Origin of the sequence: Legionella israelensis (assembly GCF_004571175.1) — a bacterium.
GTDB lineage: Bacteria > Pseudomonadota > Gammaproteobacteria > Legionellales > Legionellaceae > Legionella_D > Legionella_D israelensis.
The window spans coordinates 461,371-692,056 of the sequence record NZ_CP038273.1 but is presented as its reverse complement, the minus strand read 5'-3'; the positions used below and the strand labels follow the sequence as shown (position 1 = coordinate 692,056).

Sequence of the window (230,686 nt, the reverse complement as noted above, 5' to 3'; positions counted from 1 at the left end):
GGAAGCGTGGTACGTGATAGTGATGAGGATAGAGCGATTAAAAAATTAGTTACTGATGAAAGAAATTCTAATTTACCGCTCGCTATCGATATTCATAAAAATACCACCTCTCCTACTAGGCCGAATGCTGATCCTTTGCGCAAAGAGTTAATGCAGTCATTCTTGCGTATAGATAAAAGCAGCAGTCCTCTTGGTTTAGCGCATCCTCTCGATGGTAATAATGTTGATAGTTTATGGACTTTTTTTAATAACAGTAAAACTTATGAAGAATTTAAAAAGAATATTACTAACAATACAACAATAAAAGACAAGTTATCCGAAGACTGGCCAAAACAATTCACCGCCGCTGATTTTGATAAATTGAAATTAAAGCAATTAAAGCAATTGAATAGCGAAAGAGATATCAGCAAATTTGTGGATAAACGATTGGAAGAATTAAAAATTCGTGAAAACAAAAAGTTTATGAGTGAAGGACAGCGAAAAATACTAGAAAAAATAGGTGGTGGTAGCGCAAATATCAATGATGTAATGAGGTTGTTTAATCCAGCGTTTATGGGTAAATCTAAGGCCGAGGCTGAGAAGATGAGATCAAGATTGATGAAGCTTGCCGAATCTTATGACACCATCATTCGCAGAATGAAGCAACAAAAGGAAGTAATTGAAGGTTTACAAAAAAGTTTGCAAGCGCCAGATAGTAACATGGGAAAAAAACTTAAAGGAAAAATTGCTGAAATTGATATGATCTTAAACACATATGAGAAAGCACAACAACAATTGGTGGATCACATTTTACCCGAGCTGCAGGAAGTGATAGAAAGTAAAAAAGTAATACAAGTTTTTGGCCCCGATTCAGGTGTTGTTCCAAAAGTGTTCAAGAAAGGTAGCAAGGAATATGAAGATGTGAAGAACAAACGCTTTCGCTCAGCTAATCTTTCAGAAGCATCTGTGACTCATGGCCATCAAAAGGATATTAGTACGGACGAGATGGACTCTGACGAGTTTCGAATTTTGGATGTAACAACGATGGACAAGGGTGGTTCAAGTGTCGTCAGTCGAATTATTGAAGAGCACGGCTCAACTAAACCGGAAAAAGTTTATGCAAGTGATAAAAAAATAATAACACCACGGAAGTTTAGTGTCGATGTACCTAAAACAAATAATCCTCAAGAAAGAGAACTAATAGAGAAAGCAAGAATGAAAACGGCTATGATTGCAGTCTGTCAACTGCTGGACGAGCTTGATGGTCCTCCTGATAAAAAACATCCCATTCGTATAAATGGCTCAGATCCAGAGGATTTAAAGTACCTTTGGACTGCTGTGAAGATTGCGCAAAAGGAACTTGAGGGTACGAAAATGGCGTTCAAAGATGATGCTATCCAGGGAGATTCTATAGAATATCTGTCCAAAACGCAAAAAGGAAGGCTAGGTTGGAAAGAGGACTCTGTTTATAAAACAGTGTTTGAAGAAAAGGAGAATAAACTGGTCTGGAAAAAGATAGTAGATAAGCTTAAAGGAGATGTAAACGAGAAATTTAAACACGACAGGGCAAAAGGCTTCATCTATTCTACTGTAAACCAGCATTGGTTTAAAAAGGAAGTTCAAGAGCGAGTAAAAGGTGCTGAAGAAGAGTTAAAAAAGGAACATAAAGAAAGCACACTAAAACACTAAAACGATCAACAAGGAGCGTTGCATTGAACTCAAATTCGCTGGCCATAGGTGTTTTTGATTCCGGTATGGGGGGGCTCACGGTTTTGCGTGCCTTGCGTGAAACCTTACCCTCTGAATCTTTTATTTATCTGGGGGATACGGCACGTTTGCCCTATGGTACGAAAAGTGCCTCCACGGTCAAACAGTATGCCATGCAGATGGTAAAATTGCTCATCGAGCGTCGGATCAAAGCGCTGGTGGTGGCCTGCAATACAGCGACCACGGCAGCTTTAGACCATCTTCAGTTGATGCTGCCGGATATTCCTGTGATTGGTGTTGTATCTCCGGGAGCGAATGCAGCGGTCGCTGCCACGGTGAATCAAAAGATTACGGTCTTGGCCACCGAAACCACCATCGCTTCTAACGCTTATCAGAGCTTAATCCTCACGCAATTGCCCAATGCCGTCATTAACAGTTATTCCTGCAGTCTTCTCGTGGCACTTGCTGAGGAAGGTGTTGTAGATAATGAAGTGGCAGTGGCTGTTTTGAAGCATTATCTTAAACATTTTGGTGAGGAAGATACGGTGTTGCTGGGCTGTACCCATTTTCCGGTATTCAGAACCTTGTTATCCGAGCTTCTGCCGAAAGGGGTCAAGGTGGTTGATTCCGCAGAGGCAACTGCTCTCGCTGTAAAGAAGACTTTAGCCAGCCAATATCTTCTTAATGCCTCTAAAGCTCAAGGCCATGTTCATTATCTGGTCACTGATTCAGTGAGTCGTTTTGGGCGAGTCGGTGAAATTTTTCTCGGCCAGCCTTTGGCTCTGGAGTCCATTGAACTGGTGGATCTTTAAAAATATATCCCGTTAAGCCAAGGGCCCGCATTAGCTCTTGTCAGAAGGGGTTATGACGGGCGGGTGACCAAAGCTGTCTTCTATGAGCTTGGAAATTTGCTCAGCTGATTGATGAAAATCAATTCGGCATGATTTCATTAACTGAAAATGAGTGTTTTTATAGGCTCGCCAATGGATTGTACATTCTTGCTCAATAACTTCAAGGACAAAATAACTGTTGAGCAAATCTTTACTGCGTTTGCAAAACAATGAGCCGCCGTGAAGAATTAAACCGACCTGTTGCTGCTTTTTTTTAAAAAGGGCGAGGTTGGCGTAATGTAAATGACCGGTACACACAATATTTACAGGGCTTGATTTTAGACATTCCAATAATTGATCCGCATTTTCGAGCGGTTTGTGAAAATCATACACGCTGTCAAAATTATGATGAAAAAAAAGAATATTCAAAGTCTCAGCATTCTTGGAAAAAAAAGTGTTGATTTTGTTAAAATCTTCTTCATGAAGCTTGCCGTTTTTGATGCGTTGGGGGTTGACACTGTTTAAGCCAAGGATACGAACATTTTCATCTGTATAGATACAGCCAAACTCCGCCGATACATATTGCTCAAATCTTTTAAAAGGTTTTAACAGACGGGCTACAGGATTATAAAAAGGAATATCATGATTACCGGGAACAACAAGAACATTGCCTGGCAGTTCTCTGAAAAAGAAGCGCGCTTCAACAAATTGCCAATGTTTTGCCCTTTGAGTCAGATCGCCGGAAATTAAAATTACATCTGGATGCAGGGTAAATATATCTTCAAGGAAAGGCTTTATAAGGGATTTTTCATGCAGGCCAAAATGGAGATCACTGATATGAACGATTTTCATTGAGAACCCGTCAATAAAGTTAATGCATTCGGCAAAGGTTTAAAAAGCAGAGGCGTTTTCATTTTTATGATTTCTCCATCCAGTGCGACATCAATGTTTTTTTTGTTTTTTATGTGAACTTCAATGGGATGAGATGATTGCTTTATGGTGAAATTCTTTTTTGGATTAAAAAGAGCGTGGATCATATTTTTTAAAGGAAGTTTTTTATATTTATAAACATATATACCTAATAAGCCTTCATTAAAGTTTTCTCGCCTGAAAGCTATAGGAAATTGATAGCTGTACATGTTATTGCTGATCATAAAAAAAGAAGTGGCCAATGATAAATTCAGGTCTTGATTTTTAATTTCAATGTTCAATGGCTGGTTAAATTTACAAGCCTGGATAAAACCAGGCAGGTAACTCAGCCATTTGTTGTAAAATTTATGATAATGATTACGGTGGTAGGCGAAGCGTGGATAAAAGCCAATTGAAGCGTTATTGACAAAAATACGTTGATTCACTTCACTAAGGTCAATGGTTATCGTACTCATTTGCTTTAAGGCATGCGTCAATTCATCAGGATTTGCCGGCAAGGACAATTCTTTGACAAAATGATTCATTGTCCCTAAAGGTATTATTCCTAACTTAAAAGAGCTATGACAACATAATTCTGCGGCAGTTCTTACCGTACCATCACCGCCTCCTATCAACAGTAGAGAATAATCTTTCTGGCAGTGTTTTATGATGGTTTTCAGTTTATCAGGGCGTGTTTCAAAAGAGGTGTAATCAATATGATGTTGGGAAAAATGCTCTAAATATTGCGAAATTAAGGAGGCATTTTTTGCTTTCTGGTTAAATATGACGGCAATATTAGACATGATAATCTCTATTGATAATTACTTTGTTTAGGTCATAAAAACTTAATAGTTTACAAGAGTCGCGCTACCTCATGAAAGATTTTGGGACATCCAAGTCACCAAAATCGACTCGCCAACGCGCGAAGTGTTTGGGCCGCGAGCGTCCTGTTTACGGTACGTTTGCTCTGAACGAGCAAAGCGTACGCCTTCACCAATGACTTAACGGCTGCAGAAAGATTTTTTTAACATCCCTTCGGGCTGTTTAAAAAAATCGCAGCCTATCGCGGACTACGCGCCTCGGCTTTCAGCCTTCCATGGCGCGCAGCGACCGTTCATATTTATCAAAGTCGCTTTAAATCGATGACTGAGAAAATAGAATGGCACGAACTACCGGCATCGACCGCGGTATTGTACGAAGCTCCGTATGGACCCCGCTATCAGGTAGCGGGGATTCGATCTTAATAAAATTGAGAGCAACTTATGTGCATTTTAAGATGTTCTCTTACAAGATGAACTTAATATGGCTTTTCCCTAGCTGAGCTGAGCGCTAACCATATTTCGCTGGGTTCATATCAATTAATCTCTCCATACAAAACAACAGCCAACTTCTATCCTCAAAAATCCTTTTCAAATTCTATTCTAAGGGGGAGGAGGTGCGGCTCCGCCCATAAAATTAAGAATGAGAAAGACAATAAAAAATATCAGAAATATTGCGAAAAGAACTTTTGCAATAGCAGTAGCGGTCGAAGCAATACCCCTAAAGCCAAAAATACCAGCGATAATGGCAATAATGAGAAAGATAAGGGCCCAGTATAGCATGCTACTCTCCTACGACCGTGTTATCACTTATGTTACGCAGCTTCGTCTTTTCATTAAGTCCTCTAAAATACTATGCTGCGTAACATGAGCTATCAGTGCAATTGATCCAGTTGCCGGTCAACTTCCTCTTTTGTATAGCCGTAATGCTTTTTCAGTTTACCGTATAACTCCTGGGTATCGCCCTCGATCTCCTTGAGATCATTGTCGGTCAATTTACCCCATTGTTGTTTAAGTTTTCCTTTAACAATTTCCCAGTTACCTTCAAAGAATTCCTTATTCATGACTGTTTTCCTCCCTTAATATTGTGTCGTATCATCGGTGCCGTTATCTGAATCTTGTGCGCTGCCATTCGTTTGTGTAGCATCACTATCCAGCGTAGTTGTACCGTTTTGATCCTGTTGCTGATCACCATTCGTCACTGTACCCGTATCAGCTACACTTGAAATTTGAATTTGATCATCTACGGACTGAACACCTTTGACCGATTTAACAACTTGCATAATTTGTTGTTTTTCAGCTTCTGAGGCTGCTTTTCCAGATAAAAAGACTTTACCGTTTTTGGTTTCTACACCAATGGACCAGGAAGGAATATCGGTGTCAAACAAATCTTTCTGGATCAAAGCCCCTTTTACTTTAGCTGTGATATAGGCATCATTTAATGGACTTTTGCTGTCTTTTACCGTTAAGTTATCTACAGTGACATCCTGAACTCCTTTAACTGATTCTGCCAGAGTGATGACATTTTCATAGTCAGTATCGGACTCTACTTGTCCAGAAAGAGCAACCACCCCGTTATTGACCTGAACCTGTACTTTTTCAGAGTACTCTTTCAGAGCTGATTTAACCTGGGATTGTAACTGGCTGTCAGGTACAACTTGTGCTCCCTGGTCTTGTGTTGTTCCTGGCATGGTTTCATCTTGTGTGCCATTGGTTTGTATCGTACCTTGAGCACCGTTGGTTTGCATTGTGTCCTGTGTCCCATTGGTGGGCATGGTTTCTTGATTGGTCGTTGTGGATGTATCGGTATTATTTTGAGCATAGCCTAACCCGCTAAAAGCAAGTCCGCTGCTTAAAATGATGCCCATTATTTGTGTTCGTTTCGATCTGTCCATGACATCTTTCTCCTTTAATAATGAAGTTAACCTTTTATGATAAATGTTTAAAAAGTCATACTAACGCGATGTAAAACTTCCGAATCCCAGTGAACATCACATTATACATAAATATAGTTGATTCAGGAGATTTTGCTATTAAGATCGTTGTTTAACATGAAAAAACAATATCTCGACTGGCCATTTTTTAGAGCTCGAATCCCCGCTACTTGATAGCGGGGTCCATACGGAGCTTCGTATAGATCAACTATGTCTTAACCGTTTTTTAAATTTAATTAATCTATCATCATGCACAAAATAATCCCGAATTAAAATCTCTTATTCTGGCATTTGCAATAACAATGATTTTTCGCATTAAAGCAGTTAAAGCTACCATCTTTTTCTTTCCGGAAGAAATTAACTGATTGTAGAAAGATTTTAAGCTAGAATTTGAATTTCTTGCAGCCATGGCAGCTAAGAATAATATGGGCTTAATTCCACATCTGCCATAACCAATACACCGATAACCGCTAAACTGCCCGCTATCATTTGCCTTTGGTGCAAGGCCAGCAAGCGAAGCAATTTTACGTCGCGTTAAGGAACCTAATTCTGGTAATAAGACAAGAAGCTCATTAGCAATGATATCCCCTATGCCGGGAATAGTTTTTAGAATAGCTTTTTTTTCTCTTAACACAGAGTCAGCCTCTATCAAGGTATTTATTTCATCTGTAATGGTCTTGATTTGATTATTAAGCACCTCGAGCATTGCATTACAGCTCGCTTTGATGATGTCCGCGCGAGGAGCTTTTAATCTATTCTTTTCTGCAACAAGCATTTGTTTTAAATCATTACGACGCTGCACCAACTCAAATAAGGCAAGGGCTTTTGTTGATTGAGGAGTAAATAGTTCTAGTCGTTGTGCTCGCTCATACCCATATAAAGCCAATGAGAGGGCATCCAGTTTATCCGTCTTTGCCTCATTGCCATAAGATTGAATAAATCGTTTGACCTTACGTGTATTAGCTCGATGTACTGCAAACCCTGACTCACACAAAGTGAGCAATAATTGCATCTCATAACCGCCTGTCGTTTCTAATACAGTTAAAGCATATTTTAATTTACTCTTGAAATCGTTTATAAACGCTTTAATACCTGTCGGATTATTTTCATATTCGTATATCTTTTTTGAGCCATACATCGCTACAACAAAAGAAATTTTTCCAATATCGATACCAATATAATTACTGTATAATGACATGCGCGCCTCGAAATTTTATTGTTTAGGATTGTAAGCGGACGTTCTTTAATCAGAGTCCTTTCAACTATTCAAACGTTTCGAGAGCAGGGCTAGAGTACCTTGATCCAGACGGTTGTTAAAACCTATTCCGCGACGGTCGCTCACGCCCGTGCCCTTTATTTTTACAATAAGGGGCTACTCTCTTAATGGCCATTATATAATTTTTTGTAACTTACAATACCGCGGTCGATGCCGCGGTAATTCGTGCCATTCAATTTTCTCAAGTCATCGATTTACAGCGGCTTTGATAAATATAACGGTGCGCTTCTATGGTCTTTAACCTATTGCTTCCTTTACTTGAAAAATGGTTAAAGTTCGGAATATACGTTAATTTTTAATTTAATCTATTGTGTAGAGCTTGATAATTACTGTACAGGAAAATCAAAATAGGTTTTTGGAAAAGGCTCATTGCGCAAACTAAAATGCCACCATTCTTTGCTATACGGTTGAAATCCATAAGTGGTCATTAACGTTCGCAAGCGCCGGCGGTTTTTTTTCTGAGTATTGCTTAAGCCTGTGTAATGATAGTGAGCGCTTACATCAAAACAATCATGCCGTGTACCCATATTGATGGAATTATCATCAAGATAGCGCGCCGTTTTATCATAACATCGTTGTAAGGGATGTTTGGGTTGCTGGTTTTTACCTATTTTAACAAGGGTTAAATCGACAGTACTGCCTCGACTATGCCCTGAATATGAGGCGATATAACCTTTGCGAAAAAGATTGTATTTTTTTTCACGCGGATAAAATCGGGCTTTTGTTCGTGTGTCACTTTTGTTTTGGCTCCATTGGTAAAAGGCTCTAACGGATGTTTCAGGACGGTAACAATCATATACTTTGAGTTGATAACCTTGTTGATAAGCGGCATTTTGAACCAGCTTTAATTTTTCCGCTGCCTTACGTGTTAAGATGCACACTCCACTTTTGTAACCCGGTACCGGGTGCCCTGTGAAATTGTTGTCTTGCGCATAACGCATGTCTTGTTCGATATCAGGCGCTATCTGATGAAGGTATACAAATCCTCTCGGCAAAGCAAATGCATGAGATGCGATAAACCAGATGGCAAGAGAAAAAATTTTGCATGTTCGCATGGTAGTGATCTTTCATTCAATTTAGAGAGATACCGTACTTTGATCTACCTTGGAAATTTTCATCAATGTTCTGAGCTTAACACTCAATGGCTCATTTCTTTTCCCATCAAAATGGCTTAAGGCGTGTGAATAGTCACCAAAATGAACTTTTCCAGAACTGACATCGTATAAAGCTCCCGTTAAAGCAACTTCTTGTTGTTCTATCATTTTTTTTAAAATATCACTTTTATGGTAGATTTGCTGTAAGGTATTTGCAATATTTAATTCGGTTACTTTTCGAATCGAAGGTTCTTGTTGGGCATCTGCCTGCATTTTTTTGGCTGTTTCAATGGCAGGTTTTATTTTTTGCAAAAGTTGGGAAATATGCCCTTTTTGCACATCATCACAGGCTGCCTGAATAGCTCCGCACCGACTATGTCCCAGCACCACAATCAATTTTGCGCCAGCGACGTTGCAGGCATATTCAATGCTGGCCAAAACATCATCATTGATGACGTTACCTGCCACTCTTACACAGAACAAATCGCCGAAACTCATATCGAAAATCATTTCTACCGGTACTCTTGAGTCAATACAACCGAGAACGACGGCAATAGGATGTTGTGTTTCTGCAGTATGTTTAATGTCAATTTTAGGATTTCGATGGATACGAGTATCTTTTAAAAATCTTTGGTTTCCTTCATATAAAATATTAAGTACTTCTGCGGGTGATAAGGTGGATTGCACATCGTATGTGGTGACATTGATGAAATCAATGTAATTGTGAATATCGTAATGCTCTTTAAAGCCTAGCAGATTGATAGCAATCTGTTTGTATTTTGCTCTTTCCTCCTTAAAATCCTTGATAAGTTCTATAATTTCTTTATCAATATAAGTGGCATATCGCGCATCAATAATTAACTGAGATCCTTTAGGTAAGGAATCCAATTCAGCAATAAGAGAGGCTTTGTTCAGGAAAGTAACCTGCTGTGGCAAGACCAGACGGTGAGCCACACCCGTAGGATAATATTCCTTGAGAATATCAAAGCGGGTCTGGCTATGAGATTTCAAAATATAGAAAAAGCTGACCGCCAGACCAATCAATATGCCAGTAAGTAAATTAAAGCTGACAATACTGACGACGGTTACTATAAAGGGAATAAATCGATCACTGCCCTGCTCATAAATGGATTTATAGATCTGGGGTTTGGTTAATTTATATCCGGTGAAAATAAGAATGGCAGCAAGGGAAGATAGGGGTATCTTGTTCAGGGCTTCAGGAATGATCAAAACGGACAAAAGGATCAATATCCCATGTAAAATGGCAGATATTTTAGTCTTAGCCCCTGCCTGAATATTAACCGAGGTCCGAACAATTACAGAGGTAACAGGGATGCCGCCAATGAGACCTGCCGTCACGTTTCCAAGCCCTTGCGCTACCAACTCCTGATCTTTTGAGCTGTAACGGCGTTTTTTATCCAGTCTTTCACTCGCTTTTAAATTTAACAGACTTTCCAAAGAGGCGACTACAGCCAAAATAAAACCGTAGAGATAAACTTTAGGATTCGTCCAGGCCGACCATGAAGGATATTGCAATTGTCCAATAAACTCACCCAGACTTGAGGTTGCGGGAATATTGACCAGTTGCGGACTGGTCTGCTCAAGTGCTGAATTCGTCAGAATGAAGATTTCATTTAAAATAATACCTAAGACCACGACAATAATAGGAGCCGGAATTTCTTTTAATTTTTTAATTTTGGTTTTATCGAAATAAATAAGAATAGCCATGGACAGAAAAGTAATAAATATAGCGCCTGCGTTAAGATGCTCGGATATATCCATTAATGGTTTTAAGGTCAAACCTTCTGTTGTTTCAAGCAGGTGAGTTTTGAGTTCACCGATTTCTGTGGATAAGGTAAAAGCCAGAGGCAATTGTTTAATGATCAATAGAATACCAATAGCACAAAGCAAACCCTGTACAACGTTTGAAGGAATATAATCAGCGATGAACCCGGCCTTCATGACTCCTACAATAAGCTGTAAAATGCCGGCTAAGAAAAGGGCAAGTAAAAAAGTGTTAAAATCACCTAGTTGAGTTAATGCTGCCAGCACCACGGCAGCCATTCCCGCAGCAGGTCCACTGACACTGACATGTGAACCACTGACGATACCCACTACAATACCACCAATAATCCCGCTCAAAATGCCGGAAAAAAGAGGTGCGCCAGAAGCAAGAGCAATACCAAGGCAGAGGGGGATGGCGACCAGAAACACCACGATTGAAGCTACGAAATCAAATTTCAAATAACGTTTTTTATAGATTCGCGCTTTACGAAAGTTATTGTTCAATACTTGGTTCATTGTTTTATTTAAACTGGATCAGCCTGGCAATAGTTTATTACATGTTTTTTTATTTATCGAATATTTTTAATCCCAATTCACCAGAACTTACCAAAAACACCAATGAGGGAGTTTAGATGAACTAAATGGCTGAATTGAAGATTGGTGTTTCATCAGTCCTGTGCAAAAACAGTTTCAAGAATTGGCAATACCTCTAAAGCTGTTCCAGTAAGTAATGCCACGGTCAATTGAACAAATTTTATACCATTATTGACTATAATTAAAAAATAGACACTGCGAATGCTGGTATTAGAATGAAATTTAATATGCTTTATTCTTCAGGAAGTAAATTAGTACCTGTGTTTGAGTTTGATTCAGCTGATAATTTAAATTCTATAAAAGAGAAATTTTATTCTGCGCTTGAAGTCTCTGGATTAAAAAATGAAGCTTACGGTTTTAAAATTCAAGCAAACACATTGATTTTAACCCATTTTTTTTCTTCACCGCCAGAAAAGATGATTGAATCTTTTAAGCAATTGCTGCAAACCATGCAGACTAATGGGCTCATTAATGAAGAAGAACTAAAAAAAATTTCTGAACAGTTTGAAAATCAGATGCGTAAATTACCTTATCTTTCCAGCACAGGGAAAAACATGGGAATCTACTCACAATCTTCTTCTTTCTTTGAGGAACGAACAAAGCCTGAGCATATCCAAATAGAATTAGACCATTTAGATAAATTAAAAGATAAATACAAAGATGATTCTGCTGTTCAGGAGGGTATTAATACTTGGAGTAACATGCTCAAAGGGAAAATGCAGGAAAGAAAACAGAAAATTGATTTTATCACTAAATCCAGAAAAGAGCTAAGAAGAAACGCAGTTGATGATAATAAGGGTCTTGTTAAAAAAGAATTTTCAAGCGGGAGGCAAACTCTTTCTGACTGGCTCCTTTTGGGTCTTTATCAGGAAAATTATAATGAAAATTCAATTAAATTAATTCAAGCACAAATCAATGATTTCATCAATAACACGCCGGGTATTGCGAAGCCATTTTTATTAACAGCCGCGATGTGGATTGCATTCGGAGATATTATAGCTGATTTTGGACCTGATTATGATTTAGGCATCAAAAAATCGTTAAAACTCATTGAGGGGGGACGTGGTAGAGAGTTTGCGGAAGATGCTAAAGGTGTGTATCGCTCAAAACATAGCGTCTATTTTAAGACAATTTCCGAGGAAAATCAGTCGGCAGAGGACAGAATATCAACAATGGTTCACGAGTTGAAACATGCTTTGGATAAGCTTCTTTATCGGAGTTATTTATCACCTTTTAATGTGTTTGATCATACAAATGCAGAAGCTTGGAAAGAGATGGCAGATAAAATAAGGATCTACGTTAGGGTAGAGGCTCCGTGGCTGGAATGGTTAAATTACAACTCCTATGATAAAAGTGAGTGGTTTTCGGAACTTTCCGCCCGATTAATGCAAGGTGCTTTTTTAAATCAATTGTCTGAATTGAGGGAACCTTATCAAGAGTTTGCAAAGAAGGCATTAGAAGAGTTTGCAAAGGATACTAAAGTATTTCAGGATTTCATGGTTAACATGCTGGGCTTAAATTTGTTGTCTCTTTGGGAAAAAGGAGAGATATTTCAAAATGAATTCAATTTGTCTGCAAAAGATAGTTATTTATTAAATGAAGCACGTAAGCAGAAATGCACCATTATGGCATTGGTGATGAAGCAGAGACTGGATGAGGAAAAAAGTGCTTTGGATATTGTTGAAGAATTACAGAATAAAGGAAGCAGTTTAGATGCCATTCATGCAAATGCCAAACGGTTTTTCTTCCCTGAGATAAAAAAAGTGGCAATGGAAAAAATGGCCGCAGAAGATCCATTTATAGCCATTGAAAATATACACGATAAAGAACAATTGAATAAGGCATTAGAAAAAACGCTTGGCGCGGATAACAATCAAACATTTAATAAACGAGAATTGCTGGAGCATGCTGTCAAAAAGAATAACATACATGCTGTATCATGGTTAGTTAGAGAAGGTGCTTTGAAAAGTTTTAAACCAAAAAAAGTGATTAAATTAATCGCAAAGGCATTAGCAAGAGAAAATTCAGCGCTTTGCAGGGAATTATTAACATATTTTAATGAAAAAAATATAAATGAGAGAGATGGTTATGGTCATACTTTATTGCATCATTCTGCGACCTTTGGAGATCAAGAACTTGTAAAGTTTCTGTTGGATAGGGGAGCAGATGTGAATGCTGTTATAAAGCCTCCTCCTGATGTATGGAGTGAGGTGGCAGGCTTTACTCCATTACATATTGCAGTTGCTGAAGGTCAAATGAACGTTGTGAAATATCTTCTCTCCCTTCCTCAAATTGATCTTACTGTTGAAGATGAAAATGGCAGAACGGCAATGGATATAGCAAAGGAAAAAAATCATTCAGCCATGATTGATCTTTTACAAAAAAAATCATCTATAATTCCTGCTCGTACTCCTTTTGGATTATTCCCTGAGAAGAAAAAAGAGGAGATAGAGGATAAGCATCAACCATCGGAATTTTTTGAAAATAAATAATTTTCTTCAAAGTCGATAAGATTTTCTATTTTTACCCATTCATTACTTGTGTTTATGCTGGCTGAGTATTCCAACTCACTTTCAAGCGATTTAAAATCCCATAAGCCCTGATCCATAAGTTGGCTGGGTTTAACGCTTTGCAGCGCATGGAGCATATTGCTGGGTATTTTAGGGTTGGTTTCGGCCAATTGATCAATCAATCGGGCAATGCGCTGTCTGGCTAAATTTTCCTGTGAGCCACATAAGTTGCAGGGAATAATGGGGAATGACTGTTCTTTTGCAAAAAGAATAATGTCTTTTTCCTGTACATAACACATGGGGCGAATTACGATATGTTTTTTATTATCGCTCAATAGTTTTGGGGGCATGGAGCGAATATCCCCATTATAAAGAATGGACATCATCAAGCTGCGAATCAGATCATCGCGATGATGACCCAGAGCAATTTTATTAAATCCTTTTTCTTCGGCATATCGGTAAATGATCCCTCGTCTTAATCGTGAACATAAGGAACAATATGTTTTTCCTTCCGGGATTTTTTCCTTGACAATACTGTAAGTATCCCTAGTTAAGATCTCATGTTCAATGTTTCTTTCCGCCAGCCATTGTCGGAGTTCGGAATCATCCCAGCCCGGTTGAGCCTGATCCAGGGTGAAGGCGAAGACCTCAAACTTGTTTCCGGAACGCTGGCGTAGTTGATGAAGCAGTGTCAACAGGGTAAAGGAATCTTTTCCGCCTGATAAACAAACCATCACCCGATCGCCGCGCTGAATCATATGATAATCAGCAATCGCCTTTCCCGTGTAATGTAATAATTTTTTTTCAATTCGCGATGTATTTACAGACATATTCATTTTGAGAGAAATATAAAAAAGAGCGTTATTATAATCTATCGAGTGCTTAATGTCAGATTCTTGTTGCGAAAGAGGTGAGGCAAGTTTTTTAAAGATTCATCATCAATAGCGTAATATTGTATTAGCGGCGAAAGTAGATGTTTATTTAGATTGATTCATAATGCCGAATTTTCCTTAGTAAAACGCATACAAATCTGTATTTTATTTGATTTCAATTTTATATGTCATATCTTGGATAAGACCGGCCTTATTTTGTTCCCGTGCTTTTTTTAATGGGTTTAACTTTTGTCTTATTAACTGCATAACCGTTTTTGGAATTAACCTTATCGCAAGGTGGAAAAGTATTTATCCTTGTTGATGCCAGCCAGGAATTGATTTGTTCCAAATCATTCACATTTAAAGTTCCAGCAAGATATTTTAAGTTTAAAATGGCATTGATAAGACCGTACTGATCGCTGGCTAATTGGCGTTGGGCTTCAAATAAGCGCTGCTGAGCATTGACCACATCCACCATGGTTCGTGTACCCACTTCAAACTGGGCTTCTGTGCTTTCAAGTGAATTCTGCTGGGAAATGACCGTTTGCCGATCGGCCTTAACCTTACTGATTCCATCGATGATGGTGTTATATGCAATACGGCTGTTGACAACCACGTCAAGATATCTTTGCTGCAACTGCTCACTGGCGGTTTGAAAATCATATTGAGCCTGCCTGGCTTTCGATTGCACCAGTCCGCCTTGAACCACTGGAAATGTCAATGCCAGCGCTATAGAAGCATTGGTACTTTTGCTGGGAGCAAAAAAGGATGCGCTACCATCGATGTCATTGTGTGCCTGTGTAGCGTTGCCTTGAATGGCAAGGCTTGGCCAGCCTGCTGCAGCTTGTGACTTGATGTTTTCCCTTGCAGCTTCAAGACTGTATTTTTGTGCATAGAGTAAATAATTTTGTTTAAGGCCCGTGTTTATCCACTCATTGGCATCGTCTGGTTCTGGTCGGATTAAAGGGATACGACTGTTGCGCAGAGGAGCTAAATATTGATAAACATGATTCGTCAGTTTACGCAGGTTTTCACTTTGATTGATTTCATTGTTTCGGGCAGAAATCACTTCGGCAATGGACTGATCGTAAGCAGCCTTTGCTTCATAAACAGAAGTAATGGCATCCACCCCGACTTTAAAGCGTTGCGTTGCTTGCTCAAGTTGTCTTTTATTGGCTCTTTTTTTAGCTTCAGCAAAACGCAAAGTATCCTGAGCAAGCAGGATATCAAAATAGGATCTCGCCGTTCTTAACATGAGGTCCTGAGCAGCATTATTAAAAGTAGCCTGTGCGGCTTTTACCGAAGCATGAGCCTGCTTTGTCATGGCCCAGGCTTCATAATTAAAAATAGCCTGAGAAGCGGTGACTTCCCATTGGTTACTGTTGTAGGTATTTTCGAAAGTAACGCCGCCGACTCTGGTATTATTGAGATATCTTCCCACACTGGAGCCCACAGTCACTTGCGGATATAAAGCGGCACGTGCCTGAGGGATAGCTTCCTTACTTGACATGTAGGTGGCATAAGCTTCTTTAAATATAGGGTCATTTTCCAATGCCTGCTGATAAATATCCATAAGATCAGTTGCATTGGCAGCAGACGCCATAAGGAAAATAAGGCAATAATGCAGTGTTTTTCTCATGCAATGATATCCTAGAATATAAACTCTTTTGGCTTTAATTTATTGATCAGAAGGGGGATTTCAGTTTCAAAAAGAACCGCTTCGCTCCAATTCCCCTCATGATTAAGATGATGTAGCTGACCTTGCATGATCGGCTCTTTCCCCACGATGGCAAATAATCTTCCTCCTGGTAAAAGTTGAAGTCGATGAGTTTCGGTCAAAGACTCAAGCGCACCTGTGAAAACGATAACATTGTAGGGAGCCATTTCCAGCCAGCCTCGACAGGCATCCCCTGTGATCAGCTGAACATTGTCACATTGATATTGCGTCAGCTTTTTTGCTGCGCCATCGGTTAAATCGGCAAAATAATCAATACTGATCACTTTTTTAGCCAAACGACTAAGCAACGCTGTAAAAAAACCACTGCCGGTGCCTACCTCCAAAACAACCTCATTTCCTGTCAAGGCCAGATTCTGTAATATTTTTCCTTCCTCAAGAGGCGTCAGCATTTGTTGGTCATGGGCCAATGGAATTTGCATATCGGAATAGGCAAAATGAACAAATTCTTCCGGAACAAATTCATGGCGTGGAATTTGGTGATACAGGTTAAGAATGCTTTCATCAAGAATGTCACCGGTTCTTAACTGCTGTTTGATCATATTTGTGAGTGCATTATGATTCGTCATGTATTGTACCATTATAACTAATTGCCTTAGGTTAAAACGTTGGAGCGATTTTAGCAAGAATTCCTTGAGAGTGCTAAGAATTAATAGAGTATGTCGAATTAACATTCCGGATGGTGGCTTTGTTTAAAATTTGCTATCATTCAGGCAATTTTTCTATCTTACGGGAGTATTTGGGTGTCTGAGAAGTATATCAATCATTTGCAAAATGAATTAGCACAGTTAAAGAAAGAGGGCTTATATAAATCGGAACGAGTGATCTCAAGCCAGCAACAAGCTTCAATCAAGGTTGAAAATGATGAGGTCATCAACTTGTGTGCTAATAATTATCTGGGACTGGCCAATGATAAAGGACTGATAGAGGAAGGGCAAAAAGCACTGCAGGAGTATGGATATGGTATGGCTTCGGTTCGTTTTATTTGTGGTACACAAACACCGCACAAGCAGCTGGAGAACAAAATAAGCCAGTTTTTAAATAAAGAGGACACCATTCTTTATTCATCCTGTTTTGATGCCAATACAGGACTTTTTGAAACCCTGCTTGGTCCTGAAGATGCTATTATCAGTGATGCCTTAAATCATGCCAGTATTATCGATGGTGTACGCTTATGCAAAGCGATGCGTTTTCGTTATGCAAACAATGATATGAAAGCTTTGGAAGAACAGCTCAAGGCAGCAAAAAATGCGCGCTTTCGTTTGATTGCTACCGATGGTGTTTTCTCCATGGACGGAATTCTTGCTAATTTGCCGGCCATTTGCGAATTGGCAGAAAAACATGATGCTATGGTGATGGTCGATGATTCACATGCCGTAGGATTTATGGGCGAGTCGGGGAGAGGCACCCCAGAGCATTTTGGCGTGGAAGATAAAATTGATATTATAACTGGCACACTGGGTAAAGCGCTGGGGGGAGCCTCCGGCGGTTATACTTCCTCCAATGCTGTAATAGTCGACTGGCTGCGTCAGCGTTCCAGGCCTTATTTGTTTTCAAATACTCTTGCGCCGATGATTGCGCACACCTCAGTGAAGGTCCTTGATCGATTATCCGAAAATGCTTCTTTAAGAGAAAAGTTGAAAAGAAACAGCCGTTATTTCCGTCAAGCCATGACAAAGTTGGGTTTTGATCTGATTCCCGGTGAGCATCCAATTATTCCTGTCATGCTCGGGGATGCTGCACTGGCAAGCCGCATGGCTAACCGATTACTTGAGCTTGGAGTTTACGTGACAGGCTTTTCTTATCCAGTTGTTCCCAAGGGGCTTGCCCGCATCCGAACCCAGATGTCTGCAGCTCATGAGCTGCATCACCTGGATAAAGCCATTTCTGCCTTTGAAGTTGCCGGGAAAGAGTTTAACCTGATTTAGGCTGTTCCAATAATAGCGAACGCCTGAAAATCATTTTGCAAAAAGATGAGGAAAACATGAAATCATTAGTTAAGGCAAAAGATGAACCAGGAATATGGATGGAAGATGTTCCCATGCCTGAATACGGTGTTAATGACGTATTGATCAAGATTAAGAAAACGGCTATTTGTGGTACGGACATTCACATTTATTCCTGGGATGAATGGGCACAGGCTACCATTCCGGTGCCGATGACAGTAGGTCATGAGTTTTATGGGGAAATTGTTGAGGTAGGGAGTGAAGTCAAAGGACTAAAACCTGGCCAGGTCGTATCCGGTGAAGGGCATATTACCTGTGGTATGTGCAGAAATTGTCGTGCCGGCCAGCGTCATTTATGCCGCAACACGCTGGGTGTGGGAGTTAACCGGCCAGGTTGTTTTGCCGAATATCTGGCTTTACCGGCGAGTAATGTGCTGGTTTTGCCGGAGAACATCAGCGGCGAGCAGGCTTCCATTCTTGATCCTTTAGGAAATGCAACGCATTGCGCCTTGGCTTTTGACATGGTAGGAGAAGATGTTCTTATTACCGGGGCAGGCCCAATTGGAATCATGGCTGTGGCTATTGCTAAACATATTGGCGCAAGACATGTTGTAATTACTGATGTGAATGATTACCGTCTTGAGCTTGCTGTAAAAATGGGTGCAACAAAAGCCGTAAATGTGAAATATCAATCTCTGAAGGATATCGAGAAAGAACTGGGTATGACGGAAGGTTTTGATATTGGCCTGGAAATGTCAGGAAATCCAATGGCTTTAAACGACATGATGAAGGTGATGAATCATGGCGGGCATGTGGCCATGCTGGGAATTCCCCCCCAGGAAACACCCATCGACTGGAATCAGGTTATTTTTAAGGGATTAGTTATAAAGGGAATCTATGGACGTGAGATGTTTGAGACCTGGTATAAAATGATCGCCATGTTACAGAGCGGCCTGAATATTGATCCTGTCATTACTCATCATTTTCCGGTCGATGATTTTCAGCATGCGTTCCAAATCATGGCCTCCGGTCAGTCCGGTAAGGTCATTCTTGACTGGGAGTGAGAGTCAATCCGCTGATTAAGTATTGGAGAGTTTATGTCGCAGTATATTTTTACCATGAATCGCGTCAGCAAAATCGTTGATAATCAACGAACGATTTTGAAAAATATTTCGTTAAGTTTTTATCCGGGTGCAAAAATTGGTGTGCTGGGTTTGAATGGTTCAGGTAAATCGACTTTATTAAAGATTATGGCCGGTTTAGATCATCAGTATGAAGGAGAAGCCAGACCTCAGCCTGGGATCAAAATTGGCTATCTTGCTCAGGAGCCTGTTCTTGATACCGACAAAACCGTGCGCGAGATTGTTGAGGAAGGGGTTGCTGAAATCAAGGAAAAATTAAGACAATTTGATGAAATTAGCATGCGTTTTGCAGAACCCATGTCAGAGGAGGAGATGAATCAGCTTCTCGAGCAGCAAGGTGAGTTGCAAAATGCTATTGAAGCTGTTGGTGGCTGGGAGCTGAATCGGAAGCTCGATATTGCGGCAAATGCATTGCGCTTGCCTGACTGGGAAGCTAAAGTCAATATACTGTCAGGCGGTGAGCGGCGACGAGTGGCTTTGTGTCGTTTGCTGTTATCCAGCCCCGATATGTTATTACTGGATGAGCCAACCAACCACCTGGACGCTGAAAGCGTGGCTTGGCTGGAGCGCTACCTGGAAGAATTTCCAGGAACAGTGGTAGCCGTGACCCACGACCGATATTTTCTGGATAATGCGGCAGAATGGATATTGGAACTCGATCGAGGCGAGGGCATTCCCTATAAAGGCAATTATACGTCCTGGCTTGAGCAAAAAGAAGCACGTCTGGCTATGGAACAAAAGCAACAATTCTCACAAGAGCGTGCAATAAAAGCCGAGCTTGAATGGGTACGCTCATCTCCTAAAGGTCGCCATGCGAAAAATAAAGCTAGACTGGCTCGGTTTGAGGAAATGAATTCCAGAGAATACCAGAAGCGTAATGAAACGAATGAACTTTACATTCCTCCTGGAGAGCGTTTGGGAGATTTGGTCATTGAAGCTGAAAATCTCCGTAAAGGTTTTGGCGATCATCTTTTAATGGACGAATTGAGTTTCAGAATTCCTCCAGGTGGCATTTTAGGGATCATCGGGCCAAACGGTGCAGGTAAATCGACCTTTTTAAAAATGCTGACGGGAGTTGAAGAGCCGGATGAAGGACAACTACGCATTGGTGAAACCGTACGCCTTTCATACGTGGATCAAATGCGTGATGAATTGGATGGTAACAAAACGGTCTGGCAGGAAATCACTGATGGCCATGACATCATTCAGGTTGGTCATTTTCAAATGCCTTCTCGCGCCTATGTAGGACGATTTAATTTCAAGGGGGCTGATCAACAGAAAAAAATATCGCAACTTTCCGGTGGTGAGCGTAACCGTGTTCATCTGGCAAAATTATTGAAAACGGGGGGAAATGTTTTATTGCTGGATGAGCCTAGTAATGATCTTGACGTTGAAACATTAAGAGCATTAGAAGAAGCCCTGCTTAATTTTCCCGGATGCGCTATTGTGATTTCACATGATCGCTGGTTTCTGGATAGAATCTGTACTCATTTAATGGCTTTTGAGGGTGATTCACAGGTTATTTTTATCGAAGGCAACTACAGTGAATATGAAGCAGATAGAAAACGGCGTCTGGGTGATGAAGCCAATCAACCGTCACGAATAAAATACCGGCGTTTAAAAAATTAAGATATACTTTGTTATTGACACCCTGCGCCGCGCATCTTGAACAGAAAAGAAGTCGTGCAGAATGTTGGTTGTAACTAGGCAGTACTGTCTCCAATTGATGTTTACGGATGACAGAGAATCAATATAGAAATTGGACGACCTGAGTAGTTACCTTAATCTTGAGGCCGTGACACGGCCTAATAAATCATTTGATTTATTTTGGGGGAAATCAGTTCTATGAACAAATTGCTTATGGCCGTACTGACGCTATGCATGGTGCTTACTGCCTGTACAGAAGTGGATGAATCCACCTTGATTACAGATGATGCGGGTTATGTGCATCACACGCCATACTTTTTAAAAGACAAACGGGGTAAAAGTTATTTCCCAACCCAGATCGAAGCCTCAGGCAGAAGACATTTTGTTTTTGATCCAAAAATATCTGCCTGGGCTGCCTATGATGAAGAAGGTAAGCTTATTCTCACCGGGAGCGGCTCAGGAGGTAAAGATTTTTGCGAAGATGTTGGACAGCCTTGCCGAACCATCACAGGAAGCTTTCGGATTTATAATAAAAGAGGTGCCGAATGTCGCTCTGGAGAGTTTCCTGTAGAGTCAAATGGTGGCGCAAAAATGCCCTATTGCATGTATTTTTATCGAGGTTTTACCATTCATGCTGCTTATGAAGTGCCACCGTTTCCTTCCAGTCACGGCTGCATTAGAGTCTGGCCTAGCGCTGCGAAATGGCTTAATGAAGAATTCATGACCATAGGCACCAAGGTCACTGTACTATCTTATGCTGATGATAAGAGCGAGCCTGCCGTATAATGATTGACATCTCGCATCTGCTGTAAGGCGAGATGTCCATTTGACAACATAGGTGTTGGGCTGTTAGAAGTCATCGGCAATCCAATTAAATTTTTCCACTTCTTTTAAGCCTGAATTTTTAAACGTAAATCCACAACATCGGCATTGATGTTTACAGGTCCTGTGGTAAAAGGCACGGTTTGTCCATCTACCTTCACGCGGTTACTGATCTGGGTGTTGGAAAAACCATGTCCATAGATTAACTGAATAACGGTATTTTTTTTAATTTGGTAATCTCCGGCGATTCCAATAAAGTACTGGCGGTCTGAAGGAAAAACAATTGTCCTCAGATGATCTTGTTCAGGTCCTATATCAAGCATTCCTATCAGACTTAACCCCAGATTCTCACTATACTGTTGGCGCACAACACCTAAAAACGCCCAGGAGGGGTCAAACAGCATGGGAAAAACAAAATTTGGTGGTGAAGCAGCGGTGTTAAATAATCGCACAAATTGATTGGCATCCCATTCAGTATAGAAAGCCTGGACATTCATCAGCCATTTTTTATTAAAAAGATGGGTATAACTGAGAACAGTGGTTGCCGGCATAAAAAAAGTAAATGTATGATTATTACTGACCATACCCGCTAATCGACTATAACCGCGAGTGCGCTGTTTGATTTTTGAATAATAAGCGACTCCAAGAAAATCCGTTTGAGTAAGTACCAGGTTTAATCCCAGGTTATAACCTGTACCAAAAGCGGAGGTACGGTTAGTTAATGTACTGAAGGTGGTAGGTCCGGTGGGCAGGGCAAAATTGACCTCATTGTTTTTTAAAAAATTGAGATTGATGCCTCCACCCACTTGTATTTTCTGATTTAAAGCAATGGCAATTTTCGGGCTGTAATCCGTATCGGTGAGAAAGTTTTGAGTGGCAGCATAGCGAGTAAAGGCCTTATCTCCCCAGTTCAGATTTGAATGAAAAGGTTGTGTAACATCGATAGCAAAAACCAGTTTTTCATTAAATCGTTGGGCAATGCGCCCATAAGGTAGCAAGCTGGTCGTTCGCGTATGATTGACTCCTTGTCCATATTGTCCCGTGTTAAAGTTAAGAACGCTGCCCTGAAAGCGAGCGTCCACATAAAAACCTGTCCCGCCAAAAATAAGTTCATTTTTTTTGATTTTAGCAAGTTCGGCAGGGTTGTTATAACTGATACCGGTAAAATACTGAATTACATTGGCTTTAGTTTCTAAGGAAAAAAGGATTAAAAAAACAGTAAAAACAGTCAATATTTTCCGCATAGCATATCCATATCTTTCTCACCACATGTGTGTGTCGTTTAAACCCCAGTTCGGAGTTTTTAAATCATTCTTTCGGCGAATATTTACTGTTCAAATGCTCATCTACTTCAGTAAAAGCTGCTTCAAACATCAAGTGCTCGCCAAAATCGGCTAGGGACTGTTGACCATTCGTTTTCGTAATCTCACTCAAATGCCTACGTGCCGAGGCTTGTCCAGGGCATCCATAAGATCTCTAAACCGCAAACAAGCCGCGGGCAGGGACTATAGAGCAATTGTCAACAGACGTTAAAAAATTGGCTGTGGACATGAGCCAACAACCCAATCACTGCCGTTTACGGCTTTGATTGGGCTTGTGTATTCGTTTTTAATTGAGTTTGACCGCCAGTCGTATTTTTACGAGGCATGGCAATCAGTTGCATGATGCCCAGATCGCCGGTTGTTTTTCGCCCAATGAGAAGATTGACCGTCAGTAGCTGGGTTAATTTTTCTTTATTATTCTGGTAAACCACTTGCAGCGGAAGAGTCACTTTCCACTGATTCTCTTTTACATCGGTTATTTTTGCTTCACCGTCAACCTGACCACTGACGGTCAAATTTTGCGATTTGATGGCTTTTAAATTACCTGATTTTTGCAAAGCATCATTAAATCCCTTCCAGCCTTGTTCTGTGTAACAGGCTTTTAAAGTGGATATTTGCTGGTCAATGGAATTGTAGTCAAAATCAAATGATTGAATGGCAGCATTTTTTGCCCAGGTTAAAATAAGAGAATCGTCAATGGTTTTTGTTTCAGCTGGTATTTTGTATTCGCAGTTTACGGCTGGTTGTTTTGTTTTTGGGTGATTGGCTGCGGTATTTTGTGTATCGGTAGCATTTGTAGAGGCTTCGGTTTCTGAAGACTGCGTTGTATCTGGGGCAGGTGATTGATTTTCTGTACCTGGCTGTTGAGAGGTGGTCGTGGGAGTGGTCGGTTGTTGTGGAGTTGTCGTCGGAGTGGCCGGTTGTTGTGGAGCTGCTGTGGGAGTAGTATTTTGAGCGGAATCTTGCTCAGTCTGGCTTTCAGCAGCGTATATACATGCAGAAAACAGGGTTATTAGGACGCTCCATAATAGTCGTCTTTTCATGAAAACACTCCTTGAATTAAGTAATCATTGGGTTAATGTACATAGGTTGTCGACTCTTTGCTCAAATGTCTACAGGCAGTGGATAAACCGGAGCACATCTGTTGAAGACAAGATCAGTCAACATATTTTAAAAGTCCTGGTTAACTTCTAATAATTTTGCGATAAGAATCGCTGCCAGTCTAGCAGTTTTTCCACTTGGATCTAAAGGTGGCGAAAGCTCTGCTATATCAACACTTACCACTTTGCCAGTTTGTACTATATATTTCAATAAGGGAACAGCCTGCCAGGGTGAAATGCCGAGAGCTTGCGGCGCACTGACACCTGGAGCAAAACACTCCGAGAAAACATCCAGACAAATCGTTAGATAAATATAATCATAATTTAACATAAAATTATCAAGAAAGGCTGTTTGCCAAGCCAGACTGTTTTCATTAATGTTTTCAGCGGTCAAATAAGAGACATTTAATTGCTCAGCCTGTTCAAACAAACTATGAGTGTTGCCCTGGGGCTGGATACCAAGACAGCAATAGGCGAAGCTGGACTGCTGTTCCTTGCAATATTGGGCTATTTGGGTAAATGGAGTGCCGGATGTGCCCTGATAACCGTTAACCAATGGGCGAAGATCAAAATGAGCATCAAAATTGATAATGGCCATTTTAGGATAATATGGGCTTAGCCCCTTAAAATGAGGCCAGGCGATTTCATGCCCTCCACCAAACACAATGGTTTTATGTCCCTGTTGATGGCATTGGCTGATGAGTTTAGCCAGTTCTTCCTGGGCTGTTTCCAAATTATCGTCTTCGCAGCTGATGTTTCCAATGTCAAGATAGGTTCCATACCTTTGGCAGGCGAGTTTGGCAAGTTGGGTTCTAATTTGATCCGGCCCGTACTTCGCTCCTGGCCGGCCTTGATTGCGGATAATTCCCGCATCACTTGCGAATCCTAAAAAGACAGTTTGTTTCTCCATTGGTAAGGGGTGTTCAAGAAGAGATAGACATTGCACACGCTGGAAATAACGTTCTTCACCGGGATGATCTTGTCGTCCTTGCCAGAGAGAGGCATTTGCAGGATGATAATTAGAAAAGAAATGACTCATGGTTTTCCTCGATTACATTATTCACTCATGTTATGCAGCTTTGTTTTTTTTGCTTCTTTGGGCAATTTTGGAATTTTCAAATGCTCATGTACTCCAGGTAAACTGCGCTTTAAAATTCCAAAAAGCATCCAAATCTTCTAAAAAATACTGTGCCGCGTAACATGAAAAATTATTCAGTATTCAGAACGCAGAACATCTGTACTAACAATAATAACTATTCAGCACAATTTACCGAAAAAGCCATTTTTGGCATATCTTGAACGAACATTTGGCTTTTCCCCGAGATTTTGAAATTGTAGTGAATAGATGTCTAGATTTTTAAATATGCCACTTTAACCTAAATTCTGTTATGATTCTTCTGGATTGTAAAGCCATGTAAGTTATCCCTTAAAAAAGCAAAAACTTTTATACGAGCGTTAAAATAAGGGTACTTTGAGGAATTGTAGTGAAGGGTTTATAAGGAGAACTCATGTTCGTTATTACTGGTGGAGGCAGTGGTATAGGTAAAGAGCTTTCTTGGGCTTTAGCTGATCGCGGATGCCAGGTTCTTATTATTGGACGGAGAAAGCAATTGCTTATGGACGTCGCTTCATACTCTTCTCTCATTGAAACGCTTAATGCAGACCTATCTGATCCTGAAGGTCGCAGTAGAGTAGTTGAATATTTAAAGGACTATCCTCATCTAAAGGGTTTAATCAACAATGCGGGACGTATCGAGCCGATTGGAGCCATTACTGAAATCAGTGTAGAGGAATGGCAACAGACCATGGCAACAAATGTGGATGCGCCTATGTTTCTCACTCAACAGCTATATCCTCAATTGCAGCAAGGTCGCGTGCTTAATATTGGCTCAGGGGCGGCTTATTTTCCTGTGGTGGGTTGGGCTGCGTATTGTGTTTCCAAAGCGGCTCTTGCCATGTTGACGCGTTCCTGGCAGCTGGAAAGACAAATGGCTATTGCCAGCGTAATGCCTGGGATCATAGATACAGCCATGCAAGCCGTGATTCGACATGCTTCCGATATGGAAAATGAAAAGCAGGATTTTTTCCGTGAACTAAAGAAAAAGGGGAAGTTAATAGCTCCGGAAACTGTAGCAGAATTTTTATGTTGGCTGCTTCTTGATGTGAGTGAAAAAGAATTTATTTCCAAAGAATGGGATGTATACGATACATCACATCATTCTTTCTGGCTTAAACCTCCTCATCAAGTCCCCCCTTTGGAGTCATGATGCCAGCCTGTGATCACCTGTTACTGAACACAACTCTTTTAACTGCGCAAGGCACAGAAGTGTTAGACCAGGCCGTTGCCGTTTCTGGTGAACATATAGAATGGTGTGGTTCTATGGAAAAACTGCCTTCTTTTTATAAGGATAACGCCAAAAAAATCAAAGACTGCCGCGGAAAACTGTTGACCCCCGGACTCATTGACTGCCATACCCATATTGTTTATGCCGGAGATAGAGCTAGGGAATTCAAACTACGTATGGAAGGTGCCAGCTATGAAGCAATTGCCCGAGCAGGTGGAGGGATTTTGTCAACGGTGAAAAGCACACGAAATTGTGCGGAGGATGATTTAGTAGAGCAATCATTGCCTCGTGCCATGGCTTTAGCTAACCAAGGCGTGACCACCCTTGAGATAAAATCAGGGTATGGTCTGGATTTGGAGAATGAACTTAAAATATTGCGTGCGGCAAGGCGGCTTGGCAAATTAACAGGATTAAGAATAAAAACGAGTTTTTTGGGGGCTCATGCCGTTCCACCAGAATATAAAGATAATGCTCAAGCCTATGTGGATCATATTTGTTACAATATGCTACCTGAAATTGCCCGGTCCGGTCTTGCTGACGCGGTCGATGTCTTTTGTGAAAAAATTGCTTTCACAAGGGAACAGACAGAACAAATTTTTGCTGCCGCAGAGCAATATTCATTTCCTGTAAAATGCCATGCGGAGCAACTGTCTAATCTAGGTGCAAGTGTATTGGCCGCAAAGGTTGGGGCCTTGTCCTGTGATCATCTGGAATATCTCGATGAAGACGGTGTGGAGGCTATGTCTCAATCAGGTACGGTGGCTGTTTTGCTTCCTGGAGCTTATTATTATTTACGCGAAACCCGTAAGCCTCCTGTTGAGTTATTAAGGAAAAAAGGTGTTGGTATGGCAGTAGCCACCGACTCTAATCCCGGTACATCACCGACGACCTCCTTGCTTCTTATGTTAAATATGGCTTGTCAATTTTTTTCTTTAACCGTTCCGGAAGCTTTATCAGCCGTGACTTTCCAGGCAGCGAGAGCTTTAGGCATTGAAAAAGAGACTGGTGTCATAGCAAAAGGGATGACGGCCGATTTGAACCTTTGGTCTATCAACGACAGCGCCAGTTTATGTTACCATTTTGCGGTTCCTTTTCCTCATGAAACCATGATTGCAGGAAAATGGGTGAATCGTTTTGATTATCCTTCTTCAGGAGCAGAACAATGACTATCTATTTATTAAGAACGTGTGGGTTCGTACTTTTATGTACTGTATCCTTGCTGGCTAATGCTGTGCAAACAAAAGCCATTCAAAAGGAAACCAAACAGTATATTCTGGACATTAAATATCCTCAGGGATTTTCTTCTAAAGAGGTTGATTCAACGATAAAGCAAAAAATAGAATTGATTCAAAATGAATTTATACGCGGTTTGTCTGACGAAGCTGATTTACCTCAAGATGTGCCTGGAAAAAACGGTTTAACCATTACTTATGCCATCCCCTATCGACAGGATTCAGTTTTAAGTGTGCGTTTAATGATTTCCACCTATCATCATGGTGCTGCGCACCCCAATAATCAAACCGAAGTTCTGAATTTTATCAGGAATAAACTTGTTACTCTGGATACATTATTTAAAAAAGACAGCGATTATCTGAAAATTTTTGCAGATTACAGCCGAAAGAAATTATTGACTAAAGAGGACTTTGATAAGCAGTGGGTACTGACAGGAACAGAGCCCAAAGCGGATAATTATAAGAAATGGTATTTTCAAAAAGAGGGGTTCGTCGTTATATTTGATACATACCAAGTGGCTGCATACGTCTACGGGCCTCAAACCGTTACCATCCCATTATCGGTTTATCGGACAATGTTAAAGCCTGACATTCTGAACAGTGTCTGGGGTTCTTAATGAATGAAAAACCTTATATATCAGCCAATCAATCATTACCGGAATTAACCTTTCGCAGTATTGTTCTGGCTATTATACTGACTCTGTTACTTGCCATGTCAAACGCCTATCTGGCTTTGAAACTGGGTCTGCTGACATCTGCGTCGATTCCTGCGGCTATTATTTCCATGGGCGTTCTGCGATTATTTAAAAACTCGACCATCCTCGAGAACAATGCCGTGCAAACCGCAGCTTCTGCCGGAGAAGCCGTTGCCGGAGGGATTGTTTATACCATACCTGCTCTTATCATCATCGGCTATTGGCAATATTTTGATTATACCACCAATTTTTTAATCGCGGCTTTTGGGGGAGTGCTTGGTGTGTTATTTTCCATCCCCCTTCGTAGAGTATTGGTGAATGACAACTCATTAAAATTTCCAGAAGGCAGAGCAATTGCTGAAGTATTGAAATCTTCAGCAGAGAAAGTGGGGCTTAAAGATATTGTTTTAGGTGGCATTGTCGGTGGACTTATTGAGCTTTTTCAAATTGGCTTTAAAATTATAACCAACACTTGGAGTTACTGGTTCGTGGCTAAGCGTTCTCTGTTTGGCTTTGGGGCCGGATTTTCAGCGACCATGATTGGAGCAGGTTATCTTGTGGGTTATGAAATGGCCATCAGTATTTTTTCAGGGGCTTTGATTTCCTGGTTAATTGCTTTACCGATAGTCAGTCAGTTTCATCCCGAATTTATTATGCAATATCCAGCGCAGGAAGCTGCCGTGATGCTATGGAACAGTGAAATGCGTTATTTTGGCATTGGCGCTATGCTCTTTGCTGGAACATGGACCTTTCTGAAATTATTCAAGCCCTTATTAAGCAGTATAAAATTATCCTTTCGCGCCTTTGAAGCAAAAAGTCATCAGGATATCCAACTTCCACGTACGGACAAGGATATTCCCATGCCTTTTATTTTTATGGGTATATTGATTGTAGCGGCTCTGCTGTTTTTGTTTTTTCAGTTTATTTTTCCCATCGAGAGCATAGGCTTTGATGAAGACATAGAACCGATTTTGGTTTTCAGCGGTGTAATTTATGTATTAATTGTAGGCTTTCTTTTTTCAGTAATTACGGCTTATTTTTCTGGAATGGTAGGAGTAACTGCCAGTCCCGGTAGCTCAGTTGTTATTGCTGGAATGTTGTTTGCTGCATGGCTGTTACTGTCGTTGATTAATTATCTTATTCCCCTGCCGCTGAGTACAGAACAAATGCGAGCTGCCGAAGCTGTCACTATTATTATTGGCTCTGTCGTTACAGGCATCGGTGCTATTGCCAATGATAACACTCAGGATCTCAAAGTAGGTCAGTTGGTCGGCGCTACTCCCTGGAGGCAGGAGCTGATGTTGTTGCTTGGCGTGATGATTTCAGCTTTGGTGATTCCTCCTGTAATGCAATTATTGTTTGATGTATATGGCATCGCCGGGGTGTTGCCACATGCTGGTATGGATCCGGCCCAGGCGCTTCCTGCTCCCACCGCAGCTTTAATGGCAGCCATTACAGAAGCTGTTTTTCGTAACATTTTGCCTTGGGAGATGATGTTTATTGGAGCAGGTATGATTCTTTTGATCATCATTTTCAATCGATTATTTCGTCTGGAGCGCTTTATCAGGATTTCTATTCTCGGTGTTGCTATAGGTATGTATTTACCGCTTGCTTCCTCTTTTCCTCTTTTTCTGGGCGGGATGATATCTTTATTTGTGCATTGGCGATTAAAGAGAAAAAAAGGGATTACCGCAGATGAGCAAAATAAAAGAAAGCAAGGTGGAACCTTAATTGCCTGTGGTCTGGTGGCCGGCTCTGCTTTGATTGACGTTATTCTGGCTGTTCCATTCTCTATATTACACAGTCCAGACGCATTAAGTGTCGTAACTAGCGGATGGCACTATTATGGCCTCTTTTTAGCCATAATAACGACTTTGCTTTTGGCATGGTGGATAGTTCAAAGGACAAGTGGCGGCAGACAATGAACAAAGCAGGCATCATCCAAATTTTTGCTACGGCAAAAGATAAGCCTGAAAAAATCATCGAAGAAAAAAGAACGGATAGATATTTGTGGTGCTAAAAGGAAATCCATTCGCTCAAGCCTACTTATCAAAATATTTTTAAAGAGTGGATGTTACAGTCGGTTTTTTTTCAGGCAAAAACAAATCATTCGTAAAACTTGTCACGTTTAAATTAACCATAGTGGGCTTCACAAGTAAGTTATCTTCAGTTAATTCCAGCTGAATTTTTGCTTGAAAACGCAGTATAGGAGTGCTCCTTGTTTTCATTTCTTCAGGTTCAATTACGATTAAGCTTCCCTTGTCATTTGCTTTTAACTCACCATTAATCTGAACTGTATAACTGATAACATCGCAATTGAAAACGATTTTACCGTTTTCAATGCACCAGTCCATTAAGAGGCATTGAGAATAGCAGTTATCAGTGAGCACGCCGTGAGTATATTCACCGGACATTAATAATAAATCAATAAAACGATTGTTTTCCTGCCCGCCATTGTTTTGGAGCCATCCCATGAGCATGGCTTTCTCTTCTTCTTTATAATCAGATAAAAAGATGAGATAATCCAGTAAACGGTCTACGTCATTCTCTGTTTTCCCAACCATGCCAAGGATACTGGTATCGCGTGTAAAATCAACATACGCTTTTTTAGGTGTATCGGATAACATCATCAGTAGATTTTGCCATTTTCCAATGGGCTGATTAAGGATTTCTTCCTCGTCTTCCTCAGGAAGATAAGAAAAACTCCAGGCAGCCTTGGGAAATTTGTTGGACTTTAGGTTGCTTTCATCTCTTTCGTATTGAAGATGTTCTTTAAAATAAAACCTTAAGCTTGCATGAATCGTTCCAAAGATTTTATGATGCTTTTCAGGTAAGGGAGCTGGATTATAGTGCAAAACAGTTAAGGGTAAAAACGATTTATCATGCTCCGGAAGAAGAACTTCCCCATGCGATAGCAAAAGCTCTTCCATGGTTGTTAGTTTTCCATCACTAAAGAAGCTTGGTTTGGTTTGTATTTTAATTCCTTCAATATAGTGTAAAGCCTCATGAATTTTAGCAATATTTTCTTCAGTACCACCTACTTTGCTTTCTTTGAGAATGGACTTGATAACATATAAATGAAACTCCAAGCTCTCAATATCTGATTTTTTGTTCAGCTTGTTTGCTATAAAATCTTCAATATATTCTATAATTTTATCTACTTTCATCTTGTCGCCACTTTATAATATTGTATTAATTTACTCATGTTACGCACTAAACCTTGCTGCTCCCTGAAATTTAATTAAAATTTCATCCCTGATTTTTAGGGAGGAAGATTTAATGGATATGCTTGATATTTATAGTGACTATTTGATTTGCCAGAATAAATATGCAACAGCTACAGGTTTATCGGAGATGTTGGATGGTGAATTTGCTCACGACAAGGTGACACGATTTTTACGACTACAAGATTTTGGTTCCAAAGCGCTCTGGAATTATGTCAAGAAGTCAGTCAGGGAGAGTGAAGCATCAGACGGTGTTCTTTTATTGGATGACTCGATTGAGGAGAAGCCTTACACGGATGAGAATGAAATTAATTGTTGGCATTATTCCCATGCTAAAGGTGATGTGGTCAAAGGGATTAATATCCTGACCTGCATGGTTCGGTATGGTGACTTCAGTGTTCCTGTTGGTTATGAAGTTATCAAAAAAGACGTTGCTTTTTGTGACATTGAAACAAGGCAAGCTCGCAGAAAGTCATCCACGACTAAAAATGAACTTTTTCGCAAGCTTATCGCACAAGCGGTTAGTAATCATGTGTTGTTTGACTTTGTACTTGCGGACAATTGGTTTGGCTCGAAGGCCAATATGGCTTACATCCATAATGACCTTCAAAAATCGTTTATTATTGGGATTAAATCTAATCGAACCTTAGCTTTATCCAAAAACGACGCCAACAACGGACGGTACACAAAAGTCAGAGAATTAGAGCTTGAAGAGGACATAGCCCACACAGTCTATCTCAAGGGATTAGACTTCCCAGTGAGGCTTTTGAAGAAAATTTTCAAAAACGAAAATGGTTCTACAGGGGTTCTCTATCTCGTTTCTAATGACATGACCAGCAGTGCCGAACGTCTTTATGAAGTGTACCAGAAACGGTGGCGGATTGAAGAGTATCACAAGTCAATTAAACAAAATGCAAGCCTGAACAAGTCTCCAACCCGTACGGTTAAAACACAATCCAACCATATCTTTGCCGCAATCATTGCATACTGCAAACTGGAAATGATGAAAATAAAGACAAAATTGAATCACTTTGCCATCAAGTACAAATTAATACTCAGGGCTAACCAAATTGCTATGCAGGAGTTAAAAAATATGGCTCGTTAAAGTCGATTGTGCGTAACATGAGTAATTTAGAAACAGTATGTTCAAATTATAACACGCAACTCTATTGATAAATAGTTAACAAACTGTTAAATAATTTATAAAATGGTAAAGAAGGTGGTGTCTGAAGGAGAGGGTTAGCAAGATGGGTCAGGGCAAAGAAATAATTGAAGATGAGAAAAATACGAACAATTTATTTGGTAATTTACCTGATGAGATTGCGTTATTCATACTGAGATATCTTGATATTAAATCCTTGCTCAAAGTTGGCTTGCTCAATAATAAATATTATCAACTGTCTCAAGACCAAGCTTTATGGAGGGTATTTTGCTTTAAGGACCCTGTAGTGAAGGCATTTATCGAAGCGGCTGATCTTGAGGACGCTTTGAAGAAAGGAGATATATCAGCTTATCAATTATTCCAGAGCATTTACTCAAAGGACATCACACAGTTAAAAAAACTACTCTTACCTCATGGGGAAAAATATTTTTATTTATGGCGACCCTGTTATGAATACAAAATCCCACTAACTTTTTTTCAAAAAACCCTTCCTGATTTTCCCCATGATTGTTTTTTGACAGAACCGTTGGCAAAAGAAAAAACCTTGAATGCTGGCAGCGTAAAAAAATGGGTTAAAGTTAAAGTCCTTATTGAGCAAACGGATTTAAGTCAGTTATTAGCTGAGCAACGTTTAAGTACATGCAAGGAGCAGGAATCTACGGAAACCGACATACTGAATCATAATTCCTTACCATTGAAATAAGGCCCAAAATAATCTAAATGGAGTAAACTGGTTCGCTGCATCCCAGTGAGAATAATTCAAAATCATGATGCAATGAAGACTTTTTGGCCTGTTGGATGTTTTATCGGGTTAGGTTAATGTGACGCAACACACGCCTTCTGGAATTTTTACAAAAAAACCTTGACAGTAGAAAGACCTCTCATTAAACTTGCCTTCTCTCTACGGGGCTATAGCTCAGCTGGGAGAGCGCTTGCATGGCATGCAAGAGGTCGGCGGTTCGATCCCGCCTAGCTCCACCATAGAATGACGTTGTCTTACTATGGTAAGATATTTTACTGGGTCCCCATCGTCTAGAGGCCTAGGACATCGCCCTTTCACGGCGGTAACAGGGGTTCGAATCCCCTTGGGGACGCCATCATAAGTGTAAATACATCAATTAGAGAGTTTTGAATAGGTCCCCATCGTCTAGAGGCCTAGGACATCGCCCTTTCACGGCGGTAACAGGGGTTCGAATCCCCTTGGGGACGCCAGCCATGCTTATAGCCTTTCAAATACGGTTCTTGTATTAAATCCGAATAATCGCTCATGCATGCGGTAAGCGTATTCGTCCGTCATGTTCGCAATATAATCACAAATCACCCTGAAGGCGGCTGTTTCGCTTATTTCCTCTGCTTGTTGATATAGAACTCTATTTTTCATGTTCAGTAAACTGGTTGGGTTTGAACTTATGGCTTCAAACAAACGTAGGATGACCGTTTGTCCACCATATTCAAAAGTTCGGGCTTCTTGTGAGTCGATAACATTGTCATAGACACATTGGGTAAGATAATCCAGCAATTCTCGAGCTTCCGGATGGAGGGTGATGTTATATTTAAGCAGTTTGTTTTCAAAACTTTCATGACTGATTTTGATTTCAGTAGCTGTGATAAAATAATTGACCATTTCCCCAATGGCTTGTTTACGTAAGTAAGCCTCAGAGGCAAACATCAAATCAAGGAATTTGTCCTCGTTCACAGCGAGCGAATTGGCGGCAAGTAATTGACGAAACTCTCGGCTGTCTAACTGTTCGCGATTTATCAAATTCAGGTGGATAGCGTCTTCCAGATCATGAACGCCATAAGCTATATCATCAGCGGTATTCATGATAGAACAATCAAGGTTATGATAAGCGGTTTTTCCATGGCGGGTTTCATCCGGAACCCTTTCCAAAGTCTGAAAGAGTTTTTTATCTTCTTCGCTGAGTGTTTCAAGCAACCAGTCAACCTCCGCTTGTTCGCAGTCGAAATAAGCTTTGGGGGGTAGCCAGTCATTGATGCGAATGGTTTTATGGAAATTGTTTTGAACCTCAGGAATTTTAGTGCAAACGACTTTCTGCCGATTGACCGGGTATTTTAAAATGCCAAGTAGAGCGCGTCGAGTAAGATCAAGGCCAAAGTGTCCATAACTGTTTTCTACTTTTGTGAGCAAACGCAGTGTCTGACCATTGCCCTCAAAACCACCATGATGACGCATCATAAAATTTAAAGCCACCTCTCCTCCGTGCCCGAAGGGTGGATGACCGATATCGTGTAATAAACAAATCACGGAAATTAAATCATCATTCGGTAGCAGGCCAGTTAAAGCATTAAATGTTGGATTGACGGCAAGATTCCTCACAATACTGCGGCCAATGGAAGCAACTTCCAAAGAATGAGTTAAACGAGTTCGATGAAAATCACCTTCACCAGTACCTAAAATCTGTGTTTTACGTTGCAGTCTGCGAAAGGCTGCGCAATGAATGACACGAGTGCGATCCCTTTCGTATGGATCACGATGATCCTGATTGCCTCGTTGGTTCGTTTGGCCTGAACGTCTGTGGGTCCACATAATATTTACCTTGATGAGATAGTGATCTCAATTTTTTAAACTGTTATACCATATTCTATATGCAGAATCCGAGTGCTAAAGATTTTAAGTAGAATACCGCTATAATTGGATGATACTCAGATTACTGAATTTTTTGTAGTATTTGCTATTAACATTGAAAACCAGTCATAATAAATAACAGGATAATTGTAAATCATTTACCAATGGTTGAACAAAAATAATAAAGGACAGGGGAATGCCATGAATCATAAAAATAAGCTTATCATTATGAGTCTTTGTGTTGCTGGTTTATCTTCATGCACATCGATGTTTGAGGAGAGTCAAACTGTTTATCAGCCTTATAGTTACAGTCAATCGCATCTTTATCCTGAGGGTCGACAACCGACCAGCTCCAATTATGAGGCAAGGGATGCATCGGATAAGCCAGTTTCTGTACCAAACACTTATCATGTGGGTGAATATCATTCTCCTTCGTCACATAAAAACAGAGATAAAAACTGGGTAAACAGTCAGAATCCTATGGGATACACCGTTGAAGTGGCTGATGATGAGAAAGCATCCAGTGTAGCAAGCAAGTTACAAAGCACACCGCAGAATGATCGTCGGGCAGAAGTTGAATATACTCGTGGTGGTAAAACACATTATAAGGGTTTATATGGAACTTATGATAGCTATCAAGCTGCTAAAAAAGCCTTGGATTCTTTGCCTCCTGAAATAAAGCAAAATGCCAAAGTAAGAAATTGGGGTACAGTCCAGGGTAATATTAATCGCTAATTAAAATGAACTGGAGCACCTTATAATTATGATGAAAGATGCATTTGATAGCCAGTGCATATTGCGCTGGCTATCAAATAAGATTTAAAAACACCCTTGTTATTGCCGAATCGTTTTCATTTAAAATCTTGTGTTTCAAACTTTCCAAAACTTAAAAAAGCTAAATATTGAAAGGATAAGAGATGACCATGCAAAAATTGGAGCAGGCTCATGAGCCTGGTAAAAACTTAGTTAACAAACTTATTGATTTTTTTGGTGGCGTTAAGGAATTTAATACTGCAATGGCAATTCTTGGTCCCAGCATTATTAATGTGCTGCAGGCCCAGGTAGAAAATGAAAACGGTATGTTGGGTATGTTCCAATTGGGCTCAGGTGCTTTGTTGCTAAGTGGTAATTATATGTTTTTTAAAAACGGTGATCCTTCCATGCACAGTCGCATGGGGATGGTAACAGGTGGAATGAAAACGCTGTTAGGAGTGTCTTTGTTTGCTATTGGGTTTGCCGGAGCTATGGGAATAGATGAAGGTGCAGGATTAACCACGTCATTGGCTTATCTGGGATATTGCAGTCAAACACTTGCCAGTGTGATTGATTTATTTAATTCTGCCGTTTATGGTAAACAAGTGTTGGATGATACAAGAAAATTATCGGCTAAACAAAATTAGGTTTCTCTAGGCACTCACAGTAAAGAGCAGCCTGTTAATAACTATCAGCTGCCTGCACTAATGACTAATGTCAACTTGACCATTCCTGTGGTTTCACTGCGCTCTGCATTCAACTGCTTAATGGTCATGGCATAATTTTTATTAAGATCTTCAAGCCACTGCAATAGAGCTTTAAAAGGTACCTCATTAAAACTTAACTGAATATCTCCAGCGCCGGTCTGTTCTATCTGATGATTATATTTTTGCAGATTGTCAGCCTTAAGCCGGTCGGAAAGCAGAGTAAGTAGCTGGCTGTTTGAAATCGTTTTTCGGGTGATTGTAGAATATTTACGTTTTTTTGCCTGTTGCATCCACACCACAGTGTCCTTTTTTTCCACCAGTTGCGTTGATTTTTCTATCACGGAGTTTTTAAGTGGTGCATAAATCAATAGATAAAACAAATATACGATTAAGCATATGCCGGCTATGCCTACCATCCAGCGCTCGCGCTCATTTAAGCCGCTCCAGTAATTTTTCATGTTAACTCCAATGTGGCTATTACACGATCGTCCTGGGTGGCTGCCTGTGTTTGATTAACGTGGAGCTGCATTTGCTGCAGCTGGTTTTCCAGCTGTTCCAACTCAGCAAAATTGGGACTGGTGATGGTCACAGATAAACTGTTATTTTGATAACTTAGTTTTTCAATCGTGGTTTTGCTGTTTTCTATGGCTTGAGACAGTTTAGCAAGCAAATACCAGAGATTGGGCTTTGAACTGTCATCGGCTCCTAACAACTGGCTGATACGAAACTTGGGGCTTATCACCTGTTTAGCTTCGGGAAAAAATGATTTATAAATTAAAGCAATTTCCTGGTCGACGGCATGGATTTTTTTGTTCAAAATGTGAACTTTGATGAGGTCGACACTTATCATGGTAATGAGCCAGGCAATAGCTAAAGCGCCAAGAAGTTGATATCCTTTTTTTAAGTGCGGTGTTTGATTCCGCAGTTGCATTTCTCCCTGGCAGAGGTTAATCCAGGGTAATTTTAGCAGCCTTTTTGCAATCCAGCAGACAGACGTTTCATTAACTTGTTCATACTCAAGTGTAAGCGGTAATTTTTTTGAATCTTTAAAACAATAGAAAGTTTCATTTTCTATTGTGCTTGCCTCCTCATTTGCTGTCGTATTAGTGTCTCCCCGCACTTCGCTCTTTATGAAATGTTTTACAAATGAGCTGTTTTTTAGATACATTTCGGCAAGTTCGGTGGGAAGCGCACCTTTAAAATCAGGCTGATTAATCAGCAGTGTATCTTCGGTCATACACATTTCATGGGCGTTAAGGGCAAACCAGTCCAAAGTAATGGCCTCAAACTCTATCTCATGCGTTTGCAGACGGTGCATAATCCACTGTATTTTTTCTTTATCTATTACAGTCACAAGATAATGATGGCGACGATAAAATTGACGATCAAAGGCAAAATGCAAGCTATTTATCGTTTGTGCCAACTCATCTTCCAGTGCATAAGGTATAGCAGCACGAGCCTTTTTTTCACCCAGCAAGGGCAAATCAACCTCAAATAGACTGGCATGTTCGCTTGTTTCTACAATGAGGGTTCTGGCATTCATCTGCAACGCCCGGATAGCCTCGAAACTTCGTTGCTCTGGAGGGCTCTCCACTGTACCATCATCATCTAGCCTCAAGCAGACGCATCCATTATCATTCAGATATTTGGTGAACAAAAAACAAGTTGGCATATTCAGAGCCCTAAAATACTATGCATAGGCATGCGCTTTTCTTATGTGTGCAAGCTTCCATTGAGATTTAAGCTGTTGTGATAACAAATAAACCACTAAAGCATACTGAGGGCTTGTGTTGTAACGGGTAATAACGTAAAAATTTGGATAGGCAAGCCAGTACTCTTTTCCATTATCAGTTATCAATTCTATAAGTCCGGCCTTAGAAGGGAGATTTAACGCTGCTGTTTCTGGTTTTACACCTGCCTTCATTAATTTTTTGAGCGTGTAATTGGCTTTTTTGCTATTTGTTTTGATTTTTTTATATTTTTTCCCCTGTACTTTAGCCAGTTGGACCACTCCTTCATTCATTTTCCAGCCATGTTTACGGAAGTAATTTGCTACACTACCTATCACGTCTTCATTGCTGTTAATCAGATCTATTTTCCCATTTCCGGTAAAATCCACCGCATAAAAACGATAACTGCTTGGCATAAATTGCGGTTTTCCTATTGCTCCGGCGTATGACCCCAAATATTTGTCAGGTGAGATATTGTTTTCACGGCAAAGAAGCAAGTATTCTCTTAATTCCTTTTTAAAGAACCTGGAGCGCTTAGGATAATTGAAAGCAAGTGTGGACAGGGCATCGATGACTCGATAGTTTCCTTGATGTTTACCATACAAAGTTTCTACACCAATAATGGCAACAATAATATGGGCAGGAATACCGAATTGCTTTTCCGCTTTTTCCAGTGTTTTTTGATTTTCTTCCCAGAATTTCAATCCTTCATTCACTCGTTGAGAGGTTAAAAAAAGCGCTTTATATACATCCCAGGTTTTCTTTTCATAAGGTTTTTCCATTGATTCGATAATTTGAGGCTGAATCTGAACATTGTTGAAGATGGTCGTTAATTCCTTTCGGTTAAAACCATCATGCTTTACCCTCTCATTAATAAACTGTTGAACATCTTTTCTTTGAGTCAACAACTGATTGGCCTGAGAGGGGAGAGAAATAAGAAAAAAAAGGACAGACAATAAAGAGAGTCGCGCCAATCGGTACATAATGCTTCCTTCTGAAACTAAAAAATAAATGTTAGATAAATTTAGGTGTAATAGCAAATATCTCAGTAAGCTGGTTTACAGGAAAGAGCTTGTCGGCTGGCGCGGTTTAATTTTATTGATAATAACGAGAATTTACTTGTTTAATTTTTAACGATATCCAAGTGAGCTCCCATTTTCTGATTTATATTTTTCTATCATTTCCTCCCCTTTTATCCCACCTACACTATTTTGAATATCACTCATTAAGCCATTCCATCCAGGAAGTTTCTCATGATTCCCAGCTGCAATAAGTTCTTTTGTTTTTTGCGAATGAATTTCATGTATTTTGTCAAAATCAGATTTTTTTCCAATAAATAGAGCTACTTCTATTCCTTTTGTTTGCGCAGCTTCAATAAATTCAAAAATTTCTTCTTCAGGAGTATCTTCAGAGAATTGCGCTATAAGTTTAGGTTCATAATCTTTATGGGCAGCTTTAGGATGAGCAATGGTTTCCAACATTACATCTCTCATACAACTCTTTTCTTCTTTTGTTGCGTCTTCAGGTATAGTTATTACCCAGCTATGGGGAAAAAATTTATTCTCCAATGTAAAGGTGGCTCCTGTATTTTTTGATTTAAATTCAATATAGAGCGGAGTAACAGAGTTCTTTTTATACATTTGATCAAAAAGAACTTGATTAGGACTTATTTCAAATAACAGGTTTTTATGAGCCAAATTCATTGCATTTAATGCAGCTAACAGTTCTTCATATCTCATTTTTGCTGCTTCTTTTTCCTCTTCGAATTTAGTGCGCATAATATGCTCCTATGGCATTATTTATAATTTACCAATTTGTAGAAAAATCGTTAACGAAAGTATATACGGTTTTTCTTAAACAAATGTTAACTGCGATTTTAGAGTCCCACGGCCTACATGCTTCAATTTTTAACCAATGTGAGCAAATATTCTAAAAAAGAGTTGTCCCATCCGGCGATTTTTCGTTTACCTTTAATACTATCTTTTCTGGAATTATCTTTTTTTAGCAGATTTAAAGTCTGAGTGGTTAAGAAAATTGAAATGAAATCCTTGCCATTTCTACTTTCTGGCCATGATAAAATAAGTTAAAATGCTACAATTTGCAGGTGATTATTGTCTTGAGAGATCTAACAAGAATTCGTAATTTTTCAATTATAGCCCACATTGACCACGGAAAATCAACCTTAGCCGATCGTTTTATTCAGCTTTGCGGTGGATTAAGCGAACGGGAAATGGCGGCACAAGTGCTTGATTCAATGGACATTGAGCGGGAACGGGGAATTACCATCAAAGCACAGTCCGTATCGTTGAATTATAAGGCACGTGATGGAAAAACGTATTTGCTTAATTTTATCGATACCCCAGGACATGTGGATTTCAGCTATGAAGTATCTCGCTCTCTTGCTGCATGTGAAGGCGCTATACTGGTGGTCGATGCAGCACAAGGCGTGGAAGCACAGACTGTCGCTGTTTGTTATATGGCCATTGATCAATCTCTTGAGGTGTTACCAGTCTTAAATAAAATTGATTTGCCCCAGGCAGAGCCTGAGCGTGTTATGGCGGAAATTGAAGACATTATTGGTCTGGATGCTCATAATGCTATTCTCGTCAGTGCTAAAAGTGGTTTGGGTGTGGATGATGTCCTGGAAGCGCTGGTAAATCGTATTCCTCCGCCACAAGGCAGCGCCGAGACCCCCTTACAAGCATTGATTATTGATTCCTGGTTTGACAGTTATCTGGGGGTGGTTTCCCTTGTACGTATTGTGAATGGTTCAATACGTAAAGGTGATAAAATGCGCGTCATGTCAACAGGACGTGCTTATGAAGTGGATGAAGTCGGCATTTTTACTCCCAAACGTTCCAAGACTGATTCACTATTCCCCGGCGAAGTCGGCTACATTATTGCAGGTATCAAGGATATCCAAGGGGCACCTGTAGGCGATACACTGACACTGGAGAAAAATTCAGCCCCTAAGCCTTTGCCTGGCTTCCAGCGGGTTAAGCCGCAAGTGTATGCTGGATTGTTCCCTGTATCTGCAGATGATTTCGAAGCCTTTCGCGAAGCATTGGCCAAATTAAGCCTTAATGATGCTTCCTTGTTTTATGAGCCTGAATCATCCGAGGCTCTCGGTTTTGGCTTTCGTTGCGGTTTTCTCGGTATGTTGCATATGGAAATCATTCAGGAGCGTCTGGAACGGGAATATGATCTTGATTTAATTTCCACATCTCCAACTGTGGTTTATCAGGTGATTAACAATAAGGAAGAAACATTACTGATTGACAATCCTTCCCAGCTACCGCCAGCACCTCAGATCAAACAAATGTTTGAACCTATTGTGCGCGCCAATATTCTGGTCCCTCAGGAATTCCTTGGCCAGGTCATTACACTTTGCGTCGAACGGCGGGGAGTGCAGGTCAACATGGCTTACAGTGGAAGACAGGTGTCTGTGACTTATGATTTACCCATGAGCGAAGTGGTATCGGACTTTTTTGATCGATTAAAATCAGTCAGCCGTGGTTACGCTTCCTTAGACTATAATTTTCTTAAATTTGAGGAAGCCGATTTGGTTAAAATGGATATTTTGATCAATAGCGAACGAGTGGATGCAATGGCTACCATTGTTCATCGTGATCTGGCCTATAATAGAGGCAAAGCGCTGGTGGATAAAATGCGCGAACTTATTCCGCGCCAGATGTTTGATGTGGCCATTCAGGCAGCTATCGGCAATCATGTGATTGCTCGTCAAACCGTGAAAGCCTTACGAAAAAATGTAACGGCCAAATGTTATGGTGGTGACGTGACTCGTAAACGCAAGCTTTTAGAAAAACAGAAAGCAGGTAAAAAGCGTATGAAACAGGTGGGTCGGATTGAAATTCCTCAGGAAGCTTTCATGGCTGTTTTTCAAACCGATAGAAAAAAGTGATCATTGGAATTAATGTATGAATTTTGCTCTTTTATTAGTTATTTTATCCCTTGTCAGTGGCGTTATCTACTTGTTAGATGTGCTTTTCTGGGCCAAGAGGCGGAAAGCTGATCAAAAACCGAATAAAATCATTGAGTATTCACGTTCCTTTTTTCCTGTGTTCGTTATTGTTCTTCTGTTACGCTCTTTTCTTGTCGAGCCATTTCGTATTCCTTCAGGCTCCTTAGAGCCTACCTTAAAGGTAGGTGACTTTGTTGCTGTGAATAAGTTTGCTTATGGTTTGCGTTTGCCGGTGCTGGAAAATAAATTTCTACCTGTATCCAAGCCTAAAAAAGGGGATATTGCTGTATTCCGTTGGCCGCCGGATCCATCCTATGACTATATCAAGCGAGTGATAGGTGTGGGTGGAGATAAAATAAGCTATCATAACAAGGTATTAACCATTAACGGGAAAGAAGCCAAACAAACTTTTATTGAATACACGACGGATGAAAGTTCAGGGCAGCCGGTGGCTAAATATCGGGAAAATATTAATGGTGTTGAGCATGATATTTATATTCGTCCTGATTTTCCATCGGTTGATTTTGATATAGAAGTGCCCAAAGGTCAGTATTTCATGATGGGTGATAATCGTGATGACAGTGCTGACAGCCGTTACTGGGGTTTTGTTTCTGATCAATATTTACGAGGCAAAGCCTTTCTTGTCTGGATGAGCTGGAACAGTCATACAGGCAGTATCAGATGGTCTCAGATAGGACATGTAATTCGTTAAAGGAGTTGATGGATGCGTAAACAACACGGAATGACGTTAATTGGCATGTTAATTATCGCCGCTGCAGTGATCATATTGGGTATTGTGCTGATGCGTATCGTACCAGTATATATTCAACATCATTCAGTCATTAGTTCTGTTCGCTCAATGAATCAATTACCGCCTTCAGAGTTTGGACTAAGCACTGAAATGAATGTTCATGTTTTAAAGAAAAGGCTGAATCATCAATTTTATGTCAATGGTGTGGATGAAGTCGTGAAGGATGGTGTTCAAATCAAGCCAGAAGGGATGCACACTTATGTAGTAACTGTTAACTATCAAGTAACCCGACCTCTCGTGTCCAATATTAGTTTATTGTTTAATTTTGAAGATAAGATAGAGGTTCGCATTGGAAAAGAAGACTGATTTAAGTCCTTTATACAGGCATTTAGATTATCGTTTTAAGAATCGCCGTTATCTTGAACAGGCTTTGACACACCGAAGTGCTGGCAGCATCAATAATGAACGCTTGGAATTTTTAGGTGATTCCATTCTCAATTTCGTCATCGCCCATCAGCTGTTTAAACACTTTACTGAACAAAGCGAAGGCAAGCTCAGTCGGCTACGTGCTTTTTTAGTGAAAGGAGAAACACTGGCGGAAATTGCTCTGGAAATTCATCTTGGCGATTATCTTAAACTGGGTCAGGGAGAACTTAAAAGCGGTGGCTTTCGGCGTGCTTCAATTCTTTCTGACAGTCTTGAGGCCATTTTTGCCGCGGTGTTTCTTGATGGTGGACTGGATGCGGTTGAACGCGTCATTTTGAAATTGTATCGTTCAAGATTACATGATCCCAGTTTGAATGAAAGCCTTAAAGATGCTAAGACACAATTACAAGAATATCTTCAGGCTTATAAAATGGCATTGCCGGTGTATGAATTGATCTCTGTAGAGGGGGAAGAGCACAATCAGGTTTTTTATATTAAAGCTTCTGTTCCCGAATTAAAAAAAAGTGCAACCGGTCAAGGAAGTACCCGACGCAAGGCAGAACAGGAAGCGGCCAGGAAATTATTACAAAACGTAAAAACATAGTTGATGCCGAACGTGAAAAGTTTTGTTCATGAAATCTAAGGCTTATTTAAAAAATGCAGAAATTACTGATCATTTTAGGAATTGTATTCATCCTCTTGGCTTTAGCCTGGCCAATACTTAAAAAAATTGGTTTTGGCCGTTTGCCAGGCGATATTATTTTCCGTAAGGGTCATTTTACTTTTTATTTTCCCGTGACAACATGCATTATTATTAGCCTGTTGATCATGATTATTTTATGGTTTTTCAACAAATGACCACAATTTATAGCCGGAGACATACCTGATAGACAGGTTACTTGCTATCTGTTTTCTTCAAGCTCTGTCATTAACTCTAACCACTCGCTTTCCGCCTGGTTTAATGTGTGCTGAAGCGAATGTCTTTCATTTAACAGGCGATTTAATTCCATCTGATATGTGTTCTCATAAAGCTCATTATCAGCCAGGATAGTTTCAAGTTTTTGAAGTTTAGCCTGATGGACCTCAATGATTTGTTCCAGTTTTTTCAGGCGGTTTTGCGCTGTTTTTCTCTGCTTGTATTCCATGTTGGCTGAAATCGTAGGCGGCTGGTCAGAAGATGACGCATGTTTTTTGTTTAGCAGCCATTGATAGTAATCATCCAGATCGCCTTTAAATGGTTGAACCTTCTGTTGATAAATCAGATAGAAATCATCCACGCTCGTACGTAATAAATGTCGATCATGGGATATTAGGATCAAGGCGCCTTCATAACTTTGCAAAGCAATTTCGATGGCAGAACGCATGGTTAAATCCAAATGGTTCGTCGGCTCATCCAATAATAACAGATTTGGTTTTTGCCAAACCAGTTTGGCAAGGGCAAGACGTGCTTTTTCACCTCCGGAAAAATGCTGAATGCTATGCACGGCCATATCGCCCATAAAATTAAAGCTTCCCAGAAAATCACGAATAATTTGTTCTTTGGCTTCTGGAGACAGTAACTGAATGGTTTCCATTGGACTTAAATGATCATCGAGTTCTTCTAACTGATGTTGAGCATAATAACCAATGGTTAAATTGGAATTGCGGTAAACTGTTCCAGACAGAGGACTAAGTGCTCCTGTTAATGTTTTTATAAACGTTGATTTGCCTTCTCCGTTAGGCCCCAATAAAGCGATACGATCGCCAGGATTTAAAGATAGGCTGATATTTTTTAAAATAATCGTTTCAGAATAACCGGCACCCATTTTCTCACAGCTTACTAAAGGTTTGCCAGCTTTTGGGCAAGGGTAAAACTCGAAGGAGAAAGGAGAATCCAGTTGTGCTTGAGCAATTTGTTCCATTTTTTCTATTGCCTTGATTCGGCTTTGTGCCTGTTTGGCTTTAGTTGCTTTAGCTTTAAAACGATTGACGAAAGACATCATATGCTTTATTTTGCTTTGCTGTTTTTCGTATTGTGCTTGCTGCAAAGCCAGTTTTTCCGCCCTCGTTTGTTCAAAACGACTGTAGTTTCCGCTGTATAAAATGGCTTTTTGATGCTCTATATGTAAAATATGGGATACAACGGCATCAAGAAATTCCCTATCATGAGAAATGAGAATAATGCTGCACGGGCTTTGTTTGAGCCAGCGCTCAAGCCAGAAAATAGCTTCCATATCCAAATGGTTGGTTGGTTCATCCAGCAAGAGTAAATCAGCGGGTTTCATTAAGCATCGGGCGAGGCTGAGACGCATTCGCCAGCCGCCTGAAAAATGGTTAACCGGTAAGGATTGCTCTTCATTGCTAAATCCGAGTCCGGCCATGATCGTGGCTGCCTGCGCCGGTTTGCTGTATCCCGACGTTTGGGCTAATTCTTCATGACAGACAAGAATTGTTTTATCATCACCATTTTTTTCTGCCTCATTCAATTGCTGCTGTATACGAGAATAATCTTCGTCGCCGGCAAGAACAAACTCAAGAGCAGATACGGTACTGTCCGGCAATTGCTGGGATAAATGACTAATGCGAAGATGAGTATTGATCTGGCATTCACCATGATCCACCGTCAATTCACCAAGAATGAGACTAAATAGGCTGGATTTTCCACAGCCGTTTTGCCCAATCAGACCAATTTTTTGTTTTTCATGTAAGCTTGCACTTGCTTTATCGAGCAATTGTTTATTGCCGCGTGTGAGAGTAACCTGCTGAATTGTGATCATGTCAATAAAAAAGGATGAAAACTTTTATAATGGCTAATTCTACAGGACATGCTGTGCTTTCGACAAATTTATCAACTCATGTGGGTGCAATCCTAAAATACTGTGCTGCGTCATCTGAGTGAGTTAAGAATAAATGGCTTGGAACTGATTCGATCATTGAGTCTCGGCAGTTGGAACAATCCTTTTTTTACGTGCCGATCGGTAACGTTCCTGTTTTTCCACATCAATGTACCGATCCGTCGTTGCACTGGAACTATGTCCGGCATCATCACGCACATGTTCCCGTGGCCTTGTTTTCACATCTTCCGAAATTCCCGTATGCCTGAGCCAGTGGACGGTAGCGGCGGCCAGGTTATCGGCTTCTTCCGGACGGTTTGCCTGTCGCAGCTGCTCGGCTGCTTTATCAAAGCACAACTGAACCAGTCTGCGAATAGGTGCCGTATCACTCATAGGGCCTGTTCCACGTATTTTGGGAATGAGCGGGAAATTGTCTGATGGCGAGGGAAGAGGGGGTAATCCTAAAAAGCTGCGCCAGCGTATAAGACTCTCAAGCATGGCTTCGCTGACGGCGATTTGTCGTTCCTTGTTACCTTTACCGACGGTGGTAAACCACCAATGACCGTAACTGTCTTTGGAAAAATCATTCATGGTAGGAATCCAGCGCTCACTGGCTGCCAACTCGGAAATTCTTAAGTACATGCCAAACAATAAACTGAGTATAAATCTCGTTCGCTCATGTTTTTCTGGATTCTCGAGAGCGAGCTCTTCTGCGACATCAAGAACCGTTTGCCATTGCTCATTACTTAAGCGTCGGATAGGTGCATTTTGTTGTTTCTTACGAATGAATTTACTTTTTTGCCTAATCAGAGCCACGGGATTTGAGTTCATATATTCTTCAGCAATTAAAAAATTAAAAAAAGTGCTGAGAATGGCAAAGATTTCCTGAATGGCTCCCTGCGAGAGATTAAATTGTTCTACGGATGCGGTAGCGCCTTGTTTCCTGGCCGATTTACGCAAGGTGACGACAAAAGGGCGCCAGTTCTCATTAGGTTGATATTTACCATCTTTTTCAATGTATCGTGGTACTTTTTTCAAAGCAATCCAGGATTTGGGTGGATTTTGGCAAAAGCGGAGATATTCCTCAATGTCATCACGTTTAAGTTCCGGCAGCATCATTTTTTTGATATGCCAGCACCATTGGAGTAGTCGTTCAACCTCTCTTCGGTAACTGTTAAAGGTTCCAAGACTTCCAGAATAACTTTTGAGAAAATTCAAAGCATGGAGGAAATCTTTTACATACACCGGATTAGGGAGGACTACGTTTTCCATGTTTTTATGCAACTGATGAATACTGTCAAATAAAGGCAATAAGCGTATTTTCATTATTTATATGGATTAGATATTAAATGAAAAATTTAACTTAAAAGAGGTGATAAGGTAAAGGATTTGCCAAATCTTAATGTCTGGAATCATGATTTTATTTAAAGCCTATCATCATCAAAAATATGATTTACAGAAAGTATTGACCTTGGTAAAAGCAGCGAGTATCATTTGCGCTCTGTCTTTAAGACGGGTTACGGGGTGTAGCGCAGTCTGGTAGCGCGCCTGCTTTGGGAGCAGGATGTCGGGGGTTCGAATCCCTCCACCCCGACCATTGCAAATGCGCCCGTAGCTCATCTGGATAGAGCATCGGCCTTCTAAGCCGAGGGTAGCAGGTTCGAATCCTGCCGGGCGTGCCATAGGCAGGCAGGTTTTTGAATCAAAATTTGTTCTGTGCTATTGTACAGGCCTTGATTCTTGGTCGTTTTAATATGGTGAGCGTAGCTCAGTTGGTAGAGCCCCGGGTTGTGATCCCGGTTGTCGTGGGTTCGAGTCCCATCGTTCACCCCACATCAAAAGAAAATGTTCTATTATTTTAGTTGCTTCACGAGTCTTTACAAGAAAGACATACTATCCGATAATTCCATCCTGTCAGCGAAAGTGGCGGAACTGGTAGACGCGCTGGATTTAGGTTCCAGTGGGGTAACCCGTGAGAGTTCGAGTCTCTCCTTTCGCACCATATGTCGAAAGTCAAATATCTGAGAGGTGATTTAATGCAAGTTTCTGTTGAGACCCTGAATGGTTTAGAGAGAAAATTAACCATATCCGTACCTGCCGAGAAAATTGAGGAAGAGGTGAGCGAACGTCTCAGAGATCTTGCTCGCAAAGTAAAGATTGATGGTTTCCGTCCAGGTAAAGTTCCCATGCACGTGATTAAAAGCCGCTTTTCAGATAACGTCCGTCAGGAAGTTGCCAGAGACATGGTTCAATCTACGTTATATGAAGCCCTGAAAGAAAAAGATTTGAATCCAGCCGGCTATCCTTATGTCGATCCTCAAACCATAGAAGCTGGAAAAGATTTTACCTATACAGCAACATTTGAAATTTTTCCTGAATTTGAGATTGTGGAACTGGATAAGAAAGAAGTTGAAAGAATAAAAAGTGAAGTTAAAGATAAAGACGTAGATGAAATGATAGAAAGGTTACGAGAACAAAACAAGGAGTGGAAAGAAGTCTCTCGTAAAGTGAAAAAAGACGATAAGGTCATTATTGATTTTGAAGGCAGCATTGATGGCGAGCCTTTTGAGGGCGGTTCGGCTAACGATTACGAAGTAATCATTGGCTCCGGCTCAATGATTCCAGGTTTCGAAGAAGGTATTGAAGGGCATAAGAAAGATGAAACATTTGATGTTGATGTGAACTTTCCTGATGATTATGGACATAAAGAACTTGCTGGAAAGAAAGCAACATTTAAAATAACCATTAAAAACATCCTGGAAGGTGAAAAACCGGAATTAAACGATGCATTTGCTGAAAAATTCAATGTCGGGGAAGGTGGCGTTGAGGCGTTAAAAAAAGATATAAAAGAAAACATGGAAAGGGAGTTAGAACGCCGAGTCAATGCCATGAATAAGGAAAAAGTCTTTGATAAATTAATGGAAATAAATGTTTTTGACCTGCCTGCAGCCTTGATTGACAAGGAAATAGAGCATCTGAAGCACGATATGTACCATCGTCTTTTTGGTCATGAGCATCATGACAATGAAAAAATACCTGATTTCCCTCGTGAACTTTTTGAGGAACAGGCAAAGCGACGTGTTCATCTCGGACTGTTGTTTTCCGAATACGTTAAAAAGCATGAATTGATTGCTGATGATGAGCGTGTTGAGGCCACTATCGACAAGCTTGCCGGAGCTTATGAGAAACCTGATGAACTGCGTTCATTATATAAAAGTAATAAAGAGCACAGGGCTGAGATTGAGGCATTGGTTCTGGAAGATGTCGTTGCTGAAAAAATTGTCTCACAAGCCACCATAAAAGAAAAAGAATTGAGCTATGATGAAGTGATGAACCCTAAAAAAGATGATGAAAATAAAGGAGATTAAGCATGACGGGGTATTCAGAAAATCTCATTCGTAATGCCAGTGGTCTTGTGCCAATGGTCATAGAGCAAACTTCAAGAGGAGAGCGCTCTTATGATATTTATTCCCGACTTTTAAAAGAAAGAATTATTTTTCTTTTAGGCGAAGTAGAAGATCACATGGCTAACCTTGTCGTAGCTCAGTTGCTGTTTCTGGAATCGGAAAATCCGGATAAAGACATTTCTCTTTATATTAATTCTCCCGGCGGCGTTGTTACTGCAGGTCTCGCGATCTATGACACCATGCAATTCATCAAACCGGATGTTAGTACTTTATGTATTGGGCAAGCCGCTAGTGCTGCGGCTTTGCTGTTGTGTGCCGGTGCAGAAGGAAAACGTTATTGCTTGCCTAATTCCCGTGTAATGATTCATCAACCTTTAGGCGGTTATAGAGGACAAGCTACTGATATTGAAATCCATGCTCGAGAAACTCTTGCTGTGAGAGAGCGATTAAACAGCATTATGGCAAAACATACCAGAAAAACACCTGATCAGATCATGCGTGATACTGAACGTGATAACTTTATGAGTGCAGAGAAATCCGCGGAATATGGCTTGGTAGATAAAGTGCTTTACGACCGAGGCGCATTTGCTAAAGAGGAGCAGTAGACAAATTCCAGGTTTATATACGCTTGAACTTAGGTTGTGCTGTCATGAGATTTCCTGGCGACAAATTAAGGCTGATACCGGCCTTTGCTGGCACAGCGTTTTGCTCAAATTTTTGTTTGCTTTATGATGAAACGGCCAAACTGGCGAATTTTTTTGAATTGTCTAAAATTTTAATAGAGCCTGTGACAGAGTTTTTTTGTGGTCTTAAAGTGAAATTTGGCACTTATCATTGATATGCTATGATGCAGGTTGTGAAGTAGTAAAAAAGGGGTTTCTAGATGAGTAAAACCGGTAACGGGAATGATGATAAAATTTTATATTGTTCGTTTTGCGGAAAGAGCCAGCATGAAGTGAAAAAACTGATTGCAGGGCCTTCTGTGTTTGTTTGTGATGAATGTGTTGAGTTGTGTAATGATATCATCCGTGAAGAAACACAGGAAGTTCAGGAAGAAACTGAAATTCGCTTGCCTGCTCCCAAAGAAATATCTGCCTTTCTTGATGAATATGTGATTGGACAATCCCAAGCGAAAAAGGTTTTATCCGTAGCCGTTTATAACCACTACAAACGATTGCAGTACAAAAATGAAGACGGAGTTGAGCTCAGCAAGAGTAACATCTTATTAATCGGGCCTACGGGAAGCGGTAAGACTTTGTTAGCGCAGACTTTGGCTCGCATTCTGAATGTGCCATTTACAATGGCTGATGCCACTACGTTGACTGAAGCCGGTTACGTAGGAGAAGATGTAGAAAATATCATTCAGAAATTATTGCAGAAATGTGATTATGATGTAGATAAGGCTCAGCAAGGCATTGTTTACATTGACGAGATCGATAAAATTTCCCGAAAATCAGATAATCCCTCTATTACGAGAGATGTTTCTGGCGAAGGCGTTCAGCAGGCTCTGTTAAAACTCATTGAAGGTACTGTTGCCTCTGTTCCTCCACAAGGTGGCCGTAAACATCCGCAACAGGAATTTCTCCAGGTTGATACTTCCAATATATTATTTATCTGCGGAGGTGCATTTGCAGGAATAGACAAACTGATTCGTGAAAGAAGTGATAAGTCAGGTATAGGCTTTTCCGCCTCACCGGCTTCCAAAAAAGACAGTAGCGAGGAACTGGCTAAAATCCTAGCCCAGCTCGAGTCCGAAGATTTGGTAAAATATGGCTTAATCCCGGAATTTGTCGGTCGTTTACCCGTCGTAACGACGTTACATGAACTGGATGAAGATGCATTGGTCGATATTTTAACCACACCTAAAAATGCGTTGACTAAACAATTCCAATCCCTGTTCAAAATGGAAAATGTTGAACTGGAATTCCGTGAAGAAGCTCTTCGTCTTATTGCTAAAAAAGCGTTGGATCGTAAAATTGGCGCCCGAGGATTAAGGACAATACTTGAAAATATCCTATTAGACACCATGTATGAATTACCATCTCTTGATGGTGTGAAAAAAGTGGTGATTGATGATAATGTTGTTAATAATATGGGTAAACCATTATTAATATATGAAGGGGAAGATACAAAGCAAGCCTTCAGTGGTAGAGAATAAATATTTGGTCCGGCTTTTCAACTGATATGATAAAGGTAATAAGCTAAGTATTTGCCTGTTTTTATATTAAAAATAATGATTAAGCCGGCTTAATGCTTTGTATCACTAAAAACTTCAATTCTGCTATCACCATCGAAAAACTCCTGTACAATTGCTTTAAGGGTTTATATTTAAATTCTTGTCTGTATTTATGAAATTCATGCCAGGTTCTGTTGACATTTCGTTTGCGCATTTGCCCTGAAATGAAAAGTCAATAGACTCTGATATAAAGAGGCCGTGTTTTTAAAAAACAGTGAAAAAACTTGGAACAGCTTGGCATGAAGTATATGATTTTATTAAACTTCTGTTTTTCTGTCATTTGAGACAAAATAAATGAGCTTGTATCCAGGCTCTCATATTTTGTGAACAGAACATGTTACAGAATCCAGGGATTATCTGAATAAGGGTTATCTATGTCGATTGAGAATGAAGAAATGTCAAATATGCCAGTTCTGCCATTGAGGGATGTTGTTGTTTATCCATATATGGTTATTCCTTTATTTGTAGGACGGGATAAATCAATTAAAGCGCTGGAAGCAGCCATGGTCGATAACAAGCAGATCTTTTTAGTTGCGCAGCGTAAATCTTCCAACGATGATCCATCCCCTGAGGATATTTTTTCGGTTGGAACTGTCTCAAGTGTTTTGCAATTATTGAAACTTCCGGATGGAACAGTAAAAGTTCTGGTCGAGGGTGAAAAACGAGCCAAAGTAAAATCTTATTCCATAGAAAATGGATATATTCAAGCTGATCTGGAAAGTATTGAAGAAAAAAGTGAGGCATTAAAAGCTCAGGAAATTGATATTTTAATGCGTTCGCTGATGTCTCAATTTGAGCAATACATCAAATTAAATAAAAAAATTCCTCCTGAGGTATTATCTTCGCTGACAGGAATTGATGATCCTAGTCGTTTGGCCGATACCATTGCGGCTCATTTGACTTTAAAAGTCGAAGATAAACAGGAATTGCTGGAAATCATGGATGTCGGCACGAGGCTTGAACGTTTAATGGCTCTGCTGGAAAACGAAATTGATCTTCTGCACGTTGAGAAGCGCGTGCGGGGGCGGGTAAAACGGCAGATGGAGAAAAGCCAACGTGAATATTATTTGAATGAGCAAATCAAAGCTATTCAGAAAGAATTAGGTGAGATAAGTGAGGAAGGCAGCGAAATTGAACAGATGGAAAAATCCATCAAAAAAGCAGGAATGCCCAAGGAAGCTAAAGAAAAAGCCATCACTGAGCTTAATAAACTTAAAATGATGTCTCCGATGTCTGCAGAAGCAACGGTCATTCGTAACTATCTTGACTGGATGCTTTCTGTGCCCTGGAAGAAAAAAAATAAAATTCAATTTGATTTATTGAAAGCGGAGAAGATCCTGGATAAAGACCATTATGGTCTTGAAAAAATCAAAGAACGAATTATTGAATACTTGGCTGTTCAACAAAGAGTAAAACGTCTGAAAGGTCCTATTCTCTGTCTGGTTGGCCCTCCAGGTGTTGGAAAAACTTCATTAGGACAATCCATCGCTAATGCCACTGGACGTACGTTCATACGAATCGCTTTAGGTGGTGTGCGCGATGAAGCGGAAATTCGTGGGCACAGAAGGACATATATCGGCTCAATGCCAGGAAAAATCATTCAGAAACTATGCAAGGCAGGTGTAAAAAATCCACTGATTATGCTGGATGAAGTAGACAAGATGGCTATGGATTTTCGTGGTGATCCGGCCTCAGCTTTGTTAGAAGTACTGGATCCGGAGCAAAACCATACGTTTAGCGATCACTATCTGGAAGTGGATTATGATTTAAGTGACGTGATGTTCATTGCCACAGCCAACTCATTGGAAATTCCAGCCCCTCTTCTGGATCGAATGGAGGTAATAAGGCTGGCAGGCTATACAGAGGATGAAAAAGTTCATATTGCTGAGAATTATCTCACTCCTAAGCAAATGGTACTCAACGGCTTGAAAAAAGAAGAATTACATATTAGCGAGGGGGCTGTTCGAGATATTATTCGTCATTATACCCGCGAAGCTGGCGTGAGAAATCTTGAACGTGATATCGCCAGTATCTGCAGGAAAGTAGTGAAAGATATTTTAACGCAGAAACGTATTAAAAAAGTAAATGTGACCGTAAATAACCTTGAAAAATTTTTAGGCGTGAAAAAATTCCGTTATGGTCTGGCCGAGGAATTTGACCGCATAGGACAAGTGACGGGGTTAGCATGGACGAGTGTTGGAGGCGAACTGCTGGTCATTGAAGCTTCAAAGATGCCTGGCAAAGGTAAAACCATTCAAACTGGCCAGTTGGGTGATGTGATGAAAGAGTCTATTGAGGCGGCAATGACTGTGGTAAGAAGTCGTGCCAAATCTTTTGCTGTAGCCGAGGATTTTTATGATAAGCATGACTTTCACATTCATGTTCCGGAAGGTGCGACTCCGAAAGATGGTCCAAGCGCCGGTATAGGCATGTGTACGGCTTTGGTTTCTGTTCTTACAGAAATTCCTGTTCGGGCGGATGTGGCCATGACAGGAGAAATTACTCTCCGTGGTGAGGTGTTACCCATTGGTGGGCTAAAGGAAAAGCTGCTGGCTGCTCATCGGGGAGGAATCCGTCATGTGATTATTCCAGAGCAAAATTCCAAGGACTTAAAAGAAATTCCAGAAAATGTGCTTAAAAAAATAAACATTCATCCTGTTAAGTATATTGAACAGGTATTAGAGTTGGCTTTACAACGAAATCCTATACAAAAAAACGACAAAAAATCTACAGATAGTACAGTCAAAGAAAAAAGATCAAAAAAAAGGAAAAATAAAGATTTACATACTCAGTAATAAGAGGTATATTTCTCTCGTTGCCCGCTACTGGCGGGCATGTCAAGGATTAGATAGTTTAGACTGGAGTTATTTAAATGTTTAAATCATTCCAGAAAATGGAAGACTAACTGTTAAGGGGAAATAATGAATAAGAGTGAATTAGTTGATGCTATTGCAAGCGGTTCAGGTGTAACGAAAGCTGACGCGAGTAGAGTTCTCGATACTTTTATGACAACCGTAACTGATGTAATTAAAGAAGGTGGTCAAATTGTTTTACCTGGTTTTGGTTCTTTCTCAACAGTTAATCGTTCAGCACGTACAGGAAGAAACCCGCAAACGGGTGCTCCTATTGTTATCGAAGCTTCCAGAGTTGTTAAATTTAAAGCGGGCAAAAAGTTAAAAGAAGCTGCTCAGGAAGGATGAGTTGTTGAGGGTGCTTAGCTCAGCTGGGAGAGCATCGCCCTTACAAGGCGAGGGTCGCAGGTTCGATCCCTGCAGCACCCACCAAGATTTGGAGTGGTAGTTCAGTTGGTTAGAATACCGGCCTGTCACGCCGGGGGTCGCGGGTTCGAGTCCCGTCCACTCCGCCATGTTAACGCGCTTAAGGCGCGTTTCTTTTTATTATCTTTAAATCTATATTCCACACTACAGTACTTTTAGATAATAAATGCAGTAAGAGAAAATGATTTTAAATATGAGATGTGATTCTGTTTTTTATTTTTTAGAATCGTTTTCCTCTTAGAGGCAGCAAATAATAGCTGGTAGATAACAGTTATATTCGATAAATCTTTATGCGAGTTGATTATTAAAAATGGAACTCTGGATATGCTACAGAAGTTAAATGAACGCATTCAAGGTCTTATTGCCTGGTTAATCATTATCTTAATCGCTATTACTTTCACTTTGTTTGGTGTGGATTATTATCTTCAATCCCGGCAAGCTGCTGACGTAAAAGCTGTCGTCAATGATGAATCGATTAAATATCAAGCGTTTGAAACCAATTATAGACGTGCACGTGCTCAAAGAGATTCTGCGCAAATCACCCTTGAAGAAGATAAAAGACTGCAAAAAAATGTGCTGGAGCAGATGGTAGTGAATACTGTCAGTGTTCAGGCTGCACGTAAAAATGGTTTTGAAGTTGGTGTTGAGCAGGCCAATGCAGCTATTGTCAACATACCTCAATTTCAAGAGGACGGACGTTTTTCTCGTGAGCGGTACCAGATGGCTTTAAGTGGCGCTTTATTCACCCCGGAAACTTTTCAAAAAGAAGTCAAGCAGGGGATGCTTCTTAACCAACAGCGCTTTGCTTTTATTGGAACGTCCTTTGCTCTGCCCGGTGAAATTCGACAATTTGTTCGTTTATTTATGCAAACACGTACTTACGATTACCTGCTTATTCCTTATGCATTATTTTCTGACAAAATCAACATCAGTGAAGAAGACGTCCAAAATTATTACAAAAAACATCAAAATCAATTTAAGACCAAAGAAAAAGTTAGTTTAAATTATATAGAGCTTTCGATGAAAAACATCAAAGCTGATATTGAAATTTCTGATGCTGAAGCCAGGCGGTACTACGAAGAGAATAAAAATAATTATTTAAAGCCGGCGCAATGGAGAGTTTCCCATATTCTTTTTGCTGTTCCTGAGGGTGCTGACCCAGAAGATATTAAAAAAATCAAAGTGAAGGCTGAAGAAGCATATGATGTTTTGAAAAAGAACCCCGGGCAATTTAGTGAGTGGGTCAAACGTGTCTCCGATGATAAATTATCCTTGAAAGATGATGGAATATTACCTTGGTTGGTTGCTGGGCAAACTGAATATGATAAAACATTAGTGCAGCTGACTCAGCAGGATCAGATATCTGCTCCAGTCAGAACCAGCTACGGGTTTGAAATATTCAAGTTACTGGATTATAAACCAGCGTCCGTTGTTTCTTTTAATAAAGTAAAAAAGACTATAAAGGAGCAGCTAATTACAGAAGCTGCGCAGGCAAAATATAATCGTACTTTAGAGGCGTTATCCGACTTAAGTTATCAAAATCCTGATTCTTTAAAACCTGTAGCAGATGAATTAAATTTACCTGTTCGCAGTACTCAACCTTTTGGAAGGCAGGGTGGCGATACGAGCTTGACACAAAACAAATCTGTTATTAATGCGGCATTCAGTCATGACGTATTGGTATTAGGAAATAATAGTGACCCCATTCAAGTAGATGATGACTCAGTGATTGTTTTGCGTGTGCAAAAACATTTGAAACCTGTTCAGCTACCATTGACGGCTGTTAAGAATCAAATAGAAACTAAATTGATAAAACAGAAGGCAATCGACAAGGCAAAACAATTGGGTGAAGTCCTGTTAACGGCTGATAATAAAACGGAAAAACAGTTAACGGATAAATACCAATTAAACTGGCATAATGTAATCAAAGCGTCTCGTGAGACAGAGCAAGTCAATTCAATTATTAATAATATCGCGTTCAGCATTAGCAAAACCGATAAAAAAAATGGCCATTTGCTCTCCAGCGGCAATTATGCATTGGTGCATTTAAAATCTATAAACGATGGGAAAATGACCGATTTGGATAAGGAACAACAAAAGAGCATTGCTCAACAAATCGAAGCAAGTTACGGCATGACTGCATATGATTTATATGTGAACAGTTTACTAAAAAAAGCCGATATTAAACGCCATTGATTTTTCAGCTCTGGATTCCAAAGTTGCTTTCCCAGGTTCAAGACAGGGCAAAATCATACTTTGTCCAATTAAAAACTAATTACCGCCATTGCGAGCGCAATCCAGATCGATGCTCATAAAAAACAAACTTACAATGGCTTAACTTCATTCACAATGACGTCTTATTGTTTATGCTTTAAGTGGTATGATTTGTCCTGAAGTTCAAGAGCGAGACGTTGAAGTTATAAAATGATAATATTTACTGCATTGTCTTAGCTCTTTCAGAATTTTATCAGACAGCTTGATAGACTGCGATGACGGAATTTTGACGAAAAGGAATTCAAAGAATAAATCATGAAAATAACTTTTCAAAAAATGCTGTTAATTCTGATTTCAGGCTAATAGCTATTACTTGATTACATCACCTACCGTTTAAACGGCAATTTACCCATGCGTCATTCATAAAACAATTCTTTAAACAGCAATTGCTCAGTTTCTGTGCTGTACTGTGTTGAGCTTGAGCTAAAATCTCACTTGGCTTTCTATAGCGTGATTTTAGCTCAACTTACACTCAAATCCGAGCATTTATCCTTTAAGTCCGATAAATGTTTTTATATTGGACGGATATTCATCATGCTTTTTCAACCAGATTGCCCATGGCTACGGCATGGTAACCTGCGTCAACATGAACAACTTCTCCCGTAATACCGGAAGCAAGGTTTGAGCATAAGAACGCCGCACTTTGGCCCACTTCTAGTGCCGTGATATTGCGTTTTAAAGGCGTATTTTGTGCATACGCGTCTTGCATTTTACGAAAATCTTTAACTCCGGAGGCTGCCAAAGTTTTGATAGGGCCTGCGGAAATGGCATTAACTCGCAAGCCTTTAGGTCCAAGGCTTGCTGCGAGATAACGCACAGAAGCTTCAAGGCTGGCTTTAGCGATTCCCATAACATTGTAATTTGGAACGGCTTTTTCTGCACCATAATAACTTAATGTTAATATAGAACCTTCCGTATTCTCCATCATAGGCAAAGCGGCTTGAGCAAGTGCAATCAAGCTGTAAGCGCTGATATCATGTGCTATTCTGAAACCTTCACGATTTACGCTGGATATGAAGTCTCCACTGATTTGATCGGCCGGTGCAAATGCAACGGAATGTACAAGAATATCCATTTTATCCCAATGAGATCCAAGTTGTTCAAACAGTGCTTGAATGTCTTGATCACTGGAGACATCACAAGGAAAAGTTAGTTGAGAATCAAATTCAGCAGCCATGCTTTCGACACGGCTGCGTAACTTTTCGTTTTGATATGTTAAGGCAAGTTCTGCACCTTGTTCATGGAATGCTTTGGCAATGCCATAAGCAATGGATCGATTGCTGGCTAAACCTACAATCAGTGCTTTTTTTCCTGATAAAAATCCCATGATCTCATAACTCCTTAATTAATTATTATTAGTATGTGAGGCAAGTAGCTCCCGCATTTTAGCCTGAATCATTTCGATGGCAATGCGATTTTCACCACCTCGCGGTACAATAAGATCAGCATATCGGCTGGAAGGTTCTATAAATTGCAGGTACATAGGACGCACTGTTGTTTCATATTGATGCAATACAGATTCAAAATTACGTTGTCTTTCGACAATATCTCTTTTCATGCGTCGGGTGAGACAGATGTCCAGGGGAGTGGACATAAAAATTCGTATATCCATGATTTCACGCAAAGCCTTGTCGGTAAATAATAAAATCCCCTCAAGAATAATGATGGCGTGTTGTCCAATACGGCGAGCAGTTGGAAGACGAATATGTTCCGAATGGGAATAAGTGGGGATATCAACCGGGTTTCCTTGTTGCAGCTGACGTAAATGCTCGCATAGCAAGGCATGATCAAAAGCATCGGGATGATCGTAATTGATCTTTTCTCTTTCAGCAAAAGGGAGATGGCTGTTATCTTTATAATAAGCATCTTCGGAAATCACTACGACCTGATCAGAACCCAGTTCATTAACTAAAGTATTTGCCAGAAGACTTTTACCTGAGGCCGAAGGGCCGGAAATCCCAATAATGATCGTTTTTTTACTCATGTTTCTATCATAAAAAATTTTGCGCAAATAGTAAGGCTTTTTTGCGCTGTTATCAAGCTAAGATTCACGTCAGACGTGTCCATATGCGAACTTGTTGACATTGGCATCGCATTATTCATCTTGCCATGTCCTGAAGGCGTTTGATTCGTTCTGAAATGGGAGGATGTGTAGCAAATAAAGCCGTCAGACGTTCGCTGCTTAAAGGGTTGACAATAAAAAGATGTGCGGTTGCAGGATGTGTTTCAGCGTCATTAAATTGTTCCTGACGATTAGCGTTTTCGAGTTTTGCCAGTGCATTAGCCAGCCATAAAGGTTGCCCGCATAGTTGTGCACCTCCTGCATCAGCCTCATATTCTCTTGAACGTGATACGGCCATTTGGATAAGAGCGGCAGCAATAGGAGCTAAAATCATCATTAATATAGCAACAAACGGGTTAGTGTGGCCTTCTTCGGAGGAATTGGAAAACATGGATGTCCACATGAACAAATTGGCAATTCCGCTGATGGCTCCGGCAAGAGTGGCAGCAACTACACTGATAAAAGTATCGCGGTGAGCAACATGTGCCAGTTCATGGGCCAAAACTCCGGTTAATTCTTCGGAGCTGAGTCTTTCTAGTAAACCTGAGGTTACAGCAATACAGGCATTTTGTGGATTGCGGCCAGTAGCAAATGCGTTGGGCGTTGGATTGTCGACGATATAGACTCTGGGCACAGGTAATTGTGCTTTTTCCGCTAATCGTGAGACGATGGTGTAGACAGGATGATTTTCATTTAAAGGTTCAGCATGATACATGTGAAGAACGATCTTATCGGAAAACCAATAAGCACTGAAATTCATCACTACAGCAAAAACCAAAGCAATCATTAACCCTGCACGACCTCCTAACAAGCTTCCTATGATCAATAATAAGGCTGTGAGAGCAGCTAATAAGATAAAGGTTTTTATATTATTCATAACAATTCCTCAAACTGGTTTTTATGCAGAAGCATTTTTCCAAGCTAAAAGAAAAACTCATGTTTTGAAGAGTTTGCATCCTGTTTTTTCCTGCTGTTACGCTGGAACAGCTTTATATTATATTGGGTCAATCATCAAAATATACAAGTACATTATCCAACGGTTGGCCAACAGAAGCTGAAGGTGATTTTATTCTTAAAATTTCAGTAAGCGTCGGTGCGATATCTGTAGTCGATACTGCCTTATGGATAGTTTGTGCTTTAAAAGCTGGGCTTACAAATAATAATGGCACAAAACTGTCATATTTCCAGGGACTGCCGTGAGCAACTCTTCTTTCACTTTTTTTGTCATAGGATTGATAAGGGAGGGTAACTAGATAGATGTCGCCACTTCGTTCCGGGTAAGCCATTCGATTGACTTTTTCGCTTATCCAATCCCTGTTATCAGCAGTGACAGGTAAGGAATAAGCTTTATAAATGCCGGGAAATCCATTTAATTGCCCGGCAAGATAATGGCTTACCTCTTGTATGTCAATTTGCTGTTGCTGAAGAAAAGGCTTATTAAGATAGATAAAAGGTGGGGCAATTTTTAACAAGGCTGACTCTGGGAGATTAAATCTCGTTTTTAAATGTTGCTGAATCGTTTGTTTTAGAGCGGTAGCAGGGATAGGGTTAATTTCTTTAATTTGATGATTTTTAAGATATGTCGGGGTGTCACTAACTCCATGATCAGCCGTTAATACAATTAAGGTATTGTCTAATCCAACGTGCTTATCAATCACCGTCAGCAAATGGCCAAGGGTTTTATCCAGTTTCAGTATATTGTCTTCGACTTCAAGGCTGTTTGGGCCAAATTGATGTCCTATCGCATCATTTGCCGAAAAACTGACACCTAAATAATCAGTCTTCCCCTGCTTCTGCCCAAGTTTTTCTTCAATAATCAGATGTTCAGCGAAATCAGCAGTAAGCTTGTCAGCTATGGGGGTCATGGATAAAAATTTAAAATAATGTGTTGACGATGGTTCTCCCGTAAAATGGGGAAAATGTTTCCCAAAAGATTGAAAGCGGTTTTTGAAGCGAGGTGCATCTGCAAAGAGATAAAAGGTTTTTGTCTGACCTAGATTCCAGGTGACAGCTTCAGGCTCATACTGGCGATTCCATTCATTCACCCACCGGGGATATTTTTCATAATACCAGCGACTGGTCACAAAGCCGCCATTTTCTTTATCAAACCAAAAGGCTTTGCCTGCGTGACCGGCTAAGCTAATGGCTGCGCGATCTTTTAGCGATACGGCATAAGCTCTTCCTGCTTTGGCAAGCAGGAGTTCATCAGCCAAGGTTGAGGCCATAAGATTGGCAGGTGAGCGCCCTGCAGGCAGTGTTTTCGTATGAGAAGTCGCTAATATGGGGGAGTGTTCGTCCTCCATGCAATACATAAACCTCCCTGTCGAACGATGATACCAGTTATTATCGACCACGCCGTGTAAAGCAGGATAACTGCCTGTAGCAATCGTTGCATGACCTGGGCAGGTTGATGTATTGGCATGCGGATGATGCGTGTTATGGAAATCAATACCATGCTGAAGTAGATAATTGAATCCATTTTCACCAAATTGCTGACGATGCAAATCAATTAAATCTCCTCGTAATTGATCGATGACAACCAATAGGATGAACCTTGGTTGTTTTAGAGTCGTTCCATGATGGAGGAGGGGGAAAACGAATAATAAAACATACAGTAATTTTTTCATGATAGATAGATGAGCATCTTTGTGATGCTTCCAATTATCTTGGAAACCATATGGATTGCAAGTTTTCTTTAATAAATAAAATAGAACAGATTGTTTTTTCGAATGCTCAGTGATATAGAATTCGTAATTTTCTTATACTAAAACAACAGGATAATTCATATTAAAACTCCGAGTTGAGGTTATTAAAAAAACCTCATGACGTTAGTATTTAATTGGTTTAAACTGGCTTAGGTGTTTTATTGCACCTAAACCATAGTTAATGGATTTTTAAGGAGAGAAAAATGGGATTTACTCTTAAAAGTTTTGATGTGCTAAAGGATGAATTTGAGCGTGGTGTTAAAGAGTTAATGGAGTATCATAAAGTTAAAGAAGAAGAAAATCTTCCCACTGAAAGACAGAGAGAGATTCAATTTCTGCGCGCGTCCATTAATAAGCTTAATTCATCATCTGTTACTGATCTTGATAAAAGCGGAAAGGATCCACATATAAAAGCAAGGACACTTACTGGTCTTGCTTATCTTTTCAGGGAAATGATTTCAGACACTTATTATATTCGTAGTCCCGATAACAGTAAGTTTCAAAGAATATTAACCAGTATCATTGGGACTAATGAGGAGAATGTATTAGGGGAGGAAGATGTTTTTAGTTTAACCTCTACTGCAATGAAATTTGTTTCTGATCAAATTTTTACTAATGTTCATTCAAAAAAAGTAATGCTGGAAAACACCATCTATTCTGACATTAATGGATACGGGGTTTCTACGCCTAAAAAGCTGGACAATCTTAACGTTCTTTGGAAAAAAGGAAATGCCATTCTGTCGGCTGAAAGAAATCTTATATTTGATAATAGTGTTGATATACTTATAAAAGAAGTGAAGCAAAGAAAAGAAGAGGAAGAGAATCAAAAGAAAAAAGAGGAGGCAGCTAAAACAGGAGGCCATGGCAGTAGTTTTTGGAACTTTGGTAGACGGAGTGATCACACTTCCAAGGGGACAACTGAGAATGACGAGAACAAAGTAACCCCTACATATTAGAAAATTTAAGGATAATGAGCACGCCCTGCAAGCAGGGTGTGTTGTCATCGCTTAGCTGTAAGAGATCAACCTTTTGTTGAACGGCCGTATTTGGTCCATCTTGAACTTAAATCTGACCGTTAGTTACAGGATGTTCTATTGTTCAACAGGATAACCGCAGGCAGCCCAGTCGATGATACCACCATCGACAGAATAAACTTCCTCATATCCCATTTCCAACAGACAGCTTGCTGCATAAAGAGAACGTACACCGGATTTGCAATGAAGATAAACGGGTTGCGTTTTATCGGGTATGGTTTGGCTGATGCAATGGGGAATTTCATCCTTCGGGATATGCAAAGCACCTGGTATACGCAATGACCGCCATTCATGATGTTCTCGTACATCGATGAGGCAAAGCCCTGGATTATTTTGCTTTAATTCTTTCAGCAGATGGACATCAATGGTTTTGATTTTTTGCTCATTCATAATTTTTTTCCCGGCTGACTGGGCGTGTTAACGTTGAGTGATGAATAAACCAATAAATGGCAGCAACTATCACTCCACCGATTAAGGTGGCAAAAGCCCAGGTGGGTGCGGAAACAAGGGCTGTTTTTTGACCGATTTTATATAAATTACCGGCATCGCGTGCGATTCCTCCGGCAAAAATAACGTGAAGAATAGCATTAACCAGCATGAGCAAAATCATAAAATTCTGAATCTGGTTACCGTATTGTTGAGTAAATTCCGTCAACATGAATTCATACTCCCTGTTGTTTTGATTGTCGCCATGATAACAGAAAAATAGCCGCAATAATGCAGCTTACAGCCATCATCTGTGAAAAATCGGGTTTTTCAGCAAAAACAATATACCCCCAGAAAAGACCGGTTAAAGCTACTATTCCGCCGGTTAAACTGTAAAAAACGGGACCTGCCAGACGGATTAACATGAAAAAAATGAGATAACCTATGCTGGAGAGGATGATTTCCAATAAAATCACCTGCTTGGTCAGGGTAAAAGGGGGGGTTAAAGGATAAAAAGCCTTTTGTTGAAAAACGAGCGGTGTAAGCAATAGAGATGCAGCAATCAACATACCGGTTGCAGCTTGCAGTGAGTTGACTTTCGAAGGTTTATATTTTGCTATATAAATTGAGCAGATGGCAAAAGCCAGAGGACTGAGCAAGGCAAGCAGGCTCCATCCGCTGACGATAGGATGTGAAGCCGGTTTGATGATGAGAACGATACCGACCATACCAAGGATCAAAGCGAAAAAACGACAAAAATCAGGCTTTTCCAGCCCGCTGACTAAAGCTAAGGGATAAACCATCAGAGGAACGGTATTTACCAATACGGCTAACATCCCTGCAGAAATATGACTGGAAATGAAATACATATTGGTGTTAGGAATGGCGATGCCAATTAAGCCGCAGATAATAAAATAAGGCCAGTTAGTCTTTTGAAGCGGACTGTATTGTCGAGAAGCAAAACAAACAGAGAACAGTAAAACAGCGGGACCTAAAGCTTGCCAGAAAGCATATCCTAAGGGAGGAACGCCATGAGTCATGGCATATTTGGCCAGAGAATAACCAGAGCCCCAGATAAATCCAAGTAAGATTAACAATAATAAGGACTTTAAAGTGCTTATTTTAAACACATTTATTATCTCAAAATAATGAAAGTATAACTTACGTGAGTATGATATAAAAGGGAAGTAGGCTCACAAATTTTCTTCTGTACTTTTGGCTATAATGGTAGATATTCCTCAATAACATGAGTTGGTTTGAGATTTTAAGCTTGCAGTGCTGGAAAATAATGAATCGCTAAATTAGGTGCGATTGAAAGTGTTCGCCTTCAGCTCCTTTCAATCACGTTCTAAGCTTACATCTTCATTGGCGATGCATATGGATTTGAGGTAATATCCAGTCTTCTTTAACAGTTGGAGCAATGATGCATGCTAATGTAAATCCGGTCCCTAATTTGGCAACGATTCATAAAGGTCCTTTGCATCATATCGAGGAAGTTTTACTGAATAATATTGCCATTATTGAAGCCTGGTTTCGCAAAAAATGGCAGGAGACACCACCTCCTTTGACTTCTTCTGTGGACTTGCGTCACGCAAAATTGAAACTGTCACCGGTAGATACTAACTTGTTCCCCGCCGGTTTTAATAATTTAAATCCTGATTTTTTACCTTTATGTATTCAGGCAGCCCAGGCTGCTCTTATTGACTACATCCCCGATTGTACTCGTATTTTGCTGCTTCCGGAAAGTCATACCCGTAACAAATTTTACATGCAAAGCCTGACTGTGTTGAGGGATATTTTTGTTAAAGCCGGATTTATAGTACGTATCGGCAGCCTGGACCCGCTATTGAAAGAACCTGTGGAAATCGAAGTGGACAAGGGCAACACGGTATTGCTGGAACCGCTTCAGCGACAAGGTGATAAAGTAGGTCTGGATAATTTTAATCCTTGTTTGTTGTTATTGAATAACGACTTGTCTTCCGGTGTTCCTGAGATATTGCAGGGTTTGAATCAACGAATCAGACCTACCGCAAAACTGGGATGGACCTCAAGGTTGAAATCCAGTCATTTTCAATTTTTCGAGGTGGTGGCCAGAGAATTTGCTGAATTGATTCAAATTGACCCCTGGTTAATTAACCCTTATTTCTCTTTTGTGGAAGGTGTTGATTTTATGGCTCAGGAGGGAGTAGAGGAACTTGCCGAGCAAGTCGATAAACTTCTGGATGCGATTAAATGGAAGTACAGCGATTACTATATTGAGGACACACCTTTTGTGGCTGTAAAGGCAGATAGCGGAACCTACGGAATGTCAGTCATGATGGTGCAAAGTGGAGATCAAATCAGAAATATGAATCGAAAACAACGCAAAGGAATGGCGGCCACGAAAGGCAGTCAAAAAGTCGAGCGAGTCATTATTCAGGAAGGTGTGCACAGCTTTGAAACCATGCCTGATGGAGCGGTGGCTGAACCGGTAGTTTATATGATCGGTCAATACGTGGTGGGAGGTTTTTATCGTGTGCATCAGAGTAAAGGAAAAGATGAAAATTTAAATGCCCCGGGTATGCATTTTGAGCCTTTGGCTTTCGCTGAACCTTGTAATACACCCAGAGATGACCTGGCCCCCGCTGATTCCACCAATCGTTTTTATGCTTATGGAGTTATTGCCCGATTGGCAACGCTTGCAGCCGCCAGAGAAATTGCTGCCATTGGAGGAGAATAATGAGACTGGCCGTGCTCATGGATCCTTTAGAACAGATAAAGCCCTACAAAGATTCCACAGTTGCCATGATAAAAAGCGCTCAATCCATGGGTTGGACATGTGCTTTTTTTACGCTTGCGGATCTCTATTGTCAAAAGGGTAATGCCTTTGCCCGTATGCACTCTGTTCGAGTGACGGATGAAACTTCTGCACATTGGGCAGAAATATCTCCTTTAGGGGAACGCTCTCTCAATGATTTTGATATCATCTTAATGCGTAAGGATCCTCCTTTTGACATTGAATACATTTACGCCACCTATGCATTAGAACTTGCTGAAAAAAATGGCGTGCTGGTTGCCAATAAACCGCAAAGTCTTCGTGATGCCAATGAGAAATTTTTTACCTTGAATTTTCCTCAGTGCTGCCCTGAAACTCTGGTGAGCCGGGACATTCATCGCTTACGTTCCTTTTGGCAACAACACAAAAATGTCATATACAAACCCTTGGAAGGCATGGGTGGAAAATCTGTTTTTCATGTAGATGCCGCTGGCAGAAACTTGTCGGTCATTTTGGAGATGCTTTCTGGTAGTGGGACAAGAAGCGTCATGGCTCAGACCTATATTTCTGAAATTAGCTCAAGCGGGGATAAACGTATACTTCTGATTAACGGTGAGCCTGTTCCTTATGCTCTGGCCCGTATTCCAGCGAAAGGAGAATTGAGGGGAAATCTAGCGGCTGGTGCTCAGGGAAAAGTGGTTGAAATCACTGAAAGAGATAAGTGGATATGTCAGCAGATAAACGCTACTCTCAAAGCCAAAGGCTTGTATTTTGTAGGTATTGATGTTATCGGTAATTATTTAACAGAGGTTAATGTGACCAGCCCTACCTGTATTCAGGAAATCGCTGCTGAAACCCATCTCGATATAGCAGGAGATTTTTTACGTCATCTTGCTGCTATTCGCTCCCCATAAATTCACATTGTCGCCATGCTTCAAACAAGATAATAGCGACAGAATTGGACAGATTAAGACTGCGGCTTTGCTCACACATAGGGATGCGAATGCTCTGGAACAAATGGCGCAATTTTTCTGGAAGTCCACGTGTTTCAGGACCAAACAGCAACATATCTTCGTCTTGATAAACAATATCCGTATAACGAGTGTTACCTTTTGTGGAGCAGGCAAAAATCCGTCTTTGCTGATTTTGTTCAACAAAAGCCTCTTCGCTGTCATAATGTATGACCGTTGCCCATTCATGATAATCCAGGCCAGCTCTCCGCATTCGTTTATCATCCAGAGTGAAGCCAAGAGGATGAATAAGATGCAACCTGGCGCCACTGTTTGCACATAAACGTATTATGTTTCCTGTATTTGGCGGTATTTCAGGCTGATACAGGGTGACGTGCAGCATTTTTTTCCTGCTCGGTTGGCTTCAAGGAATTGTTGTCTGTGGGCGCTGGCTCATCATCAATAAAGTCGCCTAACTCTTCCTCTTCATCTACATATAAAGCTCCCAGTTCTCCTCCCTGTTGTTGGCCTGTAATTTGATATTGACGGTGTTGCAGGTAAGCATCTCGAAGAAAAGCATACTGGTCCAGAGCCTGACTCATTAAGCGTTCCGTATCTAACAGTTGAGAGCGCAGATCCACGTATCGTAAACCCAGTAAAGAATAAAGCACCACTTGATCTTCGATATAAGGGTAAGGAGTCAATAAGGAATACTCAAACATCATCCCCATCCCGTCACGAATAGTACTTGGTCCCAAAAAAGGAATGACAATATAGGGGGATTTTTTGTCACCCCATTTAGCCAGGGTAATCCCTAAGTCATTGCTGCGAGGTGGCAGACCCCATTTTGCTGCCGGATCCCAAATACCAGCAATGCCAAAAGTGGAGTTGATAATGAATCGCCAACTGTCTTTCAGTGCGTAACCCCATTCTGCCTGCAGTAGATCGTTGGCTGTAGTAGGTATCATATTGACGTTATTATAGGCGTTATTGATGCCTTCACGAATCTTGCCGGGAAGAACGGCCTTATAGATTTTTGCCACAGGCTTTAACATGGTTGCATCAAAGGCCATATTAAACTTATATATTTCCCTGTTAATCGGTTCATAAGGATCATCCGGATTAGGTCCTTTATGAATACAGGAACACAGTAAAACTGAACCAATTAAGGTCAAAACAGGTGGAATTAATCGCATGATTTATCAGTTTATTTTTCTTATAAAATTATCTTACAACAGAAAACCAAGTTTTAAAAATGAAATTAACGGCATGTGATTGTAGGTATAGTCTGCTCGTTTCAAAAATTAACAAGCGTCCATATTTTGTTTGCAGATTTCCACACTGGCCTGAATCAGAGCATCAATGATTCCTGGTTCCTGATCCGAATGCCCTGCATCCCGAATAATGCGAAGACTTGATGCCGGGAGTAATTGGTGAAGCGCCCAGGCTCCTGTCAGAGGACAGATCATATCGTAACGGCCATGGATTAAATAAGCGGGAATATGTCGTATCTTGTGGGCATTTTCTAAAATTTGTCCTTCCTCAATGAAATATCGGTGAGAGATGAAATGGGATTCTAATGTGGATAAGGCAAGAGCAAAATGTGGATCACTGTACTGATCAATCACATTAAGATGAGGTTGCATAGAGCTACATCGTGCTTGCCAGAGGGCCCAGTTTTTCGCAGCACTCATCCTGGCCAGCTCATTATTGCCTTGTAAACATTCAGCATAGTAAAGAGGAATGTTATCAAGTTGGTCTTCTGGCACGAATTGACTGAATTCTTGCCAGTAATCCGGATAAACCTGATTAGCGCCAAATTTATATAACCAGTCTATATCCTGTTGTCGCCCCAGAAAGATCTGGTGCAATAACAGGGCCGTGACGTTCTGAGGATAAAGCTCGGCATACAGTAAGGCCAGCAAGGATCCCCAGCCGCCACCAAAAAGAACAAAATGATTAAGCTGCAAATGGGCGCGAATGGCTTCTATATCATCGAGTAAGGCCGGAGTAGAATTATCACGTGTTTCTGCGTGAGGCGTAGAACGTCCGCATCCTCGCTGATCAAAAAGAATAATTCGATAATGACGGGGGTCAAAAAAGCGTCGCAAGTGGTTGCTGCCACCTGCCCCGGGTCCTGCGTGAAGGATCATCACGGGAATGCCTTCCCTGTTTCCGGTTTCCTCAATATATAATACATGCGGCTTTCCAACAGGTAATTGATGGGTGGCGTAAGGTTTAATCGATGGATAAAGAATTTGCATGGTTTTCCTTAAAAATCGTCGTCCATTTAAATATAGTTGACCATGGAAACAGTTTATAATTCAAGCTTAAACTTTACAGTGCTTACAAAGAGTAGATATAAGTGCATTGAGCAAGAGGATAAACAAATATAGAGAATAGCAGTTGTGTGGGCAAAACTTTGTATTTAACTGCTAAATTTAAGATAATGGCATTTAGTTTTTTAGTTGGAATTGATTTATGACAATAAGAGCTTTGCTCGAAGGACTTAATGAAAAACAGCGCAAGGCTGTTACCGCACCTTTGGGAAACATATTGGTCTTAGCCGGCGCAGGAAGTGGAAAAACAAAAGTATTGGTCAGTCGAATTGCCTGGTTGATTGAAGAAATGGATTTGTCTCCACATGCTCTGTTAGCGGTCACTTTTACCAATAAGGCAGCCGGTGAAATGAAAGCTCGTTTGAATGCGATGCTGTCAACTCCGGTGTTAGGCTTATGGGTAGGGACATTCCATGGTTTGTGTCACAGACTTTTACGTCGGCACTATACTGAAGCCGGGCTACCCGAGCAGTTTCACATCCTTGATAGCGAAGATCAGGCACGTGTGATAAAAAGAGTGATCACTTCCCTTAATCTTGATGTGGATCAATGGCCTGTAAAACAAGTACAATCTTTTATCAACAGTAAAAAAGACGAAGGATTGAGACCACAGCATATCGATCCTTTGCATTACGGTCCAACTCAGACTCTGATACGTATTTACCGGGCTTACGAACAAACTTGTCAGACAGCAGGTGTAATAGATTTTGCTGAATTACTGTTACGAACCCATGAAATGTTGCGTAATAACTCTGAACTGTTGGCTCACTATCAGAGTCGATTTCAGGCAATTCTAGTTGATGAATTTCAGGATACCAATACCATTCAATATGCCTGGATTCGTTTATTGGCTGGATCTCAGACGCCTGTGATGGCCGTTGGTGATGACGATCAGTCTATTTATGGATGGCGTGGAGCAAAAATAGAAAATATTCAGCAATTTTCCCGTGATTTTAAAGATACGGATATTTTCCGCCTGGAGCAGAATTATCGTTCTACTTCGACCATTCTGGATGCAGCAAATGCCTTAATTACCCATAATCGTTCCCGTATGGGTAAGAATTTATGGACACAAGGGGCAGAAGGCGAAAAAATCCTTGTTTTCAGCGCCTTTAATGAGCTTGAAGAAGCTCGTTTCATCAGTGAACGTATTCGATCTGAATTGGAAAAGGGCGCCAGTGCTGATGATATTGCCATTTTGTATCGTTCCAATGCCCAGTCACGTGTTCTTGAGGAAGCCTTATTGCGTGCCGGCATAATTTATCGTATTCATGGTGGTCTTCGCTTTTTTGAGCGTGCTGAAATCAAGGATGCTCTTGCTTATCTGCGTTTGCTGGTGAATCAAGATGATGATACGGCTTTTGAACGGATAGTGAATTTCCCTGCACGCGGTATTGGCGAAAAAACGCTGGAAGAGCTTCGTCATTTTGCCAAATCTGAGGAGTGTTCTTTATGGCAGGCAGCGGGAAAAATGAGTGATGATGGCTTATTGTCACAGAGGGCAGCCATGTCGCTGGCAAAATTTACAGGCTTGATCAAAAAAATGCAGCAGGATACGGCAGGGATGGAATTGGATGAGCAAATTGCAGAAGTCGTTCATTTGAGTGGTTTGCATGAGCATTTTACCAGGCTTAAAGGGGATAAATCAGAATCCAAATTGGAAAACCTGCAGGAACTGGTTAACGCTGCTCGGCAATATCGTTATGAACAGACGGACGATGATTTACCACCGCTTATGGGATTTCTGGCCCATGCTTCTCTTGAAGCCGGGGAAATGCAGGCTGATGAGCATGAGAATTATGTTCATTTAATGACATTTCATGCGGCAAAAGGACTGGAGTTTCCTTTGGTGTTTTTGGTCGGTATGGAAGAAGGCGTTTTTCCTGCCAAAAAATCCATTGAAGAACCAGGGCGTCTTGAAGAGGAGCGTCGACTATGTTACGTAGGCATGACGCGTGCTATGGAAAGACTGATACTATCATATGCCGAGGTCCGCCGTCAGTTTGGACGCGAAGAATACCATCGTCCTTCACGATTCTTACGCGAATTACCTGAGTCATTATTAGAGGAAGTTCGACCTAAAACTCATGTTCAGGCAGCTGTTTTTAAAGAGCATTCCTCTATCCGTGAAGAAGACATCGGACTTGGTTTAGGACAAACTGTCCGTCATGAAAAATTCGGGCAAGGCGTGATTTTAGCCATTGAAGGGCAAGGTGCTCATACACGCGTACAGGTTAAATTTTCCCTTCACGGTACCAAATGGCTGGTTTTAGCCTACGCCAATCTGAAGATTGAGAATGAAGTAAAGCTCACAACTTAAATTGCTTTTGTCTCAGCTTCTTGTATGGATATACTGCAACTCAATAATCACTGCAGAAATATTGAATTTATTTTCGGCTGGTGCTAGGCTCTGTTGAGTTTTTCTGCTGCGCCTATTGTCAGGTAGTAACTCATGTTACGCAGCACAGTATTTTTTAGAAGATTTGGACGTATTTTGGAATTTTAAAGCGCAGTTTACATGGAAATGAGCATTTGAAATTCCAAAATGCGTCCAAAGAGGCAAAAAAGACGAAGCTGTGTTACATGAGGCAGTAAAATAAATGATTTCATTTAAAGCCAGCAGAACCATGACCAGATTCGGATGGAAAATTAAAGGGGATAGATGTGAATATAAAATATTTATTGGCAGCAGGAGCATTGGCAAGCGTTTTGACTTCACCGACCGTAACGGCAGCGGATGCAATGTCGGATGCTCAAAAGAAACAAATTGAAAAAATCGTTCATGATTATTTAGTAAATCATCCGGAAGTATTATTAGAAGCATCCCAGGCTCTGCAGCAAAAACAACAGCAGACATTGCAAGAAGAGGCAAAATCTGCCATCCAGCAGAATGCCAGTCAATTGTTTAGTGACAGCATGGCTGTGCTGGGGAATCCAAAAGGAAATGTCACTTTGGTTGAATTTTTTGACTATCAATGCATTCATTGTAAAAAAATGGCTCCTGTGGTCAGTGAACTGTTAAAAAAAGATAATAATTTACGAGTGATTTATAAGGAATTCCCTATTTTTGGTAAAAGTTCTGAGTTAGCCTCAAGGGCTGCATTGGCGGCTTCGATGCAAGGCAAATATAAAGAGATGCATAATGCCTTGTTAAAGCTTGATAAGCGCTTAAATGAGCAATTGATTATGGATACCGCAAAATCATTAGGCTTGAATATCGAAAAGCTGAAAAAAGACATGGACAGCACAAAAGTAACCGATGAGCTTAAAGAGAACAGGGAGCTTGCTGAAAAATTACGTTTAATGGGAACGCCAGCGTTTATTATTGCCTCAACGCCTTCTGGAAAGTATAAGCAAGGTGCTGATACGTCCTTTATTCCAGGGGCTGCCAGTGAAGAAACGTTACAAGAGCTCATTGAAAAGGCGGCTGGTGATCAATCGTAAGTCACCAGGCTCTAGAGATCTGGGATGCTTTGCTTCGATATATAAGTTTTAAGCTATCGAATGATTTAAAATAAAACAGTTAATACGAACTTCGAATTCCTGCGGGTTGACCGCAGGATCCAAATGAAGCTTTGAAGAACGCCAGATCCCGCTACCAAGCTGTAGGCATTCGAATGATATAGATAGGCGAAACAACAGAACCTAATTTTTATTATTTATTTTATTGAGATTTTTTAATGGCAAAACCAAGTACATTTCAGGAGATAATTTTTACCCTTCAACAATATTGGGCTGAACAAGGCTGTGTTATTTTACAACCTTTGGATATGGAAGTCGGCGCTGGGACTTTTCATCCGGCAACTTTTTTGCGAGCCATAGGCCCTGAGCCCTGGAATGCAGCTTATGTCCAACCGTCAAGAAGACCAACGGATGGTCGTTATGGTGAGAACCCCAATCGCGTTCAACATTATTATCAGTTTCAAGTGGTTTTGAAACCCTCACCTTTAAATATTCAGGAATTGTATCTCGATTCATTGAGAGCCTTAGGTATTGACCCATTAGTCAATGATATACGCTTCGTTGAAGATAACTGGGAATCTCCTACCTTGGGGGCCTGGGGGCTCGGATGGGAAGTCTGGCAAAACGGAATGGAAATTTCTCAGTTTACTTATTTTCAGCAGGTGGGTGGCTTGGCATGTAAGCCGATAACCGGTGAGCTAACCTATGGTCTGGAACGTATTGCCATGCACGTGTTAGGGGTAGACAGCCTGTTTGAACTTCCCTGGAGTAAAACCAGTTATGGGCTTATCACCTACGGAGATGTTTTCCATCAGAATGAAGTGGAAATGTCTGCTTATAATTTTGAGCACGCTAATGTTGAATTTTTATTCAAACAGTTTGACCATCATGAAGCAGAAGCCGAAAAACTGGTCGAATTGCAACTGCCGCTACCTGCTTATGAAATGGTAATGAAGGCATCGCATACATTTAATTTGCTGGATGCAAGGCATGCCATATCGGTGACTGAGAGACAACGTTATATTTTACGTGTCCGCAAACTATCAAGGGCTGTGGCCCAGGCTTATTATCAAGCACGGGAGGTGCTTGGGTTTCCTATGCAAAAAGGTGTTTGAATGTCCAAAGATTTATTATTTGAGTTAGGTTGTGAAGAATTGCCCTCCGCTTCTGTTTTACCTCTGGCAGAAGAGCTGGCTAATCATCTTTCATCCAGTCTTGATAAAGCACAATTAAATTATACTGAAATAAAGTACTTTGCAGCCCCACGAAGACTGGCGGTGAGAATTAAAAATTTACAAACCCAGCAACCGCAAAAAACCATCACTCGTAAAGGACCTGCCCTAAAGGCTGCTTATGATGAGCAAGATTGTCCTACAGCCGCGCTTTCAGGATTTGCCCGTTCTTGTGGGGTTGCCATTGAAAAATTGTCCACTGTTAAGACGGATAAAGGCGATTGGATAGTATATGAGTCAGTGCAAGAAGGTGAAAAAACAGAGCAATTGATACCTGCTCTCATCGATCAGGCTCTGGCCTCATTACCCATTACAAGACCAATGCGTTGGGGAGAAGCTGAAATTGAATTTGTAAGACCGGTTCATTGGGCCGTTTTGCTTTATGGAGATACAGTGATTTCGGCTGAAATCCTGGGTGTTACCACGGATCGCAAGAGTCGCGGACATCGTTTCCATCATGCATCCGAGATCACTGTTTCTTCTCCGTCAACGTATGAAATGCAATTGCGTGAGGCTTATGTTATAGCTGATTTTGCTTCGCGTCGGGAGGAAATCGTTAAACAAGTTAATGAACTTGCTGAAACGAAAAAGGCAGTCCCTGTCATGAGCCGTGAGCTGTTAGATGAGGTGACCTCCATTGTTGAGTGGCCAAAAGCTTTATTGGCAGGCTTTGATGATGCATTTCTGGATGTTCCTCCTGAGGCTTTAATTGCCTCCATGCAGTCTCACCAAAAATGCTTTGCCCTGAAAAATCAGGAAGGGCAACTGTTACCGTGTTTTATTACCGTCGCGAATATAGAAAGCAAGGACGTTAAAGAAGTGGTTGTAGGTAACGAGAAAGTCATGCATGCACGTCTCAGTGATGCTGCCTTCTTTTTCCATCAGGACAAAAAGAAGCCTTTGAATAGCTACATGGATATGACAGCTCAGGTGGTTTTTCAGAATCGTCTGGGATCTTTGCAGGATAAGACCAATCGTATACAGGCCCTCATGAGCCAATGGATACATTCACTTGCTTTATCGCCTGAGCAGGTGGAATCTGCAGCGCGATTATCCAAATGTGATTTGATGACTGGTATGGTGGGAGAATTTCCTGAACTACAAGGGTTGATGGGTTATTATTATGCTTTAAATGACAAGGAAGACAGAGCGGTTGCTGTTGCCTTAAAAGAACAATATTTACCGCGTTTTTCCGGTGACGAATTGCCTGAAACACCTCTAGGATTGGCTCTATCACTCGCTGACAGGCTTGATACGATGGCTGGTATTTTTGCCATTGGCCAGAAACCTTCAGGTGTAAAGGATCCTTTTAAACTTCGTCGTCATGCCTTTGCGATTGTGCGTTTATTGCAATCAACACCTGCTAAATTAAAATTATCAAGCTTAATTCATGATGCTGCTCAAGGCTATATCGGTCGACTAGACATTCCAGACGAGCTTGTAACGGATATCAAAAACTTTATACTTGACCGCTTGCAATCTCATTATCAACTGCAAGGTGTGACTTCTGATCTGATCCATGCTGTGCTCGCCTGTCAGAATGAATGGCTCTACGATACGGATCAACGCCTACAGGCTCTTAAATCTTTTGTAGCGCTACCTGAGGCTGCTTCATTATCCGCTGCCTGTAAACGGGTTAACAATATTTTGCAGGATGTGCCAGTAAGCGAAGATACTGTTTCTAAAACCGGTATTTTTGAGGATATTCATTTCACGGAAGAGGCGGAAATGGAGTTATATCGCCAGATCATTTTTATAGAAAAAGAGATAGAGCCCTGGTATGTGGCAGGAAATTATATGAAGATTTTGGAGCGTCTTGCCGGCTTGCGAAAATCAGTGGATGATTTTTTTGATAAGGTTATGGTAATGGTGGATGATGAAGTCATAAGAACCAACCGCTTGAAGCTTCTTTCACGTTTACAACGTTTGTTGATGGGGGTTGCCGATATTTCTTTATTGCAGCTGCCAGCGGGAAGCTGATTTATTTCCATGATAAAGGATTCCATTGCAGTCAGTTATACCAATGAAAAATTGCGAGATAAAGCGATTCGACTGGCAAATAAACTTAGTCTTCCTTTGGATGATGAACATAAAATATCTTTACTTGTCTCAGAAGAAAGACTGAGTTTAAAGATCAAAGGTTTTTCACCCTTGTATGCTGACTTCAATTTGCCTTTCTGGCAGAAACGATGCCTGGAAGGTAAAAAATGGGCTCTGGTAAGGGCTTGTAAGCCAAAACCCGGGATGCATATCATAGATACTACAGCAGGTTGGGGGCAGGATGCTGCTCTTTTGGCCTGTTTTGGTGCTGAAGTGCTGATGCTGGAGCGACATCCTGTCATGGCTGCTTTACTGGAAGATGCCTTGCAAAGGCAGGATGCAAAAAGCCAGGCAAGCTTGCGTCTGGCTTTACTACCTGTAGATGCTCGAGACTATTTATTTTCTTTAAAAAAAAGCGATTTTCCTGATGTTATCTACATTGATCCCATGCACCCCATACGACAAAAGTCTGCTTTGGTGAAAAAGAACATGCAAGCTTTGCAACAGTTTATTGGTACGGATGAGGATGCCCTGGAGCTTTTACGTATTGCCAGAAAAAAAGTAAAACAGAGAGTGGTGGTCAAATGGCCCCAAAAACAAGCCGGCTTATTGCCGGCTGATGCATGTATTGAAGGAAAAACGGTGCGTTTTGATCTTTATTTTCCTGAGCAGGACTGATCACTTACATAAATTGTAAGAGATCAACCTCCTGCCTTGAATGGCCGTGTTTGGTCCATCTTGAACGAAAATCCGAGTGTTAGATAAATCTTCAACATGGGGGATCTATTACCATAAATTTGAATCGCAAATGCTCATATATTTTTAATTTTCACTAAAATGCTGTGGTGCAGAATGTCAGATTCCCGTTAACAGAATTTAATATTCGCAAAAATCAAGCTCATAATCGCCTAACTCCTGACGCAGCATTTTTTCTTCATTTAGCTCTTCAATGCGTCTTCGTCTTTCGAGTTTGGTTGAGGGACAGACATCAGAAAGGCTTTCCTGTGATTCAATAAACTCTTCAACGGCTGTTTCGAAATCATCAAAACGACGAATACTCATAGCTATCTCCTTTGCTAAAAGCGTATATAAAATCCCTCTGGATGGCTTCATTGAGCTTTTGTGCTGATCTATCAAATTATCATAATTGCTGATGAAAGAACAACTAATTTTTACAGGCAGGGAGGAATAACTGTCAGTTGAGATTGTATCCAGAGAAAATGGGTGGCATTTCGATTATATTTGCTGGGATGGAAATTTGCATTACTATAGGGGCGCCTGCAAATTAAAAAGTCTTTGCAGGGTACCCCCATTCTTCAATACTCGTGGAATAATTTACATTGTCGCGCGTGGAGATTCAGATTTTTTCTCTTCACTTTTTTCTTTAGGTTTGGCTGATTTTAATAATTTGAGGTTATTTTTGTAATCCTCATTATTTTTCGGTCCAATGTTATCTTGTATTTTTTTATCTTTCTCATATTTCTTTAGAGCTGCATTCCACTCAGAATCGGACATAAAATCCTTGAAAGGATTGCCTCCCTTATCATCCATTTTATAGGTTTTGCCTTGATTTGGCATATTGATGGTGATGCCCTTGGGATGAAAGCCGGCTTCCAAGGCTGCCAGAACCGATTGCCTGGCTCTTTGTTTTGCTACCTCTTCATCCTTGAAATCGACCTTCAGGGAAATGCCGGTCGAGCCAGTGGCTTTAACGGCCTGAACGACAGATTTAATTTCATTTCTATAGGTGTTTCTAGGATCTATGGAAAGTCCAGGTTCACGCCAGCGATTTGCGAAATGAATGGAGAAAGTATTGGTGTCTTTGTCATATGAAAGAGGTCGCCCTCTGACCGTTTCCAATCCCGCTTTTGTTAAATCATCCAGCGTGACACCGCTAAGATCAATGCCATTATCATTCATACCGACTTGAATGGTAGAGCTTCTAGGGTTTTTTTCATTGGCGATGTCCTCAATCTTTTTTTTCATGGACTCAGGATAATTTTTATACATCAAGGCAATGAAGAGTCGCTCATTAATTTCCTTTTGTGCAGCTTTGTGTAAATTTACTTCATTTTTTGCAATTTCTACTTCAAGGTTTTTTTTCTCCTCTGCATGCTTTTTATCTAAGGTGTCTAGCATTTCCTTTTTAATTTTTTTGACTTCTTCATCATCGCTTAGATTTAAAGAGTTTTTAAGATTATCTACGAAATTTGAATCGTCAAATAATTTTTCCAGTTTGTCTTTTTCTGCTTTTTGCTGTTCGGAAAGGGATTTTTTAGCGCCATTGCCTATGTTTTTTAATTTATTGACCAAGTCTTCAGCGCTTAATGTTTTACCAACCTCTTGACGTAGTTTTTCAATTTCTTTCATGCCTTTATCATAATCGTCCAGTCCATTTTTTAAGGCAGAAGTTTGCTCAAAAACACCAGCAAGTGTATCACGAACATTATTTGCTTCTCCACTGACGACAGTTTTTTTGAGTTTTTCACCAATGTTACTGCCATCAGGAAGTTTGATTTGGGCAAAGCCACGATAGTCTTTGGTTCTTGATGAGTTGTAATCTTTTAATACAGACTCGTTAAAGCTTGCAGGTCCTATACCAATAAGATCCTGGTGTTCTTCAAATAATTTTTTTCTTTCGTCGGGAGTAAAGACTTTATTGTTTGTACCGGCAAGGCTCCAGGCTCCTTTCCAAGAATGGTACAATAAAGCTTTACCTGCCTTGTATAAAATACCCATTATTCTAGCCTCGTATAATTTTATTTATTAAAGTATAACATCAAATCCTTAACTTAACCTTACCAGGCAGGAATGGCTGCATCGCCAAAAATCTCCTGAGCCTTTTTCCTGACTTCCTCTGAGTTAAGGGCTTTTACAAAGTCCTTAAGTTGTTCTTTTTTGGGACTGTTTCGCTTGATGACGACGATATTGGCATAAGGAGAGTCCTTGTTTTCCAGAAACAGTGCATCTTGCGATGGCTTAAGTCCTGCCGGAAGGGCGAAATTGGTGTTAATTACAGCGGCATCAACATCTGATAAGACTCTTGGCAACTGGGCTGCATCCAGCTCTTTAAAACGAAGTTTTTTAGGGTTATTTGTAATGTCTTTGACGCTTGCCGTGTGACTGTCTTCACTTAAACCAATTAATCCTGCTTGTTCCAGCAGAATGAGGGCTCTGGCTTCATTACTCGGATCATTGGGTATGGCTATGGTGGCGTTGTCAGGAAGCGCTTTTAAGCTGCGGTATTTTTTTGAATAGATACCCGTAGGATAGACAAAGGTTTTGCCGATAGCCACAAGATCATAGCCATGAGCTTTCTTGGCTGCTTGTAGATAAGGCAGATGCTGATAGACATTGGCATCCAGACTGCCATCCTGTAAGGCTTCATTTGGCAGGTTATAATCACTGAATTCAACAATTTTAATGGTAAGGCCATATTTTTTATGAGCTATCGCTCTTGCTGCTTCAACGAGCTCAGTTTCGGGCCCGGCTATGGTGCCAATGACTAAAGTATTGGGTGAAGGTTTGCTGCAGGCTATTAGGCTAAGGACTAATAGTAATAAACTGATAATACGCATTTAAATCTCCGTAAATATTAATATCTCACGTTACGCAGCTTCGTCTTTTTTGCATCTTTTGGTGCATTTTGGAATTTTAAATGCTCATTTACTCCATGTAAACGGCACTTTAAAATTCTAAAATGCATCCAAATTTTCTAAAAAATACTGTACCGCATAATATGAGTTAATGAGTAAAACGACGTGCCAAATGATCTCCCGCCTTTTGAATCAACTGTACAATGATAACGAGAATAAAAACGGTCGTCAGCATGATCATGGCATCAAATCGTTGGTAACCATAACGAATCGCCAGATCACCTAAACCTCCTCCGCCAACAGTTCCCGCCATGGCTGAGTAATTCACCAGGGTAATGGCTGTTACCGTGGCGGCCTGAATTAATCCGGGCAAGGCTTCGGGCAATAAAATATAACGGATCATTTGCCAGCTGTTCGCTCCCATGGAATACCCTGTTTCAATTAAACCGGCAGATAATCCTTGATAAACATTGTCCACTAGACGGGCAAACAGAGGAGTTGCACCTAAGGTTAAAGGCACCATGGCGGCATTGGTGCCAATGGATGTACCAACAATGAAACGAGTGAAAGGGATTAAAGCCACCAAAAGAATAATAAAAGGAATAGAGCGGGTCACATTAATAAGACCGGATAACAGCCGATAAACATTCGGGTTAGGTTTGATACGGGCTGAGCTGTGAAGCCAGGTGCCCAAGGGTAAACCCAGAGCAACGGCGAAAAAAGTGCTGGCAAAGACCATATAAAGGGTCTCTCCGGTGGCAATCAACAATTCAAATAACATCATCTGTGACATATCCTAAAATCTCCACACTAATCCCAGCCTCTTCACATTTTTTCTTGAAAGCATCAAGCAACAGGGAACTGGCGTTAAGTTCAACCACAAGGACACCACAGGTAATGGTGTCAAAACGATCAATATTAGCCAGTAGAATATTAATATTGATGTCGAGTTCACGGCTAGTTTGACTGATAAAAGGAACAGTGGCTTCTTCCCCCTGAAAATAAAGACGTATTAATGGTTTTTCCGTTGGAAAATGAACTATTTTACTGGCCAGACCGGGTGGAAGCTCAGGACTGATATGCGAAAGGAGTAGACTTCGAGCCACACTGTTTTTATCAGTAAAAGCATTTGCCAGAGCGGTGGATTCAATGACGCTGCCTTTTTCCATGATGGCTAATCGATGGCAAATACGCTTGACCACTTCCATTTCATGGGTGATGAGAACAATGGTAATGCCATAAAGTTCATTGATTTTTTTTAGCAGAGTCAATATGGCGTTGGTGGTTTCGGGATCCAAGGCGGAAGTTGCCTCATCACAAAGCAGAATTTTGGGGGAAGTACTCAATGCTCGGGCAATGGCAACTCTTTGTTTTTGACCTCCACTAAGTTGAGAAGGGTAAGCATTTGCTTTATCACTTAATTCAACCAGAGGAAGAAGCTCATCGATTTTTGTTTTGATGTCTGTTTCAGGCATTGCCTGGATACGCATAGGCAAAGCAATATTGTCATACACGGTTTTGGAATGCAGTAGATTAAAATGCTGGAAAATCATGGACATCTTATGCCGGGCTTGGCGCAGCTTCCTCTCGCCTAGGCGGGTAATATCTTCTCCATCGATGACCACTTCTCCTTTATCAGGATGTTCAAGGAGATTTATGGAGCGAAGTACAGTGGATTTACCAGCACCGGATTTCCCTATAATGCCAAAAATTTCTCCTTCCTGAATAAATAGATTTATATTTTTCAGTGCCGGATGACCAGCAAAGGATTTGGAAAGTTCATGCAGTTCAATCATTCAATATTCCTGAGATACAGCATGCGGAGGCGGGAAAGAGGGATTATTACTGCCCGCTTTAGCCGAGTTTACAAAAGAAGCGTTTCTTTTGAGCGCCCGCAAGCTGAGTGTTCAAATCGGCGCAAGAAATAATTATACCTTAGTGATGGATGATAATTCAACTTCTTATTTTATTTACTCATGTTACGCAGCTTCGTCTTTTTTGCCTCTTTGGACGCATTTTGGAATTTCAAATGCTCATTTACTCTGGACTTTAGCCATTTTCAAGTAAAGGAAAGCAATAGATTAAAGACCTTGGAAGCGCACCGTTATATTTATCAAAGTCGCTTTAAATCGATGACTTGAGAAAATAGAATGGCACGAATTACCGCGGCATCGACCGCGGTAATTGTAAGTTACAAAAAATTATATAATGGCCATTAAGAGAGTAGCCCCTTATTGTAAAAATAAAGGGCACGGGCGTGAGCGACCGTCGCGGAATAGGTTTTAACAACCGTCTGGATCAAGGTACTCTAGCCCTGCTCTCGAAACGTTTGAATAGTTGAAAGGACTCTGATTAAAGAACGTCCGCTTACAATCCTAAACAATAAAATTTCGAGGCGCGCATGTCATTATACAGTAATTATATTGGTATCGATATTGGAAAAATTTCTTTTGTTGTAGCGATGTATGGCTCAAAAAAGATATACGAATATGAAAATAATCCGACAGGTATTAAAGCGTTTATAAACGATTTCAAGAGTAAATTAAAATATGCTTTAACTGTATTAGAAACGACAGGCGGTTATGAGATGCAATTATTGCTCACTTTGTGTGAGTCAGGGTTTGCAGTACATCGAGCTAATACACGTAAGGTCAAACGATTTATTCAATCTTATGGCAATGAGGCAAAGACGGATAAACTGGATGCCCTCTCATTGGCTTTATATGGGTATGAGCGAGCACAACGACTAGAACTATTTACTCCTCAATCAACAAAAGCCCTTGCCTTATTTGAGTTGGTGCAGCGTCGTAATGATTTAAAACAAATGCTTGTTGCAGAAAAGAATAGATTAAAAGCTCCTCGCGCGGACATCATCAAAGCGAGCTGTAATGCAATGCTCGAGGTGCTTAATAATCAAATCAAGACCATTACAGATGAAATAAATACCTTGATAGAGGCTGACTCTGTGTTAACTCATGTTACGCACAATCGACTTTAACGAGCCATATTTTTTAACTCCTGCATAGCAATTTGGTTAGCCCTGAGTATTAATTTGTACTTGATGGCAAAGTGATTCAATTTTGTCTTTATTTTCATCATTTCCAGTTTGCAGTATGCAATGATTGCGGCAAAGATATGGTTGGATTGTGTTTTAACCGTACGGGTTGGAGACTTGTTCAGGCTTGCATTTTGTTTAATTGACTTGTGATACTCTTCAATCCGCCACCGTTTCTGGTACACTTCATAAAGACGTTCGGCACTGCTGGTCATGTCATTAGAAACGAGATAGAGAACCCCTGTAGAACCATTTTCGTTTTTGAAAATTTTCTTCAAAAGCCTCACTGGGAAGTCTAATCCCTTGAGATAGACTGTGTGGGCTATGTCCTCTTCAAGCTCTAATTCTCTGACTTTTGTGTACCGTCCGTTGTTGGCGTCGTTTTTGGATAAAGCTAAGGTTCGATTAGATTTAATCCCAATAATAAACGATTTTTGAAGGTCATTATGGATGTAAGCCATATTGGCCTTCGAGCCAAACCAATTGTCCGCAAGTACAAAGTCAAACAACACATGATTACTAACCGCTTGTGCGATAAGCTTGCGAAAAAGTTCATTTTTAGTCGTGGATGACTTTCTGCGAGCTTGCCTTGTTTCAATGTCACAAAAAGCAACGTCTTTTTTGATAACTTCATAACCAACAGGAACACTGAAGTCACCATACCGAACCATGCAGGTCAGGATATTAATCCCTTTGACCACATCACCTTTAGCATGGGAATAATGCCAACAATTAATTTCATTCTCATCCGTGTAAGGCTTCTCCTCAATCGAGTCATCCAATAAAAGAACACCGTCTGATGCTTCACTCTCCCTGACTGACTTCTTGACATAATTCCAGAGCGCTTTGGAACCAAAATCTTGTAGTCGTAAAAATCGTGTCACCTTGTCGTGAGCAAATTCACCATCCAACATCTCCGATAAACCTGTAGCTGTTGCATATTTATTCTGGCAAATCAAATAGTCACTATAAATATCAAGCATATCCATTAAATCTTCCTCCCTAAAAATCAGGGATGAAATTTTAATTAAATTTCAGGGAGCAGCAAGGTTTAGTGCGTAACATGAGTGTTAAGAGAAAAAAAAGCTATTCTAAAAACTATTCCCGGCATAGGGGATATCATTGCTAATGAGCTTCTTGTCTTATTACCAGAATTAGGTTCCTTAACGCGACGTAAAATTGCTTCGCTTGCTGGCCTTGCACCAAAGGCAAATGATAGCGGGCAGTTTAGCGGTTATCGGTGTATTGGTTATGGCAGATGTGGAATTAAGCCCATATTATTCTTAGCTGCCATGGCTGCAAGAAATTCAAATTCTAGCTTAAAATCTTTCTACAATCAGTTAATTTCTTCCGGAAAGAAAAAGATGGTAGCTTTAACTGCTTTAATGCGAAAAATCATTGTTATTGCAAATGCCAGAATAAGAGATTTTAATTCGGGATTATTTTGTGCATGATGATAGATTAATTAAATTTAAAAAACGGTTAAGACATAGTTGATCCATGCGAAGCTCCGTATGGACCCCCGCTATCAAGTAGTGGGGATTCAATCCCTAAAAAATGGCTAAAGCAGAGTTACTCCATCTTCTAAAAATACGGTGCTGTGTAAAATGCGTTATTAAGTCCTTAGTTCATCACGATTTTTAAAATATTCCAAGGCTTCGGGATTAGCTAATGATTCCACATTTTCAATCGATTCCCCGTGAATGATTTTTCTTACGGCAACTTCTACGGTTTTACCACTGATGGTACGGGGGATATCTTTTACCTGAAGAATTTTTGCCGGCACATGCCTTGGAGAGGCATGTGTGCGAATGGTTTGACGGATGGTAGTGATTAATTCATCGCTTAATTCAATCCCTTCTTTTAATTTTACAAAAAGGACAACGCGGACATCATCTTCCCAATTCTGGCCTACAACCACACTGTCTAACACTTGCGGAATTTTTTCAATCTGGCGATAGATTTCCGCTGTTCCTATACGAACGCCTCCAGGGTTGAGGACCGAGTCAGAGCGGCCATGAATAATGAGGCCATGATGCTTTGTAATTTCTGCAAAATCACCATGAGCCCAGACGTTAGGGAAGCGAGCAAAATAAGCCTTTTTATACCTGGATTGATCAGGATCATTCCAGAAACCCATTGGCATCGAGGGGAAAGGTTTGGTGCAAACCAGCTCTCCATGCGTTTGTCGTACGGAACGGCCTTGCTCATCAAAAACCTCAACTGCCATTCCTAATCCTGCACATTGAAGTTCACCGCGATATACAGGTAAGATAGGATTGCCTAAAGCGAAACAGGAAATAATATCCGTTCCTCCAGAAATAGAACAAAGCTGTACCTCTGGTTTGAGCTGCTGGTAAACATAATCATAATTTTTGGGTAAAAGCGGCGAGCCGGTGGATAAAATACAGCGTAAACCATCAAGTCGGTATTTGTCTTTGGGTTTTATTCCCGTTTTTTCAATGGCGGAAATGAATTTTGCACTGGTTCCAAAAACGGTGATTTGTTCATCTTCAATCAATTGAAACATTCGTCCTGCGTCAGGAAACGTTGGAGAGCCTTCATACAAGGTAAGCGTTGCTCCTAACGACAATACAGAAACCATCCAGTTCCACATCATCCATCCACAGGTGGTATAGAAGCAAAGATTATCTCCTTCTTTTATATCCGTATGCAGACCCAACTCTTTCATATGTTGAAGGAGTGTCCCTCCTGCGCCATGAATGATGCATTTGGGTTTTCCTGTGGTTCCTGAGGAGTAAAGAATATACAAAGGATGGTTGAAGGGCAGGGAAGTGAACTTAAGTGAGCTGGATGTCTTTTTAAAATCTTTCCATTCGACGATGGAGGATGAAAGCTTGCCTAAGATTTTTTCTCCTACGAATGGGATAAGAACAATGTCTTTTAGACTGGGTATGGCTTCAGCTATTTGTTTGATTTTTTCTGTGGCCGAGTGAATTTTTCCCTGGTATTGATGGCCATCGCAGATAAAGAGTAACTTAGGTTCAATCTGCCCCAGACGATCAATGATGGCCTGGGCTCCAAAATCAGGTGAACATGAAGACCAGATGGCGCCGAGCGAGGCTGTTGCAAGCATGGCTATGACTGTAGCGGCAATATTAGGCAAAACAGCCACCACGCGATCGCCTTCTTTAATACCTCGGCTTTTAAGTCCTGCTGCACATTCAGCCACTTCCTTGCGCAGTTGCCGGTAGGAAAAAACTTGACGGTGGTTGTTTTCGTCAATGGAGATGAGTGCCGGGTAATCATCATTTCTTGATAATAGTTTTTCAGCAAAATTGAAGCGGGCCCCGGTGAACCAACGGGCATTGATCATTTCATCAAAAGGATGAAGGATTTCATGAGGGGACGTGTCAAAAGAAAAGGAAAAAAATTCATATAAATTTTGCCAGAAGCGCTCCGGATGATGTATGGACCATTCATGTAACTGATGATAGTTTTCAAAAATTAAGTCATATTTTTGTTCAATAAAACGCATGAATTGCCACATTTGGGTTAATTCAGGATGATTGGGTTTCCAAACGATATTTGACACTGTCATGCCTCCTTTCATTAGCAGGGATTGGCCAGTAAAGCATTGGCGACTTTGGATTGATTTTTTCGACCAAGAATCTGACACATCATTTCACCGGCTGCGACAATTTTAAAAATGTCCACGCCCGTTTCAATGCCCAGTCCGTGCATTAAATAAAGAACGTCTTCTGTGGCCACATTGCCGCTGGCACCTCTGGCATAAGGGCAGCCTCCAAGGCCGGCTACAGAGCTGTCAAAGCGACTGATTTGATATTCAAGTGAAGCATATATATTTGCTATAGCCTGCCCGTAAGTATCATGGAAATGCATGATCAGACTCTCGCAAGGCAATTGTTTCAAAATAGCATCAAGCAGCAGTTTGGTCTGCTTGGCTGTGCCTACACCGATGGTATCTCCGAGAGATATCTCATCAACTTCCAGCGCCAATAAACGATCCACCACTTGGCTGACTTGTGAAGGAGATATGGCTCCTTCATAGGGACAGCCAAGGACACAGGAAACATAAGCTCTGACTTTCATCCGGTGTTCTTTAGCTATTTTGATGACGGGCAAAAAACGCTTGATGCTTTCTTCAATGGAACAGTTGATGTTACGTTGATTAAATTCTTCACTGGCGGCGGTAAACACAGCAATTTCTTTAACTCCCGCATTTAAGGCACTATACATGCCACGCTCATTCGGCACTAAGGCCGAGTAGCGCACGTCTTCCTCTTTTTTGATTGCTCGGAATACTTCTTCACCATCAGCCAGTTGAGGAATAGCTCTTGGAGATACGAAACTTGTGACTTCAATATGTTTTAAACCCGATTCACTCAGCAAATTAATGAAAGCCACTTTTTTTTCAGTGGGAACAAAGGAAGATTCATTTTGTAAGCCATCTCTCGGGCCTACTTCTGTAATCGTTACATGCTGTGGATAGTCCATTGTAACCCTGCGTTATTCCTGCGGCGCTATCTCTTCAAGGGTGAGCAATTCTGCGCCTTCTTTGACTTGTGAGCCTACATTATAAAACAATTTTGTTAATATGCCATCGGAAGGGGCATGAATGGTATGTTCCATTTTCATGGCCTCAAGTACAATAAGACGCTCACCTGCCTTAACGGCTTCTCCAATGTTTTTTAAGATAGCAACAACAGTCGCTGGCATAGGTGAAGTAAGCTGCCCTTTTTGTTGACTTGCATGAGCATCAAGGGATTTCCAGTTATACTGTTCTACCATGATCTGACCCATCTCATCGTAGATGTGCAGAATAGTCTCCAAATCTTCAATGTCAGCACTTAGTTTTTGTTGACCGTCATCGAGTGTTAATTGATTCTTTTCATATTGAATGTCATAAATAAAAGATTGATCGTTTAAAGTTAAGTTAAAGCGTTGTGAATGAAGAGGTGTTATTTTTAATTCAATATATTTTTGACCAATGGTATATTTCCAGTACCATGGATTGGATAGATTCATGTGCCAGCCAAAGCTGTCGCGGTATAAAGGATCATCGAAATTCTGAAACGTTTTAAAGTAGTCGTATGCTGCTGCTAATTTAAGTGCTTTTTCTTCATCAATGTGAGGCAGATCAATTTTTTCCTTTGATAAGAAATTCGTGCTTAATTTGCCTTTGATAAATGATTTGTTTTTACAAACGCCCTTTAAGAAAGGTATATTGCTTTTAACGCCGCCTATATGATAATGATCAAGAGCTCGTTGTAAACGTTTTAATGCTTCATCGCGATGACTGCCCCAGGCAATGAGCTTCGCTATCATTGGATCATAATACATGGAAATATCTGAACCCTGTTTTATACCACTATCAAGGCGTATGCCTGTGCCTTGCGGTTCTTTGAGAAAACGGATTTGACCCGTTGAGGGAATAAAATTCTGCCATGGGTCTTCTGCATAAATCCGGCATTCAATGGCATGGCCATTCCTTTGAATATCCTCTTGCTCACAAGGAATCGGCTCATTAGCGGCTATGCGTATTTGCCAGTCAACAAGATCAATGCCTGTGATCATCTCAGTGACAGGATGCTCAACCTGTAACCGGGTGTTCATTTCCATGAAGTAAAATTGTTCATCCTGATTGAGCAGAAATTCAACGGTTCCAGCTCCGCGATAATCAATGGTCCGGGCGACCTCACAGGCGGCTTTGGCCAGATTTTCTCGTAAGATGTCGGATAGATGGGGTGCAGGAGCTTCTTCAATGATTTTTTGATGGCGTCTTTGAATGGAACAGTCTCGTTCAAACAAGTGAACAACCTTGCTGTGGTTATCTGCCATGATTTGTATTTCTATATGCCGAGGGCTCACAATAAATTTTTCAATAATAATGGTATCATCAGCGAAACTGGCTTTGGCTTCTCTGCGGGCAGCGGCGAGAGAGGAAGAAAAATCTTCTTCATTCAGTACCGTTCGCATGCCCTTGCCTCCTCCACCGCTGGCTGCCTTTAACAATACCGGGAAACCAATGTTTTTAGCTGCCTGAAGCAGACGTTCATCGGACTGATCGCTGCCATGGTAGCCGGGGGTCAGCGGAACGGATGTTTTTTCCAGCAACTGTTTTGCAAGTTGTTTGGATGCCATAGCTTCCATGGCTTTTATGGAAGGCCCAATAAATACGATATTTGCTTCGACACAGGCTGAAGCGAATTTAGGATTTTCAGATAAAAAACCATAACCTGGATGAATCGCATCCGCTTTTGAGTTAACAGCCGCTTTAATAATGGCCTCGATGTTCAGGTAACTGGAAGTAGCCGATGCTTCTCCAACGCAATAAGCGCTATCAGCCTGCCTGACATGTTCGCTGTCTTTATCAGCTGTAGAGTAAATGGCAATGGAATAAATACCCATATTTTTCAAAGTCTTGATAATACGGCAAGCGATTTCTCCACGATTGGCAATTAAAATCCTGTTAAACATGGCTGTCTCTATTTCCAGTTAGGTGTTTTTTTATTAATAAAGGCATTCAGACCATCTTGACCTTCTTGTGAAACTCTTTTTCGCGCAATAAGTTCGGCAGTATAGTTGATAAGTTCTTTTGTAATTTCTTTGTCAGCGACCGTACTTGCTAATTGTTTGGCTTCACCGACGGCTGCAGGGGCATGATGGGCAATTTTATGGGCGTAGGCGAGGGTAAAATCATGAAGCTCATCCTCTAAAACACAGTGTTGTACCAGGCCCAGTTCTTTTGCCCGTTTAGCATCAAAAATATCAGCCGTCATGAACAAGTCTTTGGCGGCACGCTCACCAATGGCTTTGACGACATAAGGACTGATAACTGCAGGAATCAAGCCAAGTTTGACTTCAGAAAAACAGAAGCGGGCATTGTCTGCAGCAATGGCAATATCACAGGCAGCTGCGAGTCCTGCTCCACCACCATAGGCTGCGCCGTGTACCATGGCAATGGTGGGCTTTATACTTTTATATAATGTGTGCATTAGCTCAGCAAGAACCATGGCATCGGCAATATTTTCCTCCTCATTATACAGGCTCATGCGCTGCATCCATTCCAGATCGGCTCCAGCAGAAAAATGTTTACCGTTAGCTTTGAGAATAATGGTGCGAACATGAGGATTTTTGATGGCATCGCTAAGAAGAATCTGCAATTCATTTAGCAATTTGTCATCAAAGGCGTTATGTTTGCTGACACGATTTAAGGTGATCAGGCAGACTTTATCGTCAATATCTGTTAACAGATCGCTCATTTGCTTTCCTTACATACGAAATACACCAAATTGCGTAGGGCAACTTACACTGTTTAATGCTGCTGACAAGGATAAACCCAATACCCTGCGAGTATCGCGAGGGGCAATCACGCCGTCATCCCAGAGTCTCGCACTGGCATAATAAGGATTCCCCTCCGTTTCATATTTATTGCGCATGTTATCCTTGAAACTGGTTTCTTCATCCTCTGACCATGTTGTACCCTGTTTCTGGTGCTTGTCACGATTGATTTGGGCAAGAACATTAGCTGCCTGTTCTCCTCCCATTACAGAAACACGGGCATTTGGCCAGGACCAGAGAAAGCGGGGGGAATAAGCACGCCCACACATGGCATAATTACCTGCACCAAAGCTGCCCCCGACAATAACGGTGAATTTAGGAACATTAGCATTGGCCACTGCCATTACCATTTTAGCGCCGTGTTTGGCGATGCCGCTGGCCTCATATTTACTTCCGACCATAAAACCGGTAATGTTTTGCAAAAAAATTAAAGGGATACGGCGTTGGCAGCATAACTGAATAAATTGCGCGCCTTTCAATGCACTGTCACCGAAAAGAATACCATTATTGGCAATGATGCCGACAGGATAGCCGTATAAATGGGCAAAGCCACAAATAAGCGTTGTGCCAAAAAGGGCCTTAAACTCATCAAAATCAGAGCCGTCCACCAGGCGTGCAATGACTTCACGCATATCAAAAGGTTTGCGGTGATCAATGGGTATTATACCGTTTAATTCATCGATATCGTAAGCAGGTTCACGGGACTCAATGCGGTTTAAGAATTCTGTTTTTTTGCGGTTAAGCTGACTTACGGCAACGCGAGCCAGATGCAAGGCATGCTCATCATTTTCGGCGTAATGATCCGCCACACCTGATTCCCGGCAATGCACATCAGCGCCACCTAGTTCTTCAGCTGAAATGACTTCACCGGTAGCCGCTTTAACAAGCGGAGGACCTCCAAGAAAAATGGTGGCTTGATTTCTGACCATAATGGATTCATCGGCCATGGCTGGAACGTAGGCCCCTCCTGCCGTACATGAGCCCATAACCACCGCAATTTGAGGAATATTGAGGGCGGACATATTGGCTTGATTAAAAAAAATACGGCCAAAATGATCTCTATCCGGAAAAACTTCAGCTTGTAAAGGAAGAAAAGCACCGCCTGAATCTACAAGATACACACAGGGCAAATGGTTTATTTGGGCGATTTCCTGAGCACGCAAATGCTTTTTAACGGTTAAAGGATAATAGGTGCCACCCTTAACCGTGGCATCGTTGATCACGATCATGCACTCAGTGCCGGAAATACGGCCTATACCTGTAATAATACCGGCAGCGGGCAGGGGGGCATCGTATACTTCATAGGCGGCCAGTTGAGATAACTCAAGAAAAGGACTGCCGGCATCCAGCAAATATTGTAATCGCTCACGTGGCAGGCGTTTTCCATGTTTGATGTGTCGGCTGCGGGCTTTCTCATCGCCACCCTGGGCAATCTTTTCAATGCTTTCCTGCAGATGGTTCACCAGTTTTAACATGGCTTTTTCGTTAACTTTAAATTCATGACTTTCAGTGTTGAGCTGACTGATGATTTTAGCCATTAGCGATCCTTAGCGAATTAAAACATTACTTAATACAATGACCAGCCAGAGCAGCCAGGTTAACTCCATGAAGTAGGGCATACGGCCTCCTTTTACTGCACGATAGGCCAGTGCTGGAAGAGCAGCAATGAGTACAGGCAGAAAAATCAGAACAATCACTTTACGTGTAAGAAGTCCTATATGACTCATGCTGAAAACCGAAGTCATCTTGACGCTGATGTAGGTGAAAAAAGTGTCGATATACACGACAAGCAAATGAAAATATTTTGCGAATATCACAACCAGAATACTTAATATTATATAAATAAGTGCTTGTCTTAACATGAAATGACCTTTTGTTATCTAACTATTCAACACAGTTCAGTGAAAAAGCCAAATTTGACTTGAAATAAATCACGCTTAAATCTGGCTTTTCCCTCGAGATTTTGAATTGTGATGAATAGATACTTATTTTCAATTTCTCGATAAGTTATCGTTTTGCCGTTATCGCGATGTTCGATTTTTCGAATCCCCGTGGCTTGCCCCATAGGCATCCCGGGGTTTTGGCTCGAATGTCTCAAATATATACTGCTCAGGCCAAGCTCATTCGCTGCTTTAAAAAAAGCCGAACATCGCGCCAAATTATAACATTTCAATAGCAACTGCTGTTGCTTCACCTCCACCGATACATAAAGAGGCTACACCTCGTTTTTTATTTTTCTGTTTTAAGGCATTCATCAGAGTTACAATAATCCGTGCACCGGAGGCACCAATAGGATGTCCCAAGGCACAGGCACCGCCATGAATATTAACCTGTTCTGGATTTAATTCAAGTTCTTCCATAGCTGCCATGGTAACGACGGCAAAAGCTTCGTTAATTTCATAAAGATCCACATCATGTGGATTCCAGCCGGCTTTGTTCAATACTTTACGGATTGCTTCTACCGGTGCGGTAGTGAACCATTCAGGCTCCTGGGCATGGCTGGCGTGAGCAATAATTCTGGCTAACGGCGTTATGCCCCGTTGCGCAGCATTTTCTTGTGTCATAAGAATGAGACTGGCTGCTCCATCTGATATTGAACTTGAATTTGCAGCAGTAACCGTGCCGTCAGCCTGAAAAGCAGGGCGTAATTTGGAAATTTTTTCCAGCTTGGAGGGGTTGGGTCCTTCATCGCTATCTACAGTGATTTCACCTTTTTTGCCGCTTATTGTAATAGATACCATTTCATCAGCAAAAGTACCGTTTTCATTAGCTTGTATGGCACGTTTCAGTGAACGGATAGCAAATTCATCCTGTTGTTCACGGCTAAACTGGTATTTGCTGGCTGTTTTTTCGGCAAAATAACCCATTAAACGACCGGGTTCATAAGCATCTTCCAGACCGTCAAGAAACATATGATCCTTCATTTCCCCATGTCCAAGACGATATCCGGCACGTGCCTTAGCCAGTAAATAAGGTGCATTACTCATGCTTTCCATTCCACCGGCCAGAACAATATTTGCTGTACCTGCTTTAATGAGATCATGACCCAGCATGACGGCTTTCATCCCTGAGCCGCACATTTTATTGATGGTACTGGCACCGACAGAGCTTGGGATTCCTGCCTTTATGGCCGCCTGTCTTGCAGGTGCCTGACCTATTCCTGCCTGTAATACGCAACCGCTGATCACTTCATCAACATCTGCGCCGTTAATATGGGCCTGTTGCATGGCCGCTTTATTAGACTTTGCGGCCAGCTCAGGGGCAGAAAGGGAAGATAAACTTCCAAGCATAGCCCCCATGGGCGTTCTTTTGCCAGCGACAATGACTATTTCATTTGCATCCATTTTTTCTTATCCTTATACTGTTTCGTTAAAAAGTTCACGTCCAATCAACATACGCCGGATTTCCGAAGTACCCGCACCAATTTCATAAAGCTTGGCATCACGTAAAAGACGTCCCGTCGGGTATTCATTAATATACCCGTTACCTCCCAAAATCTGAATGGCTTGTAATGACATTTGAGTGGCTTTTTCGGCAGTATAAAGTATAGCACCTGCTGCATCTTTTCGACTGACCATTCCCTGGTCACAAGCTTTAGCTACCGTATATAAATAAGCACGGCAGGCACATAGCTCGGTATACATATCTGCGAGTTTACCCTGAATGAACTGAAATTCGCCTATTGGCTGATTAAATTGTTTTCGTTCATGAATGTAAGGAAGCACAACATCCATACAGGCTTGCATAATACCGATGGGGCCAGCCGCAAGGACAGTTCTTTCATAATCCAGTCCACTCATCAATACTTTGACACCCTGATTCACATCGCCCAATATGTTTTCTGAGGGGATTTCGCAGTTCTCAAAAACCAACTCACAAGTGTTAGAACCTCGCATGCCGAGCTTATCGAGTTTTTGTGCGGTACGAAAGCCAAGGAAATCCTTTTCAACAATGAATGCCGTTATGCCTTTACTTCCTGCCTGCTTATCCGTTTTGGCATACACTACCAGGACATCAGCATCGGGTCCGTTGGTGATCCACATTTTCGTGCCGTTAAGAATAAATTTATCATTAGATTGTTCAGCCTGTAATTGCATGCTGACCACGTCTGATCCGGCATTGGATTCGCTCATGGCTAATGCACCAATGTGTTTTCCTTCAACCAGTTTAGGTAAATATTTTTCTTTTTGAGTCTTTGTACCGTTAAGGTAAATTTGATTTACGCACAAATTGGAATGTGCGCCATAGCTTAATCCAACGGAAGCAGAAGCTCTGGAGATTTCTTCCATGGCAATGACATGAGCGAGATAGCCCATGTTAGCACCGCCATATTCTTCGCCAACGGTGATACCTAAAAGGCCTATCTCGCCTAACTTAGGCCATAGATGACGGGGAAAGCTGTTTTCAATATCGATTTGTGCTGCGAGAGGAGCGATTTCATGTTGGGCAAATTCGTAGGTCGTATCTCTCAGCATGTCATAGGTTTCGCCAAGCTGATAATTTAAAGAAGTGTACATTTTTGATTCCATAGCGTGTATTCGGTTGTATTAAACTATACTTATTCAGTGTGATCTTGCAACCAGAATTTAATATTGAATTTCATGTAACATAAATAATTCTAATGAAAGAAGGACGCGCTTTAGGCTGGTTTGTTTGGTCATAAAGAAAGTATTAATGTTCTCTGTGTCGAACTTGAACTTAGCTTAACTATATTTAAAAAAATAATTAAAATTATGCGGGATTCGTGTACACTGCGATAAAAAGAGATTCTATTAATGAGCTTAGAATATTAATTGGAATAAGTTAGTTGGACAGGAGAAGTTGTATGCGCAAATTAGTACTTTGGGGGCACACTCCTGAAGAATATCAGGAAATGTTTGATTTGACAAAAGAAGAAATGAATTCCTCCATTTTGGAATTTGGCTGTGGTCCGAGTGCTGTGAATGTTCTGCAATCAAAGGCTGGGCATAAAATAGTAAGCTGTGATCCTCTATTTACTCTTGATAAGGATACTTTATATTCAAAAACAGCTTTAATTTTTGCGGACATGGTGGAACAGGTTATGTTGGCAAAAGATCATTTTGATTTTTCATATGAGGGGAGCCTGGAAAAGCTGATTGCTAAACGACGACAGGGAATGGAAGAGTTTTTCGCTGATTATAAAAAAGGAAAAAAAGAAAAGCGGTATATCGGGGTGACAGAATATACATTACCCTATGGTAATCATGCCTTTGATTTTGCTCTAAGTTCCCATTACTTATTTGCTGAACTGGATAATCAGGACGTTGATTTTCATATACAAGTGATTTGTGAATTGGCGCGGGTTGCCAAAGAGGTCCGCGTTTTTCCTTTAATTGACAGGACCGGCCAGACTTCATCGATGCTGGGACCAGTGCTTCTTGCTTTGCAAAAGGAAAATTATGGAGCTGAAGTTCGTCAGGTGCCTTATCATTTACAAGCTACAGGGAATGCGATGTTAAGGGTCTGGGCGCAGGAATGCAAATTGGAAAATAAATAATCAGCTGCTGTAGAACTCAAAGTGTACAGAACTTAAGTACATAAAGCTTTTTTGAGATGTTTCATGTATAAACTGATAAGACCATTGTTGTTTCGACTTGATGCGGAAACGGCCCATACAAAAACCTTATCTGCCTTACACTGGCTACCTTCCTGTTGCTTTAAAAAGCCAGCAGAATCTCCAGTACAGGCGATGGGATTATCTTTTTCCCACCCCGTAGGGCTGGCAGCCGGCCTGGATAAAAATGCAAAACATTTGAATGCCCTGGCAAAACTGGGTTTTTCGTTCATTGAAGTAGGAACAGTTACGCCTCGTCCCCAAAGCGGCAATCCAAAACCTCGATTGTTTCGATTGCCACAAGCAGAAGCGCTTATTAATCGAATGGGATTTAACAATGAGGGTGTGGATGCTTTGATTAGCAATATAAGCGATGCTCATTATCAAGGTATTTTAGGTATCAATATCGGAAAAAACAAAGATACGCCTTTAAATAAGGCAGTTGAAGATTACATATATTGTATGGAGAAAGTATATCCTTATGCTTCTTACATTACCGTGAATATTTCTTCTCCCAATACACCTGATTTAAGACGGCTCCAGCAAAAAAACTATTTTGAGCAACTTTTGTCAGACTTGACGCAACATCGATTGAAACTCCGTGATCAGTTTCATCGTCACGTGCCTATGGCTGTTAAACTGTCCCCTGATGAGGATGAAGAGAGTTTAAAAAGGATGGCTGATGCTGTTATGTTTTATGACGTAGAAGGCATCATAGCTACCAATACCACCTGTGCTCGTGGTTCAGTCGGTCATTTGCCGAATGGACAGGAAGAGGGGGGATTAAGTGGTCGCCCTTTGGCAGAACGCTCAACACATTGTTTACGCCTTTTAAAGACCTGTGTTGGAGATAAGGTGACGTTGATAGGCGTCGGTGGGATTGACAGTATTGAAGTCGCTCGACAAAAAATGCAGGCTGGCGCTTCCTTACTGCAGTTATATACTGGATTGATTTACCAGGGACCTGCACTTGTGAGCCAATTAAGCAGAGAATTGGATTTGAGTATATATTGAGCCACCGAGTCATGCTGTTGGAGTGTCATCTTTTTTGCGAAGCCATTTATAAAATTCCGGAATAAGGAAAAGGGGTAGTGCAGCCAAGATAATGACAGGCCATTCAAAGAGAGATAAAGGCACAGTATGTAAAATCATTTGTAGCCAGGGAAGATAAATGGCTAAGACCTGTAAACTTAACATGACCAAAATAGCGATTAAAAGCCATTTGTTTGAGAACCAGCCAATATCGGCAATAGGATTTTGCAGATTACGAAAATTCAGAGCATGAAGATTGGACATGAAGACGAGAGCTGTAAAGGCTACGGTATTGGCCAGTGCCTGGGATTGATTAAGATAAAATTGATAAAGTATAAAAGTCATGATGCCTATATAAGAGCCAAACAGACCTAGAAGAAAAAAAGATAAGCGAGTGATAATGGGTTGTTCAGGCTTACGCGGCTTGCGTTCCATGATATCTTTCTCGGCTTGTTCAATACTTAATGAGACAGCGCTGGCGCTGTCAGTCACCAGATTAATCCATAAAATCTGAATGGGAATTAAAATCAGCGGCCCGCCAGCAATCATATTGATAAGAATCGCAAGCATTTCACCAATATTGGACGAGGTTAAAAAAAGAACAAATTTACGAATATTATCATATTGTCTTCTCCCTTCTTCTACCGCTGCAATAATGGAAGCAAAGTTATCGTCAGACAAGACGATATCAGCTACACTTCGCGCAACATCCGTTCCTCTTATACCCATGGCAATGCCAATGTCGGCTTGTTTAAGTGCAGGAGTGTCATTAACCCCATCGCCAGTCATGGCAACTAAATCGCCTTGTGCCTGCAAGAGTTTTACAATACGAAATTTATCTTTGGGTATCGTTCTTGCGAATAAGACTTCTTTTTTCAGCAAAGACGCTAATTGCTCATCGCTTAAATCCTGAAGATCAGAGCTGGTGAGCGTTTTTTCAATCTTTAATCCTATTTGCCCTGCAATTGCTTTAGCAGTGAGAGGTGAGTCACCGGTGATCATAATGATTTTAATGCCCGCTGCCTTTGCTTTTTTTAAGGCATCCGGCACGGCTTTTCGAGGTGGATCTAACAATCCTGCAATACCTAGAAAGGTTAAACCAGTTTCGGCTTTATCGATATCTATCACCTCGTCCTTAGAGAGCGTTTTCCTGGCTAAAGCCAATGTGCGCAGACCTTGTTCAGCAAAATCGATATAGGCCTTCTCAATCTTTTTTTGCAATTTTTCATTGAGCTTTTCTTTTTTATCAGCAATTAAAACATGCGATGATAATTTTAAAATGACTTCTGGCGCGCCTTTAACATGGACGACTCGTTCGTCTTTGCTTTCTTCAATGACCGACATGCGCTTTCGATTGGAGTCAAACGTAAATTCAGAGGTGATGTTGCTTTTGTGCTCCTGGTTGAGTCCTGATTTAACAGCGGCTGCAACAAGGGCTGCTTCATCAGGTGAGCCCTCAACTTTGAAACGGTCCTTTTCTTTATTGATTTTAGCATGATTGCATTTCAGGCCAGTATTTAATAAAGCCATGAGATCGGATTGGGAGGAAGGATCAATGGTTTTTTTATTTTCTTTGAAGTCTCCCTCTAATTCATAGCCGACGCCGGTAATTTCAATGGTCCTGTCAGGTAACCAGATTTTTTCAACCTTCATTTCATTTTTGGTTAACGTTCCTGTTTTATCCGTACAGATTATGGAAACCACTCCAAGCGCCTCTGCAGCTTGAAGTCGGCGCATTAAGGCTTTCTTTTTTGCCATTGCCCGAACCCCCAGTGCCAGAGCAATTGTAACCACTGCAGGCAGCCCTTCTGGAATAGCGGAAACAGCCAGCGATATCCCTGTCATCAACATTTGCAGAATATCTCGGTTGGCCATAATACCAAGTAGGGTGATTACAGCAGAGGCGGCGAGGGCTAAAATGCCAAATTGACGACCAAGGACAGACAGTTGTTTTTGTAGCTGCGTTTTGCTTTCCTCTATCTCACCGGTTAATTCAGCAATGCGTCCAAACTCGGTATCCATTCCTATGGCCACAACGAACCCCCGGCCATGGCCGTTAACAACATGTGTTCCCATGTAAGCCATGTTTTTTCTGTTGGCCAGCGGTGTTTGTTCGGATACTGCTTCTGTTTGTTTCGATATAGATGTTGATTCGCCTGTAAGCGAGGCTTCATTGATCATGAGATTAATCGATTTACTGAGCCTGATGTCGGCTGGAACAACGTTACCAGCTTCTAAAAAAACACAATCTCCGGGTTTTAAATCCTTTACATCCACTTCCTTTTTTTCATCATCCTGAATGATATAGCACTTGGGCGAAAGGATTTTTTTCAGGTTTTTTATCGCAGTTTCAGCTTTCCATTCCTGCACAAAACCCAAAAGTCCATTGAAAATAATAATGGCTAAAATGGCGAGTGCATCGACGACATCGCCTATAAAAAAAGATAGAACAGTGGCAAGGATCAAAACAAGGATCAAGATGTTGGTAAATTGGCGTGCAAGCATGGTATACCAACGAGTGGTTTCTATCTCTTCGAGTTCATTTGGTCCGTATTTTTGTGTATCCTTGGCCAGCTCCTCACGAGTTTCTTCAACGCTTAATGCATGCCATGCTTTCATCTTACATTCCCTGTATTGGATAAAATAACTTCAACTCGATATAAGCATCACACCTAAACTTCGATCTCGCTTAGGCATGATGCTTACGTCGAGCTGAGGTTAAAATAATAACTCATGTTACGCAGCTTCGTCATTTTTGCCTCTTTGGACGCATTTTGGAATTTTTAAAGCGCAGTTTACATGGAGTAAATGAGCATTTGAAATTTCAAAATGCGTCCAAATGTTCTAAAAAATACTGTGCTGCGTAACATGAGATAATAAAACCTGCATGCTCTGAACACAAATGTTTCAGAGGAAAGAATCGCAAAGATAATATGATTTATCGTATATCTTATGATGTGTCTTGTGATCAAAAATTGAATGAATGATGTATGTATGATATTCTTACTACCACATTAGGGGTGCCTGTAAATAAGGCTGAGAGGAATATTCCAACCCTTTGAACCTGATCTCACTTGTATGAGCGGAGGAAAATGTGTCTATCATTATTATATCTGGTTCAGTTGCCTTTATAACGTCATTTATCGGCTTATTACCACAAATTTTTAAAGCCTTAAAAACCAAGTCTACCCAGGATATTTCCATGTTAATGCTCATTAATTATCTTTTATGTTCATTGGCCTGGATTATCTATGGTGGTTATACCGATTCACTTTTTGTCCTAACCAGCAATGTTGTTGGTTTAGTGGTCAGTCTCATGTTAATCATGTTGAAAAGACACTATGACGCTCGCGTACCTTGAAGGAAATTATCGTTCCGTTTTATGTTTAAATGGTGATTTGCCTGGGTCCTCTTTTTTTCTCAGCTGCTCACTTCCAGTAATTGCGGCAGATGGGGCTGCTAATCGTTTACATCAATTAGGAATCAGACCAAACATCGTCATTGGCGACTTGGACAGTGTGAATACGATAATTCGCCAACAAAATAAGGTTCTTCATTGCCCGGAACAAGATTCCAATGATTTTCAGAAATCGATTCAGTATCTGAGAGAAAAAGCACTATTGCCTTCCATTGTTCTTGGAATAAACGGCGGATTTTTAGATCATGTCTTAAATAATATCAATATATTTCTGGAAACAGGCTGTGTTTTATACTCACCTCCTATCGTAGGTTATATTCTAAAAGAAAATTACCGAAAGGCTTTTTCATTGCCGTTTAATACGAAGATATCTCTTCTTGGCATCCCTTCAGCCATAATCACTTCGAAAGGTTTGAAATGGGAATTAAATGAAAGCAAGCTTTCCTTTCCGGGAAATACCTCTTGTTTTAATCGCACAAGAGAGTCATCTATTGAATTATCGATACATCAAGGTGCTTTACTTGTCCTGATTTATACGGAAGCTTCTTCCGATGCAGGTTCATTATAAAAGGCTGTAACAGGCAATCTGGAACGAATAGATTTAATGAAATTGCCATAATTGAATGTAAGGAGATACTTAAGCGATTTATACAGCCCAGAGAAAATAAAAATTTGTGGAATGAAAGAAAAAGACGCTTTAATTATTATTGAACATTTTGACTAATTAACATATTATCTGACTTAAATGACCTAAAATAATGCTTATGTGAAAAGTTTTAAAGACATTCAGGAGCTTTTGCTATCAGAAAAAAACGGCCGGGTTTCCCCCGATACGCTTGCTTTTTTTCTTTTTTTAAAAGCTGAACGTCGTAAAAGCAAAGAAAAGCAATTTTATGCTTTTGCCATCAACCATGAAGAGATAGAAGACTTAAGCGAGGCTATTGAAACACTAATTTTAATGTCTAAAAGCGATGTAAGTTTTCAAGTGGCAGTTTCTTCCACAGATCTGGTATTGATTCACTGGTCTTTTCTGGAATTCAACTTTAAATTAAATCATTCTAAAAAGCCGACATTAAAAATATTTATTTGTGATCCCTTAGGCATTGAACAAACGATTTGTTTGGCGGCTCGATTAAGTCATGTGATGCAGTTTGGGAACTTATCCCGGTTTTGTGAATTAAAAGTTTATTTGTCGAACGATACATTGTAAATCCGTGGGCGTGATTGCGCTTATTTTACCTTGGATAATATGGCTATGTTATCCAATCAATCAGAGTTTGAGTCCCTTTATGATTATATGGAAAATCATCAGTTACTGAGAGATCATATTAAGGTCAGCAAGAAATTGTATGAATTTAGAAAATCACTCACCATGCTTGACAAGGAAGAAGAAAACGAGGAACTGAACAAGGTTTTTCATTTTGATTTCGTTGTCAGTTCTTTACCTGTGCGCCTGTTGAGAACAAAGCAATCCGTGCCGGATTTGAAAAAAGAAATCGAGGAAACCGGGCTTGCCTTTGATATTGTTAATCATAAAAAAGAAACGGCTTGGCGCTCGATTAGCCGGTATTTATTTTTGGCGACTACTCGTACGAAGGAGCAGACGCTAAGAAATATGCGAGTGAATAAAAAAAAGGAAATAATGGAAGTTTCTATTCAGAAAGCCATTGAGGAGATCAGACAAAAACCATCTTTGGAAACCGAACGCATCGATTTTTTTAATCAGGCTGTGAGTCAACATCGCACCGCAGGTTTAAAAAAATTTATTAATACATTGAGGACAGAATGCTTAGAGGAAAAAGATAACAGGGAGAATTTGTCGTATATATGAATTTTAAATTTCATCCTTTATTGGCAAGTATACAATATCGGCATGAATGTGGATGCGCCATAGAAAGGAATGTCTATGGCGCTTAACAAGGATTAATGGAATTTGGGTATTTTTCCTAAAAAAGCGATCATTGGCACTGAGGCCTAATAAGCGGTACAATCTGACAAATTTACTGTCAGATATCATCATTAATTCATGAATAAGAGCCCAAAGCTGAAAACAGGGCGTTTGTACAGACGCTTATTATCCTATGTAAAACCCTTTTGGCCGGTGTTGCTATTGGGAATATTGGCCAATGTCTTATATTCTGCCATCGATGCCGGATTTACTTACATGATGCGTCCTTTTCTGGATAAGGGTTTTATCGATATTGATATGGAATTTGTAAAAACAATTCCCATGATCGTTTTAATCGGTATTACAGCACGTGGACTGGTCAGTTCTCTGGCAAGCTACTGTATGACCTGGGTCGCACGCTCAGTTGTCAAAGTGCTGCGCCAGCGGACTTTTTCTCATATCATTCATTTGCCGGCCGATTATTATGATGAGGCAACCAGTGGGCAATTACTGTCCAAAATTCTTTATGATGTAGAGCAGGTAGCACAGGTCAGTGCCGATGCTTTAACTGATTTTGTGCAGAACAGTTGTCTTGTAATCGGTTTGCTGACGGTAATGATGATAGTTTGTTGGCAGCTATCGCTCATGTTTCTTTTAACTATTCCTTTTATTGGCTTGATTGTTAACTATACCAATAAACGTGTCAGGCGAATCAGTCATAAAGTACAGCGAACCATGGGAGAGGTAACTGAAATTGCAGGAGAGGCCATTGAGGGATATCGGGTTGTACGTATCTTTGGTGGTGAACAGTATGAAATTGGTAAATTTAATCAAGCCACGGAAGTTTCAAGAAAAAATGACATGAAAGTCGCTGTTTCCAAAGCCATTAATGTTTCCGGTGTACAATGTGTCATCGCCATAGGTATTGCAGTGATTATTTATGCTGCTATTCAATTATCCACAGTCATTACCATTACTGCCGGCTCCTTTTTGGCCATTATTGCTGCGATGTTACAGTTGATAAAGCCAATGAAAACATTGACCACCTTGAATGCGACCATTCAAAAAGGGTTGGCGGGTGCAGAAAGTGTATTTAATCTTCTTGATAAAAATGTTGAGACTAAAGAAGGTCGGCATTTATTAACAAAGGCACGTGGAGAGATCAAGTTCCAAAATGTGTCTTATGGTTATCGGAATGGTGCTACAGTATTACATCAGCTTAATTTCACCATTCATCCCGGGGAATCAGTGGCGTTGGTCGGTCATTCCGGCAGTGGCAAAACCACCTTGGCAAGTTTGTTACCTCGTTTCTATGAAATTCAGACCGGCCAGATTATCCTCGATGATATTCCTATCAATGAATTACATTTGTCCAGCCTGCGGAAGCAAATAGCTTTAGTGAGCCAACAAGTAACATTATTTAATGACAGCTTAGCTAACAACATTGCTTATGGTTGTTTTGAGACGTCTCGGGAGCAGATTATTGCTGCGGCTAAATTGGCCTATGCTCATGAATTTATTTGCCAGTTGCCTGAAGGATATGATACTCGTGTCGGGGAAAATGGTGTGTTGCTTTCCGGAGGTCAACGTCAAAGATTAGCTATTGCGAGAGCATTATTGAAGGATGCACCGATCCTGATTCTTGATGAAGCTACTTCGGCACTGGATTCAGAGTCAGAGCGTTATATTCAGGCAGCGCTTGAGACAGTGATGCAAAACCGGACAACGTTGATCATTGCTCATCGCTTATCCACAATCAAATATGTCGATAAAATCATTGTTATGAAACAAGGCCATATTGTTGAAGAAGGCACACATAGCCAGTTGTTGGCGCTGGAGGGTCATTATGCTCAGCTTTATCGTGTTCAGCAGATGGGAGCAGAAGATAAAAAAGAGGCTGTGGCTTAATGTTCTCACACCTGGATAAACTCTGGTATCAAAAGCATCCACTCCGCTGGTTGCTTTGGCCATTATCAATGGTTTATCGCGGTATCGTTCATGCCAGACGATGGTATTATCAGTTATTTGCAGACAAACCGTTAAAGATACCTGTCGTGGTGGTTGGAAATTTATCCGTTGGGGGCGTTGGTAAAACCCCGTTAGTGATTGCCATAGCTAAAAAGCTTGTCGGGCAAGGGTTGAAAGTGGGAATTGTCAGTCGTGGTTATGGGGCTCGCATTTCAAGATTCCCCCATTTGATAACGGCTCAAGATACGGCAGAGCAGGTAGGGGATGAACCTTTACTGATAGCACGAAAAACCGATTGTCCTGTCGTGATTGCTCCAAAACGAAATGAGGCTGTTTCCTATCTTGAAGCGAACGAGGATTGTGATGTGATACTCAGTGATGATGGTTTGCAACATTATTCAATGAGACGAGCAGTTGAAATCATTGTTATTGACGGGACACGAGGTTTGGGAAACGGGCTTTGCCTTCCCGCCGGACCTTTGCGTGAGCCTTCATCACGCTTGAAATCAGCCGATTACCTTGTGGTTAACGAAGGGCACTGGCCTGATGCTTATCCTATGCATCTAAAACCAATGCCCTTGGTTCATATCAAAACAGGGGAAAAGTATAACATAGAGCAATTTTCTGAGCCTGTGGCTGCTATTGCAGGAATTGGAAATCCACAACGTTTTTTTTTCACACTGAAACAATTGGGAGTTCGTTTTTCAACTTATCCCTTCCCTGATCATTATCGTTTTAAACCAGATGATTTTAAATTTACTGAATCAAGTATTGTGATGACGGAAAAAGATGCGGTGAAATGCCATCATTTTGCTGGAGATAATATGTATTATCTTCCTGTTGAGGCAGAATTATCCGAGGATTTCTGGCATGCATTCACTTCACGAATTTCAATTCCAGGACAGAGATGAACATGAAGCGAGGACGATTTTATCTTTTATTGACACTCGTATCCTGGGTCATTGGCTCAGGTGTTCATGCCATTGACCCATCATCAGCTACAGAAAATACAGTCGATCTTTCTGCTCAGCCTGAATATTCAAACTGGCTTTTTTCCGGGTTGGTGAATAACGAAAATGGAGAGACCTTTGCTTATATTTTCTCAATGCAACAAACAGGTCATGTATTTCATGTTCAGACGGCATTATTTGATGGTGAAAAAAATAAATTATTATTTTCTTATGATCAAAGAAAAACCCTTAATAACACTAAAGAACTGAAATTAAAGGTTGGGCATGCTTTTTTAAATTATAACCCTATTAATGCCAGCTGGTCTTTCGGCGTCAGACTTGAAAAAAGAAAAGGTTTTCATTTTAAAGTGGATATGCTTAGCTCATCAAAAAATAAATCCAATGCTGAAGCATTACGGCCAGGCTTGCAGTTGCTGGTAAAGCAGGCGAATCGCCTCAACGGATATATACAGTTGGGAGCTCATAAAGAGCAGTTTGTGACGGCTAACTATAGCTGGTTTTCCCAAATTTGGCTAACCACCACCGAATTATCCTCTCACGCTGTTTGTAGTGTATTTTGTCATTTAAAGGATTTTTCCGGCTTTTATGCCCTTAAACTGGACGAGCAGGATGCAAATCACGCTGCGCTCGCCGGCTGGCGGAATGCGGAAGGCAATGATGGCAAAATATCTCAGTTTGTCGAGGTAAAAAGACAGAACGATCGGTGGTCAGTGGACGTTACGATACCTAAATTTTCCATAGAATTTAATGATTTACTGGCTGATGTGATAAGCATGGAGAAAGATGGTGCCGGCTTTTTTCATCAAGCCCAAAAAGGGTTTTGTTGGGTAACGGAACAGCCATTGGGAGGCGGGCTGTTACCTTAAAAACAATACGGTTTTCTTTTTCGCTAAAACTCACGTTGGTTTATGAATTTTAATGAGCATCCCGGCTAAAGGATGATCCAAGTAGTAAAGGGTATTGTTTTTTAGACGTTGTTTTTCTTTCAGCATGAAAGAAGCTGCCTTATCAGGCGAGGTAAAATAAAGCTCTGTATCCAATAAATAATAATTGCTTTTGCGAATACGCAAACCTCCCTTAACCAGCCAGCCATTATGAGGTATTGCAGGCAATTTTACAGTCCGTTGATTATTAGCCGGTTGAAGCCAGGTATAATGAAAAAGAATTTGATATTGAGGCTGGCGTTTTAAGACATAGTATTCATTATTCAGTGAAGAGGTGCGCAGGGGGCGTAAATGATATGGAGTTATGTCTTCATGGATTTCAGGATTTAAGCTGATGCTTTTATTGTGATTAAACACCAGCGGGGAATTCAGTAAACGTTCAGATGAAGGATGATTGATTTCGCTTTGATGGATAAAGACGATTAAGTCGACTTGATAATGGTTTTCAGAATAGCCATAGACCAGAGAGCTCGTCAGGCACAATATCAAATAGAGAATTTTTTGCATGGTAGATTGAATCATTATTTTTATTCTTTATATTAGGGGCTAGGCTCTGTGCACTTATCTTTTACCGGCTGCAAATTCGGTTGATTTGCTCAAATTTAAGCTTGAGCTTGTAAATAGGATTGGCTATTCGCCTCACTCAAGTTTAAATTTGAGCTAAATCACTCAAATTTTCGCTACGATAAAAGATAATTGCACAGAGCCTAGTATGACAATTAATATGCCGTTACTCAACCACGATATCAGGAAATTTTCCTGCATAATTCAAAGGCCTTTTTGCAAGCTCTATGGCTGAACGCAGTGCGGCCTTATCAAAAGATTTGGCTAATGGATCATCTCTGTGTTCGGCAAGAGGTTTTCCACTATCGCTGTTTTCTCTTATACGAATATTCAATGGCAGTGAACCAAGTAACACGGTGTTTCTGGACTGACATAATTTTTCCGCCCCACCTTTACCAAAAATCGCTTCCTCATGCCCACATTGACCGCAGATATGAATAGACATATTTTCAATGAGACCGAGAACGTGAACCCCTGTTTTGTTAAACATATCTATAGCCTTTTGCGCATCAAGGGTCGCAATATTTTGTGGTGTGGTTACCACAATGGCTGCACTTAAAGGAATTTTCTGCACAAGACTTAACTGAATATCTCCGGTTCCTGGGGGTAGATCAATGAATAAATAATCCAGCTCGTCCCAAAGGGTAATATTCAACATTTGTAATAGGGATTTTGCTAACATAGGGCCGCGCCAGATTAAGGCTTGTTCACTGTCGGTCAGATAACCTATAGACATGGCCTGTAGGCCATGAGCGGTCACAGGTTTATAATGCTCACCCTGCACCTGTACCGGCGCTACTTTCCCAAGCATTAGTGGAATACTGGGTCCATAGATGTCAGCATCCAGAAGCCCGACACGCGCCCCTTGTTTTGCCAGTGAGACGGCAAGATTAACAGCTACCGTGGATTTGCCTACGCCGCCTTTACCTGAGGCAATGGCAATGGTGTTTTTAACACCCCGCAATGCTTTGCCCAATAATTGAGTTTGGTGAGCCTTTATAAAAGATTCAAGTTGAAGTTCAATCTTTGTGTCAGGTAAAGCCTCATGTATCATTTTTTTTAATGGGTAAGTTTCATTTTCCTGTAACCAATGAACAGGAAAGCCAGCTTTCATGGTAATCGCTACAGATTGTTCTCCCTTCTTGATACCATGTTTTATACCCATTTCATTTGCGGTTAGTTGCAATAGATCATCTCGTGTTGTGTGGATGATTCGCTCTATGATTTGCTCTGTATTCATGATGAGTTTCCCCCTTGAGATACGTCAGGCATGATAACGGGAAAAAGTCATCGTTGCCAGTGATAGCTTCATGATTGATAATCCCAGCTATCCCAATGATTATTCGCCAAGTAATACAAGCCACAACGGATTTTTTGTTCTGTACGGGTGGCCATTATTTGTGCATATTCGTTGATTTGTTGGCGATGAGCGGCTTGACTCATTTCGTTGTCTGCTCCAGTCTTGAAATCAATGATCCAGAGACAGTTTTTATCGATAAAGAGCCTGTCTATGATTCGTGTGTGAATTTGCCCTTCTTTTTGTATTAACAAAGCATATTCATTATGTTCGTCCTGATGTGGTTTTATAATCCATTGTCCTGTTGGGCAAAGAAACAGTTTCTGCAGCCATTGTTCAAGCCGCTTTAGCAGAATGGATTGGTGGTCCTCATGAAAACCCAACTGTCTTAATTCATGGCGGGCATAATTCCAGGGAATATCTGCACAGGAAGAAGGATGATTGTCGCATATCCATTGTAGTAACTGATGAGCAATCACTCCCACAAGATGTGCGTCATTCCTTGCAAAGACGGAAGAATGATGGGAATGATTTATCTTTTTTCTGACCAAAGGAAATTGATAAAAATCAAGAGGCAGTTGATATATTAAGGGTAATGAAGAAGCTGGCTCAGAATATTCTTTATCGTTTTCAAACTCCTTAAAGGTTACTTTTTTTAGCAGGTATCTGAAACTGTCTTTCGGAGCTTTACTTTTATGATCAAATAAAAAAAGTGCTTTTTTTGCCCGGGTAACCGCCACATAGAGTAATCGCTGTAACTCATAATGATTTTTTTCTGCTTCGAGTTTTCCCAAATAATCATACAATTCGCATTTGTCCTCATGCATGGCTTTTATAGGGGAGAGAAGTAAGAGATTCGCTTCATTTTCTCTTGGAAGCTTTAACCATCTCAATAAAGGTTTTTCCGATGCTTTAGGTGAGCTGCTTAAGCTTGGTAATATAACCGTATCGAATTCCAGTCCTTTTGCTTTATGAATGGTCATTACCTGCAGTTTTGCCGGCCTGACTTGTTTTGAATAAAGGTTCGCTAATTCCATTTCAAAAAAATGAAAATCACTGAGTTGACCATCCTGCTCCAATCGGTCAAGGAGTAAGCAAAATTGCTCCAGATCATTTTGTTCTGAACGGGTAAGAATGCGTTCTCCATGCAGTTGCTGATGCGTTTGATAAATCCAGTCTGATAAGAGCAGTTGATGACGGGTGCAGAGAGCTTGATGAAGAATATGATAAATAAATCTTGCCCGAATTCGACCTTCTTCACTGAGTAAATTTAATTTTTCTGGTTTAGATAAGGTCAGATAAAGGGATTGTCTGGGCTCGATGGTGGCTAAAAGATGTAAATCCGAGAGACTCAATCCTCCGTAAGGGCTTCGTAATACCGCCAGCCATGCCAGACGATTGGCAGGCATTAAAAGAGCTTTTGTTAAGGACCACAGGTCCTGAATATGAGGCAGCTGTGATAACAAATCAATTTCGATCCCTTGATAAGGGATTTTCTCGGCACGCAGCAAGGCAATAAGGTCTCTAAGCTGGCTTCTGGAGCGAACCAGTATGGCAATATCTTCTTGTGGATATTGTTGCAACTGTGTCTGAATCAGATGAACCAATGTTTGGGTTTCCTGAATTTTGTCAGCAAACTGCCAGGCTTCTATTTTGGAATCTTCCCGCTCTTCCAGCACAGGAATGGAATGATGAAAAGAAACTGCCCCGGACTCCACATCAAATGCGGAAGGAAAGATAGCAGGAAATTGCTGATTGACCCAATGAACAATATTTTCTGTGGAACGAAAATTACATTGCAGTTGTATGAGCGTTAAACGAACTGGTCCAATTCCATAAAGCTGAGCTTTTAAGAATAAACCGACTTCAGCTTGTCTGAAGCGGTATATGGATTGCATTGGGTCACCAACCACAAAAAGCGTTTTACCTTCCTCGACCTGCCATCCTTGAACAAGCTGACTGAGCAGTTGGAATTGAAGGATGGATGTGTCCTGAAACTCATCTATCAAAAGATGATGGATGGCATGATCAAGATATAAAGCTAAATCTGTGGGTTGCTCCTCAGTACCAAGAGCTGACAGTGCCTGTTGTGATATTTGCGTAAAATCAACTTCGTTGTGTTCTGTGAAAACGAGATGTAAATGACCTACCAGAAGAGGAAGTAATTTGAAAAGCGCATTGAGTATTTCCCATTGATTTTCATCATAATGAGGTGGTGGCAAATCTTTAACTTTTAATAAGGCATCAAGAAATTCAGGGCATTCGGACAGGCGTTGCAGGAGAATTTTACTGGCCGCTTTAATCTGTGGGTAATCTTTAGGGCAGCTATTTTTTCGTAATCCCACACGATAATCAAAGCTTTGGCGAAATTTATTGTCCGAGGTTAGCAGCAAAGCAGAGAGCGCTTTAGCCGTTTCTGCTGTGCTTTCCGTGAAATCGTTCCAATCTCTTAAAGAATAACGGACAGACTCAGGATCATTTTCAATGGTAGCCATCTGGCGAGACTGATAAACAAGTTCTTCCGCCAATTCTCTTGGCAGGCTTTGCTTGAAACGATCTAACTCATGTTGCTCGATAAAGGCTATCGCTTGTTCATACAGTGCTTTATTTTGTTCTTGCCCTTCATAAAGCAAAGTTAACCATTGATCACGAGCATTGAGTAAACGGCTGAACAATTCAATGAGTTTATCCTGTCGGTTATCCAGGTGAAGGAGAAGGTTCTTTAAATCTTGCTGATACTCTTGATGGTCAATGGCAAACTGGATGCAATTTTGCGCGGCAGTTATATAATGCTTGTTGGCTTTATCGGAGATGGAAGCAAAGGCAAGTTGTCTGTCTTGTAGAGGCATGGCGTGTGCAATGGATTGACAAAGTGCATCAATGGTCATGATTTTAAGCCGTGAAGGTTGATCCAGTAGTTGCCACCGGTGTTTTTTGCTTTGTTCCAGTGCCTTCCCAGCCAATGAAAGGGTTTTTTCTTGATGTGGAGTGATTGCTTTTCGGTTTTCCGAGGCCTGCTTTAAAGAAAGAATAATGCGCTCTCGCATTTCATTGGCTGCCTTGCGGGTAAAGGTAAGGGCAATGATTTGCTCAGGTGAAGTCACGTTTGCCAAAAGGCGTAAAAAACGCTGGCTCAGGATTTCAGTCTTTCCAGAGCCGGCAGGAGCCTGAACAATAAAAGACTGGTGAGGGTCCGTCGCTTGATGTCTTTGTTCGCTATCACTAAGCATGCCTTATTCCATGGCAATTTCCTGAGCAGGAGGACGCAAATTGTAGAATGAACTCATGCAGTGCCCATAAGCACCTGCATTTGCAATCAATAAAATATCGCCTTCCAATGTATCAGGTAACATCCGATCATAGCCCAGAGTATCGCCTGACTCACAGATTGGACCCACAATATGGGCAAAGCCTGTTTTTTCTTCCCGTAAACGGGTTAAATTAACAATTTCATGATACGCCCCATACAAGGCCGGTCGGATAAGTGAGTTCATGCCTGTTTCGATACCTACAAAACGGACCTTGCCTTTTTCCTTACACTGAGTGACTTTGGCTAAGATAACCCCGCTTTCTGATACGAAAAAACGCCCAGGCTCAAGCCAGAACTGCAGTTTGGGGTAACGTGATTTTACTGCCATTAATGCGGAATCCAGTGCGGCAAAGTCAAAAGGTTGCTGTCCTGGTTTCTCGACAACGCCCAGTCCTCCTCCTAAATTAATTGAAGTCACCTGAGGAAATTCTTCTGAGAGCGATGCCAGCATCAGGGCTGTTTCTTGCCATAGTTCAGGGGTAAGAATGCCGCTTCCAGAATGAGTGTGAAGTCCTGTGACATTTACCTGACAACGATGAACCAAGGACTTTAATTGTTCAATATCTTCTTTAACGATGCCGAACTTGGATTCATTTCCCCCTGTACAAACATGTTTATGATGGCCAGCCCCCACACCCGGATCGATACGTACAATGATGGACCTGTCTTGAAACAGCTCAGGCCAGCTTTCCAGAGGATATAAACTGTCAATGGTAACATGACAGCCTAGGTCGAAGGCAAACTGATATTCAGATTGTGCAGCAAAATTAGGGGTAAAAAGAATGTTTTCTTTATCTATTTCGGGGAACAGTTTTAGTACATGTTGCAGTTCCTGTATGGACACGCACTCAAACCCCAGTTTTTTCTTGTATAAGGTTTCAAGAACGGATGGATGAGGATTGGCTTTAATTGCATAAAATAATTTATCAATGGATTTCAAAGCCAATAGCTGCTCAGCACGCTTAGCCTGTGTAGGACTGTGATAGACATAACAAGGAGACTTCTTACCTGCGAGTTCTAAAAGGCGCTCACGCTCTACTTCCCACCAGGGAGTAGGTTTCGCCATGGGAGCACCAAATTCTTCATGCCAACTTTTTGAATAATAGTAAATTTGAGGATTGCTTTCGATGAGGAGGTGATGCAATTTATAACAGAGCTTATTGGCCTGCGACTCATCAACTACAAAAGTCAGATTTAAATCATTTGAAGCGAGAGACATTAAATAAACCTGCTTGGCTTCGAAGACTTCAAGCGCAGGACCAAGCTGGGGTAACACAGTACGAATATGATGGCCGACCAAACTGACTGCGCTACAGGGTTCAATGATTTTCGCCCGGCCAAATCGATTCAAATCTGCCAACAAAAGATCAAGTGCCTTGCGATCATGCAGTTTGGCATTATTGTCCAGGGAAAGAGTCACGTTAAATTCAGAGGAAGAAAGTAAGTCAATGGAAAAGCCATGGTTCTTGAAGGTGCTGAAAACATCAGCTAGAAAACCAACCTGCTGCCACATGTTCAAAGTATCAATAGAGATTAAAATAATGCTATGTTTGACTTGAATCGATTTAATCAGCGGTGCATTTTCATCAATTTCCTGCGAAATGAGCGTTCCAGAATGCTCTGGCATGTGGGTATAACGAATCGTCATGGGAATCCCTGCACGCCTTACAGGGGGAATGCAGTTTGGATGGATGACTTTTGCACCCATCGATGCAATTTCCTGGGCTTCATTATAATTAAGCTGTTTTAATAAGCGAGCATGAGGTAGTTGATGAGGATTAGCGGTGTAGATACCTGGTACATCCGTCCATATTTCACACATTTTTGCCTGCAGCATAGCAGCCAGCAGGGCCGCTGAGGTATCAGAGCCTCCTCGCCCCAGAAGGACCGTTTCTCCCTCCGGATTTGCTGCAATGAAACCTTGAGTGATAATGGCCTGAGCTCCTGTATCCAGTAATTTTTCAGCAAACTCGGGATTGGGTTCAATAAAACAACGTGCTGCCAGATAATCAATGGTTTTGTTTTGAGAGGTAGACATACAAATTAAAACTTCTCTTACATCAAACCAATGGCTCTTGATACCTTGCTCATTTAAAAAAGCATGACCCAGGCGAGTCATCATCAATTCTCCAAGGCTCATTACCTGCGCACGTGTTTTTGCTGGAGCTTCTTTCAACAGAGCAATGCCGGTAAGCCAGTGCTGTAATTGCTGTAAGTCTTCTTTAAGTAATTTAGGATCGACTTCAAGCTCGTGTGCAAGGGCAACGTAACCCTCGCTAATATCCATGAAAATATGGTGATGTTCATTGAGTAAAGCAGCATCAATGGCTTTTTCAAGTTTATTGGAAACTTGTGACATGGCAGAGCAGACGATTATCGGTTGGGCTCCGTTTTGGATATGCTTTCTCGTAATGATGGCAATATTGTCCCAAGTCTCTCGAGAAGATACGCTGGTACCCCCAAATTTGGTCACTAATTGATGCATATTACTGATCCGGACAAAATAAAGGCAGAATATCATGGAGTGAAGAATCTACACAATAGAGCCTGTAATTGAAATACAGCCCGCGGCGGTCTTTTACGACGCTGATGTTTATGATTTATTCAAAATGACTTATTAAAAATCGCACTGGTTTTTAATTTATTTTCCCTTGAAAATATTGATAAAAATTCGTTCTTAACCATTTGAATTGTGAATGTTTTCCTTTATCATCGAGTACTTTGGAAAAAGCTTTATCTTGATCTGGCAGGTCGAGGAAAATTATTGATTGCTTTAATGATAAAAAATGAACCGACTGTGCCAAGCAGGATTTTTTAAGTTAAATATTTAAGATGCATATGTAAATCTAAGGAGTGAAGAGCATGCATAAACCTTTAAGATCACTAGTCAGCGCTGCCGTGCTTAGTACCCTGGCAAATACCTCCCTTCATGCAGCTGGATTTGCTTTATATACAGAAGGTAGTGCTGTTGGCATTGGTAATGCTGGCGCTGGTCTTGCGGCTGAAGCAGCAGATGCCTCAATAGGATGGTATAATCCGGCTGGTTTGGCCCTAATCCGTGATCAACAGGCCGTTATTGGTGGTGTTGGTATTTTTCCTTCGGCTGAACTAACAGGATTTACGACCTTTAGAACAAGAGGGTTCCCAGGTTATACAGAAACTTTTCGTGACCTTGATGGTGCGAAAGATGCTTTTGTTCCTTTTTTTCATTATGCAAGACCTGTAGGCGAAAACACAACGGTTGGATTAAGCATTGTAGCACCTTTTGGTTTGGCCACTGATTGGCCCAAAAGCTCGCCAGTACGTTATTCTGCAACTTTTACCGAGCTTATTACGGTTAATGTTTCTCCTGAGATAGGCGGCAAAATAACCGATAATTTTGCGCTTGGCGGTGGTCTTGATTTGCAATATGCCAGAGTAAAATTTAATCGTATTCTTGGTTCGCCTGCTGTACTGAATGCTTCTGAGCTCCCACCCAATCTGTTTGACTCTTTAAGTTATAATGAGGGAGATTCCTTTGGTGTAGGTTTTCATGCAGGGGTCATGGGTATTTTTAATGATAATCACACGCGGATTGGCTTAAATTATCAATCCAGAATGAAACATACGTTTCATGGCTATAGCAAGCTATCAGGTATATTGGCTGACCCAAGTTTATTTAATGCGAATACCTCTTTCAGAACCGATAATCTTTTCAGCAACAACATTGAGTTCCCTGAAGTGGTGACTTTAAGCGGATATCATGATGTTAACGAGCGATTTGCATTGCTGGGTTCAATTATTTACACCCGATGGGATGTTATCAATACCATTGAGTTGAACAATGTTGCAGCCGCTTTACCTGGAGGCGGTAACGCAGCCGTACGCTCATCCTCTACACTAAATTACGATAATTCCTGGCGTTTTGCTTTAGGAGCTAACTATAAGCTTACTGATTGTCTGATGCTTCGAGGCGGTGTAAGTTATGATGAAACGCCACTTACGGATGCCAATCGAGATGTAAGATTACCTGATGAAGATCGCGTCGTCTTATCCATCGGCGCTCATTATGACGTTAACCCAGAAATTGGCGTTGATGTTGGCTACACTTATCTCTACGCTGCACACGACCCCCGCGTTAATAAAACGGAAACGATCGGAACCACCAGTAATTTTACTGTAAATGCAAGAGGCGATTCCGACGCAAGTCTTATAGGCGTACAAGCTGTATGGCATATGGACAGGCCAGAACCGCTCCCTCCTACTAAGTAACATCCATTGACGCAAAAGGCATTCATTGACTTTTGCGTCACGAACGGAAGGCTTCAAAATTTATATCATAGGCTGATTTTCTTAAGATAGTTTAAATGTATCGCTGTTTATATCTTGAATTAGAGGTTAGCTGTGGCCCTATCGGGAGCTGTATGCAGGAGGAATCTGCATGGATTGTTCTTAAGGTAATAGCCCAGCCTCTATATTGACGGCGGTACAAACGGACGAAGTTTAGTTCGGTTGTGAGAAAACTTTGCTAAAAAGCGCTACATAGAAACCAGTTGACTGCAACATTGCAACTTGAATTTAGCTATCTTTTTTAAGATCGAATCCCCGCTACTTGATAGCGGGGTCCATATAGAGCTCGTGTGTACAATGGCTATTGCAACTCGATGCCAATTGATTAATTCTGCGTTAATGTAGCTTCACCGGGACCATTTACGGTCATTTTATATCCATGGGCAGAGAGTACCTTAGGGGAAATATCGCCTGTGCTCAGGTTTAGATAAACCATTCCCAGATCAAAAGGTTGAGGTGTATTTGTTGCCATTTTAATCATGGCAGGACAAACACCGTTCGTGCTGCGTCCGAAACAGGCAATTTTTACCAGCGTCCAACTGACCTTGCCGTCAGAGTGAGCGGGTGTCGGATGGCGCGAAGGAATTGAGTTGGCTACATAAGCGTTGGATTCCAGGTTTGTCTTGTTATGGGTGATTAAGTAATTAGGACTGGCAATGGCTATGCTAGAAGTGATACCTAAGGCCAGGGCAGTTAATCCTTTAAATCCTATCATGTGTTGTCTCCTATTATTTATTGAATAAATTAAAAAATAATTTTTTAGGGCGAGGCTCCCATGAGTTTTTCATAGCGAAAACAGATTTTAGCTCAAATTTTATTCTAAATAAGCCGAAGGACTCTTATTAACGAATTTAGGATGGAATTTGAGCTAATCAGCCTCAATTTGCAGCTGAAGGACTCATTGGCACACGCCTAATTTAACATCCACTCGACATAAACAAGTATCATGATTTACTTGTGTCAGTAGCCCAAATGGTTAATATAGGGCATTGTGATTGTCATAACAAGCTTTAATTTACTCATGTTATACAGCTTCGTCTTTTTTGCATTTTTGGACGCATTTTGGAATTTTAAAGCGCAGTTTATATGGAGTAATGAACATTTAAAATTCCAAAATGCGCCAAGTCTTCTAAAAAATACCGTGCTGCGTAACTGAATAATTTAGTTAAACGTTCGACGATAGCAATCGAGCCAGATCTTTCGCATAATAAGAAATAATAAAATCTGCTCCGGCACGTTTGATGGCTGTCAAGCTTTCCACCATGGCCTGCTGCTCATTAATCCATCCTTTGCTGGCAGCCGCTTTTAGCATGGCATACTCTCCACTCACTTGATAAGCACATAAGGGAACGTCCGGATAATGCTGTTTTAGACGATAGATAACGTCAAGATAATTCATGGCCGGCTTAACCATTAACATGTCAGCTCCCTCATACAGATCCAGTTGGGCTTCACGTAAGGCCTCTGCACCATTGGCGGGATCCATTTGGTAGGTTTTTCTGTCACCAAACTTGGGCGCCCCTTCAGCGGCCTCTCGAAAAGGACCATACAAACTGGAACAGTATTTAACACTGTAACTTAGTATAGAAACATGATGAAAACCGTTTTCATCTAAGGCATTTCGGATAGCACCCACCATACCGTCCACCATTCCGCTGGGGGCAACACAGTCAGCGCCGGCTCTGGCATGACTAACAGCCTGTAGTGAAAGTGCTTCTAATGTGCTGTCATTATCAATGTGATCCTCTTTTAAAATACCGCAGTGTCCATGATCAGTGTATTCGCAAAAACAAAGATCAGTGATGAGGAAAATATCTTTATTGCTGTTACGGATTTTTTCAATGGTCTGCTGAATGATACCGTCAGACCGACTCGCACTGCTGCCACATTCATCTTTATATTCGGGGATGCCGAACAATACAACAGCCGGGATCTTAAGTTGTGAGATTTCGTCTATTTCGCTTGGCAAATCTTCAAGACAGAACTGATACTGTCCGGGCATGCTGCTGATTTCTTTTTTTTGAATAATGTTCTGGTTGATGAAAAGGGGAGCAATCAATTGCTCCGGGCTCAGTCGAGTTTCCCTTATCAAAGAACGTATTTTTTCATTGCGGCGTAACCGGGTTAGCCTTAAAGGAATTGAATATGAGCTCATATTTTTCTCTCATGTCATTTTTTTTGTCGAGTATACAGGAAATCGATACCGTTGCCCGTATCGCTTGCTGTTACCTGAAGGGTAAAATATTTGTTAAGTAAATATTTTAAGATCAATACATTTGAATCGGTTTGTAAAATGCCAATGTTATAACTTAAATAGAGTCGTTTAGAAAGTGATTTTCCGATAACAAACTGATTTGAGTCACTGACCTCATGGGTTTGTCGATTATACGTGGATGTGCTTTGTACATCAAAATCAAAACCGAGATTTTCCTTAAGTTGATTCAGTAATTGAGTCCCTTGTGTACCGGTGTCCAGATTCAAAGCCGAGATAGCGGACAATAAAAGCTGTCCTCCAGCCTGATCGGCCTGATGGGCTGGTCGACCCAGCAAGAGCATAGATAATATATCCGCCTGAGACATGCCGGCAGGATTGGAAAAAAGCTGGATATCCGGTGAATTCAACCGTCCAGTGACTTCGATACCTACGGTGGTATTATTGGCAAAATTAGTGCTTTGCAGGTTGGTATTATGAAAATCAAATAATTGATTGGAACCTGAAAAAGAAACGTTAGCATTTGAAAAATGACGCACAGCTCTTAAATTGATACCGGGATTGGTTAGCAGACCGCCAGTAAAAATTAATTCACCTTGGTCAATACTTAAATCCTGGCCGTAGGCTGTATAAGCTCCCTGACGAATGGATAAATTACCGCTGGCATTAAGGCTTCCTCCTGCCTGCTGCTGAAGTCTGATGGCTCCGTCAAGAAACCCTTTTAAACCTCTGACATCCAATTTGACCGCATTACCCATGATAATATTAATGTCGGCGCTGATGTTCGCTGCATCACGTTGCTGTTCTTTTTCTTCCTTAAAGACAACATCAGTGGATAAGTTCACACTCTCGGTAAAATCCTGAGGGGTGATGTCGGCTTTAGGAATTAAAATTGAGCCTCGGATATCGGTATTGTATCCATTGAATTTTATGATGAGATCAGGCGATACATTGAGCGTATATTCATTTGTGTTAAAGAGCTCTACATCACTTCCTTTAGCGCTTATTTCTCCAGTCACATCTGGATAAAAAAGACCCTGACCGTTTATTTTTAAAGCGCCATCTTTTGAGGTAATCGAACTTTTAAGTTGCCAGTTGTTATTTTTAGTCAGCAAACCGGTATCGATATTGGTCAAATGAAGACCAGATTTTGGGAGAAGAATTTCGCCGTTGTTCAGTTGTATTTTTCCTTCTGTCATGGGGTTGGCAATCGTACCTTTGACCAGCAGGTTCATTTTTAAATCACCTTGCGGTTTTTTGATGTATTGGCTCAGACTTTCAAGAAAATGCAAAGAATTGATGGTTAAATGGAGACTTCCTTCAAGAGGTTGGTTGGCCGTGAGCCTATCTTTAAGATGAAATTGCGGCAGTTTCAGAGATAAATTCAATGTTTTTTGTGGGTCAATGGTAAAGCTGCCCTTTGCAGATATCCCATCCTGCTTTAATTCTCCTTGCAGCGAACCGCCGTTAAAATGCAAGGCAGAGACGGGGCTATCGTCTGGAAGTTTATAGTATCCATCGTTAAGAACCAAACTAAGTTTGCCCTCTGTGGCACTACTGAGAGAGGCATTGACCGTGAGCGTGGTCGATAAGCCTTTGAGAGAAGGGTGGATTAAGGCGGGTTGAGGAACACTGATATAGCTGTCCCATTGGTAGGGAAAACGGCCATTGATTTGCAGAACATTATTACCAAGCTTAGCCTTAGCCTGTAATTTATTGTGGATAAAATGGGCGGATGCCTCTAAATGATTTCCCCAATACTGAGCCTCTATATCCGTATCGACGGTCAGTGTATCCAATGTTTTTCCAGAAAACTGACTGTTGAAAGCAAGTTTGTCTAAGCCGGGAAGAAAAAAACTTAAATCAAGATTTTTACTGCTGATTGTTCCTTCAAATGTCTTTTGAGCCTGAGGATTAATCTGTAGCTCGCTGTGAATTGAACCTTGATCGAGATGAAGGGTTGAATAGGCTGTGAATTGCTTATCCTGCCCATGAATATGCAGTTGCCAATTTCCTTCAGAAGGCGCTTGAATTTGAGTATCCAGATCAATATCAAGATTTGAAAGACTGCCTTTTATGGTCAGGTTGCCTTTTCCTGTTTGCAATGTCGTTTGCCGATTTACAGGCCATTTGATGTTTTGCCACTGAAAGACATTTTCCAGATATTTTCCGTTTTTTAACCGGCCGGATAACTGCAATTGGGCAGGTTGAGTAAATGTACCTTCCCAATGATAAAGACCAAGATCACCAGCAGCCTTAATTTCTCCCTTAAATTGCAGACCTTTAGGGGAAGTCTTTTGAATTGTTAAAAAAGAATCCATGGCATAAGGCAGGCTTGGCACTATGTTCGATCTCAGGACAAACCGGATGTCTTGATAATTGAATGTCAATCGCTCTATATACCATTTGTTTTCAGTTAAGGTCGATTCAAGATGGATGTTTTTAAAGATTTGCCCTGTATCCACTAATTTAATCCGTTTTACAGAAGCTTGCTGGAGAGTTATTTTTAAAGGTAATTGTGGTAATTCAAAAGCTGTGTCTGCAATGTCTTCGGGTTTTTTAGGGGCAATCGATACATTCAACCGTTGCGCCTTAAATGATTTGATCACAAGGTGGTTTTTAAAGAGAATGGATGCGGGATGCCAGTGGATGGACACATTTTTAAGTACAATGGAGTGGGCTTCATCTGTGTATGTGATCTCAGCCACGGAAAACTTATCGATTAAACGTCCATGAGGTTTTTTTATCTGGATGGATCCAGGCAAAATGAAATTGGCCAGTTTAAGGCTGGTATAAATGCCAGGTGTAGTTGATAACAGGAAACTGAGAAGTCCTGTAAGCAGAATAAGCACAATTGCGAATATATAAAACGCTGCCTTTAGCATGGCTTTTAATGTTTTCATCAGAGATCAGGCCCCATGTTGATCACAAGTTTCGGACTTCTATCAGCCAGACGCTCGAAACGATGGTTGATGGCTTGAGCGACACCTACCTTAATTGGACCGAGAGGAGAAACCCACATCAACCCGATGCCGGCATCGTATTTAAATGCCTTCGCTCTGGGCTTATACACATCACCGGCATCCAAAAAGCCAATAAGATACCATTTATTCACGGTTTCCTTCTGAATTTCAGCTCCCGCAAAGGAAAGGATTTTACCGGGACCAATGGAGTTAAAGCTATAAGCTTTAAGATTGTCGTTGCCACCTAATAATAAGGATAAAGATAAAGGCAGTTGATTAATGTCGTTTATGGCTGTTATTCCCTGGATTCCATGAATATAAAACCGTGTACGAATACCATCAAAGGTAATTGCCATTTTTGCATCAAGAGACATCTGGCCAAGACTGACTTGTGAGCCAAGGCCCCGGACTGCTGCCAAACCATTCAGACTGACATTGTATCCGGATGGAGAAAATAAAGGGTTGCTGATTTTACGAAAGGTAAAATTGGCTTTAGGGTATAGTAGAAACTGATCCGTTCTGGTTTGATTCGTATAAGAATAGCGTTCAGATAAACCATTAAGAGATAAAATACGCTGATATCGTTCCAGAATATGTCGATGTGAGACAGAAAAAAGAGCAGAAACGCCATTGCCGCTGTCATAATCTATATGACCAAGACTTGTTGCCAACGAATATTGATCCGTTACCGGATTTTTGCCCGGAATAAGGTATTCCGCCTGTAGAGCGTTTTCTTTGACAGAACCTTGAGCAATCATATTAAATTTGTGCCCTTGCCGATTAACCGGTATAACGTGCAGGCTTGCCTTGCCACGAACCCCCGTGTCCGTTCCATATCCTGCTCCCAATGTATAGCTGTAGCGTGGAACAGGCTCAGTATGGACGATAATAGGCACATGACGCATTGAGTTAATTTGCGGTTTGACCACGACAGAGTTGAAGTAACCGCTACCTGAAAGCTGATTGTTGAGTGTAATAATTTTATCGGTAGAATACGGTTGCCCTTGTTGAAAGGGCACATAGCGTTGAAGCACGGTAGGTGATACACGAGAGGGATTAAATATCACTTGGCCAAAATAATATTGTGGACCTGTATGAAAGACCAATGTAATGCTTGAGGTGTAATTTTTTTTATCAATTAATATTTCCGCAGTGCTGAAAGAGCCTTTCAGATAACCTTGATGTTCGGCTGTGCTTAATATAAGCTCTTTGGCCTCATTATAGGCAGGAGTTAATAATGGGTCTCCCTCTTTTATAGGAAGATTAGCTATTGTTTTGTTCAATTCAGTATTGCCTGCCCCCTCACCGGTCAGGCTTACCGTTAATTGGTTTATATGCATTTGAGTCCCGGGGCGAATAAGAATTAACAAGTGGTTATTCTGTGAACGCACATTAATACTGCTTTTAAAATAGCCAAAAGGTTCAATGGCTTTGTTTATTTGTTCTTTTAAGTTTGTAGCAGGTAATTGTGTAAGGGGCTGGGATTGTTGTTTTGCCAGTTCATCCAATCGCTTCTGAACATTTTTTAAGACCTCTCCACTAACTCCTCTGATGTCATATGTTGTTTTTTGGACAGCAGCAAGCAAGGGTAAACAGGTGAGTAACAGAAACAGATAACGAAAAACTGACTTAAGTAAAAAGGAAATTTTTTTTCGAGATACATTGCCTTTAAAAGCAGGATAATTTTTATTTCTGCACATTAAATCATCCAGGATGCTTCGCCGATTTCTAGCAAGCATCCATTGTCTCCAGCGCCTTAAGTTTGTAAATCAGATTAAGGGCTTCTCGTGCTGATAAATCATCGGGGTTAATTTTATTTAATTCACGAAGCGCTGCTGATGAAGGCGAAGCACTTCTACGGCATTCATGAACATGTATGGATGGTTGAAAATGTCCCAGGTGAGTTTTAGCCATGCTTAAAACCTCTTGCGGAATACCGGCAAGCTGGGCAACTTCCAGACCATAACTGCGACTGGCAGGCCCGTCTTCCACACGATAAAGAAAAACAATTGCCCCTGTTTCCAAGGAGGCTTTTAAGTGAACATTTCTTATGGTTGTATACTGCTCACAAAGGGTAGTCAGTTCAAAATAGTGAGTGGAAAATAAGGTGTAGGCCTTGATGATGTCAGCAAGATAAATGCAAGTGGCATAAGCCAGAGCCATTCCATCATAAGTGCTGGTTCCACGCCCGATTTCATCGATCAATACCAAACTGTTTTGGGTGGCCTGTCTTAAGATCTGTGCTGTTTCAGTCATTTCTATCATAAAGGTAGAACGGCCAGAGGCCAGATCATCATTGGCGCCTATACGAGTAAAAATACGATCAATTGGACCAAGTTGGACGCGTTTTGCCGGCACGTAGCTACCGATATGGGCCAGAAGAACAATAAGCGCTGTTTGGCGCATATAGGTAGATTTCCCACCCATATTGGGGCCTGTGATAAGAAGTGTATTTCGGCCGGGAAAAAGCTGCATATCATTAGCAATAAACTGTTGCTGCAATAATTGTTCGACGACGGGGTGACGACCGGCTTCAATATGAATTCCCTCTTCTTCCACCAGTTCGGGGCAACACCAACCCAGAGATTGGGCACGTTCGGCAAAATTACATAAAACATCTATTTCGGCAAGCGAACTGGCTAACGATTTGAGGATAGAAACAAAAGGGGCTATTTCATTGAGCAGATAGTCATACAGCCATTTTTCTCTGGCGAGAGCCTTAACCTGGGCTGTCAACACTTTTTCTTCAAAGGATTTTAGTTCAGGAGTAATATAGCGTTCTACGTTTTTCAATGTTTGTTTGCGTTGATAATGACTCGGTGCCTTGTCGGCTTGATTTTTTGATAATTCAATGAAGTAGCCCTGGACACGATTGTAACCGAATTTTAAGCTTGAAAGTCCGGTCTGTAGTTTCTCTTTTTGCTCGAATTGAATCAAGGTATCCGTTGCATTGTCATTAAGGGTTCTTAATTCGTCCAGTTCATCATCAAAGCCAGGAGCGATGACCCCCCCATCTTTTATTAAAGCAGGGGGAGTATCAACGATAGCTTGCTTCAATAAGTCTTGTAAATCAGGTAAAGGTTTGATGTTTATCTTAAGTTCTTTGACTAGAGCAGCCTGGTAATGAGCAAGAATGCTACTGATTTCAGGTAATAGAGCCAGGGCTTCTCTTAACTGAACCAAGTCACGTGGACGCGCTGATTTGAGGGCAATTCTTGAACTGATGCGTTCTATATCACAAACTTGTTTTAATAATGAATGTAAGGTTTCCGTTTTATCTCGGGAGATGAATTCGCTGATGGCTTGCTGACGTTTTTTTAAAATATCATATTGACGTAGGGGCCTGTAGAGCCAGCGTTTAAGCAAACGACTCCCGGCAGCACTGGCCGTGTGATCAATAATATCGAGCAAACTGTTCTCATGCCTGCCATAATGATTTTCATATAATTCTAAATGTTTTTGCGTTGCAGCATCAAGATGTAAGTAATCATTGCTCTGCTCAAGTGTTGCGGTTTGCAAATGCGGTAGCGTCTGTCTCTGGGTGGTCGCAAGATAGGCAAGCAGGCAACCGGCGGCAACCAGTGCTACAGGGTGGTCAGCTTCACCAAAGGCAAACAGGTCTTGGGTTTTAAACTGTTCACGCATTAGCCGTTTGGCTTTTTCCATGTCAAACTCCCAGGCGGGACGGTGCTTGATGATCAATTCAGTAACTCTAAGATTGGGTGGATTGTTTTCCCTGACAAGAATTTCAGCCGGTCTCAGACGATGAAGTTCCGCTATCAGCTGAGTTTCATCATCAACTTGTAATAAATGAAAACGCCCTCCGCTGAGATCAACCCATGCCATCCCATATATAGATTGTTGCTGATGAACGGCCAATAAGATGGTATCTTGTTTTGCATCCAGTAAGGCTTCATCGGTGACAGTACCTGGCGTAATAATCCGCGTAACTTGTCTTTCCACAGGACCTTTGCTTGTTGCCGGATCACCAATCTGCTCACATATTGCGACGGATTCTCCCTTTCTTAATAATCTTGCAAGATAATTTTCTACCGCATGATAAGGCACACCGGCCATGGGAATGGGTTTATCGGCAGATTGCCCCCGATGAGTCAGGGTCAAATCAAGCAGCTTTGCAGCCTGTTTGGCATCCTCATAAAACAATTCATAAAAATCACCCATACGGTAAAATAATAACATGTTCGGATAGTCCGCTTTGATGCGCAAATATTGTTGCATCATGGGGGTGTGATCTTTTGTCATTATGGCACTGCTTATTTGTTTTTTTACCGAAATCTTATCAAATTGATGCTTGTATGTCTTTCATTCAATAAAATGTACTGGAGAAAATGGATGGAGGTATAAGAATATTTTTTGCTAATTCCTTCACTTATTGAAAGTTTTTGCTAGAATTGTATTAGGTCGTGTAGACATATTCTTTCACGGCTATAAGTATATTTTCGTGAAAGAATATGTCCACACGACCTGGAGTTTCAATAAAAATATTACATAGGGAGAATGGATATGAAACGTTTAGTCATGTTGTTAATTGCATCATTTATGGCAGTAACTCTTGCAGCTTGTGGCGAAAGTCCTGCTGAGAAGCAAGAGGAAGACATGGCAAATGCTGCTATGGAACAGAAAAAAGATGAGCAAATGAATAAAGATCAAACTGCAAAAGAAGATATGGACACTGCTAAACAAAAAATGGATGAAGCTAAACAACAGATGGACGAAGCCAAGCAAAAAATCAATAATAACACTGACGAAACAGCTCAGCCTACTCCATAGTAGTGTTTTTATCTTTAAAAACCCTGTATCTTACAATACAGGGTTTTTTATTTTTACTCATGCAGCTTTGCTAGTGCTGGGTAACATAAGTTTTTAAGGAATAGCATGAAATGGAAAGAGATTATTTCTTTAGTAAATAATCTGGCTGTTATATTTACAGAAAAAAATTTGAAACTGGCGGTGGCAGAGTCATGCACAGGGGGGCTCATCGCAGCCTCCATCACCGAAATAACTGGTTCTTCCTTTTGGTTTGAAAGAGGATTTGTCACCTATAGTAATTTATCCAAGCAGGAAATGCTCGATGTACCGGAATCCATGATCGTGAAATATGGAGCGGTGAGTAAGCAAGTGGCTGTGGCGATGGCTGAAGGTGCGTTGAAACATAGCGAAGCCGATGTCAGTTTATCAGTGACAGGCATAGCAGGACCCTCAGGTGGCAGTTCGGACAAACCCATAGGTACCGCTTATTTTGCCTGGTCATCTCGAGGGGAGCATTCTCTGCAAGATCATCAGATATTTACCGGGGATCGTCAGGATGTTCGCTTTAAATCCTGTCATTTTGCCTTAAAAGGACTGATTAAGCTAGTTCAAGAACCATAATCCTTTTTAATTTTAGATATCTTACTCATGTAACGCAGCTTTGTCTTTTTTACCTCCAAGTCTTCTAAAAAATACAGTGCTGCGTAACATGAGTATCTTAAAGGATTGTGTCTGCTGTATTTCACGATACAGCTATGTTAATGAGCGTTATTTTTTGGAGCTTTATCATGGCGCGAATCGCAATCGCCCAAATGACTTCTTTACCACGAGTAGAAGATAATATGACTTTGGTTGAACAATTAATTGCCCAAGCTCATGAGCAAGGAGCAGAACTTATTGTTTTGCCTGAAAATTTTGCTCTCATGGGCAAAAAAGAAACCGATAAGTCAGACATAGTGGAAGTCTTTGGTCATGGGCCTATACAAGATAAAATAAGTCAGCTGGCAAAGCAGTTTACCATCTGGGTTATAGCTGGCACATTGCCCATTAAAGGTGAAGGCAGGCGGGTACGTGCCAGTTCATTAGTGTATGATCAAAGCGGTCATTGCGTAGCACGCTATGATAAGATTCATCTTTTTGATGTAAGGGTGTCGGAACATGAGGCGCACAAGGAATCTTCATCAATAGAGCCTGGAAATAATGTGGTGGTTGTGGATACACCTGTAGGAAAAATTGGTCTGAGTGTTTGTTATGACTTGCGTTTTCCGGAATTATATCAACAATTAGTATTAAAAGGTGCAGAATTATTCACCATACCTTCAGCGTTTACAGCAACAACTGGTTTAGCACACTGGGAGGTTTTGTTAAAGGCGCGTGCCATTGAAAATCTGAGTTATGTGGTGGCGCCAAACCAGAGTGGCGAGCATGAGAATGGTCGTCAAACCTATGGTCATAGTATGATAATTGACCCCTGGGGGAGAACACTAACAGAGCTTGAAACTGAAATGGGTGTGCTTTCTGCAGATATTGATTTAAACTGGTTACATAAGCTCAGGAAACAGTTTCCTTGTAATGATCATCATGTATTAAGCAGGTAATTTTATGTCTCAATCTTTAAATATCGCCAAAGAGTTATTACTTATACCGTCATCTTTGGATGAATCAATTATTGACAAATTAATTCGTTCCATGATGAAACCCCAGATCGATGATGCAGAGTTATATTTTCAGACTTGCAGTTATGAGTCCTGGTATCTTGAAGATTCTGAGGTTAAAAGCGGGAGTTTTTCCATTGACAGAGGCGTGGGAATACGTGCGATAAGCGGGGATAAAACCGGATATGCTTATTGCGATGATATTTTATTGCCGGCCATAGAACGCGCTGCAAGTGCGGCACAATCTATTGCCGTTTCTGGTTCTCCATTAAAACAATCGATTCAGATTCCCAGCGCTCCTGTCAGTCGTTATCAGGCTGTTAATCCCATCGAAGGAATGACTAAACAGGAAAAAATTGCTTTGCTGGAAATGATTGATAAAGAAGCTCGCTCTATTGATCCGAGAGTTAAGCAGGTCAATGCTGCTTTAAGTGGTAGCTATGAAGTGGTGATGGTAGCTGGTATGCATGGTCAGCTGATAGCTGATGTAAGACCACTGGTCAGCATACAAGTCAGCGTGATCGTAGAAGATAAAAATGGGCGACGTGAGACAGCCCGTTCCGGTGGAGGTGGCCGGGTGGCTTATTCCTATTTCACTGAGCAGAACAATGCCTTGCATTATGCACGTGAGGCTGTACGAGAAGCATTGGTCAATCTTGAAGCCGAAGACGCTCCTGCTGGTACAATGCCTGTGGTTTTAGGCCCTGGCTGGCCTGGAGTTTTGCTTCATGAAGCAGTTGGTCATGGTTTGGAAGGTGATTTTAATCGTAAAGGATTATCTGCTTTTTCTGGACGAATCGGTCAACAAGTGGCCGCTTCCGGGGTTACGGTCGTTGATGACGGTACACTTAAAGACAGAAGAGGATCACTTACTGTGGATGATGAGGGTACGCCATCCCAATGTACCACTCTGATAGAAAATGGTGTATTGGTTAACTACATGCAAGATAAACTGAATGCCAAGTTGATGGGAATGAAGCCAACTGGCAATTGTCGGCGTGAATCTTATGCTCATGTGCCCATGCCAAGAATGACCAATACTTATATGCTTGCTGGATCGTATGAGCCAGATGAAATCATTCGTTCTGTTAAGCGGGGATTATATGCCGTGAATTTTGGCGGTGGACAGGTCGATATCACTTCAGGGCAATTTGTCTTTTCAGCCAGCGAAGCTTATCTTATTGAAGACGGGAAGATCACAACACCGGTCAAGGGGGCTACATTGATCGGCAGTGGACCTGAGGTTATGAAAAAAATTTCCATGATAGGTAATGACTTGTCTCTTGATAGCGGCATCGGTGTTTGTGGTAAAGACGGACAGTCCGTACCTGTTGGGGTAGGACAGCCAACCTTAAAAATTGATGCTTTAACGATTGGTGGGACGCGTTAAGATAAAATAAGGATATTTAAGCGCTTTAGAGTGTGACGACACGTGCTTTAGGTTCTGTGAACCAAAATTTTCACAGATGCAAATGCGGCTAATGGGGTACCATTGAGTCTTTGAATTCGTTAAATAGAGCCAGCTATTCGCCTCATTCAAAGACACAATGGCACTCAACTATCCATATTTTCGCTTCGCGAAAAATTTGGTTCACAGAACCTAGCTGATAATGCATTCATTGGAATTCAATTCATCTACCGGTTTTTTTGTTTTAGGTTTTGTAAATAAACTCAAAAAAGAAGCATTGTTAGTCTTTTTTACCTCAAAAGGATTTGTTTTTGCATCCCAGGGAGTAAATTGTGTCATATTTTCGAAATAATATAATGTTGGTGCATTCAAGATAATCCTTTTATTCAGGTATGGTTGGATGATTTCATTCAATTCATCTTTAATGCTTTGATACAATGTTTGATTGTCCATCATTCTATATTCATAAGCCAAAGTAATATGAAAATCATAAGGCATACGGTCTTCCAATTTAAATGTTTTAGCGATGGATTGTACAATAGATTCTTGGTTTTGGGGCAATGACAGCTGTAATTGCAAAACACCCGCCGTTGAAATCATTTTAATCGTTACTTCAGGATTAAATTCATTTTGCTTGAGAGACTCGTGCAAAGCCTTAAAAAATTCGAGATTGGATGTAATGAATTCTGACCACTCAGGAGTATCTTCTTCTGTGTATAAATTACAGGTTGTCATATGATAACTTTGATAAGGCAGTAATGCATAATACTTGGAAATGATGGTCGACTTTTTTAACGCATTATAGATCTCCAGCCACGGGTTCTCTTGCATTACAGGGAGTTGGACCGATGCGGCTATCGTTACTCCAGGAAATTTTGTGTAATTTCCATTTGAATCAATTTTTTTAAGATGTTTCATTATTAATTCCTTTTAGAAAGTACACTGAGGACTGATAATATATTACCATAATGGCTTTGTATTGATCAAATAACAGTACCACAAAACCTGGACTTTAGCCATTTTTCAAGTAAATGAATACAATAGATTAAAGACCATAGAAGCACACCTGTTATATTTATCGAAGTTGCTGTAAATCGATGGCTTGAGAAAAATAGAATGGTGCGAATTACCCTGGCATCGACTGCGGTATCCACGCGAAACTCCGTATGGACCCCGCTATCAAGTAGCGGGGATTCGCCCCCTAAAAAATGGCTAAAGTCGATAAAACAGGTTTCAGTAAAACTAAAGTTCCATTTGAGAACGTTTATCAGCGATGCTTCGATCTATATTCCCATAAATTTCCTGCAGAATAGCCCGTTCCGGCATTTTAGTTTGGAAAAATCTGGATTGATATTGGTCTAATTGAGAAATCGTTTGTTCAATTAATGTTTTAGCTTGACTTACTTCACTCATGTTACGCACAATCGACTTTAACGAGCCATATTTTTTAACTCCTGCATAGCAATTTGGTTAGCCCTGAGTATTAATTTGTACTTGATGGCAAAGTGATTCAATTTTGTCTTTATTTTCATCATTTCCAGTTTGCAGTATGCAATGATTGCGGCAAAGATATGATTGGATTGTGTTTTAACCGTGCGGGTTGGAGATTTGTTCAGGCTTGCATTTTGTTTAATTGACTTGTGATACTCTTCAATCCGCCACCGTTTCTGGTACACTTCATAAAGACGTTCGGCACTGCTGGTCATGTCATTAGAAACGAGATAGAGAACCCCTGTAGAACCATTTTCGTTTTTGAAAATTTTCTTCAAAAGCCTCACTGGGAAGTCTAATCCCTTGAGATAGACTGTGTGGGCTATGTCCTCTTCAAGCTCTAATTCTCTGACTTTTGTGTACCGTCCGTTGTTGGCGTCGTTTTTGGATAAAGCTAAGGTTCGATTAGATTTAATCCCAATAATAAACGATTTTTGAAGGTCATTATGGATGTAAGCCATATTGGCCTTCGAGCCAAACCAATTGTCCGCAAGTACAAAGTCAAACAACACATGATTACTAACCGCTTGTGCGATAAGCTTGCGAAAAAGTTCATTTTTAGTCGTGGATGACTTTCTGCGAGCTTGCCTTGTTTCAATGTCACAAAAAGCAACGTCTTTTTTGATAACTTCATAACCAACAGGAACACTGAAGTCACCATACCGAACCATGCAGGTCAGGATATTAATCCCTTTGACCACATCACCTTTAGCATGGGAATAATGCCAACAATTAATTTCATTCTCATCCGTGTAAGGCTTCTCCTCAATCGAGTCATCCAATAAAAGAACACCGTCTGATGCTTCACTCTCCCTGACTGACTTCTTGACATAATTCCAGAGCGCTTTGGAACCAAAATCTTGTAGTCGTAAAAATCGTGTCACCTTGTCGTGAGCAAATTCACCATCCAACATCTCCGATAAACCTGTAGCTGTTGCATATTTATTCTGGCAAATCAAATAGTCACTATAAATATCAAGCATATCCATTAAATCTTCCTCCCTAAAAATCAGGGATGAAATTTTAATTAAATTTCAGGGAGCAGCAAGGTTTAGTGCGTAACATGAGTTACTTCACCATGACTTAGTGCATCAATCGCTTCATTGAGATTTTTTGTAACTATCTTGTGGCGTGCAGAACCCTGGCGGTAGGAGGAAAATAGCTCTGAACTCACCCTTTCTTCATTTTTTTGAATAATATCATTCAATTTTTCAGCTTGAATCAAACACATCTTAACTTTATCCACATCACTATCATTTAATAGTTGATTGAAATTTTCTTTTACATTGCTTGAAAAAGGGGATTCCTCAATGGCTGCTTTTAGCGTTTTAAGGTCAAAAGCCGTTTTCTTTTCCTGAATTTCTTGATGTATATCGCTTTTAAGCAAGAGTTGATTGTTGTATTCAATTGCTTTATTTAGAGCCACATCAAAGGCTTCCTCATTAGAGGTTAAAAACAATTCTTCTAAATTTAGCTGATTAAAACCTTCAACATCAGAGAAAGCTTCCTGTACTTTGTCCAATTCAAGAGGCGCTGCGTATTCATATAAAGTGTGCCCGCCTGAATTGAACAGCATGACAGAAATGAAAGTGGTCATAAACGTTTCCAATTTCTCAGGCGACAGAGGAATTAGCTGTTCAGGATTTTCTAATTGAAAATTACTGTCTAACGCTTTCAGGTTTTCTCTGATTTTAAGTAACGCGCGTAATTGGCACAACATTGTACCTGATATTGAGTTAGAAAACGGGTGGACTAAACGATCAAAATTATCTTTTACCCATTGCGCTTGAAGATCATAGGTAGCTTGATCAGAGGGTTTTAGAAATCGTTGAGGTTTTGCCATTAAGGCTTTATCATCTCTTGGTAATGGTGAATGTCCTCTTAATAGCCCATAAGCACTGGTTGCTGTTGATTTTTGACCTGATTTGTCTTTTTTTCCTCTTTCCAGATAAATTCCTTCACCATAAATATCCAATGGAAGTGCGTCGGGTTTGTTTGATGCAATAACCATCGCAATGAAAGCAGCCGCAACAATATTTACAATCTTTCCTCTATTCTCCTCAGAAAAATCAGTAAAAATTTCATGATTTTTTAATTTATTAAAAAAATCAGAATATTCCCTTTCAATGTTATCAGCTTTTCCTTTATGCTCAATTACTACACGGTCCCATAATTGATTGTAGTAATCAGGTACCAATTCTTTTATCCACTGCGTATAGGTTTTTATCTCTTCTGCCGTGAAACCATCTATTTTCCTGCTTAATGTTTCATAAGCTAAATGTGTTTCGAAATAACGTCTGGAACTATCCTCATTAATGACTTCAGGCTCACGAGAGACTTCATATTTTTGTAGTATGTCATCATTTAAATACTTATTAATTAGCTTAAGGCTTTTCTCGTCCTTTGCCCCTGATAAATATAAGGATTTTAATTCTTTAAAACGAGCTTTATCTTTCTTATATTTATCCAGAAGAATTAATAAAGCTTGAGAAACTGAAATTTTCATGATAGGCACTAATTAAACTTAAAAAATGAATTTTTTATAAAATATAAGATTAATTATGGACCATATTTCTTAACATAATGTTAAGTTGAGAAATTATTGATCATTTTTGTGTTTGAGATGCTTTTTTTAAACGGAGGATTGCGTAGAAATAAGGGTTATATTTTCAAAAATTTTTGCGGAACAAATCTTGGTATTTACCGGACGAGACCACTAGACTCTAGCGCCGGCCGCACATCATGCTATGGTTATAAAATGCACTTTTTTCTTCTTTAGTTTCTGATTCTTTGAATTTTTGATAGGCCTTTCTAAACGCTGACTGAGCTGACTTAACCTTTTTTTCAGTATTAGATGGAATATCGAAAGCCTTCATTAGTTTACCACGTGTTGATTTGGTATCTCTTCTAGCAAACAATGCGTTACTTTCTTCATGATCAAAATGAATAGAGTTTAAAGCGCTGTCGAATTTTCGATGGAGTCGATGGAGTTTAGTACTCACTTCACGGTAACTGGTGACATTTTGAACTTTTTCAAACCCATTTTTAAGGCTACTTTGCACCCTATTTAATCTGGTGATTTTATTGGCCATTACTACTGCCTTGGTATCATTTTCCCCATATTTTTCTACCAGTTTCCTATGAAGTGCTTCTAGTTTAGATGTGTATATTTTTAATGCTTCGATACCTGCTTCAAATTCCGTTTTTAAATTCTCTGTTTTTCTATGTTTTCTTAGATAATCAGTATTGATGTTTTTTGTAGGGGCTAATGAATGCTTTTCTGGACTAAAGGCTTCTGTATTACAGAGTTTTGCGTACGGTTCATATCTAGGAGCCTCAAAGCCACTATTACCATAATAATTTTTTAATTCAGATTGATAGTCAGACGCATTAAACACTTTGTTTGCCCATGGATCACAAATAAATGCTTCACTACCCCAGGTTTCAGGCTTTGCAGGATCACTATTTGGATCGCGGTTTACCACCAGAAACACATGATCGCCATTCACTATATGATAGACTTCAGCCCTGAAATCAGTTTCAGTCAGGAAATAATCTAATGCTTGATAAGCAAGTTCACCGCAATTCCCGATAGACAATTTATTTGAAATAAGGATATCAGCTTCAAAACTTCGGACATAAGGATCAGACTCTAAACTTAAATTTCGGGATGTGTTTTTTGCCAGATTTCTTTTGGTTGATATTCCATCCATATGGTGTAAAGTCCGCCAAAGAGGAATTTCATTATTACTTAATTGGGTGGAACCCTGCAGGATGCGCTCACGAGCATACTCTTTAGCTGCAATTGCATGTTCATGGATTGATAAATTGTTTTTTTTCTCATCTTTTCCAGGCACTTTTAACCCCCTCTGAATATCAATATATTATACAATATGCATTAAAATAAATCAAATCCGGGTGTTTTTAGGGAATCTTTAGAAATACCACATCGCCAAAAGGGTAATCGATTTCCACTGGAGATAATCAGTTTTTTGGCAGTTATTGCGATATTCAAGAGTCATTACATTACCGAGGCATATCGGTAGCTATGAAACAGCACGAATCTGGTGGATCATGAGCATGATTGCTCATGATGTTTTCTTGACGCAGAGAGGTCGCTAAAAATGAATAAAAAAATTAAATGATATTAATAACCAGAAGGATAAAAGCCATGACAGCCATGCTTATGTCTTCGGTAAGAGTGACTGTTGATAAAGGCACATCTAACACTGTTCCCATGCAAGGGCATTTTATATCTAATCCTTCTTGTAATGCCTGAATAACGCCCACTGAACCAATGGTAAAAATAATAATAGTGACAATATAGGTCAGTATTGGTAAAAAGAAAGACAGGAAGGCCAGACCCAGAAACAACTCAATTAGTGGATAGCAGTAGGCATAAACTCGGGATCGTTTGGCGATGATATCATACATCTCAAAGCCATCGGCAAAATCAAGGGGATGAAATACTTTTAAAGTGCTGAAAATCACGAGAAATACACCCATATAATAGTGCATCCATGCCCGCATTCCACCACCCGTTTGCCAGAGAAGGGCGAGTCCTGCAAGAATAGAAACAAGGATTAATGAAACTAAAGGCCAATATTTTTTTAATGACTTATTATCTTCTTCCTCTGAGTCTGATTCTTTCACTACTAAATCCTTATATTCTGGATGATTATCAATATAATTTTTTACAAAAGGGCAGGTTGGCAAAACTTTATAATTATTTTTTTTAGCATATCGCAAAGCAAAATCGGTAATTTTGGCGGCAATTCCCTGGCCTCTTTGATCTGCCGGGACAAAAGTCGTAAAGTAGTCCAGTGTTTTTTCATCAACTTTTTTATATTTTAACTCACTCTCCTTATTATCTATCTCAACGTAGAATCTTTTATTTTTTTTATCATGTTGTAGATTCAAATCCATTTTCAGCCCCTTCTTAAGTTTCTCTTATGATGTTTTTTAAATCTAGTCTGGCTATTATGTTTTGGCAATTTCGCGGAGTTTAGTCATCGCAGAGAAAAGTTGGAGCCAAGATTTTTTTTCAATGCATTTTTGACCTTACGTGTATTAGCTCGATGTACTGCAAACCCTGACTCACACAAAGTGAGCAATAATTGCATCTCATAACCGCCTGTCGTTTCTAATACAGTTAAAGCATATTTTAATTTACTCTTGAAATCGTTTATAAACGCTTTAATACCTGTCGGATTATTTTCATATTCGTATATCTTTTTTGAGCCATACATCGCTACAACAAAAGAAATTTTTCCAATATCGATACCAATATAATTACTGTATAATGACATGCGCGCCTCGAAATTTTATTGTTTAGGATTGTAAGCGGACGTTCTTTAATCAGAGTCCTTTCAACTATTCAAACGTTTCGAGAGCAGGGCTAGAGTACCTTGATCCAGACGGTTGTTAAAACCTATTCCGCGACGGTCGCTCACGCCCGTGCCCTTTATTTTTACAATAAGGGGCTACTCTCTTAATGGCCATTATATAATTTTTTGTAACTTACAATACCGCGGTCGATGCCGCGGTAATTCGTGGTTGTATTTTTCCAAAGTTATTTTTTTCATCGAATCCCTACTACTTGATAGCGGGGCCTAACAAAGCTTCGCATAGATAGCGCGGTCGATGCCGCGGTAATTCGTGGTTGTATTTTTCCAAAGTTATTTTTTACATCGAATCCCCGCTACTTGATAGCGGGGTCTAACAGAGCTTCGTATAGATGCCGTGGTCGATGCTGCGATAATTCGAGGTTGTATTTTTCCAAAGTTATTTTTTACATCGAATCCCCGCTACTTGATAGCGGGGTCTAACAGAGCTTCGTATAGATGCCGTGGTCGATGCTGCGATAATTCGAGGTTGTATTTTCCATCAACTAAAGTTTGCCGGCATGTGCTGCCGTCAAATAGGAGATTGAACCACATATTTCCTGCTCAATTTTTTTAATTTGATTCTGATAAGTCAGAATGAAGGGAAGTGTCTCCTGAAGACAGATAATGAATCTTTTTTCCTTTATCCTCAAGAACCAGTTCTCCTGAGGTTGTCACTCCTTTGGCAAGACCATGTAAAGCCCCAATGGGTTGCGTTACCGAGATGTGTTTGCCGGCAAGATAGTCGTGTTGTTGCCATTGCTCCTTAAAAATTTCGAAGCCATCTCTGAAAAATTTTTTTAAATAGGTATTCAACTGGTTAATAAGATACCCAATGATCTGGTTGCGATTGAAATATTGGCCAGATATTTCAAAAAGCGAACACCAAGGTCTATGCTCAATGAATTGATTTTCTGTATGTGAGTTTACATTCAATCCTATACCGATAATGAGCATGGTATTACCATTGCTTTCCGCCATGATGTCAACAAGGCTACCGCATATTTTTTTATTTTGCCATAAAATATCATTTGGCCATTTAATGGAGATGTTCTGCGAGAGTTTCAGTTGTTTCAAAGTGTGGAGAATAGCCAGGCTAACCACAAGACTTAATCCTGATAAGCGGGAGAGATCGTGATTAAATTGCCAGCGACTGGAAAAATAAATATTTTCGCCGAAAGGCGAGTGCCAGTGGCGGTTAAATCTACCCCGTCCCTGTGTTTGCTCTTCACTGCAACAGATATCAATGTTAGAGCTAACGGCTATATCTTTCAGGTAACGATTGGTCGAATCCAGTGAAGAAAAAAGATGAAATTTATAGGGATGAAAATTATCCGTATTGATGTGTTGTCTTATTTCATTCTCATTCAGCATAACAAAGGGACTGGTTAACTGATAGCCTTGCTTAGAGAGGGTTGTGATGGGCAGGCCATAACTTATCAGTTGCCGGATTTGTTTCCAGATGGCTGTACGTGAAACATTCATGGCTTCGCCCAGTTCAGCGCCGCTATGACAACGACCATCTTGAAGATGATGTAAAATGGATTGTTGAATTTCAGTGAATCTTTTCATTTTCAAAAAGCCTAAAAAAATCTGATTTTTTTAGGCGCGTGGGCAGCAGGTATGGAAATCAGGATTTTGCAGCCAAGCTGATATAAATGTCAACGGATTTCGTTATAAGGGCTGCGATTGAGGCTGAGTTCAATCGTCTTGTTATAAGTCAGATAAAAGGTAAGCAGGATTCTCAAGTGGCAGGTAACGAATTTGATCGATATCCGGGTGATGACAAATGGCGGCGCTGACTGCTGCTTTTGGCATAAAGGTTTTAATTTCCCATCTGGTGTTGCTTCTTTTATCGAGTATCTGTTGATGGTTTCCAGCCTCTGATATCACGCTGAATTCATTGGTAGGATAAAACAAGCCAACGCCACAGGCCTTGATAAAAGCTTCCTTTTGTGCCCATACGTTAAAAAAGAACCAGGGTTTGAGGAAAAAGGGCATGGCTAGCAGACTTTCCTGCTCTTTACGTGAAAACAGATGTTGTGCAATACCTTGATAAGGACGAGCAGAATATTGCTCAATATCCACTCCTAAAGGATATTTCTTACCAACTGCAATGATTGCCCATTCACCGGTATGACTGACATTAAATTGCACATCGGATTGATGATGAATTTCAGGTTTGCCATGTGGATTATACTCAAATTTAATGTCTTTTGCGTGACAGTGAAGATAACGACTTAAAATGACCCTCAGCAAACCACGGGCATGACGAAATCGTCTTTGATGGCGCGGAAAATAAAATCGGTTTGCTCGTTTGATTTCATCAGGACTGAGTAATGCTTGCAGCTTGGGTAATTCATGACGAAGAGAAAAAAACCAGAGATCAATTTGTCTGTTTTTTAAGACACAATCGCTTAAAGAAAAAATTTTAAACTCAGATTTACTCATCAATAGTCCATAGATGTGGCGTCAAATGGCAGTTGAGGTTATCATATCGCATGATGATAAATTTACCAATGAGTGTGACCCATGAGCCGACAGTTTTTGGATTTTGAACAACCTATAGAAGAATTGAATCAAAAAATTCAGGCACTTCGCATGGTAGGAAGTGATAACGAAGTCAATTTAACGGAAGAAATTGCAAGACTTGAAGCCAAATGCAAGGAATTAATGGCGAATATTTTTACCAATCTTGAGCCCTGGCAAGTAGCTCAAATGGCAAGACACCCCCTCAGGCCGCAGACAACTGATTACATCGAGCATATTTTTACAGACTTTCAAGAGTTGCATGGGGACCGAAGTTATTCTTCAGCACCAGCCATTATTGGAGGTATGGCGCGGCTCGAGGATGTTCCGGTGATGGTTATTGGCCATCAAAAAGGTAAAAAAACGAAAGAAAAGGTTTATCGTAATTTTGGCATGGCAAGACCTGAGGAGTATCGTAAGGCTTTGCGTTTGATGAAGCTGGCTGAAAAATTCAATATGCCTGTTTTTACCTTTATAGATACGGCGGGAGCCTATCCGGGTATTGGTGCTGAAGAACGTAACCAGTCTGAGGCCATTGCCCGAAATTTATTTGAGATGGCAAGGCTCAAAACACCGGTTATCTGTACTGTTACCGGTGAAGCCGGCTCGGGCGGAGCATTGGCTATAGGAGTAGGGGATAAAGTTATCATGCTGCAATACAGTATTTATTCGGTCATTTCACCCGAGGGTTGTGCATCAATCCTCTGGAAAGATCCGGCAAAAGCCAGTGAAGCAGCACGCGCTATGGGTATTACTGCTGATAAAATTTATGAAAATAAACTGGTTGACAAGGTCATAGAAGAGCCATTGGGCGGAGCGCATCGTGATGTAGAGGACATGACAAGTCGTTTAAAAAGCGTGCTGCTCAATGAATTAAAGGCACTTCGCCATATGCCGCCAGAGGACTTGATTGAATTGCGTTACCAGAAATACATGGCAATGGGAGCCTGTGATTAATTTCCTGAATGATAAGCCACTACTTGCTTATTTAAAAAAATTTAAACGGCTTTTTGTGGGGTTTAGCGGTGGATTGGATTCAACGGTTTTGTTGCATCTATTGTCCACATCTTTACCCCTTAAAAAAAAATTGACGGCCATCCACATTCATCATGGGTTAAGCCAAAATGCTGCTCAATGGCAAAAGCATTGTGAGCTTTTTTGTCAAAAGCAGGCTATTCCAATGATTTGGCGAGCCATTGATTTTGACCGCAGCGCTAATATTGAAGAAAATGCTCGCCTGGCTCGTCTTAATGTTTTTTCGTCCCTGCTTACAGAAAACGACGCTATCCTTCTTGGGCATCATCAAGATGATCAGGCAGAGACTGTATTATTACAGCTTTTTAGAGGAGCAGGTATCGATGGCCTTGCAGCAATGGCGCAAATTTCAACTTTGGGGAAGGGAGAGTTGATTCGACCTTTACTAACAGTGACTAGAGAACAGTTAAAAAGATATGCGGTTTCTCAGCAGTTAAATTGGATCGAAGATGAAACTAATCTCGAGGTAAAATTTACCCGTAATTTCATTCGGCATGAGATCATACCGATATTGGAACAACGTTGGCCATCGGTGAGCAAAAATATTGCCCGAACCGCAGAGCTTTGTCAGCAGGCCCGCCAAAATCTGCAAGATTTGGCAGGGCTTGATCTGGATTCTTCATCTTTAACCCGTTCAATACTGGCTTTTGAGTCACTGCTGCCATTAAGAAAGGAACGAATCGCCAATGTTCTTCGCTTCTGGTTAAAATTTAATGGCGTAAAAATGCCGTCAGCGGTCATTATTGAGCGCATCATAGATGAGGTGATGTTTGTCAGGGAAGACGCCGAGCCCATGGTGCAGTGGGAACAGATTCAGATACGTCGTTATCGAAAACAGTTGTTTCTGCTTAAAACGGACAACATGCAAGTGCCTGAAAAAACGCCTTGGCCACATTTTCCAGAACCTTTGAAAATAACAGACCTGGGGCGTCTTGTGGTGAATCGTGTTACCAGAGGTTTGGTTTTTCCTGAAGGCAGCCATATCGATATCCGGTTTCGCAGGGGGGGAGAGCTCTTTTATTGGCACGGTCAGTCAAAGCAGTTAAAAAAGCTTTTTCAGGAATGGAATATTCCTCCTTGGCTGCGAGATCATATTCCTTTAATATATATCAATGATGAATTGGCACTGGTGGTTGGTTATGCTGTCAGCGACAAATTTTATAAAAAAAATCAAAAAAATGCGTGGGAAATTCAATTAAAATTTTCCTGATTACGCGGCATAGCTTTTAAAAAGACGAAGCTGCGTAACATGAGTAAATAATTTGTTTGTGCTTGGATTAATCAAATGGTTTCAAATTTTAAAGTGGTCTGGCTGCTAAGCTATATATCAGTAGCTTCGGTATCGTCTGCAATTATCACTCCTGCCTTGCCCCAAATTCAGTCAGAGTTTGCTTTAGGGAATGGGGAAGTGGAATGGATGGTTTCTGCTTTTTTAATCGGATATGTGCTTGGTCAGTTAATTTACGGTCCATTGGCCAATGCCTATGGACGTTTGAAAGCCCTTCGCATCGGTCTCATCATTAATATATTGGGTATTTTGTTATGCTTCATGGCATTATCGATCCACTCCTATGTTTTTCTGATATTTGGGCGATTTATCACCGCATTAGGAGCTGCAGGAGGTCTAGCTTGCACATTTATGTTGATCAATGAATGGCTGCCCGAAGCAAAACGTAAAATGGCCATGGCTTATTCAATATTGTCTTTCACCATCGGAATTGGTTTATCGGTTATGATTGGCGGATTGGTTACTCAATATTGGCATTGGTCAGGCTGTTTCTGGATCCTCTTATTTCAGGGAATATTGATGCTTTGGGGAACCAAAGCCTTTAGTGAAACCCTGACTCATCCCCAGCCAATTAATTTTTCGATGATTTTCACTGGCTATAAAAAAGCATTATCTTCGGGTCAATTGTTGATATTTTCTTTAGCCTGGGGATACTGTTCTTCGGTAAGCTATTGCTTTTCAGCGGCGGCTCCACAGATTGCTGTTCATTCATTAGGGCTTACGGCCGCAGAATACGGTTACTGGAACATCCTTAATATTGCTGGCATGTTTGCCGGTGGATTACAAGCCAAAGCTTTATTGGATAGATATTCCCCGCGACAAGTGATTACGATGGGGTTGGTCGGGTGTGCTGTGGGCTTGCTCAGCCTTATTTTTTTGTTGCAATTAAACCATCCTTCAGCCTTGTGGTTTTTTCTAAGCACAGCCTCGTTATTTTTTTTCAGTGGAAGCCTCTATGCCGGTGGTTCCTTTGTTGCTTCTACGTCTATTGAGGATAGAGCCAGTGGCGCTGCCATGATGAGTTTTATCAATATGTCAACAGCCACCCTTACCGTTATCATTATGGGGTATTTATCAGCCAACGCCTTATTGTCCTTTATCAGCATCTTGGTTTTGCTTGGTGGATTAACGACCGTTTTACTCGTTTATGAAAATCTGGTTTTACGGAAAGCTCATGCAGGAAAACATTAAACTGTTAGGAAATTCAGCGAGGCTTGAATGGACTCATGCAGAACATGACCAGAAAGCCAATGAAAGATAAGATAGCTAACCACTTGGAAACCATGAATAAACGGCGTAACCCCGGGTTTGCTTTTTTCAGAATTTTGAATTCATCTAAAAATACAGTTTCACAGGCTCCATTACCGTCATCATCACGTCTTACACTCGTACCTCTCACTGTACCAGTCATGTTATTTTTGTATTCAGACAACACGCCTTTGAAATAAATCATGTCTCCTACTTCCGCATTGCGTAAAGCGGCTTTGACTGAATCATTATCTGTTAATAAATGATTGTTGGAAAGAGCGGTTGACTGAAAGCGTTTGCTTGCTTCAGCACTCTGCCAGGAAGTCCAACAGGTCCAGCTATCACTTGAGAAATGGATATTTTTATAAACACCGGAACTGACATTGGGCTCCCAAATCACGCATAAATCACGAATATTGATAAAATCTTTCCAACGCTTATGGTGCCATATGTTGGTAAATCCATCAGCGTCACTGTAAGTCACTACAATCCCTGTGAGCTCATAATCAAATTTGGGAATAATGGTATACTGATATTTGTCTGCTGAAATGGAAAAAGGAACCCTTGTTGTCGCGGACTGAACGGGTGGATTTAGTTGTTCTATGTCATACTCACTTGGTGGAGGAAAATCATCTTTGTAATACCAGCTCACCGCCATCATCAATAAACTGACCACAAACACCCATTTAAATAAATGTTGGTAGAACAAATCACGATACTCCCTGTTATTCACTTTGTTCTAGAGCTCGATCATCAATGTCCAGTTCAACGGATTCAATTTTCTGAAATCGTTGACTGATTTTTTTGGCTGAAGTGTTGACTTCACCAACGTCCTGGTGGGCCTGATTAATGTGCTTTGATAATTTATCCATTCGTTTTTCAAATCGTTCAAAATCACTGGATAATGCTTGCAAGTGTTTTTGAATAATATGTACTTGTTTGCGCGTAGCATCATCTTTCAAAACAGAACGGGCAGTAGTCAATACGGCCATGAGTGTGCTTGGAGACGTCAGCCAGACTTTAAGCTTTTGTGAAAGAGCAATTAAATCGGGATAATAGGCATGGATCTCTGCGAAAATGGATTCAGCGGGGATAAACATCACAGCACCGTCTGTGGTTTCGCCTGGAATAATGTATTTCTCAGCAATGTCTTTAATGTGTTTTTGAATGTCCTGGCGGAACTGTTGCTGGATGGCTTTTCTTTCGATAGAAGATGCTTCGGTGTTTATCAGTCGTTGATAGGTTTCAAGGGGAAATTTGGCATCTATCACTACATTGCCAGTGGGTTCGGGCAGAAATAAAATACAATCGGCTCGTTTCTGATTACTTAAAGTATATTGCATTTGATAATGGCTGGCTGGCAGCATATTGGTAATGAGAGTGGATAATTGCACTTCACCAAACGCGCCACGCGCTCGTTTGTCCACCAGAACATCCTGCAAGTTAACCACGTGGGTGGATAATTCCGTTATTTTTTTCTGCGCCTCATCAATAATGGTTAATCGACGAACGACATCGGTAAAAGTAGATGAGGTTTTTTCAAAGCCTTCAGATAATTTATGATTCACCTGGTGGGTAAGGGAATGAAGTTGATTACGAATTTCCTCATTTAAAGTTTGCAAGTGAGATGTCAGAGAGCTGGCATGCTGTTTGAAACTGTGAGTCATCTGTTCTCTAACGTCCGCCATTTGCCCTTGAATCGACTCGCTGATGATTTTTTGAACATTAATCTGTCCTTGAGCAATTTTTTCCTGAACACTGTATTGGCTGTTTTGGTAGGCTTGATGAATATCCAGCTGCAATTGATGCAACTGATTAGTTAGGTTTTGCTGAGATAGAAGATGATGATTGGCTGTCGTTGTTTCTTGTTTAGATTGGCGTTTAATAAGCCATAGGATCAATATCATTTGTAAGATTAAAAGCCCTAAAACCAGATACTCAGACAGCGTAAAGTATTGTAAAAACAGCATCATTATCCTAATTCAGACAGCTTAACGGGTTCATCATAATGATACACCGTTTTTAACTGCCCATAGTCCACTAAATGGAAATAACCCAAGTATAGAGATTGTTGATCGTACTGCTTATAGATATTTTTGTCGAATGTAAATTCCAAAGCATGTTTTCCAGAAGTAAACCAGTTGGCTGTTTGGCTGGTACTGAGGGGATGAAATTTCCCCTGTGAGTCTTTGTAATAAAGAACAGACTGTAGGGCATAACGGCTGTTGTTCGCTACGTTTACCATTGCCTTAAAATTTAAAGGTTGTGTAGATACCTTTTCTATTTCGATCAATTTGGCAGATGGAATGGAATAGGAAAAGGCGGCATGTCCCTGGCGAGTAATAAGCTGATCACCGAACCAGGCACTTATGGCAGCTTCAACGTACCAATTGGCACCAAAGTCATTTTTTTTCGAATGAAGTTGAGCGCTTCCCTTATATTGATTGGATTTGGTTTTGGTTAAATTTAGAGGAATAGAATCTCCGTTAGGTGCTACGATGGATGCAAAGACATCCTTGACAGGATAATCCAGTGTGTCATTTAAAGTAATAGTAGCAATGATTTTATCGTTTAATTTGTACTCATCTTTATTGGTTTCTACGGTTAAATAAGCATTGGAATATTTGTCAAAAACACTGATCACAAAGGTTTCATCAGTGGAAATTGATTGCTCATCAGTAACCAGTTTGAATTGTCCTGCACCCAATTCTTCCTTAAGTTGTAAAACAGTGTGGTGATTTTGGTCATAATCTGCATCAGCAAAGGCTTCATCTCTGCTATATAAAGAAGAGGCTTCCTGAAAACTCAGTGAATGGCTTTTTGTTTCAAGTCTCAATATCGGTACATGGCTTCCAGATATTGGACTGATACGTATAATTGCTCTTGGCGCAAGCGTGTTAACAACAACGCCCTTGCGTAATTCTTCCAGAGTGACTTTCTTTTTGTAGCCGTAACTTTTTTGCAGATTTCGTAACGGATGCTTAAAATTTTGATCATGGATGTTCCACTCAAGATGCATGGGCTCATGAGATAATTCATCACAAGTCTTGCCGCATTCATAGGAACTTATTTCCTGATCGGGGAGTTTAAAGGCCTGTGCCTGAGAAAAGCATAAAAAAGATAACCATAAAAAATGATTTAACTTCATGATAATACTCCCTGATCGCGTAATTCATTGATCAATATCTGCCCAAGCCCAAAACAGGAATGACGACTTTGATTGTGACTTAACGGAGTTTGCTCCTCGGTTTTTTCTATATCGTTAAACCACAGTTCACCGGCTTCTCTTTGTGAAGTGCAGTTTAAAAAACCGTCAGAACATTTATCCAGATATATTTTAGTGATTTTAAGAGCAGTATTGAGCAAGTAGCCGTTACAATAACTTGCTGATGAAAAAGGAGATGCCGTCACATCAGTACCAATGATGGTTCTGAAAGGCACGGGTAAGGAAGGACGGTTTTTGGTCCCGAAAAGCAGGTGATCATTAAAAATTTTCATGTCACCTACACGCTGCTGTCTGACTGAATCGTTATGATAACCTAACAGCCAACCGATACCGGAAACAAAGATATTGCCGCTTAAAACTTCATCAGCTAAAGGAGTTCCACCGCTTGAAGGGGAAATGGCGATAACTTCCTTGATAAATGGCTTTAATTGCATATAACGTGCATCGTAAGTAGGATTTGATAATATCCAGCGCAGAACGTTTGAACCGTTGGAATGAGTATATACAGTGATAGAATTAATGTTTTTATCTTTCAGGAATTTTAGCATCTGGTTGGCAACGCACCCGGCTGCCTCTTCATGCCACATATAATAACTGAAATCGCAATGGACAATGAAAAAATTATCTGGGTTTGGAAGCGCATTTGCCAAAGAGCGGGTAAAATCTTTTTTCCAGTATGAGCCATCGGCATCTTCACGGTGATCATTGGTGCCGTGAATGAAAACAATGCCGAAATTAGATTGAGATGTGGAATGGGCATTTACCGTTGAGAAGAAAAAAAGAAAGCAGAAAACCATCAAAAAACGAAATAAGTCCATTTGATCATGCCTTTGATAAACGAAGATAATATCTATATCAAATAGTTTCTGGCATTTCAATAAATTATTTGCATACAATAGTTTATACTGTAAAGCGATGCATGCTGGTCTGATTCGTTCCGTGCATTTTTATAATTCTCATTTTTATTTGGTTTTTTGATCAATGAATACAAACATTAAAGAAAAAATTTCAATATTAAGAAACAAAATCCGTCTTTACGATTACCACTATTACGTAAAGGATGAACCCTTGGTGCCGGATGCGGAATATGATCGCTGTTTTAAGGAATTGAAGCAGCTTGAATCTGAGTACTCGCAATATGCTACCAGCGACTCTCCCACACAAAGAGTAGGCGCAACGCCATCAGACGCTTTTGAAACGGTAGCTCACAAACAACCCATGCTTTCATTGTCCAATGTGTTTTCAGATGATGAATTAAAAGCCTTTATCAAACGTATCGTTGATCGGCTTGATTACGCGGGTGATGAGATTGAGTTTGCTTGCGAGCCCAAACTTGATGGGCTTGCCGTAAATATGACTTATGAAAATGGCAGATTAAAATATGCGGCCACAAGAGGGGATGGGGCTGTGGGGGAAAAAATTACAGCCAATATAAAAACGATTTCCTCCATACCGTTAAAACTTATGTCTGATAATTCTCCAAAGATCATTGAAGTGAGGGGTGAAGTATACATGCCAATCGCCGGATTTGAATCTTATAATCAAAAAGCCAGAGAACGTGGTGAAAAGACTTTTGCTAATCCGCGCAATGCTGCTGCAGGCAGTTTGCGCCATTTAGACCCTTCTGTCACAGCTACAAGACCTTTAGAGATGTATTGTTATGGTATCGGCGCCTGTGAAGGCTATGAACTTCCTGATACTCATTTTGAACAACTTAAGTTGTTAAAAACATTTGGCTTTAGGGTGCCTCCAAACATAAAACTGGTAAAAGGTCTTGAGGGCTGCCGACAGTATTATGATGAAATGCTCTCAAAACGTTCATCTCTTTCTTTTGAAATCGATGGGGTAGTTTATAAAGTCAACCGCATTGGGCTTCAACAGGATCTCGGCTTTGTTTCACGTGCTCCAAGATTTGCTTGCGCTCATAAATTTCCAGCGGTTGAAGAGTTAACGACCTTATTGGCCGTAGACTGGCAGGTGGGGCGTACGGGCGCATTAACACCTGTAGCCCGTTTAGAGCCTGTGACTGTGGCTGGTGTGACCGTCAGTAACGCCACATTGCATAACATGGATGAAATTAAACGTAAGGATATTCGCATTGGCGACAAAGTCGTTGTGCGTCGTGCGGGCGATGTGATTCCCGAGGTGGTGTCTGTGGTTTTGGAACAGCGTCCCGATAAAACAGAGACTATTCTCTTACCCTCTCATTGCCCGGTTTGTGGTTCGGAGGTTCTCAGAGAAGAAGACGAGGCTGTAGCTCGTTGTGTAGGTGGTTTATTCTGTAAAGCACAATTAAAGCGAATGATGTGGCATTTTGCTTCCCGCAAGGCAATGGATATTGATGGCCTCGGCAGTGGCCTGATTGAGCTCTTGGTTGATGAAGGTATTATCCATCATTTACCTGATCTATACGAGTTGGACTTTAATGAGCTGGTGAATTTGCCCAGGATGGGCAAAAAGTCCGCACAAAATTTGTTAAATGCACTTGAGAACAGCAAAAAAACCACTTTCAATCGATTTCTTTATGCCCTGGGTATTCGAGAAATTGGCGAAACCAGCGCCCGCATTTTAGCGTCAGAGTTTAAGGATATAGAACACTTAAAAAAAGCCTCAATGGATGAACTGACTGCTTTGAAAGATATTGGTCCTGTGGCTTCAGCTCACGTTGTGCATTTTTTTGCTCAACCTCACAATGTTGAGATGATCAATAAATTGTTGGAGTTAGGGATAACCTGGCCAAAACCTGAAAAAAAAGCAATAAATCAAGAGCATCCTTTATTTGGGAAAGTGGTTGTGCTGACGGGAAGTTTGTCCGGATTATCGCGTGAAGAAGCCAAAACAAAGTTGCGAGAGGTGGGAGCGAAAGTCACAGGGAGCGTATCTAAAAATACAGATTTTCTTATAGCAGGCAGTGATGCGGGCTCCAAACTCACTAAAGCAAACGACTTAGGGGTTAAAGTGATTGATGAGAGTGAGTTTCTTAACATGATAAGTACACAGAACCTAGTCTAAGGCTTCCAGCATTTGGGGATGGTATTCCTTTAATTCCTGCTGAGTTTGAAGACGCGAGATCAGATCCGGGTTGGCAATAAAAGGTCGGCCTATGGCTACCAAATCAAATCGCCCTCCACGTATTGCTTCATCTGCCTCAGCAAAGTTATAGCTCCCTGAGGCAATCAGAGTTCCATGAAAGATTTTCCTCATAAAAGCAGTCATTGTTTGGTGGTTTAGCATGTCATAGATGATTTTATCGTCAAAATTACCCGTATGAACATAGGCTATATTGAGCGAATTGAGTTGTGTTAATAAATAAGAGAATATCTCAGCGTCTTCTTTTTGGCCTTTAATTTGATTTAAATAAGTTGCAGGGGATAATCTTATTCCCGTGCGTTCGAAACCGATAACATTTCCTACGGCATTTACAATTTCAAGCGCAAATCGTGCCATATTTTTAGGACTGCCTCCATAGGTATCCGTTCTTTGGTTGGTATCGTAATGCAGGAATTGGTCAATTAAATAACCATTGGCGCCATGAATTTCAATGCCATCGAAACCCGCCTCCATGGCATTTTCTGCTGCCTTGGCAAATTGTTTTATTATGGTTTTTATTTCATTGACTGTGGCTTCTCTCGACCATCCGTAATGCAAATCATGGCTTCTTTTTAATTGACCTGTCATTAAGGTTTTGGAAGCAGAAAGAGGAAGTTGCCCTTGTAGAAAAATTGGATGTGAAACACGACCTACATGCCAAAGTTGCGCAAAAATTTTACCGTTGTTTTGATGAACCTGGGAGGTTACTTTTTGCCAGCCTTGTATTTGTTCTTTAGTATAAAGTCCCGGGGTATTGCTGTAACCTCTTGCCTCAGGACTGATGATGGTGCCTTCTGTAATGATGAGTCCTGCTTGAGCCCGTTTTGCATAATACTCAGCCATCTTGTCGGTAGGGACAAAATGATCATCAGCTTTGTTCCTGGTCATGGGTGCCATGACGATGTGGTTTTTTAATAAAAATTTATCATTTAAGGGGTAAGGATTAAATAAAGTATCCAGATTCATAAATAAGATTTTTTAGTAAAACATTGGGTAATTTATACACAAAAATAGGGATTAATCAATATTAATCAAATCATTTGCCGGTCGTAGATACGCTGCGCTGTGGCCACAGCACTGATAAAACTGCAATTAGTTTTTTATATTTCAATACAGCAACTTGACTTTGTAACTTTTTTCCGCTTACGAATCACTGGGCACCGACTGTGGTGTCCATCACCAGTATATTTATCAAAATCCAGTGTTTTCTAAAACTTGGATAAATAGGATTGGCCTTTTTATGGATTCTGTGGTTAAGCTACAGGGATTCGTGAATTTTTCACAAAGAGTAGTAAGTATTTACAGGTTTTTTCAAAGGTCATTTTTAAGCTGATGAATTCATGTTATTTTATTTTTATTGTATTTCCTGGTTAGGCCATCCGGCATGAACTTTTTTTCGGGTGATTTCAGACAAAAAATAAAATATGTAGGGATAAGTCTGGCTTTTTTATCCACGATTTCTGCGTCGGCTTTTTCAGATCAATTCGTCTGGAATAATCCTTATACGGCCAAGGAGAGAGATAAGTCTATTTATTACAATTCTTTTAGCGAACAGCCTAAAACGCTTGATCCGGCGCGTTCGTATTCAGCGAACGAATATATTTTTATTGCGCAGATTTGTGAACCGCCGCTGCAATACGATTATTTAAAAAGACCTTATCAGCTGACCCCGCTAACTGCACAACAACTCCCTGAGATTCGCTATTTAAATAAAGAGAAAAAAAAGATAAATCTTTCTGACAACGATACCGTTGCTTATAGTGTTTACACCATAAAGATTAAACCAGGCATCATGTATCAGCCTCATCCGGCTTTTGCCAGATATAAATCAGGTACGTACCGTTACCATGATCTTCCCGAAGGTTATCTGGAAGAACAGAACATCAACCAAATCAGCGATTTTAAATACAGCGGAACGCGTGAACTGAAGGTTGATGATTATATTTATGAAATTAAACGTCTGGCTAATCCCGCTGTCAGCTCACCTATATTTGGTTTAATGAGTGAATATATTCTGGGATTCAAGAAGTATGGAGCAAGTCTTCCTCTGACGTATGGTCAGAAAAAATATATTGATTTGCGTGCCTATCCCATGGAGGGATTAAAGAAAATTGATGATTATACGTTTGAAGTCACTTTAAAAGGACAGTATGCGCAATTTATCTTCTGGCTGGCCATGCCTTTTTTTGCTCCTGTCCCATGGGAAGTGGATCGTTTTTATTCACAACCTCCAATGGATGATAAAAACCTTACTCTTGACTGGTATCCAGTAGGAACAGGTCCATTTATGTTAAGTGAAAATAATCCAAATCGTCGAATGGTTTTAGATAAAAACCCCCATTTTCGTTTAACCTTTTTCCCAACCGATGGCAGTGAGGAAGATAGGAAAAAAGGTTATTTAAAGTATGCTGGCAAACGAATACCTTTGATTGAAAAGACAGTTTTCACTCTGGAAAAGGAATCCATTCCCCGCTGGAACAAATTTTTGCAGGGGTATTATGATTCTTCAGGGATTACGGCTGACAGTTTTGATCAGGCCATTCAGATTAATCGTTTTGGTACTGCTGTTTTGACCCCGGCAATGAAGGATAAAAAAATACGTCTAACACAAACCATAGAGCCTTCCATTTATTACATGGGATTTAACATGCTTGATCCTGTCATTGGAGGCCAGAGTGAAAGAGCTCGCAAACTGCGTCTGGCCATTTCAATTGCCATGAACTATGAAGAGTTCATTGCCATTTTTTTTAATGGACGGGGAAAAGCAGCGCAAGGGCCTATTCCTCCTGGGATTTTTGGTTATAAAGAAGGTAAGGCTGGTATTAATTCTTATGTCTTTAAATGGGTCGAGGGTATGCCCAGGCTAAGGCCTATTGAGGATGCCAGACAATTAATGCGGGAAGCCGGATATCCTGGAGGCGTCAATCCCAAAACCGGCCGCCACTTAATTCTCCATTATGATGTACCTGCAACAGGTGGTCCAGATGATAAAGCGCAGTTAGGCTGGGTTCGCAAACAATTTGCCCGTATTGGTATATCATTGAACATCAGAGCAACACAATATAATCGTTTTCAGGAGAAAATGCGCAGCGGCAATGCCCAGATTTTCAGTTGGGGCTGGAATGCAGATTATCCTGATCCAGAAAATTTTCTTTTTTTATTGTATGGACCTAACGGTAAAGTAAAACATGGAGGAGAAAACGCAGCAAATTATGCTAACTCTCAATATGACAAGCTTTTTGAACAAATGAAAAACATGGAAAACAACCCAAAGCGACAGGCGCTGATTGATCAAATGGTGTCAATCCTGAGGTATGATGCACCTTGGGTCTGGGGGATTAACCCCAAAAATTTTGTTTTGACACAACAATGGGTTTCTCCCATTAAGCCAAACAGTATTGCACAGAACACATTGAAATATGTAGCGATTGATGTGCCGTTACGTAATGAACTGCGCGCCAGGTGGAATCAACCTGTTCTCTGGCCTTTGGTTATGTTAGTTATGATCTTTTTCGTGTTGCTTTTTCTGCTTTTTCTCGCTTATAGAAAAAAGCAACGCCGCTCGGTGTCAAAGGTGGAATTATGATTTATTATTTATTAAGGCGTATCCTGTATGCCATACCAATTTTAATAGGCATAAATCTTTTAACCTTTGCCTTGTTTTTTATGGTGAACTCCCCTGACGATATGGCACGTATGCATCTTGGACAAAAACACGTCAAGCCCTCCGCCATTGAACACTGGAAAAGAAAACATGGTTATGATTTGCCTCTGTTTTATAATGATTCACAATTGGGTTTCAAGCAACTCAGCCAAACCTTGTTTTTTCAAAAATCCTTGAAACTGTTTGTGTTTGATTTCGGTGTTTCTGATGGCGGTCGAGACATTAGTTACGACGTCACAAAACGAATGTGGCCGAGTTTGATGATTGCTGTTCCTGTTCTTATCCTGGGTTTGCTGGTCAATATTGTTTTTGCCATGTTCATGGCTTTTTTTCGTTCAACCTATCTTGATCTTTTCGGAGTGGTTTTGTGCATTATTCTTATGTCAATTTCCAGTTTGTTCTATATCATAGGAGGGCAGTATCTATTTGGAAAATTGTTACGACTTGTTCCCATTTCAGGATATGGAAGCGGGTTTAATGCCATAAAATTTATCATTTTACCCGTGATTGTTGCGGTCATTGGTGGATTAGGTGCCGGTTCACGTTGGTATCGGACCCTTTTTCTTGAAGAAATGAACCGTGGGTATGTCAAAACAGCCAGAGCAAAAGGTTTGTCTGAACTTCGAGTGTTGTTTGGACACGTACTAAAAAATGCCATGCTGCCTATTTTAACCGGTATCGTTGTGATCATTCCTTCTTTATTTATGGGAAGTCTGGTATTGGAATCTTTTTTTGGTGTTCCTGGCTTAGGCAGTTATATCATTGATGCGATTCAGCAACAGGATTTTGCTATAGTCAGAGCAATGGTGTTTCTTGGCTCTGTTTTGTATATAGTTGGTTTAATATTAACCGATATTTCCTATACGCTAGTCGACCCAAGAGTGAGGCTCTCATGACCTTTGAATTTCTATGGACCGACCGCTGCTTCCTGTTATTGCTGATTTTCTCCGCGGTTTTGCTGGTAAATGGTGCGCGAAAGGAACATATTCGCCGCTCTTTATCCATGATTGGCCGCAACCCGCTTGCCATTAGCTCAGGTATTATTTTGGCTTTATTCTTAATCATTGGCATTCTTGATTCCATTCATATCAAATCTCCCGACAAGGCCGCCTCTACCTTGCTTGATCAATTAATGGCACCTATTGGAACTGTATATGAAAAGACCTATTCAGCACCTTTGGCTTTAAAATCATACAGCTCACAGACTGTGCTGCTCGATGGCCAGGCTTTACAGATTTATCCGAGATTAAAGCACATTAATCCAGCCATTAAGACAGAAAAAGATAAAAAGCGATTAATTCGATCTACCTTATATTGGTCCCTTGTGGTGGCGATGATTTTTACTCTATTGAGTTGGGGACTGATATTAATGATTCGTCGAATAAAAAAAGGGCAATTTGATTTTTCTTTTAATGCCATATTGATAAGTGTATTGATAACCTGGTTTTTCATTGTATTTATAGGTTATTTTTGCTTTTCCTTATCCAAGGAACTTCATCTGTTAGGTACAGGTAAAATTGGCCAGGATATTTTCTATTATGCGGTTAAAAGCATTCGTACGGGGCTGGTGATAGGCCTTTTAACGACGCTTTTTATGATGCCGCTGGCTTTATTTCTCGGTGTCTCGGCAGGCTATTTCGGCGGTCGTGCTGATGATATTATTCAATATATTTATACCACATTAAGTTCAATTCCAGGTGTGTTATTGATTACGGCCTCGGTTTTATCTATGCAAACTTATATCGCTAATCATCCCCAACAATTCCCTACTTTGGCACAAAGCGCAGATGCCAGATTGCTGGCTTTGTGTTTAATTCTAGGTGTGACTAGCTGGACCAGCCTTTGTCGGTTGATTCGGGCAGAAAGTCTAAAGTTAAGAGAAGTCGATTTTGTGATGGCAGCCCGCGCTTTGGGAAGCAGTTCTTTCACTATACTGCGCAAGCACCTCCTCCCTAATGTTATGCACATTGTATTGATTACGCTGGTGTTGGATTTCAGTTTTTTGGTTCTGGCAGAAGCCGTCTTGTCTTATGTCGGTGTGGGTGTATCCCCTATGACCATCAGTTGGGGAAACATGATCAATGGTGCAAGGCTTGAGTTGGCGAGAGAGCCTATTGTCTGGTGGCCCATGATGTCGGCTTTTTTTCTTATGTTTATTTTGGTGTTAGCCGGCAATCTGTTTGCCGATGCGGTCAGGGATGCTTTTGACCCTCATCGTCAGGCTTAGGATCAGTAAATAAAAATTTTCACAGAACGAAAAAATTTTTGTTCACAAAGTCGGAAGATGAAATTGAAAATGCGGGGTGCATTTGAAATAACCAACCCCGCATTTTAATCTCTTCGTTTGCCCTGTGTCGTTAGCTAATAAATTTGAATATAAACATGAAAAAGTAGATAATCATCGATTCATTTTTCCCGATATAGTGAAAAAATGCATCAACGCTTTGTTCATTTGAGAATGCACTCTGAATATTCATTGATCGATGGATTAATACGCATCAAGCCCTTGATGAAAGTATTACCGGAGAGAGGTATGTGTTCAGTGGCCTTGACTGATCACTGCAATTTATTTGCTGCTGTAAAACTGTTTAAAGCGGCTCTTGAGCATGGAATTAAACCTATCATTGGTGCGGATTTGCTATGCCATGATCCCGAAAAACCAGAAAATACATTTTCTCTCGTTTTGCTCTGTCAAAATTCAGAAGGTTACCGGCATCTAACACGCCTGGTGTCCAAGGCTTATCAGGAAGGTCAGTATCAAGGCAAACCTCATGTTCAGACACAGTGGATTCCTGAGTGTACAGAAGGATTGATTGCACTTTCCGGTGGTCGAACCGGTGATATTGGGCAAGCATTGATTCATGATGACTTTGAGTTAGCGAAGTCTCGCGCCCATTATTGGAGTCAGATATTTCCTGCCCGTTTTTATCTTGAAATTCAACGCACGAACAGAAACGATGAAAATTATTATAATGAAAAACTCATTGAATTGGCCCAAGCCCTTCATTTGCCGCTGGTAGCGACCAATGATGTACGTTTTTTAAACGAAGATGATTTTTCCGCTCATGAGGCTCGTGTCTGTATTCATGATGGCTACACTTTGGCAGATCCAAGACGTCGGCAATTATACAGTGCCAAACAGTATTTGCGATCGGCTGATGAAATGGAAGAGCTGTTTTCTGATTTGCCCAGCGCCTTGCAAAATACGGTTGAAATCAGTAAACGCTGTTCTGTGGATCTTGATTTGGGCCAAAATTATTTACCCAATTTTCCGCTTCCACAAGGTTCAACCGTTGAAAGCTATTTGTCGGAACTATCAAGAAAGGGATTAAATGAGCGACTTGAAAAAATACTTTGTCATCAGCCTTCAGAAAAAAGAAAACAGCTAAGAGTTGAATACGACAAGCGCCTGGAAACTGAATTAAATGTCATCAATAACATGGGTTTCCCTGGTTATTTTTTAATTGTTGCTGATTTTATTCAGTGGGCGAAAAAAAACGGTATTCCCGTAGGCCCAGGCCGGGGTTCCGGAGCCGGTTCTCTTGTCGCTTACGCTCTAAAAATTACGGATTTGGACCCTCTCGAGTTTGAATTGCTCTTTGAGCGGTTTCTTAATCCTGAACGCGTATCCATGCCGGATTTCGACATTGATTTTTGCATGGAAGGACGAGACAGAGTGATTGAGTATGTTGCTGAGAAGTACGGTCGCCAAAGTGTCTCGCAAATCATTACTTTCGGTACAATGGCTGCAAAAGCAGTGATTCGTGACGTTGGACGTGTATTCGGCCATCCATACGGATTTGTTGATAAGTTGGCTAAATTGATTCCTTTTGAAATTGGAATGACTTTAAGCAAAGCTCTGGAGCAGGAAGAAGAATTACGCCGGCGATATGAGGAAGAAGATGAAGTCAGGGAACTCTTTGATTTGGCGCTAAAACTTGAGGGCATCACCCGAAATGCCGGGAAACATGCCGGCGGTGTGGTGATCGCTCCATCTCAGTTAACCGATTTCACCGCAATATATTGTGAGGAAGGTTCGACACAAATCGTCAGTCAATTTGATAAAGATGACGTGGAAGCCGCCGGTTTAGTGAAGTTTGATTTTCTCGGATTACGCACTTTAACCATTATCGACTGGGCGGTGGATATTATCAATCAACAACGGGCCAGCCAAGGGTTGCCAGCTATTGATATCGCAGAAATTCCGATTGATGATCAGCAAACCTTTGATTTACTGAAACACTGTCAGACCACGGCTGTGTTTCAGCTTGAATCCCGGGGAATGAAAGAGTTAATCAATCGCCTTCAACCTGACTGTTTCGAAGAAATTATTGCTTTGGTCGCTTTGTTTAGACCCGGTCCATTACAATCTGGCATGGTAGACGATTTTATCGATAGAAAACATGGACGTGCCAAGGTGGAATATCCTCACCCCGATCTTGAGCCTATATTGAAACCCACTTATGGGGTTATTCTGTATCAGGAGCAAGTGATGCAGATTGCTCAAATTCTGGCCAACTATACCCTGGGAGCTGCTGACTTGCTGCGTCGGGCCATGGGTAAGAAAAAGCCGGAAGAAATGGCCAAACAACGTGAGATTTTTACCGAAGGAGCAACTTCCCGCGGAGTTGATGAGAAAACCGCAACTTATATTTTCGATTTAATGGAAAAATTTGCTGGATATGGCTTTAACAAATCTCATTCTGCTGCCTATGCGCTGGTTGCTTATCAGACAGCCTGGTTAAAGGCTCATTATCCTGCGGCGTTTATGGCGGCTGTGATGTCTTCGGATATGGATAACACGGACAAAGTTGTCAATTTTATGGATGAATGCGCACGGATGAACTTAAAAGTTCTGCCTCCTTGTGTGAACCGCTCTCAATATAAATTTACCGTCGATAACGAGCAGAATATTCTTTACGGTTTGGGAGCCATTAAAGGAGTTGGTGAATCAGCGATTTCCTGTATCATTGAGGAGCGAAAACAAGGGGGCGTTTTTTCTGATCTTTTCAGTTTTGCTAAAAGACTGGATCTTAAAAAAGTGAACCGGAGGGTGTTTGAGGCCTTGATAAAATCCGGGGCAATGGATGACTGGAAGATTGAGCGTTCTGTTTTGGCTGCATCTATTGACAATGTGTTAAAAATGGCAGAAAGAGAACATCAAAATCAGGCAACAGGGCAATTTGAACTCTTGTCCTTTTTTGATGAAGCTCTGAGCGATGAAAGCTATGTCAATTGCAGGCCATGGACAGAAAAGCAGCGGTTGGATGCAGAGCGGGAAACTTTGGGGTTTTATTTAACTGGACATCCGGTTGATCAATACCGTCGTGAATTTAAAGGCATTATTTCTATGGTCAGTGAGCTTGACCCTCTAGCACAAAAAAAAGCCTACATATGTGGGCAGATATGTGGTCTGCGTAAGATCGTGACTAAACGGGGCAAGAAACTTGTTATTATCGGCATAGATGATGCAACAGCCAAAATAGATGTGGTTGTTTTTTCTGAAGTATTCGATGCTTTTTCCCAGGAGGTGAGTGGCGGCGATATTCTGATTATCGAAGGTGATATTGCCACTGATGATTATAATGGCGGGGTAAAAATGACGGCCAGTCAATTGTATACGGTTGAGGCGGCCAGAACTCGTTTTGCCCGTTGTCTGCAAATAACCTTTGATACTAGTCAACATGCTTTGCTCGCTCCTATACAGTCCACTTTGAAGGCTCATACCGGCGCATGTTCAGTAAATATGATTTATCGTAATGAAAAAGCAAAAGTTGAGCTTAATCTGGGTTCTGAGTGGTCGGTTAAACCAGAAGATCAATTAATTCGTCTGCTGAATGAGTTATTAGGCGAGCAAAGCGCTGTGATGTTGTATTAGGTTCTGTGCACTTATCTTTTACCGGCTGCAAATTCGGCTGATTTTCTCAAATATCAGCTTGAGTTCGTTATGGAACTGGCTATTCACCTCACTCAAGCTGACATTTTAGCTAATCCATGCAAATTTTTGCTTCAAAAAACTGACGATATGCACTAAAAGGTTTTTTTTATGTTTGATTATCATGATTTGAGTTACGCTTTTGCTAACCCCGCGTCATCTGCGGTTATAAAAACTTTTCCTGAAGATTTCAGAGTAGATGAAATTTTGTCCTTTGATTTAAGCGGTGAAGGCGAGCATCTGTTTTTAAGAATTGAAAAAATCGGGCTGACGACTGAAGAATTGGTTAAATCTTTATCCAGAAAAATAAAAAAATCGCTCAAATTCATCTCTTATGCCGGCTTGAAGGATAAGCAGGCAATAACGAGCCAATGGATATCCGTTCATTGCCCAGGAGAATATATCGAGGGTGTTGAAAGCCTGGCAGGAGAGGGCTGGCGTGTACTTGAATGTCAGCGGCATCATAAAAAATTAAAGAAAGGCGCTGTTGCCAAAAATCAGTTTCAACTGATTTTAAGGGCTATTGATAAACCCGAAGATGTTGAACAACGTTTATTGCATATACAGTCCACAGGCGTTCCAAATTATTTCGGCTATCAACGATTCGGTCATGGAAGCCAGAATCTTATCAAAGCAAAACACATGCTTTTGGAGAATGTGCCAGTAAAAAATCGCTTTTTAAAAGGCCTTTATTATTCTTCGGCCCGCGGATTTCTTTTTAATCGAATATTATCGCAGAGGGTTGCTCTCAAAAACTGGAACAAGCCGATTTCAGGTGATATTTTGCAATTGCGAGGAACGAATTCTATATTCATGGCAGATATCATTGACGAAACTCTTTATCAAAGAGTCAAATGTCATGACCTTTCACCTGCCTCCATTTTATGGGGAACGGGAGAGGAAAAAATCGCAAAAGAAGCCTTGATATTGCAGCAAAATGCATTAGCCGACTTCAAGCCCTGGCTTTTAGCACTGGAAATGGAAGGTCTTAAAAAGTCCTATCGGGCACAGGTTTTGCCAGTTTCTCTCATGACCTGGCAATGGCTGAAAGAGAAGCAGTTGAAACTGCAATTTGAATTACCTGCTGGCAGTTACGCTACAGTTGTTTTAAGAGAGTTGGTCCGCTTGGAAGATAAGCTGTAATTCTGTGCTCTATTTTTTACCTGTTGTAAAAATAAGAGCACAGAATTTGATGTGATTTTTTTTGAACAAGAACGTCTTTATGTAAAACTCATATTAGAACCGCAGAGCTACTGACGTTTAAGTCTTTATGTGAAGCGGATTTTTCTGACAGCCTTTTTTCCAACTCCTCTATGACATGAGGCATGATGTCTTTATTGATATTAAAAGTGTGATTTCCAATGGTGCAAGTGCCATCTCTGTTGATTAATATTGCATTTTCTTTCTGTTCTTCTGTGAGACTGGATTCTTTGACAGGTTTTGTTTCGATCACCAGTCCATTAACCATTTGTTTGCCGTCAATAATTCTTAATCCGGTTAAGCCTGCGGGTTTTTCACCTCCCATATATTCATATATGGAACCATAGGCTTTACATAATAAATGGTAAGCATAATCCAAAGGCAGACCTATAGCGACCCCAAGACCCTCACCAACAAGCTGCATGGCGTAGTGCAGACTTTTAGCCAGAAAAATTTGCAGAAAGGTATCCATTAATTTACTGGCAATGATAGGAGCTATGAACGGAGTTCCAAGCGTTGAGCCAATTCCAAACAATATAATGCCGTTTCCGATAGTCGCTGCAGCATAATTATGTGAGGGAAAAAGTGGTGTGGAAGTACTTATGATATGGCCAGAGAGAATGCCGGCAGTGGCACCCACCGTACTGCCAACGTAGCCAAATAACGGTTTGGAAATGGAGGTACATGGCCAGTTTACAAAATCATAATCCGATTTCTTGAGTTTGCTTTTTTTATTGACAAAAGAGGAGAATTCATTCCATTCCTCTTCGCTGAAAACGGGTATACCCGCCTTCAGGAGAGTGGCATTGGCATCTTCGAAGGCACCTTTAATTGACATAAGACGTGCAGCGGTATTGAAACATTCAATTTTATCTTCTTCGCTCATTGTATTGTATCCATGTAACCCCAAAGCCTCATCGAGCAATGAGTATAAATCGGAATTTTTGGCGGAACGAACTTTATAGGTGGGAGAAATTTGAGAGCGAATGTATAAACAGACGGCAATGATCATTTTAGACGCGCTATATTTTGCTTCATATTGCTGCTGAGAGGTTATTTGTTCATCGTCTAAAAGATTAGACTCCAGAACAGCAATGATTTTTTCAATAAGGGAAATTTGTTTTTCTCTTGAAGAAACGTTTGTTCCACCAAGAGCTGTAGGCAATCCGAAGAAACTGGGTGGTTGTTTCAGATCAACGCCTTCGATTTTCTCATAATCTTTCCTTAAATTTTTTAGTTTTTTAATGGCATCTACTGGTAATACATATCCCATAATTCACCTCACGTCCGATGTTGGTAGTTTGTCTGCTGCTTATGTTACGCAGCCTCGTTTTTTTATGCGGCATAACATGAATTAATGACAAAAATGGCTAAATTTATATTACGCTTTCATTGGTTAATTGAAAACATATTTGATTATTTTTTACTAAATTGTTGAAATTCAATGGCGTGAAGCTGTTCTATAGAGCACCATATGATTTTAAATATATACAATTAAATTTGCGTGTTTTCTACTGCACTTTAGCCATTTTTCAAGTAAAGGAAAGCAATAAGATTAAAGCTCATAGAAGCGCACCGTTATATTTATTAAAGTCGCTTTAAATCGATGACTTGAGTAAATAGAATTACCATGGTATCGACCGCAGTCTATGCGAAGTTCATGGACCCCGCTATCAGGTGGCGGGGATTCGATCCCTAAAAAATGTAAAAAATACTATGGTGCAGAATGTCGGATTTATCAAAGTACTACCCGTATTCAATTAACGAACGAAGAAATAGATGATATAGTCGTTTTACCGTTCTATTAGGATTATAGAATGACCAGACTTAAAGATTTTTATTTACTGCTAAGACCATCACATTGGAGTAAATCAGGTTTTGTATTGCTCGGTGTTTTTTATGCCGAGGCTTTTAATTATCTTGGTGTTGCACTTTTAGCGGCGCTTTCTTTTTGTCTGACCGCAAGCTCAGTTTATATTTACAATGATATTCAGGACAGAAAGGAAGACATTCTGCACCCGCAAAAAAGAAATCGCCCCCTTGCAAGAGGTTCAATTTCAATATCTGGCGCTACGTATCTTCTTTCAGGATTGCTGATTTCAGCTTTTGTTCTTGCCTGGAATATTTCTGTTATGCTTTTGCTGATCTTGAGTTTTTATTTACTGGTTAACCTTGCCTATAACCATTTTCTAAAACTGATACCGATTATGGATGTCAGCTGTATTGCATTAGGCTTTATGCTTCGTGTACTCGCCGGAACTATTGGAATTGGTTTACCCATTTCATGGTGGCTGACGATTACTGTTACTTTACTAAGTTTTTTTATTGCTCTAAGTAAAAGACGATTGGAGTTACAATTGGGTTTGAAACATTCCGCACGTAAGGTATTAAAGAAATACAATAAAAAAGTTTTGAAAACATTAATGATTCTCTCTGGTCTTGGGAGTTTTATCTCTTACTTGCTTTACACCATATATGCTAAAAATGAGTCTTTTTATTTTATGTTGACTCTACCATTTGCCGCATTTGCTTTATGGCGTTTTATCTGGCTTACCAGCCTGAGCCATAAGAATGATGATCCTGTGAATGTCTTTTTATCTGACGGATTATCCTTTTTAAATCTGCTTTGTTTTGTATTGTTAACCTATATGGCATTAAGGCAATGAGAGTTGAAATACGATTATTTGATTTCGTATGGGCTTTGCTGATTGTCTATTTATTTGTGTTTCAAATAGCCACCATCTGGCCGTTTACCATCGATGATATGTACATCCCTCTGCGCTATGCCAAACATTGGGTAAGTGGAGAAGGTTTGTTATGGAATATTGGTGAACCTCCTGTAGAAGGATACACCAGCTTTGGTTTTCTGGTTTTGGCGGCCGCTTTTCTTAAGATGGGTTTGAATCCAGTTATTATGTTTAAGGTGGCAGGTGTTTTAGGCCTTGTTCTAACAGCAATTGGCCTGACACTAATGAGTCGGTTATGGTTTAACTGGCGTTTGTCTTTCATTCCTTTACTGTGGCTTTTATGGTACCGAGGACAAATTGTCTGGTCTGTAAGTGGGTTAGAGACAAGTGTCTATGAAGCATTGATGATATGGGCCGTATTCTTTGCATTCAGAGCCCTGGGATATCGTTTCTATCCTTTAGAGCGCAGAGATCCAAGGATAATATATTATCTTTTGAGTGGTCTAATGCTGGCTTTTGCGGCATTGACGAGACCCGAAACGCCGGCTTTTGTATTGATGTTTTTCTTTTTGTTCTACATAGATGGCCTAAAGAAATACTGGAGAGGCCTAAAATTCTTTACTGCGATTTTTCTTTGTTTTTATTTACCTTATTTTCTCTGGCATTATTATTATTTTACCCGTTTGTTTCCCAATTCAATTTATTGTAAGGGACTTACCGGACATTCATGGGGCGTTTTAACTGCTAATTATTTGAAACTGACATGGCCCTTCCTTTTGCTGAGCCTGCCAGCCATACAAAAGGCTAAAGATTTTCGTTATCTGTTTCTGTTGTTACCCAGCATAATTTATATGTTCTTATTACTTGGCGCTGATCCGATTGTTGCTTTTTACAATCGGCTTTTTTTACCCGCTTTTGCCTTGTTATTGCCGCTTTCCTTGCTGGGATTGAGTCATTTGATGGGGAATTTTTTTACAGAAAAAAACAAGTTATATCAATTATTGATGTATGTGGTATCTCTGACCTTTGCCATTGTTTTTATTCCCGGCATGACATTAAATAACTATCAATCGTTTACTGAAAATCCTATAAAAGGAGAACAGTTGCGCCAGGAATTGGTTGACTGGTTGAAAAATCATGTTGACACCGATAAAACGATTGTTTTAAGTGATAGTGGTTATATTCCTTTCTACAGCCCACATTCATTTATTGATTCTTATTGTTTAAACAATTTAAGAATGACTCAATACTCAGGGCAAATGTATCAACAATTTTGTAAGGATATATTTCAGCAGAAACCGGAAGTCATTATCCTTACTTCCTTGGTTGAACCAGATAAAATCACATACACGCCAGCGGATCTTTGTCTGCACCGTCAATTAAAAAACACTGCGAACTACCAAAAGAAAAAAGTGTTTAAGACAAAAACCGAGGCGCCTTATTATCGATATGAATTGTTTAAACTTTCACGCAATGCAGAATAATCAGGCATCTAGTTTGATACCATCCAGACATACAAAGTTTCAGGCATGGCCGGGATCTGCCTGGAAATGTCAATATTTTAATCAGGTGTGTCAGTCCGGAGAGTGAATGTCATTAACTGAAATTTTGGTGTATTATGGCAGCTTTGGCTCAAAAACTTATTGGAATCATGATAAAAAATATCTTCTTATTTACAAGAAAGTTATATGCTAAGATGCCTGTGATTATATTTGATATCTCAGCAATTCCAATAGCATGGTACCTTGCTTACTGGCTGCGTTTTAATATGCAACCTTCCGCGGCCGATATTCAATACCCCAGTTTTTTTGAAGGATTGCTCATTTTAACCATTGTGCAAACTGCCTGTTACTATTACTTCTGTGTTTACAGGGGATTATGGCGTTTTTCTTCGCTCAATGATTTGATGCGGATATTAAAAGCAGCGATTACGGCAACTTTCCTGGTTATTCCGGTTTTCTATTCAGTATCCATCATCCAAAATATTCCGCGATCAGTGCTCCCTTTATATTCGATTGTGCTGGTTACTGTATTATGTGGTGGGCGGCTGTTCATGCGCTATTATTGGGACAAGCAAGATCGAAGCCATCTGCCTGATGATATTCAAAAAGTTCTTATTGTTGGCGCAGGAGCAGCAGGGGAGTGGCTGGTTAGAGATTTAAAACGCAACAAAATGTATTTACCGGTAGGTATTGTAGATGATAGTCCGGGAAAAAAAGGTCTTGAGGTACACGGTGTTCGAGTTTTAGGGAAAATAAGAGAGCTTCCTGCCATTGCTTCCTTGCAAGCCGTGGATTTAATTTTTATTGCCATACCTTCTGCCCGTACACGCACCATGCAGCGTATTGTGTCTGAATGTGAAAAAAGCGGTGTCCCTTTCAGGACACTACCTAGCATCACAGCACTCGCTTCAGGCAGAGTCTCTGTAAATGCTTTAAGAAATGTAAATATTGAAGATTTGCTGGGCAGGGATCAGGTTAGTCTTGAGTGGAATAAAATTGCTGAGAGCATTGTTGGTCATAAAATTCTTGTAACAGGCGGAGGGGGTTCTATAGGGTCTGAACTTTGCCGCCAGATAATGAATTTAAAGCCGGCTAAATTAATTATCCTTGAAAACTCTGAATTTAATTTATATCAAATTGAAAAAGAGCTTAATGAAAATTTTCCGGATATCCCTGTTCAATCCTGTCTGGCCAGTGTAACGGATGAAGTAGCCGTTAATTATATATTGTCAGAACATAAACCTGAAATTGTGTTTCATGCTGCAGCCTATAAACATGTCCCTATGTTGCAGGATCAAATTCGAACAGCTATATACAATAACATCATTGGAACACAGATTGTGGCTCAAGCCAGTGTGGGAATAGGAGTAAGAAAATTTATTTTAATTTCTACCGACAAGGCAGTAAATCCGACCAATGTGATGGGAACGACAAAGCGAGTGGCAGAAATTTACTGTCAAAATTTAAATACCCGCGTAGACACTCAATTCATAACGGTTCGTTTCGGAAATGTACTGGGTTCGGCTGGTAGTGTTGTGCCGCTTTTTCGTAAACAACTGGAAGCTGGTGGTCCTTTAACGGTGACACATCCAGAGATCCAGCGGTATTTTATGACGATTCCAGAAGCTTGTCAGTTAATATTGCAAGCCATGGTGAGTGGTTCTGGTGGTGAAATATTTGTTCTGGATATGGGTGAGCCGATTAAAATCCGTTATCTTGCTGAGCAGATGATACGTTTATCAGGCAAAGAACCAGGAAAGGATATCCAGATTAAATACACTGGATTAAGACCAGGGGAAAAATTGTTTGAAGAATTATTTCATGAGTCAGAGCAATTAGCGCCAACCCAGCATGAGAAATTATTTAAAGCTCAGTTTAGAGAGTTGGACTGGCAGGAATTAACACAAGCCATGCGTATGCTCAATGCAACATGTATGGCTCATAATGAAGAAGAACTGTTTGTTTTATTAAAGAGTCTGGTGCCTGAATTTCGCTCTGACTCGAAGACACTCGTTGATTTGTCCTGAATTTGACAAGAGGTTTGTTCAGATCACTGAAAGCAGAGGTGGGTAAGAATGGGTATTAGCTATGAAGAATTTGAGCGTGTTGACTTGCGCTCTGGAACCGTGGTGAAGGTTGAAGAATTCCCAAGAGCCAAAAAACCGGCCTTTAAGGTTTGGGTAAATTTTGGTGAGGGTATAGGTATACTGCAAACGTCTGCTCAGATAACAGATCATTATTCCGTTGAAACTCTGATGGGACGAACAGTCGTTGGTTGTGTTAATTTGGGAGAAAAAAACATCGCGGGGTTTGTATCTCAATTTTTATTGGTGGGTTTCTCAGATGAGAATGGTAAAATTTGCTTGCTTACCACAGACCGAAAAGTGCCCAATGGACAGAAATTACATTAAAGCCGATATTCTTTGTCTTTTTTGCCAGGGCACAGAATGATTTAAATATGTACAAGGTAAATTTGATTATTGATGAGTCAACATTAACTCCATATACGTAGGCATTTGAGTGCGATCAGGAAAACGAAATGTCAACAGATCCTAAAAAAATACCATATATCTAACAGGAATTTTTATGTTCGAGTGTAAGGGATGATACTTTTCAGTTTCTGTCTTTTTTTGTTTCTTTTTATTCTAGTGGGTGCTTTATCACTTCTGAAAAATAAGCATACATCCACGGATTACCTTATTGCCAACCGTAACATTAAACCTTGGATGGCGGCTTTATCCGCTGTGGCCACGAATAACAGCGGATATATGTTTACAGGGATGATAGGGTTCACCTATCTTATCGGTTTTTCCACTATATGGTTACTCATAGGCTGGATCAGTGGCGATTTTATCAGCTCAACCTTCATTCATAAAAAACTGCGAATTCAAACTGAACAAAAGAACGAAGTAAGTTATGCCAGTTTATTAGCAAAATGGGGCGGAGCTGATTATCGGTGGATCCGGGTGTTTGGAGGCCTAGTGACCTTTATTTTTCTTGGTACTTATGCAGCGGCACAGTTAAAAGCAGGTAGCAAGGCACTGTATGTACTGTTTGGATGGGATTATTCTGTCGGTGCCATTATTGGGTCATTGATTGTACTCATTTATTGTTTTGCCGGTGGAATCAGGGCATCCATATGGACGGATGTAGCACAATCTTTTGTCATGATTCTTGCCATGGCCATTCTTTTTTTTGTCTCTTTATATGATATTGGCGGCTTCCGTTTATTTATAGAAAAATTACAACAGGTATCACCGACTTATTTTTCCCTTTTTCCACCTGATTTATTTTTAGGTTCTTTTTGGGGACCTTTTCTATTTGTTATTGGTTGGTTATTTGCGGGCTTTGGAGTTGTAGGACAGCCACATATCATGATTCGCTTTATGGCCATCAACGATCCTCACCATATGCTGAAAACAAGAGTATATTATTATTTGTGGTACCTCTGTTTTTATTTGCTCACTTTTGGCGTCGGACTTTTGGCCAGGTTAAAAATTCCTGATATTGGGCTTTTTGACGAAGAACTGGCACTTCCAATGCTTGCTAAAGAGTTATTGCCTCATTTTTTTGTGGGATTAGTCTTGGCGGGTTTATTTGCTGCGACCATGTCGACTGCGGACTCCCAAATCATCAGTTGCACAGCTTCTATTAGTCATGATTTTCGATTAAATCCCTCAGGAAGTTATTGGTTTACCAAGCTGGTTACATTGATTGTAGCGCTCATAGCTTTAATGATAGCTTTATTTGGTCATGAAAAAGTGTTTCGACTGGTTTTAATTGCCTGGTCTGCTTTGGCGTCTTCATTTGGACCTTTGCTGGTCGTATATGCATTAGGTGGAAGACCTGTTCAAATCACGGCGGTTAGTATGATGGCTGTTGGCCTCATTGTGACTTTAAGCTGGACTTTATTAGGTTATAGTGAAGAGATTTATGAAATTTTACCAGGCATGATTGCCGGTTTTGTTCCTTATGGTATTCAAAAACTATATTTGAAAGCCGTTAATGTTACTGAAGTGGAAATAAACAATTGAAATATCACCTTACTTAACGAGATATTATGAAAAATAATCATTCAGCAAAATCGGGTAAAAATCGACTGGCAAAAGAAAACAGTCCTTATTTATTACAACATGCTGAAAATCCTGTGGACTGGTTTGCCTGGGGGGAAGAGGCATTTAAAGAAGCCAGACAGCAAAATAAATTGATTTTCCTTTCCATTGGTTATTCCACCTGTTACTGGTGTCATGTGATGGAAAGAGAGTCATTTTCAGATCTCAGCACAGGTCAGTTAATGAATGATAAATTCATTAATATAAAGGTGGACAGGGAAGAGCGTCCTGACGTAGATGAAATTTACATGACGGCATTGCAACTGATGACTCGGCATGGAGGCTGGCCTATATCGATCTTTCTGACACCTGACAGGAAGCCATTTTATGGGGCAACCTATATTGATAATTCCAGTTTCAAAACACTAATGAATAACTTGTCTCAGTTATGGGAAAGCGATCCCGATACCATACTTGCAATGGCTGAACAAATAACCCGTACTTTGCAAAAAATAACACAAAGTTCTGAAGCAAATAAAACAAGTTTTCCGCCTATCAAATTGATTGGTCAGGCTTCGAAGGCTTTTGCTGATGATTTTGATGAAGAATACGGAGGATTCAATGGTGCCCCCAAATTTCCTCAACCCTCCGTCTTGCAATTTTTGATGCTGGAAGAGAAAAATCGTTTCATGGTGGAGCGTACATTAAACGCCATTGCTCGTGGAGGAATTCATGATCATGTCGGTGGCGGTATTCACCGCTATGCGGTGGATCGCGCCTGGTCAACGCCGCATTTTGAAAAAATGCTTTATGATCAGGCTCAATTACTTCATGCCTATGCCCATGCTTTTAAATGGACAACTAATCCCCTCTATCAATTTATGACTGAGGACATCATCGCTTATCTTAAACAGAGGTTGTTGGATTCAACCGGATTGTTTTATTCAGCGGAGGATGCAGAAACAGAATGCTTTGAAGGCAAGACCTATACTTGGACGATCACCGAGTTGCAAGAGGCTCTTGATAAAAAAGAATGGGCATTTTTTGAGCGGACTTATCGGCTTGAAGAAAAAAGACTGGGTGAGCGTGAATTTAGTTATAAGGGAGTGATTTTGCAGCTCAAAAAAGATCATATGCAATTAGCCGAGTCCTTGGATTTAACGTTCGATAAATTTATAAATCAACTGAAAAAAATCAATAAAAAATTATTGCATCTGCGAAATCAACGCCAACAGCCTCGATTAGATGATAAAATCATTACATCCTGGAATGGATTGACGATAGAAGCCTTAGCTTATGCCTCTGAAGTTTTTTCTGATAAGCGTGTCCTTAACATGGCGGAAAGGGCAGGACAGGCTTTATGGGATTTTTTACGCGGTGATAGGCCGCTCTATCACGTAATGCGTGAAGGGAAGGTGAAATTTTCCGCTTATCTGGATGACTATGCTACCGTTATTCTTGCTTTTATAGCACTTAACCAGGTGACTAAAAAAACACTGTGGTTTGATAGAGCAATCTTTCTTGCTGATACGATGATTGAAGAGCTTTGGAGTCCATCTGGGCGCTTTTATTACAGTAATCCTGAGACTGATTATTTATTAACTCATTATCAGCAGTCTTTAGATGGAGCAATGCCGTCAGCAAACAGTCTTGCTCTTCGAGCGCTCACCAAATTGTTGGGAACAGGCATGCAACAATATACTCACCATGTAGAAGCTATACTGCGTTCCAATGCATCACATCTCAACCGAATGCCTCAGGCGCTGCCATATATGCTCACTGGATTATATGATTATTATATAATCGAAGATTCAGTTTCTATGACGGATTCAGAGAAACATTTGCTCTCTTCCAGTGTAGTTAATGTGAAAGCCAATTTATTAAAGGACAGGATAGAAAAGGAGGAGCCCCTGCAACTGACGATCATCTTGAATATTAAAAAAGGATGGCATATCAACACCAACAAACCTTCACAAACCTTTCTTCATCCCACGACCATAAATATTCAGACGCCAGATGGAAAAATAAAAGAGAACATTCATTATCCTGAAGGCCATAAAATCGATTCCTGTCTTGGGAACAATCTCGAGGTATACTCTCAAACAGTAGAAATCAAAGCTGAATTGAATTTGATTGAGCTTGTTGAAGGAATAAGTAAAACATCGCTCAACATCAGCATTATATTTCAGGCATGTAATGATAAAGGGCAATGCCTGCTTCCAGGTACTGTTTCTATAAACCTTCCTGTCAATATCAAAAGCTGATTAAAAGTTTTTATAATGAAGTGATTGGTCTTGGTAACTCATGTTACGCAGCACAGTATTTAGAATCTTTGGACGCATTTTGAAATTTCAAATGCGTAGTTTACATGGAGTAAATGAGCATTTGAAATTTCAAAATGCGTCCAAAGAGGCAAAAAAGACGAAGCTGCGTAACATGAGTTGGTAAGTCCTGACTCAGTCAAATTACCATATCACAAACATATAACCTTTTAAAAGTAAATACAGGCCCAGAATGATATAAATGAGGGCGGCTATAGTAAGATAATGTGGTCTTTTTAGCCACCAATTACCTATTTTATAGGCGAGGGCTGGAGTAATCAGTAGTCTTATGATACCCCCAATCAAAACAATCCAGGCAATGATGGTGATGATGACCGGCCAGGCCATAACCCAAATATTATGGCTTATGACCATTAGCAATCCCAAAATTAGAGTTACCAGAGCAATGAAAAATAATAAAGCGCGCTGATTAAGAACATCACTCATAATGGTAAGCATTTCTCTTTGACGAAAAAGAACAAAAAGACCGACAATGACACAATACCAACCAATCACTTTTGCTAAAAAAATTGACATTAACATAGCTGCTTCTCCCTAAACTTTGTTAATTTCTCATGTCACCTCTCGTCAAACCGGGTACTTTAGTTCCGGAAAATCAAACATTTTATTAATTCATGAGTTATTAATTTAATAGTACTATATTGATTATATATGATTTTTACCGCATACAATGGATTAGCTGATGCATTCTGAAATTCAAATAAATTTACCTTTCATTTGATAATTCCATATAAGCTGCTAGTCTTAAATTGCCAAATAAATAATCAAGGAGTAGATATCATGCAAATTAAGGAAATTATGTCGCCATCCCCGGAATATATCTCACCTAATACACTGCTTAAAGATGCTGCTTTAAGAATGCGCGATTTGGATACGGGGTTTCTGCCTGTGGGCGATAAAACCACTAACAAATTGGTAGGAACAGTAACGGACAGAGATATTGTGATTCGTGCTTTGGCAAATAATACGGATATTAGTCATACATCCGTTGACCAAATCATGACAGGCAATGTTCTTTATTGTTATGAAGATGAACCGGTTGAAAAAGCAGCAGAAAGCATGAAAAAACAACAAGTTCGCCGACTTATTGTATTGGATAGAAACAAGAATCTGGCAGGAATCGTTTCTTTAGGCGATGTAGCTACACATATAAAGGATCATAAATTGGTCGGTGATGTGCTGGAGTCCATTTCGGAATAGAAGGCATGTTTTTCAGTATTGGCATCCTCAGGCTTGTAAAGAGCTTGAGATGCCGATTCTTTTTTGATCTAATTTTGATCGCATGGTCTATATTTAATATTAATCAGCCGTATTAAATAAGTAAAGTCAATGGCAGAATTAAAATTACCTATGTCTATTTCCAATAACCAGGCGAAAGAAGCCGCGGCTCATTTTTCTTATCAGGTATTAAGCAGCGGACAAGAAGCTGAAAATATATTAATGGCGGCTAAACAGTTTACTCACAGCGTTTTACTGCAAACTTTTGCGGCAGTTTTTTATTTATTTGCACAAACAAACTCTACTGATTTAAAGGCCAAAGAACATCTTAAACAGGCAGAAAAACATTTATCTGAGTCCACTGTCCGGGAGAAAATGTGGTATCAGGCTATTCGAGCCTGGTCAGAATTTAATTATGAACAGGCTATTACCATATTAATGGCCATTGCCCGTCAGTGGCCTAAGGATTTGCTGGCGGTTAAATTAACTGAATGGCTGAATTATTGCTCCGGACAAGTGGTTACAGCCAAAAGAATGTTGACTTTTTGTCAGGAAATAGCAAAAGAAAATCGTTCTAACAGTCATTTTTTGGCTATTAATGCTTTTGCTTATGAGCTTGATAATCAACTCGAAGAAGCCTATCGTCTGGCCAGTGAAGCGGTAAACATTGAATATAATACACCGTAGGCACATCATGCTTTAGCGCATTATTTTTTGCGTAGCGGACAAATTAAGAAAGGCACGGAGGTTCTGGAAGGCTTTAAAGCCAGTTGGAAAAATATTTTAAAGTTATTAAGTGAGCACAATCATTGGCATTTGGCTCTTCATTATCTTGCACAAAGAGATGAGCAAAAGACCATCAATTATTTTAACAATAATATATGGAACAATTATCCCGACATTGTATTAGAACAGATTGATGCCATTTCTCTTTTATGGCGTATGGATATGGCAGGTATGGCTTACGATACGACTATTTGGCAGGATATTGTCGGATATATTCATCAATATGCTGATGATCATTATTTACCATTTAATAATCTGCATCATTTCTATGCCCTTGTAAAGGCTGGAGATGAACAAACCGCTCTTGCAGCCTCCGCCAAGCTTAAAGCTTATTCTATTGAAAATAATGCTCATCCGCGATGGAGAGAGGTTGCGCTACCCGCTCTCAATGGGGTCATTGCTTTTGCCAAAAAGGATTATATTGCAGCGTCTGAGTTTTTCAAACCAGTGATCGATGATATTTTTATTGGTGGCGGTAGTGATGCTCAGAATGAATTGTTTACACAAACAGCGATGATTGCGGCAATCAAAGCAGGTGATATTAAAACCTCAAAACGAATTTTTAATACCTACCTGTCTCATTATGACAAAACCATGCTGGCGGCCTATTGGTCATCTTTATTATAAGCTCATGAGTTATAAAGAATAATGGATTAAAAGATAAACAGGGGGAGGTGCTTTATGTTGGTTGGTGAGTTTTGTAACAGGGAGGTCGTGATGGTCGAGCCTGAAGAATCAGTAAAAACAGCAGCTGATTTAATGCGTAAACATCATGTGGGCGATGTTGTGCTGGTTGAGGAACGAGGTGGTAAACCTGCACCCATTGGTATTGTCACGGACAGAGATCTCGTTGTTGAAGTGATGGCCTTAGGTCTTGAGCCTGAAAAATTAACCGTAAGAGATATCGTCATAGACGATGTACTTTTTATTCATGAAAATGATAGTTTGTTGGATGCCCTGAATCTTATGAAAACGAAGGGTGTTCGTCGTTTACCGGTTGTGGGCAGTGATAGCTCCTTGGTTGGCATTATTGCTGTTGATGACATCACGGATGTGTTGACTGAAATGCTTGGATATGTAGCTGGAGTCAGCGAACATCAACAGAAAATGGAAGCTAAAAAAAGACCCTGATTTTTTATGCCTTTTACGCAATGTTATTTAAATGCTGGTATTGGTAGGGGCAATAAGAATATCACGTATACAGATATGTTGTGGTAATTCCCAGCAATACATGATAATGTTCGCAAGCTCTTCAGGGTTAATAAAATCAGGATGACCCAGTAATTCACAATATTCTTGAAAGCTGATGCCCATGCTTTTATGTATTTCGGTTTTTATTAACGCAGGCGCTATATTCATAATACGAACATTATTTTTTCCTTCAGCCATTTGCAAGCTTTCTGACATCGAGCGTACAGCATGTTTACTGGCATGATAAATAACAGCTTGAGGATAAGGTCGTCGATCACCTATAGAACTAATATTAATAATTGTTCCAGAATTTCGAGAAGACATATCTGATAAAACAATTTTAATACCATTAAGAACACCTTTAATTAAAACATCCATTTCATAAGTACATTGCTCCACAGACATATCACGTAATTCGCCGACATTTAGAAACCCTGCATTGTTAATCATGCATTCAGTTTTGCCATATTTTTTTTCAGCTTTGCCAACTGCGGTTTGAAATTCTTGATAATTGATGACATCCACTTGGGCATACATTACTTTTTCATCCGTTAAGCCAGGAATACTTTCAATGTGCCTTGATAGTAACAATAAAGGATGACCTTTTTTATGAAATTTTTTAGCTAATGCCTCTCCGATACCATGACTTGCACCTGTTATAACTACAAGAGAATTGTTTGTCATGAGTGTTTACCTTTATATTTTTTAATAAGAGTATAGTCAGAGGTTTTTTTTATTCCAGTTAAAATATAAACTAAATTTTAGGGAATTAATAAGGCCAGGAAATGTATAATTTTCAACAAATTGGGTCTTCATCCATACGGTTTCTGGGTAGTATAAGAATCTTTTTTTGGTTTTTGGGACATCTTGTTGTTAGCATCATACATGTTCTTGCAGGCTCTTTCTCGGTTTACTGGTTAACCATGGGGAAAACGATATTCCGCTCTGGAGTATTGTTGATGTTTCCAATGATTATTATTAGTGCGTTGATGGGGTTGACACTGTCTTTAAGCTTATTTGATATTTTAAGTCGATTTCAAATACAGCATAATGCTCTTCCCATCACGCAAAATATTATGCTTCATAATCTGTTGCCATTACTTATTGGGGTTATCCTTTCCATTCAATCCGGCCTGAATTTAATTAATGCTCAGGTTAAAAGATTACACCGTATGCCGCAAGAAGTTATACTGGAATATATCATTCCAATGATGGCTGGCATCATTATTACAGGCTTATTGTTGTATGTTTATGCTCTTACGGCTTTTCTTATCGGCATTTATTCAACTTTTCATTACATTTTGAATATTAATACGCAGGAATATTTATGGCATATTACAAATACTCTGGCGTTGGCTGATCTGGGTTATTCCATTTTTAAAAACTTGTTATATTGTAGCATTGTAGCTTTGGTCGCAGGTTATTATTATTATGAAATAGCGATTCGGAACGTATCTTTAAGAAAAGCAGTATCCAGCATCATGACCCGTAGTTTGTTATGGATAATCATTTTGGGCACCTATTTAGGTATATATAGTACATAATAAGGACAAAAATGCGTCAGGAACGACTGTATACATTAATTGGTATCTTTGTTGTTGGTGCCTTTGGTTTATTAATTTACGGTTCTATCTTTTTTTATAATGAATATATTAAGGAAAAAATGGAAACTTATGTTCTGTTTTTTAAAGGTTCATTAAATGGATTGGAAAGCAGATCCACTGTGACTTATCGTGGCGTGAAAATCGGCGAGGTCAGCTTTATTGAGCTTACGGAAAACACGTTAAAAAACATGGTGGATGTGGTCGTTTATGTACAGTTTTTTGTTGATAAAACCGGTTTCAGGGATAATCCGATACGTCTTTTAATTAATAAAGGGTTTGTTGCCGATATTTCAAAACCTAATTTTTTAACCGGTGTGGCCAGTATTGAACTTATTCAGACAGATAAACCCCCTTCATCAAAGCAACATTACTATCGCGGGTATCCAATTTTTCCTACCGTTCCTCAGGTTGAAAAATATACAAGTTTTGATGAAACATTGAAATCGGCCAAAAAAACCCTGGACGAAATCAGAGAATTTCTTCAAACGAAGGAATTACAAAAAACGGCAGAGTCATTAAGAAAAATGGCAGACAGCATTGAAATTCTGGCCAATAACCTTAATCAAAATGTTTCACCTTTCGTTGCTTATTTTTCTCAGAGTTTAAAAGAGGTGGGTAAAGCAGCTTATTCAACACAGAATTTAATGGATTATTTATCACGCCATCCCGAATCCTTATTACGAGGGAAAATGTGAAGAACTTTAAAATAATTTCTTTTGTGTTTCTGGTGCTGTTACTTACGGCCTGCGGTCGAAGTAAAGAATCCCAGTTTTATGTATTAATTCCTATCCCACCTGAAACGGCGCAGGTAAAGCGTTATCATGGGTTACGAATTGGCATCGATAAAGTGAGTATACCGGGGTATGCTCAACGTTCGCAACTTATTATCCACTGCACAAAATATCGTGCGAACATTGAAGAATATCACCAATGGGCAGAGGCATTAACTACGAATGTAACAAGGGTCATTGACACTAATCTTTCCACATTATTACCCGGGGCGATTGTAGAATCCTCCCCCTGGGATAGCAAATTTTTACCTGATTATCATTTGCAGTTTAATATTTCCCAATATGAGGTGGATATCCATGGCAATAGTGTTTTGAGAGCAGAATACATCATTTATAAGCAGGAAAAAATCATTAAAAAAGCTGAGGTTTATTATCAAATTAAATTATCTTCTGTAGCTCCGGAAACGCTTGTTATCAGTATGAATAAAAATTTAACGCAGCTTACATATGAAATTGCCGGGTATTTTAAAAAGTCTAAACCGACCGTTGTTTACAAATAAAATTAAAAATCTGCATTGAATGGCTAAGAGAAAGCTATGTGATCTTAAAGAAATCGATACAAGATATGCCAATCATCTCCCATCAAGTGAGCGTTTTACCGGCTTTAAGTAAGTATTTTAATCCTTCCTCGAGAGAGGTTTGGGCTATAAAATTTAATTTTTCTTTAGCCAAGCTGTTATCTCCGTAGGAATGATAAATATCGCCTTTTCTTTTATTTTCATAGTGAATAGGGATTTTGGTATTCATTAAACGCACCATTAACTCAGCCAATTCATGAATCGAGATAGCTTTTCCACTGCATATATTAAATATACCAGAGTGTTCATAAGGCATCCTGGCTGCCCGCATCATTGCTTCTATGACATCATCGATATATATGAAGTCCCTGGTTTGTCGGCCATCACCAAAGATAATGAGCGGCTGATTTTTATCGATATTTTGTTTAAAAAGAGTGATTACACCACTGTAATTGCCTCCTATTTGTCCAGGTCCATATACATTAAAAATACGCAATCCTATTGAAGGGATGTTGTCATTCTGTTGCATCACTTGTGCATAAATTTCATTGGCAAGCTTGGTTGCACCATAGACCGAATCCGGCACAACCATTTGGGATTCCTTTAAGGGCAAATTTTTATTACTTCCATAAACCGCGGAAGAAGAGGCATAAATGAGTTTCACAGGATGAGATAGTTTTTTTATCTCATCCAGAAGCTTATTAAAAGTAATTACATTATTTTCATGACTATACATCCAGTCTCTGGCACATAGCGGGACAGAAGCAGGTCAAGTCCAAAAAGTGCTGTAAATTCCCATTAATTCAGCCTATCAAGTTAGTACGTTATTTAGTCAAAGCATTCATCCCTACAACATTAGACTTTCCGGCTTCATTCTCAGCCAGCCAGTCATTAAATTCGTCCATATTAAGATAACGCCTTGATTGCCACTGCTCGTTTTGTTCAGCTAATAAAGCGCCAATCAGCCGCCATGCAGAATCATCATTAGGAAATATCCTTATCACTCGTTCTCGGCGCCTGATTTCCTCGTTAATTCGCTCTTGCATGTTGGTGGTGCGAAGTCGCTTCCTGTATTTCTCCGGCAACGCCATAACTACCATGGCATCGTCAAAAGCCTCCTCAAGGCAGGTAACTGATTTTGGTGCTTTTTTCTCAAAGGCATCAATAAAATCATCGCGTCTACGCCTGGCTTCTTCCATATCAGGTGCCTGAAAAACAAGCTTTGCCTTTTCAGCAACATCTTTGCGGTGTCTGACAGAGCAGTGCCCGAGGATGTTGCGCATCAAGTGAACTTGGCATCGTTGCCAGGTTGCACCTTGAAAGTGCTTTCTAGCCGCTTCCACAAGCCCTGCATGCTGGTCTGACACAACATACATCACGCCTTTTAGCCCACGAGATTTTAGCCATTTAAACGCTTCATCCCATGTAGCATAGCTCTCAGTGTCACCAATGCGAAGGCCCAGTATTTCACGGTAGCCATCACTTCTGATACCCGAGATGGTCAAGGCTGCTCGAGACACGACTCTGTCACCATCACGACACTTGATAAACATCGCATCAACCATGATAAATGGGTAGTTGTCACCATCAAACCGACGCTCGTTGAAGGCTCTGACTCTTGCATCAAGACCAGAACACAGTTGACTGACGGTTGACTTTGAAAAACTAGCACCGCAAAGTTCTTCAGTAATGTTATTAACTTTTCTGGTTGATACGCCATTAACAACCATTTCCATCAGAGCCAATACAAAAGCCTGCTCACTGCGTTGATAGCGCTTAAAAATATCGGTAGAAAAAGAGCCATCACGTGTCTGCGGCACTTGAAGAGTGACTGGTCCCACACGAGTGTATAGTTGTCTTGGACGGTAACCGTTACGATAGCCTATACGTTCACCTGAACGTTCATGCTTGTCTGCTCCCAGACTTTCTGACACCTGTGCCTCCAATACCTGATTCAATACACCTTCAACAAGCTTTGCGAGCCCATCCTGGCTTGATAAAAGTTCTGGAAGCAATTCCTTTCCAACTGTAATATTGTAATCCGTCATCGCTAATCTCCTTCGATAGTTATTGTTTTTCACAACTCAATAGTACCGAATTTTAGCGATGACTCCACTCCTAAAAAGTCAACCTGAATTTACAGCAGTTTACGGACATAACCCAGAAGCAATGGCTGCTAAATGAAAACAAGTATCCACTTGCTGCAGACATTGATGTAAAAGCTCTTGGGACAATACGTCTCCCTCAATGAATTCAGCCCTTTTTATATTGTAATAAGTGGGTTTATAAATGGATTTGTCCAATACCAGAACTTTAATACCCATGGATAACAATTGATTGACCAGGTGATTACCAATAAACCCATTGCCACCGGTAACCAGAACTTTTTCCATGTCTATCTATCCATAACATGCATTATTATAAGACTAGTGCATCCCATTTTTCTTTTCCAGGTTTAAAGTACTTGATGTCATCTACAGAAAGTACGTAAATTTAACTACAAACCATATACTGATTTGTTATAGATATTTAACGAGTTCTGCTTATAAGGCGAAAGTGAATTAATGATGAACATTATTGTTCATTGATGTGCTTTTCTGTAGATGACAGGTTTTTTTGTTCTACAGAGGAGGTGTTTATTATTCTATTGACAATTTCCTTAAAGACATCAGAAGATAATACTTGCCAATATGACTCTTGTTTATTGTTTTTTAAAACTTCAATATAACTTCTATAGCCAATGAGCGTTAGTAAATTGTTGTATTTTGCTATATCTAACCCTTCTAAAGCCTTATTTTTCTTTGGCATGTTAGGATAAATTCTTGGAGGAGAGTTTTTTTCAAACGAATAAGCAATTTCTATCAGTCTGCCTTCTGCAAATGGTTTTCCCAGCAATTCAATGCCCACTGGCATTTTATTCAAGTAACCAATATTGATGGCCAGAGCAGGCAGTCCTGAATTTGAAGAAACCGGCGCAAGCCATGTATTGATTTCATTTGCCTCATAAGTAGCCGTTCCTGTTCTGCTTATGGGGATGAGTAAAGCCTCAAGCTGTTGTTGATTCATAATATTTTCAACATAGTGCTTGTTTTTTGCGAAATTTTTCAGTGCATTATCATATTGTTTACCATATTTGATGGGTAATGAGTCATAAAAACTCATGCATTGCTCGGCATCTCCAAAAACTCTTGTTCTATTGGATTCACATATATCTTGAATGCTTTTACGGACGGCAGGAAAAGATTTAAGATAGGCATTCACATCCTCTCTCATACCTGCCATATTGGGAGTTCGATCATTGATGAATAATGGTAAACGAACATTATCTATCAGGACTGCACCAGAGTGCTTCATGACTTGCAAGGCTTGATTAAATTTCTGCCTGATGTTATTCGGCGTGTCTTTAAACGTATCTACATTGCCGACTTGACGCAGGATTCCAATACGTTTACCTTTCAACCCTTGCTTACGGAGTAGAGATGAATAACTCTTTTTTCTGGGCACTGTTTGAGTTTTAATATCTTTGGGATCTTTTTTGGCAATAACGTCTAAAACGATAGCAAGATCTTCTATATTACGAGCGAAAGGACCCGCAACACCATCTAGATTTCCGGCAGGGAAAATACCTCTTTGACTGACTAAGCCAATGCTGGGTCTTAATCCATATACACCATTAAATGCCGCTGGTATCCTAATAGAACCACTATTGTCAGTACCAATTCCAATAACAGCAAAATTGGCGCTAACGGCCGCCGCCGGACCGCCGCTTGACCCACCCGGATTTCTATTGGTGTCATAAGGATTACCGATGCGACCGCTTCGGCTACTGATGCCAAACATTCCGGATGCTAATTCATCCATGCTTCCTTTTCCCAGAATGATTGCACCTGCCTTTCGTAATTGTGAAACGAGAAAAGCATCTTTATTGGGCTGATTACCAAGTAGTGCTAAGCTGCCGGAAGTAGTTGTTGAATCGTAAGAGTTGATATTATCTTTCAGGATCACAGGGATACAATGTAAGGAGCCAGCTAACTGTTTTGTTTGAGAGTATTGAACATCAAGTTGCCTCGCTTTGTCCATGACGTTGGGATGAATGGTGGTGAATGCATTAATTGGGGCATGTTTGGATGAACTTAAATTATAGGCTTTTATGCGCATAATATAGCATTGAATTAAACGTTCGCAAGTGATTTGCTGTGTTTTAATGGCATGATGAATCACTTTAATGTTTATATCTTGAGGAAAAGATGAAAAGCAGTCTTTATCAGAAATGATCTCAGCTCTTGCTAAATGAGCAAAAAGGACGACGAATAATGTGATATTAATAAATATTCTCATTTTACGCATTAACTGATAAGTTTAAATCATTTATTCTATGAAGTTATCAGAAAAATCGGTCAAGTCCAAAAAGTGCTGTAAATTCCCATTAATTCAGCCTATCAAGTTAGTACGTTATTTAGTCAAAGCATTCATCCCTACAACATTAGACTTTCCGGCTTCATTCTCAGCCAGCCAGTCATTAAATTCGTCCATATTAAGATAACGCCTTGATTGCCACTGCTCGTTTTGTTCAGCTAATAAAGCGCCAATCAGCCGCCATGCAGAATCATCATTAGGAAATATCCTTATCACTCGTTCTCGGCGCCTGATTTCCTCGTTAATTCGCTCTTGCATGTTGGTGGTGCGAAGTCGCTTCCTGTATTTCTCCGGCAACGCCATAACTACCATGGCATCGTCAAAAGCCTCCTCAAGGCAGGTAACTGATTTTGGTGCTTTTTTCTCAAAGGCATCAATAAAATCATCGCGTCTACGCCTGGCTTCTTCCATATCAGGTGCCTGAAAAACAAGCTTTGCCTTTTCAGCAACATCTTTGCGGTGTCTGACAGAGCAGTGCCCGAGGATGTTGCGCATCAAGTGAACTTGGCATCGTTGCCAGGTTGCACCTTGAAAGTGCTTTCTAGCCGCTTCCACAAGCCCTGCATGCTGGTCTGACACAACATACATCACGCCTTTTAGCCCACGAGATTTTAGCCATTTAAACGCTTCATCCCATGTAGCATAGCTCTCAGTGTCACCAATGCGAAGGCCCAGTATTTCACGGTAGCCATCACTTCTGATACCCGAGATGGTCAAGGCTGCTCGAGACACGACTCTGTCACCATCACGACACTTGATAAACATCGCATCAACCATGATAAATGGGTAGTTGTCACCATCAAACCGACGCTCGTTGAAGGCTCTGACTCTTGCATCAAGACCAGAACACAGTTGACTGACGGTTGACTTTGAAAAACTAGCACCGCAAAGTTCTTCAGTAATGTTATTAACTTTTCTGGTTGATACGCCATTAACAACCATTTCCATCAGAGCCAATACAAAAGCCTGCTCACTGCGTTGATAGCGCTTAAAAATATCGGTAGAAAAAGAGCCATCACGTGTCTGCGGCACTTGAAGAGTGACTGGTCCCACACGAGTGTATAGTTGTCTTGGACGGTAACCGTTACGATAGCCTATACGTTCACCTGAACGTTCATGCTTGTCTGCTCCCAGACTTTCTGACACCTGTGCCTCCAATACCTGATTCAATACACCTTCAACAAGCTTTGCGAGCCCATCCTGGCTTGATAAAAGTTCTGGAAGCAATTCCTTTCCAACTGTAATATTGTAATCCGTCATCGCTAATCTCCTTCGATAGTTATTGTTTTTCACAACTCAATAGTACCGAATTTTAGCGATGACTCCACTCCTAAAAAGTCAACCTGAATTTACAGCAGTTTACGGACATAACCGAAAAATCCTGTCAACTAAATTCCTGATTAAATCGTTAAGTTCAGATATTATATTAATATGAATCAAAATTATTAACTCATGTTACGCACTAAACCTTGCTGCTCCCTGAAATTTAATTAAAATTTCATCCCTGATTTTTAGGGAGGAAGATTTAATGGATATGCTTGATATTTATAGTGACTATTTGATTTGCCAGAATAAATATGCAACAGCTACAGGTTTATCGGAGATGTTGGATGGTGAATTTGCTCACGACAAGGTGACACGATTTTTACGACTACAAGATTTTGGTTCCAAAGCGCTCTGGAATTATGTCAAGAAGTCAGTCAGGGAGAGTGAAGCATCAGACGGTGTTCTTTTATTGGATGACTCGATTGAGGAGAAGCCTTACACGGATGAGAATGAAATTAATTGTTGGCATTATTCCCATGCTAAAGGTGATGTGGTCAAAGGGATTAATATCCTGACCTGCATGGTTCGGTATGGTGACTTCAGTGTTCCTGTTGGTTATGAAGTTATCAAAAAAGACGTTGCTTTTTGTGACATTGAAACAAGGCAAGCTCGCAGAAAGTCATCCACGACTAAAAATGAACTTTTTCGCAAGCTTATCGCACAAGCGGTTAGTAATCATGTGTTGTTTGACTTTGTACTTGCGGACAATTGGTTTGGCTCGAAGGCCAATATGGCTTACATCCATAATGACCTTCAAAAATCGTTTATTATTGGGATTAAATCTAATCGAACCTTAGCTTTATCCAAAAACGACGCCAACAACGGACGGTACACAAAAGTCAGAGAATTAGAGCTTGAAGAGGACATAGCCCACACAGTCTATCTCAAGGGATTAGACTTCCCAGTGAGGCTTTTGAAGAAAATTTTCAAAAACGAAAATGGTTCTACAGGGGTTCTCTATCTCGTTTCTAATGACATGACCAGCAGTGCCGAACGTCTTTATGAAGTGTACCAGAAACGGTGGCGGATTGAAGAGTATCACAAGTCAATTAAACAAAATGCAAGCCTGAACAAGTCTCCAACCCGTACGGTTAAAACACAATCCAACCATATCTTTGCCGCAATCATTGCATACTGCAAACTGGAAATGATGAAAATAAAGACAAAATTGAATCACTTTGCCATCAAGTACAAATTAATACTCAGGGCTAACCAAATTGCTATGCAGGAGTTAAAAAATATGGCTCGTTAAAGTCGATTGTGCGTAACATGAGTTATTAAAAATTCATCTAAAATTAAAATATGGACATTCACAAAAATCTTCTCATGCTTAGGAAAAGCTGTCTGATAATTTTTATTATTTTTCTTTTACGTCCCTCCTATGCTCAAGTTGATAATGATGCTATTGAGATAGGAACGCTGGTGTTTAATCCTCCTTATGAACTTGTAGTGGATGAACATCACAACTCGTCAGGATTTAACATTGAAATTATTCAAGATATTTGTCAGCTGATAAATACTAAATGTAATATGAAACCCATGCGTTTTGATAGATTAATGCAGGCATTGGATAATGGAGAAGTGGATGCCATTATTATTGGAGTTAGCCTAATGCCCAAAAACGGGGAAAATTATATCTTCAGTCAGCCATATTTTATGGGGGATGCAGTATTTTTAAGTCTTGGCTCAAATCAATTTGATTCTTTTAAAAAAAAACCATTGGTATTGTTCAAAACACTATTTTACCACTCAGCGAATATTGTGATTTAATTGTGTATAAAGATGAAAATCTGACGCGACAATATGGATTAAAATTTAAGTTTTATAACAATTTACCGCAATTACTTGAGGCATTAGATACCCAGGATGTCGATGCGATTATCCTGGATGCAGGTGCAGCCTATTATTGGCAATCGCAATCCTCAAAGCATTATCAAGTTGTAGGTCCTGCAGTTGTAATAAAACAAGGAATGAGGATTATGGCATTAAAGGATAAGAAAGAATTAATTACATTATTTAATAATGCATTAAAGGAAATGGAAAGCAACGGTGAATTGTTAAGAATTTATTTAAAATACTGGAGTTCCATACATCCTGAAAAAGGATCTGTCGGAATTCTACTTCCTACTGAGAGAGAATATTAGTCGATTGCCCCCTATAAAAAGGGCCTGAATCTGTCTTGATGAGTGTGTTCTCTTTCTATTCCCTTGCTGCAAATGCGCCAAAATGACTGAACTCGTGAATAGGACTCGCTATCGACTCATTCAAAACCATTTGGGCACTTAATTAACCACTCATGTTACGCAGCTTCGTCTTTTTTGTCTCTTCGTTCTAAAAAATACTATGCTGCGTAACATGAGTTAACCACTGAAAAGGAGAAATACCCTTAATAAGTTTCAATATGAACTTCAACAGGTACCGACTTAGATACAACATCATAAACCGGTGAAAACTTATAATATTCTTTCAGTTTTTCTTCTGGAGCATCCGTTTCAATATGAAATGTGGCATAAATTTTTTGATAACCGGGGCGAACATCAGGAGCAAGATCGAATATTCCTTGTAAATCCAACTCCCCTTTGAAATCGGAATTCATGTTTTTTATTTTATATCCATTTAAGGCAGCGTAATAGGCGATGGTTGTGGTCATACATGCCGATAAGCCCGATAATAAGTATTCCACCGGGTTTGCACCTTTATCGTGACCAGCTAACAACTCTGGCTCTCCGGCTTTAAATTCAAACGTTTTTTTATGTTTTTGCTCAGAGCAGGCGGCATAATATTTATAGGCTTCTGATTTATTTTCATCACCATTTATCCATTCATTGTGAACGCGAAACTCACATTTTGCCAATTCAGGATTTTTCTGGATCTCACCTATGGTCTTTTTTAAAGTCAGTGTATCTACACCATTGATTTCCTGATGTGTTCTTTGCTGGGGTGACATGATAAGTCTCCTTATTTTAAGTTTTACAACCTTATTATAGTAGCTGCTTTAAACATTGACTTAGGTTCTGTCGACAATCCGTATTTTCGGCTGTAAATTGAGCTAAATCATATCCATTTTCGCTTCGCAAATCTAATTGTCGACAGGTCCTAGACAACCCCTAAACATTAAATTCAGGTTATTGTTCATTTTCTGAGGATGGAAAATTGGCATTACAATCATATCGGGAATCATCAGCTAAAAACATTTTGCAACTTTGCTGTATAGTGTATCGACTGGTGGTTGCGCCCTCGACCGATGGATTTTGCCCGGAATACATCTGCCAGATAATGACGCCGTCACTGTTTTTTTGTTGTTGTAAAATTTGATTAACCAGTTTGTCGGTTAACTGTAATTGGCCATTGATGTCTTTAGGATAGGCTGGTTGATTCACTTCAAAACCAAACTGAATTTTGCTGTTAATTTTATACTTGGCCGGATAGAAGTCGACTTTGCCAATGTCTGAGACATTGAGCTTCGCCTCAGTTTCCTTATCTGCTTTTAACCATACTTGATAATCTTTCATATAAGCACTAACTTGGCCGGGTAAATCCAAGGGACCGCCACCATATGGAGCACAGACAACTGCATTGTTACCGCACAAGTCGTAAGTCATTAAGCCTAGACTGTCAAAACGGGAAACAAGGGCTTTATCTTTACTGGCCAGGTTATACCAAAGTCCTTTAAGATTGCCTTTCCACCAAACACCGCCTTTAGTATAAATGTCTTCTTTATTATCACCATAGACAAAACCGGTTATAGGGCGTGCTCCGACGGGAGGGGCGGCAGAAGCGAAGCGTAATTGGCTGGCGGCAGGATTATCCATGATGAGATGGAGAATGGATTGGACTTTATTTACGGTTTTAGGCATGACAAAGGTGGAGCCTGAACCGGTAGCATTTTTCATCAGATTGTCATAAGTGGCTCCGCCATCTTTTAAAATATTGTTGGCAATATCTGTAGCCCAGGGTTGTCCTGCCCAACTTTCTGCATAGGCATCAGCGTGCCAGAATTCTTCATAATCAAAATCGACACCATCTATACCTAAGTCATTGGTTAAGGTTATCAGATTGTTGTACGATGTTTTAGCAAGATCTGCTTCGGACGGATCATTTGGATCGGGAAAATAATCGTAATTCATTTCCTTGCTTCCACAATTCTCGCCATACAAGGAAAAATTACAACTGTAATTCCAGCCACCAACAGATAAAAAAGTTTCTATTGATTTTTGCTTGGAAAGGGTTACAGCCTCTTTTAATTGATTAAATGCTTCTGTACCGTTTCCATCTCCCTCATCAAAATAGCCTAAAATCCCGGTATTTGCCAGACTCCCTGATTGATAATTAGGCAATGAAGGCCGAACAAAGGAAAAAATAACGCGATTGAAGTTTGGCTTAGCAATTTTTTTCAGGTCATCGACATAGCGTTTTAATTGAGCGGGTTCGTCAATTAATAAATAAACTGTAACTATTTTTTTCATTTGCTCTCGATGAACCGTTATTTGATTTTCTACTCCTTGTTCTGCGTAGGAATGGGAACTTAGTAGTAAAAACAAGGAAGCTCCGAATATTGCCGTTTTTTTATAATTTAAAACTTTTTTCATTTCATTCAATAAAAGCATATGAAGTATATCCTCAGATGATAGAGACTTGACTTTGTAAATTTTTCACAAAGTCGCGAGAGATTTACATCATACAATTGAATTTAATTTTTACATACTGTCATTTTTGACAGCGGTTATAAATAGGCTTTAAGAGAGAGGCAGTGTGGAATAAGGAAAAAAGGATTCATTGGTTTGCTCAAGAGTTTCATGTTCTTTTTCCAGAAAATCGATGTTATTTTCATTTGCGACTTCTTCAGCTTTTTCAATGTCTTCTTTTTTTACATCTAAGGTATGTTTATTCATATCGGAAATACGATGTCGCTTTTGTACGTTTTGTCCTTGTAAAGTGAGCTCAAGGCTACCTTCAGGTGATAAGTCCTTCCGAGTTATTCGAAACATCTGTTTCATCAGAAGCGCTGCCAGAAGCTTTTGTACCACTATCGTCTACACAGGCTCGGACAACTTGTTTTGTAGAACCAGAGCCTATTTTATCTAAAAAACGATTGATGACGGAAAAAGAATTGCCTTCAGGCGGGCAATCGTCATTGTCAGGTTTATAAATTAGCTGTTTTGACATCAGAGTAATCCAATTCATTTTTTCATCATGATAACATATGTTCATAATTTATACAATATCGTCGTGCAAGAGGAAACTTTAAAAGACGTTTGCGATGCCATGAATTGATTAAAATCAATAAAGAATGTAAAATAATTAATTTAATTGAAATAAAAAAAGATCACTATGTTTTTTGAACAATCCCCTATAGAAAAACCAACAACACAGATTTTTATTCCATTTCTATTTAGAAAAAATGTATTAATGGACGATCTTGATTTTTTTAATGAATACATCATTGGCAAATGGACAGAATATAGTGAAAACATTTTTATGAATGCGCCTGAGCAAAATTCGTCATTGGCTATTGCCCTGGAAAAAATGGAAAATACATTGGAGCAATCACGCCTGAATGTTGCTGAACAATTGAAAAAAGATTATCTGTATATTTTTAGTGCGATTGAATCGAGTAAAATTCTTTTTACTGATTTCAAGACAGGTTATGATGTTGTTATACCTTCATCGAGTAATATCTCGGAGGTTTATTTATCTAAAATTAGATACAATGCTTATGGAATGAAAATTGCCATTGGACCTGCTTTACCTTGTTTTGGCAATATTGTAAAACAAAACCATCTATTAATAAGTCTTTTTCAGGGCAACCCCGAAAAATTAAAAGAAACCATTGACTTGCCCGAATTTCATTGTACTTCTGACGGTAGTGACTCTCTTGTTTCTATTTATGGAACTCCTTTAATGATCAGTATTGCAAACAGTTTGACTGAAAATGCGCTTTCACTCATTAAGGCAGGTGCTTCAATCGATAAATATTCTGTAGAATTTGGTAATAATCCATTGCTTTTAGCAGTAACGAAAGGCTGGAATCACGTAGATACGGATTCAGTAGTCGGGCAAGCAAAAACAGATAAAAAATCCCAGAAACCTATTATTGAAGCTTTATTGGACAATCATGCTGATGTAAATTGCATTCATTTAAAAAACGCCATGACGGCCTTGCATATTGCCTGCTTAAGAGGTGACGATCCAATGCTTGTTAAAATGTTGCTCGAGCATGGTGCCGATAAAGATAGTGTGGATTTGATGGGCAGGACTCCTGCTGATCTTTTGGATTACGAATATAAAGATGCAGCAGAGCTAATTGAAAGCTTGCTTGATAATACACCTTTTGGGGAATCAGGTTTTCCTGAAAACAGGTCTTTTGTTGCCACATTGCCTGATAGACAAGAAAGGGCTGAAAACATAGTTTGTATTAAACAAATTATGAATGGTGTTCAGCTCGAGCCTTCTCTGACTTGATTTTGAATTACTTTCCGTTTGTTACCGTATCAACAGGTTTTTTCGTCACTTACGGAGAGTTATTACTATTTTCAAAAATATTAAAGGACATCTAAATCCATAAAAGATAAGTAAATACAATAACTATACAAACAGGTACTAGATAACGTATTAAAAATCGCCATATACCGAACAGTTTTTTTCCAAAATCCAATTCAATGTTTGCTGTTTCTTTACCGATTACCCATCCCGCAAAAAGAGCAATCAGTAATGCTGATATGGGAGTTAAAATCTGCTCTGCAAGCTCCAGGGTGATTTCTTCCATTGACCACTCTTCAGGAAGCCATAACATAAGAATGCCAATAATAATGACTACCATGGTAATCAGGGCTGTTGATGTAATACGTTTTAAGGAAGCGCGTTCAATCAGAGTCACAGTAGCGCTTTCTGCGAATGCAATAGCAGGCATCCATGAGGCAAGGATTGTGCCTAAGAGAAAAAAAGACGCAAACCAGAATCCACCCGGGATTTGTAAAAAGGTATTGAGGGTTGTTTCAAGTTTGAATTGGGAAAGAAACTCGCTGCCTATGTGGGCAAAAAGCAAAGGAAAAATAATAAAATAAGATAACAGGGAAGCGAGTAGATCAAAACCTGCAATAATTAAAGTGGATTTTCCAAGACGCGTGGTAGGTGGCAAATAAGAGCCGTAGACCACCATGGTTCCCATGGCTGTATTGAGTTTAAAAAAAGCATAAATTAAGGCTGAAACAATTAATGGGCCAGATATCTCTCCGTTAAATTGAAGTAGATATTGCCATGCTGCTTTAAAATCTCCTGTAAAAGAAGCATAGACGGCCAGAATACCAAAAAGAACAAAGAAAAATGGAACCACTATTCTTGAGATCTTTTCCAGGCCACGGTTTATCCCTTTTACAACGACCGCCATGGTCATCGCCAGAAAAATCAGAAAATAAAAAAATGACCAGGCTGAATTTGCAGGAGAAATAGTGACTGAAGACTTAGCGGGGTTGCTCTTGAAATGAAGCAACTCTTCTATCAATGAATAAAAATAAGAGGAAGTATGGAGGCAGTAATATCCAAGCGTTAACACTAAAATGGTAAAGCAAATCCATCCTATCCATCGCCAACGATAATTAGCCCCTGATTCCATAGCAAGCAGACTGATGGCACCCACTGGATTTTGCTTTCCGCGACGCCCAATAAAAAATTCCGAAAGAACCACAGGAATACTTATAAGCAGTTCAAACAGCAGAAAGAAAACAATAAAAAGGGGGCCAAATTTAGCAACAAAAAAAGGAAACAGAAAAATATTACCTAGTCCGATGACAGAACCAATGGTTACTAAAAGATAATCAAGATTAGAATCCCACTGTGCTCTTATTGTCTGAAATTTATTGTTCATTTTTGATCCGATAATAATTTAATCTAATTTATTTTTTTAATGATATCGTTATGGGTGATATTTCTTCAAATGTAAAATTAAGCTGGTGGTTTGATATCTTCTTCGAATGTTCTTTTTCAAAAAATCGAAACCATTTTTTGTTTGAATGAGCTTTGGAAGTCACAAGCTGATCATTGATATATATTTTAAGCTTTGAACCGTGCTTTTTTAAGTCAGCAAGGGACGTAGAAAGTGTCTTTCCTTCCATCTCTTTTGACGTATAGATATATATTTCTTCAGGACGTCGTGTTTTATTCAAAGTTTCATGGGCGACAAATTTCGGGAAAATATTTTTGTCAGAAGACGGTAGCTGATAAGCTCTCATGTGCGCGGATTCAGAAAATATATATTCTGAATTCGTCTTTTTATTGTGAGCTCGATATACTTTGGCTTCTGTTTCATGTGTTAAGAGCTGTGTAGTGTCTATTGGTTGAGTACTGACATAGACTTGTTGATCTTCTGTCAATTTTTTCAAAAGCAGCAGTTTTTCACTAATTTGCTTTAAAAGCTCAGGTTTAACCAGTGTGGTTCTCTCTGCAATACGCTCAAAAAATTGTTTGTCTTTTTCAAGCATGCGCTCGACAGATACTGCTTCCTGTTGAGAAAGACGCATTAATCTGCCAAGTGTTAACTGCTTTAATATCTGTATCGTTCGGTTATAAACCGTATTTAAAGCGCTTTCATCCACCGTTTCTTTTGGCATGCTTTGTGTAGGCGTGATCTTAGTTGCAGGTTGGTTTGTTATTTCAACAGGATCTGAAGATACACAATCTTTGATGTGACTGACGCCTTTTTTTACACTATGCAATATTCTTTCTGATTCTTTTACCGCTTCACTGTTTTTGCTTGCCTTAGCTTTGACATAAGCTGAAAATTCCTCTGCTGCTTTTTTGAAGGCATTTGTCAAACGTGCAAATTCCGGATCTTCTGGTAAAAACTCATCTGATTTTCCTTCCTCATCGTTTTGGAGTGCATGGATTTTTTTTATACGATCAAGAGCTGCTTCATAGTGTTCCAATGAATAATTGGGAAGATTGTTTTTATTTGATATCCATAAATTAACAAAAGCTTCAATATCTTTAGCAGTAGTATGGGGCGCTTTTAACAAGACTTTCAGTTGTTCCAGTGCATTATTTAGCCATTTTCTGTCCTTAGGAAAACTTTCTGCTTCTGTTTTCAGTGCTTTTTTTATGCCGTTTTTAACAATAACTGCGATTTGGCTGTGAACTATATTTTTAAATCCTTCTTCAACAAGTTTAGTATCAGAAGGTATGTTATCCTGTAATTGTTTATAGGCCTCAGAAGATGTGAGCCTTTTCGTAGCATCCAAATCCAGTAAGCCAAAAATGATCTCTTGAAGTTTGGTTGGGATTTTATGCAGAGACTCTCTTTTTATTTTCTCAATTTCTTTTTCATATCGAGCGTTAATTAATTGCGCTAACTCTTCACCATGGGCTTTTTCTTTTAATTCAGTGAGCCATCCAGGACTTACACTTCCATCTTTATGGTGTGTGGGATGGTTCGGGCTGGCTAGAATGCCTTCTCCCTCCTTGATGGCTCCGCAAAGTTGCAGAAGAGTTAAGCCAAGCCGCCAGTTGTCATAATAAGCCGAACTGGATACTCTGGCTACAGGTAAAGATATATTTGAAGCTATGGCGATATGAAATTCAGGGCTCATATAACGCAGATCCGTTTTATTGGATACCTCATATTGAGGAATTCCCTCATTAAAAAGATTGGAAATTAGCTCTTGGTTTGTACAAATGGCAGAGCCAAAATCGGATAAATACACTTGCCCTGTACTGTTTAGCAGGATATTACTGGCTTTAATATCACGATGATAAATGTGCTGCGCATGCATGCTCTTTGCTGATTTCAATAAAGAGTGGGCAACATAGGATAGAAGCTGTGTACGCTGTTCTTCCGACTCGATATATTTCAATAAGGATTTAAGTTTATCACCATCTCCCAGTGAAGCGACTTTATCAATAAAAAGATAAAAGGTGGAATGGCCACGGGCATTGGGTAAAATGGCTCCATCTGTCCCATAGCTGGCATGAGGAATATTGGCATTTTTAAGCAATTTTCCAAAATAATACTCTCTTAAAAGACTATCCATTTCTTCCTGTGAGTTAACCAACATCTTTTTGACCGCAAAGAGTTTTCCATTTTTGTTGGCTAATCTGACTTTACCAAATTGGCCGGCGCCAAATAATAGTCGCTGCTGTTGTTCATCCTTTTTAGAAAGAGGTAGAGAGCCTTTTTCCAGCCGCAACTGTTCAATTACCCATTTCTCTTCGCTGGAAGTCAAGGAATTCCATAGTTCATAAGTGCCTTCATCGGTAGAAATGGTTGTAAATCGTTGATGTTGGCTTTTATTATGGCGATAGGGCATGATAATAACTCATTATTTATTTAACTCTGAACTGGGCTTATTTAAAACTTATTAAATATTAGTATAAGCTAGTTTGCTTAAAAAAAGATTATATTGATTGATTTTATGATTTGTTTCCAGGGCGATTTCATCAAAGTTCAAAATCCAATCACTTTTTTCAAATATTGAGTAGAAAGGGCAGCTTTCATTCGTTTTAAAGCGATGCCATCTTGGTTTGAAGTATCCTGGGTTAATAATTTAAGGACTATTTTACGCATAATGCTTAAATTTATATCAGCGCATCCACGATATATCGGACATTGGTCTTCATTCATCCCGACATCTAACTTGTAGTGCAAGCCATTTTCTATTTTCCAATGGTCGCGAATTGCCTGACGCATTAAGTTGTGTTTTTTATAAGGCAGGGATGTCATGTAGTAACGTGTAGCCGTTTCAATGTCTCCTGTGGGTAGATGCCGCGTGGATTGCACACGGATATAGGCGCTTAAATCTTTCCATTGTTGACCGCAGGAAGGAAGGTACATGGCTGGTAATACGGTGTATGTTCTTTCTTCAAAACGGCTGTGGTCATAATTATTGGTGTCTTTTTGTTGGAAAACCATGGCCTTGTAATTTAAGGAATCCGCTTTTTGAAAGAGGTTATCCACCTTTCGGTGCATGCGTTTATGATTCTTTTTTAAAGCAAGCACATAATGAGCTTGTTTGAGACGTATTAAATTGGCAATTCCCTTTTGCGTTCCCATTGCATCAATCGTTATCACCTTATCTTTGATACTGAGCGCCTTTAATAGTATAGGTATCCCCTTTATTTCATTAGACTTGTCAGGTGTAACCGTGCTGCCAAGGGTCACGGATAAGCGTGGGGAGTAAGCATTCACCAGATGGGTCGCCTTCTTATGGCCCCTTTGATAAGAGGAGCCACGACTTGTCTTACCATCAATCGCAATCAGCTCATCCATAAAAAATTGACTGATTCCTTCTATCCATGAACTTAAACAACGCTCAAATTCTAAAGGGTCAATCAGAGAAAATACCCGTGCCAATGTGTGATGGCTTGGCAAACCTTCACTGACGTCAATAAATTGGCTTAACCAGCGCTTGCGGCTCCTGGCAAAAATCTCCATGGCTTTCCAACTGTCACAGCCACATATTAATCCGCATAAAACAATAATCAGTATCGTTAAAAGTGAATACGTGCAACGCCCTCCAACACGTGGGTCCTCAATGGATAGGAAACAATGAAACAAATATTGATTTTTTCCAAATTTACGCGTACTTTCTAACACAATCAGGCTCCTTCTTAAGATTTTTATAATCTACGTCGACCAACGTAGGCGCCTGATTTTTAACATTTTTTATTTTAATTTGCCAGATTAATAAAACATATTCCTACAATTTAGCTCATTCTCAATGATGAATTTTTGAACTTTGATGAAATCGCCCTGATTTGTTTCTTTATAGGGATAAATAATTTTATTATTTTTGAGACGAAAACATCACAATTCATATTAATTGCTTGACTCTCACATTATGTCATTCTTTAACCTTGTCTTGTTAGTTAAAAATAACTGACAAAGGGGAGACTGAAAAGTGTTTAAAATTGGTGAAGTTGCAAAAAGAACAGGTGTTTCTATTCGAAGTTTGCGTCACTATGATTCCATAGGATTATTATCTCCTACTGGTTATAGTGATTCAGGGTATCGACTATATAACAAGCAAAATCTGATGCGTTTACAGCAAATCGTTGCGCTAAAGCAAATGGGGTTTTCGCTGAAAACCATTAAGGAGATGTTTGAAAAAGACAGTATCTCACTGCAAAAAACGATGGATATACACTTAACCTTCTTAAAGGAGCAATTCATCCAGCAAAAGCAAATTTATCAGCAAGTCAAACACGTATGTGATTTGATGAGTAACAAACATGAAGTCTCCATTGAAGAAATCTGTCAAACCGTGGAGTCGATTAAAATGTTAGAAAAATATTATACCTCTGAACAATTGCAAGCCTTAAAAAAACGCAGCTTTCATTTGGATGAAAAAAAAGGACAGGAATATGCCAAAGCCTGGTATGCCATTTTCAATAGCCTTGATGATTTAAGACAACAGGGTGTGGATCCCTCAGATGCAAAAACCAGACCTTATGCCTTGAAATCCCGTGAGCTCTTATCCGAATTTACACAGGGGGATAAAGGTATAGAAGAAAGTCTTCATACGATGTATGAAGAAGAGGGTGGTAGCCAAATGCTGCGTAATCATGGATTGGATGTTAGTGATGAAACCTATCAGTACTATCAGCTGGTTTTAGAGGCCCATGTGAAATAACGATACAGAGCTCTACCAGAGTTTATGTACATAAATTTGGTTTTACAAGCTGCTGCCAAATGGTATTTGCAGCAGTAGGTAACTCCTGGCCTCAAGAACTAATAGAATGCTTTGCGCATCTCTGGAAAATAAACCAATTCAGTGAGAGCGGGATATCCATTAGGCTAATCAGAGACTTTGTTACTTTTTTTCGTGTAAATAATTATCTATTTTAATTTTTAATTGTTTGCCGAGCTCTTCTGCCGCAAAGGGATCTTGCGCTGTTATTAACTCTTGGTCTTCTACAACCTGACTAAGAAAAGGAATGTTTTTTTGTTGAATGATTGCTCCTTTACGTTGCAGCATATGTGTTGGATAATCGCGCATATGACCTTTTAGTGTTTTAAAAAAAGGCATATCTTCAGCTAACCATTCTGCCATCATGGTAATACAAGTCATCTGATAACCATTATACAACCATTTTCCACCATGTTCTGGAGCGGCTGCAAGAGCAGCGACACCATGACAAATGGCTGCGGTGGGTTTTCGGTGCATGTGAAAATGGCTGAGAATTTCGCCGGTGCTATGATTAAATTCGTTAGAATCAAACCAATTCTCAAACACAATGTCTGTCATTGGTGCATGACCGCCTGGAATGAATAAACCGCTGTAAGATTCCAGTTGACTTTCATTGCCAGCTATCTCAGTGGCTTTCAGTGGATCATTTAAGCCTGAATTTTCAAGTGTCTTAAGAAAATGAATGGCTTTATTGCGTTTCTTTTTTGAAAATTTCCAGTACAGCAAATGATATGAGTTTTGATCAATGGTCGGAGCTTTACCGGTTATGTCCGTAAACTGCTGTAAATTCAGGTTGACTTTTTAGGAGTGGAGTCATCGCTAAAATTCGGTACTATTGAGTTGTGAAAAACAATAACTATCGAAGGAGATTAGCGATGACGGATTACAATATTACAGTTGGAAAGGAATTGCTTCCAGAACTTTTATCAAGCCAGGATGGGCTCGCAAAGCTTGTTGAAGGTGTATTGAATCAGGTATTGGAGGCACAGGTGTCAGAAAGTCTGGGAGCAGACAAGCATGAACGTTCAGGTGAACGTATAGGCTATCGTAACGGTTACCGTCCAAGACAACTATACACTCGTGTGGGACCAGTCACTCTTCAAGTGCCGCAGACACGTGATGGCTCTTTTTCTACCGATATTTTTAAGCGCTATCAACGCAGTGAGCAGGCTTTTGTATTGGCTCTGATGGAAATGGTTGTTAATGGCGTATCAACCAGAAAAGTTAATAACATTACTGAAGAACTTTGCGGTGCTAGTTTTTCAAAGTCAACCGTCAGTCAACTGTGTTCTGGTCTTGATGCAAGAGTCAGAGCCTTCAACGAGCGTCGGTTTGATGGTGACAACTACCCATTTATCATGGTTGATGCGATGTTTATCAAGTGTCGTGATGGTGACAGAGTCGTGTCTCGAGCAGCCTTGACCATCTCGGGTATCAGAAGTGATGGCTACCGTGAAATACTGGGCCTTCGCATTGGTGACACTGAGAGCTATGCTACATGGGATGAAGCGTTTAAATGGCTAAAATCTCGTGGGCTAAAAGGCGTGATGTATGTTGTGTCAGACCAGCATGCAGGGCTTGTGGAAGCGGCTAGAAAGCACTTTCAAGGTGCAACCTGGCAACGATGCCAAGTTCACTTGATGCGCAACATCCTCGGGCACTGCTCTGTCAGACACCGCAAAGATGTTGCTGAAAAGGCAAAGCTTGTTTTTCAGGCACCTGATATGGAAGAAGCCAGGCGTAGACGCGATGATTTTATTGATGCCTTTGAGAAAAAAGCACCAAAATCAGTTACCTGCCTTGAGGAGGCTTTTGACGATGCCATGGTAGTTATGGCGTTGCCGGAGAAATACAGGAAGCGACTTCGCACCACCAACATGCAAGAGCGAATTAACGAGGAAATCAGGCGCCGAGAACGAGTGATAAGGATATTTCCTAATGATGATTCTGCATGGCGGCTGATTGGCGCTTTATTAGCTGAACAAAACGAGCAGTGGCAATCAAGGCGTTATCTTAATATGGACGAATTTAATGACTGGCTGGCTGAGAATGAAGCCGGAAAGTCTAATGTTGTAGGGATGAATGCTTTGACTAAATAACGTACTAACTTGATAGGCTGAATTAATGGGAATTTACAGCACTTTTTGGACTTGACCAAGAATAATACTGAATTTAAAAAAGCACAAAGATATGCTTTTTCAATATAACTCATGAGTATATAAGTTAATTATTGATGATCTAGGAAGGTAGTTGAACCATTATAAAAAAATAAGCCGTACTTCCTGCAGCTAACATAGCGATAAGAAATAAACTGAGCAGGGTTGAAAAGCGATTGTGGGCAATTATCCATATTAAAGCAAATTTTGATATAAAGCTTGCTCCCGCTGTAATGGCGAGTAATTCCGTGGATTCTGCCAGAGTTAACAGACCATTACTGAACAGTACAGCAAGAGCATAGGCCATTCCGTGAATATCAAATAATCCAGTGATAAAGGCTGCATAAGGCAATGCTCCTGGGCCAAGATACTTTTTGGTTAGGCTTATTAGCAATAAGACGCCGATGATGATAAGTGCCAATTTAAGAATTGCTTTGAAATCCAGAGGATTGGTTTGAATGATGTTAATTTTTGAATGATTTTTTTTACCAAAAATGACATAAGATATTAAAGTGCCCATAAAAATTGCACTGATTAATGGCCAGATAATGTATTGAAGTAATCTCAGGTCAACCACAGCAATAACAACCACAAAAGCAATAAGAGAAGCAATGGTGGCAAAAATAGCGGCAACAATTCTTTGATAGGAAATATATTTTTTGTTACGTTCTGCCTCGGCAATGGTGGCAAAAACAGCGGTTGATGAAATGAGTCCGCCAAAAAAGCCCAGCAAGACCATACCTAGATTTTGTCCAAAAAGCCTAATAGCGATATAACCACCAAACTGCATCATAGCAAGTATCATGATGATGATTCCGGCTTTTTGCGGGTTAAATAATTGCCAGGGATCAACGATGCGGTTAGGTAAGAAAGAAATAACCGCAAGAGAAATGATGACAATGGTGATGGAAGCTTCTATTTCTTTGGCGGTAATTTTCTCTCTGGCAAATTCATGTAAGCTGCTTCGCCCATACAAAATTAAAAATAAGGCGGTTGTAAGACAGCTGGCTAAGAGCATTTGTTCATACATTAAATAACCAAGCATAAAAACCATAGCAGCAGCCATTTCTGTAGTAACGCCAATCTCGCCGGCTTTTTCGTGAGATTCGGTGGCGCGGTAATAACTGATAAGCAAGCTGGCAAAAATAAACAGACTTAGGCTCAGTGTCAGGGTAGGTTGATTGATTTTAGCGACCAATGTACCGAGAAGAGAGAAAAGAATAAAAGTCCTTAGCCCAATAGCTTTAGAGCTCTTAACAAGTTTGCGTTCGCGCTCTATACCGATAATAAGGCCGGCTGCTAAAGAAAGAAAAAAAGGTTGCAATAATTCCAGCATATGGATCTCATTTTTTTTCTTCGTTTTTAATGCCGCCAAAAAACACCCATTTTAAGGCTTCGTTCTGTGTCATGTTAATGGTTGTTATCGACTTTTTGGGAACGTAGACGGTAAAACCTCCAATCTGGTAACTCATGGGCAAATAAACCGATACCATCTTGGCATTGCCAATTCCCTCAGGCGCATCCTCAAAATCTTTGCGTGTGACAATTCCAATTAATTTAAGATCCATGCTTTCTACATGAACCATCACGGCTTCCTTACCTTCGATTTTATCCGAAGAGGACAAATATTTAGTTAAATTTTGAATGGAATTATAAATTTCTCCTACTAAGGGCAACTTGTTGAGAATGCTGTTCACCAGTTTATTAATGGCCTGAGCTACATACATTTTCATTATTAATCCGATAAACAAGATAAAAAGAAAAGCGGTAAAAAGCCCGAGACCAGGAAAATAATACTCGCCTATAAAAAGGATTAAGGGTTTGCTGAACGTGGTTTCAATGCTGGAAAGCAGCCAGATTAGAAAATATAACGTCAGATAGAGAGGCAATAACGTTAAAAATCCTCTCCAGAATATCGATGATATTTTTCCATTAAGGCTCATCAGCATCTTCTCCATAAGATTACAGGGTTATAAAATAAGCATAGCAAGCAAAAGAATATTCCGCAGAGTTTTTCTCCAGGAAAAAGGATGCATTATCTCATACAATGATTATGCTAATAGACTGATTTTTGTCGGTTTTTTTGCTATGGTTAAAATATATCGTTTTTTCGTTTAAGGATAACCGATGAATACGACCAACATGGAATATTCTGTTTGCCATTTATTGCTGAAAAATGAACGTGAAAGAGGGGAGGAAATTTATCTGAGGCAACCTTATGAAGGTCATTGGTATGAATTGACCTGGAAAGAGGTAATGCAAAAAGCACGGCAGGTTGCTGCTTTTTTATCCGAGAAAGGCTTAAAACGTGGCGATCATGTTGCTATTATTTCTAAAAATTGTGCGGAGTGGTTTATTGCCGATTATGGGATTGCTTTGGCAGGAATGGTTAATATCCCGCTCTTTTCCAATCAGAACCAGGAGAACATTGAATACATTCTTCATCATGGTGAAGTGAAGCTGGTTTTTGTCGGTAAACTGGATAATCCACAACAGATAAGACGTTATATCCCAGATTCTTATAAAACGGTCAGCTTTGGATATCATGAAGACTTATCTGTGGATTATCAATGGAGGGACATTCTTGCCAGTGAGCCGTTGAAGGATATAATACCTCCACAACCAGATGATTTATATACCATTATTTACTCTTCCGGAACATCAGCTACACCAAAAGGTGCTATGTATACCCATCAGCTTGTCGCCAATTATCTTGCTCTGTATTGTGAGGATATTAAACGGATATCTGATGTTGAGCATTACCGTCTGTTGTCTTATCTACCTTTGGCTCATGTATATGAACGCTCGGCTATTCAGTTGGGCAGCTTAACGATTTCCTGCACAGTTTCATTTGTTGAAAGCCTGGAAAAATTCGCCGATAACCTGCGAGAGGTCCAACCGACTTTATTTACTGCTGTCCCACGAATCTGGGGGGTGTTTAAACATAAGATTGAACAAAAGATACCCGCAAAAAAACTCAATATTTTATTAAAAATTCCTCTGCTTTCGAGCTTGATAAAAAAGAAAATACGTTCACAACTCGGATTAAAAGAATGCACGAACTGTTTTTCAGGCGCTTCGCATCTACCAACAGAAATTGCAGATTTTTTCGAAAAACTGGATATCATTATTCAGGAAGGTTACGGCCAAACTGAAAATATGGCCTATGCGACTTTTTCAGAACTGGAAAACAATCGCAAAGGATATGTGGGCTCTCCGAGACTTGGTGTTGAAATTAAGCTAGGCGAGGAAAAAGAATTACTGATGCGCTCAGACTGTCTGATGAAAGGCTATTTTAAGGATGAAGAAAAGAGTAAAGAGACCTTTACGGAAGATGGGTGGCTGAAGACAGGTGATATAGTCGAAATTGATGAAAAAAATCGTGTAAAAATTTTAGGAAGATTATCGGAAGTCTTTAAAAATCAGAAAGGAGAGTTCATTAATCCTGTTCCTATAGAAAAAGCATTTGGTGCAAGTGATTTTATAGAGCATCTTTGTCTGGTGGGTAAAGAATTACCGCATAATATCATGCTGGTAAATTTGAGTGAAGAAGGAAAAAAAGCAGATAAAGAAGATGTCAAGGAGTCTTTCAAAAAACGCATGCGCAGTGTGAACAGTAAGTTACGCAGCTATGAGAAAATCAGCCATGTTTTGGTGATCAGTGATGAATGGTCCATCGACAACAATTTTTTGACACCAACCTTAAAGGTTAAACGGCGGACGGTGGAATCGGAATATGATGAAGCTATAAAAAATACGGTTAAAGAAAATCATAAGGCTGTGGTTTGGCATTAATTTTTTCATTGAACGTCACATTGACTTTTGCTAGCTTTCACTTTGGCAAAGGTTCAGAGGATTATAATGAGCACCATCGATTCAAAACAGTTAATTTCACATCATGCATCAGAGGAGTCCATCGAAGATGTGATGAATAAAATAGCAAAAAGAATACAAGGGCAGGGAGATAAACCTCAGATCAGTGTGAAGCAGCAGCTTGATTTATTGCAGCAATTAAGTACCTTTGATTTTGGTCGTTTCTTATTAAAAAATCAGGGGATCAACGGTTATTGGACACATTACATGCTGATGCATCCCTTTCGCTCTTTAAAAAATGATATACAGGGGGAGCAGCGAACATTAACTGAACTTGAGCAATTTATTCTTGAAAAAGCCCCCACCATGCTGGCCACACAACAGCGATTTAAAATTTTTCTTCAGGAAAATCAGGAAAAGGTGGCTGAGAAGGCACAGCTTGCCTGTATTCCTTGCGGCATGATGTGAATTAGTTTCGACTTAATCTGACATAACCACTTGAAAAGGTGAGAGTTTCCGGTTTTGATAGAAGTGCAAACTTTAACAAAACCAAAAGGAAAACTCTCATGATAGATAATAACGTTAAAATTATTAAACACAAAGTTGGCTTACTAAATTTAGCTGAAGAATTAGGCAATGTATCGAAAGCCTGTAAGGTAATGGGTTTATCACGAGACACCTTCTATCGTTATAAATCAGCGGTAGAATCTGGTGGGGTAGATGCCTTATTTGATAAGTCACGAAGGCAACCTAATCACAAGAACCGTGTTGACGATTCTATAGAGCAAGCGGTAAAAGAGTACGCCATAGAATATCCAGCTCATGGTCAACTACGCACCAGTAATGAGTTGCGTAAGAAAGGGATTTTTGTATCCCCTAGTGGCGTTCGCAGCGTCTGGCTTAGGCATAATTTAGCTAACTTTAAAGACCGTTTGAAGGCACTTGAAGCCAAAGTAGCATCAGAGGGCATTATTCTCACAGAAGCACAAATTGCAGCTTTGGAGAAGAAGAAGTTTGATGATGAGGCTTGCGGCGAAATTGAAACAGCACATCCTGGCTATCTTGGTTCCCAAGATACATTCTATGTGGGAACTATCAAAGGAGTTGGCCGCATTTATCAGCAGACTTTTGTTGATACTTATAGCAAAGTGGCATTTGCCAAGCTCTATACAACAAAAACGCCTATTACATCAGCAGATCTCCTTAACGACAAGGTCTTGCCGTTCTTTGAGCAGCAGCAGTTACCTATGCTGCGTGTTTTAACTGACCGGGGTACAGAGTATTGTGGGAAAGTAGAACAGCATGACTATCAGCTTTATTTAGCTATTAACAACATTGATCACACGAAAACTAAAGCACAATCACCGCAAACAAACGGTATTTGTGAGCGTTTCCACAAAACGATTTTGCAGGAGTTTTATCAAATCACATTCCGTAAGAAAGTTTACGATGACATGGATGAACTGCAAAAAGATCTGGACGTATGGCTTCATTATTATAATAATGAGCGCACCCATCAAGGCAAAATGTGCTGTGGACGTACTCCAATGCAAACATTGATTGATGGCAAACAAATCTGGAAGGAAAAATTGATAGGCTGAATTTGACCTGACAGACACTTCTGAAAAACCGGTAACTGTCAGATCAAGTTTGAACTACTACACATGATGGGTGAACTTTTGTATCTGGATTACCATTTGGTTCAAAACATTCATCTTGTCGGCTTTGATTATGACGGAGAAACTCTCAAAGATGCACATGAGCTTGCTAAAAAGCGGTCTTTGCTTCCTTTTGTTGAATTGCATCAGTTGAACGCATGGGATTTAAACATCAGCAATCGTTTTGATTTGATTTCCAGTAATGGTTTGACCATCTATGAGCCAAATGACAAGAAAGTCCTGGCTTTATATGGACTTTTCCATCAAGCTTTGAAGGAGGGTGGAAAGCTGGTCACCAGTTTCCTGACACCACCACCCACCCTTAGTGAGCACTGTGAATGGGAAATGTCTCAAATCGATGAAAACGCGCTGTTATTACAAAAAATCCTTTTTGCAGATATCATTAATGCCAAATGGCAGTGTTTTCGCTCTACAGAACAAACACGATCCCAACTGGAATCCGTTGGTTTTCGTCAAATAAGATTTATATATGACAAAGCGCACTTATTCCCGACTGTCGTAGCTTACAAATGATATTCATTGAATGAATTTGTAATAGCAAGCCTGTGTGGGATTCAACAGGCTTGTCATTGGGTCAAGGCGGATCTTATAGGAAAGATCCACGAATATTTAATTCATTATCTTTATTTTCCAGGTCTACATCCGCCTCATCATTTTGAGAAGCAAGCAATTGCATCAACATATTCGGCAATAGAGATAATGACAATAGTGTTAAGTTTTCCGGCGCAGATTGGTTGGGAAGACGAATACCGCACTCTTTAAGTTCTTTTTTATCCGAACTGGTCAGAGTTCCTGCGAAAAAGGATTGAGAATGGCGTACCAAACTTTGTTTTTCGGATTGGGTTAATTTTCGTTCTTCTAAAAACTGTTTTTGTATATTACTATCGACAAAATCTGTATAAAATTCACGATATGCCATAAGGATATGCTGTATGGTTTCCTTATCAAGGAATTGATATTCATCTTCATCAGTATGATCTTTTTGCGCTAGAAGAATGCCTTTAAAAAACTCCTCCAACATCTCTGGAGTTACGTCTTCGCTAAAACCAACGTGTGTATGTGGTATTCGCGCTTCTTCAGCAATAATATGATGACGTTTTATGTGCTCTGGATCTTCCCCTCTGACGAGGTTTGCTTCTTTATTTAAATGAAAATGCTGCAATAAGTGATTGAAATTTTCTCTTATATGATAAGGAGTCTCTTCTTTTGATGGAATATCACTCAATTGAAAATTTATATTGATTTGATTTCTTACCACCACTAAAAATATATGAACACCATCTTTAACCGTTAAGTCTGCTCTAAATGACACAATTAACTCCTTAATTTATTTTTAACGCAGTCAATAATAAAAAAATAATCTTAAGGATTTATTAAATGTGCAGATAGAACAAAATAAGTCCTTTGTACGGGACAAAAAATCATAAAAAAATAATGGTGAGGGAGGGGGGGTTAGAAATAACTCGCTGATTTTAAAAGTATTTCATATAATCATTTCGTCTAAAAAAGGATGTAATATGAAATATATCAGCGAGTTGGTGGAAATTTTAGGTCAACAATTATCTTGGCACAAGTCTCGATTGGATTGTTTTGGACAAATGTTATTAGCTTTATTTATGGTACGCAGTGTAAATCTAAGTGAAATTGCAGTGGCAATGCCAGGTGAAGCCTTAATCGAATCACGTTATAAACGAGTAAAACGATTTTTTTCTGGATTTACCTTTCCCTTTGAACCGATTTCTCGCTGGATTTATTTATTATTTTTTTCGCAATCGCAATCAGTCTATCTTGCGATAGACAGAACCAATTGGTTCTGGGGAAAGGCAAAAATCAATATTTTTATGTTATCAGTTTGTTATGAAGGTCTCGCTATCCCCTTGTTTTGGACGCTCTTGGATAAAGCAGGCACGACCACTGCAAAAGAACAAATCAATCTTATTTCTCGCTTTATCGCCCTTTTTGGTAAAGAACCTATTCAAGGTGTTCTAGCCGACCGTGAATTTCCTAATAAAGCGCTTATAGCCTGGCTCGTTGAAGAAAATATCCCTTTCTATTTACGAATTAAGGGCAATATGGATGTCTGTATCGGTAAAAAGAAATTTAAAACTTCGGCACAACTTTTCTCACATCTTGCTCCCTTTCAACAACAGGTATTTGGTATGCGGGTCCATGTCTTTGGGCAGCCTCTCTATTTGGCTGGGAGCAAAAATTCACGTGATGAACTGATGATTGTAGTGACCAATAAAAACCCCAAAAATGCTATTGCATGCTATTTGCGCCGCTGGGAAATTGAAACGCTTTTTTGTGCCTTAAAATCTCGTGGATGGCGGTTTGAAGAAACCCATATAGTCGATCAAAGTCGGATTGAAAAACTTATTGCTCTTCTTGCTATTGGTTTCGTATGGGCTCATAAAATTGGGGAGGGGAGAGCTCGGCTAAGACCAATCCCTCTTAAAAAATTACGTCATCAAAAAAGACCTCAAAATTCGTTCTTTAGGCTGGGTCTTGATACCTTGCGTGATTTTTTAACCAATTTTAAAATCAATTCTAATTTGTTCCTTAAATACTTAAGCTGTATTGATATTAAGCCAATGGAGAATTGCTTTTAAAAAATTGTCCCGTACAAAGAAATAAGTCAGGGCGATTTCATCAAAGTTCAAAATCCAATCACTTTTTTCAAATATTGAGTAGAAAGGGCAGCTTTCATTCGTTTTAAAGCGATGCCATCTTGGTTTGAAGTATCCTGGGTTAATAATTTAAGGACTATTTTACGCATAATGCTTAAATTTATATCAGCGCATCCACGATATATCGGACATTGGTCTTCATTCATCCCGACATCTAACTTGTAGTGCAAGCCATTTTCTATTTTCCAATGGTCGCGAATTGCCTGACGCATTAAGTTGTGTTTTTTATAAGGGAGGGATGTCATGTAGTAACGTGTAGCCGTTTCAATGTCTCCTGTGGGTAGATGCCGCGTGGATTGCACACGGATATAGGCGCTTAAATCTTTCCATTGTTGACCGCAGGAAGGAAGGTACATGGCTGGTAATACGGTGTATGTTCTTTCTTCAAAACGGCTGTGGTCATAATTATTGGTGTCTTTTTGTTGGAAAACCATGGCCTTGTAATTTAAGGAATCCGCTTTTTGAAAGAGGTTATCCACCTTTCGGTGCATGCGTTTATGATTCTTTTTTAAAGCAAGCACATAATGAGCTTGTTTGAGACGTATTAAATTGGCAATTCCCTTTTGCGTTCCCATTGCATCAATCGTTATCACCTTATCTTTGATACTGAGCGCCTTTAATAGTATAGGTATCCCCTTTATTTCATTAGACTTGTCAGGTGTAACCGTGCTGCCAAGGGTCACGGATAAGCGTGGGGAGTAAGCATTCACCAGATGGGTCGCCTTCTTATTGCCCCTTTGATAAGAGGAGCCGCGACTCGTCTTACCATCAATCGCAATCAGCTCATCCATAAAAAATTGACTGATTTCTTCTATCCACGAACTTAAACAACGCTCAAATTCTAAAGGGTCAATCAGAGAAAATACCCGCGCCAATGTGTGGTGGCTCGGAAGACCTTCACTGACATCAATAAATTGGCTTAACCAGCGCTTGCGCGACCTGGCAAAAATCTCCATGGCTTTCCAACTGTCACAGCCACATATTAATCCGCATAAAACAATAATCAGTATCGTTAAAAGTGAATACGTGCAACGACCTCCAACTCGTGGATCGCGGATGGACAGAAAACAATGAAACAAATATTGATTTTTTCCAAATTTACGCGTACTTTCTAACACAATCAGGCTCCTTCTTAAGATTTTTATAATCTACGTCGACCAACGTAGGCGCCTGATTTTTAACATTTTTTATTTTAATTTGCCAGATTAATAAAACATATCCCTACAATTTAGCTCATTCTCAATGATGAATTTTTGAACTTTGATGAAATCGCCCTGAAAATAAGTTTGTTTTCAATCAAAAATACATTTATTTATCCTAAAACTTTCTCCAGCAAACCAGGATAATTTTCTTCTGCATGATATTCAGGATTCAGATACTTACGTATAAATAAAATCAGGGACGCTTTCTTGCTTACAGGATGTTCGCCGTGTTGTAGCTCTAATATCAAAGTTATAGCCGATAACAATGTAATCATTTTTTTCACGATAAATTGTATTTTCAGGCTTTGTTCTTGCAGATTTAATGATTTGAAGGTATTGAATTCTTTTTCCAGTTGTTGTTTGTTTTTATAAAAATAATGTTGTTCATCCTTATCTAGGATTTGTGACAATAATTCATCTATATGATGGAGGAAAATTTCATCCACTTGAAATTTATTGATATCTTTAACGATTTGCATCCATAAGACAAAGTGCGTACCTTCCCAGTTTTCACATACAATACAGTCACGAAGCAAGCGAGGCAGGGAAGAAAAAGTTTCAATAGTACCGTTGCCGGCAAGTACATCAAGACAATGATGAATATTTTCAACTGAGCGCATAGCGGTAAAATATTTATTTAAATTAGCCAAAATTCGAAGCAACAGTTTTTCTGACGCTTCGGGGTGGTTTTGCTGATCCAGTTTATCCTGACAATGGGCCATATGAAAAACACTGGCCAACATCGCCGTATTTTCCGCCTTAATATGCGCCAGTCGTTCTTTTACTAAAGGATATTCAATGATAGGGTGCTGAAAAGCCTGTCTGTTCAAGGCATAATAATAGGCTGTTTGATAAGCGCGCCTCGCCATACCTAACACCGAAAAGGCATTAAAAATTCGAGAAACATGTAACACGTTTTCCATCACCAGATGAATGCCATCTTTGGGTTCCCCGATTAAATAGGCTTTCGCATCTTCAAAGTCGATTTCTCCTGTGGCCATTGAACGTGTTCCGATTTTCTGCTTTAAGCGTCTGATTCGATAATGATTGCTCTGGCCGTTGTCCAGTTGGTCGGGTACCAGGAACAATCCCAGGCCTTTCGTTCCGGAAATGTTTTCATCAAAACGCGCCGTCAGCAAGACAAGCTCAGCATTCGCATTGGAGCAGAACCATTTCTCTCCTTTAATTCGCCATTGCTGATTTTCATCCTGATAAGCCTGGGTGATATTAGCTCCTACATCCGAGCCACCTTGAATTTCCGTTATAAACTGGGCACCAGTAAAATTATCCTTAAAGGAAGGAGTGGTCAATTTATCAAGGTATTTCTCTTTATGCTTTATGTCAGGGTATTTGTTGAGGAGTCTGATAATCCCCGCTGAGCAGGCAATAGGACAATTATGTCCAGCTTCTCCAGCATGAGAGGACAATAAAAAGAGGCTTAAAGTTTTAAGCATTTGCCCAGGCGTTCGCAAAAAGTGCATCAGATTGCAGCCATAGATAATATCGCCTGCCTTGATATAAGAAGGATGATGAATGACCCGATCGTTTCTTTCTCCAATGGCATTATAATGCTCGACATGAGGAAGATTGACATCAAGGTTATTGTCCATTACCACAGGTTCCAGATGGATAGAAACTTCAGAAGCAAAATCCGCCAGGCTTTGAACAAACTCCGGTTGTCCTGCGAAATAATGGTTAAAAGTATGCATTAAAGAAGAGTTTTTTGCTAAAAGTGAGCTTTTTAGTTGGTCTTGCCATTGTTGAAAATGATGGCGTGTTTGTTGATAGGCATTGTCCTTTGCCATGATGTTCTCCAGATACAGTGTGAACTTAATAAGTTCTTTATCTTACTTATAATGTTGCGCGGTGTCACTCTCATCAATTGATAAAGATAGATATGGTTAAAATTATCCTGAATAAGATTTTGAAAGCGTTACGTTTTTATCAAATTCTTTACCCCGCGATAAAGATGAGGGTGTATGAAATGAGAAATGATTCCCTCTTATCTTAGGAGCCTCTGATTTTGGATGGGTTGGTATAGGAATAGTGTCCTCGTGGTTTTTTTCTTACCGGAATCTAGTGCATAGGGGCTTTGTTCTAATTTATCTTTCTCAGCTATTTTTTCTTGCTCTGCATTACGCTTATCTACTTTTGGGGAATAAAAACGGCCACCGGTTAGAAAACTAATGACCCTTAATTTAAAAACAAGCGCAAATGCTTTAAATTTGGTGAGTTTTTCATATCCATTCTCTTCCGGTTTTTCCAGTAACTGTTTATATTCATCAGGTGATAGGACTTTAATACGGCTGATATCGGAGCGAAAATAGACTTGTCCGTCCTTTCCTTGAATTAATAAAGGTTGGTTTTGGGGTTTATTTAAATCAATGGCGGGTAAAAAGGCGAGGCCTCCGTAGTTGGTAGGCTCTGGTCTTTTACCGGTGTTCATTAATCTTGCGATATCACCTAAAGAGTTATCCATGCCGTTCACCAGCATATCGGCATTCTGATTATTCTCTCGTTTAAAATAGGTTCCATCACCGTAAGCCTGAGAATCTTCCCGAATCATGCTAAAGGCATCACCTTCTTTTTCGCCTGTACCTTTTTTCTCCGGTTGGTAAGGATCCGTGACACTGACGCTGTCAGTATTATCTTCATTATGCATGTTATTGATTAAAACACTGCCCCAGGTGCCAAATTTTTTCGGCATGGTTTGCCGTAATGTTCCGATGCGATCGAGGTGTCCTCCAGCAAAATGATCGGAATAAAAATGCATGGCAAATAAATCTCTGGCTACTGCCATGGCATGGTAGCGAGCTGATAATTCCTTAAGTATGGCTTTTTTATTCAAATGTGGTGGCTGTCCATATTTTTCGCTATCAGAAAATTGATATTTTGCAGGCTGTTGATTTATTTTATTGAAAACGTGCTCAATTTTTTCTTTAATGCGTTGATCTTCGGGGTTAATTGGCTCTTCTTCAGACATTTGCTCGCACACATGAGCGAACTTAGCCATGCGCAGGGCAGAAGTATGGCCAACGATATATGCTCGCACGGACCAGGGAGAAAAATGAGCTTCATTATTGGTCAGTTTATTACCATATCCCTTCACGGTAAAGGCATAAATAAGCTGCTTAAGAAGACTCGGGATGTATTTGTTTTTTTCAATAGAGTAGATACGTTCAACGGCTTTAGCGGTGACGTCTGGGGAAGCCAGATTCTCATAGGCTTTACGAAAAGCACGGTATTCGTGGTTTTCTATTTTTTGGTGGAAAATTTTTCGGGTTTGCTCATCAGGATAATTTTCTTCGGGAATTTCCAAATCAAATCCCCAACCGGCCTCAGTGTAATAATCACCGGCTAAAGCTACAATATCACCTGCGGTTAACTTTGTAGGTAATGGCACGGGTACACCATCCACCTTACGCATCATGGTGATTTTAACGTGAATTCGATATAACTGGTCAAACGACAGCCATGAATGTTTTTTCAATATTCAAGGAAGGTTTCTTTGGCTTAAGTGCATAAGCTGCCAAACCAGCCAAGATATTGACCATAAAATTAAAGACAGAACGATGCCTTGAGTGTTCGATATTTGAAATATTTTTTAATTGGTCAATAACAGATTCAACAATGGCTCTTTTTCTCAACAGGACTTTGTCAAAGGCATCGAGCACTTTTTGCTTCATATTTTTTCTGACTTTGGTCAGTAGTTGCAAGCCTCTTTCAGCAAGTTTCTCGGTCAGATTTTGGGAAATATATCCCTTATCTCCAATCATTTTACCCAACAGATTTTTACTTAAATCGGGCACAACCGTTCGGTCATCTGTTCGGCTTGAGGTTATTTTAAAAGCCATTAGCTCACCTTTATCATTGGCCACCAAATGAAGTTTAAAACCAAAATACCATCCCATAGTTGATTTGGACTTCTCCGCTAACCCCTTAAATGTTTTATTCTGTTGCGCTCTTTTAACGTGGCAGACCTCAATAGGGGTTGAGTCTACGAAATAAATGCCAGTTAGAGTCTTTGATTGATTGTGGCAAAATGCCGTTAATGGCACTATACAAGATGGCATCAGCTCAGTCATTCTGCTATAGCTGACCAGTTTTGGGAAATAGGGACGTAAATCTTTCTGCAAAACATAAGAATAATAGCTTTTGAAGTTTCGATAATTGGATTGGTGGTAGTGTATCACTATCGTCATTATTTCGGACATAGACAGGCTACAGGGTTTCTTCCTGACTTTGCCTGAAATATTTATAAGTTGCTGCTCAAAGATTGGTAAAAACTTTTGACAAAAATCATCGACAATACAGAATAATTCGACTAACTTATCCATTCCAGGCCTCTTGTATCCTATTACTGTTCTTAGAAAAAACAAATAAGATCACAAAAGGTCTGGGTTTTCAATATATTTTCTCTTTGCAGGATAATCCTTAAACAGTTACATCGAATTCACGTGATTTTAAGTACATTTTCTTCATCTTCTGATAAAGACTTACTTCCTTCAAGATAAGGGTTATCAAACGTTTCAATACGAATTAAATCACCGGCATTCTTGTGTTCAGGCGTTTCCACGTACAGTCCTCATGATGCACAAATTATAGACATTATATAACCGAAAGCTTAAGAAAGCCTTATCCATCATGAAAAAAATAATTCCAAACAGGGCGATTTCATCAAAGTTCAAAATCCAATCACTTTTTTCAAATATTGCGTAGAAAGGGCAGCTTTCATTCGTTTTAAAGCAATGCCATCTTGGTTTGAAGTATCTTGGGTTAATAATTTAAGGACTATTTTACGCATAATGCTCAAATTTCTATCTGCATAGCCGCGATATATGGGGCATTGATCTTCGTTCATACCGACATCCAACTTATAGTGTAAGCCATTTTCTATTTTCCAATGGTCGCGAATCGCCTGACGCATTAAGTTGTGTTTTTTATAAGGCAGGGATGTCATGTAGTAACGTGTAGCCGTTTCAATGTCTCCTGTGGGTAAATGCCGCGTGGATTGCACACGGATATAGGCGCTTAAATCTTTCCATTGTTGACCGCGAAGGTACATGGCTGGTAATACGGTGTATGTTCTTTCTTCAAAACGGCTGTGGTCATAATTATTGGTGTCTTTCTGTTGGAAAACCATGGCTTTGTAATTTAGGGAGTCCGCTTTTTGAAAGAGGTTATCCACTTTCCGGTGCATGCGTTTATGATTCTTTTTTAAAGCAAGCACATAATGAGCTTGTTTGAGACGTATTAAATTGGCAATTCCCTTTTGCGTTCCCATTGCATCAATCGTTATTACTTTATCTTTGATATTGAGTGCTTTTAGTAGTACAGGTATCCCCTTTATTTCATTAGACTTGTCAGGTGTAACCGTGCTTCCAAGCGTCGCGGATAAGCGTGGGGAGTAAGCATTCACCAGATGGGTCGCCTTCTTATGGCCCCTTTGATAAGAGGAGCCGCGACTCGTCTTACCATCAATCGCAATCAGCTCATCCATAAAAAATTGACTGATTCCTTCTATCCATGAACTTAAACAACGCTCAAATTCTAAAGGGTCAATCAGAGAAAATACCCGTGCCAATGTGTGATGGCTTGGCAAACCTTCACTGACGTCAATAAATTGGCTTAACCATCGCTTGCGCGACCTGGCAAAAATCTCCATGGCTTTCCAACTGTCACAGCCACATATTAATCCGCATAAAACAATAATCAGTATCGTTAAAAGTGAATACGTGCAACGACCTCCAACTCGTGGATCGCGGATGGACAGAAAACAATGAAACAAATATTGATTTTTTCCAAATTTACGCGTACTTTCTAACACAATCAGGCTCCTTCTTAAGATTTTTATAATCTACGTCGGTCAACGTAGGTGCCTGATTATTAACACTTTCTATTTTAATTTGCCAGATAAATCAACTCTCTCTTCTACAGTTGAGATACTCTTATCGTTTGATTTTTGAACTTTGATGAAATCGCCCTGAATTCCAAATGATTGTTATTTGAACGAGTTAAATGCTAAAAATTTAATGAGTAGTGGATTCGGCAGAGACGGCCAGTTTTTTCAATAAAGACGAGGTTTCATGAATTAACCCTTCAGCATCGGTATTATCCAGAGTAAAGCGCAATCCTGTCGGCCCTTCCATTTTGTAGCGTTTAGCTTGTAATTGGATGAGTTGAATGAGTACGGCGGGGTCAATTTTTGCCTGTGGCTCAAAGTCAATTTTGCCTTGCTGGGCATGAACACTAATGCGTTTAACACCTAAATTGTCAGCCAGCATTTTCAATTCAGTGATCAATAACAAATGCTTAACTGGCTGAGGCAAGAGGCCAAAACGGTCAATCATTTCAATTTGCAATTCGCGTAACTGCTCTTTGTCTTTGGCATTGGCGATGCGTTTGTACATGATAAGACGGGTGTGAACATCGGCGATATAGTCTTCTGGGATGATAGCGCTGATGCGTAAGTCGATTTCTGCTCCTTGTTGCATTGGAGCAGCGAGTTCAGGAATTTTTCCTGATTTAAGATCGGCTACAGCTTTATCAAGCATGTCCATGAAAAGATTAAAACCTATGGCTTGCATGTTTCCGCTTTGATCCTCACCGAGCAATTCTCCTGCTCCACGAATTTCAAGATCATGGGTGGCAAGAGTGAATCCTGCACCTAAATCTTCCAGGGACATGATGGCTTCCAGACGTTTGATGGCGTCTGCTGTCAACGATTTTTTAGGCGGGGTAAGCAGATAAGCGTAAGCTTGATGATGTGAGCGACCGACGCGACCCCTTAATTGATGCAATTGGGCCAGTCCAAATTTATCGGCACGATCAATCACAATGGTATTGGCTGTAGGTATATCAATTCCTGTTTCAATGATGGTGGTACAGACTAGAACATTGAACCTGTGATGATAAAAATCTGACATGACACGTTCTAAATCACGCTCGCGCATTTGCCCGTGCGCAACGCTGATTTTAGCTTCTGGAACTAACTCTTGCAGATCTTCACAAATACGACCAATGGTCTGGACATTATTATGTAAAAAATAAACTTGTCCGCCTCTTAGAATTTCACGAAGGATGGCTTCGCGAAGAAGAGAGGTGTTTTTTTCCTGCCAGAAGGTTTTAATGGCCAGGCGCTTGGCAGGGGGAGTGGCAATTAAGGAAATGTCACGAATTCCTGCCATTGCCATGTTTAACGTTCTGGGAATAGGTGTGGCTGTCATGGACAAGACATCCACCTGTGTGCGCAATGATTTGATGTATTCTTTTTGTTTCACACCGAAACGATGTTCTTCATCGATGATGAGTAAGCCCAGATTTCTAAACTGGATCTCTTTTTGAAAAAGTTTATGTGTTCCAATGACAATATCCACTTTACCTGATTGCAAAGATGCAATAACCGATTTTGCTTCCTTTTGGCTGCGAAAACGTGACAGTAATTCAATATTTATGGCAAAGTCAGCGAAACGATCACGGAAAGTTTCGAAATGCTGGCCTGCAAGTAGGGTTGTTGGGGCAAGAACACAGACTTGCTTGCCGTTTTGCACGGCAACAAAAGCAGCACGCATCGCTACTTCTGTCTTACCAAACCCCACGTCGCCGCAGATAAGCCGATCCATGGGTCTAGGTGATTTCAAGTCATGAATGATTTGCTCAATGGCTTGATGCTGATCGGGTGTTTCACTAAAAGGGAAGCCACTGGCAAAGCGCTGATATTCCATTTGTTGAACATCATAAATATAACCTGGCTGTGCCTCACGTTTGGCATAAATATCGAGTAATTCGATCGCTACATCGTGTATTTTTTCGGCTGCTTTTTTCTTTTCCTTTTGCCATTGATCACTTCCCAGGCGATGCAGCGGTGCATGTTCGCTATCCATACCAGTATAGCGGCTAATGAGGTTTAATGAGGTAACTGGTACGTATATTTTATCTTCGCCTGCATAGGCTAGAACAAGAAATTCACTGGCAATACCATTGGATTCGAGGTATTTCAGGCCCTGATAACGGCCAACACCAAATTGCAGATGCACTACCGGTGCACCTAGGCGCAGTTCAGCCAGATCCTTGATGATAAGATCCGGGTTAATGCTCTTTTGACTGCTTCGCCGCTGGGGAATGGCCTGCTCACCAAAAAGCTGGGATTCAACAATAATGCTGATAGAATGATCCAGGAGCTCACAGCCGTACATAAGTGGTCCTGTAGTAATATGGATGGATTTATCAGAAGACAAAAAATCCGACCAGGACGTTAAAATTTGGGGATGGATGTGGCTCTGTTTCAGTAAATCCATGAGCACTTCACGTCTGCCAGCACTTTCAACCACCAGTAAATATCGTCTGCTGTCATCTTTACAATAGTCACTTAAGCGATGAAGTGGTTCTTCTGATTTTCTATCAATGGGAAGTTGTATGGCTTTGCCTATGTTGAAATGAGTGACTTTGCCTTTTTTATCGACAGGCCTGTGGTAACAATGCAATTGCTGATATCTTTTGATCAAGCCATACCATTCATCGGGCTTGATAAAACAAATGGATGGAGTAAGAATAGGCCGGCTGACATCATAGCGTCGCTGTTCGTAACGCTCAGTGACTTCTTCCCAGAAATGTTCGGCTTTTTCATGAATGTCTTCAATCAGACACACAGTGGCTGATTCGGGAAGATAATCAAAAAAACTGACTGTTTGATTAAAAAATAAAGGAAGATAGTACTCAATACCAGAAGGAAACTGACCCTCACTAACGCTTTCATAGATAGGACTCTGTCCTGGATTTCCTGAAAACTGCTCCCTGAAAGAGCGTCTGAACAAAGTAATGCTCTGCTCATTAAGTGGGAACTCACGGGCAGGAAGGACTTCAATATCACTGATTTTCTTAACAGTACGTTGGCTTTCTGTATCAAATTCCCGCAGACTCTCAATCTCATCATCAAACAGCTCGATTCGGAAAGGCTGTTTGCTACCCATAGGATAAACGTCAATAATGGAACCTCGGACAGCAAATTCTCCATGCTCAAGCACTTTATTCACATTGTGATAGCCGGCCTGCTGCAATTGTCGTCTGAATGGCTCTAATTGCAGAGATTGCCCTTCTTTCAAACTCAGAGCATACTGATTTAAAAACTCCGGTGGGCAGAGTCTGTGCATTAATGTACTAACAGAGGTAATGATGATGGCGTTAGTGGAATGCTGAATGTGGCTTAAGGTATTTAAGCGTTCAGAAATAATGTCCTGGTGTGGAGAAAATTGATCATAAGGGAGTGTCTCCCAATCAGGAAAAAACAAGATATCTTGTAACCGGGTGTTATCATTGAGGAAAAAGCTGAGCTCAGCTTTTAGTTGACTGGCACTGAGATTATCTTGGGCAATTAAAAGTTTAATCCCTTGTTTTTGCTGGCAAAATTCAGCCAAGGCCAACGGTAAACTGCTTCCGTAGAGTTGGCTCCAGATTTGTTTACCTTGTGCTGGGTGATAGATAAAATGCTTCTGACTCATTTTTTTAACAATATTTAATGACGATTTTATTAAGAATCAGCATTCCGGATGATTAACTGCCAGTCCGCCCAACGAGGTTTCCTTATAAATGGTTTGCATATCCATGCCAGTTTGTTTCATTGTTTTGATGGCTTTATCCAGAGATATCTGATGTTGACCATCTCCGATTAACGCCATACGTGAGGCATTAACGGCTTTAACAGCACCCATTGCATTGCGTTCAATACATGGAATCTGAACAAGTCCGTTCACCGGATCGCAGGTCATACCCAGGTGATGTTCCATCGCAATTTCAGCTGCATTTTCAATTTGTTCCACGCTTCCACCCAGTACAGCGGTTAAGCCTGCAGCGGCCATCGACGAAGCCACGCCGACTTCTCCCTGGCAACCGACTTCAGCGCCGGAAATAGAAGCGCCTTTTTTGTATAAAATTCCAATGGCTGCGGCAGTGAGAAAATAAGTAAAAATGTCATTCTTGTTTAATTTGTCATGCCCTTCCTGGAAATATTTGAACACTGCAGGAATAATACCAGCAGCCCCATTGGTAGGTGCTGTGACAATTCGCCCGCCGGCCGCATTTTCTTCATTAACAGCCATGGCATACATGTTAAGACGATTCATGATATCCGATTGTTCAAAAACACTTTTGACGCCTTTTTGCTCAACAAGCAGTTTGTAAAGTTCAGGAGCTCGTCTTTTAACTTGCAAACCACCGGGTAATATTCCTTCATGCCTGCAACCATTCTCGATGCATTTTTCCATGGTTTTTGCGATGTCAAGGATGCCTGACTGAATAGCCTGTGTATCGCGCCAGGTATGTTCATTGGCAAACATTAGTTCGGCAATGGTGAGTTGATTCTCCTTGCAAAGCCGCAGCAATTCTTTTGCCGTTGAAAAGGGGTAAGGAGGTGAGGCGTTTTCTTCACGTGGCTTATCATATTCCTCTTCGGTGGTAATAAATCCACCGCCAACTGAATAGTAAACCTGACGGATCAATTTTTGCCCGTTGCCGTCATAAGCGTTGAAACGCATACCATTGGTGTGTTTGGGAAGGACTTCCTTCTGAAGTAATAATAAATCTTCTTTTTCATGAAAAGGAATTTCTCTTTCACCCCCTAGTTTGAGAACCTGGGTTTTTATAATATTTTCCATTCGTGGCACAATGGTCTCAGGGTCCACCGTTTCAGGAGTTTTAGATTCCAGACCATTGATAATGGCCTTATCCGTTCCATGGCCTTTGCCGGTTAAAGCCAGAGAACCGTATAACTCGCATTTTACTCTTTGCACATCATTGAACAACTGTTTTTCTCTTAACAGCTGAATAAATTCATTTGCTGCATACATTGGACCAACCGTATGTGAACTCGAAGGGCCTATGCCGATGGAAAATAAATCAAAAACACTGATGTTCATGGAGTTTCCAGGTTATTCTAAATTACAAGCATTGTAGAAGGATCTAGAGCTTTTGTCTAAGTATAGTTAGAGTTGTTTTTTGAATCAATTCCTCTCAACTTAAGATAAATAAGCCTGGCCTTAATTCTTTTATTTTTTCTAAGGATATTACCCACTCAATTTCCAGTTTGGATAATATCAATTTATGGGTGGCAATTTAAAAATAACTTAGGCAGAATAAGAATGCACACAGGGGGAGTCCTGCAAAAGAACTTAATATAATAAAAATGAAAAGGGGAGATTTATGAAACTGAAACTGGTCGCTGCAACGGTCATGAGCATGGCGATATCTACGGCAATAGCAGCTACTGATGCTTCGTCATTGAATACGGATGTAGAAAAATTATCCTACAGTATTGGAGCTGATCTTGGTAAAAATTTCAAAAAGCAAGGGATTGAAATTGATCCCCAAGCTATGGCAGCGGGAATGAAGGATGGAATGAGCGGTGATAAATTAAAATTGACCGAGCAGCAAATGCGAGATGTTTTAAATAAATTTCAGCAAGAGCTGATGGCGAAAAGAAATGCCGAATTTAATAAAAAAGCCGCCGAAAATAAAGCTAAAGGGGAAGCTTTTCTCGAGCAAAATAAAGGCAAGGAAGGCGTTGTTACCTTACCCAGTGGTTTACAATATAAAATCCTTGAGAAAGGAACAGGCACTAAACCTTCCAAATCCGACACAGTTACAGTTGAATATACTGGACGTTTGATTAATGGCCAGGTTTTTGACAGTTCTGAAAGAGTGGGAAAACCAGCCACATTTAAAGTATCACAGGTCATCCCTGGTTGGACTGAAGCATTACAATTGATGCCTGCTGGTTCTACTTGGGAAATTTATGTTCCTTCTGATCTGGCATATGGTCCTCGTAGTATCGGTGGTCCTATTGGTCCAAACGAGACATTAATTTTCAAAATTCATTTGATATCTGTTAAGAAAGACAAGGACACAGATACTGCTCAAAAAGATGCTTAAATGATAGAATAAGCGGCACAGATTGGTCTGATCCGTTGGCTTTTGGTACTTAAGCTGGTTTGCCAACGGATCTTGGGCGCATTAAGCTTTGAATGTTAAGCTGATTTTTTATCTTAAAATGCACTTAAATATCATATATCTAAGTTTAGGCGATATTCTACTTTATAAAAGCATCCTTAATTGCCGTGGCTTGACCTGGTACTATATTCGAAGCAAGGCTCGACACCGTCAAATCACAGGGGTTCGGAAAGTCAAACCTTGCATTAAACTTGATTTCCTGCTCCCACACCTGACCTGGATTTACTGGAAGATTGAAAAAATTTCACCACTTTTGATGTTGAAGGACAGGCTGTGGATGAGGATAATGGTTCTCAAATGAATAAACGCCTTTTTATTGTTTTTTTATTAGGTTTTTCTTCCGGATTGCCATTGGCATTGGTAAGCAGTACATTGCAAGCTTGGTTTGCCGAAAGCGGTATGTCGGTGATGATCACAGGGGCACTTAGCCTTATTAGTTTTCCTTATGTTTATCGTTTTTTCTGGGCTCCGCTTCTTGATCGCTATTCATTGTGTCGATTGGGTAGACGTCGAAGCTGGATTATTTTTATGCAGATATGTTTATTATCTGGCTTTAATGTTTTGGCTTGGATGACCCCAGAGCAATCGCCTGTTCTGATGGCTGTTATTGCCTTTATTTTAGCCTGTTGTTCTGCAACACAGGATGTTGCCATTGAAGCTCATCGAACAGAATATCTTCCAGTGAAAGAATATGGCCTCGGCGCTTCTTTAGCTGTCTTTGGTTATCGAATTGCCTTATTATTGTCTGGAGGATTAGCTTTAATTATTGCCGATTATTACGGCTGGCCTTGCACATATCGTACGATGGGATTTTTGATGGGCATGGGCATGCTGGCTATTATTATGAGTTCTGAGCCCTCCAGGATCACGGAAAAGCCTTCAAGTCTGATACAGAATTTTGTTTTGCCGATTAAAGAACTGTGGTGGCGTCAGGGGATAATTGCACTGCTTTTATTTATATTTTTTTTCAAGGCAGGGGAAGCTTTTACTTCAACAACCAGTGGCATCGTCATGCCGTTTCTGATTCAAGGTCTTGGGTTTTCTGTGGGCACGATAGGATTTGTAAATAAAATTATCGGAATAATCTCTGTTTTGATAGGCGGTCTTCTTGCAGGCCTGATATTGATGCGGTGCTCACTATATAGATCTCTAATGATCTTTGGATTACTGCAGGCACTTACCAATGTGACTTTCGTTATACTTGCTATGAGTGGAAAAAATTTTAGTTTATTGATATTGGCAGTCGTTAGCGATAATTTTGCTACAGGAATGGGAACAACAGCGTTGGTTGTTTTTCTGATGCGTCAAGTAAACCAAAAATATACCGGCACACAACTATCCATTCTTGTGGCATTTTCTTCTTTGCCAAGAATTCTGTCAGGACCTTTTGCTGCTTCTGTTCAAATGTACATTGGCTGGGTAAATCTTTATGAATTATCCGTGGTTATCGCCTTATTATTCATTCCTTTTTTATTAAGAATACGTAAACAGATAGAAGAATTTGAAACAATGGACAGCAAGTATCCTGAGCATAAGTCACAAGAAACCTTAAAAGCTTATTCCAATCCTCAGAGATAATGGAAGAATTGATAAACCCGTTTGATTTTTTAAAAAAAACCATCTCTATTAGCAATATTGTTGGGAATAATGAATATGAGTAACAGATTGTATATGTGAGGGATTAAATCAGTTTTTTGTCAATAATTTAATCAAAGAATGTATTGCTTATAATAAAACAAAAACCTATAATTGACCCTAATTAACACAAAATGAAAGAAAACATACCAATATGCCGCATCAAGAAATATTCCTTTTTCCTTCCCAATCGACAATAAAATTTTTTAATAATATAGAAGATGTAAGATATAGCCGTTGCATTGAAAAATCAGTAAATGAAATTGAAAATTTATTTAAGCAGCACAGAAAGCTACCTCATTTCAAATGGACAAATAATCCCGTTTTTACTCACAAGCAAGCTGAAGACATCCATTCTATGGAACTATATGATTTTCCCTGCTTTGAATCCACGAATTCTTTTTTTCAGACGTCACCTATAAATTTACAAATCGATATCTCTAAACTCGCAATATGTTATGTTAATGAACATATTGGATACGGGGTGGTCGCCACAGAAAAAATTCCTCGAAACCGATGGATGTTGTTTAATGGAGAAGTGATTGAATGTTCTGAGCAAGAATACAAGATATATTTGGAAAACAATGTCTATATTTCTTTCATAAAAAATGTAGAAACAGGACAGGGTTATATGCTTGACGCGAGAGCGGTGGCTGGATTTGCAAGTTTAGTTTCAGCGAGTATAGATAAGGATTATGTTGCAGAACTCGCACAAGATAAAAGAAACAACATCGAGCAAATCGCAACGGCCAATTTTTTTGTTAAACCCGTTTGGGTTAACATGACGCCACAATTAGCGCTAGTAACCAGTCGTGACATCAAACCTGGAGAGTTACTACTTGGGAATTACCATAAAAGTTATTTTTTACAATTCCCAGGGTCTTTTGTTGTATTGAATAAAGATGGAAGCATTGCTGCAAAAGAAATTTGTGATTTTGTTGATAAAAAAAATGAAGAGTTTATTTTGAACCGCAATAAAGTTAATGCTTCTAATCTGAATCCGGATATTGTTACCATGCTTTGTGAAATCGATCAAAAACAAATCCTGTATCGACATAGAAACTATCCAAGAGTTTTTTTTAACCAGGAGGTTTTTATTGTTTATCCGGAGTCCTTCATTGATTTATTGAAGTTAGCCACCGTTATGTTGATAAATTACGAAGTTGATTTGGCTCAAGATGTATTACAATTTTTAAAAAAATTAAACGATCGCTTTCATACACATCAATCCCATTATCAGGAAGTTCTAAAGGGTATAGAAGAAATACAAATAAAAATAGATCGTTCTGCATTAATGGAAATATAAAAAGATGGTTTTGACAAAGCTGTTAGGCTCGGTGGAAACAGCAATAAAAGTTGGCGCAAATCAGCGAGACGTTTAAGTTACTTTTGAATGGTACGAGGGTGGGAGTCGAACCTCTTTGTAATACCTTGATCTTATTGGCTTAAAATAATCTGGACTCGAAGCTTACCCAAGATCTTACCCAACTTTGATTATCCTAACATATATGAATGAATACGAACAGATATACACGCATGTGAATTATGAACTGGATGAAATCATGACATCTAATGCAGTAATAAAAGCAATAGTACCAAGCCCATAACTTATTGAATCATTTTCGTTTTTTGCTAATTGAGGATATTTCTGACCAAATTTGAGCCATTTTTGTTTGTAATTATTCTTTGTTACCGGCTTATTTTTTAAATAATTTCACCACCAGTATTGTGCGCGCGCGTCATGGGGTTTGGAAGTTTTTTGTTACTTCTAATTATGTGCACTCATCATAAAGTTTGGGTTACAATGTCTTTTTAGTATAAGAGATTTGTGAAATGAAAATACTCTGCTTTGATGAAAAGTTGAATGTTTACTTTCCAGTCTGGATTGCTAATTCACCTAAACTGCCACGTCCACAAAGAGGAACGTAAGCGCTTAATTAACCTCACCTAGCAAAGTTCCTTCCCAACCTTGATACTCCGTTTATTTTTAACAACGGAGAAAATCAGCATGACAGACAATCCGAAAAGATCACGACGCGAATTTTGGCAATCTCATAATGACTCATGGGAAGTCAGTGGTTTAACCCAAGCTGTTTACTGTGAACAGCAAGGCATAAGTCATTCAGCGTTTTGTTATTGGCGAGGACGTCTTCGTCCTAAAGCTTCAAAAGCGCAGAGAACATCCCCTCATTTTCTAGCGGTTAAGTCAGCTGTTGAACCTACTTCGGCAAACACGCCCTATGAGCCGGCCATTCAGTTAATGTTGCCAAATGGTGTACGCCTTGGAATCAGCGGTCAGACCGACAAAGTCATTTTACGTGAAGTTTTAACGTTTGCAGGGGCGTTATAATGTTGCGCTTACCGGAAACGACAGCGATTTATGTTGCAACAACACCTGTTGATTTCAGAAAAGCCATTAATGGCTTGGCTGCCATGGTGATTGAGGAATTTGAATCGCCGGCGAACGATGGTTCTGTTTACGTTTTTTATAATCGTAGCCGTGACAGGGTTAAGTGTTTGTTTTGGGATAAGAATGGTTTTGTGCTTTATCACAAGCGCTTAGAGCGTGGAAAATTTAAGATGGAGAAGACGTCAACCCAGCTTGAAGCCATTACTCACCAACAGTTGGACTGGTTGTTGGCGGGGCTTGAATTTAAGTTGATGTCTGAATTTCCCATGCTTGATTTCAAGCATTATTTTTAAGTTAACTTCATGATTTTATTAAATTAAACCGTTACATTGCATGCTTATTTTGGTATAATAGTGCCCATTAAAACAACACAAATAATACCAACGATGAAACAACAATCTGACTTAACAGTAGAGCAATTACGCGAAGAAAATGCGCGTTTGTTGGCATTGTTGGCTCAGCAGGAAAGCACTATCGAAACGCTTCGCCACCAGCTGCACTTATTCCGTAATGCACGCTTTGGCCGCAAAAGCGAAAAAGGTGTCGTGCCGGAACAAATGGCATTGCAATTTGACGAAGCAGAGCCATCCAGTGAACAGGATGAATCGACTGTTGAGCCTTCTCAAACTGAAACCATTACCTATACCCGTGCTAAAAAAGGCACAGGCCGCAAAGCACTGCCCAAGTCATTACCCTATGTTGAGCAGATTCATGACTTAAGCGATGAAGAAAAACATTGCGACTGTGGTTGTGAGTTAACTCATATTGGTGACGACATCTCAGAACAACTGGATGTTGTACCGCAAATGACCTTCCGTGTGGTTCATGTTCGTAAAAAATACGCTTGCAAGACATGTGAAGAAACCATTCAAACGGCCAAACTGCCGAAACAACCTATTCCACAAAGCATTGCATCGTCTGGTTTACTGGCAGCAGTGATTGATGCCAAGTTTAACCGCCACATGCCGCTTTATCGCCAGGAGGCGATGTTTAAAGAAGCGGGCATTCCCGTTACCAGAGCAACGCTTTGCAACTGGGTGGTAAAAGCCGCTGATTTATTAACGCCGCTGGTTAAACTCATGGTTGCGGCCATTCACGATTATGACATCGCTTATGCGGATGAAACACCCGTGCAGGTGCTCAAGCAGAAAAACAAACCGCCAACATCAAAATCCTATATGTGGCTATTCATTGGCGGTCCACCGGATAAACGCTGTTATGTTTATCAGTACCATCCGTCACGCACTCACCAGATACCGGCTGATTTCTTTTCCGACTTCAGCGGCTACCTGCATGCTGACTGTTATGGTGGTTATGTCGCTTTAGACAAAGAAGACCATGTTACCCATGTTGCCTGTATGGCGCACGCCAGAAGGTATTTTGTCGATGTGGTCAAACTTGCCGGCAAGAAAAAAGGCATTGCCCATAAAGTCTTGACCTATTTTACCGAGCTTTATCAGCTGGAAGCTTCCCTCAAAGAGGCAAAGGCTGCACCAGACGATATTTATCAGGCAAGACAAAAAGAGGCCAAACCTATTCTTGATGAACTCAAAGACTTTGTTGAAGATAAAAAAATCAATATCCCACCGAAAAGCCCATTGGGCAAAGCCGTTCATTACCTGTTGACGCACTGGGTTGCGCTCAAACGATACCTTGACGATGGCCGTCTCGAAATAGATAACAACCGAACAGAGCGCTCCATTAAACCTTTCGTCATCGGACGAAAAAACTGGCTCTTTCATGGCAACGAAACGGGCGCCAAAGCAGGTGCTATCCTCTATTCCCTCATCGAAACCTGTAAGCAACACCAGGTTGATGCTTTCGCATGGTTGAAATACGCACTGACCAACATCCAATATGCTGAAACCATCGAACAGCTCGAAGCTTTGCTGCCCTTTCATGTAAACCCTTCCGAACTTGAAAACATGCGCAGCTTACCTGCTTTGGAAATGCCTGAGAAGAGTGGGGTTAATTAAGCGTTTACAGAGGAACTTGCGGGGCCAAAACTAGAAAAAACACACCCTGCCAAGCTCCCCCAGTATGGGGTAACAAACGCGATTGTGCGGTAAATGGCAGGTGTAAGCTTCATGGTGGCCTTTCTACAGGCCCAAAAACTGAGACTGGTAGAGAAGCGATACGGGAAAGCAATCGTAAGCGTAAAGCACCTAATTCAATTTAGAATGCCTTAACAATGGAAACCCTACGATTTATTTTTGTGGGCAATGTATCGATCATAATAAGATTGAGCTAACTCCTGAGCTTCAGACAGTTTTTGCCCTGACCTGTCCTGATATGTAGTAGTTCAAACTTGATCTGACAGTTACCGGTTTTTCAGAAGTGTCTGTCAGGTCAAATTCAGCCTATCAATTTTTCCTTCCAGATTTGTTTGCCATCAATCAATGTTTGCATTGGAGTACGTCCACAGCACATTTTGCCTTGATGGGTGCGCTCATTATTATAATAATGAAGCCATACGTCCAGATCTTTTTGCAGTTCATCCATGTCATCGTAAACTTTCTTACGGAATGTGATTTGATAAAACTCCTGCAAAATCGTTTTGTGGAAACGCTCACAAATACCGTTTGTTTGCGGTGATTGTGCTTTAGTTTTCGTGTGATCAATGTTGTTAATAGCTAAATAAAGCTGATAGTCATGCTGTTCTACTTTCCCACAATACTCTGTACCCCGGTCAGTTAAAACACGCAGCATAGGTAACTGCTGCTGCTCAAAGAACGGCAAGACCTTGTCGTTAAGGAGATCTGCTGATGTAATAGGCGTTTTTGTTGTATAGAGCTTGGCAAATGCCACTTTGCTATAAGTATCAACAAAAGTCTGCTGATAAATGCGGCCAACTCCTTTGATAGTTCCCACATAGAATGTATCTTGGGAACCAAGATAGCCAGGATGTGCTGTTTCAATTTCGCCGCAAGCCTCATCATCAAACTTCTTCTTCTCCAAAGCTGCAATTTGTGCTTCTGTGAGAATAATGCCCTCTGATGCTACTTTGGCTTCAAGTGCCTTCAAACGGTCTTTAAAGTTAGCTAAATTATGCCTAAGCCAGACGCTGCGAACGCCACTAGGGGATACAAAAATCCCTTTCTTACGCAACTCATTACTGGTGCGTAGTTGACCATGAGCTGGATATTCTATGGCGTACTCTTTTACCGCTTGCTCTATAGAATCGTCAACACGGTTCTTGTGATTAGGTTGCCTTCGTGACTTATCAAATAAGGCATCTACCCCACCAGATTCTACCGCTGATTTATAACGATAGAAGGTGTCTCGTGATAAACCCATTACCTTACAGGCTTTCGATACATTGCCTAATTCTTCAGCTAAATTTAGTAAGCCAACTTTGTGTTTAATAATTTTAACGTTATTATCTATCATGAGAGTTTTCCTTTTGGTTTTGTTAAAGTTTGCACTTCTATCAAAACCGGAAACTCTCACCTTTTCAAGTGGTTATGTCAGATTAAGTCGAAACTAATTCACCTGATACTTTAGATAGCTTGTTAAATCTTTTCTTAATTGTTCAGCATCTAACTGTGCACTTTCTTTTAATCCTTGCGCAATAGCAAGACTTATCCAAGCATAAGCTTTTTTTTCACTTTGAATAATACCGTGTCCTAACAGATATAAATTCGCTATGTTAAATTGAGCTTCAGGTTATCCTAGAACAGCAGCATTTTCATAATTTCTGAAAGCCGATACATAATCTTTTTTCTTGCTATAAGCTATCCCTATACTGTTAAATATGGTTGATTTTATTTCATCATTATATGGTTTTTCTAAAGCTTTTTTGTACCAAAAAATAGCTGAAGAATAATCGATTTGTTGGCCTTTTCCATATAGAAACATATCCCCTAAAGTTGCCTGAGAAAAGGCCCAGCCTTTTTTATCATATGGCTCAATCTTCTGATAAAGCTGATATGCTTCTCCATATTTTTGTTTGCTGTAGAGTTTTTCAGCTAACCTCATTGCCGAGTCAGTTATACCAAAAAAACATATGTTTTTACTTTTCTCATCTATCTCCTCACATATCTTAATCAGCTTATTTCCATCCTCTATATCAAAATAATACTTGCTCAAGAACATCATTGCTTCAAATCTGTAGGGGGCACTAGCCTCTTTATCCTCACTTTTTAAAGTCAAATTACAGTATCTAATTTTTTCATTTTTTGTAATATAGGTGTTATCTGAGGTGCATAGATTTCCTATGGCCGTAACATTTCCACTATTTGCAAGTTGAACAAGTTTATAGTGGTATTTTTGAGCATCTTCATGAAGCTCTGCTAGCTTATATAAATTCGAAAGACGCCAAGCACTATAAGCTCCGCACCAGTTATTTTTTATTACAATTTTCTTTATGGACTTATTTGTAAGCAATTCTTTTCTGAGATTTCTTTTAAGTTCATTCTCCATATTTTTATTTGTTTCTTTGCTACTTGTTTCCTTATGCTCCTTGAGCGTCTCACCTAAAGATTTTTGAAATACCTTGAGAGCCATTTCGTCTGATTCACACTGTTGTTCAGATTTCTTAGGCTCAGTTTCATTCTTATTTTTGCTTGATATCGTTTGTTGCTTAATTTTCGTTATGTGAGCTTTCTTATGGACATTTTTATCTGATTTTACAACATTACTACTGTTGAATAACGTTGATAAAAGCAATATACCTGCGATTGTATAAATAATTTTCATATCTGACTTCTTCTAGGTTTAGCTCTTTTCCTTATTTATCTCCTTATTAAATATCAGAAAAATGATTTTATTTCTTCCATTCTGGTCATTATAATTCATTTATAACCAAGATATCACCTATTAGGTGTGGAACTTATAAGGTGCAATCGCTTCTACTTATTCTATGATAAAGAAGCACGCAAACCTTATTAGATTAGGTAACCAAATTAGAGATATAAGAACTTCCAAAGGTTTCTCTCAGGAAGGGCTTGCGGCTGCTGCTACGTTGGGGCGTACTTACATGGGACGAGTTGAACGTGGTGAACAGAATATCTCCATACAAAATTTAATAAAAATTGCGTTTGTATTGAATGTGGATGTGGGTGACCTTATTCCCCCATTGAGCGCACTTGAAAACCCAATCCAGTAATCAATCTAAGCTAATGTGAATTTCTATTTGAATATTCAACTACTCTTATCGGTTTTTGATCAGGTTTGTTTAAATATTGTAGCGATCCTGTATGAAACCAAAATCCAAATCTACCTTCCCAGTCACCATTACGTTGTTTATCGCAGCGCCAGAGGCAGTCCGATTGATTTAATTTTTTTAATTCCTTGGCCGTAAGTTCTACACCAGTACTTTGTATTTGTTTAAGGTTTTCTTTTTCTTTGTTCCGCCAGATGGTAAAGCAATTATCTGCCAAATCACTGATAGCCCCCGTGCCTTTATTATCAAGTTTGCCAGGGGGAAGTAATTCGTTTGCACCTTTGCGGGGATGAATAACAATATGGATATGGCAATTATGTTGGTTTTTAAAATCACAGAGCTGCTCCATAAATGCCTTTTGAGATTTATAATCATCTTCTGCTATATCCAATTTCATTAATGAGTCGATCACAAAAACATCAATACCATAGCGTTGTCGGGCATAGAGAAAAACATCAAGTAATCTTTGAGACTTTGCTGTACCAACTAAATCAAATAACCACAATTTATCTTCATACCACTCATGGATAGCTTGTATATATTCCTTTGATGGTTCAGCAAGGGCACTGGCTTGGCGGGTTAAACGCATTAGTAATCGTTTAGGTTTGATTTCCAAACTGGCAATACATACTCGTGCACCTTGTTGCATAGCATGAAGAATTATTTGCCCTAAAAATTGGCTTTTTCCGTGGCCATTTATTCCTGTCCAAACTGATAACTCATCTGGTCTAAATAATATTTTACCCCTTGCTTTCTCCCACGGAGCTTCGTAACCGAGATGGACACCTTCTGCGGGGTAAAATGCTTCAATCACCTGCTCAGCATATTCTTTTGCAGATTTTAATTCTTCAGGATCAAGCGTTTTGGCATTTTCAAAACATTCCTGTATTTCTTTTTGAGTAACTCCTTTTTGCAAACATTCATTTGCATCTTTGTATGGTAACTGAACAATCCGGCAGCGATGGCGGCCTAAACGCTCAAGTAATTCAATGGTTGCTGTTTGTCCTTCCTTATCGTTATCAAAACATAAAAAAATTTCATCAAAAATAGCCAGCCTATCAAATTCATACTCAAGCCACTTTTGCTTCTTGCCTGTACCCCCACCAAAAGGAACAGAAAGTGCTGGAAAACCATATTGATACAAACTCATAGCATCAATTTCACCCTCACAAATAACGACTGAGCGGGCATTATTTGGAATCATCTGCCATCCAAACAAGCATGGCTCGCAGTTGGGTTCTACCTGTATTTCTTTTTTTCCGTTAGATCTTTGTAGGCGAAGATATTTAACAAATATTGCTACCCCATCACGTAAATAGGGAAAGACAATATAGTTTTCTTTTTGACCAATTTTAAAACTTTGGAGAGTTTTGACAACCAGCTTTCGTTCATCAACCAAATATTCTTGTGCCTTTGATGTTGGATTAAGCTCAGTTGACTTCGATAAACTCGGTTTAACGTAATTTGGGATCTTGTGAGCCTCGAAACGAGGTGAGGTAATGCCTAGGTAGCTGGTTGCCTCTTTAACGGCCTCAGAGATCGTTAAATTGCGTTTTGAAGCCCATAGGTCTAATAGGTCACCTTTATCAGTTCCAGTAGCAAAATCACACCATACACCCGCTTTTTCACCGGTAAGGTGCACGCGAAGTGATTTACCTGATTCTCCATTAATGCTACCGACACACCATTCATTGTTTTCCTTCTTTCCTTGGGGTAACAGATATCGTGCGACATCCTCGGCTCTTTGTGCCAATAGGCGGGAAATTTCTTTTGCCCTCATCATTAGAGCACTCCTGCCATTAAACTTTGCGAGTTACTAACTGATTTGCTTTCACCATCTTCCTGACAAGCGTTATTGATAAACCGCTCAATATGGTCAGCATCGCGCAGAATTAATCCAATATCATCATAAACCTGATTATTCTCATTCTTACCCATGTTGTATGAGGTATTGGCGCAACCATCAATGGCTTTTTTGAGATCAAAAAGGCTGTAGCCTAACTTCAAAGCATTAGTGATTACACGTTTTCGTTTGTTATCTAATTTGGCACGAGGATGATTCATGATTGTTTTCCAGTACTCAAATACTTCTTTGGTTGCAATAGAATAAGGCTCAGAAAGATCTTCAGGTGAAGTTTTAACTTCACATATATATTTATCCTTTCCTTTCCCTTCCATTCCTTTCCATTCCGTGGTCGAGGACTCATCGAATGATTCACAACTAATCTGAGAGGAATTACATACCAATCCTATAGCACTATTAGAATTATCATCGAATTTGTCTGGGAGAGGGTGTTTTTTAGTTGGTTTGTCGATGCGTTGGTGTTTTCGCCAGCCAGTAACAATCCAATATCTGGTATCATCAACCTTATACTCATAAAGAAGTCTTTTTTGAATAAGTTCATGAACCATAAGCTCAATGTCTTTAGTTGTGAAGTCATCACATGGAAATACTTCCGCTTTTAGGCGTACAAATGAGGCTTGATGTACACCATTGTCATCACAAAAATTCCATAATCCAATAAAAAGTAATCTGGCACTTGGTGAGCAGGAAACTACCTGCTCGCTTGACCAAAACTCAGGTTTTATTGTCCTGATTCTTGACATAATAAGCCCCCTTCCTCAATGCCTGACTCAAGTGCCTTAATACTTGCATTAAGTCCAGACAGAGAATTTTTGATTAATGTCATTGCTGTTTTACTGTCATTAAGCCGTGTGGCCTGATTAATGCAACAGTAATAGTCATGCAATTTTTTAATTTCAGATTTATAGTCAACAAAAGTTTGAACGTCACAGTTATTTGTCATGACTAGCCTCCTTGTTTCCTCCGTGATAGACATAAAGACCTATCCGATGCAAAACACCGTTTGAATCTGTCTCCCTTATCCAATGCGTATCAATTTGATATCCCTTATTTCTAAGTTCCATAATGCGGCCTCCAGGGTGTAAAATCCCATATTGTTCTCGAGCTTGAATTGTTGATAATCGAGGCGACTTTTCTTGAAAGTGCCTTATGATTCTTGCTCTTTGAGAGGCTGTATTATTATAAGGACGCTTGGATGATCTATTTTGGCCCAGATTATCTGGGCTTTTTTTATCCATTTTGATTCTCATCATGCTTTCCATTCACTTTTGCAAGAGATTCAGGGTCAAGTCCAAAAAGTGCTGTAAATTCCCATTAATTCAGCCTATCAAGTTAGTACGTTATTTAGTCAAAGCATTCATCCCTACAACATTAGACTTTCCGGCTTCATTCTCAGCCAGCCAGTCATTAAATTCGTCCATATTAAGATAACGCCTTGATTGCCACTGCTCGTTTTGTTCAGCTAATAAAGCGCCAATCAGCCGCCATGCAGAATCATCATTAGGAAATATCCTTATCACTCGTTCTCGGCGCCTGATTTCCTCGTTAATTCGCTCTTGCATGTTGGTGGTGCGAAGTCGCTTCCTGTATTTCTCCGGCAACGCCATAACTACCATGGCATCGTCAAAAGCCTCCTCAAGGCAGGTAACTGATTTTGGTGCTTTTTTCTCAAAGGCATCAATAAAATCATCGCGTCTACGCCTGGCTTCTTCCATATCAGGTGCCTGAAAAACAAGCTTTGCCTTTTCAGCAACATCTTTGCGGTGTCTGACAGAGCAGTGCCCGAGGATGTTGCGCATCAAGTGAACTTGGCATCGTTGCCAGGTTGCACCTTGAAAGTGCTTTCTAGCCGCTTCCACAAGCCCTGCATGCTGGTCTGACACAACATACATCACGCCTTTTAGCCCACGAGATTTTAGCCATTTAAACGCTTCATCCCATGTAGCATAGCTCTCAGTGTCACCAA

The 230,686-nt window shown here is 40.2% G+C and carries 191 protein-coding genes, 9 tRNA genes, 6 pseudogenes and 1 riboswitch (2 of these 207 running past the window's edge); of the genes and pseudogenes, 100 read left to right on the top strand and 106 right to left on the bottom strand.

Annotation, left to right across the window (positions count from 1 at the left end; genetic code table 11):
• Together E4T55_RS03000 and murI are read left to right on the top strand one after the other, a co-directional pair.
• Nucleotides 1–1,668, top strand: the 3' portion of a protein-coding gene (locus tag E4T55_RS03000) for a hypothetical protein (RefSeq protein WP_058500676.1). 1,515 nt of this gene lie to the left of the window's left edge; only the last 1,668 of its 3,183 coding nucleotides appear in the window; its start codon lies beyond the left edge, outside the window; its stop codon occupies nucleotides 1,666–1,668.
• 23 nt (nucleotides 1,669–1,691) lie between these two features.
• On the top strand, nucleotides 1,692–2,498 hold the full coding sequence (gene murI, locus E4T55_RS02995) for a glutamate racemase (RefSeq protein ID WP_058500677.1): 807 nt from the start codon (nucleotides 1,692–1,694) through the stop codon (nucleotides 2,496–2,498).
• A 30-nt stretch (nucleotides 2,499–2,528) separates the two neighbouring features.
• On the opposite strand, the gene E4T55_RS02990 is transcribed toward murI, so the two are convergent.
• The 8 genes from E4T55_RS02990 to E4T55_RS02955 form a co-directional block, all read right to left on the bottom strand.
• A complete protein-coding gene (locus E4T55_RS02990; RefSeq protein ID WP_058500678.1) occupies nucleotides 2,529–3,368 on the bottom strand; it encodes a metallophosphoesterase family protein in 840 nt (279 codons plus the stop codon).
• Entirely contained in the window at nucleotides 3,365–4,228 is an 864-nt protein-coding gene (locus tag E4T55_RS02985) for a diacylglycerol/lipid kinase family protein (protein WP_058500679.1), read from the bottom strand. Before E4T55_RS02985 ends, E4T55_RS02990 begins: the two co-directional genes overlap by 4 nt.
• 618 nt (nucleotides 4,229–4,846) lie before the next feature.
• On the bottom strand, nucleotides 4,847–5,026 hold the full coding sequence (locus E4T55_RS02980) for a DUF1328 family protein (protein WP_058501811.1): 180 nt from the start codon (nucleotides 5,024–5,026) through the stop codon (nucleotides 4,847–4,849).
• A 92-nt stretch (nucleotides 5,027–5,118) separates the two neighbouring features.
• Complete coding sequence (locus E4T55_RS02975; RefSeq protein ID WP_058501810.1) at nucleotides 5,119–5,307, bottom strand: CsbD family protein; 189 nt, start codon at nucleotides 5,305–5,307, stop codon at nucleotides 5,119–5,121.
• Nucleotides 5,308–5,322: 15 nt separating this feature from the next.
• On the bottom strand, nucleotides 5,323–6,138 hold the full coding sequence (locus tag E4T55_RS02970; RefSeq protein WP_058501809.1) for a BON domain-containing protein: 816 nt from the start codon (nucleotides 6,136–6,138) through the stop codon (nucleotides 5,323–5,325).
• Between the two features lie 286 nt (nucleotides 6,139–6,424).
• Nucleotides 6,425–7,375, bottom strand: coding sequence for an IS110 family RNA-guided transposase (locus tag E4T55_RS02965; protein WP_115325220.1), 951 nt, complete (start codon nucleotides 7,373–7,375; stop codon nucleotides 6,425–6,427).
• A gap of 404 nt (nucleotides 7,376–7,779) precedes the next feature.
• Nucleotides 7,780–8,508 (bottom strand): M15 family metallopeptidase, encoded by a 729-nt coding sequence (locus tag E4T55_RS02960; RefSeq protein WP_058501285.1) that lies wholly within the window; start codon nucleotides 8,506–8,508, stop codon nucleotides 7,780–7,782.
• A gap of 21 nt (nucleotides 8,509–8,529) precedes the next feature.
• Complete coding sequence (locus E4T55_RS02955; RefSeq protein WP_058501286.1) at nucleotides 8,530–10,848, bottom strand: SulP family inorganic anion transporter; 2,319 nt, start codon at nucleotides 10,846–10,848, stop codon at nucleotides 8,530–8,532.
• Nucleotides 10,849–11,141: 293 nt separating this feature from the next.
• On the opposite strand from E4T55_RS02955, the gene E4T55_RS02950 reads away from it, so the two are divergent.
• Nucleotides 11,142–13,418 carry an ankyrin repeat domain-containing protein gene (locus E4T55_RS02950; RefSeq protein ID WP_082636495.1) on the top strand — a complete coding sequence of 759 codons (2,277 nt, stop codon included), beginning with the start codon at nucleotides 11,142–11,144 and terminating at the stop codon, nucleotides 13,416–13,418.
• On the opposite strand, the gene ttcA is transcribed toward E4T55_RS02950, so the two are convergent.
• From ttcA to E4T55_RS02935, 3 genes are all read right to left on the bottom strand, one after another.
• On the bottom strand, nucleotides 13,388–14,266 hold the full coding sequence (ttcA, locus tag E4T55_RS02945; RefSeq protein WP_082636496.1) for a tRNA 2-thiocytidine(32) synthetase TtcA: 879 nt from the start codon (nucleotides 14,264–14,266) through the stop codon (nucleotides 13,388–13,390). The two genes, E4T55_RS02950 and ttcA, sit on opposite strands and share 31 nt — an antisense overlap.
• Nucleotides 14,267–14,519: 253 nt before the next feature.
• Nucleotides 14,520–15,947, bottom strand: a complete 1,428-nt coding sequence (locus E4T55_RS02940; protein WP_082636497.1) for a TolC family outer membrane protein — start codon at nucleotides 15,945–15,947, stop codon at nucleotides 14,520–14,522.
• An 11-nt stretch (nucleotides 15,948–15,958) separates the two neighbouring features.
• Entirely contained in the window at nucleotides 15,959–16,612 is a 654-nt protein-coding gene (locus E4T55_RS02935; RefSeq protein ID WP_058501288.1) for a protein-L-isoaspartate O-methyltransferase family protein, read from the bottom strand.
• Nucleotides 16,613–16,786: 174 nt separating this feature from the next.
• Here E4T55_RS02935 and E4T55_RS02930 point away from each other — a divergent pair, with 174 nt between their 5' ends.
• From E4T55_RS02930 to E4T55_RS02915, 4 genes are all read left to right on the top strand, one after another.
• Complete coding sequence (locus tag E4T55_RS02930) at nucleotides 16,787–17,971, top strand: glycine C-acetyltransferase (RefSeq protein ID WP_058501289.1); 1,185 nt, start codon at nucleotides 16,787–16,789, stop codon at nucleotides 17,969–17,971.
• Nucleotides 17,972–18,027: 56 nt separating this feature from the next.
• Nucleotides 18,028–19,053: an L-threonine 3-dehydrogenase gene (tdh, locus tag E4T55_RS02925; protein ID WP_058501290.1), complete on the top strand. Its 1,026-nt coding sequence runs from the start codon at nucleotides 18,028–18,030 to the stop codon at nucleotides 19,051–19,053.
• Nucleotides 19,054–19,086: 33 nt separating this feature from the next.
• A complete protein-coding gene (ettA, locus tag E4T55_RS02920) occupies nucleotides 19,087–20,760 on the top strand; it encodes an energy-dependent translational throttle protein EttA (protein ID WP_058501291.1) in 1,674 nt (557 codons plus the stop codon).
• Between the two features lie 216 nt (nucleotides 20,761–20,976).
• Entirely contained in the window at nucleotides 20,977–21,564 is a 588-nt protein-coding gene (locus E4T55_RS02915) for a L,D-transpeptidase (protein WP_058501292.1), read from the top strand.
• Nucleotides 21,565–21,668: 104 nt separating this feature from the next.
• Here E4T55_RS02915 and E4T55_RS02910 read toward each other — a convergent pair whose 3' ends face one another.
• The 3 genes from E4T55_RS02910 to hutG form a co-directional block, all read right to left on the bottom strand.
• On the bottom strand, nucleotides 21,669–22,844 hold the full coding sequence (locus E4T55_RS02910; protein WP_058501293.1) for an OmpP1/FadL family transporter: 1,176 nt from the start codon (nucleotides 22,842–22,844) through the stop codon (nucleotides 21,669–21,671).
• Nucleotides 22,845–23,176: 332 nt separating this feature from the next.
• Nucleotides 23,177–23,965, bottom strand: coding sequence for a DotI/IcmL family type IV secretion protein (locus tag E4T55_RS02905; RefSeq protein WP_058501294.1), 789 nt, complete (start codon nucleotides 23,963–23,965; stop codon nucleotides 23,177–23,179).
• A 127-nt stretch (nucleotides 23,966–24,092) separates the two neighbouring features.
• Nucleotides 24,093–25,061: a formimidoylglutamase gene (gene hutG, locus E4T55_RS02900; protein WP_058501295.1), complete on the bottom strand. Its 969-nt coding sequence runs from the start codon at nucleotides 25,059–25,061 to the stop codon at nucleotides 24,093–24,095.
• A gap of 469 nt (nucleotides 25,062–25,530) precedes the next feature.
• On the opposite strand from hutG, the gene E4T55_RS02895 reads away from it, so the two are divergent.
• From E4T55_RS02895 to E4T55_RS02880, 4 genes are read left to right on the top strand one after another with little or no spacing between them, the layout of a single operon-like run.
• Entirely contained in the window at nucleotides 25,531–26,289 is a 759-nt protein-coding gene (locus E4T55_RS02895) for an SDR family oxidoreductase (RefSeq protein ID WP_058501296.1), read from the top strand.
• Complete coding sequence (gene hutI, locus E4T55_RS02890; RefSeq protein ID WP_058501297.1) at nucleotides 26,289–27,533, top strand: imidazolonepropionase; 1,245 nt, start codon at nucleotides 26,289–26,291, stop codon at nucleotides 27,531–27,533. The genes E4T55_RS02895 and hutI overlap by 1 nt, the downstream gene beginning before the upstream one ends.
• The gene (locus E4T55_RS02885; protein WP_058501298.1) at nucleotides 27,530–28,216 is read left to right on the top strand and encodes a DUF3298 and DUF4163 domain-containing protein; all 687 of its coding nucleotides are present in this window, start codon (nucleotides 27,530–27,532) and stop codon (nucleotides 28,214–28,216) included. The genes hutI and E4T55_RS02885 overlap by 4 nt, the downstream gene beginning before the upstream one ends.
• Nucleotides 28,216–30,219: an OPT family oligopeptide transporter gene (locus E4T55_RS02880; RefSeq protein WP_058501299.1), complete on the top strand. Its 2,004-nt coding sequence runs from the start codon at nucleotides 28,216–28,218 to the stop codon at nucleotides 30,217–30,219. Before E4T55_RS02885 ends, E4T55_RS02880 begins: the two co-directional genes overlap by 1 nt.
• A 135-nt stretch (nucleotides 30,220–30,354) precedes the next feature.
• Here the strand turns inward: E4T55_RS02880 and E4T55_RS02875 are convergent, their stop codons facing one another.
• On the bottom strand, nucleotides 30,355–31,461 hold the full coding sequence (locus E4T55_RS02875) for a hypothetical protein (protein WP_058501300.1): 1,107 nt from the start codon (nucleotides 31,459–31,461) through the stop codon (nucleotides 30,355–30,357).
• 112 nt (nucleotides 31,462–31,573) lie between these two features.
• Between E4T55_RS02875 and E4T55_RS02870 the strand changes: the two genes are divergently transcribed.
• The 5 genes from E4T55_RS02870 (at nucleotide 31,574) to E4T55_RS02850 (ending at nucleotide 33,892) form a co-directional block, all read left to right on the top strand.
• Entirely contained in the window at nucleotides 31,574–32,623 is a 1,050-nt protein-coding gene (locus E4T55_RS02870) for an IS701 family transposase (protein WP_115325247.1), read from the top strand.
• Nucleotides 32,624–32,765: 142 nt separating this feature from the next.
• Nucleotides 32,766–33,383, top strand: a complete 618-nt coding sequence (locus E4T55_RS02865) for an F-box-like domain-containing protein (RefSeq protein WP_058501198.1) — start codon at nucleotides 32,766–32,768, stop codon at nucleotides 33,381–33,383.
• 202 nt (nucleotides 33,384–33,585) lie between these two features.
• Nucleotides 33,586–33,661: transfer RNA gene (locus E4T55_RS02860), tRNA-Ala, on the top strand.
• Nucleotides 33,662–33,701: 40 nt separating this feature from the next.
• A tRNA-Glu gene (locus tag E4T55_RS02855) sits at nucleotides 33,702–33,777 on the top strand.
• A 39-nt stretch (nucleotides 33,778–33,816) separates the two neighbouring features.
• Nucleotides 33,817–33,892: transfer RNA gene (locus tag E4T55_RS02850), tRNA-Glu, on the top strand.
• Nucleotides 33,893–33,899: 7 nt separating this feature from the next.
• On the opposite strand, the gene E4T55_RS02845 is transcribed toward E4T55_RS02850, so the two are convergent.
• The gene (locus tag E4T55_RS02845) at nucleotides 33,900–35,228 is read right to left on the bottom strand and encodes an anti-phage deoxyguanosine triphosphatase (RefSeq protein WP_058501197.1); all 1,329 of its coding nucleotides are present in this window, start codon (nucleotides 35,226–35,228) and stop codon (nucleotides 33,900–33,902) included.
• Between the two features lie 240 nt (nucleotides 35,229–35,468).
• On the opposite strand from E4T55_RS02845, the gene E4T55_RS02840 reads away from it, so the two are divergent.
• A complete protein-coding gene (locus E4T55_RS02840; RefSeq protein WP_058501196.1) occupies nucleotides 35,469–36,002 on the top strand; it encodes an SPOR domain-containing protein in 534 nt (177 codons plus the stop codon).
• Nucleotides 36,003–36,184: 182 nt separating this feature from the next.
• Complete coding sequence (locus tag E4T55_RS02835) at nucleotides 36,185–36,667, top strand: hypothetical protein (RefSeq protein ID WP_058501195.1); 483 nt, start codon at nucleotides 36,185–36,187, stop codon at nucleotides 36,665–36,667.
• Nucleotides 36,668–36,711: 44 nt separating this feature from the next.
• Here E4T55_RS02835 and gspM read toward each other — a convergent pair whose 3' ends face one another.
• The 4 genes from gspM to E4T55_RS02815 all read right to left on the bottom strand — a co-directional run bounded on the left by gspM (nucleotide 36,712) and on the right by E4T55_RS02815 (nucleotide 40,235).
• Complete coding sequence (gene gspM, locus E4T55_RS02830; protein WP_058501194.1) at nucleotides 36,712–37,185, bottom strand: type II secretion system protein GspM; 474 nt, start codon at nucleotides 37,183–37,185, stop codon at nucleotides 36,712–36,714.
• Nucleotides 37,182–38,399, bottom strand: a complete 1,218-nt coding sequence (gene gspL / locus E4T55_RS02825; protein WP_058501193.1) for a type II secretion system protein GspL — start codon at nucleotides 38,397–38,399, stop codon at nucleotides 37,182–37,184. Before gspL ends, gspM begins: the two co-directional genes overlap by 4 nt.
• Nucleotides 38,400–38,417: 18 nt before the next feature.
• On the bottom strand, nucleotides 38,418–39,440 hold the full coding sequence (mltB, locus tag E4T55_RS02820; RefSeq protein ID WP_058501192.1) for a lytic murein transglycosylase B: 1,023 nt from the start codon (nucleotides 39,438–39,440) through the stop codon (nucleotides 38,418–38,420).
• Between the two features lie 147 nt (nucleotides 39,441–39,587).
• The gene (locus tag E4T55_RS02815) at nucleotides 39,588–40,235 is read right to left on the bottom strand and encodes a hypothetical protein (protein ID WP_058501191.1); all 648 of its coding nucleotides are present in this window, start codon (nucleotides 40,233–40,235) and stop codon (nucleotides 39,588–39,590) included.
• A 338-nt stretch (nucleotides 40,236–40,573) separates the two neighbouring features.
• Here E4T55_RS02815 and lepA point away from each other — a divergent pair, with 338 nt between their 5' ends.
• The 5 genes from lepA to E4T55_RS02790 are packed head-to-tail and all read left to right on the top strand — an operon-like array spanning nucleotide 40,574 to nucleotide 44,474.
• A complete protein-coding gene (gene lepA / locus E4T55_RS02810) occupies nucleotides 40,574–42,379 on the top strand; it encodes a translation elongation factor 4 (RefSeq protein WP_058501190.1) in 1,806 nt (601 codons plus the stop codon).
• Between the two features lie 16 nt (nucleotides 42,380–42,395).
• Entirely contained in the window at nucleotides 42,396–43,151 is a 756-nt protein-coding gene (lepB, locus tag E4T55_RS02805; protein ID WP_058501189.1) for a signal peptidase I, read from the top strand.
• A gap of 12 nt (nucleotides 43,152–43,163) precedes the next feature.
• Nucleotides 43,164–43,556, top strand: a complete 393-nt coding sequence (locus tag E4T55_RS02800; RefSeq protein WP_058501188.1) for a DUF4845 domain-containing protein — start codon at nucleotides 43,164–43,166, stop codon at nucleotides 43,554–43,556.
• On the top strand, nucleotides 43,540–44,220 hold the full coding sequence (gene rnc, locus E4T55_RS02795) for a ribonuclease III (RefSeq protein ID WP_058501187.1): 681 nt from the start codon (nucleotides 43,540–43,542) through the stop codon (nucleotides 44,218–44,220). The genes E4T55_RS02800 and rnc overlap by 17 nt, the downstream gene beginning before the upstream one ends.
• Before the next feature lie 53 nt (nucleotides 44,221–44,273).
• Complete coding sequence (locus E4T55_RS02790) at nucleotides 44,274–44,474, top strand: DUF2905 domain-containing protein (protein WP_058501186.1); 201 nt, start codon at nucleotides 44,274–44,276, stop codon at nucleotides 44,472–44,474.
• Between the two features lie 44 nt (nucleotides 44,475–44,518).
• Here the strand turns inward: E4T55_RS02790 and E4T55_RS02785 are convergent, their stop codons facing one another.
• Together E4T55_RS02785 and E4T55_RS02780 are read right to left on the bottom strand one after the other, a co-directional pair.
• Nucleotides 44,519–46,372, bottom strand: a complete 1,854-nt coding sequence (locus tag E4T55_RS02785) for an ABC-F family ATP-binding cassette domain-containing protein (protein ID WP_058501185.1) — start codon at nucleotides 46,370–46,372, stop codon at nucleotides 44,519–44,521.
• Between the two features lie 153 nt (nucleotides 46,373–46,525).
• Entirely contained in the window at nucleotides 46,526–47,755 is a 1,230-nt protein-coding gene (locus E4T55_RS02780; RefSeq protein WP_058501184.1) for a tyrosine-type recombinase/integrase, read from the bottom strand.
• A 194-nt stretch (nucleotides 47,756–47,949) separates the two neighbouring features.
• Between E4T55_RS02780 and E4T55_RS02775 the strand changes: the two genes are divergently transcribed.
• From E4T55_RS02775 to E4T55_RS02720, 12 genes are all read left to right on the top strand, one after another.
• Nucleotides 47,950–48,026 (top strand) — tRNA-Pro (locus tag E4T55_RS02775).
• Between the two features lie 8 nt (nucleotides 48,027–48,034).
• Nucleotides 48,035–48,111, top strand: a tRNA-Arg gene (locus tag E4T55_RS02770).
• 75 nt (nucleotides 48,112–48,186) lie between these two features.
• A tRNA-His gene (locus tag E4T55_RS02765) sits at nucleotides 48,187–48,262 on the top strand.
• Between the two features lie 84 nt (nucleotides 48,263–48,346).
• Nucleotides 48,347–48,431: transfer RNA gene (locus tag E4T55_RS02760), tRNA-Leu, on the top strand.
• A gap of 34 nt (nucleotides 48,432–48,465) precedes the next feature.
• Nucleotides 48,466–49,797 (top strand): trigger factor, encoded by a 1,332-nt coding sequence (gene tig, locus E4T55_RS02755; RefSeq protein WP_058501199.1) that lies wholly within the window; start codon nucleotides 48,466–48,468, stop codon nucleotides 49,795–49,797.
• A 2-nt stretch (nucleotides 49,798–49,799) separates the two neighbouring features.
• On the top strand, nucleotides 49,800–50,441 hold the full coding sequence (gene clpP / locus E4T55_RS02750) for an ATP-dependent Clp endopeptidase proteolytic subunit ClpP (protein WP_058501183.1): 642 nt from the start codon (nucleotides 49,800–49,802) through the stop codon (nucleotides 50,439–50,441).
• Nucleotides 50,442–50,719: 278 nt separating this feature from the next.
• Nucleotides 50,720–51,994 carry an ATP-dependent Clp protease ATP-binding subunit ClpX gene (gene clpX, locus E4T55_RS02745; RefSeq protein ID WP_058501181.1) on the top strand — a complete coding sequence of 425 codons (1,275 nt, stop codon included), beginning with the start codon at nucleotides 50,720–50,722 and terminating at the stop codon, nucleotides 51,992–51,994.
• A gap of 452 nt (nucleotides 51,995–52,446) precedes the next feature.
• Nucleotides 52,447–54,867: an endopeptidase La gene (gene lon / locus E4T55_RS02740; protein WP_058501180.1), complete on the top strand. Its 2,421-nt coding sequence runs from the start codon at nucleotides 52,447–52,449 to the stop codon at nucleotides 54,865–54,867.
• Nucleotides 54,868–54,993: 126 nt separating this feature from the next.
• A complete protein-coding gene (locus E4T55_RS02735) occupies nucleotides 54,994–55,272 on the top strand; it encodes an HU family DNA-binding protein (RefSeq protein WP_058501179.1) in 279 nt (92 codons plus the stop codon).
• 8 nt (nucleotides 55,273–55,280) lie between these two features.
• Nucleotides 55,281–55,356: transfer RNA gene (locus tag E4T55_RS02730), tRNA-Val, on the top strand.
• A 6-nt stretch (nucleotides 55,357–55,362) separates the two neighbouring features.
• Nucleotides 55,363–55,439: transfer RNA gene (locus E4T55_RS02725), tRNA-Asp, on the top strand.
• A gap of 235 nt (nucleotides 55,440–55,674) precedes the next feature.
• Complete coding sequence (locus tag E4T55_RS02720; protein ID WP_058501178.1) at nucleotides 55,675–57,546, top strand: SurA N-terminal domain-containing protein; 1,872 nt, start codon at nucleotides 55,675–55,677, stop codon at nucleotides 57,544–57,546.
• Between the two features lie 610 nt (nucleotides 57,547–58,156).
• On the opposite strand, the gene E4T55_RS02715 is transcribed toward E4T55_RS02720, so the two are convergent.
• From E4T55_RS02715 to E4T55_RS02700, 4 genes are all read right to left on the bottom strand, one after another.
• On the bottom strand, nucleotides 58,157–58,951 hold the full coding sequence (locus E4T55_RS02715) for an enoyl-ACP reductase FabI (protein WP_058501177.1): 795 nt from the start codon (nucleotides 58,949–58,951) through the stop codon (nucleotides 58,157–58,159).
• 18 nt (nucleotides 58,952–58,969) lie between these two features.
• Entirely contained in the window at nucleotides 58,970–59,608 is a 639-nt protein-coding gene (gene udk, locus E4T55_RS02710; RefSeq protein WP_058501176.1) for a uridine kinase, read from the bottom strand.
• A gap of 115 nt (nucleotides 59,609–59,723) precedes the next feature.
• A complete protein-coding gene (gene htpX, locus E4T55_RS02705) occupies nucleotides 59,724–60,563 on the bottom strand; it encodes a zinc metalloprotease HtpX (RefSeq protein ID WP_058501175.1) in 840 nt (279 codons plus the stop codon).
• Between the two features lie 127 nt (nucleotides 60,564–60,690).
• Nucleotides 60,691–62,313 (bottom strand): alkaline phosphatase family protein, encoded by a 1,623-nt coding sequence (locus E4T55_RS02700; RefSeq protein ID WP_058501174.1) that lies wholly within the window; start codon nucleotides 62,311–62,313, stop codon nucleotides 60,691–60,693.
• A 281-nt stretch (nucleotides 62,314–62,594) separates the two neighbouring features.
• On the opposite strand from E4T55_RS02700, the gene E4T55_RS02695 reads away from it, so the two are divergent.
• Entirely contained in the window at nucleotides 62,595–63,347 is a 753-nt protein-coding gene (locus tag E4T55_RS02695) for a hypothetical protein (protein WP_058501173.1), read from the top strand.
• Nucleotides 63,348–63,482: 135 nt separating this feature from the next.
• Here E4T55_RS02695 and E4T55_RS02690 read toward each other — a convergent pair whose 3' ends face one another.
• From E4T55_RS02690 to E4T55_RS02680, 3 genes are read right to left on the bottom strand one after another with little or no spacing between them, the layout of a single operon-like run.
• Nucleotides 63,483–63,815 (bottom strand): rhodanese-like domain-containing protein, encoded by a 333-nt coding sequence (locus E4T55_RS02690; RefSeq protein ID WP_058501172.1) that lies wholly within the window; start codon nucleotides 63,813–63,815, stop codon nucleotides 63,483–63,485.
• Nucleotides 63,808–64,083 carry a hypothetical protein gene (locus tag E4T55_RS02685; protein WP_058501171.1) on the bottom strand — a complete coding sequence of 92 codons (276 nt, stop codon included), beginning with the start codon at nucleotides 64,081–64,083 and terminating at the stop codon, nucleotides 63,808–63,810. The genes E4T55_RS02690 and E4T55_RS02685 overlap by 8 nt, the downstream gene beginning before the upstream one ends.
• A 4-nt stretch (nucleotides 64,084–64,087) precedes the next feature.
• Complete coding sequence (locus tag E4T55_RS02680; protein WP_058501170.1) at nucleotides 64,088–64,981, bottom strand: DMT family transporter; 894 nt, start codon at nucleotides 64,979–64,981, stop codon at nucleotides 64,088–64,090.
• A gap of 293 nt (nucleotides 64,982–65,274) precedes the next feature.
• Here E4T55_RS02680 and gshA point away from each other — a divergent pair, with 293 nt between their 5' ends.
• A complete protein-coding gene (gshA, locus tag E4T55_RS02675) occupies nucleotides 65,275–66,570 on the top strand; it encodes a glutamate--cysteine ligase (RefSeq protein ID WP_058501169.1) in 1,296 nt (431 codons plus the stop codon).
• A complete protein-coding gene (gshB, locus tag E4T55_RS02670; RefSeq protein ID WP_058501168.1) occupies nucleotides 66,570–67,520 on the top strand; it encodes a glutathione synthase in 951 nt (316 codons plus the stop codon). Before gshA ends, gshB begins: the two co-directional genes overlap by 1 nt.
• On the opposite strand, the gene trmL is transcribed toward gshB, so the two are convergent.
• The 3 genes from trmL to pip form a co-directional block, all read right to left on the bottom strand.
• Nucleotides 67,504–67,959, bottom strand: a complete 456-nt coding sequence (gene trmL, locus E4T55_RS02665; RefSeq protein WP_058501167.1) for a tRNA (uridine(34)/cytosine(34)/5-carboxymethylaminomethyluridine(34)-2'-O)-methyltransferase TrmL — start codon at nucleotides 67,957–67,959, stop codon at nucleotides 67,504–67,506. The genes gshB and trmL overlap by 17 nt on opposite strands.
• Nucleotides 67,931–68,752: an MlaA family lipoprotein gene (locus E4T55_RS02660; RefSeq protein ID WP_058501166.1), complete on the bottom strand. Its 822-nt coding sequence runs from the start codon at nucleotides 68,750–68,752 to the stop codon at nucleotides 67,931–67,933. The genes trmL and E4T55_RS02660 overlap by 29 nt, the downstream gene beginning before the upstream one ends.
• Before the next feature lie 108 nt (nucleotides 68,753–68,860).
• The gene (pip, locus tag E4T55_RS02655; RefSeq protein WP_058501165.1) at nucleotides 68,861–69,820 is read right to left on the bottom strand and encodes a prolyl aminopeptidase; all 960 of its coding nucleotides are present in this window, start codon (nucleotides 69,818–69,820) and stop codon (nucleotides 68,861–68,863) included.
• 217 nt (nucleotides 69,821–70,037) lie between these two features.
• On the opposite strand from pip, the gene uvrD reads away from it, so the two are divergent.
• The 5 genes from uvrD to E4T55_RS02630 all read left to right on the top strand — a co-directional run bounded on the left by uvrD (nucleotide 70,038) and on the right by E4T55_RS02630 (nucleotide 77,307).
• Nucleotides 70,038–72,215 (top strand): DNA helicase II, encoded by a 2,178-nt coding sequence (uvrD, locus tag E4T55_RS02650; protein ID WP_058501164.1) that lies wholly within the window; start codon nucleotides 70,038–70,040, stop codon nucleotides 72,213–72,215.
• A gap of 350 nt (nucleotides 72,216–72,565) precedes the next feature.
• Nucleotides 72,566–73,339 (top strand): DsbA family protein, encoded by a 774-nt coding sequence (locus E4T55_RS02645; protein WP_065235973.1) that lies wholly within the window; start codon nucleotides 72,566–72,568, stop codon nucleotides 73,337–73,339.
• 236 nt (nucleotides 73,340–73,575) lie between these two features.
• Nucleotides 73,576–74,472 carry a glycine--tRNA ligase subunit alpha gene (gene glyQ, locus E4T55_RS02640; protein WP_058501162.1) on the top strand — a complete coding sequence of 299 codons (897 nt, stop codon included), beginning with the start codon at nucleotides 73,576–73,578 and terminating at the stop codon, nucleotides 74,470–74,472.
• Nucleotides 74,473–76,569, top strand: a complete 2,097-nt coding sequence (gene glyS, locus E4T55_RS02635; RefSeq protein ID WP_058501161.1) for a glycine--tRNA ligase subunit beta — start codon at nucleotides 74,473–74,475, stop codon at nucleotides 76,567–76,569. It abuts the gene before it with no gap.
• 9 nt (nucleotides 76,570–76,578) lie between these two features.
• Complete coding sequence (locus tag E4T55_RS02630) at nucleotides 76,579–77,307, top strand: class I SAM-dependent methyltransferase (RefSeq protein ID WP_058501160.1); 729 nt, start codon at nucleotides 76,579–76,581, stop codon at nucleotides 77,305–77,307.
• 198 nt (nucleotides 77,308–77,505) lie between these two features.
• Here the strand turns inward: E4T55_RS02630 and E4T55_RS02625 are convergent, their stop codons facing one another.
• The 5 genes from E4T55_RS02625 to E4T55_RS02605 form a co-directional block, all read right to left on the bottom strand.
• Entirely contained in the window at nucleotides 77,506–77,691 is a 186-nt protein-coding gene (locus E4T55_RS02625) for a PA3496 family putative envelope integrity protein (protein WP_058501159.1), read from the bottom strand.
• Between the two features lie 273 nt (nucleotides 77,692–77,964).
• A complete protein-coding gene (locus tag E4T55_RS02620; protein ID WP_058501158.1) occupies nucleotides 77,965–79,368 on the bottom strand; it encodes a hypothetical protein in 1,404 nt (467 codons plus the stop codon).
• A 59-nt stretch (nucleotides 79,369–79,427) separates the two neighbouring features.
• On the bottom strand, nucleotides 79,428–80,207 hold the full coding sequence (locus E4T55_RS02615) for a MetQ/NlpA family ABC transporter substrate-binding protein (protein ID WP_058501157.1): 780 nt from the start codon (nucleotides 80,205–80,207) through the stop codon (nucleotides 79,428–79,430).
• Between the two features lie 166 nt (nucleotides 80,208–80,373).
• The gene (locus E4T55_RS02610) at nucleotides 80,374–81,018 is read right to left on the bottom strand and encodes a methionine ABC transporter permease (RefSeq protein WP_058501156.1); all 645 of its coding nucleotides are present in this window, start codon (nucleotides 81,016–81,018) and stop codon (nucleotides 80,374–80,376) included.
• Nucleotides 80,996–82,021: a methionine ABC transporter ATP-binding protein gene (locus E4T55_RS02605; protein ID WP_058501155.1), complete on the bottom strand. Its 1,026-nt coding sequence runs from the start codon at nucleotides 82,019–82,021 to the stop codon at nucleotides 80,996–80,998. The genes E4T55_RS02610 and E4T55_RS02605 overlap by 23 nt, the downstream gene beginning before the upstream one ends.
• A gap of 605 nt (nucleotides 82,022–82,626) precedes the next feature.
• Between E4T55_RS02605 and E4T55_RS02600 the strand changes: the two are divergent.
• Nucleotides 82,627–83,199, top strand: a pseudogene (locus E4T55_RS02600) (IS110 family transposase); the annotation flags it as partial.
• Between the two features lie 20 nt (nucleotides 83,200–83,219).
• Here the strand turns inward: E4T55_RS02600 and E4T55_RS02595 are convergent.
• Nucleotides 83,220–84,269, bottom strand: coding sequence for an IS701 family transposase (locus tag E4T55_RS02595; RefSeq protein ID WP_115325247.1), 1,050 nt, complete (start codon nucleotides 84,267–84,269; stop codon nucleotides 83,220–83,222).
• A 78-nt stretch (nucleotides 84,270–84,347) separates the two neighbouring features.
• On the opposite strand from E4T55_RS02595, the pseudogene E4T55_RS02590 reads away from it, so the two are divergent.
• Nucleotides 84,348–84,734, top strand: a pseudogene (locus E4T55_RS02590) (transposase); the annotation flags it as partial.
• A gap of 161 nt (nucleotides 84,735–84,895) precedes the next feature.
• Here the strand turns inward: E4T55_RS02590 and E4T55_RS02585 are convergent.
• The 9 genes from E4T55_RS02585 to E4T55_RS02550 all read right to left on the bottom strand — a co-directional run bounded on the left by E4T55_RS02585 (nucleotide 84,896) and on the right by E4T55_RS02550 (nucleotide 95,123).
• On the bottom strand, nucleotides 84,896–86,836 hold the full coding sequence (locus tag E4T55_RS02585) for an acetoacetate--CoA ligase (RefSeq protein ID WP_058502497.1): 1,941 nt from the start codon (nucleotides 86,834–86,836) through the stop codon (nucleotides 84,896–84,898).
• A gap of 17 nt (nucleotides 86,837–86,853) precedes the next feature.
• Complete coding sequence (locus E4T55_RS02580; RefSeq protein WP_058502496.1) at nucleotides 86,854–87,759, bottom strand: hydroxymethylglutaryl-CoA lyase; 906 nt, start codon at nucleotides 87,757–87,759, stop codon at nucleotides 86,854–86,856.
• A 12-nt stretch (nucleotides 87,760–87,771) separates the two neighbouring features.
• A complete protein-coding gene (locus tag E4T55_RS02575) occupies nucleotides 87,772–89,742 on the bottom strand; it encodes an acetyl/propionyl/methylcrotonyl-CoA carboxylase subunit alpha (RefSeq protein WP_058502495.1) in 1,971 nt (656 codons plus the stop codon).
• Between the two features lie 8 nt (nucleotides 89,743–89,750).
• Nucleotides 89,751–90,527: an enoyl-CoA hydratase-related protein gene (locus E4T55_RS02570; RefSeq protein ID WP_058502494.1), complete on the bottom strand. Its 777-nt coding sequence runs from the start codon at nucleotides 90,525–90,527 to the stop codon at nucleotides 89,751–89,753.
• Nucleotides 90,528–90,536: 9 nt separating this feature from the next.
• The gene (locus E4T55_RS02565; RefSeq protein WP_058502493.1) at nucleotides 90,537–92,144 is read right to left on the bottom strand and encodes a carboxyl transferase domain-containing protein; all 1,608 of its coding nucleotides are present in this window, start codon (nucleotides 92,142–92,144) and stop codon (nucleotides 90,537–90,539) included.
• A 9-nt stretch (nucleotides 92,145–92,153) separates the two neighbouring features.
• The gene (locus E4T55_RS02560) at nucleotides 92,154–92,468 is read right to left on the bottom strand and encodes a hypothetical protein (protein WP_058502492.1); all 315 of its coding nucleotides are present in this window, start codon (nucleotides 92,466–92,468) and stop codon (nucleotides 92,154–92,156) included.
• Between the two features lie 26 nt (nucleotides 92,469–92,494).
• Entirely contained in the window at nucleotides 92,495–92,671 is a 177-nt protein-coding gene (locus E4T55_RS15170) for a hypothetical protein (RefSeq protein ID WP_165475164.1), read from the bottom strand.
• A 94-nt stretch (nucleotides 92,672–92,765) separates the two neighbouring features.
• Entirely contained in the window at nucleotides 92,766–93,950 is a 1,185-nt protein-coding gene (locus tag E4T55_RS02555) for a thiolase family protein (RefSeq protein ID WP_058502490.1), read from the bottom strand.
• Nucleotides 93,951–93,962: 12 nt separating this feature from the next.
• The gene (locus E4T55_RS02550; RefSeq protein ID WP_058502489.1) at nucleotides 93,963–95,123 is read right to left on the bottom strand and encodes an isovaleryl-CoA dehydrogenase; all 1,161 of its coding nucleotides are present in this window, start codon (nucleotides 95,121–95,123) and stop codon (nucleotides 93,963–93,965) included.
• Between the two features lie 308 nt (nucleotides 95,124–95,431).
• Here E4T55_RS02550 and E4T55_RS02545 point away from each other — a divergent pair, with 308 nt between their 5' ends.
• Both E4T55_RS02545 and E4T55_RS02540 read left to right on the top strand, forming a co-directional pair.
• Nucleotides 95,432–96,124, top strand: a complete 693-nt coding sequence (locus tag E4T55_RS02545) for a hypothetical protein (RefSeq protein ID WP_058502488.1) — start codon at nucleotides 95,432–95,434, stop codon at nucleotides 96,122–96,124.
• 63 nt (nucleotides 96,125–96,187) lie between these two features.
• A complete protein-coding gene (locus E4T55_RS02540) occupies nucleotides 96,188–97,195 on the top strand; it encodes a quinone-dependent dihydroorotate dehydrogenase (RefSeq protein ID WP_058502487.1) in 1,008 nt (335 codons plus the stop codon).
• 9 nt (nucleotides 97,196–97,204) lie between these two features.
• On the opposite strand, the gene E4T55_RS02535 is transcribed toward E4T55_RS02540, so the two are convergent.
• Nucleotides 97,205–99,832, bottom strand: a complete 2,628-nt coding sequence (locus E4T55_RS02535) for a cation-translocating P-type ATPase (RefSeq protein ID WP_058502486.1) — start codon at nucleotides 99,830–99,832, stop codon at nucleotides 97,205–97,207.
• A gap of 387 nt (nucleotides 99,833–100,219) precedes the next feature.
• Nucleotides 100,220–100,321: riboswitch (TPP riboswitch) on the top strand.
• Here E4T55_RS02535 and E4T55_RS02530 point away from each other — a divergent pair.
• The 7 genes from E4T55_RS02530 (at nucleotide 100,308) to E4T55_RS02500 (ending at nucleotide 106,324) form a co-directional block, all read left to right on the top strand.
• Nucleotides 100,308–100,574: a SemiSWEET family sugar transporter gene (locus E4T55_RS02530; protein ID WP_058502485.1), complete on the top strand. Its 267-nt coding sequence runs from the start codon at nucleotides 100,308–100,310 to the stop codon at nucleotides 100,572–100,574. It overlaps the preceding riboswitch by 14 nt.
• Nucleotides 100,555–101,199, top strand: a complete 645-nt coding sequence (locus E4T55_RS02525) for a thiamine diphosphokinase (protein ID WP_058502484.1) — start codon at nucleotides 100,555–100,557, stop codon at nucleotides 101,197–101,199. Before E4T55_RS02530 ends, E4T55_RS02525 begins: the two co-directional genes overlap by 20 nt.
• Nucleotides 101,200–101,397: 198 nt before the next feature.
• Nucleotides 101,398–101,841, top strand: a complete 444-nt coding sequence (locus E4T55_RS02520; RefSeq protein WP_058502483.1) for a hypothetical protein — start codon at nucleotides 101,398–101,400, stop codon at nucleotides 101,839–101,841.
• Nucleotides 101,842–101,880: 39 nt separating this feature from the next.
• The gene (locus E4T55_RS02515; protein WP_135121909.1) at nucleotides 101,881–102,462 is read left to right on the top strand and encodes a hypothetical protein; all 582 of its coding nucleotides are present in this window, start codon (nucleotides 101,881–101,883) and stop codon (nucleotides 102,460–102,462) included.
• Between the two features lie 195 nt (nucleotides 102,463–102,657).
• On the top strand, nucleotides 102,658–104,427 hold the full coding sequence (gene msbA / locus E4T55_RS02510) for a lipid A export permease/ATP-binding protein MsbA (RefSeq protein WP_058502480.1): 1,770 nt from the start codon (nucleotides 102,658–102,660) through the stop codon (nucleotides 104,425–104,427).
• On the top strand, nucleotides 104,427–105,398 hold the full coding sequence (lpxK, locus tag E4T55_RS02505; RefSeq protein WP_058502479.1) for a tetraacyldisaccharide 4'-kinase: 972 nt from the start codon (nucleotides 104,427–104,429) through the stop codon (nucleotides 105,396–105,398). The genes msbA and lpxK overlap by 1 nt, the downstream gene beginning before the upstream one ends.
• Nucleotides 105,395–106,324 carry a hypothetical protein gene (locus E4T55_RS02500; protein ID WP_058502478.1) on the top strand — a complete coding sequence of 310 codons (930 nt, stop codon included), beginning with the start codon at nucleotides 105,395–105,397 and terminating at the stop codon, nucleotides 106,322–106,324. Before lpxK ends, E4T55_RS02500 begins: the two co-directional genes overlap by 4 nt.
• Nucleotides 106,325–106,354: 30 nt before the next feature.
• On the opposite strand, the gene E4T55_RS02495 is transcribed toward E4T55_RS02500, so the two are convergent.
• The 4 genes from E4T55_RS02495 to E4T55_RS02480 form a co-directional block, all read right to left on the bottom strand.
• The gene (locus tag E4T55_RS02495) at nucleotides 106,355–106,924 is read right to left on the bottom strand and encodes a CsiV family protein (RefSeq protein WP_058502477.1); all 570 of its coding nucleotides are present in this window, start codon (nucleotides 106,922–106,924) and stop codon (nucleotides 106,355–106,357) included.
• A gap of 208 nt (nucleotides 106,925–107,132) precedes the next feature.
• Nucleotides 107,133–108,206, bottom strand: coding sequence for an iron-sulfur cluster carrier protein ApbC (apbC, locus tag E4T55_RS02490; RefSeq protein WP_058502476.1), 1,074 nt, complete (start codon nucleotides 108,204–108,206; stop codon nucleotides 107,133–107,135).
• 68 nt (nucleotides 108,207–108,274) lie between these two features.
• Nucleotides 108,275–111,493: a UvrD-helicase domain-containing protein gene (locus E4T55_RS02485; RefSeq protein WP_058502475.1), complete on the bottom strand. Its 3,219-nt coding sequence runs from the start codon at nucleotides 111,491–111,493 to the stop codon at nucleotides 108,275–108,277.
• A 3-nt stretch (nucleotides 111,494–111,496) separates the two neighbouring features.
• Nucleotides 111,497–114,058, bottom strand: a complete 2,562-nt coding sequence (locus E4T55_RS02480) for a bifunctional aspartate kinase/diaminopimelate decarboxylase (RefSeq protein ID WP_058502474.1) — start codon at nucleotides 114,056–114,058, stop codon at nucleotides 111,497–111,499.
• A 368-nt stretch (nucleotides 114,059–114,426) separates the two neighbouring features.
• Here E4T55_RS02480 and E4T55_RS02475 point away from each other — a divergent pair, with 368 nt between their 5' ends.
• A complete protein-coding gene (locus E4T55_RS02475; protein ID WP_058502473.1) occupies nucleotides 114,427–115,824 on the top strand; it encodes an OmpP1/FadL family transporter in 1,398 nt (465 codons plus the stop codon).
• Between the two features lie 403 nt (nucleotides 115,825–116,227).
• Here E4T55_RS02475 and E4T55_RS02470 read toward each other — a convergent pair whose 3' ends face one another.
• From E4T55_RS02470 to mutS, 5 genes are all read right to left on the bottom strand, one after another.
• Nucleotides 116,228–116,617 (bottom strand): hypothetical protein, encoded by a 390-nt coding sequence (locus E4T55_RS02470; RefSeq protein ID WP_058502472.1) that lies wholly within the window; start codon nucleotides 116,615–116,617, stop codon nucleotides 116,228–116,230.
• A 450-nt stretch (nucleotides 116,618–117,067) separates the two neighbouring features.
• Complete coding sequence (gene hemB / locus E4T55_RS02465) at nucleotides 117,068–118,057, bottom strand: porphobilinogen synthase (protein WP_058502471.1); 990 nt, start codon at nucleotides 118,055–118,057, stop codon at nucleotides 117,068–117,070.
• A 14-nt stretch (nucleotides 118,058–118,071) separates the two neighbouring features.
• A complete protein-coding gene (locus tag E4T55_RS02460; RefSeq protein WP_115325260.1) occupies nucleotides 118,072–121,017 on the bottom strand; it encodes a translocation/assembly module TamB domain-containing protein in 2,946 nt (981 codons plus the stop codon).
• Complete coding sequence (locus E4T55_RS02455) at nucleotides 121,017–122,816, bottom strand: autotransporter assembly complex protein TamA (RefSeq protein WP_223168275.1); 1,800 nt, start codon at nucleotides 122,814–122,816, stop codon at nucleotides 121,017–121,019. The genes E4T55_RS02460 and E4T55_RS02455 overlap by 1 nt, the downstream gene beginning before the upstream one ends.
• The gene (mutS, locus tag E4T55_RS02450; protein ID WP_058502469.1) at nucleotides 122,806–125,340 is read right to left on the bottom strand and encodes a DNA mismatch repair protein MutS; all 2,535 of its coding nucleotides are present in this window, start codon (nucleotides 125,338–125,340) and stop codon (nucleotides 122,806–122,808) included. The genes E4T55_RS02455 and mutS overlap by 11 nt, the downstream gene beginning before the upstream one ends.
• A gap of 261 nt (nucleotides 125,341–125,601) precedes the next feature.
• Between mutS and E4T55_RS02445 the strand changes: the two genes are divergently transcribed.
• The 4 genes from E4T55_RS02445 to tldD all read left to right on the top strand — a co-directional run bounded on the left by E4T55_RS02445 (nucleotide 125,602) and on the right by tldD (nucleotide 128,892).
• Nucleotides 125,602–125,868: a DUF4398 domain-containing protein gene (locus E4T55_RS02445; protein ID WP_058502468.1), complete on the top strand. Its 267-nt coding sequence runs from the start codon at nucleotides 125,602–125,604 to the stop codon at nucleotides 125,866–125,868.
• A 105-nt stretch (nucleotides 125,869–125,973) separates the two neighbouring features.
• Entirely contained in the window at nucleotides 125,974–126,468 is a 495-nt protein-coding gene (locus E4T55_RS02440; RefSeq protein WP_058502467.1) for a CinA family protein, read from the top strand.
• Between the two features lie 167 nt (nucleotides 126,469–126,635).
• Nucleotides 126,636–127,445: a carbon-nitrogen hydrolase family protein gene (locus E4T55_RS02435; RefSeq protein ID WP_058502498.1), complete on the top strand. Its 810-nt coding sequence runs from the start codon at nucleotides 126,636–126,638 to the stop codon at nucleotides 127,443–127,445.
• A 4-nt stretch (nucleotides 127,446–127,449) separates the two neighbouring features.
• On the top strand, nucleotides 127,450–128,892 hold the full coding sequence (gene tldD / locus E4T55_RS02430; RefSeq protein WP_058502466.1) for a metalloprotease TldD: 1,443 nt from the start codon (nucleotides 127,450–127,452) through the stop codon (nucleotides 128,890–128,892).
• A 210-nt stretch (nucleotides 128,893–129,102) separates the two neighbouring features.
• Here the strand turns inward: tldD and E4T55_RS02425 are convergent, their stop codons facing one another.
• The 10 genes and pseudogenes from E4T55_RS02425 to E4T55_RS02390 form a co-directional block, all read right to left on the bottom strand.
• Nucleotides 129,103–129,828, bottom strand: a complete 726-nt coding sequence (locus E4T55_RS02425; RefSeq protein ID WP_058502465.1) for a DUF1868 domain-containing protein — start codon at nucleotides 129,826–129,828, stop codon at nucleotides 129,103–129,105.
• Between the two features lie 65 nt (nucleotides 129,829–129,893).
• The gene (locus E4T55_RS15165) at nucleotides 129,894–130,064 is read right to left on the bottom strand and encodes a hypothetical protein (protein WP_167758041.1); all 171 of its coding nucleotides are present in this window, start codon (nucleotides 130,062–130,064) and stop codon (nucleotides 129,894–129,896) included.
• Nucleotides 130,065–130,152: 88 nt separating this feature from the next.
• Entirely contained in the window at nucleotides 130,153–130,323 is a 171-nt protein-coding gene (locus tag E4T55_RS15160) for a hypothetical protein (RefSeq protein ID WP_156411820.1), read from the bottom strand.
• Nucleotides 130,324–130,340: 17 nt separating this feature from the next.
• Nucleotides 130,341–131,390: an IS701 family transposase gene (locus E4T55_RS02420; RefSeq protein WP_115325247.1), complete on the bottom strand. Its 1,050-nt coding sequence runs from the start codon at nucleotides 131,388–131,390 to the stop codon at nucleotides 130,341–130,343.
• Nucleotides 131,391–131,452: 62 nt separating this feature from the next.
• Nucleotides 131,453–132,907 carry a hypothetical protein gene (locus tag E4T55_RS02415; protein ID WP_058501812.1) on the bottom strand — a complete coding sequence of 485 codons (1,455 nt, stop codon included), beginning with the start codon at nucleotides 132,905–132,907 and terminating at the stop codon, nucleotides 131,453–131,455.
• Nucleotides 132,908–133,124: 217 nt separating this feature from the next.
• The gene (locus E4T55_RS02410) at nucleotides 133,125–134,258 is read right to left on the bottom strand and encodes a hypothetical protein (RefSeq protein ID WP_058501813.1); all 1,134 of its coding nucleotides are present in this window, start codon (nucleotides 134,256–134,258) and stop codon (nucleotides 133,125–133,127) included.
• Between the two features lie 280 nt (nucleotides 134,259–134,538).
• A complete protein-coding gene (locus E4T55_RS02405) occupies nucleotides 134,539–135,327 on the bottom strand; it encodes a GNAT family N-acetyltransferase (RefSeq protein WP_058501814.1) in 789 nt (262 codons plus the stop codon).
• A 116-nt stretch (nucleotides 135,328–135,443) separates the two neighbouring features.
• Nucleotides 135,444–135,710 (bottom strand): annotated as a pseudogene (locus tag E4T55_RS02400) (IS110 family transposase); the annotation flags it as partial.
• A gap of 648 nt (nucleotides 135,711–136,358) precedes the next feature.
• Nucleotides 136,359–137,357: a biotin--[acetyl-CoA-carboxylase] ligase gene (locus E4T55_RS02395; protein WP_058500706.1), complete on the bottom strand. Its 999-nt coding sequence runs from the start codon at nucleotides 137,355–137,357 to the stop codon at nucleotides 136,359–136,361.
• Nucleotides 137,358–137,498: 141 nt separating this feature from the next.
• The gene (locus tag E4T55_RS02390) at nucleotides 137,499–138,236 is read right to left on the bottom strand and encodes a 4'-phosphopantetheinyl transferase family protein (protein ID WP_058500707.1); all 738 of its coding nucleotides are present in this window, start codon (nucleotides 138,234–138,236) and stop codon (nucleotides 137,499–137,501) included.
• Nucleotides 138,237–138,317: 81 nt separating this feature from the next.
• Here E4T55_RS02390 and E4T55_RS02385 point away from each other — a divergent pair, with 81 nt between their 5' ends.
• From E4T55_RS02385 to E4T55_RS02375, 3 genes are all read left to right on the top strand, one after another.
• Nucleotides 138,318–139,271: an acetyl-CoA carboxylase carboxyltransferase subunit alpha gene (locus E4T55_RS02385; protein WP_058500708.1), complete on the top strand. Its 954-nt coding sequence runs from the start codon at nucleotides 138,318–138,320 to the stop codon at nucleotides 139,269–139,271.
• Entirely contained in the window at nucleotides 139,264–140,559 is a 1,296-nt protein-coding gene (gene tilS / locus E4T55_RS02380) for a tRNA lysidine(34) synthetase TilS (RefSeq protein WP_058500709.1), read from the top strand. Before E4T55_RS02385 ends, tilS begins: the two co-directional genes overlap by 8 nt.
• Nucleotides 140,560–140,634: 75 nt before the next feature.
• Nucleotides 140,635–141,828 (top strand): MFS transporter, encoded by a 1,194-nt coding sequence (locus E4T55_RS02375; protein ID WP_058500710.1) that lies wholly within the window; start codon nucleotides 140,635–140,637, stop codon nucleotides 141,826–141,828.
• A 13-nt stretch (nucleotides 141,829–141,841) separates the two neighbouring features.
• On the opposite strand, the gene E4T55_RS02370 is transcribed toward E4T55_RS02375, so the two are convergent.
• The 4 genes from E4T55_RS02370 to E4T55_RS02355 are packed head-to-tail and all read right to left on the bottom strand — an operon-like array spanning nucleotide 141,842 to nucleotide 145,929.
• Nucleotides 141,842–142,594 carry a hypothetical protein gene (locus E4T55_RS02370; protein WP_202967182.1) on the bottom strand — a complete coding sequence of 251 codons (753 nt, stop codon included), beginning with the start codon at nucleotides 142,592–142,594 and terminating at the stop codon, nucleotides 141,842–141,844.
• A gap of 16 nt (nucleotides 142,595–142,610) precedes the next feature.
• Entirely contained in the window at nucleotides 142,611–143,855 is a 1,245-nt protein-coding gene (locus E4T55_RS02365) for a DNA recombination protein RmuC (RefSeq protein ID WP_058500711.1), read from the bottom strand.
• Nucleotides 143,856–143,857: 2 nt separating this feature from the next.
• Nucleotides 143,858–145,033, bottom strand: a complete 1,176-nt coding sequence (locus E4T55_RS02360) for a DUF4785 domain-containing protein (RefSeq protein ID WP_058500712.1) — start codon at nucleotides 145,031–145,033, stop codon at nucleotides 143,858–143,860.
• Nucleotides 145,030–145,929, bottom strand: coding sequence for an alpha/beta hydrolase family protein (locus E4T55_RS02355; RefSeq protein WP_058500713.1), 900 nt, complete (start codon nucleotides 145,927–145,929; stop codon nucleotides 145,030–145,032). Before E4T55_RS02355 ends, E4T55_RS02360 begins: the two co-directional genes overlap by 4 nt.
• A gap of 163 nt (nucleotides 145,930–146,092) precedes the next feature.
• On the opposite strand from E4T55_RS02355, the gene ligA reads away from it, so the two are divergent.
• Nucleotides 146,093–148,123: an NAD-dependent DNA ligase LigA gene (ligA, locus tag E4T55_RS02350; protein WP_058500714.1), complete on the top strand. Its 2,031-nt coding sequence runs from the start codon at nucleotides 146,093–146,095 to the stop codon at nucleotides 148,121–148,123.
• On the opposite strand, the gene E4T55_RS02345 is transcribed toward ligA, so the two are convergent.
• Nucleotides 148,115–149,167: an alkene reductase gene (locus E4T55_RS02345; RefSeq protein WP_058500715.1), complete on the bottom strand. Its 1,053-nt coding sequence runs from the start codon at nucleotides 149,165–149,167 to the stop codon at nucleotides 148,115–148,117. The genes ligA and E4T55_RS02345 overlap by 9 nt on opposite strands.
• A gap of 418 nt (nucleotides 149,168–149,585) precedes the next feature.
• Between E4T55_RS02345 and E4T55_RS02340 the strand changes: the two genes are divergently transcribed.
• The 5 genes from E4T55_RS02340 (at nucleotide 149,586) to truD (ending at nucleotide 158,943) form a co-directional block, all read left to right on the top strand.
• On the top strand, nucleotides 149,586–151,787 hold the full coding sequence (locus E4T55_RS02340) for an ABC transporter substrate-binding protein (protein WP_082636461.1): 2,202 nt from the start codon (nucleotides 149,586–149,588) through the stop codon (nucleotides 151,785–151,787).
• Nucleotides 151,784–152,761, top strand: coding sequence for an ABC transporter permease (locus E4T55_RS02335; protein WP_058500716.1), 978 nt, complete (start codon nucleotides 151,784–151,786; stop codon nucleotides 152,759–152,761). The genes E4T55_RS02340 and E4T55_RS02335 overlap by 4 nt, the downstream gene beginning before the upstream one ends.
• Nucleotides 152,758–154,092, top strand: a complete 1,335-nt coding sequence (locus E4T55_RS02330) for an ABC transporter permease (RefSeq protein ID WP_058500717.1) — start codon at nucleotides 152,758–152,760, stop codon at nucleotides 154,090–154,092. Before E4T55_RS02335 ends, E4T55_RS02330 begins: the two co-directional genes overlap by 4 nt.
• A gap of 204 nt (nucleotides 154,093–154,296) precedes the next feature.
• Nucleotides 154,297–157,743, top strand: a complete 3,447-nt coding sequence (dnaE, locus tag E4T55_RS02325) for a DNA polymerase III subunit alpha (RefSeq protein ID WP_058500718.1) — start codon at nucleotides 154,297–154,299, stop codon at nucleotides 157,741–157,743.
• A gap of 168 nt (nucleotides 157,744–157,911) precedes the next feature.
• Nucleotides 157,912–158,943: a tRNA pseudouridine(13) synthase TruD gene (gene truD, locus E4T55_RS02320; protein ID WP_058500719.1), complete on the top strand. Its 1,032-nt coding sequence runs from the start codon at nucleotides 157,912–157,914 to the stop codon at nucleotides 158,941–158,943.
• A gap of 88 nt (nucleotides 158,944–159,031) precedes the next feature.
• Here truD and E4T55_RS02315 read toward each other — a convergent pair whose 3' ends face one another.
• Complete coding sequence (locus tag E4T55_RS02315) at nucleotides 159,032–160,273, bottom strand: hypothetical protein (RefSeq protein ID WP_058500720.1); 1,242 nt, start codon at nucleotides 160,271–160,273, stop codon at nucleotides 159,032–159,034.
• 544 nt (nucleotides 160,274–160,817) lie between these two features.
• On the opposite strand from E4T55_RS02315, the gene E4T55_RS02310 reads away from it, so the two are divergent.
• The 6 genes from E4T55_RS02310 to E4T55_RS02285 all read left to right on the top strand — a co-directional run bounded on the left by E4T55_RS02310 (nucleotide 160,818) and on the right by E4T55_RS02285 (nucleotide 169,505).
• Entirely contained in the window at nucleotides 160,818–161,666 is an 849-nt protein-coding gene (locus tag E4T55_RS02310) for a decaprenyl-phosphate phosphoribosyltransferase (protein WP_058500721.1), read from the top strand.
• On the top strand, nucleotides 161,663–163,171 hold the full coding sequence (locus tag E4T55_RS02305) for a hypothetical protein (RefSeq protein WP_058500722.1): 1,509 nt from the start codon (nucleotides 161,663–161,665) through the stop codon (nucleotides 163,169–163,171). Before E4T55_RS02310 ends, E4T55_RS02305 begins: the two co-directional genes overlap by 4 nt.
• Before the next feature lie 167 nt (nucleotides 163,172–163,338).
• On the top strand, nucleotides 163,339–165,216 hold the full coding sequence (locus E4T55_RS02300) for a polysaccharide biosynthesis protein (RefSeq protein WP_058500737.1): 1,878 nt from the start codon (nucleotides 163,339–163,341) through the stop codon (nucleotides 165,214–165,216).
• Between the two features lie 48 nt (nucleotides 165,217–165,264).
• Nucleotides 165,265–165,600, top strand: a complete 336-nt coding sequence (locus E4T55_RS02295; protein WP_058500723.1) for a tRNA-binding protein — start codon at nucleotides 165,265–165,267, stop codon at nucleotides 165,598–165,600.
• Nucleotides 165,601–165,792: 192 nt separating this feature from the next.
• Nucleotides 165,793–167,223 carry a sodium/proline symporter gene (locus E4T55_RS02290; protein ID WP_058500724.1) on the top strand — a complete coding sequence of 477 codons (1,431 nt, stop codon included), beginning with the start codon at nucleotides 165,793–165,795 and terminating at the stop codon, nucleotides 167,221–167,223.
• Nucleotides 167,224–167,249: 26 nt separating this feature from the next.
• A complete protein-coding gene (locus E4T55_RS02285; protein ID WP_058500725.1) occupies nucleotides 167,250–169,505 on the top strand; it encodes a DUF255 domain-containing protein in 2,256 nt (751 codons plus the stop codon).
• A 201-nt stretch (nucleotides 169,506–169,706) separates the two neighbouring features.
• Here E4T55_RS02285 and E4T55_RS02280 read toward each other — a convergent pair whose 3' ends face one another.
• Nucleotides 169,707–170,105 carry a hypothetical protein gene (locus E4T55_RS02280; protein WP_058500726.1) on the bottom strand — a complete coding sequence of 133 codons (399 nt, stop codon included), beginning with the start codon at nucleotides 170,103–170,105 and terminating at the stop codon, nucleotides 169,707–169,709.
• Between the two features lie 258 nt (nucleotides 170,106–170,363).
• On the opposite strand from E4T55_RS02280, the gene E4T55_RS02275 reads away from it, so the two are divergent.
• The 4 genes from E4T55_RS02275 to E4T55_RS02260 all read left to right on the top strand — a co-directional run bounded on the left by E4T55_RS02275 (nucleotide 170,364) and on the right by E4T55_RS02260 (nucleotide 172,718).
• Nucleotides 170,364–170,783: a CBS domain-containing protein gene (locus E4T55_RS02275; protein WP_058500727.1), complete on the top strand. Its 420-nt coding sequence runs from the start codon at nucleotides 170,364–170,366 to the stop codon at nucleotides 170,781–170,783.
• A gap of 129 nt (nucleotides 170,784–170,912) precedes the next feature.
• Nucleotides 170,913–171,488 (top strand): tetratricopeptide repeat protein, encoded by a 576-nt coding sequence (locus E4T55_RS02270; RefSeq protein WP_058500728.1) that lies wholly within the window; start codon nucleotides 170,913–170,915, stop codon nucleotides 171,486–171,488.
• Nucleotides 171,489–171,515: 27 nt separating this feature from the next.
• Nucleotides 171,516–172,214: a tetratricopeptide repeat protein gene (locus tag E4T55_RS02265; RefSeq protein WP_058500729.1), complete on the top strand. Its 699-nt coding sequence runs from the start codon at nucleotides 171,516–171,518 to the stop codon at nucleotides 172,212–172,214.
• A gap of 90 nt (nucleotides 172,215–172,304) precedes the next feature.
• Complete coding sequence (locus E4T55_RS02260) at nucleotides 172,305–172,718, top strand: CBS domain-containing protein (protein WP_238583405.1); 414 nt, start codon at nucleotides 172,305–172,307, stop codon at nucleotides 172,716–172,718.
• Between the two features lie 27 nt (nucleotides 172,719–172,745).
• Here the strand turns inward: E4T55_RS02260 and E4T55_RS02255 are convergent, their stop codons facing one another.
• Complete coding sequence (locus E4T55_RS02255) at nucleotides 172,746–173,462, bottom strand: SDR family oxidoreductase (RefSeq protein WP_058500731.1); 717 nt, start codon at nucleotides 173,460–173,462, stop codon at nucleotides 172,746–172,748.
• 101 nt (nucleotides 173,463–173,563) lie between these two features.
• Here E4T55_RS02255 and E4T55_RS02250 point away from each other — a divergent pair, with 101 nt between their 5' ends.
• The 3 genes from E4T55_RS02250 to E4T55_RS02240 are packed head-to-tail and all read left to right on the top strand — an operon-like array spanning nucleotide 173,564 to nucleotide 175,673.
• Nucleotides 173,564–174,322 (top strand): ABC transporter permease, encoded by a 759-nt coding sequence (locus tag E4T55_RS02250; RefSeq protein WP_065235962.1) that lies wholly within the window; start codon nucleotides 173,564–173,566, stop codon nucleotides 174,320–174,322.
• Nucleotides 174,323–174,333: 11 nt separating this feature from the next.
• Complete coding sequence (locus tag E4T55_RS02245; RefSeq protein ID WP_058500733.1) at nucleotides 174,334–175,077, top strand: MlaD family protein; 744 nt, start codon at nucleotides 174,334–174,336, stop codon at nucleotides 175,075–175,077.
• Entirely contained in the window at nucleotides 175,074–175,673 is a 600-nt protein-coding gene (locus E4T55_RS02240) for a PqiC family protein (RefSeq protein WP_065235963.1), read from the top strand. The genes E4T55_RS02245 and E4T55_RS02240 overlap by 4 nt, the downstream gene beginning before the upstream one ends.
• Before the next feature lie 82 nt (nucleotides 175,674–175,755).
• Here the strand turns inward: E4T55_RS02240 and E4T55_RS02235 are convergent, their stop codons facing one another.
• From E4T55_RS02235 to E4T55_RS02215, 5 genes are all read right to left on the bottom strand, one after another.
• Nucleotides 175,756–176,427: an NAD-dependent epimerase/dehydratase family protein gene (locus E4T55_RS02235; protein WP_058500734.1), complete on the bottom strand. Its 672-nt coding sequence runs from the start codon at nucleotides 176,425–176,427 to the stop codon at nucleotides 175,756–175,758.
• A gap of 88 nt (nucleotides 176,428–176,515) precedes the next feature.
• A complete protein-coding gene (locus E4T55_RS02230; protein ID WP_115325208.1) occupies nucleotides 176,516–177,739 on the bottom strand; it encodes an IS256 family transposase in 1,224 nt (407 codons plus the stop codon).
• Between the two features lie 99 nt (nucleotides 177,740–177,838).
• Nucleotides 177,839–178,084, bottom strand: a complete 246-nt coding sequence (locus tag E4T55_RS02225; protein WP_058501873.1) for an NAD-dependent epimerase/dehydratase family protein — start codon at nucleotides 178,082–178,084, stop codon at nucleotides 177,839–177,841.
• Nucleotides 178,085–178,265: 181 nt separating this feature from the next.
• The gene (locus E4T55_RS02220) at nucleotides 178,266–180,029 is read right to left on the bottom strand and encodes an amidase (RefSeq protein WP_058501872.1); all 1,764 of its coding nucleotides are present in this window, start codon (nucleotides 180,027–180,029) and stop codon (nucleotides 178,266–178,268) included.
• Nucleotides 180,030–180,143: 114 nt separating this feature from the next.
• Nucleotides 180,144–181,367 carry an IS256 family transposase gene (locus E4T55_RS02215; protein WP_115325208.1) on the bottom strand — a complete coding sequence of 408 codons (1,224 nt, stop codon included), beginning with the start codon at nucleotides 181,365–181,367 and terminating at the stop codon, nucleotides 180,144–180,146.
• 268 nt (nucleotides 181,368–181,635) lie between these two features.
• Between E4T55_RS02215 and E4T55_RS02210 the strand changes: the two genes are divergently transcribed.
• From E4T55_RS02210 to E4T55_RS15510, 3 genes are all read left to right on the top strand, one after another.
• Nucleotides 181,636–182,685, top strand: a complete 1,050-nt coding sequence (locus E4T55_RS02210) for an IS701 family transposase (protein ID WP_115325247.1) — start codon at nucleotides 181,636–181,638, stop codon at nucleotides 182,683–182,685.
• Between the two features lie 74 nt (nucleotides 182,686–182,759).
• Nucleotides 182,760–183,203 carry a transporter substrate-binding domain-containing protein gene (locus tag E4T55_RS15515; protein WP_162262317.1) on the top strand — a complete coding sequence of 148 codons (444 nt, stop codon included), beginning with the start codon at nucleotides 182,760–182,762 and terminating at the stop codon, nucleotides 183,201–183,203.
• Between the two features lie 2 nt (nucleotides 183,204–183,205).
• Nucleotides 183,206–183,577 carry a transporter substrate-binding domain-containing protein gene (locus E4T55_RS15510; protein WP_058501219.1) on the top strand — a complete coding sequence of 124 codons (372 nt, stop codon included), beginning with the start codon at nucleotides 183,206–183,208 and terminating at the stop codon, nucleotides 183,575–183,577.
• Between the two features lie 242 nt (nucleotides 183,578–183,819).
• Here E4T55_RS15510 and E4T55_RS02195 read toward each other — a convergent pair whose 3' ends face one another.
• The 4 genes from E4T55_RS02195 to E4T55_RS02180 all read right to left on the bottom strand — a co-directional run bounded on the left by E4T55_RS02195 (nucleotide 183,820) and on the right by E4T55_RS02180 (nucleotide 186,599).
• Complete coding sequence (locus E4T55_RS02195; RefSeq protein WP_058501218.1) at nucleotides 183,820–184,380, bottom strand: OsmC family protein; 561 nt, start codon at nucleotides 184,378–184,380, stop codon at nucleotides 183,820–183,822.
• 178 nt (nucleotides 184,381–184,558) lie between these two features.
• Entirely contained in the window at nucleotides 184,559–186,040 is a 1,482-nt protein-coding gene (locus E4T55_RS02190; RefSeq protein WP_058501217.1) for a glycoside hydrolase family 18 protein, read from the bottom strand.
• A 129-nt stretch (nucleotides 186,041–186,169) separates the two neighbouring features.
• The gene (locus E4T55_RS02185) at nucleotides 186,170–186,430 is read right to left on the bottom strand and encodes a hypothetical protein (RefSeq protein WP_135121908.1); all 261 of its coding nucleotides are present in this window, start codon (nucleotides 186,428–186,430) and stop codon (nucleotides 186,170–186,172) included.
• Nucleotides 186,387–186,599 (bottom strand): hypothetical protein, encoded by a 213-nt coding sequence (locus E4T55_RS02180; RefSeq protein WP_135121907.1) that lies wholly within the window; start codon nucleotides 186,597–186,599, stop codon nucleotides 186,387–186,389. Before E4T55_RS02180 ends, E4T55_RS02185 begins: the two co-directional genes overlap by 44 nt.
• A 165-nt stretch (nucleotides 186,600–186,764) precedes the next feature.
• Here E4T55_RS02180 and E4T55_RS02175 point away from each other — a divergent pair, with 165 nt between their 5' ends.
• A complete protein-coding gene (locus tag E4T55_RS02175; RefSeq protein ID WP_058501215.1) occupies nucleotides 186,765–187,895 on the top strand; it encodes an ankyrin repeat domain-containing protein in 1,131 nt (376 codons plus the stop codon).
• A gap of 91 nt (nucleotides 187,896–187,986) precedes the next feature.
• On the opposite strand, the gene E4T55_RS02170 is transcribed toward E4T55_RS02175, so the two are convergent.
• From E4T55_RS02170 to E4T55_RS02160, 3 genes are all read right to left on the bottom strand, one after another.
• A complete protein-coding gene (locus E4T55_RS02170) occupies nucleotides 187,987–189,297 on the bottom strand; it encodes a sodium-dependent transporter (RefSeq protein WP_058501214.1) in 1,311 nt (436 codons plus the stop codon).
• Nucleotides 189,298–189,325: 28 nt separating this feature from the next.
• The gene (locus E4T55_RS02165) at nucleotides 189,326–191,731 is read right to left on the bottom strand and encodes a protein kinase domain-containing protein (protein ID WP_058501213.1); all 2,406 of its coding nucleotides are present in this window, start codon (nucleotides 191,729–191,731) and stop codon (nucleotides 189,326–189,328) included.
• Between the two features lie 137 nt (nucleotides 191,732–191,868).
• Nucleotides 191,869–193,017 (bottom strand): ISAs1 family transposase, encoded by a 1,149-nt coding sequence (locus tag E4T55_RS02160; protein WP_115325256.1) that lies wholly within the window; start codon nucleotides 193,015–193,017, stop codon nucleotides 191,869–191,871.
• A 304-nt stretch (nucleotides 193,018–193,321) separates the two neighbouring features.
• Between E4T55_RS02160 and E4T55_RS02155 the strand changes: the two genes are divergently transcribed.
• Entirely contained in the window at nucleotides 193,322–194,053 is a 732-nt protein-coding gene (locus E4T55_RS02155; protein WP_058502257.1) for a MerR family transcriptional regulator, read from the top strand.
• 180 nt (nucleotides 194,054–194,233) lie between these two features.
• On the opposite strand, the gene E4T55_RS02150 is transcribed toward E4T55_RS02155, so the two are convergent.
• Complete coding sequence (locus E4T55_RS02150; RefSeq protein ID WP_058502256.1) at nucleotides 194,234–194,836, bottom strand: DJ-1/PfpI family protein; 603 nt, start codon at nucleotides 194,834–194,836, stop codon at nucleotides 194,234–194,236.
• A 149-nt stretch (nucleotides 194,837–194,985) separates the two neighbouring features.
• Here E4T55_RS02150 and E4T55_RS02145 point away from each other — a divergent pair, with 149 nt between their 5' ends.
• Nucleotides 194,986–196,209, top strand: coding sequence for an IS256 family transposase (locus E4T55_RS02145; protein WP_115325208.1), 1,224 nt, complete (start codon nucleotides 194,986–194,988; stop codon nucleotides 196,207–196,209).
• A 139-nt stretch (nucleotides 196,210–196,348) separates the two neighbouring features.
• Here E4T55_RS02145 and E4T55_RS02140 read toward each other — a convergent pair whose 3' ends face one another.
• Complete coding sequence (locus tag E4T55_RS02140; RefSeq protein ID WP_058501139.1) at nucleotides 196,349–197,602, bottom strand: MgtC/SapB family protein; 1,254 nt, start codon at nucleotides 197,600–197,602, stop codon at nucleotides 196,349–196,351.
• Between the two features lie 7 nt (nucleotides 197,603–197,609).
• Entirely contained in the window at nucleotides 197,610–198,209 is a 600-nt protein-coding gene (locus tag E4T55_RS02135) for a DUF502 domain-containing protein (RefSeq protein ID WP_058501138.1), read from the bottom strand.
• Nucleotides 198,210–198,393: 184 nt separating this feature from the next.
• Between E4T55_RS02135 and E4T55_RS02130 the strand changes: the two genes are divergently transcribed.
• From E4T55_RS02130 to E4T55_RS02115, 4 genes and pseudogenes are all read left to right on the top strand, one after another.
• Nucleotides 198,394–200,061: an AMP-binding protein gene (locus tag E4T55_RS02130; protein WP_058501137.1), complete on the top strand. Its 1,668-nt coding sequence runs from the start codon at nucleotides 198,394–198,396 to the stop codon at nucleotides 200,059–200,061.
• A gap of 66 nt (nucleotides 200,062–200,127) precedes the next feature.
• Nucleotides 200,128–200,547, top strand: coding sequence for a hypothetical protein (locus E4T55_RS02125; RefSeq protein WP_058501136.1), 420 nt, complete (start codon nucleotides 200,128–200,130; stop codon nucleotides 200,545–200,547).
• A gap of 98 nt (nucleotides 200,548–200,645) precedes the next feature.
• Nucleotides 200,646–201,747: pseudogene (locus tag E4T55_RS02120) on the top strand (IS481 family transposase).
• A complete protein-coding gene (locus E4T55_RS02115; protein WP_058502507.1) occupies nucleotides 201,744–202,271 on the top strand; it encodes a class I SAM-dependent methyltransferase in 528 nt (175 codons plus the stop codon). The pseudogene E4T55_RS02120 and the gene E4T55_RS02115 overlap by 4 nt, the downstream one beginning before the upstream one ends.
• 73 nt (nucleotides 202,272–202,344) lie before the next feature.
• Here E4T55_RS02115 and E4T55_RS02110 read toward each other — a convergent pair whose 3' ends face one another.
• Entirely contained in the window at nucleotides 202,345–203,070 is a 726-nt protein-coding gene (locus E4T55_RS02110; RefSeq protein ID WP_058502508.1) for a hypothetical protein, read from the bottom strand.
• A gap of 205 nt (nucleotides 203,071–203,275) precedes the next feature.
• Between E4T55_RS02110 and E4T55_RS02105 the strand changes: the two genes are divergently transcribed.
• A complete protein-coding gene (locus E4T55_RS02105) occupies nucleotides 203,276–204,367 on the top strand; it encodes an IS4 family transposase (RefSeq protein WP_115325255.1) in 1,092 nt (363 codons plus the stop codon).
• 47 nt (nucleotides 204,368–204,414) lie between these two features.
• Here E4T55_RS02105 and E4T55_RS02100 read toward each other — a convergent pair whose 3' ends face one another.
• The 8 genes from E4T55_RS02100 to E4T55_RS02070 all read right to left on the bottom strand — a co-directional run bounded on the left by E4T55_RS02100 (nucleotide 204,415) and on the right by E4T55_RS02070 (nucleotide 216,557).
• A complete protein-coding gene (locus tag E4T55_RS02100) occupies nucleotides 204,415–205,563 on the bottom strand; it encodes an ISAs1 family transposase (protein ID WP_115325254.1) in 1,149 nt (382 codons plus the stop codon).
• A 194-nt stretch (nucleotides 205,564–205,757) separates the two neighbouring features.
• Nucleotides 205,758–207,452: an acyl-CoA dehydrogenase family protein gene (locus tag E4T55_RS02095; protein ID WP_058501781.1), complete on the bottom strand. Its 1,695-nt coding sequence runs from the start codon at nucleotides 207,450–207,452 to the stop codon at nucleotides 205,758–205,760.
• A 197-nt stretch (nucleotides 207,453–207,649) separates the two neighbouring features.
• Nucleotides 207,650–209,137 carry a hypothetical protein gene (locus E4T55_RS02090; protein WP_115325253.1) on the bottom strand — a complete coding sequence of 496 codons (1,488 nt, stop codon included), beginning with the start codon at nucleotides 209,135–209,137 and terminating at the stop codon, nucleotides 207,650–207,652.
• Nucleotides 209,109–209,984 (bottom strand): IS982 family transposase, encoded by an 876-nt coding sequence (locus E4T55_RS02085; RefSeq protein WP_115325251.1) that lies wholly within the window; start codon nucleotides 209,982–209,984, stop codon nucleotides 209,109–209,111. The genes E4T55_RS02090 and E4T55_RS02085 overlap by 29 nt, the downstream gene beginning before the upstream one ends.
• Nucleotides 209,985–210,100: 116 nt before the next feature.
• Nucleotides 210,101–210,223, bottom strand: a complete 123-nt coding sequence (locus E4T55_RS15505) for a hypothetical protein (RefSeq protein ID WP_256595074.1) — start codon at nucleotides 210,221–210,223, stop codon at nucleotides 210,101–210,103.
• A gap of 108 nt (nucleotides 210,224–210,331) precedes the next feature.
• Nucleotides 210,332–211,474 carry an ISAs1 family transposase gene (locus E4T55_RS02080; protein ID WP_115325252.1) on the bottom strand — a complete coding sequence of 381 codons (1,143 nt, stop codon included), beginning with the start codon at nucleotides 211,472–211,474 and terminating at the stop codon, nucleotides 210,332–210,334.
• A 202-nt stretch (nucleotides 211,475–211,676) separates the two neighbouring features.
• Entirely contained in the window at nucleotides 211,677–215,144 is a 3,468-nt protein-coding gene (gene mfd, locus E4T55_RS02075; protein ID WP_058501780.1) for a transcription-repair coupling factor, read from the bottom strand.
• A gap of 36 nt (nucleotides 215,145–215,180) precedes the next feature.
• Nucleotides 215,181–216,557: an L-serine ammonia-lyase gene (locus E4T55_RS02070; RefSeq protein WP_058501779.1), complete on the bottom strand. Its 1,377-nt coding sequence runs from the start codon at nucleotides 216,555–216,557 to the stop codon at nucleotides 215,181–215,183.
• 283 nt (nucleotides 216,558–216,840) lie between these two features.
• Between E4T55_RS02070 and bamJ the strand changes: the two genes are divergently transcribed.
• The 7 genes and pseudogenes from bamJ to E4T55_RS15595 all read left to right on the top strand — a co-directional run.
• Entirely contained in the window at nucleotides 216,841–217,569 is a 729-nt protein-coding gene (bamJ, locus tag E4T55_RS02065; protein ID WP_058501778.1) for a BamJ family beta-barrel-assembly machinery protein, read from the top strand.
• 375 nt (nucleotides 217,570–217,944) lie between these two features.
• A complete protein-coding gene (locus tag E4T55_RS02060; protein WP_058501787.1) occupies nucleotides 217,945–219,225 on the top strand; it encodes an AmpG family muropeptide MFS transporter in 1,281 nt (426 codons plus the stop codon).
• A gap of 211 nt (nucleotides 219,226–219,436) precedes the next feature.
• Entirely contained in the window at nucleotides 219,437–220,588 is a 1,152-nt protein-coding gene (locus E4T55_RS02055) for an SET domain-containing protein (protein ID WP_058501777.1), read from the top strand.
• 702 nt (nucleotides 220,589–221,290) lie between these two features.
• Entirely contained in the window at nucleotides 221,291–221,632 is a 342-nt protein-coding gene (gene tnpA, locus E4T55_RS02050) for an IS66 family insertion sequence element accessory protein TnpA (RefSeq protein ID WP_058501899.1), read from the top strand.
• Nucleotides 221,632–221,985 carry an IS66 family insertion sequence element accessory protein TnpB gene (gene tnpB / locus E4T55_RS02045; RefSeq protein ID WP_058501898.1) on the top strand — a complete coding sequence of 118 codons (354 nt, stop codon included), beginning with the start codon at nucleotides 221,632–221,634 and terminating at the stop codon, nucleotides 221,983–221,985. Before tnpA ends, tnpB begins: the two co-directional genes overlap by 1 nt.
• Nucleotides 221,986–222,078: 93 nt before the next feature.
• Nucleotides 222,079–223,668 carry an IS66 family transposase gene (gene tnpC / locus E4T55_RS02040; RefSeq protein WP_058501897.1) on the top strand — a complete coding sequence of 530 codons (1,590 nt, stop codon included), beginning with the start codon at nucleotides 222,079–222,081 and terminating at the stop codon, nucleotides 223,666–223,668.
• A gap of 71 nt (nucleotides 223,669–223,739) precedes the next feature.
• Nucleotides 223,740–223,871 (top strand): annotated as a pseudogene (locus E4T55_RS15595) (HGGxSTG domain-containing protein); the annotation flags it as partial.
• A gap of 82 nt (nucleotides 223,872–223,953) precedes the next feature.
• On the opposite strand, the pseudogene E4T55_RS02030 reads toward E4T55_RS15595, so the two are convergent.
• Nucleotides 223,954–225,082 (bottom strand): annotated as a pseudogene (locus E4T55_RS02030) (IS481 family transposase).
• A 276-nt stretch (nucleotides 225,083–225,358) separates the two neighbouring features.
• A complete protein-coding gene (locus E4T55_RS02025) occupies nucleotides 225,359–226,390 on the bottom strand; it encodes an SEL1-like repeat protein (RefSeq protein ID WP_058501874.1) in 1,032 nt (343 codons plus the stop codon).
• Between the two features lie 163 nt (nucleotides 226,391–226,553).
• On the opposite strand from E4T55_RS02025, the gene E4T55_RS02020 reads away from it, so the two are divergent.
• Entirely contained in the window at nucleotides 226,554–226,799 is a 246-nt protein-coding gene (locus tag E4T55_RS02020) for a helix-turn-helix domain-containing protein (protein WP_172460989.1), read from the top strand.
• A 10-nt stretch (nucleotides 226,800–226,809) separates the two neighbouring features.
• Here the strand turns inward: E4T55_RS02020 and E4T55_RS02015 are convergent, their stop codons facing one another.
• The 5 genes from E4T55_RS02015 to E4T55_RS01995 all read right to left on the bottom strand — a co-directional run.
• Nucleotides 226,810–228,639, bottom strand: a complete 1,830-nt coding sequence (locus tag E4T55_RS02015) for a bifunctional DNA primase/helicase (RefSeq protein ID WP_058501875.1) — start codon at nucleotides 228,637–228,639, stop codon at nucleotides 226,810–226,812.
• Nucleotides 228,639–229,463, bottom strand: a complete 825-nt coding sequence (locus E4T55_RS02010; RefSeq protein WP_058501876.1) for a hypothetical protein — start codon at nucleotides 229,461–229,463, stop codon at nucleotides 228,639–228,641. Before E4T55_RS02010 ends, E4T55_RS02015 begins: the two co-directional genes overlap by 1 nt.
• A complete protein-coding gene (locus E4T55_RS02005; protein ID WP_058501877.1) occupies nucleotides 229,442–229,663 on the bottom strand; it encodes a hypothetical protein in 222 nt (73 codons plus the stop codon). Before E4T55_RS02005 ends, E4T55_RS02010 begins: the two co-directional genes overlap by 22 nt.
• Complete coding sequence (locus E4T55_RS02000; protein ID WP_065235997.1) at nucleotides 229,653–229,958, bottom strand: helix-turn-helix domain-containing protein; 306 nt, start codon at nucleotides 229,956–229,958, stop codon at nucleotides 229,653–229,655. Before E4T55_RS02000 ends, E4T55_RS02005 begins: the two co-directional genes overlap by 11 nt.
• Before the next feature lie 102 nt (nucleotides 229,959–230,060).
• Nucleotides 230,061–230,686: the 3' portion of an IS256 family transposase gene (locus E4T55_RS01995; protein ID WP_115325208.1), read on the bottom strand. 598 nt of this gene lie beyond the right edge of the window; the window shows 626 of its 1,224 coding nt (coding positions 599–1,224); its start codon lies beyond the right edge, outside the window; its stop codon occupies nucleotides 230,061–230,063.

Excerpts from the sequence above, each read along its gene's own strand:
- E4T55_RS02565 (WP_058502493.1), bottom strand. The coding sequence starts at position 92,144 with ATGGCTAAAATCATCAGTCAGCTCAACACTGAAAGTCATGAATTTAAA.
- E4T55_RS02170 (WP_058501214.1), bottom strand. The coding sequence starts at position 189,297 with ATGAACAATAAATTTCAGACAATAAGAGCACAGTGGGATTCTAATCTT.
- E4T55_RS02570 (WP_058502494.1), bottom strand. The coding sequence starts at position 90,527 with ATGAGCGATCTGTTAACAGATATTGACGATAAAGTCTGCCTGATCACC.
- E4T55_RS02385 (WP_058500708.1), top strand. The coding sequence starts at position 138,318 with ATGAGCCGACAGTTTTTGGATTTTGAACAACCTATAGAAGAATTGAAT.
- E4T55_RS02055 (WP_058501777.1), top strand. The coding sequence starts at position 219,437 with ATGCCGCATCAAGAAATATTCCTTTTTCCTTCCCAATCGACAATAAAA.
- E4T55_RS02615 (WP_058501157.1), bottom strand. The coding sequence starts at position 80,207 with ATGCGTATTATCAGTTTATTACTATTAGTCCTTAGCCTAATAGCCTGC.
- ligA (WP_058500714.1), top strand. The coding sequence starts at position 146,093 with ATGAATACAAACATTAAAGAAAAAATTTCAATATTAAGAAACAAAATC.
- E4T55_RS02535 (WP_058502486.1), bottom strand. The coding sequence starts at position 99,832 with ATGAAAGCATGGCATGCATTAAGCGTTGAAGAAACTCGTGAGGAGCTG.
- hutI (WP_058501297.1), top strand. The coding sequence starts at position 26,289 with ATGCCAGCCTGTGATCACCTGTTACTGAACACAACTCTTTTAACTGCG.
- E4T55_RS02605 (WP_058501155.1), bottom strand. The coding sequence starts at position 82,021 with ATGATTGAACTGCATGAACTTTCCAAATCCTTTGCTGGTCATCCGGCA.
- E4T55_RS02225 (WP_058501873.1), bottom strand. The coding sequence starts at position 178,084 with ATGGAAAAAGTTCTGGTTACCGGTGGCAATGGGTTTATTGGTAATCAC.
- E4T55_RS02660 (WP_058501166.1), bottom strand. The coding sequence starts at position 68,752 with ATGCGATTAATTCCACCTGTTTTGACCTTAATTGGTTCAGTTTTACTG.
- trmL (WP_058501167.1), bottom strand. The coding sequence starts at position 67,959 with ATGCTGCACGTCACCCTGTATCAGCCTGAAATACCGCCAAATACAGGA.
- bamJ (WP_058501778.1), top strand. The coding sequence starts at position 216,841 with ATGAAACTGAAACTGGTCGCTGCAACGGTCATGAGCATGGCGATATCT.
- E4T55_RS15170 (WP_165475164.1), bottom strand. The coding sequence starts at position 92,671 with ATGGGGCAAGCCACGGGGATTCGAAAAATCGAACATCGCGATAACGGC.
- E4T55_RS02540 (WP_058502487.1), top strand. The coding sequence starts at position 96,188 with ATGTATAAACTGATAAGACCATTGTTGTTTCGACTTGATGCGGAAACG.
- clpX (WP_058501181.1), top strand. The coding sequence starts at position 50,720 with ATGAGTAAAACCGGTAACGGGAATGATGATAAAATTTTATATTGTTCG.
- E4T55_RS02015 (WP_058501875.1), bottom strand. The coding sequence starts at position 228,639 with ATGATGAGGGCAAAAGAAATTTCCCGCCTATTGGCACAAAGAGCCGAG.
- tnpB (WP_058501898.1), top strand. The coding sequence starts at position 221,632 with ATGTTGCGCTTACCGGAAACGACAGCGATTTATGTTGCAACAACACCT.
- E4T55_RS02115 (WP_058502507.1), top strand. The coding sequence starts at position 201,744 with ATGATGGGTGAACTTTTGTATCTGGATTACCATTTGGTTCAAAACATT.
- E4T55_RS02595 (WP_115325247.1), bottom strand. The coding sequence starts at position 84,269 with ATGGATATGCTTGATATTTATAGTGACTATTTGATTTGCCAGAATAAA.
- E4T55_RS02455 (WP_223168275.1), bottom strand. The coding sequence starts at position 122,816 with ATGCTTGCTAGAAATCGGCGAAGCATCCTGGATGATTTAATGTGCAGA.
- E4T55_RS02580 (WP_058502496.1), bottom strand. The coding sequence starts at position 87,759 with ATGGACTATCCACAGCATGTAACGATTACAGAAGTAGGCCCGAGAGAT.
- E4T55_RS02215 (WP_115325208.1), bottom strand. The coding sequence starts at position 181,367 with ATGACGGATTACAATATTACAGTTGGAAAGGAATTGCTTCCAGAACTT.
- E4T55_RS02255 (WP_058500731.1), bottom strand. The coding sequence starts at position 173,462 with ATGACAAACAATTCTCTTGTAGTTATAACAGGTGCAAGTCATGGTATC.
- E4T55_RS02020 (WP_172460989.1), top strand. The coding sequence starts at position 226,554 with ATGATAAAGAAGCACGCAAACCTTATTAGATTAGGTAACCAAATTAGA.
- hutG (WP_058501295.1), bottom strand. The coding sequence starts at position 25,061 with ATGAGTCATTTCTTTTCTAATTATCATCCTGCAAATGCCTCTCTCTGG.
- E4T55_RS02975 (WP_058501810.1), bottom strand. The coding sequence starts at position 5,307 with ATGAATAAGGAATTCTTTGAAGGTAACTGGGAAATTGTTAAAGGAAAA.
- uvrD (WP_058501164.1), top strand. The coding sequence starts at position 70,038 with ATGACAATAAGAGCTTTGCTCGAAGGACTTAATGAAAAACAGCGCAAG.
- mfd (WP_058501780.1), bottom strand. The coding sequence starts at position 215,144 with ATGAGTCAGAAGCATTTTATCTATCACCCAGCACAAGGTAAACAAATC.
- E4T55_RS02970 (WP_058501809.1), bottom strand. The coding sequence starts at position 6,138 with ATGGACAGATCGAAACGAACACAAATAATGGGCATCATTTTAAGCAGC.
- E4T55_RS02125 (WP_058501136.1), top strand. The coding sequence starts at position 200,128 with ATGAGCACCATCGATTCAAAACAGTTAATTTCACATCATGCATCAGAG.
- E4T55_RS02095 (WP_058501781.1), bottom strand. The coding sequence starts at position 207,452 with ATGGCAAAGGACAATGCCTATCAACAAACACGCCATCATTTTCAACAA.
- mutS (WP_058502469.1), bottom strand. The coding sequence starts at position 125,340 with ATGACAAAAGATCACACCCCCATGATGCAACAATATTTGCGCATCAAA.
- E4T55_RS02375 (WP_058500710.1), top strand. The coding sequence starts at position 140,635 with ATGGTTTCAAATTTTAAAGTGGTCTGGCTGCTAAGCTATATATCAGTA.
- E4T55_RS02690 (WP_058501172.1), bottom strand. The coding sequence starts at position 63,815 with ATGAATGAGCAAAAAATCAAAACCATTGATGTCCATCTGCTGAAAGAA.
- E4T55_RS02440 (WP_058502467.1), top strand. The coding sequence starts at position 125,974 with ATGAAATGGAAAGAGATTATTTCTTTAGTAAATAATCTGGCTGTTATA.
- E4T55_RS02060 (WP_058501787.1), top strand. The coding sequence starts at position 217,945 with ATGAATAAACGCCTTTTTATTGTTTTTTTATTAGGTTTTTCTTCCGGA.
- E4T55_RS02335 (WP_058500716.1), top strand. The coding sequence starts at position 151,784 with ATGATTTATTATTTATTAAGGCGTATCCTGTATGCCATACCAATTTTA.
- E4T55_RS02295 (WP_058500723.1), top strand. The coding sequence starts at position 165,265 with ATGGGTATTAGCTATGAAGAATTTGAGCGTGTTGACTTGCGCTCTGGA.
- E4T55_RS15160 (WP_156411820.1), bottom strand. The coding sequence starts at position 130,323 with ATGAGTGAAGTAAGTCAAGCTAAAACATTAATTGAACAAACGATTTCT.
- E4T55_RS02935 (WP_058501288.1), bottom strand. The coding sequence starts at position 16,612 with ATGACGAATCATAATGCACTCACAAATATGATCAAACAGCAGTTAAGA.
- E4T55_RS02620 (WP_058501158.1), bottom strand. The coding sequence starts at position 79,368 with ATGGGTATTTTATACAAGGCAGGTAAAGCTTTATTGTACCATTCTTGG.
- htpX (WP_058501175.1), bottom strand. The coding sequence starts at position 60,563 with ATGAATAATATAAAAACCTTTATCTTATTAGCTGCTCTCACAGCCTTA.
- E4T55_RS02285 (WP_058500725.1), top strand. The coding sequence starts at position 167,250 with ATGAAAAATAATCATTCAGCAAAATCGGGTAAAAATCGACTGGCAAAA.
- E4T55_RS02525 (WP_058502484.1), top strand. The coding sequence starts at position 100,555 with ATGACGCTCGCGTACCTTGAAGGAAATTATCGTTCCGTTTTATGTTTA.
- mltB (WP_058501192.1), bottom strand. The coding sequence starts at position 39,440 with ATGTACCGATTGGCGCGACTCTCTTTATTGTCTGTCCTTTTTTTTCTT.
- E4T55_RS02480 (WP_058502474.1), bottom strand. The coding sequence starts at position 114,058 with ATGCATCAATTAGTGACCAAATTTGGGGGTACCAGCGTATCTTCTCGA.
- glyQ (WP_058501162.1), top strand. The coding sequence starts at position 73,576 with ATGGCAAAACCAAGTACATTTCAGGAGATAATTTTTACCCTTCAACAA.
- E4T55_RS02990 (WP_058500678.1), bottom strand. The coding sequence starts at position 3,368 with ATGAAAATCGTTCATATCAGTGATCTCCATTTTGGCCTGCATGAAAAA.
- E4T55_RS02960 (WP_058501285.1), bottom strand. The coding sequence starts at position 8,508 with ATGCGAACATGCAAAATTTTTTCTCTTGCCATCTGGTTTATCGCATCT.
- E4T55_RS02390 (WP_058500707.1), bottom strand. The coding sequence starts at position 138,236 with ATGAGTAAATCTGAGTTTAAAATTTTTTCTTTAAGCGATTGTGTCTTA.
- E4T55_RS02630 (WP_058501160.1), top strand. The coding sequence starts at position 76,579 with ATGATAAAGGATTCCATTGCAGTCAGTTATACCAATGAAAAATTGCGA.
- E4T55_RS02290 (WP_058500724.1), top strand. The coding sequence starts at position 165,793 with ATGATACTTTTCAGTTTCTGTCTTTTTTTGTTTCTTTTTATTCTAGTG.
- E4T55_RS02415 (WP_058501812.1), bottom strand. The coding sequence starts at position 132,907 with ATGAAAATTTCAGTTTCTCAAGCTTTATTAATTCTTCTGGATAAATAT.
- E4T55_RS02880 (WP_058501299.1), top strand. The coding sequence starts at position 28,216 with ATGAATGAAAAACCTTATATATCAGCCAATCAATCATTACCGGAATTA.
- E4T55_RS02220 (WP_058501872.1), bottom strand. The coding sequence starts at position 180,029 with ATGAGAATATTTATTAATATCACATTATTCGTCGTCCTTTTTGCTCAT.
- E4T55_RS02610 (WP_058501156.1), bottom strand. The coding sequence starts at position 81,018 with ATGTCACAGATGATGTTATTTGAATTGTTGATTGCCACCGGAGAGACC.
- E4T55_RS15515 (WP_162262317.1), top strand. The coding sequence starts at position 182,760 with ATGCTTAGGAAAAGCTGTCTGATAATTTTTATTATTTTTCTTTTACGT.
- E4T55_RS02180 (WP_135121907.1), bottom strand. The coding sequence starts at position 186,599 with ATGTCAAAACAGCTAATTTATAAACCTGACAATGACGATTGCCCGCCT.
- E4T55_RS02915 (WP_058501292.1), top strand. The coding sequence starts at position 20,977 with ATGAACAAATTGCTTATGGCCGTACTGACGCTATGCATGGTGCTTACT.
- ettA (WP_058501291.1), top strand. The coding sequence starts at position 19,087 with ATGTCGCAGTATATTTTTACCATGAATCGCGTCAGCAAAATCGTTGAT.
- E4T55_RS02085 (WP_115325251.1), bottom strand. The coding sequence starts at position 209,984 with ATGGATAAGTTAGTCGAATTATTCTGTATTGTCGATGATTTTTGTCAA.
- E4T55_RS02545 (WP_058502488.1), top strand. The coding sequence starts at position 95,432 with ATGCGCAAATTAGTACTTTGGGGGCACACTCCTGAAGAATATCAGGAA.
- E4T55_RS02305 (WP_058500722.1), top strand. The coding sequence starts at position 161,663 with ATGAGAGTTGAAATACGATTATTTGATTTCGTATGGGCTTTGCTGATT.
- E4T55_RS02500 (WP_058502478.1), top strand. The coding sequence starts at position 105,395 with ATGAACATGAAGCGAGGACGATTTTATCTTTTATTGACACTCGTATCC.
- hemB (WP_058502471.1), bottom strand. The coding sequence starts at position 118,057 with ATGAGCTCATATTCAATTCCTTTAAGGCTAACCCGGTTACGCCGCAAT.
- udk (WP_058501176.1), bottom strand. The coding sequence starts at position 59,608 with ATGAGTAAAAAAACGATCATTATTGGGATTTCCGGCCCTTCGGCCTCA.
- E4T55_RS02875 (WP_058501300.1), bottom strand. The coding sequence starts at position 31,461 with ATGAAAGTAGATAAAATTATAGAATATATTGAAGATTTTATAGCAAAC.
- glyS (WP_058501161.1), top strand. The coding sequence starts at position 74,473 with ATGTCCAAAGATTTATTATTTGAGTTAGGTTGTGAAGAATTGCCCTCC.
- E4T55_RS02560 (WP_058502492.1), bottom strand. The coding sequence starts at position 92,468 with ATGTTAAGACAAGCACTTATTTATATAATATTAAGTATTCTGGTTGTG.
- E4T55_RS02910 (WP_058501293.1), bottom strand. The coding sequence starts at position 22,844 with ATGCGGAAAATATTGACTGTTTTTACTGTTTTTTTAATCCTTTTTTCC.
- E4T55_RS02165 (WP_058501213.1), bottom strand. The coding sequence starts at position 191,731 with ATGCCCTATCGCCATAATAAAAGCCAACATCAACGATTTACAACCATT.
- E4T55_RS02840 (WP_058501196.1), top strand. The coding sequence starts at position 35,469 with ATGAATCATAAAAATAAGCTTATCATTATGAGTCTTTGTGTTGCTGGT.
- E4T55_RS02485 (WP_058502475.1), bottom strand. The coding sequence starts at position 111,493 with ATGCTTAGTGATAGCGAACAAAGACATCAAGCGACGGACCCTCACCAG.
- E4T55_RS02555 (WP_058502490.1), bottom strand. The coding sequence starts at position 93,950 with ATGGATGCAAATGAAATAGTCATTGTCGCTGGCAAAAGAACGCCCATG.
- E4T55_RS02445 (WP_058502468.1), top strand. The coding sequence starts at position 125,602 with ATGAAACGTTTAGTCATGTTGTTAATTGCATCATTTATGGCAGTAACT.
- E4T55_RS02210 (WP_115325247.1), top strand. The coding sequence starts at position 181,636 with ATGGATATGCTTGATATTTATAGTGACTATTTGATTTGCCAGAATAAA.
- E4T55_RS02515 (WP_135121909.1), top strand. The coding sequence starts at position 101,881 with ATGGCTATGTTATCCAATCAATCAGAGTTTGAGTCCCTTTATGATTAT.
- lepB (WP_058501189.1), top strand. The coding sequence starts at position 42,396 with ATGAATTTTGCTCTTTTATTAGTTATTTTATCCCTTGTCAGTGGCGTT.
- E4T55_RS02365 (WP_058500711.1), bottom strand. The coding sequence starts at position 143,855 with ATGCTGTTTTTACAATACTTTACGCTGTCTGAGTATCTGGTTTTAGGG.
- tig (WP_058501199.1), top strand. The coding sequence starts at position 48,466 with ATGCAAGTTTCTGTTGAGACCCTGAATGGTTTAGAGAGAAAATTAACC.
- E4T55_RS02000 (WP_065235997.1), bottom strand. The coding sequence starts at position 229,958 with ATGGATAAAAAAAGCCCAGATAATCTGGGCCAAAATAGATCATCCAAG.
- msbA (WP_058502480.1), top strand. The coding sequence starts at position 102,658 with ATGAATAAGAGCCCAAAGCTGAAAACAGGGCGTTTGTACAGACGCTTA.
- E4T55_RS02980 (WP_058501811.1), bottom strand. The coding sequence starts at position 5,026 with ATGCTATACTGGGCCCTTATCTTTCTCATTATTGCCATTATCGCTGGT.
- E4T55_RS02905 (WP_058501294.1), bottom strand. The coding sequence starts at position 23,965 with ATGAAAAGACGACTATTATGGAGCGTCCTAATAACCCTGTTTTCTGCA.
- tdh (WP_058501290.1), top strand. The coding sequence starts at position 18,028 with ATGAAATCATTAGTTAAGGCAAAAGATGAACCAGGAATATGGATGGAA.
- gshB (WP_058501168.1), top strand. The coding sequence starts at position 66,570 with ATGAGACTGGCCGTGCTCATGGATCCTTTAGAACAGATAAAGCCCTAC.
- E4T55_RS02835 (WP_058501195.1), top strand. The coding sequence starts at position 36,185 with ATGACCATGCAAAAATTGGAGCAGGCTCATGAGCCTGGTAAAAACTTA.
- E4T55_RS02140 (WP_058501139.1), bottom strand. The coding sequence starts at position 197,602 with ATGCTGGAATTATTGCAACCTTTTTTTCTTTCTTTAGCAGCCGGCCTT.
- E4T55_RS02950 (WP_082636495.1), top strand. The coding sequence starts at position 11,142 with ATGAAATTTAATATGCTTTATTCTTCAGGAAGTAAATTAGTACCTGTG.
- E4T55_RS02885 (WP_058501298.1), top strand. The coding sequence starts at position 27,530 with ATGACTATCTATTTATTAAGAACGTGTGGGTTCGTACTTTTATGTACT.
- E4T55_RS02785 (WP_058501185.1), bottom strand. The coding sequence starts at position 46,372 with ATGATCACAATTCAGCAGGTTACTCTCACACGCGGCAATAAACAATTG.
- ttcA (WP_082636496.1), bottom strand. The coding sequence starts at position 14,266 with ATGTCTGTAAATACATCGCGAATTGAAAAAAAATTATTACATTACACG.
- E4T55_RS02300 (WP_058500737.1), top strand. The coding sequence starts at position 163,339 with ATGATAAAAAATATCTTCTTATTTACAAGAAAGTTATATGCTAAGATG.
- E4T55_RS02695 (WP_058501173.1), top strand. The coding sequence starts at position 62,595 with ATGGGATTTACTCTTAAAAGTTTTGATGTGCTAAAGGATGAATTTGAG.
- E4T55_RS02360 (WP_058500712.1), bottom strand. The coding sequence starts at position 145,033 with ATGAAGTTAAATCATTTTTTATGGTTATCTTTTTTATGCTTTTCTCAG.
- E4T55_RS02405 (WP_058501814.1), bottom strand. The coding sequence starts at position 135,327 with ATGGATTTGAATCTACAACATGATAAAAAAAATAAAAGATTCTACGTT.
- E4T55_RS02185 (WP_135121908.1), bottom strand. The coding sequence starts at position 186,430 with ATGAAACAGATGTTTCGAATAACTCGGAAGGACTTATCACCTGAAGGT.
- E4T55_RS02845 (WP_058501197.1), bottom strand. The coding sequence starts at position 35,228 with ATGTGGACCCACAGACGTTCAGGCCAAACGAACCAACGAGGCAATCAG.
- E4T55_RS02355 (WP_058500713.1), bottom strand. The coding sequence starts at position 145,929 with ATGGACTTATTTCGTTTTTTGATGGTTTTCTGCTTTCTTTTTTTCTTC.
- E4T55_RS02800 (WP_058501188.1), top strand. The coding sequence starts at position 43,164 with ATGCGTAAACAACACGGAATGACGTTAATTGGCATGTTAATTATCGCC.
- E4T55_RS02715 (WP_058501177.1), bottom strand. The coding sequence starts at position 58,951 with ATGGGATTTTTATCAGGAAAAAAAGCACTGATTGTAGGTTTAGCCAGC.
- E4T55_RS02245 (WP_058500733.1), top strand. The coding sequence starts at position 174,334 with ATGCGTCAGGAACGACTGTATACATTAATTGGTATCTTTGTTGTTGGT.
- E4T55_RS02250 (WP_065235962.1), top strand. The coding sequence starts at position 173,564 with ATGTATAATTTTCAACAAATTGGGTCTTCATCCATACGGTTTCTGGGT.
- pip (WP_058501165.1), bottom strand. The coding sequence starts at position 69,820 with ATGCAAATTCTTTATCCATCGATTAAACCTTACGCCACCCATCAATTA.
- E4T55_RS02425 (WP_058502465.1), bottom strand. The coding sequence starts at position 129,828 with ATGAAACATCTTAAAAAAATTGATTCAAATGGAAATTACACAAAATTT.
- gspL (WP_058501193.1), bottom strand. The coding sequence starts at position 38,399 with ATGCCAACTTGTTTTTTGTTCACCAAATATCTGAATGATAATGGATGC.
- E4T55_RS02190 (WP_058501217.1), bottom strand. The coding sequence starts at position 186,040 with ATGCTTTTATTGAATGAAATGAAAAAAGTTTTAAATTATAAAAAAACG.
- E4T55_RS02025 (WP_058501874.1), bottom strand. The coding sequence starts at position 226,390 with ATGAAAATTATTTATACAATCGCAGGTATATTGCTTTTATCAACGTTA.
- clpP (WP_058501183.1), top strand. The coding sequence starts at position 49,800 with ATGACGGGGTATTCAGAAAATCTCATTCGTAATGCCAGTGGTCTTGTG.
- E4T55_RS02135 (WP_058501138.1), bottom strand. The coding sequence starts at position 198,209 with ATGAGCCTTAATGGAAAAATATCATCGATATTCTGGAGAGGATTTTTA.
- E4T55_RS02130 (WP_058501137.1), top strand. The coding sequence starts at position 198,394 with ATGAATACGACCAACATGGAATATTCTGTTTGCCATTTATTGCTGAAA.
- E4T55_RS02940 (WP_082636497.1), bottom strand. The coding sequence starts at position 15,947 with ATGAGAAAAACACTGCATTATTGCCTTATTTTCCTTATGGCGTCTGCT.
- E4T55_RS02340 (WP_082636461.1), top strand. The coding sequence starts at position 149,586 with ATGAACTTTTTTTCGGGTGATTTCAGACAAAAAATAAAATATGTAGGG.
- E4T55_RS02230 (WP_115325208.1), bottom strand. The coding sequence starts at position 177,739 with ATGACGGATTACAATATTACAGTTGGAAAGGAATTGCTTCCAGAACTT.
- truD (WP_058500719.1), top strand. The coding sequence starts at position 157,912 with ATGTTTGATTATCATGATTTGAGTTACGCTTTTGCTAACCCCGCGTCA.
- E4T55_RS02235 (WP_058500734.1), bottom strand. The coding sequence starts at position 176,427 with ATGTATAGTCATGAAAATAATGTAATTACTTTTAATAAGCTTCTGGAT.
- E4T55_RS02735 (WP_058501179.1), top strand. The coding sequence starts at position 54,994 with ATGAATAAGAGTGAATTAGTTGATGCTATTGCAAGCGGTTCAGGTGTA.
- E4T55_RS02625 (WP_058501159.1), bottom strand. The coding sequence starts at position 77,691 with ATGAGTATTCGTCGTTTTGATGATTTCGAAACAGCCGTTGAAGAGTTT.
- E4T55_RS02105 (WP_115325255.1), top strand. The coding sequence starts at position 203,276 with ATGAAATATATCAGCGAGTTGGTGGAAATTTTAGGTCAACAATTATCT.
- gspM (WP_058501194.1), bottom strand. The coding sequence starts at position 37,185 with ATGAAAAATTACTGGAGCGGCTTAAATGAGCGCGAGCGCTGGATGGTA.
- gshA (WP_058501169.1), top strand. The coding sequence starts at position 65,275 with ATGCATGCTAATGTAAATCCGGTCCCTAATTTGGCAACGATTCATAAA.
- E4T55_RS02815 (WP_058501191.1), bottom strand. The coding sequence starts at position 40,235 with ATGCGCACTAAATTCGAAGAGGAAAAAGAAGCAGCAAAAATGAGATAT.
- E4T55_RS02955 (WP_058501286.1), bottom strand. The coding sequence starts at position 10,848 with ATGAACCAAGTATTGAACAATAACTTTCGTAAAGCGCGAATCTATAAA.
- E4T55_RS02260 (WP_238583405.1), top strand. The coding sequence starts at position 172,305 with ATGGTCGAGCCTGAAGAATCAGTAAAAACAGCAGCTGATTTAATGCGT.
- tnpA (WP_058501899.1), top strand. The coding sequence starts at position 221,291 with ATGACAGACAATCCGAAAAGATCACGACGCGAATTTTGGCAATCTCAT.
- E4T55_RS02010 (WP_058501876.1), bottom strand. The coding sequence starts at position 229,463 with ATGTCAAGAATCAGGACAATAAAACCTGAGTTTTGGTCAAGCGAGCAG.
- E4T55_RS02195 (WP_058501218.1), bottom strand. The coding sequence starts at position 184,380 with ATGTCACCCCAGCAAAGAACACATCAGGAAATCAATGGTGTAGATACA.
- E4T55_RS02175 (WP_058501215.1), top strand. The coding sequence starts at position 186,765 with ATGTTTTTTGAACAATCCCCTATAGAAAAACCAACAACACAGATTTTT.
- E4T55_RS02275 (WP_058500727.1), top strand. The coding sequence starts at position 170,364 with ATGCAAATTAAGGAAATTATGTCGCCATCCCCGGAATATATCTCACCT.
- E4T55_RS02700 (WP_058501174.1), bottom strand. The coding sequence starts at position 62,313 with ATGAAAAAATTACTGTATGTTTTATTATTCGTTTTCCCCCTCCTCCAT.
- E4T55_RS02005 (WP_058501877.1), bottom strand. The coding sequence starts at position 229,663 with ATGACAAATAACTGTGACGTTCAAACTTTTGTTGACTATAAATCTGAA.
- E4T55_RS02070 (WP_058501779.1), bottom strand. The coding sequence starts at position 216,557 with ATGAACATCAGTGTTTTTGATTTATTTTCCATCGGCATAGGCCCTTCG.
- E4T55_RS02685 (WP_058501171.1), bottom strand. The coding sequence starts at position 64,083 with ATGTTGACGGAATTTACTCAACAATACGGTAACCAGATTCAGAATTTT.
- E4T55_RS02895 (WP_058501296.1), top strand. The coding sequence starts at position 25,531 with ATGTTCGTTATTACTGGTGGAGGCAGTGGTATAGGTAAAGAGCTTTCT.
- E4T55_RS02575 (WP_058502495.1), bottom strand. The coding sequence starts at position 89,742 with ATGTTTAACAGGATTTTAATTGCCAATCGTGGAGAAATCGCTTGCCGT.
- E4T55_RS02780 (WP_058501184.1), bottom strand. The coding sequence starts at position 47,755 with ATGAAAATACGCTTATTGCCTTTATTTGACAGTATTCATCAGTTGCAT.
- lon (WP_058501180.1), top strand. The coding sequence starts at position 52,447 with ATGTCGATTGAGAATGAAGAAATGTCAAATATGCCAGTTCTGCCATTG.
- dnaE (WP_058500718.1), top strand. The coding sequence starts at position 154,297 with ATGCATCAACGCTTTGTTCATTTGAGAATGCACTCTGAATATTCATTG.
- E4T55_RS02330 (WP_058500717.1), top strand. The coding sequence starts at position 152,758 with ATGACCTTTGAATTTCTATGGACCGACCGCTGCTTCCTGTTATTGCTG.
- E4T55_RS02965 (WP_115325220.1), bottom strand. The coding sequence starts at position 7,375 with ATGTCATTATACAGTAATTATATTGGTATCGATATTGGAAAAATTTCT.
- lpxK (WP_058502479.1), top strand. The coding sequence starts at position 104,427 with ATGTTCTCACACCTGGATAAACTCTGGTATCAAAAGCATCCACTCCGC.
- E4T55_RS02865 (WP_058501198.1), top strand. The coding sequence starts at position 32,766 with ATGGGTCAGGGCAAAGAAATAATTGAAGATGAGAAAAATACGAACAAT.
- E4T55_RS02315 (WP_058500720.1), bottom strand. The coding sequence starts at position 160,273 with ATGGGATATGTATTACCAGTAGATGCCATTAAAAAACTAAAAAATTTA.
- E4T55_RS02870 (WP_115325247.1), top strand. The coding sequence starts at position 31,574 with ATGGATATGCTTGATATTTATAGTGACTATTTGATTTGCCAGAATAAA.
- E4T55_RS02470 (WP_058502472.1), bottom strand. The coding sequence starts at position 116,617 with ATGATAGGATTTAAAGGATTAACTGCCCTGGCCTTAGGTATCACTTCT.
- E4T55_RS02550 (WP_058502489.1), bottom strand. The coding sequence starts at position 95,123 with ATGTACACTTCTTTAAATTATCAGCTTGGCGAAACCTATGACATGCTG.
- E4T55_RS02280 (WP_058500726.1), bottom strand. The coding sequence starts at position 170,105 with ATGTTAATGTCAATTTTTTTAGCAAAAGTGATTGGTTGGTATTGTGTC.
- E4T55_RS02790 (WP_058501186.1), top strand. The coding sequence starts at position 44,274 with ATGCAGAAATTACTGATCATTTTAGGAATTGTATTCATCCTCTTGGCT.
- E4T55_RS02985 (WP_058500679.1), bottom strand. The coding sequence starts at position 4,228 with ATGTCTAATATTGCCGTCATATTTAACCAGAAAGCAAAAAATGCCTCC.
- E4T55_RS02420 (WP_115325247.1), bottom strand. The coding sequence starts at position 131,390 with ATGGATATGCTTGATATTTATAGTGACTATTTGATTTGCCAGAATAAA.
- tldD (WP_058502466.1), top strand. The coding sequence starts at position 127,450 with ATGTCTCAATCTTTAAATATCGCCAAAGAGTTATTACTTATACCGTCA.
- E4T55_RS02145 (WP_115325208.1), top strand. The coding sequence starts at position 194,986 with ATGACGGATTACAATATTACAGTTGGAAAGGAATTGCTTCCAGAACTT.
- E4T55_RS02720 (WP_058501178.1), top strand. The coding sequence starts at position 55,675 with ATGCTACAGAAGTTAAATGAACGCATTCAAGGTCTTATTGCCTGGTTA.
- E4T55_RS02270 (WP_058500728.1), top strand. The coding sequence starts at position 170,913 with ATGGCAGAATTAAAATTACCTATGTCTATTTCCAATAACCAGGCGAAA.
- apbC (WP_058502476.1), bottom strand. The coding sequence starts at position 108,206 with ATGAATACAGAGCAAATCATAGAGCGAATCATCCACACAACACGAGAT.
- E4T55_RS02345 (WP_058500715.1), bottom strand. The coding sequence starts at position 149,167 with ATGAATCTGGATACTTTATTTAATCCTTACCCCTTAAATGATAAATTT.
- E4T55_RS02495 (WP_058502477.1), bottom strand. The coding sequence starts at position 106,924 with ATGATTCAATCTACCATGCAAAAAATTCTCTATTTGATATTGTGCCTG.
- E4T55_RS02395 (WP_058500706.1), bottom strand. The coding sequence starts at position 137,357 with ATGAAAAGATTCACTGAAATTCAACAATCCATTTTACATCATCTTCAA.
- E4T55_RS02435 (WP_058502498.1), top strand. The coding sequence starts at position 126,636 with ATGGCGCGAATCGCAATCGCCCAAATGACTTCTTTACCACGAGTAGAA.
- tnpC (WP_058501897.1), top strand. The coding sequence starts at position 222,079 with ATGAAACAACAATCTGACTTAACAGTAGAGCAATTACGCGAAGAAAAT.
- E4T55_RS02310 (WP_058500721.1), top strand. The coding sequence starts at position 160,818 with ATGACCAGACTTAAAGATTTTTATTTACTGCTAAGACCATCACATTGG.
- E4T55_RS02460 (WP_115325260.1), bottom strand. The coding sequence starts at position 121,017 with ATGAAAACATTAAAAGCCATGCTAAAGGCAGCGTTTTATATATTCGCA.